Source organism: Promicromonospora sp. NPDC023805 (assembly GCF_040639635.1).
Taxonomy (GTDB): Bacteria; Actinomycetota; Actinomycetes; order Actinomycetales; family Cellulomonadaceae; genus Promicromonospora.
The window spans coordinates 54,373-278,897 of sequence record NZ_JBFAAH010000002.1; the positions used below are offsets into that span (position 1 = coordinate 54,373).

The 224,525-nt window shown below is 70.0% G+C and carries 219 protein-coding genes, 1 tRNA gene and 1 pseudogene (2 of these 221 only partly in view); 77 read left to right on the plus strand and 144 right to left on the minus strand.

What is annotated here, in order from left to right:
* The 16 genes and pseudogenes from rpsH (AB0F70_RS03595) to AB0F70_RS03670 all read right to left on the minus strand — a co-directional run.
* A protein-coding gene (rpsH, locus tag AB0F70_RS03595) for a 30S ribosomal protein S8 (protein WP_357443703.1) crosses the window boundary here: on the minus strand, window positions 1-92 show its beginning. It extends 307 nt beyond the left edge of the window; only the first 92 of its 399 coding nucleotides appear in the window; it begins with the start codon at window positions 90-92; the stop codon falls past the left edge of the window.
* A gap of 73 nt (window positions 93-165) precedes the next feature.
* Entirely contained in the window at window positions 166-351 is a 186-nt protein-coding gene (locus tag AB0F70_RS03600) for a type Z 30S ribosomal protein S14 (RefSeq protein WP_021480434.1), read from the minus strand.
* A 1-nt stretch (window position 352) separates the two neighbouring features.
* Window positions 353-925, minus strand: coding sequence for a 50S ribosomal protein L5 (gene rplE / locus AB0F70_RS03605; RefSeq protein ID WP_357443706.1), 573 nt, complete (start codon window positions 923-925; stop codon window positions 353-355).
* Entirely contained in the window at window positions 925-1,266 is a 342-nt protein-coding gene (gene rplX / locus AB0F70_RS03610; RefSeq protein ID WP_116673595.1) for a 50S ribosomal protein L24, read from the minus strand. Before rplX (AB0F70_RS03610) ends, rplE (AB0F70_RS03605) begins: the two co-directional genes overlap by 1 nt.
* 2 nt (window positions 1,267-1,268) lie before the next feature.
* Window positions 1,269-1,637, minus strand: coding sequence for a 50S ribosomal protein L14 (rplN, locus tag AB0F70_RS03615; RefSeq protein ID WP_020016123.1), 369 nt, complete (start codon window positions 1,635-1,637; stop codon window positions 1,269-1,271).
* A gap of 137 nt (window positions 1,638-1,774) precedes the next feature.
* Complete coding sequence (gene rpsQ, locus AB0F70_RS03620; protein WP_357443709.1) at window positions 1,775-2,062, minus strand: 30S ribosomal protein S17; 288 nt, start codon at window positions 2,060-2,062, stop codon at window positions 1,775-1,777.
* 4 nt (window positions 2,063-2,066) lie between these two features.
* Window positions 2,067-2,306 (minus strand): 50S ribosomal protein L29, encoded by a 240-nt coding sequence (gene rpmC, locus AB0F70_RS03625; protein ID WP_116673593.1) that lies wholly within the window; start codon window positions 2,304-2,306, stop codon window positions 2,067-2,069.
* Between the two features lies 1 nt (window position 2,307).
* Entirely contained in the window at window positions 2,308-2,724 is a 417-nt protein-coding gene (gene rplP, locus AB0F70_RS03630) for a 50S ribosomal protein L16 (RefSeq protein WP_108492297.1), read from the minus strand.
* A gap of 2 nt (window positions 2,725-2,726) precedes the next feature.
* Window positions 2,727-3,581, minus strand: a complete 855-nt coding sequence (rpsC, locus tag AB0F70_RS03635) for a 30S ribosomal protein S3 (RefSeq protein WP_116673592.1) — start codon at window positions 3,579-3,581, stop codon at window positions 2,727-2,729.
* Window positions 3,581-3,940, minus strand: coding sequence for a 50S ribosomal protein L22 (gene rplV / locus AB0F70_RS03640; protein ID WP_116673591.1), 360 nt, complete (start codon window positions 3,938-3,940; stop codon window positions 3,581-3,583). Before rplV (AB0F70_RS03640) ends, rpsC (AB0F70_RS03635) begins: the two co-directional genes overlap by 1 nt.
* Window positions 3,941-4,007: 67 nt before the next feature.
* Window positions 4,008-4,289: a 30S ribosomal protein S19 gene (gene rpsS, locus AB0F70_RS03645; protein WP_253869175.1), complete on the minus strand. Its 282-nt coding sequence runs from the start codon at window positions 4,287-4,289 to the stop codon at window positions 4,008-4,010.
* A gap of 14 nt (window positions 4,290-4,303) precedes the next feature.
* The gene (gene rplB, locus AB0F70_RS03650) at window positions 4,304-5,140 is read right to left on the minus strand and encodes a 50S ribosomal protein L2 (protein WP_116673589.1); all 837 of its coding nucleotides are present in this window, start codon (window positions 5,138-5,140) and stop codon (window positions 4,304-4,306) included.
* A 31-nt stretch (window positions 5,141-5,171) separates the two neighbouring features.
* Window positions 5,172-5,381, minus strand: a pseudogene (locus AB0F70_RS03655) (50S ribosomal protein L23); the annotation flags it as partial.
* Complete coding sequence (sucD, locus tag AB0F70_RS03660) at window positions 5,332-6,276, minus strand: succinate--CoA ligase subunit alpha (RefSeq protein ID WP_357443713.1); 945 nt, start codon at window positions 6,274-6,276, stop codon at window positions 5,332-5,334. The gene sucD and the pseudogene AB0F70_RS03655, both read right to left, overlap by 50 nt.
* Window positions 6,277-6,315: 39 nt before the next feature.
* Window positions 6,316-7,482, minus strand: a complete 1,167-nt coding sequence (sucC, locus tag AB0F70_RS03665) for an ADP-forming succinate--CoA ligase subunit beta (RefSeq protein WP_357443715.1) — start codon at window positions 7,480-7,482, stop codon at window positions 6,316-6,318.
* 199 nt (window positions 7,483-7,681) lie between these two features.
* Complete coding sequence (locus AB0F70_RS03670; RefSeq protein ID WP_357443717.1) at window positions 7,682-8,746, minus strand: PHB depolymerase family esterase; 1,065 nt, start codon at window positions 8,744-8,746, stop codon at window positions 7,682-7,684.
* A gap of 130 nt (window positions 8,747-8,876) precedes the next feature.
* Here AB0F70_RS03670 and AB0F70_RS03675 point away from each other — a divergent pair, with 130 nt between their 5' ends.
* Window positions 8,877-9,086 carry a helix-turn-helix domain-containing protein gene (locus AB0F70_RS03675; RefSeq protein WP_357443719.1) on the plus strand — a complete coding sequence of 70 codons (210 nt, stop codon included), beginning with the start codon at window positions 8,877-8,879 and terminating at the stop codon, window positions 9,084-9,086.
* Window positions 9,086-9,628 carry a Clp protease N-terminal domain-containing protein gene (locus tag AB0F70_RS03680; protein WP_357443721.1) on the plus strand — a complete coding sequence of 181 codons (543 nt, stop codon included), beginning with the start codon at window positions 9,086-9,088 and terminating at the stop codon, window positions 9,626-9,628. Before AB0F70_RS03675 ends, AB0F70_RS03680 begins: the two co-directional genes overlap by 1 nt.
* A gap of 197 nt (window positions 9,629-9,825) precedes the next feature.
* Here the strand turns inward: AB0F70_RS03680 and AB0F70_RS03685 are convergent, their stop codons facing one another.
* The 3 genes from AB0F70_RS03685 to AB0F70_RS03695 all read right to left on the minus strand — a co-directional run bounded on the left by AB0F70_RS03685 (window position 9,826) and on the right by AB0F70_RS03695 (window position 12,905).
* Entirely contained in the window at window positions 9,826-10,344 is a 519-nt protein-coding gene (locus tag AB0F70_RS03685; protein ID WP_357443723.1) for a hypothetical protein, read from the minus strand.
* A gap of 82 nt (window positions 10,345-10,426) precedes the next feature.
* Window positions 10,427-10,852 (minus strand): hypothetical protein, encoded by a 426-nt coding sequence (locus AB0F70_RS03690; protein ID WP_357443725.1) that lies wholly within the window; start codon window positions 10,850-10,852, stop codon window positions 10,427-10,429.
* Between the two features lie 154 nt (window positions 10,853-11,006).
* Window positions 11,007-12,905, minus strand: a complete 1,899-nt coding sequence (locus AB0F70_RS03695) for an alpha/beta hydrolase (RefSeq protein ID WP_357443727.1) — start codon at window positions 12,903-12,905, stop codon at window positions 11,007-11,009.
* A 181-nt stretch (window positions 12,906-13,086) separates the two neighbouring features.
* Between AB0F70_RS03695 and AB0F70_RS03700 the strand changes: the two genes are divergently transcribed.
* Genes AB0F70_RS03700 through AB0F70_RS03710 form a run of 3 tightly spaced genes read left to right on the plus strand, consistent with a single transcriptional unit; the run spans window position 13,087 to window position 15,178 of the window.
* Complete coding sequence (locus AB0F70_RS03700) at window positions 13,087-13,839, plus strand: hypothetical protein (protein ID WP_357443729.1); 753 nt, start codon at window positions 13,087-13,089, stop codon at window positions 13,837-13,839.
* Window positions 13,836-14,459, plus strand: a complete 624-nt coding sequence (locus AB0F70_RS03705) for a hypothetical protein (RefSeq protein ID WP_357443731.1) — start codon at window positions 13,836-13,838, stop codon at window positions 14,457-14,459. Before AB0F70_RS03700 ends, AB0F70_RS03705 begins: the two co-directional genes overlap by 4 nt.
* Window positions 14,456-15,178, plus strand: coding sequence for a hypothetical protein (locus AB0F70_RS03710; RefSeq protein ID WP_357443733.1), 723 nt, complete (start codon window positions 14,456-14,458; stop codon window positions 15,176-15,178). The genes AB0F70_RS03705 and AB0F70_RS03710 overlap by 4 nt, the downstream gene beginning before the upstream one ends.
* Here the strand turns inward: AB0F70_RS03710 and AB0F70_RS03715 are convergent.
* From AB0F70_RS03715 to AB0F70_RS03725, 3 genes are all read right to left on the minus strand, one after another.
* Window positions 15,120-16,454, minus strand: coding sequence for a hypothetical protein (locus AB0F70_RS03715; RefSeq protein WP_357443735.1), 1,335 nt, complete (start codon window positions 16,452-16,454; stop codon window positions 15,120-15,122). The two genes, AB0F70_RS03710 and AB0F70_RS03715, sit on opposite strands and share 59 nt — an antisense overlap.
* Window positions 16,455-16,547: 93 nt before the next feature.
* Window positions 16,548-19,283, minus strand: coding sequence for a UvrD-helicase domain-containing protein (locus AB0F70_RS03720; protein WP_357443738.1), 2,736 nt, complete (start codon window positions 19,281-19,283; stop codon window positions 16,548-16,550).
* 49 nt (window positions 19,284-19,332) lie between these two features.
* Window positions 19,333-20,133 (minus strand): class I SAM-dependent methyltransferase, encoded by an 801-nt coding sequence (locus tag AB0F70_RS03725; protein ID WP_357443740.1) that lies wholly within the window; start codon window positions 20,131-20,133, stop codon window positions 19,333-19,335.
* A 309-nt stretch (window positions 20,134-20,442) separates the two neighbouring features.
* Here AB0F70_RS03725 and AB0F70_RS03730 point away from each other — a divergent pair, with 309 nt between their 5' ends.
* On the plus strand, window positions 20,443-21,693 hold the full coding sequence (locus AB0F70_RS03730; protein WP_357443742.1) for an MFS transporter: 1,251 nt from the start codon (window positions 20,443-20,445) through the stop codon (window positions 21,691-21,693).
* On the plus strand, window positions 21,690-22,718 hold the full coding sequence (locus AB0F70_RS03735) for a hypothetical protein (protein WP_357443744.1): 1,029 nt from the start codon (window positions 21,690-21,692) through the stop codon (window positions 22,716-22,718). The genes AB0F70_RS03730 and AB0F70_RS03735 overlap by 4 nt, the downstream gene beginning before the upstream one ends.
* Window positions 22,719-22,740: 22 nt before the next feature.
* On the opposite strand, the gene AB0F70_RS03740 is transcribed toward AB0F70_RS03735, so the two are convergent.
* The gene (locus tag AB0F70_RS03740; RefSeq protein ID WP_357443746.1) at window positions 22,741-23,484 is read right to left on the minus strand and encodes a hypothetical protein; all 744 of its coding nucleotides are present in this window, start codon (window positions 23,482-23,484) and stop codon (window positions 22,741-22,743) included.
* 14 nt (window positions 23,485-23,498) lie between these two features.
* Window positions 23,499-27,374: a DUF4082 domain-containing protein gene (locus AB0F70_RS03745; protein ID WP_357443748.1), complete on the minus strand. Its 3,876-nt coding sequence runs from the start codon at window positions 27,372-27,374 to the stop codon at window positions 23,499-23,501.
* 324 nt (window positions 27,375-27,698) lie between these two features.
* Between AB0F70_RS03745 and lhgO the strand changes: the two genes are divergently transcribed.
* From lhgO to AB0F70_RS03795, 10 genes are all read left to right on the plus strand, one after another.
* Window positions 27,699-28,898, plus strand: coding sequence for an L-2-hydroxyglutarate oxidase (gene lhgO / locus AB0F70_RS03750; RefSeq protein WP_357443750.1), 1,200 nt, complete (start codon window positions 27,699-27,701; stop codon window positions 28,896-28,898).
* A gap of 249 nt (window positions 28,899-29,147) precedes the next feature.
* On the plus strand, window positions 29,148-30,371 hold the full coding sequence (locus tag AB0F70_RS03755) for a glycosyltransferase family 4 protein (RefSeq protein WP_357443752.1): 1,224 nt from the start codon (window positions 29,148-29,150) through the stop codon (window positions 30,369-30,371).
* 196 nt (window positions 30,372-30,567) lie between these two features.
* Window positions 30,568-31,632: a Gfo/Idh/MocA family oxidoreductase gene (locus AB0F70_RS03760; protein WP_357443754.1), complete on the plus strand. Its 1,065-nt coding sequence runs from the start codon at window positions 30,568-30,570 to the stop codon at window positions 31,630-31,632.
* Window positions 31,629-32,660, plus strand: a complete 1,032-nt coding sequence (locus AB0F70_RS03765; protein ID WP_357443756.1) for an NAD-dependent epimerase/dehydratase family protein — start codon at window positions 31,629-31,631, stop codon at window positions 32,658-32,660. The genes AB0F70_RS03760 and AB0F70_RS03765 overlap by 4 nt, the downstream gene beginning before the upstream one ends.
* The gene (locus AB0F70_RS03770; protein WP_357443758.1) at window positions 32,657-33,799 is read left to right on the plus strand and encodes a DegT/DnrJ/EryC1/StrS family aminotransferase; all 1,143 of its coding nucleotides are present in this window, start codon (window positions 32,657-32,659) and stop codon (window positions 33,797-33,799) included. Before AB0F70_RS03765 ends, AB0F70_RS03770 begins: the two co-directional genes overlap by 4 nt.
* A 7-nt stretch (window positions 33,800-33,806) precedes the next feature.
* Window positions 33,807-34,520: a NeuD/PglB/VioB family sugar acetyltransferase gene (locus AB0F70_RS03775; protein WP_357443760.1), complete on the plus strand. Its 714-nt coding sequence runs from the start codon at window positions 33,807-33,809 to the stop codon at window positions 34,518-34,520.
* Window positions 34,517-35,557, plus strand: coding sequence for a glycosyltransferase family 2 protein (locus tag AB0F70_RS03780; protein WP_357443762.1), 1,041 nt, complete (start codon window positions 34,517-34,519; stop codon window positions 35,555-35,557). Before AB0F70_RS03775 ends, AB0F70_RS03780 begins: the two co-directional genes overlap by 4 nt.
* On the plus strand, window positions 35,554-37,050 hold the full coding sequence (locus AB0F70_RS03785) for an oligosaccharide flippase family protein (RefSeq protein WP_357443764.1): 1,497 nt from the start codon (window positions 35,554-35,556) through the stop codon (window positions 37,048-37,050). Before AB0F70_RS03780 ends, AB0F70_RS03785 begins: the two co-directional genes overlap by 4 nt.
* Window positions 37,047-38,150, plus strand: coding sequence for a DegT/DnrJ/EryC1/StrS family aminotransferase (locus AB0F70_RS03790; protein ID WP_357443766.1), 1,104 nt, complete (start codon window positions 37,047-37,049; stop codon window positions 38,148-38,150). Before AB0F70_RS03785 ends, AB0F70_RS03790 begins: the two co-directional genes overlap by 4 nt.
* Before the next feature lie 34 nt (window positions 38,151-38,184).
* On the plus strand, window positions 38,185-39,426 hold the full coding sequence (locus AB0F70_RS03795) for a glycosyltransferase family 1 protein (protein WP_357443768.1): 1,242 nt from the start codon (window positions 38,185-38,187) through the stop codon (window positions 39,424-39,426).
* Here the strand turns inward: AB0F70_RS03795 and AB0F70_RS03800 are convergent.
* Window positions 39,344-40,057 carry a hypothetical protein gene (locus tag AB0F70_RS03800; RefSeq protein WP_357443770.1) on the minus strand — a complete coding sequence of 238 codons (714 nt, stop codon included), beginning with the start codon at window positions 40,055-40,057 and terminating at the stop codon, window positions 39,344-39,346. The two genes, AB0F70_RS03795 and AB0F70_RS03800, sit on opposite strands and share 83 nt — an antisense overlap.
* A 139-nt stretch (window positions 40,058-40,196) precedes the next feature.
* On the opposite strand from AB0F70_RS03800, the gene AB0F70_RS03805 reads away from it, so the two are divergent.
* The 5 genes from AB0F70_RS03805 to AB0F70_RS03825 all read left to right on the plus strand — a co-directional run bounded on the left by AB0F70_RS03805 (window position 40,197) and on the right by AB0F70_RS03825 (window position 44,791).
* Entirely contained in the window at window positions 40,197-40,964 is a 768-nt protein-coding gene (locus AB0F70_RS03805) for a hypothetical protein (RefSeq protein WP_357443772.1), read from the plus strand.
* Entirely contained in the window at window positions 40,961-42,274 is a 1,314-nt protein-coding gene (locus tag AB0F70_RS03810; RefSeq protein WP_357443774.1) for an O-antigen ligase family protein, read from the plus strand. Before AB0F70_RS03805 ends, AB0F70_RS03810 begins: the two co-directional genes overlap by 4 nt.
* 83 nt (window positions 42,275-42,357) lie before the next feature.
* A complete protein-coding gene (locus AB0F70_RS03815; RefSeq protein ID WP_357443776.1) occupies window positions 42,358-43,011 on the plus strand; it encodes a polysaccharide deacetylase family protein in 654 nt (217 codons plus the stop codon).
* Window positions 43,011-43,910: a glycosyltransferase family 2 protein gene (locus AB0F70_RS03820; RefSeq protein WP_357443778.1), complete on the plus strand. Its 900-nt coding sequence runs from the start codon at window positions 43,011-43,013 to the stop codon at window positions 43,908-43,910. The genes AB0F70_RS03815 and AB0F70_RS03820 overlap by 1 nt, the downstream gene beginning before the upstream one ends.
* Window positions 43,907-44,791 carry a glycosyltransferase gene (locus AB0F70_RS03825; RefSeq protein ID WP_357443780.1) on the plus strand — a complete coding sequence of 295 codons (885 nt, stop codon included), beginning with the start codon at window positions 43,907-43,909 and terminating at the stop codon, window positions 44,789-44,791. The genes AB0F70_RS03820 and AB0F70_RS03825 overlap by 4 nt, the downstream gene beginning before the upstream one ends.
* Window positions 44,792-44,809: 18 nt before the next feature.
* On the opposite strand, the gene AB0F70_RS03830 is transcribed toward AB0F70_RS03825, so the two are convergent.
* Together AB0F70_RS03830 and AB0F70_RS03835 are read right to left on the minus strand one after the other, a co-directional pair.
* Window positions 44,810-45,880: a hypothetical protein gene (locus tag AB0F70_RS03830; protein ID WP_357443782.1), complete on the minus strand. Its 1,071-nt coding sequence runs from the start codon at window positions 45,878-45,880 to the stop codon at window positions 44,810-44,812.
* Window positions 45,881-45,912: 32 nt separating this feature from the next.
* The gene (locus tag AB0F70_RS03835; protein ID WP_357443784.1) at window positions 45,913-46,482 is read right to left on the minus strand and encodes a glycosyltransferase family 4 protein; all 570 of its coding nucleotides are present in this window, start codon (window positions 46,480-46,482) and stop codon (window positions 45,913-45,915) included.
* Between the two features lie 232 nt (window positions 46,483-46,714).
* Here AB0F70_RS03835 and AB0F70_RS03840 point away from each other — a divergent pair, with 232 nt between their 5' ends.
* From AB0F70_RS03840 to AB0F70_RS03880, 9 genes are all read left to right on the plus strand, one after another.
* Window positions 46,715-47,527: a hypothetical protein gene (locus AB0F70_RS03840; RefSeq protein ID WP_357443786.1), complete on the plus strand. Its 813-nt coding sequence runs from the start codon at window positions 46,715-46,717 to the stop codon at window positions 47,525-47,527.
* 190 nt (window positions 47,528-47,717) lie between these two features.
* Window positions 47,718-49,316, plus strand: coding sequence for an acyl-CoA ligase (AMP-forming), exosortase A system-associated (locus AB0F70_RS03845; protein WP_357443788.1), 1,599 nt, complete (start codon window positions 47,718-47,720; stop codon window positions 49,314-49,316).
* Window positions 49,313-50,563 (plus strand): pyridoxal-dependent decarboxylase, exosortase A system-associated, encoded by a 1,251-nt coding sequence (locus tag AB0F70_RS03850; RefSeq protein WP_357443790.1) that lies wholly within the window; start codon window positions 49,313-49,315, stop codon window positions 50,561-50,563. The genes AB0F70_RS03845 and AB0F70_RS03850 overlap by 4 nt, the downstream gene beginning before the upstream one ends.
* Window positions 50,564-50,584: 21 nt before the next feature.
* Window positions 50,585-50,881 carry an acyl carrier protein gene (locus AB0F70_RS03855; RefSeq protein ID WP_357443792.1) on the plus strand — a complete coding sequence of 99 codons (297 nt, stop codon included), beginning with the start codon at window positions 50,585-50,587 and terminating at the stop codon, window positions 50,879-50,881.
* A gap of 14 nt (window positions 50,882-50,895) precedes the next feature.
* Entirely contained in the window at window positions 50,896-51,525 is a 630-nt protein-coding gene (locus tag AB0F70_RS03860) for an acyltransferase (protein WP_357443794.1), read from the plus strand.
* A gap of 102 nt (window positions 51,526-51,627) precedes the next feature.
* Window positions 51,628-52,278: a low molecular weight phosphatase family protein gene (locus AB0F70_RS03865; protein ID WP_357443796.1), complete on the plus strand. Its 651-nt coding sequence runs from the start codon at window positions 51,628-51,630 to the stop codon at window positions 52,276-52,278.
* A 95-nt stretch (window positions 52,279-52,373) separates the two neighbouring features.
* Entirely contained in the window at window positions 52,374-54,080 is a 1,707-nt protein-coding gene (locus AB0F70_RS03870) for a polysaccharide biosynthesis tyrosine autokinase (RefSeq protein ID WP_357443798.1), read from the plus strand.
* A complete protein-coding gene (locus AB0F70_RS03875) occupies window positions 54,064-55,206 on the plus strand; it encodes a glycosyltransferase family 4 protein (RefSeq protein WP_357443800.1) in 1,143 nt (380 codons plus the stop codon). The genes AB0F70_RS03870 and AB0F70_RS03875 overlap by 17 nt, the downstream gene beginning before the upstream one ends.
* Window positions 55,207-55,227: 21 nt before the next feature.
* Complete coding sequence (locus AB0F70_RS03880; RefSeq protein WP_357443802.1) at window positions 55,228-55,875, plus strand: LysE family translocator; 648 nt, start codon at window positions 55,228-55,230, stop codon at window positions 55,873-55,875.
* A gap of 13 nt (window positions 55,876-55,888) precedes the next feature.
* Here AB0F70_RS03880 and AB0F70_RS03885 read toward each other — a convergent pair whose 3' ends face one another.
* Entirely contained in the window at window positions 55,889-56,290 is a 402-nt protein-coding gene (locus AB0F70_RS03885; RefSeq protein WP_357443804.1) for a nuclear transport factor 2 family protein, read from the minus strand.
* Between the two features lie 92 nt (window positions 56,291-56,382).
* Between AB0F70_RS03885 and AB0F70_RS03890 the strand changes: the two genes are divergently transcribed.
* Entirely contained in the window at window positions 56,383-56,748 is a 366-nt protein-coding gene (locus AB0F70_RS03890) for a helix-turn-helix domain-containing protein (protein ID WP_357443806.1), read from the plus strand.
* A gap of 86 nt (window positions 56,749-56,834) precedes the next feature.
* Entirely contained in the window at window positions 56,835-57,212 is a 378-nt protein-coding gene (locus AB0F70_RS03895; protein ID WP_357443807.1) for a hypothetical protein, read from the plus strand.
* A 59-nt stretch (window positions 57,213-57,271) separates the two neighbouring features.
* Here AB0F70_RS03895 and AB0F70_RS03900 read toward each other — a convergent pair whose 3' ends face one another.
* The gene (locus AB0F70_RS03900) at window positions 57,272-57,658 is read right to left on the minus strand and encodes a DUF1761 domain-containing protein (protein ID WP_357443809.1); all 387 of its coding nucleotides are present in this window, start codon (window positions 57,656-57,658) and stop codon (window positions 57,272-57,274) included.
* 71 nt (window positions 57,659-57,729) lie between these two features.
* Here AB0F70_RS03900 and AB0F70_RS03905 point away from each other — a divergent pair, with 71 nt between their 5' ends.
* Window positions 57,730-58,389, plus strand: a complete 660-nt coding sequence (locus tag AB0F70_RS03905) for a TetR/AcrR family transcriptional regulator (RefSeq protein ID WP_357443811.1) — start codon at window positions 57,730-57,732, stop codon at window positions 58,387-58,389.
* On the opposite strand, the gene AB0F70_RS03910 is transcribed toward AB0F70_RS03905, so the two are convergent.
* The 4 genes from AB0F70_RS03910 to AB0F70_RS03925 all read right to left on the minus strand — a co-directional run bounded on the left by AB0F70_RS03910 (window position 58,362) and on the right by AB0F70_RS03925 (window position 64,798).
* Entirely contained in the window at window positions 58,362-59,543 is a 1,182-nt protein-coding gene (locus AB0F70_RS03910; RefSeq protein WP_357443813.1) for a hypothetical protein, read from the minus strand. The genes AB0F70_RS03905 and AB0F70_RS03910 overlap by 28 nt on opposite strands.
* Window positions 59,544-59,626: 83 nt before the next feature.
* The gene (locus AB0F70_RS03915) at window positions 59,627-62,914 is read right to left on the minus strand and encodes a PKD domain-containing protein (protein WP_357443815.1); all 3,288 of its coding nucleotides are present in this window, start codon (window positions 62,912-62,914) and stop codon (window positions 59,627-59,629) included.
* A 156-nt stretch (window positions 62,915-63,070) separates the two neighbouring features.
* On the minus strand, window positions 63,071-63,748 hold the full coding sequence (locus tag AB0F70_RS03920) for a hypothetical protein (RefSeq protein WP_357443817.1): 678 nt from the start codon (window positions 63,746-63,748) through the stop codon (window positions 63,071-63,073).
* A gap of 60 nt (window positions 63,749-63,808) precedes the next feature.
* Window positions 63,809-64,798: a glycosyltransferase family 2 protein gene (locus AB0F70_RS03925; RefSeq protein ID WP_357443819.1), complete on the minus strand. Its 990-nt coding sequence runs from the start codon at window positions 64,796-64,798 to the stop codon at window positions 63,809-63,811.
* A gap of 91 nt (window positions 64,799-64,889) precedes the next feature.
* Between AB0F70_RS03925 and AB0F70_RS03930 the strand changes: the two genes are divergently transcribed.
* From AB0F70_RS03930 to AB0F70_RS03940, 3 genes are read left to right on the plus strand one after another with little or no spacing between them, the layout of a single operon-like run.
* Window positions 64,890-66,122, plus strand: a complete 1,233-nt coding sequence (locus tag AB0F70_RS03930; RefSeq protein ID WP_357443821.1) for a glycosyltransferase — start codon at window positions 64,890-64,892, stop codon at window positions 66,120-66,122.
* Window positions 66,119-67,147, plus strand: a complete 1,029-nt coding sequence (locus tag AB0F70_RS03935) for a glycosyltransferase (protein WP_357443823.1) — start codon at window positions 66,119-66,121, stop codon at window positions 67,145-67,147. The genes AB0F70_RS03930 and AB0F70_RS03935 overlap by 4 nt, the downstream gene beginning before the upstream one ends.
* Entirely contained in the window at window positions 67,144-68,466 is a 1,323-nt protein-coding gene (locus AB0F70_RS03940; protein WP_357443825.1) for a polysaccharide biosynthesis protein, read from the plus strand. The genes AB0F70_RS03935 and AB0F70_RS03940 overlap by 4 nt, the downstream gene beginning before the upstream one ends.
* A gap of 64 nt (window positions 68,467-68,530) precedes the next feature.
* Here the strand turns inward: AB0F70_RS03940 and AB0F70_RS03945 are convergent, their stop codons facing one another.
* The 5 genes from AB0F70_RS03945 to AB0F70_RS03965 form a co-directional block, all read right to left on the minus strand.
* Window positions 68,531-69,418 carry a glycosyltransferase family 2 protein gene (locus AB0F70_RS03945; protein WP_357443827.1) on the minus strand — a complete coding sequence of 296 codons (888 nt, stop codon included), beginning with the start codon at window positions 69,416-69,418 and terminating at the stop codon, window positions 68,531-68,533.
* Window positions 69,415-69,861, minus strand: a complete 447-nt coding sequence (locus AB0F70_RS03950) for an adenylyltransferase/cytidyltransferase family protein (RefSeq protein WP_357443829.1) — start codon at window positions 69,859-69,861, stop codon at window positions 69,415-69,417. Before AB0F70_RS03950 ends, AB0F70_RS03945 begins: the two co-directional genes overlap by 4 nt.
* Window positions 69,858-70,589 carry a CDP-alcohol phosphatidyltransferase family protein gene (locus tag AB0F70_RS03955; protein WP_357443831.1) on the minus strand — a complete coding sequence of 244 codons (732 nt, stop codon included), beginning with the start codon at window positions 70,587-70,589 and terminating at the stop codon, window positions 69,858-69,860. The genes AB0F70_RS03950 and AB0F70_RS03955 overlap by 4 nt, the downstream gene beginning before the upstream one ends.
* A gap of 13 nt (window positions 70,590-70,602) precedes the next feature.
* On the minus strand, window positions 70,603-71,853 hold the full coding sequence (locus tag AB0F70_RS03960; RefSeq protein ID WP_357443833.1) for a DUF1972 domain-containing protein: 1,251 nt from the start codon (window positions 71,851-71,853) through the stop codon (window positions 70,603-70,605).
* A gap of 108 nt (window positions 71,854-71,961) precedes the next feature.
* On the minus strand, window positions 71,962-73,146 hold the full coding sequence (locus AB0F70_RS03965; protein ID WP_357443835.1) for a glycosyltransferase family 4 protein: 1,185 nt from the start codon (window positions 73,144-73,146) through the stop codon (window positions 71,962-71,964).
* A 319-nt stretch (window positions 73,147-73,465) separates the two neighbouring features.
* On the opposite strand from AB0F70_RS03965, the gene AB0F70_RS03970 reads away from it, so the two are divergent.
* A complete protein-coding gene (locus AB0F70_RS03970) occupies window positions 73,466-75,040 on the plus strand; it encodes a sugar transferase (RefSeq protein ID WP_357443837.1) in 1,575 nt (524 codons plus the stop codon).
* An 18-nt stretch (window positions 75,041-75,058) separates the two neighbouring features.
* Here the strand turns inward: AB0F70_RS03970 and AB0F70_RS03975 are convergent, their stop codons facing one another.
* Both AB0F70_RS03975 and AB0F70_RS03980 read right to left on the minus strand, forming a co-directional pair.
* Entirely contained in the window at window positions 75,059-75,532 is a 474-nt protein-coding gene (locus AB0F70_RS03975) for a GNAT family N-acetyltransferase (RefSeq protein WP_357443839.1), read from the minus strand.
* 13 nt (window positions 75,533-75,545) lie between these two features.
* Window positions 75,546-77,591 (minus strand): S9 family peptidase, encoded by a 2,046-nt coding sequence (locus AB0F70_RS03980; RefSeq protein WP_357443841.1) that lies wholly within the window; start codon window positions 77,589-77,591, stop codon window positions 75,546-75,548.
* A gap of 24 nt (window positions 77,592-77,615) precedes the next feature.
* Here AB0F70_RS03980 and AB0F70_RS03985 point away from each other — a divergent pair, with 24 nt between their 5' ends.
* Complete coding sequence (locus AB0F70_RS03985; protein WP_357443843.1) at window positions 77,616-78,164, plus strand: PaaI family thioesterase; 549 nt, start codon at window positions 77,616-77,618, stop codon at window positions 78,162-78,164.
* Between the two features lie 81 nt (window positions 78,165-78,245).
* On the opposite strand, the gene AB0F70_RS03990 is transcribed toward AB0F70_RS03985, so the two are convergent.
* The gene (locus AB0F70_RS03990) at window positions 78,246-78,731 is read right to left on the minus strand and encodes a DUF456 domain-containing protein (RefSeq protein ID WP_357443845.1); all 486 of its coding nucleotides are present in this window, start codon (window positions 78,729-78,731) and stop codon (window positions 78,246-78,248) included.
* A 105-nt stretch (window positions 78,732-78,836) separates the two neighbouring features.
* Between AB0F70_RS03990 and AB0F70_RS03995 the strand changes: the two genes are divergently transcribed.
* Window positions 78,837-79,688, plus strand: a complete 852-nt coding sequence (locus tag AB0F70_RS03995; RefSeq protein WP_357443847.1) for an arylamine N-acetyltransferase — start codon at window positions 78,837-78,839, stop codon at window positions 79,686-79,688.
* Window positions 79,689-79,714: 26 nt separating this feature from the next.
* On the opposite strand, the gene AB0F70_RS04000 is transcribed toward AB0F70_RS03995, so the two are convergent.
* A complete protein-coding gene (locus tag AB0F70_RS04000) occupies window positions 79,715-80,071 on the minus strand; it encodes a hypothetical protein (protein ID WP_357443849.1) in 357 nt (118 codons plus the stop codon).
* A gap of 208 nt (window positions 80,072-80,279) precedes the next feature.
* Window positions 80,280-80,681 carry a hypothetical protein gene (locus tag AB0F70_RS04005; RefSeq protein ID WP_357443851.1) on the minus strand — a complete coding sequence of 134 codons (402 nt, stop codon included), beginning with the start codon at window positions 80,679-80,681 and terminating at the stop codon, window positions 80,280-80,282.
* A 629-nt stretch (window positions 80,682-81,310) separates the two neighbouring features.
* Between AB0F70_RS04005 and AB0F70_RS04010 the strand changes: the two genes are divergently transcribed.
* The 4 genes from AB0F70_RS04010 to AB0F70_RS04025 all read left to right on the plus strand — a co-directional run bounded on the left by AB0F70_RS04010 (window position 81,311) and on the right by AB0F70_RS04025 (window position 88,259).
* Complete coding sequence (locus AB0F70_RS04010) at window positions 81,311-83,026, plus strand: nitrite/sulfite reductase (RefSeq protein ID WP_357443852.1); 1,716 nt, start codon at window positions 81,311-81,313, stop codon at window positions 83,024-83,026.
* A complete protein-coding gene (locus AB0F70_RS04015) occupies window positions 83,023-83,883 on the plus strand; it encodes a phosphoadenylyl-sulfate reductase (RefSeq protein ID WP_357443854.1) in 861 nt (286 codons plus the stop codon). The genes AB0F70_RS04010 and AB0F70_RS04015 overlap by 4 nt, the downstream gene beginning before the upstream one ends.
* Window positions 83,876-85,162, plus strand: a complete 1,287-nt coding sequence (gene cobA / locus AB0F70_RS04020; protein ID WP_357443856.1) for a uroporphyrinogen-III C-methyltransferase — start codon at window positions 83,876-83,878, stop codon at window positions 85,160-85,162. The genes AB0F70_RS04015 and cobA overlap by 8 nt, the downstream gene beginning before the upstream one ends.
* 289 nt (window positions 85,163-85,451) lie before the next feature.
* A complete protein-coding gene (locus AB0F70_RS04025; protein WP_357443858.1) occupies window positions 85,452-88,259 on the plus strand; it encodes an immune inhibitor A domain-containing protein in 2,808 nt (935 codons plus the stop codon).
* Window positions 88,260-88,324: 65 nt separating this feature from the next.
* On the opposite strand, the gene AB0F70_RS04030 is transcribed toward AB0F70_RS04025, so the two are convergent.
* The 3 genes from AB0F70_RS04030 to AB0F70_RS04040 all read right to left on the minus strand — a co-directional run bounded on the left by AB0F70_RS04030 (window position 88,325) and on the right by AB0F70_RS04040 (window position 91,388).
* The gene (locus AB0F70_RS04030) at window positions 88,325-89,092 is read right to left on the minus strand and encodes a hypothetical protein (RefSeq protein ID WP_357443860.1); all 768 of its coding nucleotides are present in this window, start codon (window positions 89,090-89,092) and stop codon (window positions 88,325-88,327) included.
* A 194-nt stretch (window positions 89,093-89,286) separates the two neighbouring features.
* On the minus strand, window positions 89,287-89,982 hold the full coding sequence (locus tag AB0F70_RS04035) for a response regulator transcription factor (RefSeq protein WP_357443862.1): 696 nt from the start codon (window positions 89,980-89,982) through the stop codon (window positions 89,287-89,289).
* The gene (locus tag AB0F70_RS04040; RefSeq protein ID WP_357443864.1) at window positions 89,979-91,388 is read right to left on the minus strand and encodes a PspC domain-containing protein; all 1,410 of its coding nucleotides are present in this window, start codon (window positions 91,386-91,388) and stop codon (window positions 89,979-89,981) included. Before AB0F70_RS04040 ends, AB0F70_RS04035 begins: the two co-directional genes overlap by 4 nt.
* Window positions 91,389-91,523: 135 nt before the next feature.
* On the opposite strand from AB0F70_RS04040, the gene AB0F70_RS04045 reads away from it, so the two are divergent.
* The 3 genes from AB0F70_RS04045 (at window position 91,524) to AB0F70_RS04055 (ending at window position 95,131) form a co-directional block, all read left to right on the plus strand.
* The gene (locus tag AB0F70_RS04045) at window positions 91,524-93,185 is read left to right on the plus strand and encodes a PspC domain-containing protein (protein ID WP_357443866.1); all 1,662 of its coding nucleotides are present in this window, start codon (window positions 91,524-91,526) and stop codon (window positions 93,183-93,185) included.
* A gap of 11 nt (window positions 93,186-93,196) precedes the next feature.
* Window positions 93,197-93,829 carry a hypothetical protein gene (locus AB0F70_RS04050; RefSeq protein WP_357443867.1) on the plus strand — a complete coding sequence of 211 codons (633 nt, stop codon included), beginning with the start codon at window positions 93,197-93,199 and terminating at the stop codon, window positions 93,827-93,829.
* Window positions 93,830-93,943: 114 nt separating this feature from the next.
* A complete protein-coding gene (locus AB0F70_RS04055) occupies window positions 93,944-95,131 on the plus strand; it encodes a glycosyltransferase (protein WP_357443869.1) in 1,188 nt (395 codons plus the stop codon).
* 23 nt (window positions 95,132-95,154) lie between these two features.
* On the opposite strand, the gene AB0F70_RS04060 is transcribed toward AB0F70_RS04055, so the two are convergent.
* The gene (locus AB0F70_RS04060; protein ID WP_357443871.1) at window positions 95,155-95,472 is read right to left on the minus strand and encodes a helix-turn-helix transcriptional regulator; all 318 of its coding nucleotides are present in this window, start codon (window positions 95,470-95,472) and stop codon (window positions 95,155-95,157) included.
* Window positions 95,465-95,812 (minus strand): type II toxin-antitoxin system RelE/ParE family toxin, encoded by a 348-nt coding sequence (locus tag AB0F70_RS04065; protein WP_357443873.1) that lies wholly within the window; start codon window positions 95,810-95,812, stop codon window positions 95,465-95,467. Before AB0F70_RS04065 ends, AB0F70_RS04060 begins: the two co-directional genes overlap by 8 nt.
* A gap of 108 nt (window positions 95,813-95,920) precedes the next feature.
* Between AB0F70_RS04065 and AB0F70_RS04070 the strand changes: the two genes are divergently transcribed.
* The gene (locus AB0F70_RS04070; RefSeq protein WP_357443875.1) at window positions 95,921-96,547 is read left to right on the plus strand and encodes an A24 family peptidase; all 627 of its coding nucleotides are present in this window, start codon (window positions 95,921-95,923) and stop codon (window positions 96,545-96,547) included.
* 58 nt (window positions 96,548-96,605) lie between these two features.
* On the opposite strand, the gene guaA is transcribed toward AB0F70_RS04070, so the two are convergent.
* The 4 genes from guaA to AB0F70_RS04090 form a co-directional block, all read right to left on the minus strand.
* Window positions 96,606-98,216, minus strand: coding sequence for a glutamine-hydrolyzing GMP synthase (guaA, locus tag AB0F70_RS04075; protein ID WP_357443877.1), 1,611 nt, complete (start codon window positions 98,214-98,216; stop codon window positions 96,606-96,608).
* 101 nt (window positions 98,217-98,317) lie between these two features.
* Window positions 98,318-99,466: a galactonate dehydratase gene (gene dgoD, locus AB0F70_RS04080; protein ID WP_357443879.1), complete on the minus strand. Its 1,149-nt coding sequence runs from the start codon at window positions 99,464-99,466 to the stop codon at window positions 98,318-98,320.
* Between the two features lie 62 nt (window positions 99,467-99,528).
* A complete protein-coding gene (locus AB0F70_RS04085; RefSeq protein WP_357443881.1) occupies window positions 99,529-100,143 on the minus strand; it encodes a 2-dehydro-3-deoxy-6-phosphogalactonate aldolase in 615 nt (204 codons plus the stop codon).
* On the minus strand, window positions 100,140-101,177 hold the full coding sequence (locus tag AB0F70_RS04090) for a 2-dehydro-3-deoxygalactonokinase (protein WP_357443883.1): 1,038 nt from the start codon (window positions 101,175-101,177) through the stop codon (window positions 100,140-100,142). Before AB0F70_RS04090 ends, AB0F70_RS04085 begins: the two co-directional genes overlap by 4 nt.
* A gap of 69 nt (window positions 101,178-101,246) precedes the next feature.
* Between AB0F70_RS04090 and AB0F70_RS04095 the strand changes: the two genes are divergently transcribed.
* The gene (locus AB0F70_RS04095; protein WP_357443885.1) at window positions 101,247-102,086 is read left to right on the plus strand and encodes an IclR family transcriptional regulator; all 840 of its coding nucleotides are present in this window, start codon (window positions 101,247-101,249) and stop codon (window positions 102,084-102,086) included.
* Between the two features lie 90 nt (window positions 102,087-102,176).
* Here the strand turns inward: AB0F70_RS04095 and AB0F70_RS04100 are convergent, their stop codons facing one another.
* Together AB0F70_RS04100 and AB0F70_RS04105 are read right to left on the minus strand one after the other, a co-directional pair.
* Entirely contained in the window at window positions 102,177-103,922 is a 1,746-nt protein-coding gene (locus tag AB0F70_RS04100; RefSeq protein WP_357443887.1) for an ABC transporter ATP-binding protein, read from the minus strand.
* Entirely contained in the window at window positions 103,919-105,760 is a 1,842-nt protein-coding gene (locus AB0F70_RS04105; protein ID WP_357443889.1) for an ABC transporter ATP-binding protein, read from the minus strand. The genes AB0F70_RS04100 and AB0F70_RS04105 overlap by 4 nt, the downstream gene beginning before the upstream one ends.
* Window positions 105,761-105,827: 67 nt before the next feature.
* Between AB0F70_RS04105 and AB0F70_RS04110 the strand changes: the two genes are divergently transcribed.
* Window positions 105,828-106,241: a DUF3817 domain-containing protein gene (locus AB0F70_RS04110; protein ID WP_357443891.1), complete on the plus strand. Its 414-nt coding sequence runs from the start codon at window positions 105,828-105,830 to the stop codon at window positions 106,239-106,241.
* Here AB0F70_RS04110 and AB0F70_RS04115 read toward each other — a convergent pair.
* Window positions 106,229-107,047 (minus strand): hypothetical protein, encoded by an 819-nt coding sequence (locus AB0F70_RS04115; RefSeq protein ID WP_357443893.1) that lies wholly within the window; start codon window positions 107,045-107,047, stop codon window positions 106,229-106,231. The genes AB0F70_RS04110 and AB0F70_RS04115 overlap by 13 nt on opposite strands.
* A gap of 97 nt (window positions 107,048-107,144) precedes the next feature.
* Here AB0F70_RS04115 and AB0F70_RS04120 point away from each other — a divergent pair, with 97 nt between their 5' ends.
* Window positions 107,145-108,314 (plus strand): aminotransferase class I/II-fold pyridoxal phosphate-dependent enzyme, encoded by a 1,170-nt coding sequence (locus AB0F70_RS04120; RefSeq protein ID WP_357443895.1) that lies wholly within the window; start codon window positions 107,145-107,147, stop codon window positions 108,312-108,314.
* A gap of 3 nt (window positions 108,315-108,317) precedes the next feature.
* Here AB0F70_RS04120 and AB0F70_RS04125 read toward each other — a convergent pair whose 3' ends face one another.
* Window positions 108,318-109,220, minus strand: a complete 903-nt coding sequence (locus AB0F70_RS04125; protein WP_357443897.1) for an SURF1 family protein — start codon at window positions 109,218-109,220, stop codon at window positions 108,318-108,320.
* A 184-nt stretch (window positions 109,221-109,404) separates the two neighbouring features.
* Here AB0F70_RS04125 and AB0F70_RS04130 point away from each other — a divergent pair, with 184 nt between their 5' ends.
* Genes AB0F70_RS04130 through AB0F70_RS04140 form a run of 3 tightly spaced genes read left to right on the plus strand, consistent with a single transcriptional unit; the run spans window position 109,405 to window position 115,365 of the window.
* Window positions 109,405-111,894: a phosphoketolase family protein gene (locus tag AB0F70_RS04130; protein ID WP_357443899.1), complete on the plus strand. Its 2,490-nt coding sequence runs from the start codon at window positions 109,405-109,407 to the stop codon at window positions 111,892-111,894.
* 31 nt (window positions 111,895-111,925) lie between these two features.
* Window positions 111,926-114,091, plus strand: a complete 2,166-nt coding sequence (pta, locus tag AB0F70_RS04135; RefSeq protein ID WP_357443901.1) for a phosphate acetyltransferase — start codon at window positions 111,926-111,928, stop codon at window positions 114,089-114,091.
* Entirely contained in the window at window positions 114,088-115,365 is a 1,278-nt protein-coding gene (locus AB0F70_RS04140) for an acetate kinase (protein WP_357443903.1), read from the plus strand. Before pta ends, AB0F70_RS04140 begins: the two co-directional genes overlap by 4 nt.
* Window positions 115,366-115,660: 295 nt before the next feature.
* Here AB0F70_RS04140 and AB0F70_RS04145 read toward each other — a convergent pair whose 3' ends face one another.
* The 5 genes from AB0F70_RS04145 to AB0F70_RS04165 all read right to left on the minus strand — a co-directional run bounded on the left by AB0F70_RS04145 (window position 115,661) and on the right by AB0F70_RS04165 (window position 120,019).
* Window positions 115,661-116,275, minus strand: coding sequence for a 2OG-Fe(II) oxygenase (locus AB0F70_RS04145; protein ID WP_357443905.1), 615 nt, complete (start codon window positions 116,273-116,275; stop codon window positions 115,661-115,663).
* 19 nt (window positions 116,276-116,294) lie between these two features.
* Window positions 116,295-117,179, minus strand: a complete 885-nt coding sequence (locus AB0F70_RS04150; protein WP_357443907.1) for a hypothetical protein — start codon at window positions 117,177-117,179, stop codon at window positions 116,295-116,297.
* Window position 117,180: 1 nt separating this feature from the next.
* Window positions 117,181-117,921 carry an SDR family oxidoreductase gene (locus AB0F70_RS04155; RefSeq protein WP_357443909.1) on the minus strand — a complete coding sequence of 247 codons (741 nt, stop codon included), beginning with the start codon at window positions 117,919-117,921 and terminating at the stop codon, window positions 117,181-117,183.
* A 21-nt stretch (window positions 117,922-117,942) separates the two neighbouring features.
* Window positions 117,943-118,677: a class I SAM-dependent methyltransferase gene (locus AB0F70_RS04160; protein WP_357444073.1), complete on the minus strand. Its 735-nt coding sequence runs from the start codon at window positions 118,675-118,677 to the stop codon at window positions 117,943-117,945.
* Window positions 118,678-119,593: 916 nt separating this feature from the next.
* On the minus strand, window positions 119,594-120,019 hold the full coding sequence (locus AB0F70_RS04165; RefSeq protein ID WP_357443911.1) for a hypothetical protein: 426 nt from the start codon (window positions 120,017-120,019) through the stop codon (window positions 119,594-119,596).
* Window positions 120,020-120,139: 120 nt separating this feature from the next.
* Between AB0F70_RS04165 and AB0F70_RS04170 the strand changes: the two genes are divergently transcribed.
* From AB0F70_RS04170 to AB0F70_RS04195, 6 genes are all read left to right on the plus strand, one after another.
* Window positions 120,140-120,277 (plus strand): hypothetical protein, encoded by a 138-nt coding sequence (locus tag AB0F70_RS04170; protein WP_357443912.1) that lies wholly within the window; start codon window positions 120,140-120,142, stop codon window positions 120,275-120,277.
* Between the two features lie 126 nt (window positions 120,278-120,403).
* On the plus strand, window positions 120,404-121,696 hold the full coding sequence (locus AB0F70_RS04175) for an ATP-binding protein (RefSeq protein ID WP_357443914.1): 1,293 nt from the start codon (window positions 120,404-120,406) through the stop codon (window positions 121,694-121,696).
* Window positions 121,696-122,184 carry a hypothetical protein gene (locus AB0F70_RS04180; protein WP_357443916.1) on the plus strand — a complete coding sequence of 163 codons (489 nt, stop codon included), beginning with the start codon at window positions 121,696-121,698 and terminating at the stop codon, window positions 122,182-122,184. The genes AB0F70_RS04175 and AB0F70_RS04180 overlap by 1 nt, the downstream gene beginning before the upstream one ends.
* A 224-nt stretch (window positions 122,185-122,408) precedes the next feature.
* Window positions 122,409-125,642, plus strand: a complete 3,234-nt coding sequence (locus AB0F70_RS04185) for an Ig-like domain-containing protein (protein ID WP_357443918.1) — start codon at window positions 122,409-122,411, stop codon at window positions 125,640-125,642.
* A 105-nt stretch (window positions 125,643-125,747) separates the two neighbouring features.
* Entirely contained in the window at window positions 125,748-126,659 is a 912-nt protein-coding gene (locus AB0F70_RS04190) for a DUF4031 domain-containing protein (protein WP_357443920.1), read from the plus strand.
* A gap of 108 nt (window positions 126,660-126,767) precedes the next feature.
* Window positions 126,768-127,391 (plus strand): YdcF family protein, encoded by a 624-nt coding sequence (locus AB0F70_RS04195; protein WP_357443922.1) that lies wholly within the window; start codon window positions 126,768-126,770, stop codon window positions 127,389-127,391.
* 15 nt (window positions 127,392-127,406) lie between these two features.
* Here AB0F70_RS04195 and AB0F70_RS04200 read toward each other — a convergent pair whose 3' ends face one another.
* From AB0F70_RS04200 to AB0F70_RS04215, 4 genes are all read right to left on the minus strand, one after another.
* Complete coding sequence (locus AB0F70_RS04200; RefSeq protein ID WP_357443924.1) at window positions 127,407-127,889, minus strand: hotdog fold domain-containing protein; 483 nt, start codon at window positions 127,887-127,889, stop codon at window positions 127,407-127,409.
* Window positions 127,890-127,927: 38 nt separating this feature from the next.
* On the minus strand, window positions 127,928-129,562 hold the full coding sequence (locus tag AB0F70_RS04205; protein WP_357443926.1) for a succinic semialdehyde dehydrogenase: 1,635 nt from the start codon (window positions 129,560-129,562) through the stop codon (window positions 127,928-127,930).
* A 105-nt stretch (window positions 129,563-129,667) separates the two neighbouring features.
* Window positions 129,668-130,147, minus strand: a complete 480-nt coding sequence (locus tag AB0F70_RS04210) for a GNAT family acetyltransferase (protein WP_357443928.1) — start codon at window positions 130,145-130,147, stop codon at window positions 129,668-129,670.
* On the minus strand, window positions 130,144-131,268 hold the full coding sequence (locus AB0F70_RS04215; protein ID WP_116673649.1) for a GuaB3 family IMP dehydrogenase-related protein: 1,125 nt from the start codon (window positions 131,266-131,268) through the stop codon (window positions 130,144-130,146). The genes AB0F70_RS04210 and AB0F70_RS04215 overlap by 4 nt, the downstream gene beginning before the upstream one ends.
* A gap of 215 nt (window positions 131,269-131,483) precedes the next feature.
* On the opposite strand from AB0F70_RS04215, the gene AB0F70_RS04220 reads away from it, so the two are divergent.
* Window positions 131,484-132,206, plus strand: a complete 723-nt coding sequence (locus AB0F70_RS04220) for an exonuclease domain-containing protein (RefSeq protein WP_357443930.1) — start codon at window positions 131,484-131,486, stop codon at window positions 132,204-132,206.
* 92 nt (window positions 132,207-132,298) lie between these two features.
* Here the strand turns inward: AB0F70_RS04220 and guaB are convergent, their stop codons facing one another.
* A complete protein-coding gene (gene guaB / locus AB0F70_RS04225; protein ID WP_357443932.1) occupies window positions 132,299-133,813 on the minus strand; it encodes an IMP dehydrogenase in 1,515 nt (504 codons plus the stop codon).
* Window positions 133,814-133,880: 67 nt separating this feature from the next.
* On the minus strand, window positions 133,881-135,101 hold the full coding sequence (locus AB0F70_RS04230; RefSeq protein WP_357443934.1) for a MerR family transcriptional regulator: 1,221 nt from the start codon (window positions 135,099-135,101) through the stop codon (window positions 133,881-133,883).
* Between the two features lie 190 nt (window positions 135,102-135,291).
* On the opposite strand from AB0F70_RS04230, the gene AB0F70_RS04235 reads away from it, so the two are divergent.
* Window positions 135,292-135,579 carry a WhiB family transcriptional regulator gene (locus tag AB0F70_RS04235; RefSeq protein WP_116673643.1) on the plus strand — a complete coding sequence of 96 codons (288 nt, stop codon included), beginning with the start codon at window positions 135,292-135,294 and terminating at the stop codon, window positions 135,577-135,579.
* Between the two features lie 183 nt (window positions 135,580-135,762).
* On the opposite strand, the gene groES is transcribed toward AB0F70_RS04235, so the two are convergent.
* On the minus strand, window positions 135,763-136,059 hold the full coding sequence (gene groES / locus AB0F70_RS04240) for a co-chaperone GroES (protein WP_116673642.1): 297 nt from the start codon (window positions 136,057-136,059) through the stop codon (window positions 135,763-135,765).
* Window positions 136,060-136,393: 334 nt separating this feature from the next.
* On the opposite strand from groES, the gene AB0F70_RS04245 reads away from it, so the two are divergent.
* The 4 genes from AB0F70_RS04245 (at window position 136,394) to AB0F70_RS04260 (ending at window position 141,075) form a co-directional block, all read left to right on the plus strand.
* Window positions 136,394-137,659 carry an SAM-dependent methyltransferase gene (locus AB0F70_RS04245; RefSeq protein WP_357443937.1) on the plus strand — a complete coding sequence of 422 codons (1,266 nt, stop codon included), beginning with the start codon at window positions 136,394-136,396 and terminating at the stop codon, window positions 137,657-137,659.
* Window positions 137,656-138,828, plus strand: a complete 1,173-nt coding sequence (locus AB0F70_RS04250) for a glutamate--cysteine ligase (RefSeq protein ID WP_357443939.1) — start codon at window positions 137,656-137,658, stop codon at window positions 138,826-138,828. Before AB0F70_RS04245 ends, AB0F70_RS04250 begins: the two co-directional genes overlap by 4 nt.
* Before the next feature lie 436 nt (window positions 138,829-139,264).
* Window positions 139,265-140,308, plus strand: a complete 1,044-nt coding sequence (gene tsaD / locus AB0F70_RS04255) for a tRNA (adenosine(37)-N6)-threonylcarbamoyltransferase complex transferase subunit TsaD (protein ID WP_116673638.1) — start codon at window positions 139,265-139,267, stop codon at window positions 140,306-140,308.
* 44 nt (window positions 140,309-140,352) lie between these two features.
* A complete protein-coding gene (locus tag AB0F70_RS04260) occupies window positions 140,353-141,075 on the plus strand; it encodes a hypothetical protein (protein ID WP_357443941.1) in 723 nt (240 codons plus the stop codon).
* A gap of 14 nt (window positions 141,076-141,089) precedes the next feature.
* Here AB0F70_RS04260 and AB0F70_RS04265 read toward each other — a convergent pair whose 3' ends face one another.
* From AB0F70_RS04265 to AB0F70_RS04290, 6 genes are all read right to left on the minus strand, one after another.
* Entirely contained in the window at window positions 141,090-141,959 is an 870-nt protein-coding gene (locus AB0F70_RS04265; protein WP_357443943.1) for a sulfurtransferase, read from the minus strand.
* A 103-nt stretch (window positions 141,960-142,062) separates the two neighbouring features.
* Window positions 142,063-142,614 (minus strand): ribosomal protein S18-alanine N-acetyltransferase, encoded by a 552-nt coding sequence (gene rimI / locus AB0F70_RS04270; RefSeq protein WP_357443945.1) that lies wholly within the window; start codon window positions 142,612-142,614, stop codon window positions 142,063-142,065.
* Window positions 142,611-143,360, minus strand: coding sequence for a tRNA (adenosine(37)-N6)-threonylcarbamoyltransferase complex dimerization subunit type 1 TsaB (gene tsaB / locus AB0F70_RS04275; RefSeq protein WP_357443947.1), 750 nt, complete (start codon window positions 143,358-143,360; stop codon window positions 142,611-142,613). The genes rimI and tsaB overlap by 4 nt, the downstream gene beginning before the upstream one ends.
* A gap of 26 nt (window positions 143,361-143,386) precedes the next feature.
* Entirely contained in the window at window positions 143,387-143,959 is a 573-nt protein-coding gene (gene tsaE / locus AB0F70_RS04280; protein ID WP_357443949.1) for a tRNA (adenosine(37)-N6)-threonylcarbamoyltransferase complex ATPase subunit type 1 TsaE, read from the minus strand.
* A complete protein-coding gene (alr, locus tag AB0F70_RS04285) occupies window positions 143,956-145,191 on the minus strand; it encodes an alanine racemase (RefSeq protein ID WP_357443951.1) in 1,236 nt (411 codons plus the stop codon). Before alr ends, tsaE begins: the two co-directional genes overlap by 4 nt.
* Before the next feature lie 47 nt (window positions 145,192-145,238).
* On the minus strand, window positions 145,239-146,285 hold the full coding sequence (locus tag AB0F70_RS04290; protein WP_357443953.1) for a pseudouridine synthase: 1,047 nt from the start codon (window positions 146,283-146,285) through the stop codon (window positions 145,239-145,241).
* 170 nt (window positions 146,286-146,455) lie between these two features.
* On the opposite strand from AB0F70_RS04290, the gene AB0F70_RS04295 reads away from it, so the two are divergent.
* Both AB0F70_RS04295 and AB0F70_RS04300 read left to right on the plus strand, forming a co-directional pair.
* Window positions 146,456-147,766 carry a dicarboxylate/amino acid:cation symporter gene (locus AB0F70_RS04295; RefSeq protein ID WP_357443955.1) on the plus strand — a complete coding sequence of 437 codons (1,311 nt, stop codon included), beginning with the start codon at window positions 146,456-146,458 and terminating at the stop codon, window positions 147,764-147,766.
* A gap of 39 nt (window positions 147,767-147,805) precedes the next feature.
* Entirely contained in the window at window positions 147,806-148,288 is a 483-nt protein-coding gene (locus AB0F70_RS04300) for a glutathione peroxidase (protein WP_357443956.1), read from the plus strand.
* A 43-nt stretch (window positions 148,289-148,331) separates the two neighbouring features.
* Here AB0F70_RS04300 and AB0F70_RS04305 read toward each other — a convergent pair whose 3' ends face one another.
* Window positions 148,332-148,607, minus strand: coding sequence for a hypothetical protein (locus AB0F70_RS04305; RefSeq protein WP_357443645.1), 276 nt, complete (start codon window positions 148,605-148,607; stop codon window positions 148,332-148,334).
* A 190-nt stretch (window positions 148,608-148,797) separates the two neighbouring features.
* Here AB0F70_RS04305 and AB0F70_RS04310 point away from each other — a divergent pair, with 190 nt between their 5' ends.
* The gene (locus AB0F70_RS04310; protein WP_357443647.1) at window positions 148,798-149,271 is read left to right on the plus strand and encodes a GNAT family N-acetyltransferase; all 474 of its coding nucleotides are present in this window, start codon (window positions 148,798-148,800) and stop codon (window positions 149,269-149,271) included.
* A 12-nt stretch (window positions 149,272-149,283) separates the two neighbouring features.
* Here the strand turns inward: AB0F70_RS04310 and AB0F70_RS04315 are convergent, their stop codons facing one another.
* The 8 genes from AB0F70_RS04315 to AB0F70_RS04350 all read right to left on the minus strand — a co-directional run bounded on the left by AB0F70_RS04315 (window position 149,284) and on the right by AB0F70_RS04350 (window position 161,856).
* Window positions 149,284-149,925 carry a response regulator transcription factor gene (locus tag AB0F70_RS04315; RefSeq protein ID WP_357443649.1) on the minus strand — a complete coding sequence of 214 codons (642 nt, stop codon included), beginning with the start codon at window positions 149,923-149,925 and terminating at the stop codon, window positions 149,284-149,286.
* On the minus strand, window positions 149,918-151,213 hold the full coding sequence (locus AB0F70_RS04320) for a histidine kinase (RefSeq protein ID WP_357443651.1): 1,296 nt from the start codon (window positions 151,211-151,213) through the stop codon (window positions 149,918-149,920). The genes AB0F70_RS04315 and AB0F70_RS04320 overlap by 8 nt, the downstream gene beginning before the upstream one ends.
* A 50-nt stretch (window positions 151,214-151,263) precedes the next feature.
* Window positions 151,264-152,376 (minus strand): hypothetical protein, encoded by a 1,113-nt coding sequence (locus AB0F70_RS04325; RefSeq protein WP_357443653.1) that lies wholly within the window; start codon window positions 152,374-152,376, stop codon window positions 151,264-151,266.
* A 137-nt stretch (window positions 152,377-152,513) separates the two neighbouring features.
* Window positions 152,514-153,878, minus strand: a complete 1,365-nt coding sequence (locus tag AB0F70_RS04330) for a copper amine oxidase (protein WP_357443655.1) — start codon at window positions 153,876-153,878, stop codon at window positions 152,514-152,516.
* Window positions 153,879-154,012: 134 nt separating this feature from the next.
* Window positions 154,013-156,658: a choice-of-anchor G family protein gene (locus AB0F70_RS04335; RefSeq protein WP_357443657.1), complete on the minus strand. Its 2,646-nt coding sequence runs from the start codon at window positions 156,656-156,658 to the stop codon at window positions 154,013-154,015.
* A 408-nt stretch (window positions 156,659-157,066) separates the two neighbouring features.
* Window positions 157,067-159,328, minus strand: a complete 2,262-nt coding sequence (locus AB0F70_RS04340) for a helix-turn-helix transcriptional regulator (protein WP_357443659.1) — start codon at window positions 159,326-159,328, stop codon at window positions 157,067-157,069.
* A 354-nt stretch (window positions 159,329-159,682) separates the two neighbouring features.
* On the minus strand, window positions 159,683-160,147 hold the full coding sequence (locus AB0F70_RS04345; protein ID WP_357443661.1) for a hemerythrin domain-containing protein: 465 nt from the start codon (window positions 160,145-160,147) through the stop codon (window positions 159,683-159,685).
* Window positions 160,148-160,179: 32 nt separating this feature from the next.
* Complete coding sequence (locus AB0F70_RS04350; RefSeq protein WP_357443663.1) at window positions 160,180-161,856, minus strand: NAD(P)H-hydrate dehydratase; 1,677 nt, start codon at window positions 161,854-161,856, stop codon at window positions 160,180-160,182.
* Between the two features lie 170 nt (window positions 161,857-162,026).
* Between AB0F70_RS04350 and AB0F70_RS04355 the strand changes: the two genes are divergently transcribed.
* A complete protein-coding gene (locus AB0F70_RS04355; protein WP_357443665.1) occupies window positions 162,027-163,076 on the plus strand; it encodes an LLM class F420-dependent oxidoreductase in 1,050 nt (349 codons plus the stop codon).
* Between the two features lie 13 nt (window positions 163,077-163,089).
* Here the strand turns inward: AB0F70_RS04355 and AB0F70_RS04360 are convergent, their stop codons facing one another.
* The 4 genes from AB0F70_RS04360 to glmS form a co-directional block, all read right to left on the minus strand.
* Window positions 163,090-163,440 carry a holo-ACP synthase gene (locus AB0F70_RS04360; protein ID WP_116673618.1) on the minus strand — a complete coding sequence of 117 codons (351 nt, stop codon included), beginning with the start codon at window positions 163,438-163,440 and terminating at the stop codon, window positions 163,090-163,092.
* Between the two features lie 308 nt (window positions 163,441-163,748).
* A complete protein-coding gene (locus AB0F70_RS04365) occupies window positions 163,749-164,576 on the minus strand; it encodes an alpha/beta hydrolase (RefSeq protein ID WP_357443667.1) in 828 nt (275 codons plus the stop codon).
* A 26-nt stretch (window positions 164,577-164,602) separates the two neighbouring features.
* Window positions 164,603-164,959 (minus strand): pyrophosphatase, encoded by a 357-nt coding sequence (locus AB0F70_RS04370; RefSeq protein ID WP_357443669.1) that lies wholly within the window; start codon window positions 164,957-164,959, stop codon window positions 164,603-164,605.
* A gap of 55 nt (window positions 164,960-165,014) precedes the next feature.
* Window positions 165,015-166,916, minus strand: a complete 1,902-nt coding sequence (glmS, locus tag AB0F70_RS04375) for a glutamine--fructose-6-phosphate transaminase (isomerizing) (RefSeq protein ID WP_357443671.1) — start codon at window positions 166,914-166,916, stop codon at window positions 165,015-165,017.
* Between the two features lie 121 nt (window positions 166,917-167,037).
* Between glmS and coaA the strand changes: the two genes are divergently transcribed.
* Window positions 167,038-168,033: a type I pantothenate kinase gene (gene coaA, locus AB0F70_RS04380; RefSeq protein ID WP_357443673.1), complete on the plus strand. Its 996-nt coding sequence runs from the start codon at window positions 167,038-167,040 to the stop codon at window positions 168,031-168,033.
* 4 nt (window positions 168,034-168,037) lie between these two features.
* Here coaA and AB0F70_RS04385 read toward each other — a convergent pair whose 3' ends face one another.
* The 4 genes from AB0F70_RS04385 to rplM form a co-directional block, all read right to left on the minus strand.
* Window positions 168,038-168,760 carry a DedA family protein gene (locus AB0F70_RS04385; protein ID WP_357443675.1) on the minus strand — a complete coding sequence of 241 codons (723 nt, stop codon included), beginning with the start codon at window positions 168,758-168,760 and terminating at the stop codon, window positions 168,038-168,040.
* A 190-nt stretch (window positions 168,761-168,950) separates the two neighbouring features.
* A complete protein-coding gene (gene glmM, locus AB0F70_RS04390) occupies window positions 168,951-170,315 on the minus strand; it encodes a phosphoglucosamine mutase (RefSeq protein WP_357443677.1) in 1,365 nt (454 codons plus the stop codon).
* Window positions 170,316-170,440: 125 nt separating this feature from the next.
* Complete coding sequence (gene rpsI, locus AB0F70_RS04395; RefSeq protein ID WP_357443679.1) at window positions 170,441-170,926, minus strand: 30S ribosomal protein S9; 486 nt, start codon at window positions 170,924-170,926, stop codon at window positions 170,441-170,443.
* Window positions 170,927-170,969: 43 nt separating this feature from the next.
* Complete coding sequence (rplM, locus tag AB0F70_RS04400) at window positions 170,970-171,419, minus strand: 50S ribosomal protein L13 (protein ID WP_116673612.1); 450 nt, start codon at window positions 171,417-171,419, stop codon at window positions 170,970-170,972.
* Window positions 171,420-171,700: 281 nt separating this feature from the next.
* Here rplM and AB0F70_RS04405 point away from each other — a divergent pair, with 281 nt between their 5' ends.
* Window positions 171,701-172,126, plus strand: a complete 426-nt coding sequence (locus AB0F70_RS04405) for a DUF5709 domain-containing protein (protein WP_357443681.1) — start codon at window positions 171,701-171,703, stop codon at window positions 172,124-172,126.
* A gap of 82 nt (window positions 172,127-172,208) precedes the next feature.
* Here the strand turns inward: AB0F70_RS04405 and truA are convergent, their stop codons facing one another.
* The gene (truA, locus tag AB0F70_RS04410) at window positions 172,209-173,126 is read right to left on the minus strand and encodes a tRNA pseudouridine(38-40) synthase TruA (protein WP_357443683.1); all 918 of its coding nucleotides are present in this window, start codon (window positions 173,124-173,126) and stop codon (window positions 172,209-172,211) included.
* Between the two features lie 39 nt (window positions 173,127-173,165).
* On the opposite strand from truA, the gene AB0F70_RS04415 reads away from it, so the two are divergent.
* Window positions 173,166-173,927, plus strand: coding sequence for an ROK family protein (locus AB0F70_RS04415; RefSeq protein ID WP_357443685.1), 762 nt, complete (start codon window positions 173,166-173,168; stop codon window positions 173,925-173,927).
* A gap of 81 nt (window positions 173,928-174,008) precedes the next feature.
* Here AB0F70_RS04415 and rplQ read toward each other — a convergent pair whose 3' ends face one another.
* From rplQ to AB0F70_RS04670, 51 genes are all read right to left on the minus strand, one after another.
* Window positions 174,009-174,593 (minus strand): 50S ribosomal protein L17, encoded by a 585-nt coding sequence (gene rplQ, locus AB0F70_RS04420; RefSeq protein WP_357443687.1) that lies wholly within the window; start codon window positions 174,591-174,593, stop codon window positions 174,009-174,011.
* Between the two features lie 55 nt (window positions 174,594-174,648).
* Entirely contained in the window at window positions 174,649-175,665 is a 1,017-nt protein-coding gene (locus AB0F70_RS04425) for a DNA-directed RNA polymerase subunit alpha (RefSeq protein WP_116673607.1), read from the minus strand.
* A gap of 183 nt (window positions 175,666-175,848) precedes the next feature.
* Window positions 175,849-176,253, minus strand: coding sequence for a 30S ribosomal protein S11 (gene rpsK / locus AB0F70_RS04430; RefSeq protein ID WP_116673606.1), 405 nt, complete (start codon window positions 176,251-176,253; stop codon window positions 175,849-175,851).
* Window positions 176,254-176,328: 75 nt separating this feature from the next.
* Window positions 176,329-176,703, minus strand: coding sequence for a 30S ribosomal protein S13 (rpsM, locus tag AB0F70_RS04435; protein ID WP_253869160.1), 375 nt, complete (start codon window positions 176,701-176,703; stop codon window positions 176,329-176,331).
* A 184-nt stretch (window positions 176,704-176,887) separates the two neighbouring features.
* Window positions 176,888-177,001: a 50S ribosomal protein L36 gene (gene rpmJ / locus AB0F70_RS04440; protein ID WP_003956441.1), complete on the minus strand. Its 114-nt coding sequence runs from the start codon at window positions 176,999-177,001 to the stop codon at window positions 176,888-176,890.
* Between the two features lie 125 nt (window positions 177,002-177,126).
* Complete coding sequence (gene infA, locus AB0F70_RS04445; protein WP_116673604.1) at window positions 177,127-177,348, minus strand: translation initiation factor IF-1; 222 nt, start codon at window positions 177,346-177,348, stop codon at window positions 177,127-177,129.
* Between the two features lie 294 nt (window positions 177,349-177,642).
* Entirely contained in the window at window positions 177,643-178,029 is a 387-nt protein-coding gene (locus tag AB0F70_RS04450; RefSeq protein WP_357443691.1) for a hypothetical protein, read from the minus strand.
* A gap of 99 nt (window positions 178,030-178,128) precedes the next feature.
* On the minus strand, window positions 178,129-179,016 hold the full coding sequence (gene map, locus AB0F70_RS04455) for a type I methionyl aminopeptidase (protein ID WP_357443693.1): 888 nt from the start codon (window positions 179,014-179,016) through the stop codon (window positions 178,129-178,131).
* Window positions 179,017-179,019: 3 nt separating this feature from the next.
* Window positions 179,020-179,577 (minus strand): adenylate kinase, encoded by a 558-nt coding sequence (locus AB0F70_RS04460; protein ID WP_357444071.1) that lies wholly within the window; start codon window positions 179,575-179,577, stop codon window positions 179,020-179,022.
* Between the two features lie 80 nt (window positions 179,578-179,657).
* A complete protein-coding gene (secY, locus tag AB0F70_RS04465) occupies window positions 179,658-180,953 on the minus strand; it encodes a preprotein translocase subunit SecY (protein ID WP_357443695.1) in 1,296 nt (431 codons plus the stop codon).
* Between the two features lie 213 nt (window positions 180,954-181,166).
* Window positions 181,167-181,619, minus strand: coding sequence for a 50S ribosomal protein L15 (rplO, locus tag AB0F70_RS04470; protein WP_116677494.1), 453 nt, complete (start codon window positions 181,617-181,619; stop codon window positions 181,167-181,169).
* Between the two features lie 2 nt (window positions 181,620-181,621).
* Complete coding sequence (rpmD, locus tag AB0F70_RS04475) at window positions 181,622-181,804, minus strand: 50S ribosomal protein L30 (RefSeq protein WP_020016131.1); 183 nt, start codon at window positions 181,802-181,804, stop codon at window positions 181,622-181,624.
* A complete protein-coding gene (gene rpsE, locus AB0F70_RS04480; protein ID WP_357443698.1) occupies window positions 181,804-182,457 on the minus strand; it encodes a 30S ribosomal protein S5 in 654 nt (217 codons plus the stop codon). The genes rpmD and rpsE overlap by 1 nt, the downstream gene beginning before the upstream one ends.
* Before the next feature lie 31 nt (window positions 182,458-182,488).
* Window positions 182,489-182,860 (minus strand): 50S ribosomal protein L18, encoded by a 372-nt coding sequence (rplR, locus tag AB0F70_RS04485; RefSeq protein WP_274993158.1) that lies wholly within the window; start codon window positions 182,858-182,860, stop codon window positions 182,489-182,491.
* Window positions 182,861-182,862: 2 nt separating this feature from the next.
* Complete coding sequence (rplF, locus tag AB0F70_RS04490; protein ID WP_357443701.1) at window positions 182,863-183,399, minus strand: 50S ribosomal protein L6; 537 nt, start codon at window positions 183,397-183,399, stop codon at window positions 182,863-182,865.
* Between the two features lie 21 nt (window positions 183,400-183,420).
* Window positions 183,421-183,819, minus strand: coding sequence for a 30S ribosomal protein S8 (rpsH, locus tag AB0F70_RS04495; protein WP_357443703.1), 399 nt, complete (start codon window positions 183,817-183,819; stop codon window positions 183,421-183,423).
* Window positions 183,820-183,892: 73 nt separating this feature from the next.
* Entirely contained in the window at window positions 183,893-184,078 is a 186-nt protein-coding gene (locus tag AB0F70_RS04500; RefSeq protein WP_021480434.1) for a type Z 30S ribosomal protein S14, read from the minus strand.
* 1 nt (window position 184,079) lies between these two features.
* On the minus strand, window positions 184,080-184,652 hold the full coding sequence (gene rplE / locus AB0F70_RS04505) for a 50S ribosomal protein L5 (protein WP_357443706.1): 573 nt from the start codon (window positions 184,650-184,652) through the stop codon (window positions 184,080-184,082).
* Entirely contained in the window at window positions 184,652-184,993 is a 342-nt protein-coding gene (gene rplX / locus AB0F70_RS04510; protein ID WP_116673595.1) for a 50S ribosomal protein L24, read from the minus strand. The genes rplE (AB0F70_RS04505) and rplX (AB0F70_RS04510) overlap by 1 nt, the downstream gene beginning before the upstream one ends.
* A 2-nt stretch (window positions 184,994-184,995) precedes the next feature.
* Entirely contained in the window at window positions 184,996-185,364 is a 369-nt protein-coding gene (gene rplN / locus AB0F70_RS04515; protein WP_020016123.1) for a 50S ribosomal protein L14, read from the minus strand.
* Window positions 185,365-185,501: 137 nt separating this feature from the next.
* A complete protein-coding gene (gene rpsQ, locus AB0F70_RS04520; RefSeq protein WP_357443709.1) occupies window positions 185,502-185,789 on the minus strand; it encodes a 30S ribosomal protein S17 in 288 nt (95 codons plus the stop codon).
* Window positions 185,790-185,793: 4 nt separating this feature from the next.
* On the minus strand, window positions 185,794-186,033 hold the full coding sequence (gene rpmC / locus AB0F70_RS04525; RefSeq protein ID WP_116673593.1) for a 50S ribosomal protein L29: 240 nt from the start codon (window positions 186,031-186,033) through the stop codon (window positions 185,794-185,796).
* Between the two features lies 1 nt (window position 186,034).
* Entirely contained in the window at window positions 186,035-186,451 is a 417-nt protein-coding gene (gene rplP, locus AB0F70_RS04530; protein ID WP_108492297.1) for a 50S ribosomal protein L16, read from the minus strand.
* 2 nt (window positions 186,452-186,453) lie between these two features.
* Complete coding sequence (rpsC, locus tag AB0F70_RS04535) at window positions 186,454-187,308, minus strand: 30S ribosomal protein S3 (protein ID WP_116673592.1); 855 nt, start codon at window positions 187,306-187,308, stop codon at window positions 186,454-186,456.
* Entirely contained in the window at window positions 187,308-187,667 is a 360-nt protein-coding gene (rplV, locus tag AB0F70_RS04540) for a 50S ribosomal protein L22 (RefSeq protein WP_116673591.1), read from the minus strand. The genes rpsC (AB0F70_RS04535) and rplV (AB0F70_RS04540) overlap by 1 nt, the downstream gene beginning before the upstream one ends.
* A 67-nt stretch (window positions 187,668-187,734) precedes the next feature.
* Complete coding sequence (gene rpsS / locus AB0F70_RS04545; RefSeq protein ID WP_253869175.1) at window positions 187,735-188,016, minus strand: 30S ribosomal protein S19; 282 nt, start codon at window positions 188,014-188,016, stop codon at window positions 187,735-187,737.
* Between the two features lie 14 nt (window positions 188,017-188,030).
* On the minus strand, window positions 188,031-188,867 hold the full coding sequence (gene rplB, locus AB0F70_RS04550) for a 50S ribosomal protein L2 (RefSeq protein ID WP_116673589.1): 837 nt from the start codon (window positions 188,865-188,867) through the stop codon (window positions 188,031-188,033).
* Window positions 188,868-188,898: 31 nt separating this feature from the next.
* Entirely contained in the window at window positions 188,899-189,201 is a 303-nt protein-coding gene (gene rplW / locus AB0F70_RS04555; RefSeq protein ID WP_357443959.1) for a 50S ribosomal protein L23, read from the minus strand.
* Window positions 189,198-189,890, minus strand: coding sequence for a 50S ribosomal protein L4 (gene rplD, locus AB0F70_RS04560; protein ID WP_357443961.1), 693 nt, complete (start codon window positions 189,888-189,890; stop codon window positions 189,198-189,200). Before rplD ends, rplW begins: the two co-directional genes overlap by 4 nt.
* Window positions 189,891-189,895: 5 nt before the next feature.
* Complete coding sequence (rplC, locus tag AB0F70_RS04565; RefSeq protein ID WP_357443963.1) at window positions 189,896-190,549, minus strand: 50S ribosomal protein L3; 654 nt, start codon at window positions 190,547-190,549, stop codon at window positions 189,896-189,898.
* 14 nt (window positions 190,550-190,563) lie between these two features.
* Window positions 190,564-190,872, minus strand: a complete 309-nt coding sequence (rpsJ, locus tag AB0F70_RS04570) for a 30S ribosomal protein S10 (protein WP_019146773.1) — start codon at window positions 190,870-190,872, stop codon at window positions 190,564-190,566.
* Window positions 190,873-191,399: 527 nt separating this feature from the next.
* The gene (gene tuf, locus AB0F70_RS04575; RefSeq protein ID WP_357443966.1) at window positions 191,400-192,596 is read right to left on the minus strand and encodes an elongation factor Tu; all 1,197 of its coding nucleotides are present in this window, start codon (window positions 192,594-192,596) and stop codon (window positions 191,400-191,402) included.
* Between the two features lie 122 nt (window positions 192,597-192,718).
* On the minus strand, window positions 192,719-194,821 hold the full coding sequence (gene fusA / locus AB0F70_RS04580) for an elongation factor G (RefSeq protein WP_357443968.1): 2,103 nt from the start codon (window positions 194,819-194,821) through the stop codon (window positions 192,719-192,721).
* 92 nt (window positions 194,822-194,913) lie between these two features.
* The gene (gene rpsG, locus AB0F70_RS04585) at window positions 194,914-195,384 is read right to left on the minus strand and encodes a 30S ribosomal protein S7 (protein ID WP_182620558.1); all 471 of its coding nucleotides are present in this window, start codon (window positions 195,382-195,384) and stop codon (window positions 194,914-194,916) included.
* Window positions 195,384-195,758, minus strand: a complete 375-nt coding sequence (gene rpsL, locus AB0F70_RS04590; protein ID WP_357443970.1) for a 30S ribosomal protein S12 — start codon at window positions 195,756-195,758, stop codon at window positions 195,384-195,386. The genes rpsG and rpsL overlap by 1 nt, the downstream gene beginning before the upstream one ends.
* 431 nt (window positions 195,759-196,189) lie before the next feature.
* Entirely contained in the window at window positions 196,190-200,074 is a 3,885-nt protein-coding gene (locus tag AB0F70_RS04595) for a DNA-directed RNA polymerase subunit beta' (protein ID WP_357443972.1), read from the minus strand.
* 96 nt (window positions 200,075-200,170) lie between these two features.
* Window positions 200,171-203,683, minus strand: coding sequence for a DNA-directed RNA polymerase subunit beta (rpoB, locus tag AB0F70_RS04600; protein WP_357443974.1), 3,513 nt, complete (start codon window positions 203,681-203,683; stop codon window positions 200,171-200,173).
* 406 nt (window positions 203,684-204,089) lie between these two features.
* Window positions 204,090-204,470, minus strand: coding sequence for a 50S ribosomal protein L7/L12 (gene rplL / locus AB0F70_RS04605; RefSeq protein ID WP_357443976.1), 381 nt, complete (start codon window positions 204,468-204,470; stop codon window positions 204,090-204,092).
* 84 nt (window positions 204,471-204,554) lie between these two features.
* Complete coding sequence (rplJ, locus tag AB0F70_RS04610) at window positions 204,555-205,085, minus strand: 50S ribosomal protein L10 (protein WP_357443978.1); 531 nt, start codon at window positions 205,083-205,085, stop codon at window positions 204,555-204,557.
* 312 nt (window positions 205,086-205,397) lie between these two features.
* Complete coding sequence (locus AB0F70_RS04615; RefSeq protein ID WP_357443980.1) at window positions 205,398-207,995, minus strand: CHAT domain-containing protein; 2,598 nt, start codon at window positions 207,993-207,995, stop codon at window positions 205,398-205,400.
* A gap of 251 nt (window positions 207,996-208,246) precedes the next feature.
* Window positions 208,247-209,485, minus strand: a complete 1,239-nt coding sequence (locus tag AB0F70_RS04620) for an MFS transporter (RefSeq protein WP_357443982.1) — start codon at window positions 209,483-209,485, stop codon at window positions 208,247-208,249.
* 114 nt (window positions 209,486-209,599) lie between these two features.
* Window positions 209,600-210,067, minus strand: coding sequence for a GNAT family N-acetyltransferase (locus AB0F70_RS04625; protein ID WP_357443984.1), 468 nt, complete (start codon window positions 210,065-210,067; stop codon window positions 209,600-209,602).
* A 292-nt stretch (window positions 210,068-210,359) separates the two neighbouring features.
* A complete protein-coding gene (locus tag AB0F70_RS04630; protein WP_357443986.1) occupies window positions 210,360-212,906 on the minus strand; it encodes a CHAT domain-containing protein in 2,547 nt (848 codons plus the stop codon).
* Window positions 212,907-212,979: 73 nt separating this feature from the next.
* On the minus strand, window positions 212,980-214,524 hold the full coding sequence (locus tag AB0F70_RS04635) for a S8 family serine peptidase (protein WP_357444075.1): 1,545 nt from the start codon (window positions 214,522-214,524) through the stop codon (window positions 212,980-212,982).
* Window positions 214,525-214,620: 96 nt separating this feature from the next.
* Window positions 214,621-215,181, minus strand: a complete 561-nt coding sequence (locus tag AB0F70_RS04640; protein WP_357443988.1) for a hypothetical protein — start codon at window positions 215,179-215,181, stop codon at window positions 214,621-214,623.
* A complete protein-coding gene (locus AB0F70_RS04645) occupies window positions 215,172-215,804 on the minus strand; it encodes a sigma-70 family RNA polymerase sigma factor (protein WP_357443990.1) in 633 nt (210 codons plus the stop codon). Before AB0F70_RS04645 ends, AB0F70_RS04640 begins: the two co-directional genes overlap by 10 nt.
* Window positions 215,805-216,080: 276 nt before the next feature.
* On the minus strand, window positions 216,081-216,797 hold the full coding sequence (rplA, locus tag AB0F70_RS04650; RefSeq protein WP_357443991.1) for a 50S ribosomal protein L1: 717 nt from the start codon (window positions 216,795-216,797) through the stop codon (window positions 216,081-216,083).
* Between the two features lie 110 nt (window positions 216,798-216,907).
* Window positions 216,908-217,339 (minus strand): 50S ribosomal protein L11, encoded by a 432-nt coding sequence (gene rplK, locus AB0F70_RS04655; protein ID WP_357443993.1) that lies wholly within the window; start codon window positions 217,337-217,339, stop codon window positions 216,908-216,910.
* A gap of 74 nt (window positions 217,340-217,413) precedes the next feature.
* A complete protein-coding gene (nusG, locus tag AB0F70_RS04660; RefSeq protein ID WP_357443995.1) occupies window positions 217,414-218,241 on the minus strand; it encodes a transcription termination/antitermination protein NusG in 828 nt (275 codons plus the stop codon).
* Between the two features lie 246 nt (window positions 218,242-218,487).
* Entirely contained in the window at window positions 218,488-218,733 is a 246-nt protein-coding gene (gene secE / locus AB0F70_RS04665; protein ID WP_357443997.1) for a preprotein translocase subunit SecE, read from the minus strand.
* Window positions 218,734-218,834: 101 nt separating this feature from the next.
* Window positions 218,835-218,910: transfer RNA gene (locus tag AB0F70_RS04670), tRNA-Trp, on the minus strand.
* A 290-nt stretch (window positions 218,911-219,200) separates the two neighbouring features.
* Here AB0F70_RS04670 and AB0F70_RS04675 point away from each other — a divergent pair.
* Genes AB0F70_RS04675 through AB0F70_RS04690 form a run of 4 tightly spaced genes read left to right on the plus strand, consistent with a single transcriptional unit; the run spans window position 219,201 to window position 222,895 of the window.
* Window positions 219,201-220,118, plus strand: a complete 918-nt coding sequence (locus AB0F70_RS04675) for an ABC transporter ATP-binding protein (RefSeq protein ID WP_357443999.1) — start codon at window positions 219,201-219,203, stop codon at window positions 220,116-220,118.
* Window positions 220,118-220,996: an ABC transporter permease gene (locus tag AB0F70_RS04680; RefSeq protein WP_357444077.1), complete on the plus strand. Its 879-nt coding sequence runs from the start codon at window positions 220,118-220,120 to the stop codon at window positions 220,994-220,996. The genes AB0F70_RS04675 and AB0F70_RS04680 overlap by 1 nt, the downstream gene beginning before the upstream one ends.
* Window positions 220,986-222,287 (plus strand): sensor histidine kinase, encoded by a 1,302-nt coding sequence (locus AB0F70_RS04685; RefSeq protein ID WP_357444001.1) that lies wholly within the window; start codon window positions 220,986-220,988, stop codon window positions 222,285-222,287. The genes AB0F70_RS04680 and AB0F70_RS04685 overlap by 11 nt, the downstream gene beginning before the upstream one ends.
* Window positions 222,284-222,895: a response regulator transcription factor gene (locus AB0F70_RS04690; protein ID WP_357444003.1), complete on the plus strand. Its 612-nt coding sequence runs from the start codon at window positions 222,284-222,286 to the stop codon at window positions 222,893-222,895. The genes AB0F70_RS04685 and AB0F70_RS04690 overlap by 4 nt, the downstream gene beginning before the upstream one ends.
* A 33-nt stretch (window positions 222,896-222,928) precedes the next feature.
* Here the strand turns inward: AB0F70_RS04690 and AB0F70_RS04695 are convergent, their stop codons facing one another.
* On the minus strand, window positions 222,929-224,525 hold the 3' portion of the coding sequence (locus tag AB0F70_RS04695) for a serine/threonine-protein kinase (RefSeq protein ID WP_357444005.1). The gene runs 326 nt beyond the window's last position; only the last 1,597 of its 1,923 coding nucleotides appear in the window; its start codon lies off the right edge, out of view — the gene reads right to left on this strand; the stop codon is at window positions 222,929-222,931.

Consider the following 224,525-nt stretch of genomic DNA (forward strand, 5'->3'; position numbering starts at 1 on the left):
TTCGACGACGGCATGGAAACCGTGTCGTGGTGCGCCGAGTTCGCGTTACGCAGACGGGTCAGCATGTCTGCGATCGGGTCGGTCATAGTCATCGGGCTCTTGCCCTTCCTCGCCGGGGTATCCGAACGGCCTCTAGGGGCCGGACAGACCTACGGCGTAGTTGTGTTACCAGCTGCTCTTGGTGACGCCCGGAAGCTCGCCACGGTGGGCCATCTCCCGGACGCAGATGCGGCACAGGCCGAACTTGCGGTAAACGGAGTGCGGGCGACCGCACTTCTGGCACCGGGTGTAGGCGCGAACCGCGAACTTCGGCTTGGCGGCCGCCTTGTTGATCAGGGCCTTCTTCGCCATGTCAGTTCTCCTTGAAGGGGAAGCCGAGACGGCGCAGCAGAGAGCGGCCCTCGTCGTCGGTCGTCGCCGTCGTCACGACCGTGATGTCCATACCGCGGACCCGGTCGATCTTGTCCTGGTCGATCTCGTGGAACATCGACTGCTCCGTGAGACCGAAGGTGTAGTTGCCGTGCCCGTCGAACTGCTTGGGCGACAGACCACGGAAGTCGCGGATACGCGGCAGGGCGGTCGCCAGCAGGCGGTCCAGGAACTCCCACATGCGGTCACCGCGAAGCGTGACGTGCGCACCGATCGGCATGCCCTCGCGCAGCTTGAACTGTGCGATGGACTTACGAGCCTTGGTGACCTGCGGCTTCTGACCGGTGATCGCCGAGAGGTCCTTGATGGCACCCTCGATGAGCTTCGAGTCCTTGGCCGCGTCGCCCACACCCATGTTCACGACGATCTTCGTGAGACCGCCGGCCTGGTGCAGGTTCTTGTGGCCGAACTCTTCGATCAGCGCCGGGAGGATCTCCTCGCGGTACTTCTGCTTGAGGCGCGGCAGGGCCGGGGCCTCGATGGTCGTCTCGGTCATCAGATGTCCTTCCCGGAGCGCTTCGCAACGCGGATCCGGACGGTCTTGGTACGACCGTCGCGCTCCACCTGCTCCTCGCGGTACCCGACGCGGGTGCCCTTCTTGGTCTCCGGGTCGACGATCATCACGTTGCTCACGTGGATCGGCGCCTCGACCGTCTCGATGCCACCGGTGCGGGCGCCGCGCTGCGACTGACCCACCTTGGTGTGCTTCGTGACTCGCTGAACACCCTCGACCACGAGGCGGTCGGAGTCCTTGAGGACCTCGAGCACGCGGCCGGTCTTGCCCTTGTCACGACCCGAGATCACGATGACCTGGTCGCCCTTCTTGATCTTCGCCATGTTCAGAGCACCTCCGGTGCCAGCGAGATGATCTTCATGAACCGCTTGTCACGCAGCTCGCGGCCCACCGGGCCGAAGATGCGGGTTCCACGAGGCTCGCCGTCGTTCTTGAGGATGACGGCGGCGTTCTCGTCGAACTTGATGTAGGAACCGTCTGGACGACGGCGCTCCTTGGCGGTCCGGACGACGACAGCCTTGATGACGTCGCCCTTCTTCACGTTGCCGCCCGGGATCGCGTCCTTGACGGTGGCGACGATGGTGTCGCCGATTCCGGCGTAGCGACGGCCCGAGCCACCGAGAACGCGGATGCAGAGAATCTCCTTGGCACCCGTGTTGTCGGCGACCCGAAGTCGCGACTCCTGCTGGATCATTTGAATGAACTCCTGTCGTCGAACTGGTTCTCGCGCGGACTGCTTCCGGCGAGCCTGGTCGAACGGATAGTTGCTGTGCTAGGCCGGGACGGCACGCGTACGTGTGTCACGCACCGCCCCTGCCGATGTAGAAGTCCTTACTTGGCCTTCTCGAGGATCTCCACCAGGCGGAACCGCTTGGTAGCGGACAGCGGGCGGGTCTCCATGATGACGACCAGGTCGCCGATGCCGGCGCTGTTCTGCTCGTCGTGTGCCTTGACCTTGGTCGTGCGACGGATGACCTTGGCGTAGAGGGGGTGCTTAACCCGGTCCTCGACCTCGATCACGATGGTCTTGTCCATCTTGTCGCTGACCACGTAGCCACGGCGCACCTTACGCGTCGCGCGCTGGGCCTCGGGGGCCTCAGGCGTCGTCTTCTCGCTCATTGCCTCACTCACTCACGCTCGGAGCCGTACGGATGCCGAGCTCGCGCTCACGCAGGATCGTGTAGATCCGAGCGATGTCGCGACGGACGGCCTTGAGACGACCGTGGCTCTCGAGCTGGCCGGTCGCCGACTGGAAGCGGAGGTTGAAAAGCTCCTCCTTGGCTTCCTTCAGCTTGGCGACGAGGGTCTCGTCGTCCATGCCATCCAGATCGATGGGGGCAAGCCCCTGCGTACCGATAGCCATATCAGACACCACCCTCGCGCACCACGAAACGGCACTTCATCGGGAGCTTGTGCATCGCGCGGCGCATGGCCTCACGTGCAAGGGACTCGTCAACACCGGCCAGTTCGAAGAGAATCCGGCCGGGCTTGACGTTGGCGACCCACCACTCCGGAGAACCCTTACCGGAACCCATGCGGGTCTCGGCAGGCTTCTTCGTCAGCGGACGGTCAGGGTAGATGTTGATCCACACCTTGCCGCCACGCTTGATGTGGCGAGTCATTGCGATACGCGCCGCCTCGATCTGGCGGTTGGTGACGTACGCCGGCTCCAGAGCCTGGATGCCGAAGTCGCCGAACGCGATCTGGGTGCCACCCTTTGCCGCACCGGAGCGCGACGGGTGGTGCTGCTTGCGGTGCTTGACCCTGCGCGGGATCAGCATGGTCAGGCCTCCGTTCCGGTCTCAGCGGCCGGAGCAGCAGCTGCCTCAGCCGCGGGGGCTGCCTCAGTGCTGCGCTCGGCCGGACGCTCGTTACGACGTCCGCCACCACCGCGACGGTCGCCACCGCGCTCGCCACCGCGCTCGCCACGCTCAGGACGGTCGCCACGACCGCGACCCGCGCGGGGTGCGGCAGTAGCCTGCTGAGCGGCGAACTCCTTCTCGGTGACCTCGCCCTTGTAGATCCACACCTTGACGCCGATACGGCCGAACGTGGTGCGGGCCTCGTAGAAGCCGTAGTCGATGTACGCCCGGAGGGTGTGCAGGGGCACGCGGCCCTCGCGGTAGAACTCCGAACGGCTCATCTCGGCGCCGCCGAGGCGGCCGGCGACCTGCACGCGGATACCCTTCGCGCCGGCACGCTGGGCGGACTGCATGCCCTTGCGCATCGCACGACGGAAGGAGACACGGCTGGCCAGCTGCTCGGCAATGCCCTGAGCAACGAGCTGCGCGTCGATCTCCGCGTTCTTGACCTCGAGGATGTTGAGCTGAACCTGCTTGCCCGTGAGCTTCTCGAGCTCACCGCGGATGCGGTCGGCCTCAGCACCTCGACGACCGATCACGATGCCCGGACGTGCCGTGTGGATGTCCACGCGGACACGGTCGCGGGTGCGCTCGATCTCAACCTTGGAGATACCCGCACGCTCGAGGCCAGTGCCCATGAGCTTGCGGATCTGAACGTCCTCACGGACGTAGTCGCGGTACCGCTGACCAGGCTTGGTGCTGTCGGCGAACCAACGCGACCGGTGGTCAGTCGTAATACCCAGGCGGTACCCGTGCGGGTGAACCTTCTGTCCCACTATCGGGCCCCTTCCTTATCGGCGAGCACCACGGTGATGTGGCTGGTGCGCTTAAGAATGCGCGTAGCACGTCCCTGAGCCCGAGGCCGGAACCGCTTGAGCGTCGGCCCCTCGTCCACGAACGCGGCGGAGACGACCAGGTCGCCCTCGTCGAAGCGCTCGCTCGCGCGGTCGGCCTTCACCCGAGCGTTCGCGATCGCGCTCTCCACGACCTTGCGGATCGGCTCACTGGCGGCCTGCGGTGCGAACTTCAGCACCGCGACGGCCTCAGAGGCCTGCTTGCCACGGATGAGGTCCACGACGCGCCGGGCCTTCTGGGGCGTGACACGGACGAACCGCGCCTGCGCCTTGGCTTCCATTGCTGTCCTGCTTCCTTTTCTCAGACAGTCCAGATCATCGCTGCTGTGACGGGGAGAATCCCACGTCTCAGCGGCGACGACCCTTCCTGTCGTCCTTCACGTGGCCGCGGAAGGTCCGCGTGGGAGCGAACTCGCCGAGCTTGTGGCCGACCATCGACTCGGTCACGAAGACCGGGACGTGCTTGCGACCGTCGTGCACGGCAAAGGTGTGACCGAGAAAGTCGGGCGTGACAACCGACCGACGGGACCAGGTCTTGATAACTGTCTTGGTCCCCTTCTCGTTCTGGACGTCCACCTTCTTCTGGAGGTGTCCGTCTACGAAGGGGCCCTTCTTCAGGCTACGAGGCATGTTTCAGGCTCCTATCAGCGCTTCTTGCCGGTACGACGGCGACGGACGATCATCCGGTCGCTCGACTTGTTCGGACGGCGGGTACGACCCTCGGCCTGGCCCCAAGGGCTGACCGGGTGACGTCCGCCGGACGTCTTGCCTTCACCACCACCGTGGGGGTGGTCCACCGGGTTCATGGCGACACCACGGACGGTCGGGCGCTTGCCCTTCCAGCGCATGCGGCCGGCCTTGCCCCAGTTGATGTTCGACTGCTCGGCGTTGCCGACCTCGCCCACCGTCGCGCGGCAGCGGAGGTCGACCATCCGGATCTCGCCGGACGGCATGCGCAGCTGCGCATAGGGGCCGTCCTTGGCAACGAGCTGCACGGACGCACCAGCCGAACGAGCGATCTTCGCACCGCCGCCGGGCCGAAGCTCGATGGCGTGGATGACCGTACCGGTCGGGATGTTGCGCAGCGGCAGGTTGTTGCCGGGCTTGATGTCAGCACCCGCACCAGCCTCGATGCGGTCACCCTGCGACAGCTTGTTCGGCGCGATGATGTAGCGCTTCTCGCCGTCCGCGTAGTGCAGGAGCGCGATGCGCGCCGTGCGGTTGGGGTCGTACTCGATGTGAGCGACCTTCGCGGGCACGCCGTCCTTGTCATGACGACGGAAGTCGATGACGCGGTAGGCGCGCTTGTGGCCGCCACCCTTGTGACGTGTCGTGATACGACCGGTGTTGTTACGACCACCGGTCTTGCTCAGCGGGCGGATCAGCGACTTCTCGGGCTGCGAGCGCGTGATCTCGACAAAGTCGGCAACGCTGGAGCCGCGGCGGCCGGGCGTAGTCGGCTTGTACTTACGGATTCCCATGGAAACCTGTCCTCAATCGTCTCTCGTCAGCTCAGCCGACCGGACCGCCGAAGATGTCGATCGTGCCCTCGCGGAGGGTGACGATCGCACGCTTCGTGTCCTTACGCTTGCCGAGGCCAAAACGCGTGCGACGCGTCTTGCCCTTGCGGTTCATCGTGTTCACCGACGCGACCTTGACGCTGAAGACCTTCTCAATAGCGATCTTGATCTCGGTCTTGTTCGCGCTCGGGTCGACGATGAAGGAGGGACTGCAGGACCTCGCGCATGAGGTCAGCGGTCTCGGTAGGCGTCTTGCCGACCTTGACGCCGACGGCCTCGAGGGCCTCCTTCTTCGCGGCGGCGGTACCGGCCGAGCCGGACACGATCGCGCCGGCGTGGCCCATCGTCTTGCCCTCGGGGGCGGTGAAGCCCGCGACGTAGCCGACGACCGGCTTGGTGACGTGCGCCTTGATGTACTCGGCGGCACGCTCTTCGGCGTCGCCGCCGATCTCGCCGATCATCACTATCGCCTTGGTCTCCGGGTCGTTCTCGAAGGCCTCGAGCGCGTCGATGTGCGTGGTGCCGACGATCGGGTCGCCGCCGATGCCGATGGCGGTCGAGAAGCCGAGGTCCTTCAGCTCGTACATCATCTGGTAGGTCAGCGTGCCCGACTTCGACACGAGACCGATCGGGCCCTTGCCCGTGATGGTGTGCGGCGTGATGCCGGCCAGCGACTCGCCGGGCGTGATGATGCCGGGGCAGTTCGGCCCGATCATCCGGGTCTCCTTGCCCTGCAGGTAGGCCCACACCTCGGCGGTGTCCTGCACGGGCACGCCCTCGGTGATGACCACGAGCAGGCCGATGCCCGCATCGATGGCCTCGATGGCTGCGTCCTTGGTGAAGGCCGGCGGCACGAAGACGACGGAGACGTCCGCGCCGGTCTCGGCCATGGCCTCCTTGACGGTGCCGAACACCGGGAGGGTGACGTCGGCACCCGAGGCGTCCTTGTGCTGCACCGTGGTGCCGGCCTTGCGAGCGTTCACGCCGCCGACGATCGTCGCGCCGGAGTCGAGCATGAGGGCGGTGTGCTTGGCACCCATGCCGCCCGTGATGCCCTGGACGATGATCTTCGAGTCCTGGTTCAGGTAGATAGACATTGTCTCGTTGTCTCTGCTTTCGAAGTCTTCAGCGGGCGGTCAGGCGTTGGCCAGCTCGGCAGCCTTGTCGGCGCCGCCGTCCATGGTGTCGGCAAGGGTGACGAGCGGGTGGTTGCGCTCGGCGAGGATCTGACGGCCCAGCTCGACGTTGTTGCCGTCGAGGCGGACGACCAGCGGCTTGGTCGCGGCGTCGCCCAGCAGGTCGAGCGCGCCGACGATGCCGTTCGCTACCTCGTCGCAGGCGGTGATCCCGCCGAAGACGTTCACGAACACTGCCTTGACCTGCTCGTCCCCGAGGATGACGTCGAGACCGTTCGCCATGACCTTGGCGTTCGCGCCGCCGCCGATGTCGAGGAAGTTGGCGGGCTTCACGCCGCCGTGCTTCTCACCGGCGTACGCGACCACGTCGAGCGTCGACATGACCAGGCCGGCGCCGTTGCCGATGATGCCGACCTCACCGTCGAGCTTGACGTAGTTGAGGTCGTTCTCCTTGGCCTTCGCCTCGAGCGGGTCGGCAGCTGCCGTGTCCTCGAGCTCCGCGTGGTCCGCGTGGCGGAAGCCGGCGTTCTCGTCGAGCGTGACCTTGCCGTCGAGGGCGACGATCTCGCCGTCCTCGGTCTTGACCAAGGGGTTCACCTCGACCAGCGTGGCGTCCTCGGCCTTGAACACGGTCCAGAGGCCGCGGATGACCTCGGCGACCTTGCCCTTGATGTCGTCGGCGAAGCCCGCGGCGTCCACGATCTCCGCGGCCTTGGCCTCGTCGATGCCGACGGCCGGGTCGACGGCGATGCGGGCCAGCGCCTCAGGGCGCTCGACGGCCAGCTGCTCGATCTCCATACCGCCCTCGACGGAGCACATCGCGAGGTAGTTGCGGTTCGACCGGTCCAGGAGCACGGAGAAGTAGAACTCCTCGGCGATCTTGGCGCCCTGCGCCACCATCACGCGGTGCACGGTGTGACCCTTGATGTCCATGCCGAGGATCTCGCCGGCCTTCTCAGCGGTCTCTTCGGGCGAGTGGGCCAGCTTGACGCCGCCCGCCTTGCCACGACCACCGGTCTTGACCTGGGCCTTCACGACGACAGTTCCGCCGCCCAGCTTCTCGGCGCCTTCGCGAGCCTCTTCGGGGGTCGTCGCGACAACCCCACCAAGCACGGGCACGCCGTGCTTCTCGAAGATGTCGCGCGCCTGGTATTCGAACAGGTCCACCCTGCTGCGTCCTTCCATCGGGATGCGGCCCTCGGACGTCGTTGTCGCCCGGAGCCCGGCTGAAGCGATGTCTCGACGTCAAGACATCCCCGTACAGCGTAGCCCTGGATCGCCGGTGCTTCCGAACGAAGCGGCGTTATTCCGGGGCCGGCAGGAGGTGGAGTCGCGGCTCGGCAGCGCGGCGACGAGCGCGGTCCGGTCACCTGCGGTAGTGGGTGAAGAACTCCCAGATGAGCTCGGTTGCAGACACTTCCTGTGTGGCGCTGCTGTCGTTGCCCCCGGGCCAGCTGTGCGTGCCGCCTGCGACCTTGTAGAACACGACGTCGGCCCGCCCGCGGCATGTGGTGTACGTCTCCCTGGTGACGTGCTCCGTGACCGGTTCGACGCTCGGTCCGGTCGTGCAACCGTTCATCCGCGCCCACGACTGCACGGCGAGCTGGGTCGTGTAACCCCAGCGCTTGTCGCTGTTGCCCTGGTAGGGGTTCACGGTGTCCGCGTCGCCGTGGAAGGTGATGACCGGCACGCTGCGCGCGGGGGCGCACGACTGGAGCTCGACGGCGGCCGGGTCGTCGGGCGAGGGCCGGCCCGCGCGCAGTCCCGCGACCGGCGCGATGGCCGCGACCTTGTCCGGGCGGGCGCACGCGTACGCCGACGCCATCCGGGCGCCGCCGGAGTGGCCCGTCGCGTAGACCCGGCGCGGATCGGCACAGCCGAGGCCCACCAGCTCGTCGATCACGGCGGTGAGGAACTCGACGTCGTCGCGCGTGCCCGGCGGCGGGTACGCGCCGGCCGTCGTCGGCACGCCGGGCACGTTCCAGAAGAAGACCTGGCCGGGGTTCGGGTCGGCGACCGGGATGGCGCCGTCGGGCGCCACCGTGACGAACCCTTCCGCGTCGGCGGTCAGGTCGAGGTCGTTGTACGCGGAGATCGACTCCGCGTTGCCGTTGCTGGGGTGCAGGTTGAGCACCAGCGGCCGGGCGCCGGTCCCGCGGGCGGCGTCTGCGGCGCCGTCGGGCACGTGCACCCGGACGGGATAGGCGACGCCGTCGAGCTCGACGTCGACCTGGCTCGTGCCCGCGGGCACCGCGCAGCCCCTGCCGGGTCGCCCGGTCGTGGCGCCGTCGGACGTGGACGTGCTGGTGATCTCGGGGCCTTTGACCTGGTCGGTGCCGCTGGTCATGGCCGCGTAGGCCGGACCTGCCATGACCGCGCCGAGCGCGGTGAGCGCGGCGATCCCGCGGCCCAGGAAACGAGTGCTGTGCATGAACGACTCCCTTGTCGTGATGCGTCCGGCGGGCGGACGCCCGACACCCCCTGGCACCGGCGCGTCGAGGCTATCCGGCAGATCGTCAACTTGGGTTGACACTCCGCAATCCGTCAACCATAGTTGACACATGAGCCAGCAAGCACTCGTCGCAGCCGCCGCCGGGGACGACCCCGCCGACGGACTGCGCGCCGTCCGCGCCCTGCGCGAGCTGGCCGACCGTCTCGAGGCGCTCCAGGTGGAGCGTGCGCGGCGGCTCGGCTGGTCGTGGCAGGACATCGCCGGTGCGCTCGGCGTCTCCCGCCAGGCAGTCCACAAGAAGCACAACAGGAGGATCTGATGTTCGAGACGTTCACGAAGGACGCCCGCTCCGCCGTCGTCGACGCCCAGCTCGTCGCCCGTGCCGCGCACAGCGACCAGATCGACACCCGACACCTGCTCGTCGCGCTCGCCGAGTGCGACGGACCCGCCCGTACCGCCATGACCGACGGCGGTGTGGACGTGGCGGAGCTCGTGGCCCGCACACGCACGAACATCGAGGCGGGCGACGCCCTCGACCCGGCCGCGCTCGCCGCCGTCGGCATCGACCTCGACGAGGTCACGCGGCGCACCGAGGAGACCTTCGGCGCGGGCGCGCTGACCCGCGCCGGCCGCATCCTGCGCGGGCGCCGCAAGCACATCCCGTTCACCGCGGACGCGAAGAAGTCGCTGGAGCTAGCGCTCCGCGAGGCGATCCGCCTGGGCTCCAAGGAGATCCACGGCGGGCACCTCCTGCTCGGGCTGACGCGTGCGGAGTCCCCGGCCCGCCGCATCCTGTCCGACGCCGGCGCGGACGTCGAGCGGGTCCGTCACCTCGCGGAGGGCGGCAGCGCGGCGGCGTGACGCGCCGTGACTGGCGTGCAACCGACCGAACTCATCGACTTCGGTCGGTTGCCCCGAGATCGGTCCTTCGATTGACCGATCTCAGGGCAATGGACCGATCTCATCTGCAGCGCGAGTTCATCCTCGTCAGGCGCGGGTCCTCGCCGCTGGGACTGTGTGCCGCTCGCGCGTTGGAGGCAATGCAGCACTAGGGCAAGCTATGAGCGGTTCGTCGACGGGCTGACGACTGAAACTGAGAGGTTCTGCGGAGCAGGCGGCTCCTTGATCATGAACGCCAGCTCGACGTACCAGCCCTCACCCAGATCGTCAGACTTCCTGAACCCGTGCTGGGCTTTCTCGACGCCCCCGCGAGGTTCGTCGGCGGTCCATCCGTCCTCTTCGAGGACCTTGGTCATGCGCTCGGCGGCTTGTTCCGGGGTCAGTTCCGCGTCGGCCGCAAGTTCGATAGATGCATCCCACTGCCAGTACCGCCAGCCGGTCGGGTCCTCATCGTTGACTTCGGCGTTCTCCCAGCGCAGTTCCCCACCGGCATAGTCGTCCTGGTAGCGGGCCACGCCGTCGATCGTCGCAGTCAGCGACTGCCCGATCTGTTCGGAGCGCTCCTGAAGTTGTGCAACTGTCACGTCGCTCCTTGAGCTACATGCAGTGGTCAGGGTCACGGTCAGCGCAATCAGGCCCGCCATCACAGCGGTCCTGGACTTGTTGGACTGCTGCATCGCTCCTCGCCATCCGCTTTGACTCCGCTGTCCAAGGTGACGACCGGCCCCTGTCTCTTGGCGATCGACGTTGTCGGGCACGCTACGGACGGTTGGTGGAGGGACTGACGACCGTCACGAAGAGGTTCTGAGGATCCGGCGGAGGGTCCTTCCAGTACGTGATCTCGACTGACCAGCCCTCACCCAGGTCGTCAGACTTGTGAAACCCGAGGCGGTCACTACCCGTATCTACCGCCGGCTCGCCAGCGGTCCACCCGTCCTCTTCCAGGACCTTGATCATGCGATCCGCAGCCTGTTCCGGAGTCAGCTCCGCGTCGGCTGCAAGTTCGATAGATGCGTCCCACTGCCAGTACCTCAAACCGGTTGGGTCCTCGTCGTTGACTTCGGCGTTCTCCCATCGCAGTTCCCCACCGGCATAGTCGTCCTGGTAGCGGGCGACGCCGTCGATCGTCGCGGTCAGCGACTGCCCGATCTGTTCGGAGCGCTCCTGAAGTTGTGCAACCGTCACGTCGCTCCTCGAGGTACATGCAGTGGTCAGGGTCATGGTCAGCGCAATCAGGCCCGCCAAGACAAGGCGCGACCGTCGCCTGCTCGCGGGTGTCCCGTACGCGTCCAAAGTTCCTGTGGGCGATGGCATCGGCCAGCTCCGTTTCCCTGTGTGATCACTCGACATCGACGTACCTCGGCACGTAGCCCTCGACGTCGATCCCGTCGATGTTGTACAACTTTCCGCCTGCCACGAGGACCTCGTCGCCCGCGTACACCTCGACGCGTGTGCCGGTGAAGACACCGACGATGTTGTTGAACGAGGTCGAACCCCTGGTATAGACGGCGGAGTGACTCTCAAAGACACCGGTGGACTCGATGTCGCCCTCGCTCCGGTTCGTGGGGTTGAGGTAGCCGGTCTCCAGACGCGTCACCTCGGGATCGCGCAACGCGGAGGCGCCGTGTCCAAGCTCGCCCGCGTCCGCACCCTGGATCAGGCCGACGACACTGTCGCGTCGGGCCATCTGCGTGTAGTGCGGAACATCCTTGGTGTACGGGAAGTCCTGCACCGAGGTGTTGTCGTTACCCAACCCCGCACCGGCGACGTACATGACGCGGTCCACCCTCAGCCCCTCGCTCTCGGCGATGCCGAGCGCGGCGCTCCCGTAGGAGTGCGCCTCGGCCGTCAGTGTCGAGTCCGGGTGCACATCGATCGCGTGGATGAAGTCAAGCAGCTTGGGCCCTAGATCACGCGAGTAGCTCGCGCTCGCCGCCTCCGGGATGTTCTGCGGAAACTCACCGCCGGCCCACGCGAATACCGCTGTCGATCCGGCGCTCTTGATGCGGTTCGCCGCGTCGTACAGGTTGTACACGTCGGTGTCGATCTCGTTGAAGTCGTCCATCCGGGTCGTGGTACCCGGTATGTGGACAGCGACGTTGTCTACCCAGTCGGGCACGTCACCGTTCTCGTCGTACGGTCCCCGATAGGTCGCGATTGATGAGCTGGTCGGGTCGAAAGCCACCAGCTCGACGCTGTCACGATAGGTCTTCCGACCGTTCTCGTCGTACTCGTTCTGCTTCTTGTCGAGACCCCGGTACTGCTCGTAGGAGTCGATCGCGGCCTGCAGCCGGTTGACCTCGCTTGCCAGCCTCAGGTCCGGCACGTACTGCCCACGCGCGCTGCTGAACCGGCTGGCCATCGCCGCGATCGACAGTTCCTTCTCGATCCGCGCCTTCTCGGCTTCCAGCCGGTTGATCTCCGTCGCGAGATTGATCCGGTTGGCATCGGCACGGAACTTGACCGGCACCCCGTTCAGGTTCCCGATCACCATCGGCAGCGCCGCCACCAACGCCGTGCGTTGCTCCGCGGTCAGGGTGTCCCACCACTCCCGCACCTCCGAGGCCGACCCGTCCAGGATCGCCCGGGTCGGCGCGAACGGCGCCACGCTCGGCGAACCCACCGGCGACCACGCGCCGGTGGAGGAGAACAGACCCGTGCCCCCCGTCAGGGCCGGACCCAGCCCGCTGACCACCGGAGCGATCTGCTCGTCCAGCGCTCTGATCCGCTCCGCGCACCGTTGCTCGGCCTCACCGATCACCGCGAACACCCGCTGCGCCCGGGCTATGAGATCGCGGTTCTGGTCGACCGTGTCCAGCTCCTGCAGCTGCATAGTGGTCACCCCGCCCGGGTTCGCGGCCCGCACCCTTGCCCGGAACGTCGCCGCTTCCACCTCGACGTTGGCCAGCCGCTGCTTGACCGCACCGACCTCGTCGACGTAGTCGTCCAGATACCGGGCCGCGTCCAGGAACCGCTCCTGCTCGCGCAGCGCCGCACCAAGCTCGGGGTCCATCACCCGATACAGATCACCGGCCTCAGGGGCCTGGTAGTCCTCGGGCAACCGGGACCACGCCGAGTGGACGCCCTGGACGCTCTCCGCGACCCGCTGCCCCGTCGACCGCGAGAACCGGGCCTGTTCCTCGGCCCACTCGAGACCCAAGGCGTTGGACTCCTTCGGGAACAGCGACGGATCGATCAACCCGCTCGCATCCGTCACCAGCACGACGTCCGCCGCCACCCGACACCCCCATGTCCACGCCGCTCGCTGCCGCTGGAGCCTACCTATCGAAATCCGGCATGTACACGAATACCCGGCTCCGCCGAGGGCGACAAGGACTGCAGTCGCCGGTTGAGCAGACGCTCGGCGTCGGTGGACTTTCGCCCATTTGGCCCGCAATGCACCGCTACGATCGTGCGCCATGAAGCATGCTCGCAATGGCGGCCCCGATGTGGCATTCCGGCTCGGCCGACGCCTGATCGCCGCCGTCGCCGACGACATGTCGACAGTGCAGCGCGTAGTGGCCGGCGTGGTCGCCGCGCTCGTCGGCATCTCCCCGTTCGGGGCCTGGAACGAGGTGGAGGCGAAGGCCGACCCGATCGTGGCCGGGACGCCGGTCGAGGTGGGCCCGTTCGAGGTCACCATCGTCAAGGCAGCCACTGCCGACGAGCTCGCCTACCTCGTGCCCGCGCCGGGTAACCACCTGCTCGCGGTCGTCGCGGACGTCACCAACACCGGTGAGGTGCCGGAGTACACCAACACGTTCGCCCGGGCGATACCGGCGCCCAAGGACGCGGGGATCATTCCCGAGAAGCCGATCGAGGATCTGGCTGCCGACCCGTCGGCGGCCCCGTCCGCGAGTGCCGCGCCCGAGGAACCCGAAGAACCCGAGGAGCCCAAGCTCCCCACCGCGACGGTGTTCAACGTCGAGGACGGGACCGAGTTCACCTTCCTCAACCCTGATGTCACCTACCGGGTTGCGCTGATCTGGGAGCAGAGCGGCGACTACGCGGAGAAGACGGTGCCGCTCGAGATGGTGGAGCTGGAGTGGGTGGAGGACGACCCGCAGGGTCTTGACGACGGGCACTGGTTCCCGAACGAGGTCATCTTCCAGGGGCAGATCCCGCTCAATCCCCCCAAGCCCGCGGCCGACGCCGAGGCGGCGCAGCAGTGAGGCACGGGCGGCGGCGGATCACGTGGAAGGGCACGGCGCTCGTCGTCGGCGCGGTCGCAGCGGCCTGCACGCTGGTGACGTACGTACCGCAGGACACGCTCATAGTGGAGACGCCGTTCGTCGTCGAGGGTGCGGTCGGCGAGACGCTCGACCTCACGTATGCGGAGCTCACGGTGACCGACGTCCGGATCGCCGACACGGTGACCAGCTTCTCCGAGGCGGCTGCCGCGGGCGGCACGTTCGTAGTGGTGGACGCGACCTGGCGGGCCACGCAGGGCGCGACGGCGTTCAGCGGCGCCGAGATCACCGACGCGGAGGGCCGCCGGTTCTGGCCCACCAACCAGGCCGACTGCGAGAGCATCGTCAACGCCCAGCCGGGCTATTCGTGGCGGGTGAGCTATTGCTTCGACGTCCCGAAGGAAGCGCTGGCCGGCGCGACCGTGCGGCTCGCGCGCGGCGACCAGAAGGAGGAGCACGCGGGTCAGCGGCGCGACGCCGTCGCGGTGATCGACCTCGGCATCTCTCGCGAGGAGGCGGACACGCTGTGGGAGGCGACCGAGACCGTGACGACCGAGCCGCCGGGGTATCCCGTGGCGACCACAGGAGGTAGCGAGGGATGACGACTCTGGTGACCCCGGCGGCGTCAGACCCGGGCCAGAACATGCCCCTGGGAATGGCGCCGAGCCTGCGTCCGGGCATGCTGCCCGGGATGATCCCGCCCAACACCCCGGTTCCCGCGCGACGCAAGGGCTGGTGGCGGCGCAACGCCGTCTGGCTCGTGCTGCTGCCGGTGGCGATCGCGACGGCGGCGGGCGCGTCGTCGTTCCGGGTGTGGGCGTTCTGGTGGCCCGTCGGCCTGCATCTCGAGGTGGACCGGGCAGCGGCGGGCGGGACCGCGCACCTGGCGGACGAGTACCTGGACATGGGGTTCGACGTCCCGGAACGGGCGAACACCACCGTGCAGCGCGAGATCGCGGCGACCGTCACGGGCGTCGAGCAGGTGGACCAGCTGCCTCCGCCCGCGTACGGCGACCCAGTCCTGATCCCCGACGGGTCGGTCGCGTACGAGGTGCGGATGCACTTCGCGGCCGAGCTGCAGACCGACGTCTCCGGGTGCCAGATCATCCTCGTCGCCGAGGACGGCACGCGGTACGGGGAGTCGGCGTCGGACGTCCTGGGCAGCTCCAACCGCTGCTCCGCGCCCGACGCCGAGGGCTTCATCAGCGAGCAGCCGGAATGGGACGTCACGTCCTACGTGCTCGCCGACCCGGACGCGGAGATCACGCAGGTACGGCTGGCCTTCGGTGGCCCTGAGTACGTGACGATCGGCCTGCCGTAGCCGCGTCCTCCTCGCGGATCACCAGGCCGCGTTCGACCAGCGCCTCGACGGTCGACGCGATCAGCGCGGCCGCCAGGGCCAGCGAGAGCGCCAGTCCTGCCCCTGCCTCCAGAGGGCTGAAGGCGATCCAGGTGTCGGTCTCGACCGGGCCCGTCACGGCGCGCACGAGCCAGCCGAGCGCGAAGGGCACCCGCATGATCACGAGGTAGCCCAGGCAGAACACGAGCATCGGGCCGAGGCCCCCCTCCACGATCATCTTCAGGCCGTTCCCCAGGGCGGAGAACCGGGCCCGCAGGTCCTCGGTGAGCGACTCGAGGAGCGAGCGCAGCCCGGCCGGGAGCCACGTCATCCGGTCGAGCCACCGGTGCTCGGTCGACGGCGGTTCCATCAGCTTGTGCCCGAGCACGACGGCGCCTATCGCGAGCCAGGCCACGGGCGCGACCAGGACGACGTCGAGCGACTCGAAGACCGTCACCATCCCGTCGCTGACGAAGGTCGCGGCCTCGTTGCCCGCCTCCCCCACCGTCTCCTGTGCGGCACCGACGGTGCCGACGGCCGCCGCCACCAGCTGCCGTTCGGTCGCCTCGTGCCAGAGACCCAGCTCGATGGTCTCGATCTGGCCGGCGATCTGGCTGGTCCAGTAGATCTCGAGGCATCCACCGAGCACGGCGATGCCGAGGAACTGCAGCTTGCCCTCCAGCCGGCCGAGCAGCCAGCGCAGCACGAACGCGCACACCACGATCAGGATGAGCGTCCAGCCGGACCAGACGCCGAGCCTGGACGCGAAGTCGATGCCCTGAGCTGTCCAGAAGTCGTTGAACAGCTCGTCGGCAGCCGCCTCGTTGATGAACCGGTCCCGGTCGGCGTCCATGAGGCCCTCTACCTCGTAGACCACCAGGAACGGCACGAGCACCGACAGGGCGACGTCGATGAGCCGCCGCTCGCGCTTCTCCGACGGCATCATCGGGGCGCTGCGCGTCGGGAGCATCCCGGGGATCTGGCCGGGGGCCCAGCCCGTGCGGCCGCGTGCAGGGACGGGCTCCGGGCTCAGGTGCGGCAGGGACTGCCTGCAGACCCACAGCATCCCGATGACCGGCATCAGGTAGCCGAGCGGGCTCACGATCAGCAGCAGCTGCGCCACGAACGAGTTCCACTGGCTCAGCTCGACGGCACCCCACATGGCGCCGTTCCGTACGGCGACGCCGAGCAGGCCGAGCGTCAACAGCGCGGGCCAGTGCGCGACGAAAAGTCGGCCGGCGGAGACCAGGATCCTCATGGCGACACATAGTGTCCTAAAGCAGTACGTATGCGCCAAGCCGGCTCACGCCCGGCGTGCCCTCCAGGGGCGACGCCGGGCGCCCGGCGCCCGTCAGAGCTTGGTGACCGCCGTGTACTTCAGCGCGATGCGCTTGGTGCCGTTGCTGCCGAAGTCGATCTTGACCACCGCGTTCGCCTCGACGTCCACCACCGTGCCGAGCCCGTACGAGTCGTGCGTGACGCGGTCGCCGATCTCCAGGCTCGGGATGTCCTTCTGGACGTTGATCCCACCGAACCCGCCCTTCGCGCCCGCCTTCTTCTCCGGCGCGAACGGTTTGCTCTGTCCGTCGCCCGACGACGACGCAGCGCCGGTGCGCGGGGCCCCGGACCGGCCGGCGGACCACGTGGAGCCCGTACCCGCACCGCGCCCGCCCGAGCCGTAGCCGCCCGAGCCGTACCCGCCGCTCCAGCCGCCTCGCCCGTTGCGGATCGCAGCGGTGGACGACTCCCGGCGCCGCCAGTCCCACAGCTCCTCGGGGATCTCCTGCAGGAACCGGCTCTCCGGGAACTCGTTGGCCATGCCGAACGCGGCCCGCACCGAGGACCGCGTGATGTACAGGCGCTCGCGCGCCCGGGTGATCCCCACGTAGGCGAGCCGGCGCTCCTCGGCGAGCTCCGAGTCGTCGTGCAGCGAGCGCATGTGCGGGAACGTGCCGTCCTCCATGCCCGTGAGGAACACGACGGGAAACTCCAGGCCCTTGGCCGTGTGCAGGGTCATGAGGGTGATGACGCCCTGGTCCTTCTTGGGTGCCTCCTCCGCCGCGCCGTCCGCCACGTCTTCGTCGGGGATCTGGTCGCTGTCGGCGACCAGCGAGACCCGCTCCAGGAAGTCCGCCAGGGAGCCCTCGGGATCGGTCTCCCCGAAGTCGACGGCCACGGCGTGCAGCTCGGCCAGGTTCTCCACGCGGCCCTCGTCCTGCGGGTCCTCGCTCGCGCGCAGCTCCGCGAGGTAGCCGGTGCGGTCGAGCACCGCGCCCAGGACCTCCGCGGGCGGGGCGCCCTGCTCGACCAGCGCGCGCAGCTCCCGCATCATGTCGCGGAAGACGAGCAGCGGCTTGAGCGAGCGGTTGGTCATGCCGGGGATCTCGTCGGCACGCTCCAGGGCGGCGCCGAAGGAGATGCGCTCCCGGTCGGCGAACGACGCGACCAACGACTCAGCACGGTCACCGAGCCCGCGCTTCGGCACGTTGAGGATGCGGCGCAGGTTCACGTCGTCGTCCTCGTTGGCCAGTGCGCGCAGGTAGGCGACGGCGTCCTTCACCTCGCGGCGCTCGTAGAACCGAGTGCCGCCCACCACCTTGTACGGCAGGCCGACGCGGACCAGCACCTCCTCTAGCGCGCGCGACTGCGCGTTGGTGCGGTAGAAGATCGCGACGTCGCCCGGCCGCACGCCGTCGGAGTCACCGAGCTTGTCGATCTCGTCGGTGACGAACCGCGCTTCCTGGTGCTCGTCGTCGGCCACGTAGCCCACGATCTTGGCCCCGGCGCCCGAGTCGGTCCACAGGCGCTTGGGCGTGCGGCCGGCATTGCGGGAGATCACGGCGTTGGCCGCGCTCAGGATGTTCTGCGTGGAGCGGTAGTTCTGCTCCAGCAGGATCGTGGTCGCGTCCGGGTAGTCCTTCTCGAACTCGAGGATGTTGCGGATCGTGGCGCCGCGGAACGCGTAGATGGACTGGTCGGAGTCGCCGACGACGGTGAGCTCGGCCGGGTCCAGCCCTCCGTCGGTCGAGTCGGCGGACCCCTCGGTGCCGACCCCCGCCAGCTCGCGGACCAGCGTGTACTGCGCGTGGTTCGTGTCCTGGTACTCGTCGACCATGACGTGCCGGAACCGGCGGCGGTAGTGCTCCGCGACGTTCGGGAACGCCTGGAGCAGGTTCACCGTGGTCATGATGATGTCGTCGAAGTCCAGCGCGTTCGCCTGCGTGAGGCGCGCCTGGTAGCGCGTGTAGACGTCGGCCAGCACCTGGTCGAACTTGGGCGCCGTCGTGTTGCGCTCCTCCGCCGACTGGCCGCCCCACGGCCTGCGGATGGCACCCGACTCCGCCGCCGCCGCTGCCGCGAGCGCCTCCTCGGTGGCGTTCGCCCCGGTCTGCCGCGCGTAGGTCTCCGGGTCGATCAGCTCGTTCTTCAGGTCGCTGATCTTGTTCGACAGCCCGCGCGCCGGATACTTCTTCGGGTCGAGGTTGAGCTCGCGCGTCACCAGCGTGATGAGGCGCTGGCTGTCGGCGGCGTCGTAGATGCTGAAGCTCGACCGCAGGCCCAGCGTCGTCGCCTCGCGGCGCAGGATCCGCACGCACGCCGAGTGGAACGTGGAGACCCACATGCGGCCCGCTGCCGGGCCGACCAGGCCCGCGACGCGCTCCCGCATCTCGGCCGCCGCCTTGTTGGTGAAGGTGATCGCGAGGACCTCCCCCGCCCGCGCCCTGCCGGTGGCCAGCAGGTAGGCGATGCGGTGCGTCAGCACGCGCGTCTTGCCCGAGCCCGCGCCCGCGACGATGAGGAGCTGCCCGCCCTCGTGCACGACGGCGGCCCGCTGCTCCGGGTTGAGGCCGTCCAGCAGCGCCTCCGGGTCGAGGTGGGAGTAAGCGCCCCCGGCACGCGGCGCCTCGGACTCGTGCGGCAGGCCCGCCAGCCAGTCCGGCTCACTGGGCAGCGCTGCCTCGCCCGGGTCGCCTGCGCCCGCACCGTCGTCGTCCCACTGCGGCGCCGTGCTCGGCAGGCGCGACATGGTGCCTGGCGACGCGGGGTCGAGGCCGGGCAGGGAGAGGCTGTCGAAAAGGGAAGTCATCGCCCCTAAGCCTAGGCGGGCTCACCGACACTGCCGACGGGCCGCGCGGTCAGACCTTCTCCCAGACCGAGACCTGCTGGGTGCTCTCGTGCTCGAACGGGGCCCGGGACCAGTCCGCCCACCGGTGCTTGAGCCGCATACCCGCGATGCGGGCCATGAGATCCATCTCGGCGGGCCACGCGTACCGGAAGGGGACGACGCGGAACCGGCCGCCGTCGGGGGTCACCGTGACGTGGTTCGACGTGAAGAGCTGCGTCGCGACGTCGTACCGGTCGAAGCCGACGTACCCGCCCCCGTCGTCGGGCGCGACCGTGAACGGGACGGTGTCCTGGCCGGGCGGCATCCGCCGCAGGTCCGGGATGCCCACCTCGACGAGGAACAGCCCGCCGGGCCGCAGGTGCGCCGCGGCGTTGCGGAAGACGTCCACCTGCCCGTCCTGCGTGGTGACGTTCGCGATCGTGTTGAAGACCAGGTAGACCAGCGAGAACTCGCCCGGAGCCACGGCACCGTCGAACAGGGTAGAGGTCATGTCGCCGATCGTGACGTCGATCTGCTCGCCGCCCGGCTTGCCGCCGATGCGGGCGGCCATCGCCCTGCTCAGCTCGATGCCGCTCACCGGGACGCCGCGCGCGGCCAGCGGCACGGCGATCCGGCCGGTCCCTATCGCGAGCTCCAGCACCGGGCCGCCGTCGGCCAGGTCTGCCAGCACGTCGACCACCGGGTCTATCGCCTCGGGGGTGTTCGCGTCCTCCGGGTCGTCGTACCCGGCGGCCACGCTCTCGGGGAACAGGCCGTCGTTCGGGTCGTCGTCGGTCGTCGTGCTCGTGTCGTCGCGCGCCGTCTCGCTCACGGCATCGACGTTATGCCCGACGGCGGCGTCGGCTCACCTCTATTTCCGGCCCTGCGCGGCGCCGGGTGAGAAAACCCAGTTCACCCCTCCCCGACCCGACAGGGCAGGACACGCCGGCCGTAACCTGAACAGGCCTGCCCCACTCAGCCGCAACACGATCGCTGGAGCCCCATGTCTGGTCTCGTCAGTGCCGCACCGGCGGAGGCTGGCTCCCCGACCAGCACCTCCCACGGCCGACCGCGCAAGCGGTCGAGAGACGCACGCCGACGCGCCGGCCGGGTCCCGTCCACCGTGGTGACACTGGGCGTGGTGAGCTTCCTGACGGACGTCTCCTCTGAGGCCGTCATGGCGGTCCTGCCGCTGTACGTCACCGCGGCCCTCGGCATGTCGGTGATCGCGTACGGCGTGGTCGACGGGCTCGTCCAGGGCGCGGGTGCGCTCGTCCGGGTGGCGGGTGGCTGGGCCGCCGACCGCACCGACCGCCCCAAGTGGGTGGCGGCCGTTGGTTACGGCCTCTCGGCGCTGACCCGGGTAGGACTGTTGTTCGCTGCCGGCCTGCCCGCCATCGCGAGCCTCGTCGTGACGGACCGTATCGGCAAGGGCATCCGCACCGCCCCGCGGGACGCCCTGATCGCCGCCGCGGCGAACCCGCGCAACCTCGGACGCTCGTTCGGCGTGCACCGGGCGCTCGACACGGCGGGTGCCACGCTCGGGCCGCTGCTCGCGTTCGCGATCCTCTGGGCGATCCCGGACGGCTGGACGACGATCTTCGTCGTCTCGCTCGGCGCGGCGGTGCTCGGCGTCGGCGCCCTCGTCCTGCTCGTGCCGGACCTGCGGCCGCGCCAGGCGGCATGGCTCAGGACCCATCGCACGCGCGAGGACCGCGGGCTGCCCAAGTGCAAGGGGTGCACGTGCGACGCTGCCGGTGGCCTCGAGCTCGCCGGGCGGCCCTTCTCCTGGAGCTTCCTGCGCGGCGGCGCGACCGTACGGCTGCTGGTCGTCGCCGGGGTCCTCGGGCTGCTCACCGTCGGCGACGGGTTCATCTACCTCGCGCTGCAGGACCGCGACGGGTTCGCCACGCACTGGTTCCCGCTGCTCTACGTCGGGACGAACGCCACGTACATGCTGCTCGCCGCCCCGATCGGCCGCCTCGCCGACCGCGTCGGCAGGGCCCGGGTCCTGGTCTGGGGGCATGCCCTGCTGGCCGGCGCCTACGTCTGCGCGGCCGTCCCGTTCCCTGGAGCGGCCACCACCATCGCGGCCCTGGTGCTGCTCGGCACCTTCTACGCCATGACCGACGGCGTGCTTGCCGCGCTCACCAGTGCGCTCGTACCCACCGCCGTCCGGGCCACCGCGATCGGCACCGCGCAGACCGTCACCGCGGTCGTGCGCATGGTCGCGTCCGCCGGGTTCGGCGTGCTCTGGTACGCGTTCGGCAGCGTCGAGGCCCTGTGGATCGTGGCCGCCGCGCTGGTGGTCGCGGTTCCGGTGTGTGCGTACCTGGTGCGGGGCGGCCGCCTGGAGCGAGACGCCGACCTGGTCGAGGAGATCGCGGCATGACCGACAGGCCGGCCGGCCGCAGCCGGGCCGCGTTCGCCGTGCTGGTCCTCGTGGTGCTGACCGGCACCACCTGGTACGCCGCAGCGGAGCTCCAGCGCGCGCGGGCGGAGCAGAACGCGCCGACCCGGGTCGAGGTGACCGAGGACGTGCTGGACGGTCCCCACGTCCTGTTCCGCGGTACGGCCCCTGGCGAGCTCTACGGCAGGGTCGCCGCGGTCGCCCTGGACGACCTGTCCGGCCCGCGCGAGGTCACGCCCGTCGTGTGCGACCGGGTGTCGTCCCAGGGCGCGACGACGGTCTGCCTGCGCACGCGCCGCGGCGTCGTCACCACCTACGAGGCGGACGTGCTCGACGCCGAGTGGCGCACGACGGCCACCTGGTCGCTGCCCGGCATCCCCAGCCGGACCCAGCTCTCGCCGGACGGTCTCGTGGCCACCACCGCCTTCGTGACCGGCCACTCCTACTCCCAGGCGGGCTTCTCCACTGAGACGATGGTGCGCGACCTCGACGGCGCGAAGGTGTCCGGCAACCTCGAGGACTTCACCCTGGTGGCCGACGGCGAGCGCGTGGCCCCGGTCGACCGGAACGTGTGGGGCGTGACCTTCGTGGACGACCGCTACTTCTACGCCACGGTCCGGTCGCGGTCCCTCGACCGCACCTGGCTCGTGCGCGGTGACCTCACCGAGCGCACCCTCGTCACAGTGCTCGACGACGTGGAGTGCCCCTCGCTGTCCCCGGACGGGTCCCGGCTGGCCTTCAAGCGCGACGTCGCGGCGGACGGTGCGGCGACCCAGCACTGGACGCCCGCCGTGCTCGACCTGGCCACCCTCGAGGTCACGGTGCTCGACGCCGAGCAGCGGACCGTGGACGACCAGATGACCTGGCTCGACGACACGACGCTCCTCTACGGGCTGCCCCGCGCCGACGAGCCGGGGACCACCGACGTCTGGTCCCTGGCCGTCGACGGGACGAGCAAGCCCGCCGTGGCGATCCCGCAGGCCTGGTCCCCGAGCGTCGTGGGGTGACGACGGGCCTGCTGAGACGGGCCTACTTGGCGGACAGCGCCGCGAAGACGGTGACGTCGCAACCGGAGCGGGTCCGTGAGGCGCCCACCTGTACCGTGCCGTCGGCACGGGCGAGATCGACGGTGGTGCGGCCCGGACGTGCGGTGGTGCCCGTCTCGGTGAAGCCGCCGGACGTGAACCAGCTGCGGTAGTCGAGCACCACGGCGTCGCAGGCGCCGTCCACCGTCGCGTCGAGCGTCACCTGGTAGCGGCCGTCCGTCCCGGTCACCGAGCTGGACGCCACAGCAGTGTCCGCGGGTACGAGGACGACGTCGTCGGGGAAGCCCGCCACGAGTCCCTCCGCTGTGCCGGTCCGCTGGTCGCGGGTCAGCCGGCCGGCCGCGGGGGCCGTCGAGTCGCCGAGGTCGTCGCCGCTCGACCGGACGGGCGCAGGTGGGGCGAGCTCGCTGCCCTCGGCCCCGCTCTGCCCGCCGCTGCGCCCGTCCGGCGCCTTGTCCTTGCCGTCAGTCTTCGCCCCGTTCGCGCCGGGGGCCTTCGGCTTCCCGTCCGCGCCGGCGGTAGCGCCGTCCGCACCGTCAGGCGTGGGGACGGGCGTGGCGTCCCCGGTGGGGACGGCCGTGCCGGTACCCGACGCCGAGGTGGGTCCGGCGTCCGGTCCCGGATCCTGCGATGCGGTGCACGAGGACAGCACCAGGGCGGCGGCCAGCAGGGGTGCGGCGAGGCGCCCCCTGCCGGCCGCGGCGGCGAACTTTCTACTGCGGCTCATGTCATGTGTCCTGGTCACTGGTCGGTGAACACCGGCTCGACCCAGTACCCGGTGCCCTGCCACGAGTACTGCGGGAAACCGCCGCCATAGACGTAGCGACCGGCGTCCGCCGGCGTCGTCAGCGGGCCGATGGTGCGCGGCTGCGCGAAGTACCCCGGGCCGGCCGCGTAGCCGCCCTGCGGCGCGAGATAGGACACGACGTAGGTGGTGCCTGCCGTGATGGCCACCGGATCGGGCAGCGGGACCGTCTGCCAGCCCTCGCCCCCGCCCGATGGTGCCTCAGTGGTGGCCAGCGGCGCGCCGTTGGCCGACCACAACGTCACCGTGTGCGGCCCGGGGTTGTTCGGACCCCGGTAGAAGCGAACCGCTCCGACCACGCCGCTGCGGGCCGCGGAGAACTCCGTGCCGAGCTCGACGGCCGCGCCGTCGTCCGCCGAGGCCACCGGCGGCACGTCACCGCCGAAGATCAGGCACGGGCACGCGCCGGCGGCCGCCTGTGTGGTGAACGACCACGTGACGGGCGCGATCGTGGCACCGTCGGTGGTGGTGCCCGCGAACCGGGCCGTGTACGTGGTGCCGGCCAGGAGGTTCGCCGTGGGGTCAAGGGTCGCCGTCGTGCCGCTGACGGCGAGGCTGCCAGGTACGGCCTGGCTGCCGGGTCCGGTCAGCGTCAGCGTGGCGCCTGCCGCGAGCGGTCGTGAGGCAGTGACCGAGACGTTGGTGCTCGCCTGCACGTCGACCGCGCCGGCGGCCGGCGTCCGCGAGACGACGGTGGGGGCGACGGGAGCCGGCGTGAACGCCACGTCCACGAGGTAGCTCGAGGAGGTCGCGGTCGTCGGGCGGCCCGAGCCGTAGAGGTACACCCCGGCGTTCTGCGGCGTGTTCAGGTCCCCGACCGTCCGGGGGGCGGCGAGCGCACCGAGGGTCGCCGGGTAGCGGCCGGTCGGCGCACGGTAGCCCACCGTGTACTCCTGCCCGGCGGCCACCGCCACGGGGGTGTCGAACTCGACGTCCTGCCAGCCCCGCGTGACGGGGTGCGTGACGGTCGCCTGGGCGACGAGCTGCCCGTTCTCGGTCCACAGGGAGGCCACGAACGGCCCCTGGATCTCGGCCGACTTCCAGAACTGCATCCCGGAGACATGGCCCGCCAGGCGCGGCGAGAAGCGCATGCCGAGCACGACGGCGCCCGGGTCGGCAGCGGCCGCGACGTCCGGCACCGTCGTCTCGTCGTACATGCCGCACGGGCACGTCGCGGACGGCGGGCGGACGGTCCGGAAGCTCCAGGTTCCGCCGTCGGACAGCTGTGTTCCCTCGGCGGACCGGGCGGTGACCACAGCGGTGTGCTGGGCAAACCCGGCCAGCGGCGCGGACGGCGTGAAGGTGGCCGTCCGCGTGGGGCCGTCGTAGGAGACGCTGCCCGCCACGGCGTTGCCCGCCTCGTCGGTCACCGTGAAGCCGATGGTCGACAGGACTGCGGGCTTCGAGAACGTGATGCGCAGCCGGCCGTCCAGGGGCACGCTGACCTCACCGGCGACAGGAGCGTGCGCGATGGCGACCAGCGGGGAGTCGTCGACGAACGTGAACACGGGGTCCACGTAGTAGGCGGCGTTGTTCCAGGACTGGGTGGGTACGGTTCCGGCCGTGCCGTACACGCCGGCCGGGGTGGCGCCGAACCCGCCCTGGACGGTGAGCGGTCCTGCGGCGCGCCCCTGGGACTGGAACGCCCAGGGCGTGGCGGTGTAGCCGCCGGACGGCGCGGTGTAGGACACCACGTACGTCTCCCCCGCGACGACGGGCACCGGGCGGACGAACGTCGCCTTCTGCCACCCGGTCGCCGACTCGCCGGTGAACTCCACGGCGGCCAGCGGCTCGCCGGCCGCGCTCCACAGCGTCCCGCGGTGCACGCCGGTGTTCGCAGCGCCCTTGTAGAACCGGACGCCGCTGACGTAGCCGTCGGCCGCCGCCACGAACCGCATGCCCAGCTCGACCGGCGACGAGTCGTCGGCCGGGGCGTTCGCCGGGGGCGCGGTGCCGAACACCGTGCACGGGCAGGTCACCTGGACGCCCAGGGACGCGGCGGCGCCGATGTTCGCGGAGTCGTCGACCGCACGGGCGCGGATCCCGACGGCTCCCGAGCCGAAGATCTGCCCGGTGTACGTCCAGCTCGCGCGGCCCGTGGCGGGGTGCCAGGTCTGCCCGCCGTCGAGCGACACCTCCACGCCGGCCACCCGGCCGGCGGCGTCGGCGGCCGTACCGGTGACGGTGACGCTCGACCCGCCGGCGAACGACTGCTGCGCGGCCGGGCCCTGGATCTGGGTGGTCGGCCCGGCGGTGTCCGTCGTCCGCGTCGCCGCGGCGATGCCGGACGCGCGGGAGCCCGGCTGGACGCCCATGTCCGCGAACAGGTTCACCGTCGCCTGGCGCATCCGGGAGTCCGCGGGGGCGCCGTCGCCGTCGTGCTGCTGGTCCAGGCCCCAGGTCCACTGCACCGTGCCGGCAGAGAACACCAGCGCACCGCTCGCGGCCTTGTACATCGTGATCGTGTGCGTGGTCACACCGGGCGCCACCGCGTTGCCGAAGTCCTGCAGATACTCGGGTACGTCGCCCACCGTCTTCGACATTCGGATCAGACCCGCGGGCCGGAAGCCGTTGTCGAGGTCCTCGTTCGACTCGTACCCGACCGTATGCTGCGCCAGCGCCTGAGAGGTCCCGGCGGGAAGGGAGGCCAGCGTCGTGTTCCGCCAGATCCTCATCTTCCCCTCCTCTGCCGGGACGGTGACGGGCAGGTCCGAGTAGTTGGTCGTGTACAGGGTGCCGATGAGGCCGTTCTCGGGGCGGCCTGCCCCGGCGGCCTTGCTCGCATACCGGGGGTCCCGCCACGTCCCGGTCCACTCGGTGGAGGGGTCGATCTTGGCGCTGCCCCAGGTCTCCTTGTACGACACGAGGGTGCGGCGGTCGGCCGCCGGGCCCGCCACGGACGGTTCCCAGCGCGTGCGCCAGTAGACCTCATTGCCAGCGAAGAAGCCGAGGTGCACCCCGGCGTCGCGGGCCTGCTCGACGGCGGCCCGCTGCGGGCCGGACCAGTACTCGTCGTGCCCGACAGACAGGAACGCGTCGTGGTTCAGCAGCCGAGACCCGTCGCGGTCGGTGTCTGCCCCCGCGATGTAGGTGACGTCGTAGCCGTTCTGCTCCAGGAATCGGACCATCGCGTACTCGGCACTGAAGTAGAAGTCGCGGCCCTGCGCCAGCCCGCGGGTGTTGAACGGACGGTTGTAGCTCAGCTTGTAGGCCCGCCCGTTGGCGCCGCCCTGGTAGAAGCTGGAGCCGCCGTAGGTGTTGTAGGCCTGCCAGGTCGTGTCCGCCGTCTGGAAGACCATGTCGGCGGTGGAGCCGTCGTCGCGCACGACGAATGTGATGTGGCTCTGACCGCCGGTGTCCGTCCGGGTCAGGAGCGCCACGTAGACGCCGGACACGGCAGTGGTCGGGACGTCCCATCCCGCCGACACCGCCCAGCTCCCGCAGTCGACCAGCTCGACGGGCTCGGACCAGGCGCACTCGGGCTGCGTCTGCGGCAGCGTCACGCTCGGCGTGACCGTTGCGATCTTGCGCGCGCCCAGCCCCTGGTACCAGCCCGTGCGGTAGATGTCGATCGTGTACGCCCGGGCGGTCGTCTTGATCTTGAACGAGGCGCGGGTGCCCGTGTCGACGCTCATCTGGGTGGCGAACCCCTGGATGCTGGGGTCGCCCGCACCCTCGATGTCCCAGACCTCCGGAGAGGTGCCCGCCTTCTGGTTCTCGCACACGACCGGGTTGTTCAAGAGATCGCACAGGGCGGCCTCAGCAGGGGTCGCGGGGACCGTAGCCAGCAGACCCGATGAAAGGGCGAGCACGGCTATGGCGAAGACCGCCGGAACACGAAGTACGCGGCGGGAGCGGAACGATGAACGTGCGTCGGAGTAGCCCACACTCGTCACTGTAGGAGCGCCCACAGCGGGCAGCAGCGCGGGCGGGGCTTCCTCACCCTCGCTTCACCCGTTAGCACTTAAATGCAAGATCAAGTATGCGCGGACAGGAGCGGATGAAATATCGAGGGCGCTCTTTCTCGCCCTTTTCGCCGGACCCAGGTTCGCCTCGATCGGATCCATACTGTGCAGGGCTGGTGCCGGGGCACACCGACGGACCGAAGCGCTGCTCCCACCGACACGGAGGTAGTCATGGAAGACCTGGTCGTCATCGGTGCCGGCATCGTCGGCCTCGCCACGGCGCGCGAGGTGCTCCGGCGCCGTCCGGGAGCAGCCGTCCTCGTCCTGGAGAAGGCCGACGACATCGCGAGCGCGCAGACCGGCCACAACTCCGGCGTCATCCATGCCGGGCTCTACTACGCGCCCGGCTCGCTCAAGGCCAGGCTGTGTCGGGCCGGGCAGCGGGCCACCAAGGAGTTCTGCGACGAGCACGCCATTGCGTACAAGACCCTCGGCAAGCTCGTCGTGGCGACCGACGAGGTAGAGGTCGACCGGATGGAGCGGCTGGCCGTGCGCGGCGCCGAGAACGGGATCGAGCTCGAGCGCATCGACGGCGGCCGGCTCGCGGAGATGGAACCCAACGTCCGTGGGCAGGCCGCACTGCTGTCCCCAGCCACCGGTGTCGTCGACTTCCGCGAGGTCGCCCGGGCGATGGCCCGGGACATCGCCGAGCTGGGCGGACGGGTGATCACCCGGTCGCAGGCCCGCTCGATCCGTGAGCTCACGGGCCCTTCGGGCGAGGTGGTCATCGGCTCCGACACCGGCGAGTACCGCACACGGAAGCTCGTCGCGTGCGCCGGCCTTCAGGCCGACAGGATCGCGGCCATGGGCGGGCTCGCCGTGGATTTCCAGGTCATCCCGTTCCGCGGGGAGTACTACCAGCTACCGCACGACCGTTCCGACGTCGTGCAACGGCTCATCTACCCGGTCCCTGACCCCGGCCTGCCCTTCCTCGGCGTCCACCTGAGCCCGACGATCGACGGCAGGATCACCGTCGGCCCCAACGCAGTGCTGGGCTTCTCACGCGAGCGTCATCCCCGCGGTTCTGTCACGGCCCGCGACGTGGCGGAGTACCTGACGTTCCCAGGCATGTGGCGGTTCGCGAGGTCGAACATCCGGACCGGGGTGGACGAGATGCGCAGCTCGCTCTTCCCGCAGGGCTACCTCGAGCTCGTCCGTAAGTACTGCCCCGGACTCCGCCTCGAGGACCTGCGCCCCTACCCCGCCGGTATCCGGGCGCAGGCCATCATGCGGGACGGCACCTCGGTCGAGGACTTCTTGATCCGTTCGACGGAGCGTCAGCTGCACGTGTGCAACGCGCCGTCGCCGGCCGCCACGTCTGCGATCCCCATCGCCGGTCTCATCGCTGACAAGTTCGCGACCGCTGCCTGAGCAGCTCTCGGGACCGCTGCACGAAATGGCTGCGGTGGTCGCCCACGCCGAACGAGGTCAAGGGCCGGATGAAATATCGAGGACGCTTTTCCGGCCGACACGGGCAGGGCGGAAGAAAATGCAATCCGAGCAGCGGATGAGATTCCGGGTGATCTTTTCCCAAAAACCCGTCCGTGACCTGCGGGTGAATACCCCTGTTCACCCGCTCCACGGGTTTCTGCAATGTGTCGGGGACGTAAGACTTCCCTCATGCATTCCGCCGCTCCACACGTTCTGGTGATCATCCAGAACCTGCCGTTCCGGCTCGACCGCAGAGTGCGGTCCGAGTGCCGCGCCCTGACGGACGCCGGCTACCGGGTGAGCGTCATCTGCCCGCAGGAGAACCCGGGCGAACCCGCCCGGTTCCAGATCGACGAGACCACCGTCCACCCCTATGCGCCCCCGCCGGACTCGCACGGGCTCGCGGGCTACGTGCGCGAGTTCGTCGTCTCCTGGTGGCGCACCGCGCGCGCGTCGGTACGCGTGCACCGGGACGCACCGTTCCAGGTCATCCAGGCGTGCAACCCGCCGGACACCTACTGGCTGCTCGCGCTGCTCTGGCGCCTGCGGCGCGGGGTGCGGTTCGTCTACGACCAGCACGACCTGTGCCCCGAGGTGTACATCGCGAAGTTCGGCCGCCGGGGCCTGCTGTACCGCGCCCTGCTGCTGCTGGAGCGCGCCACGTATCGCAGCGCGGACCATGTCATCTCGACCAACGGCTCCTACCAGGCGATCGCGCAGGGCCGTGGCCGGGTCGACCCGCTGCGCAGCTCCGTCGTGATGAGCACCCCCGACGCCGACCTGATGCGGCGCGGCGAGCTGGAGCCGGGAGCGCGTGACCAGGCAAAGCACCTCGTGGCCTACGTCGGGATCATGGGTTCGCAGGACGGCGTCGACCGGTTGCTGGCCGCCGTCGACCACGTGGTGCACCAGCGCCACCGGACCGACGTGCGCTTCGCGCTCCTCGGGTTCGGGGACGCCCTGGCGGACCTGCGCACCGACTGCACGCGGCGCGGCCTGGACCCCTGGGTGCACTTCACCGGACGGGTGGATCACGTGGCGATCGGCCGCTGGCTGTCGAGCGCCGACCTGGGGGTCACACCCGACCCGCCCAGCGAGTTCAACGACCGCTCCACCATGAACAAGACCCTCGAGTACATGGCGCACGAGCTGCCGGTCGTGGCGTCGGACCTGACCGAGACCCGCAACAGTGCGGGCGAGGCCGCGGCGTACGTCGCCGGCACCGACCCGGCGGCCCTCGGCGACATGATCCTCGAGATCCTCGACGACCCGGGGCGCGCTCGCGCCATGGGCGCGATCGGCCGCGCGCGGATCGAGGGCGAGCTGTCCTGGCGCCGGCAGGCCGCCACCTACGTGGGGGTGTTCGACGGCCTGACCGGTCGCACCGCGACACCCGCCGCGGCACACGCGTAAAAAACCCGTCGGCCGCATTTCATCCTGCCTTTTTCTTTCACCCCCGGGTGAAAGACACCTGCGGGTGAATAAAGCACGTCCACAGGGTGATTTCGAATCACACCGGCCGGTACGGCACAGGGCCGGGACGTACATTGATCGGAGCCAGGCACTTGATTGTCCGGGCCGATCCGAGCTGAAACCGGAAGAAGGCAGCATGGACCACAAGACCTTGCGGGCGGCCGTCGTGGGCGCCGGCTACTGGGGCCCCAACCTGGCACGCAACTTCGCGGCGTCGGACCGCTGGGAGCTCGCCGCGGTGTGCGACCTCGACGCCGACCGTGCCGGTCGCGTCGCGAGCGCGCACGGCGGGGCTGACGTCGAGACGTCCCTGGCCGCACTGCTCGCGCGGGACGACATCGACGCGGTGGCCATCGCCACCCCTGCCGGAACGCATCACGCGATAGCCATGGCCGCGCTGCGGGCGGGCAAGCACGTGGTCGTCGAGAAGCCGATCGCCGACAGCGCCTCCGCAGCGGACGAGATGGTCGCTGAAGCCCACACACGGAACCTGGTCCTCATGACGGACCACACGTTCTGCTACACGCCGGCGGTGCGCAAGATCCGCGACCTCATAGCGGTCGGAGAGCTGGGCGACATCCTGTACATCGACTCGGTGCGGATCAACCTTGGCCTGGTCCAGCCCGACGTCGACGTGTTCTGGGACCTGGCCCCGCACGACCTGTCGATCGTCGACTTCGTGCTGCCCGGCGGGCTGCGGCCCGTGTCGGTGGCCGCGCACGGCGGCGACCCGCTCGGCACCGGCAAGGCCTGCATGGGATATCTCTTCCTGCCGCTGGCCAGCGGCGCCGTGGTCAACGTGCACGTCAACTGGCTCAGCCCCACCAAGATCCGGCGGATCACGATCGGCGGGTCCCGGCGGACCCTCGTCTGGGACGACCTCAACCCGCAGCAGCGGCTCAGCGTCTACGACCGGGGCGTCAACTACGAGCAGATCGCCGCCGACGGCGAGGAGCGCCGGGCGGCCACTGTCTCGTACCGCCTGGGCGACACCTGGTCACCTGCGCTGCCCGAGCAGGAGGCGCTCGGCCTGATGGTCGCCGAGCTGGCCGACGCGATCACGCAGGCGCGGGCGCCGCTCACCGACGGCCGCGCCGGGCGCCGGGTCCTCGGCGTTCTCGAGGCAGCCTCGGCGAGCCTCGCTTCCGGCGGCACCGCCGTCATCCCCGATCCCCACCGAGAACTGGAGCTCTCCGCATGAGCACACTGCAGGGCGCCGATGTCCTCGTCACGGGAGGCGCCGGGACCATCGGGTCGACCCTCGTCGACCAGCTCCTCGACGCGGGCGCCGCTCACGTCGACGTACTGGACAACCTGGTTCGTGGCCGGCGCGCCAACCTCGACGACGCGCTCGCCGACGGGCGGGTCACCCTCGTCGAGGGCGACATCCGCGACCGGGACCTGGTGCACGACCTCACCCGCGGCAAGGACCTGGTGTTCCACCAGGCCGCGATCCGCATCACCCAGTGCGCCGAGGAGCCCCGGCTGGCCCTCGAGGTGCTCGTCGACGGCACGTTCAACGTGGTCGAGGCCGCGGCCGAGCATCACGTGAGCAAGCTCGTCGTGGCGTCGAGCGCGTCGGTGTACGGCCTCGCCGAGGAGTTCCCCACCGCGGAGCGGCACCACCATCACGACAACGACACGATCTACGGCGCTGCCAAGACGTTCAACGAAGGCCTGGCCAGGTCGTTCCGTGCGATGAGCGGCCTCGACTACGTGACGCTGCGCTACTTCAACGTGTACGGCCCCCGCATGGACGTGCACGGCCTGTACACCGAGGTGCTGGTGCGCTGGATGGAGCGGATAGCCGACGGGCGCCCACCCCTGATCTTCGGGGACGGCCTGCAGACGATGGACTTCGTCTGTACGCCGGACATCGCCCGGGCGAACGTGCTCGCCGCGGCCAGCGACGTCGCCGAGGGCGTGTACAACATCGCCAGCGGCACGGAGACGAGCCTGCTGGAGCTGGCCCAGGCCCTGCTGCGGGTCATGGGGTCCGACCTACCCGTGGAGCACGGCCCGGAGCGGGCCGTCAACGGCGTGGTGCGGCGCCTGGCGGACACGACGGCGGCACGCGACGACCTGGGCTTCGAGGCGACGATCGGGCTGGAAGAGGGCCTGCGGCTGCTCGTCGACTGGTGGCGTCCGTTGCGCGAGGAGATCGCCGCCGGGCGGTCCCTGCCCGAAGCGCCGGCCCTGGCCGCCGGCGCGGTCGGGGGTGCGTCATGACCGCCGTCACGCCGTCGCGCATCAACGTCATGCAGCCATGGCTCGGGGCCGAGGAGGTCGCGGCGGTCACCGAGGTGATCGAGTCGGGCTGGGTGGCACAGGGGCCGCGCGTCGCCGCGTTCGAGGCCGCGTTCGCGAGCGCGATGGACATCCCGTTCGCCGTCGCGACGTCGAACTGCACCACGGCGCTGCACCTGGCCCTGGTCGTCGCGGGCATCGGCGAGGGGGACGACGTGGTGGTGCCGTCCTTCTCGTTCGTCGCCACGGCGAACGCCCCGACCTACGTCGGGGCCCGGCCGGTGTTCGCCGACGTGGATGTCACGACGGGCAACGTCACCGCGGAGACGATAGCTGCGGCGCTCACGCCCGCGACGCGCGCGGTGATCGCGGTGGACCAGGCCGGTGTACCGGTCGACCTCGCCCCGATCCGCGCGCTGTGCGACCCGCTCGGGATCGTCGTGATCGAGGACGCCGCGTGCGGCGCCGGCTCCACCTACGGTGGCCGTCCGGTGGGGGCAGGTGCCGAGATCACCGCCTGGTCCTTCCACCCGCGCAAGATCCTCACCACCGGCGAGGGCGGGATGCTGACCACGAGCCGCCCCGAGTGGGCCGACCGGGCCCGGCGCCTGCGCGAGCACGCGATGAGCGTCTCCGCGGCGGACCGGCATGGCTCCCTCGTCTCCCCGCCCGAGGAGTACGCGGAGGTCGGGTTCAACTTCCGGATGACCGACCTGCAGGCCGCCGTCGGCCTGGTGCAGCTCGGCCGCCTCCCCGCGATCGTCGCTCGACGGCGCGAGATCGCCGGCACCTACCGCGAGCGGTTGTCGGACGTGTACGGGATCCGGCTCGTCGGCGACCCCTCCTGGGGCACCAGCAACGTGCAGTCGTTCTGGCTCGAGGTGCTGCCCGCGTACGGGACGGACCGCGAGGGCCTGCTGCTGGCGCTCGCCTCGGCGGGCGTCTCCGCGCGGCGCGGCATCATGGCCGCCCACCTGCAGCCCGCGCACGCGGGGCGGGAGCACGCTCCGTTGCCGGTGACCGAGCGGCTCACGGCCGGCACCCTGATCCTGCCCGTGTTCCACCAGATGACGGACTCCGACGTGGACCGCGTGGTCGACGTCGTGCGCCGGGCCGGGTGATCGCGCGATGACGACCGACGGCCGGCCGGTCCTGCTGGTGGGGGCGAGCGGCCTCGCCCGCGAGGTGCTGCCCCTGCTGGCGGAGGAGGGCCGCAGGGTCCTGGGCGTGCTCGACGACCGGTACGCCAACCTGCTGCCGGTCCTCCCGCCGCCGTACGACCACGTGCCGGTCCTCGGCCCTGTGTCGTCCGCACCCGACCACCCAGGCGCCGCTCTCCTGCTGTGCGTGGGTCCGAGCCCGGTACGCGCCGCGCTGCGGGACCGGCTCGGGCCGGGCACGGGGTTCGCCACCGTCGTCGACCGGTCGGTCCGCAACCCTGCTGCCTGCGGGATCGGCGCCGGCTCGATCCTGATGGCACACGTGACGATCACCGGGGACGCCGTGCTCGGCGAGCACGTGATCGCCATGCCCGGCGTCACGGTCACGCACGACTGCGTGGTCGGGGACGTCGCCACGCTCGCCGCGGGCGTCGCCCTCGGCGGCGGCGTGGTCGTCGGGCCGGGGGCCTACCTCGGGATGAACGCCTCGGTCCACCCCGGCGTCCGCGTCGGTGCGGGGGCGACGGTCGGCATGGGCGCGGTCGTCCTGCACGACGTGCCCGACGGCGAGACCTGGGCGGGCGTCCCCGCCCGCCGGCTGGTGCCACGCCCCGCGCCCGTCGCCAACCCCCGCCGCACCACCGCCACCCAGCCGTTCCGGACCCCCCAGGAGGCGCGATGAGGTTCCACCGCCCCGCCGCCCCGGCCGAACGCGCCACAGTCTCGGTCGTGATCCCCTGCTACCGCTACGGCAACTACCTGCCCACCGCCGTCGCCTCGGTGCTGGAGCAGGAGGACGTGGACGTCGACGTCCTGGTGATCGACGACGCCTCGGACGACGACAGCGCGCAGGTCGCCCGCGACCTGGCCGACCGGGACGCGCGGGTCCGCGTGGTGGTGCACACCGCGAACGCGGGGCACATCGCCACGTACAACGAGGGCCTGAACCAGGTCAAGGGCGACTACGTCGTGCTGCTCTCCGCCGACGACGCGCTCGTGCCCGGCTCGCTCGCCCGCGCCGTCGCCCTCATGCAGCGTCACCCGAAGGTCGGCCTGGTCTACGGGCACTGCGCCTACTTCACCGACGAGCCTCCCCGCGCCGACCGCGCGGCCCGGAGCTGGACCACCTGGCCGGGGCGCCAGTGGCTGGCCTGGATGTGCTCCCGCTCCACCAACCCGGTGTACACCCCCGGGGTCGTGATGCGCCGCACGGCCTGGGACGACGTCGGCCGGTACGACGCACGGGTGCCCCACGCCGGCGACATGCTCCTCTGGTACCAGACCGCGGCACGCTGGGACGTCGGACGCGTGAACAACGAGGCCCAGGCGCTCTACCGGGTGCACGGCACCAACATGCACCTGACCCAGTACGCCGGGATGCTCCGCGACATGCAGGAGCAGCGCACGCTCCTGGGGATCCTGTTCGAGGAGACGCCGCCCGCGCACCTGCCTCCGGCGCGGGTCCGCGACTCGGCGCTGCGGTCCATCGTCCGCCGTGCGAACCGGCTGGCGATCGCCGAGTCGCACGACCCGTCGGGCGACGGCTCCGCCGAGGCGTTCCGGCGGTTCTCTGCCGAGACCGCCGCCCTCCTCGGCGGACGCGGCGTCAGCCCGGCGCTGGTCGCCTGGGATGCCTGGCTGGAGAGCCGGTGGGGCGGGCTGCCGCGCCGCGCCACCCGGCACCTGTGGTGGCGGCTGTGGCGCAGGTACGGCGTATGACCAAGGCCCCGCTCGGGACGCAGGTCAGGTCCGGGCTGCTGTGGAGCGCGCTGAACAACGCCACGCTGCGGCTCGGCACCCTGATCACGGGCATCTTCCTGGCCCGGATCCTGGACCCCGAGACGTTCGGTGTGTTCGCCGTCGCCGCGACCGTGCAAGGCATCCTGATGACGGTCAGCGAGCTCGGGCTCGCCGCCGACCTGGTCCGCCGCGGCAGGTTCGACGAGCGCGGCCCCACCATCGCGACGCTCTCCCTCGTCTCCTCGGGGCTGCTCACGGCCGCCATGTGGTTCGGCGCACCGTCCATCGCGGAGTTCATGGGCGCCGTCGAGGCGGCACCCGCTGTGCGGGCCATGTCGCTGACCCTCCTGCTCGCCGGGATCGGCGTCGTCCCGTTCGCCCGGCTGCAGCGCGACCTCCGCCAGCGGGAGCTCTTCCTCATCGAGCTGGTCGCGTTCGCCGTCTCGACCACGTTGTCGGTCGGGCTCGCGCTGGCCGGCTGGGGCGCCATGGCGATCGCCGTCGGCAGGTTGTGCTCGATGGTCGCCGTCGTCGTGCTCGAGTTCGTCACGACCCGCACACTCCCCCGGTTCGGGTGGCGGTCCGACATCGCGTCGTCCGGCTTCCGGTTCGGGTTCCCGCTCGCGTGCGCCGGGCTGCTGTCGCTGGTCCTGCTCAACATCGACAACGTCCTGGTCGGGCGTCTGGGCGGACCTGTGCTCCTGGGGCTCTACTCGCTCGCCTTCAACGTCTCGTCCTGGCCCAGCTCGGTGATCGGCACCGCCGTCCGGGCGGTCGCGATGCCTGCTTTCGCGCGGCGCAGCGACGACACCGGAACGGCGGACCACGACGGGCTGGTCATCGCGTCGTCGCTGACCTGGGCGCTGGCGGTCCCCGTATCGATGCTGCTCGGCACCCTGGCGGGTCCTGTGATCGAGACCCTGTACGGGCGCGCGTGGGCCGCGGCGGCCGGGGTCCTGGCCTGGCTCGCCGCGGTCGGCGCGTTCCGCATCCTGTTCGACGTCTGGGTCGCTTACCTCACGGCGGGCGGCTGGTCCGGGAAGCTGCTGCGCCGGCAGGGGTTGTGGCTGGTCGCCCTGGCACCGGTGATGTGGTGGGGCGTCGGGTCTCTCGGGCTGGTCGGCGCAGGGGCGGCGCACCTGGCCGTGGTGACGGTGGTCGTGCTCCCCGCGTTCCTGCACGCGCTGCACGGCACGGGGGTCCGCCTGCGCAGGCTCGTCGTCCCGCTGCTGGTGCCGGTCGCCGCGGTGGTCCCGGCCGCCGCCGTCGTCCTGCTGGTCCGGCACGTCGCCCCCGACGCGTGGGTCCAGCTCACCCTGGGCGGCGTCGCCGGATTCGCAGCCTATGCCGCCCTCGTCTGGCCGTGGCTGGCACGGCTCCTCCCTGCCGGGGTCCTGCCCTCCCGGCTCACCCGCCGGCCCCGTCGTGCCGACCGGCCCGAACCCGAACCCAGCAAGGACGTGGTCCCATGACCTCCCAGACCGTACCGTTCGTCAGCCTCGACCACATGCACGACGAGATAGCCGAGGAGGTGGACGCCGGCCTGAGCGAGGTGCTCCGGTCCAAGGCTTTCGTCCTCGGACCGCAGGTCGCCGCCTTCGAGCAGGCCTACGCGGCGTACTGCGGCGTCCAGCACTGCCTGGGCGTGGGCAACGGCACCGACGCCCTCGAGCTCGCCCTGCGCGCCTCCGGCGTGCGGCCCGGCGACGAGGTGATCATCCCTGCCAACACGTTCGTCGCCACTGCCGAAGCCGTCCTGCGGGCCGGGGCCAAGGTGGTGCTCGCGGATGTGGACGACGACTTCCTGCTCGACCCGGCCTCCGTCCGCGAGCACCTGACGGAGCGGACGACGGCGGTGGTGCCGGTGCACCTGTACGGCCAGATGGCCCAGGTCGAGCTCATCGCGGAAGCGGTCGGCCCGGGGGTCGCCGTCGTCGAGGACGCCGCGCAGTCCCAGGGCGCCCGGCGCCACGGCCGCCGGTCCGGCTCCCTCGGGACCGCTGCCGGCACAAGCTTCTACCCCGGCAAGAACCTCGGCGCGTACGGGGACGCAGGCGCCGTGACGACCGGCAGCGCCGAGGTGGCCGAGCACCTGGCGAAGCTGCGCAACCACGGCGGCGTCCGCCGCTACGAGCACGAGGTGATCGGGACGAACTCCCGGTTGGACACCGTGCAGGCGGTGGTCCTGTCGCTCAAGCTGGCCCGGCTCGACGTCTGGAACGGCCTGCGCCGGGACGCGGCCGACCGGTACGCCGCCCTGCTGAAGGACGCTCCCGGCCTCACCCTGCCGCGCACGGTGCCCGGCAACGAGCACGTGTGGCACCTGTATGTGGTCCAGGTCGAGGAGCGGTCCAAGGCCCAGGCGGCCCTGGACGAGGCGGGGGTCGGGACCGGGATCCACTACCCGGCTCCTATCCATCTCCTACCTGCCTTCGCCTACCTGGACGGGCGGGCCGGTGACCATCCGGTCGCCGAATGGCAGGCGTCCCGGATCCTCTCCCTGCCGATGTTCCCCGGGATCACCGCCGCGCAGCAGGAGTGGGCCGCCGAGGCACTGCTGAACGTCCTCTGACCACCGAGAGCCACCCGAGAGAAGGAGCAACCCCATGGCCCGATCCGGCTTCGCCCGTGCCACTGCCACGCTGCGCCGCGCCCGCGACGTCGGGCCGCGCGGGGTGGCGCAGCGGCTGGCCGCGCGGGTCTATCGCGCAACAGACGCCCGGGCACTCGACCTGCACCTCGACCCGGCCGACGTCGTCGGCGACGTGCCTGCCTCGCTGCCGGTGCCCGCGCCCCGCCCGGCGCGCGGTGCGGGCCCGGACTCCCCGGGGCTCACGGTCGGCTGGGTGACCAGCCCCCCGGCCGCCGGCTCCGGCGGCCACACGACGCTGTTCCGGATGGTCGAAGGGCTGGAGGCCCGCGGGCACCGGTGCGTCGTGTACCTCTACGACCGCTACGGGCTCGACATCGCCCAGCGCACCGCCGAGCTGCGGCGCGGCTGGCCAGGAGTGCGGGCAGAGGTCCGGGACGCACGTGCAGGCATCAGCGGCGTGGACGCGGTAGTGGCGTCCTCGTGGGAGTCGGCCCACGTCGTGCTCTCCTACGGCGCGGAGCCCGTCCACCGGCTGTACTTCATCCAGGACTACGAGCCGTACTTCTACCCGCGCGGCTCGGAGTACGAGCTGGCTGCCATGACCTACCGGTTCCCGTTCCGCCGCATCGCGCTCGGCGAGATGGTCGCCGGTTGCCTCCGGTCCGAGCTGGGCCAGGACAGCGACCTCGTCCCGTTCGGGTGCGACACCCGCACCTACCACCTGCCGAAGGTCAGGATGCCGCGGTCCGGGGTGGTGCTCTACGCCAAGCCGGACGTCGGTCGCCGCGGTTATCTCCTGGCCCGCCTGGCGCTCGAGCGCTTTCACCGTACGCACCCGGACCAGGAGATCCACGTCTACGGGTCACAACCGACAGGTCTGCCGTTCCCGGTGACGTACCACGGGAGCGTCACGCCGGCGGCGCTGAACGAGCTGTACGGGCGCGTCGTGGCCGGGCTGGCGATGTCCTTCACCAACATCTCGCTCGTGGCCGAGGAGATGCTCGCCGCCGGTGTCGTGCCGATCGTCAACGACTCCCCGCTGTCCCGCGCGGACCTGCCCAACGCGCACGTCGGGTGGGCGGAGCCGACGGCGGAAGGCATCGCCGTGGAGCTCGCGGTCGCCGTCGACCGGCCGGACGTCGACGCCTACGCGGCGACGGTCGCCGAGAGCGTCATGGGCCGGTCCTGGGACCTGACGCAGGAGCTGGTGGCGCAGATCGTGGAGGACGAGGTGCGGCGCGGTGACGGTGCCTGACGGGTCCACGCCCGCGGGTCTCGAGCACTGCTATGACGGTGAACGTGGCGGCGACGCCGAGCACGCCGGCCATCCCGACGCTCCGGCCGCGCGACCCCTTCACCTGATGGACCACCGTCGACTCGGGGGCGACCGTGACGGTGATGTCGTTGACGGGCGCCACCCCGGCGTCGCGCTGCAGGCGGTGCAGCTGCTCGGTGATCTGCGCGATGATCTCGCCCTGCCGCGCCGTGGCCTTCTCGGCGGTGGCCGCGACGACCTCGACGTACAGGACCTGCTCGGCGAAGTGGGGGGCCCACTGGCCGCCCGTGTCGGGCAGGCGGATCGACCAGCCGTCACGTACCCCTTCGCCGACGAGCGACGCGTCCGGGGAGGCGTACTTGGTGACCGCGTCCGGCCCCGAGACCGCCTTGGCCACCACGCCCGCCGTGACGATCAGGTCCTCGGAGGTGGTGCGCAGAGAGTTCGGATACGCGGCGCTCGCCGGCGCGAGGAACACGACCTGCGTGCGGCTCCAGAAGACACCGTCGTCCAGCGTCGTGGAGTACATGAGTCCGAGTGTCGCCACGGCGCCCGCCACCAGGACGATCCAGCGCCGCAGCGCGGCACGTACCAAATCCCAGAACCTCATCGAATCTCCGCTATTTCTCTCTCCGCCATTTCCCGGAGTGGGTGAAATTCGCGTCAGAATGCCGCGACTCGTTCCTTTGCTCGCCCTCGCACGATACCTTTGTCGAGCGTGGCGTGATACGCCCGGAAAGGGTGAACAAATGTCATTCCTCGACTTGATCGCAGCCCTGGGCCGCCAGTGGATGGTGTCGGTCGCGGGGCTCCTGGCGACCGCCGCACTGGTCTGGGGGGCCTCCGCCGTCGAGCCGCCCGTCTACACCGCGCGTGCCCTGGTCCTGCTGGTGCCCTCCGAGCAGACCGTCGGCAAGGGCGGCAACCCGTTCCTGGCGCTCGGCGGTCTCGACCTTCCGGCGCGCGTGGTGGTCGCCTACTACGAGAGCGACAGCGCCAAGGCCCAGTTCACCTCCGGCTCCGCCGACGCCGAGTACGTCGTGGCCATCGAGGAGTCGACGCGCGGACCGGTGATCGCGGTCGACGTGACGGACGAGACCCCGCAGCGCGCCCTCAAGACCCTTGACCAGCTCACCTCGTCGATCCCCGTCGAGCTGCGGCGGCTCCAGGAGGAGGTCGACGCGCCGGAGAACGCCATCGTGTCGACGCTCGTCATTGCCAAGGACGAGCAGGCGGAGACCGATACCAGCGGCACGGTGCGGATGCTCATCGCCGCCGCCGGCGTCGGGCTGGTGGGGACCGTCGTCGGCGCTGTGGCGACCGACGGGATGCGGCGCAGCCGGCTGCGGCGCCGGACGCCGGTCACCGGGCCGCCCGTCGTCAAGCCGCCCGTCCTCAAGCCCCCGGCGAGCAGTCCACCGGACGGTGGCCCGCCCTGGAACAACCCCGCCCCGGACTCCCGCGACCGCCGGAGGGACGACACGCCTGCCCGGGCGGCCACCGCGGAGCCCTGGTGACGCGGGTCCGGCCCGCCGCGACCTATCGGCATGCCGCACCGGTACGGTCCCCGTTCCGACGGGCCGTGCCGTTCGACGTCGTCACCTGGCTCTCGATCTACCTCGTCCTGCTGTTCGCCGTGCCGTCGAAGCTGGTGATCGGGCCGCTCGGCAGCGCGGGGGCACCGTCGATGGTGCTCGGTCTCGTGAGCCTGCTGGTGTGGGTACTCATCGGTGTCGGCGCGGCCGGGCCGTCGCTGAGCCGCCCCCGGCAGGTCCGGGTGGCGCTCGGCCTGTTCCTCTTCGGCGTCGGGGTGTCGTACGTCATCGCGATGTCGCGGCCCGTCGTCTCGGACGAGGTCAGCCCCGCCGACGTCGGGCTCCTGTCGCTGCTCGCCTGGTCGGGCATGCTCCTCCTCGCGCACGACGGGATCGGGTCCCCCGCCCGACGCGACGTGCTGGTGTGGCGGCTGGCCCTCGCGGGCGGCGCCCTGGCCGCGCTGGGGCTCGCCCAGTTCCTCGTCGGCGAGCTGTTCGTGGACCGGATCTCCCTGCCCGGGCTGGCCCTCACGTCGCCGTACGAGCTCGGGGAACGCAACGGACGCGTCCGCCCGCAGGGCACGGCGGCCCACCCGATCGAGTACGGCGTGCTGGTCACCATGCTGCTGCCGCTGACGCTGCACGTCGGTTTCCAGCACACCGAGCGCCGAGCCCTGGTGCGCTGGGCCCCCGCTGCGGCATCGCTCGCACTGGTGCCCGCATCGGGTTCTCGGTCCGCCTATGTGGGCGCCGCCGTCGGCCTCGTGATCCTGCTCATCGGCTGGCGAGGAGCGCGGCGCCGCATGATGCTCGGCGTCACCGCGGCGGGCACGGTCGTAGGGCTGGTGGTCGCGCCGGCGATGCTGGCGTCGATCCTCGGCCTGTTCACCGGCGCCGCCGACGACCCGAGCGTCGCCTCCCGGACCGGATCGTTCGCGCTGGCCGGCGAGTTCATCGCACGAGACCCGCTGTTCGGGCGAGGGCTGGGCACCTTCCTGCCCACCTACCGGATCTTCGACAACCAGTACCTCCTGCTCCTGGTGACCGTCGGTGTGGTGGGCACCGCTCTGTTCTGCGGCCTCGGTGCGGCGGCGGTCCGTGCGCTCGTGCGGGCTCGCGCCCGCAGCGTGGACACCGACCCCAAGTCCCACGACCTCGCGCTGGCACTCATCGCCTCGGTAGTCGTCGGGTTCGTCAGCCTGTTCTTCTTCGACGCGTTCGCGTTTCCGATGACGATGGGCGCTCTCTTTCTCCTGATCGGTCTCACCGGGTCGCTGCACGACCCGAGATAGTCACGCCGGCCGGTCCACCATTCACCCGGGCATTCACCCTCCTCCGTGTTTCGCGCCGGCGCTTCTTCCTTCACGATGAACAAATGATCAATCTCTGCTTTCACGGTATCGGGACGCCCCCAGACGGTGTCCCGGCCGAGGAGGCCTCCTACTGGATCGGCATCGACACGTTCCGCCGGGTCCTCGACCTGGTCGCCGGTCGTCGGGACGTGCGGATCAGCTTCGACGACGGCAACGCCTCCGACGTCACCGTCGCGCTGCCAGACCTGCGGGAGCGAGGGCTCGTCGCCGAGTTCTTCGTCATCGCGGGCCGTCTCGAGGACTCGGGCTCCCTGTCGGCCGACGACCTGCGCCGGCTGCGCCTCGCCGGGATGGGCGTCGGGTCGCACGGCATGCACCACCGCGTATGGCGCAGGCTGGGTCCCACGGAGCAGCACGAGGAGCTCGTGGTCGCCCGTCGGCGACTCGAGGAGATCCTGGACGAGCCGGTGGACACGGCGGCGTGCCCGCTCGGCCGGTACGACCACACGACCCTGGCCGCGCTGCGGCGCCTGCAGTACACCCGCGTCTACACCAGCGACCGGGCACTGGCCCGGCCCGGTGCCTGGCGGCAGGCCCGGTTCAGCCTCCGCGCCCACGACACGGCCGACGACGTCGCCGGCTGGCTCCGGCACGGCGACCGACGCACCACGCGGCTCGCCGACACCGCACGTACCTTCGTCAAGGGGCTGCGCTGATGGGGGCGGAGGTCGCAGCGGTCGTCGTGACCTACAACAGCGCCGAGCACGTAGATGCTCTCCTGGACGGCCTACCCGACGCCTTCGGCGACGTCCCGTACACCACGGTGGTCGTCGACAACGGGTCCACCGACGGGACGTTGGCGCTGCTCCGACGCCGGGGCGACTGCACGGTCGTCGAGAGCGTGAACGACGGCTACGGGGCCGGCATGAACCGTGCGGTGCGCCACGCGCCGGAGACGGCGGCGATCCTGGTGCTCAACCCGGACGTGGAGCTCGACGCCGACGCGGTGCCGCGGATGCTGCGCGTGCTGCGCCGACCGGGGGTCGGCATCGTGGCTCCCCGCACGCGCGAGGCCGACGGGCGCCTGTCCCCGACGCTGCGGCGTACGCCGACCGTGGCTCGCGCCGGAGGGCTGAGCTTCACCCGCCTGCCGCTGCTCGCGGAGCGGATCGACGACCCGCGGGCGTACACCACCGAGCGCGTGGTGGACTGGGCGGTCGGTGCGATCTGGCTGGTGGACCGGGAGTGCTTCGACGCGATGGGCGGGTTCGACGAGTCGTACTTCCTGTACTCGGAGGAGACGGACTTCGCGCTCCGGGCTCAGGACCGTGGCTGGGCCACGGTCTACACGCCGACGGCCGGCGGCATGCACATCGGTGGCGGGTCCGGTACGAGCCACGAGACCCACACCATGCAGATGCTGAACCGGGTGCGCCTGATCCGGCGCCGCCGCGGCACGGGAGCCGCCTGGTTGTACTACGCGCTGACCCTGCTCGTGGAGCTCCGCCGCGGCCTCCTGGGCCACCGCGCTTCCTGGCCGACGCTGCGGGCGCTCGTGCGCCCGGCCCTGCGTCCCGCAGCGCTCGGAGCGAGCGACGCGGTGCTGCCCCGATGAACCCTCCGGAGGGAGCGGGGGCGCCCGGGTCGCCGGTCGCGTCCGTCATCGTTCCCGCCCATGACGAGGAACGCACGATCGGCCGCCTCCTGGACGCGTTGTGCGCGGAACCCGGCAGGTTCGAGACCGTGGTCGCGTGCAACGGGTGCACCGACGAGACGGCGCGGGTGGCCGCACGGTACCCGGTGACCGTGCTCGACCTGCCGGAGCCCTCCAAGGCGCGCGCGCTGCGCGCCGCCGACCAGGTGGCCCGGACGTTCCCGCGGGTATACCTCGACGCCGACGTCGAGATCACCGCGGACGGCCTGGCCCGGCTCGTGGCCGCGGTGGGCCCCGGACGCGCGGCGGTCGCGGCACCTCGGCGAGTCATGCCCCGTACCGGGGTCTCCGTGCTCACCCGCTGGTACTACGACGTCTGGGAGGCGCTGCCCACCGTGCGTTCGGGTCTGTTCGGGCGCGGTGCCCTTGCCGTGTCCCGGGACGGCGCACGCCGGGTCGCAGCGCTGCCCGAGATGATGGCCGACGACCTGGTGCTCTCCGAGGCGTTCGCACCGGCCGAGCGCTTCGTCGTGCTGGACGTCGCCGTCGTGGTGCACCCGGCGCGCACCCTGCGGGACCTCGTCCGCCGTCGGGCACGGGTGACGACCGGCAACGTCCAGGCGGATCGGGCCGGCCTGCGCGGGGCCGAGGCCCGCACGACGCTCGGCGACCTCTGGCGGCTCGTGCGGGAGCGGCCGGGACTGGCGCCGCGGGTCCCCGTGTTCCTCGGCGTCGTGCTCGCCGGGCGCGCCCGCGCCCGCGCTGCCGTGCGCGCAGGCGACTTCACCACCTGGGAGCGGGACGCGAGCTCTCGGCCGGGGGCGACGGACCCAGCTCGATGAGATCGACGGACGGCGCGCTCAGGTCCCGCTGCCGCCGCACTCGATCGCGGGACCCCGAGCCGTCCGCCCGTCCTCGCCGACCGTCACGACGTTCGCCTGCCACGTGGTGAGGGCCGAGCAGAGGACGTCGACCGGTCCGTAGCCCCAGCTTCCCCGCACCACCTGCAGGTCGCGCACGGTTCCCGGCGCGCCCGCACGGAACGGGTAGCCACCGCCCTCGACAAGCAGCCCGTCGATGGTCAGCGACGTGTTGCCCTGGCCGCTCGGGTAGAAGAACGGCCCCGTGCCGTAGCAGCCCTCCCGCTCCACCATGATGATCCGCGTCTGCCGGACGGTCACGCTGCCGCCGCCGTACCCCTGGATACCGTCGCCGTGCCAGTCCGCACAGGTGTCGGGCGGCGTGATCCGGACGAACGTGCGCTCGATGACGACGTCGCCGCACTGCTCGGCGCCCACCCTGATCCCTTCCGGGACACCGTCGATCACCACGTCCCGCACGGTGAACCCACCGTTCCCGATGACCGGCTCGTCGGTGTCACTCGTCGGCGCGGACCCCGCGACGAACCGGGACGCCTCGATCACCAGGCCGGACCCGCAGGTGCCGCCGGCGTCGTTCACCACCTTGGCCCCGACGGCGTCCACCCGGCGCAGCGTGACGTCCTTCGCCGCGACATGAATGACCCCGTCCGTGATCCGCAGGTCCTCGACCACCGCCCCCGCCGTACGGATCCAGAGGTCCCCCTTGTGGGTGCGCTGCGGCGACCACCCGGCGGGCAACCCAGCGGTCTCGGCCGTCGGGAACGTGTTCGGCCCTGCCGCTCCGGCGGACGGGGAGGGGGCCTCGGCTGGCGTGGGCCCTGCGGCGTCGGGCGGCGTCACGGACACGGTCGAGTCCTCGGACAGTGTCACGGACGGGCTGGAGTCCTCGGGCGTCGTCACGGAGGGGCGGGAGTCCTCGGACGGCGTCGCAGACGCGGTGGAGTCCTCTGGCGGCGACCGCAGAGGTGTCGGACCGAGCGTCGTGAGCACGACAGCGGCCAGCGCACCGACGACCCACCGGAGCGCCAACAGCAAGGACGGGGTGCCCATGCGATCCATACTGGCATGCCGGCCCTGTTCGCTCATCCGGGCACCTGGCCGGCACCTGTCGTGCGTGGGACGGCGATCTGCTCGTAGAGGTCCATCATCCGCTCGATCCGGCGGTCCCACAGATGGGTCGCCACCACGTGCTCGCGGGCCGCCTCGCCCATCCGTAGCCGCAGGTCCGGCTCCGCGACCAGGCGGCGGACCGCGGTGGCCACGTCCCGTGCGAGCTGTGCCGGTGACTCGGCCGGCACCCGGACGGCGCACGCGTCGGACGCGTTCGCCCCCGGACCGCCACGGTCGCACACGACGAGCGGCAGCCCGTGCGCCATGGCTTCGAGCACGACGGCACTGCCCGGCTCGCGGTAGCTCGGGAAGACGAAGACGTCGGAACGCTCGTAGAAGTGCTCGACCTCCGCGCGAGGCACGCCGCCATGGATCCGCACACGCTCCCCGAGCCCGAGGTCACGCACCAGGTCGGCACACGCAGCGCGGTGTGCCCACTGGTAGGCGAGCCAGGACTCGCCCACGTCCTCACCGTCGCACGCAGGTGCGACCAGCAGCACGCGAGCCACCCGGGAGGAATGTGCCGGTTTGTTGACGACCACCACCCGATAGTGGGGGCTGGCGCACGACAAAGGCACCCCTCTGACGGGTGAACACAAGGGTGACAAATGCACCGGCCGGCATGTCGCGGGCAACTGCTGGATGAAATTCGGCCACCCCGGGGACTTCACCCGCACGCAGGCTGTCGCCACGATTTCCCGGGGCCATACTGCGAGCGTGACACATTCGAACAAGGTCGGGCTCGCCCCGATCACAGCGGATGATCTTTCTCGCGTGGGGGAATTTCTCAGCGCGCACCTGGACAGCACCCTCACCGCCGCTCAGTGGGCACGGTCGCTCCGCCCCACCTGGAGCACCAGCCACCCCGACCACGGGTTCCTGCTCGAGTCCGACGGCCACGTCGTCGGTGTGTACGCGGCGTTCTACTCCGAGGCCCCCGGTCCGGCCGGGCCGCGGGCGGTGTGCAACCTCGCCGCGTGGTGCGTGCTGGAGGACTTCCGCCAGCACTCCCTCCGTCTGGTGCGCGCGATGCTCGGCCAGCGTGACCGTGAGCTCACCGACCTCTCCCCCAGCGGCACGGTGGTCCCCCTGAACGAACGGCTGGGCTTCGCGCACCTGGACACCTCGGGTGCTCTGGTCGTCAACCTTCCGCTGCCCGCGCGCCGTGGCGTGCGGCTGGTCTCCGAGCCCGCCGACATCCGGGCAGTGCTGACCGGTCCGGACCGGGCCGCCTACCGCGACCACGCGGAGTCCGGCGCCGCCCGGCACGTCGTCGCCGTGGTGGACGGGCAACCGTGCTGGGTGGTGTTCCGTGCGGTCCGCCGCAAGGGTCTTCGCCTCTTCGCGTCGGTGCTCCATGTCAGCGACCAGCGCCTGTTCCGCGCGGCCGCACCCGCGGTGTACCGCCACTTCCTGCTCGCCCACGGGCTGCCCCTGACGCTCGTGCAGAACAGGGTGTGCGGCCCGCGGCCGTGGCACTCCGTGCCGCTGTCCGCGCAGCGGCCGACGATGTACCTGAGCAGGACAGGGGAGCCACCGGAGTCGGTCACCTATCTCTACAGCGAGCTGACCCAGGTCCCCTGGTGAGGTGTGGCAAAGAAATGCCGCCATGTCCCGCGCAATCCGGGCTCCGCTATTCACCCTCAGTAATTCACCCGGCGCCGTGACCTGCGGCGGAACCTTCACCACCGGCCACAACCCTATTCACCCCGCCCAGCGCCCTATTCACCCTTGCGGGCCGTCCGGAAAGGACTTCCGGCGCCGTACCGTGATCTTTGTGATCACCGCCTTACACCATCACGTGGAGCAACAGGCGCGCATTCGGCCAGCGGCCGACGCACTCACCTCCTCCGACACGACCCTGACGTACGCGCAGCTGTGGCGTGCCGTGCGGCAGGCCGGCGCGCAGCTCGCCGGGCTCGGCGTGGAACGGCACGACCGCGTGGCGGTCTACCTGGAGAAGCGAGTCGAGACGGTGGCGGCCCTCTGGGGCACGTCCCTGGTCGGTGGCGTCTTCGTCCCGGTCAACCCGCTGCTCAAGGGCAAGCAGGTGGCCCACGTCGTCCGCGACTCGGGCGCCCGGATCCTGGTCACCTCGCCCGGCAGGCTCGCCGCCGTGCGTGACCAGCTCGACGGCGCCGGCCTGACGGCAGTGCTGCTGGTGGACCAGCCCGACGGCGGTACCGCCCCGGAGGGTCTGCCGGGGGTCGCGGTGCACCGCTGGGCGCCGTCGCCGGGCACCGAGGAAGACGCCGCAACGCTCCCGCAGGCACCGCGGCCCGGCACCGACGCCGACATCGCGGCGATCCTGTACACGTCCGGCAGCACTGGCGCGCCCAAGGGCGTCGTCCTGTCGCACCGCAACCTGCTCGTCGGCGCGACCAGCGTCTCCGGCTACCTGCGCAACACCGCCGACGACGTGCTCCTGGCAGTGCTGCCCCTGAGCTTCGACGCGGGCCTCAGCCAGCTCACCACGGCGTTCGCCGTCGGCGCCCATGTGGTGCTGCTCGACTACCTGCGTCCCCGCGGCGTGGCCGTCGCGTGCGAGCGCCACGGCGTCACCGGCATCACCGGCGTGCCGCCCCTGTGGACGCAGCTCGCGACCATCGACTGGCCGCCGCGCGCACTGCGGACGCTCCGGTACTTCGCCAACACGGGCGGGCACATGCCGGCCACGCTCCTGCGCGAGCTGCGTGACCTGTTCCCCGCTGCCGCGCCGTACCTGATGTACGGGCTGACGGAGGCGTTCCGGTCCACGTACCTGGACCCGGAGCAGGTGGAGCTGCGCCCCGACTCGATCGGCCGGGCCATCCCCAATGCCGAGGTCCTGGTGCTGCGCCCGGACGGCACGCCGTGCGCGGCCGACGAGCCCGGCGAGCTGGTGCACCGGGGCAGCCTGGTCGCCCTCGGCTACTGGAACGACCCGGAGCGCACGGCGGCACGCTTCCGCCCTGTGCCCGGATACGACGAGCCCTGGCGCGCGGCCCCGGAACCCGCGGTGTGGTCGGGCGACACCGTCGTGCGGGACGCCGAGGGGTACCTCTACTTCGTCGGCCGCGCCGACGAGATGATCAAGACCTCCGGGTACCGCGTCAGCCCCACCGAGGTGGAGGACGCGGCCCTCGGCACCGGCCTGGTGCGCGAGGCCGTGGCCCTCGGGATGCCCGACGACCGCCTGGGCCAGCGCATCGTGCTCGTCGTGGCGGCACCCGAGACCCTCGACACGGACCGGCTGCTCAAGGAGATGCGGCAGTCGCTCCCGACGTTCATGCTGCCGGCGGAGGTCCGCCCGGCGGAGACGCTGCCCCGTAATCCCAACGGCAAGCTGGACCGCTCCGGGATCCGCACCCAGGTCACGGCGGAGATGTCCGCATGACCGCCCTCGACGAGCCCGTCGCCGCCCCGCACCCGGCGGTCGCGGCAGTGCCGGTATCGGGCGACGAGGTCACGGTCGGCGGGGTGCCGCTGAGCCGGCTGGCCGAGCGGGTCGGGTCCACGCCGTTCTTCGCCTACGACCGGCAGCGCATCACCGACCGGGTGCACGAGGTCCGGGCCGCGCTCGGCGGCGTGGTGCGCCTCGGGTACGCCGTCAAGGCCAACCCCATGCCCGCCGTCGTCCAGCACCTCTCGGGGCTCGTCGACGCGCTCGACGTCGCCTCGACCCGGGAGATGCACACCGCGCTGGACACCGGCAAGGACCCGCGGCACGTCAGCTTCGCCGGCCCCGGCAAGACGCCGGCGGAGATCCGGTCCGCGGTAGCGGCGGGTGTGCTCATCGAGCTCGAGTCGGAGACCGAGGCGCGCCGCGTCGTCGCGGCAGGTGACGAGCTCGGCGTCGTGCCGCGGGTCGCGGTCCGGGTCAACCCCGACTTCGCGGTGCGCGGCTCGGGTATGCGCATGTCCGGTGGCCCGCAGCAGTTCGGTGTTGATGCCGAGCAGGTCCCTGACCTGCTCCGCTACCTGGGTGCGACCGGCGTGGACATGCTCGGGTTCCACATCTTCGCGGGGTCCCAGAACCTGGACGCGGAGCTCATCGCCCACGCGCAGCGCGCCACCGCCGAGCTCGTCGTCACGCTCGCCGACCACCTGCCCAGCCCGGTGCGCTACGTGAACCTGGGCGGCGGGCTGGGTATCCCCTACTTCCCGAAGGACCGCCCGGTCGACCTCGGCCGGGTGGGCGAGAACCTCGTGACTGTCGTCGCCGAGCTGATCACCCCCGCGCTCCCCCAGGCAGACGTCCATATCGAGCTGGGGCGTTATCTCGTCGGCGAGGCGGGCTCCTACGTGACCCGCGTGGTCGACCGCAAGATCTCGCGTGGCCGGACCTACCTGGTGGTCGACGGCGGGATGCATCACCAGCTTGCCGCGTCCGGCAACCTCGGGCAGGTGATCCGGCGCAACTACCCGGTGCTCGTCGGCAACCACATGGCCACCGCTGACCGGGAGCAGGCCACCGTCGTCGGCTGCCTGTGCACGCCTCTCGACCTCCTGGCGGACGACGTCCCGCTGCCCCCCGCCGAGCCCGGCGACCTGGTCGTGGTGCTCCAGGCGGGCGCCTACGGCCTCACCGCGAGCCCTACCGCCTTCCTCAGCCACCCGGCACCCGCCGAAGTGCTGGTCTGACCGCCCCGACAGGAGAACCCGATGAGCAGCGACACCCGACAGAGCCCGGACGGCACCGCGACCGGCAACGAGGTATCCCTCGTTGACGTGCTGGACGTGGTCGGCACCACCCTCGGGATCGAGGACCGGGTCGGCTCCTTCGATGCCGGCACGCCGCTCTTCGGCACCCTGCCGGAGCTGGACTCGCTTGCTGTCCTCGAGCTCGTGACCGCGCTCGAGGACCGGTTCGGCATCACTGTCGACGACGACGAGCTGACGGGCGGGCTGCTGGAGACCGCGGGCAGCCTGCACGCGTTCGTCCGCGACCGGGCCCGATGAGCCGCGAGTCGGCCATGACCGGCTACGGGGACCCCGTGCGGGTGGAGCTGTCGGCGGACGTCGACGAGCGTGCGACGATCGGCGCCGGCACCACCATCTGGCATCTCGCCCAGGTGCGGGAGGACGCCGTCGTCGGCGCGGGCTGCACGGTGGGGCGAGGCGCCTACGTCGGTCCGGGCGTGCGGATGGGCGACGGCTGCAAGCTGCAGAACTACGCCCTCGTCTACGAGCCGGCAGTGCTGGAGGACGGCGTCTTCATCGGCCCGGCGGCCGTGCTGACCAACGACCTGTACCCACGGGCGATCACCCCGGACGGCGCGGTCAAGACCGGCGACGACTGGCAGGCGGTAGGTGTCACGATCAGGACGGGTGCCGCCATCGGCGCCCGGGCGGTGTGCGTGGCGCCGGTGACGGTCGGCCGGTGGGCGACCGTCGCCGCCGGCGCGGTGGTGACCGCCGACGTGCCGGACTTCGCACTCGTGGCCGGGGTGCCCGCCCGGCGCATCCGCTGGGTGGGACGCGCCGGCGTACCCCTGGAGCGCACCGGTCCGGACGGGTGGCGCTGCCCCGCGACCGGCGACGAGTTCACCGAGGTGGACGGCGTGCTGAGCGAGGCGGCACAGGGCACCGCCCGTCACGTCTGAAGCAGATCTCGCTCTGGATCGAACGGTGGATGGGTGACGTTCGGGTGAAAGTACGCCGTTCGGCTACTACCGGACAAAGGCCCACGGCATGCTGGGTACTACATGGCTACGTCAATCCTCACGGTGTGCACAGGGAACATCTGTCGTTCCCCCGTTCTGGCACGCCTGCTCACAGCCCGCACCGACGGCAGCGTCGAAGTCAGCAGCGCTGGCATACGAGCGCGCGCCGACGAACCCATCGAGTCCCACATGGCGGCCCTGCTGCAGTCGCGCGGGCTGGACAGCGGCCAGTTCATCGCACGCCAGCTCACACCCGACATGATCCGCGCCGCTACCGTCGTCATCACGATGACGCGCGCCCAGCGCTCCGCGGTGGTGCGGGCCGTCCCTGAGGCCGTCCGGCGCACGTTCACCCTGCTGGAGCTGGCACACGTGCTGAGCACGTCGCCAGGCCCGCGCTCCGCGACGGACGACGCGACCCGGTGGGCACGGGTACCCGAGCTCGTGAGCCTGGAGCGCCTGAACCATTCGGCGTGGAACCGTACGCTCGACATCGAGGACCCCTACGGACGCGGCGACAAGGCCTTCCGCCGCGTGTTCGAGCGGATCTGGTCGGCGACCAACACGGTGTGCGGCGTGCTGGGCACCGGTCGGCAGCCCTGGCTCCTGAGCGCGCCCGAACCCCGCTCCGGCGCGCAGCCGCTCGCCCAGCCCCGGCACTCGTCGCATCTCAGCCGGCTGTGGCCGAGCTGACGACCAGCCACAGGAAAACCAACAGGACGACAGGCCGCACCTGACGACAGGTCATACCTGACGGCAGGCCATCAGACACAGACAGGGGGCAGGACGTGGAACTCGTCGAATACGCGAACGTGCTGCGGCGACGCTGGGCGGTGATCGTCTGCACGGCGCTCGTCGGGGCACTCGCCGCGTTCGGCTGGGCCTGGTCGACGCCGCCGTCCTACACCGCGACCGCCAAGGTCTACGTGTCGCTGAACACCGGTGAGTCGACCAGCGACCTGCTGCAGGGCTCCACGTACGTGAAGAACCTGATCGAGTCGTACGCCGCGCTGACCGACATGCCCGTGGTGCTCGACCCCGTCGCGGCAGACCTCGGATCAGAGATCACCGGCCGCGACCTCGCCGCCGCTGTGTCGGCCGACTCACCGCTGAACACGTCGATCATCGAGATCAACGTCGACGACGGCGACCCCGAGCGCGCCGCGGTGATCGCCAACGCCGTCGCGCAGCAGCTCTCGACGACGGTCGTCGACCTGTCGCCGGCCACGCCGACGGGCGAGCAGGCCATCGCGGTGACCATCGTCTCGTCGGCGGAGGTCCCGCTGGTCCCGTCGGCGCCCCGGACCAACCTCCTGACCGCCGCCGGCGGTGCGGGGGGCCTCGCGATCAGCGTCGCGCTGGTCCTGCTCTGGGCGGTCCTGGACACGCGGATCCGGTCGGCACAGGAGCTGGAGACGGTGTCGGAGGGCACGGCACTGCTCGGCTCGATCCCCGTGGTCAGGCGCAAGGACGCCCGGGTACCGGCCACCCATGAGCCGCTGAGCACCCGGGCGGAGGCCTACCGCCGCGTCCAGACGAACCTGTCGTTCGTGGACGCGACCACGCCCGCCCGGGTCCTCGTGGTGACCTCGAGCGTGCCCGGTGAGGGAAAGTCGACGACGGCGATCAACCTCGCCTCGACCTTCGCCGAGAGCGGCAGCCGCGTGCTGCTGATCGACAGCGACATGCGCCGCCCGTCGATCGCCACCGTGCTCGGCCTGGAGGACGCCGCAGGGCTCACGACCGCCCTGGTCGGCCGGTCCGCCATGACCGACCTGGTCCAGCGGTACGGCCCAGGACCGCTCGACGTCCTCCCCCTCGGTCCCATCCCGCCGAACCCGCACCAGCTCGTCGCCTCGGACGCCACGCGGGACCTGATCGACGCGGCCCGCGCGGCCTACGACGTCGTCATCATCGACGCGCCGCCGCTGCTGCCCGTCTCGGACGCCGCGGTCCTGTCCACCATGGCCGACGGCGTGATCGTGGTCGTCGGAGCCCGGCGCGTGCGCCGCCAGCAGCTCACCCAGTCGCTGCGGGCGCTCGCCGGGGTCGAGGCGCGGGTGATCGGCTTCATCCTGGCCTTCGCACCGCGGTCGGGCCCTGGCGGTTCCTACTACGGCTACCGCACCAACCGACGCCGGAAGCTGCGGTTCCTGCCGGGCCGGCGCCACCACGACACCCTCGACCTGCCGCCGATCACCGGCACGATCAGCGCGGTGCCCGGGCCCGGCAAGGCGCCGCGACCCAGCGGCATCCCCGGCCCGGGCATCGCTCCAGCCCTGGGCAGCACACCAGGCCAGAGCAGCGTTCCGGGCCCGAGCAGCGTTCCGCGTGCGGTCGCCGTCCCAGGTCCCGAGGGCATCCTCGGCTCCGGCGACATCCACGGGCCGGGCGGCACCCCCGGCCCCGGCGCACGACTGACCCCCGGGCCCTCGCCGCGGCCCATCCCCCCTGTCGTCGCCGATCTCGGGACGGCCGATGAGCGAGCCGGGTGACGGCAGGACGCGCGACGTGCGCGTCTACAAGACTCTTCGCACGGCTCACCTCGAACGCGCTCTCGCGCTCACCCCGGCAGACATCCTGTACCAGGAGAGCCGTTACGACTTCGACGAGGAGCTGGTGGCGGAGGTCCGCCCGCAGCAGGCCGGCGACCTCCGCTCCGCGTGGCTCGTCGCCCGGAACGGGTACGAGATCGTCGAGATCAACGAGCCGGCGGCCATCGACTGCGTGCGCCGGTCCGCGGCAGTCCTCGCCGCGCTGCTCCTGAGCGACCTCGTCCGACGCCGCCGCACCCGGATCGTCGCCTACGCGATAGGCAACATCGACCCGCGCACCCTCCCGAGGCCTACCGCCTGGTGGCCACGCCTGGGCAGGCGCCTGGACCTGATCCTGGCGCGCTGGATCTGGCTGCGGCTCGACCGGGTCGTGTTCGGCACGGAGACCGCGCGCCAGCTCTACGGCACCGTCTTCGGCATCGCCGGACGCCGCTGGCTGCGCTGGACCACCATCGAGGCGCTGCCCGCCGTCTGCGACTGCGTGCTCGACGGTGACAAGACGCCCGGGCGCGTGCTGTTTCTCGGCGACCTCTCGGCCCGCAAGGGGTTCGACTCGGTGCTGGCCGCGTGGGCGACCGTGCGCCACCACTCGCCGGACGCCGTCCTCACCGTGGTGGGACGCGGCGCGCTGCTCGACGACGCCTACGCGGCCGCGCGCGCGGACAGCCGCGTCCGGGTCATCGCCGACCCGCCGCGCGACGTCGTGCACGCGGAGCTGCGGAGGGCCTCGGTGGTGGTGCTGCCGTCCCGCCGCCAGGTCACCTGGCGCGAGCAGGTGGGCCTGCCGATCGTCGAGGGGCTTGCGCACGGCTGCACCGTGGTGACCACGGACGAGACCGGGATCGCGGACTGGCTCCGGCGCAACGGGCACGGCGTCATCCCCGCGGCCTCGGTGGGCGAGCTGCTCGCCTCGGTGATCACCGAGGCTGCGGCGAGACCGCTCGACGCACACGAGGTGTGCGCCTCGCTGCCACGTCAGGACTCCCGGCTGGAGGCGGACTCGTGGATGTTCGCGCGAGAGGTCATCGCCGCCGGATCGGCCGACAGATCCGGCGACCGCCGGTGATCTCGTCGCTAAGCTGACGTCATGCCGACCACCGCCCAGCTGCTCGCCTTCCTCGCGGCGTCCGTAGTCTTCATCGCGCTGCCGGGACCCAGCGTCCTCTTCGCGATCGGCCGCGCCCTGACGGTCGGCCGCCGGGACGCGCTCCTGTCGGTGACCGGCAACGCGCTGGGCCTGCTGGTCCAGGTGGCGTTCGTCGCGGTCGGGCTGGGGGCGCTGGTCGAGGCGTCGGCCGCCGCCTACACGGTGCTCAAGCTGGTGGGCGCCGGCTACGTGATCTACCTGGGCATCCAGGCGATCCGTCACCGCGCCGACGCCCGCCTCGCCCTGACCGCGCCCGACAAGACCCCCACGGCGAGTCCGTGGCGCGCGGTCTGGGCCGGGTTCGTCGTCGGCGCGACCAACCCGAAGACCATCGTCTTCTTCGCGGCGTTCCTCCCGCAGTTCATGAACGACGCCGCTCCCGCCACTCCGCAGCTGCTGTTCCTCGGGCTGCTGTTCGGCATCCTGGCGCTCTGCCAGGACTCGATCCTCGCCCTGGTCGCGAGCCAGGCCCGCACGTGGTTCTCCCGCAACCCGAAGCGCCTCGACCACCTGAGCGTCACCGGCGGCGTCGCCATGGTCGGCCTCGGCACCGGCCTCGCGCTCGAGGGAACGGTCGTCAAGGCCTAGCGCGGCTCAGCGCTCAGGCCTTGCCCCAGAAGGCGTCCTCTGCGTCCTGGTCGGACGAGAACAGCCACATCTCCACGATCTTGTCGCCCTCGACACGGAGCACGTCGACGCCCGACATCGACATCGCCGCGTCCGCGCGCTTGCCGGAGAAGTGGACCGGGAGCGAGGCCAGCGCGCCGTTGACCATCGGCTCGCCGGTGAACCGCAGCTCGAAGGTCCCCTCGGACGCTGCCCCCATCCCGCCGAGCAGCGCGCCAACGGCGGCACCGCCGGCGTGCGCACCGGAGAAGCGGTTGCGGCCCGGCTGGTGCCAGACGATGTCGGCGCCGAAGAGCGCGGTCCCCGTCGCGATGTCCCCGACGGACATGGCCTCGTAGTACTGCTGGGCGATCACGGCGGTGCTGGACTCGGTCATCAGACTCTCCCTTTGTCGGCGTTCCTGCTTCCCGCCTATAGTCACTATTCGAAACCGGTCACCTCAACGTAACCATCGGAGCACTGTGACCCATGTCATACGAACCTGACTGGAATGTCCTCACCGTGACGTGCCCGTCCCGCACCTCGCTGGCGCGGATCGCCAACAAGTGGACGGCGATGATCGTGATCGTGCTGACCAGCGGCCCGGCCCGCTTCGGGGACCTGAAGAGCGCGGTCGAGGGCATCAGCGGAAAGGTCCTCACCGAGACGCTGCGCGAGCTCGAACGCGACGGCCTGGTCAGCCGGCAGGCGTTCGCCGAGGTCCCGCCCCGGGTCGAGTACGAGCTGACCGAGCTGGGTCGCACGCTGCAGGAGCCGCTCAGCGCGCTCGGGCAGTGGGCCGAGGCGCACACCGCCGAGGTGCTCGTCGCACGCGATCGCTACGACCGGGCGTAGGGACTTCCGACCAGCCCGGACGCCGCCCGGATGTTAGTGTCCGGCCAGGCGGCGCCGGCCTGGCGCCCAGCTCCTCGGAGGTCGTCATGGTCCGGATCAACGCACAGCCTGTCGGGATCGACTCTTTCCTCGACGATGACGACACGTTCTCGTCCGTCTTCAACGCCCTGTTCATCATCATCCCGATCATCATCGTCGGAATGATCGTCCTGATTATCGTGCTCGCCGTCCTCAACACCCGGCGCCTGCGGAGCAAGGGCATCAGCCCCCTGGCGACGGAAGCGGAGATCGTGGCCGACGCCGTGCGCGGCTCCGCGGCACAGCGATCCAGCGCTCAGCCCGCAGCACGCCCCGCGCAGACGATCGAGGCACGGCTGGCCGAGATCGAGCAGCTGCACGCAACGGGCAAGATCACGAGCGCCGAGCGCGACGCCGCGCGGGCATCAGTGCTCGGCACCCTCTGACGAGGTCGGTTCACGACGGTCAGCTCAGCCAACTCAGCAGATGAGAGCTGGTGAACGGATCAGTGGATGAGCCCGATGGCGAGCGCCACGAGCAAGAGCTTGAGCAGCCAGTCTCCTGAGTGGATGGCGGCGGTCTGCCACGGCACGCGTTCCCAGATGATCGAGCCGGTGAGCAGCACGACCGGGAACGCCACCCACAGCACGAGCGCCAGCAGCAGCGACGAGGGCAGGGCCAGCAGGTCGCTCTGCGTGGCGATCCAGGCGAACCCCGCGCCGACCACGGCGGTGCGCACCAGCTCGGTCACCACCTTCCACGGAGCCGGGCGGCCACGGTCCAGGGCCCGGTCGCCGAGCGCCCGCTGCTCGAGCGGTGTGGTGACGACGTAGTAGACAGAACTGAGCACGAACGCCGCGACTGCGGCGACTGCGATACCCCAAACGATCATGACGCTCCTCCTTTTTAGTACTACTCAGTACTGTAGCCCTCGCCTTGAGTACCGTCCAGTACTATTTCGGCGTGACCACATCGGCCTCCCCCACCCCGCGCCGTGGCAGGCCAGGCGGCAGCAGCGGCACCGACCTGCTCGCCATCGCGCGCGACGTCTTCCTCACGCACCAGTACGCCGGCACGACGATGGACGCCGTGGCCGCGGGAGCACGGGTCTCGAAGCAGACGCTCTACCGGCAGTACCCGTCCAAGGAGGTCCTGTTCGGCGCGGTCGTCCGGGACTGGGTAGACCGCGGCCGCGACGCGATGAGGCCGCACCTGCAGGAGCTGATGGAGGCGGACGACGTCCGGCACGGGCTGCTGGAGCTCTCCCGGATCCTGCACGCCGGCGTGCTGAGCCCTCCGGTGCTCCAGATGCGGACGCTGATCGCCGCCGAGGCCGAACGGTTCCCCGAGGTGGCAGCCGACTACGTGCGGCGCAGCTGGGACCACAACCAGGGGCTCCTCGCCGATGCCCTGCGGCACCTGGACGCGCGCGGCCTGTTACGCATCGACGACCCCGGCGTCGCCGCCGAGCAGCTCACCTGGCTCATCCTCGCCGCACCCCTGAACCGGCTGACCCTCACGGCCGGCGCGGCCCGCTACGGCCCCGAGAAGCTGGACGTCATCGCGCGTGAGGCGGTCACCACGTTCCTGGACCGCTACGGGGCTCCGGACGGGGCATCCTGAGGCCGCCGCACGGTCAGCGGCGCCAGCAGCGCTACCCCCAGCACCAGAGTCGTCAGCGAGGTCTCCGCCGGCGAGAACATCAGGTCCCACATCGCTTTGATCACCAGGAACAGCACGAGCGCGGATGCGGAGCGCGCCGTCACGACCACCGAGACGCGGATCAGGAAGAACGCCGCGAGAAGTAACGTCAGGACGAGCCCCGGTATCCCGTACCAGGCCCAGAAGTCGCCGATCACCGAGTGCAGCTCGAACCCGCTGCCGAAGAGATAGTTCTCGACGTACCCGTTGTTCGGCTCGTACCCGAGTGCCGCCATGCCGGACTTGGCCACGAGCACATCGGTCATGGACGGGACGCTCCCGCCCCCGAACCCGCCCGGCGACGCGCCCATGAGGGCTGCCGTCGCGCCGATCTCCGGCCGCCCGCCGGTGATCAGGGTGCCCGACGTCGCCAGCTGGAGCTCGGTACGGTCCTGCGCTCCCTCGCCGAGCGCGCCGTCCAGGATCGCGGTCTGGACCGAGAGGTACGTGCCGAGCGCGAGCAACCCGAACAGGATCAGCGTCCGGAGCGCCGAGAGCCTGGACGACGCCGGTCTCCCCCACGACTGCCAGAGCACGAGCAGTGCGACCATGAGCAGGATCGCGCTCGAGGAGCGTCCGCCGTTGACCGCCGAGGCACCCGCCAGCGCGAGCAGGGCGACGACGTCGACCCACCGCTTGCGCCACCGCGCCGCGAGAGCCAGGACGATGACGGTGACCGGCAGCGCGAACCCGAAACGCCAGGGGTTCTCGGCGTACGTTCCGCCGTCGGGGTTGATACCGAGCAGCATTCCGAAGCCGAATGCCACTCCCACGGCGGTCACCGACATGCGGCTGCGCGCCCACAGCACGCAGCCGATCCCGCACGCCAGGCCGAGCACGACGAATACCGACTCGAAGGTGCCCACCAGGGAAACGCTCCGCGAGCTGCTGTGCCAGACGGTGAGCCAGACGCTCCACATCGCCGCGGTCACAGCGAGGCCGGTCGTCCAGGCGATCCATCGGGAGCCGCGCAACCAGGGCAGCCACAGCGGAAGGAGCACGACGGACGCCGCGATCCCTGCGGTGAGGCCGAAGTACAGGTCGTAGCGCATCCCCGTGAGGACGAGGCAGAGCACCGCCAACCCCGTCGTAGCAACGGCCCAGCCCTCCCGTCCCTGACGGGACGGGAGGGCCTGGGCCGGTGCGAGGGGACTGGACGTCACGGCGCGGGCGGCCCCGCCCAGAAGTCGTCGACCCGAACGACGTTCGCACCGGTCGTGACGCTGCCCGCGGTGCTCACCGCATAGCCGACAGCGCCGGCGTCCTGCAGCTCGGGGACCGCGTTCGTCGTCGTGAGCTGCCAGGCGGCCGGCTCGACGGTTCCCGCGGTCCATACCTTCGCCCGGATCGTGGTCGGCGACGAGCCCACGACCTGCATCCGGACCGCGAGCCGCTCACCGGCGGCGACGGTCAGGCCTGCGACGTTCACGGCGGCCAGGGTCGTCTCCCCCGCCTGCAGCGAGTTGAGCTGGAGCTGGACGGCCCCCGTCGACTTGATCCAGACCTTGGCCCGGTACTCGCTGGAGAACCCGCTCGTGCGCCCGGCCAGGGAGACGAACGTGCCGCCCCCGTCGGATATCTCCTCGAGGGAGAGCAGACTCCTGATCTCGACGTCTCCGGCGGCGACGCTCTGCAGCTGTGCCTTCCGGTTGGTACCGGCCGTCGGAAGGGCCATGAGGCCCCCGCCACCGGCGACCGAGAAGCTCGACGCCCCGCCCGACAGCGTCCAGGCGCCGCCCAGCGGCGCGGCGCCCCAGCCACCTGCCGCGACGTCGCGGCCGAAGTCGTCGGCGGCGAACTCCGCGGGCGCCGTCGCCTCGACCTGGACCGTGTCCTGAGCGGTCGCGCCTTCGTCGTCGGTCACCGTGAGGGTCACGGTGTACGTCCCCGGAGCGGCGTAGGTGTGCGCGGCCTGCTGGCCGGTTCCCGTGGTGCCGTCGCCGAAGTTCCAGGCCCAGGACGCGAGGTTGCCGTCCGGGTCGTCGGACGCGCCGCCGTCCGCCGTCAGCTCGAAGCCGTGGATGTCCGCGGTGGCGTTCGCGACCGGCAGCTGGTTCGGCCGGCCGCCGTCACGGGCGACCGTGTAGTGGTCGACGACCTGGGCGGCGGAGAGCACCGTCGGGTAGACGGCCACGTCGTCGATGGCACCGGTGTACCGGTCGCCACCGAGCAGCGAGCGGTTGGGCCAGCCGCTCAGGGTGTCGGCGCCGATGCGCCAGTATCCGTTGTAGGCCTGGCCCGCGGTGATGTCTGCCCGGTTGGTGACCCGGACGCCGTCGACGAAGAGCTGCATGCCGCCCGACCCGAGCGTGGCGACCACGTGGTGCCAGGCACCGTTGTCGACCCGGCCCGGCGACCGGACTGTGCTCCTGCTGCCGTTGTTCACACCGAACGAGAGGCGGCCGCCGGAGTCGACGTAGAGGAGGCGGTCCGTGGAGGTGGAGGTACCGGAGGCGGAGCTGTTGTTGCCGAAACCGACGATGCGGCCGGCGCCGGTGCCCTTGATCCAGGTCTCGACGGAGAACGTGTCGGGCCCGGCGATGTTCTCGGTGGAGACGAGTCTGCTGAACGCCGAGTTCTGGAAGGTGGCAGCGGTGTTCGGGTCGCCGGTGACCGCACCCGCCGTGCCGAGCCGGACGCTCGACGGCACGGTCAGGTCGTCGCCACCTGCCCAGTCGTAGGTGCGGGTGGAGCCGACCGGCTCACCGAGGCGCCACAGGTGCTCCGCGCCGTCCTGCACGGCGGTGTCGGCGTAGTCGCTGCGGGCGGCGGCGGAGACCGTCACGTCTACCCACTCCGACCGCTTCACGTTGCCCCGCGGGTCGGTGACCGTCAGGCGATAACGGTGCGCCGAGCCGGGTGCGAGACCGGAGTCACGCGCCGTCCGCTTCTTCGGCAACCAGAACTTGGCGGCGATCGTCTCCTGGAAGACCGGCGCCGCCGCCTCGGAGTCGCGGTACACGCGGTAGGTGAGCGCCTCGTCGTCGCGGTCCCACGTGGTGGTGAGGTTGATCCGGACGGTGCCGGCCGAGACCGAGACCGCCGTCGGGTTGAGCACGGCACCCGAGCCGACCGGGCCGGACTTGTTCGGCGCGACGGCACGCTTGGCGTACCGGACCAGACCCTGCTGTGCGGCACCGTTCACTCGCGGGAACTCGCCGCCGTACAACACGTAGTCGTCGTTGCCGGTGACCGTCCACACGGCCTGGTCCTTGCCGGTGTACGTCCCGACGTCCGTCTGGGGGTACCAGGTCATGAGCTCGGGGCGCGGCGTACCCGGGTGGTCGGGGTATCCCCAGATGTCCTTGGTGTTGGTGCCGCGCACCTCGTTGATCCAGGCGGTGGAGTGGTAGAAGCTCCACGGGTCCGTCTGGGGGAACCCCCCGCTGTTGCCGCAGTAGTGCTTGTGGCTGGCGGTGTAGACGATGTTGCCGACCGGCGCCACGTCGTACGTGTCGCCGTGGCAGTCCTCGAGCCAGACCAGCGTGCCGTCGGCCCAGCTGACCCTGAAGGTGCCCTCGCTCGTGCCGCCCCTGCCGTAGTGCCAGCCGACGCCGTACCAGCCTTCCTGGCCGTCGCTGGCGAGCCGCAGGACGCTGGAGCTGTCACCGGCGTTGCGGATCCGCGAGTTGACCGGCAGCGTACGGCTGGCGCCGGTCGCGGCGTCGAGCCAGGCGAGCCCGTACCCGCTCGCCGTGTTGGAGTTCACCGAGGTGAACGTCCCCGAGATCATGACCGACCGCTCGTCCGGCGCCACGACTATCGACTGCACCTGCCGGTCGTCGACGACCGGCTTGAAACCGGCAAGCGCTACGCCGTTCGAGGCGTTCATGGCCGCCATCCGGTAGCGGGTGTTGCCGTTCACGGCGGAGAAGTACCCGCCCGCGTAGACGGTCGTGTTGGTGGCCGCGACAGCCTTCGTGTTGCCGTTCATGTTCGGCGCGAAGGACGTGTTCAGCGTGCCGGTGGGTAGGTTGAACGCGGCGATGCGGTTGCGGGTGGCGCCGTTGACCGTGGTGAAGCCGCCGACGATGTACAGCCGCGTCTTGTCGGGCGAGACCGCCATGTCGGTGACGAGGCCGTTCAGCGTGTGGTTGAACGACGTGATCAGCGCGCCGGTCGTCAGGTTGTAGGCCAGCAGGTTGGTGCGGGGCACCTGGTTCGTCCCTGGTGCGGCGCCGGCGGGCCGGGCGTTCGCGAACTCACCGCCGACGTACACGGTGTTGCCGACGATGACCTGCTTCCACACGATGCCGTCGATCTGCACGGTCGGTAGCGCGTCGGCGGAGACGGACACCGGGTCGGCCGTCGGTTCGGCGACGTCCGCCGCGACGGGGGCCGTCTCTGTGGCGGATGCCGTCGGCGCGATCACGAGCGGCGTCACCGCGAGCGTGACGCTCGCGAGGAGCGCAGCGATGCGTCGGCCGGGCAGAATGCGATGGGACACAAGGACCTCACTGGGGAGAAATGGGCCCGCCGGACCGTTGAGCGCCGGGCGATATGGACCTGCGCGTCACGCTAATAGCGGACAGGTCGGTCGGCGCGGTCAAACCAGGGTGAATCATGGGTGATCTCCGGTGGCTCAGGCGCCCGTGGCCGGGCCTCAGGCGCCGGTGAAGATGACTATCGCCTTGCCGACCCCCGGGTCGACCTCGAGCTCGACATCATCCTGGAACTCGGCCGGGATGTTGAAGACGAAGGCCCCGCGGGCCGAGTCGTCCGCGCCGGCCTCCGCCTCGAACGCCTTGCCGCCCGGCTTGAGCAGGGGCGGGGCCGGCGTGCGGTCGGGGCCGTAGTAGGCGTTCACCACCACGGTCCGCAGGTCGAGCGTCTTGCCGGTGCCGTTCGTGAGCTCGACGGTGAACCGGAGGGACGGCCCGCCCACCTCACCGGGCACGTTCGCCTCGCCGGTCACCTTCTCGACCTTCGGCACCCGCACCGTGACTCCCGGCTCGGGGGTCGCGGCGGCGTCGAACGGTCGCGGCTCCAGCGTCTCCCGGGGCTCGGGGGCCTCTGCCTCGTCGGTCCCGCCGCCGGCGGACTCCGGGTCGGACGGCTCGCCGCCCGGCTCGGCATCATCCGCACCGGACTCGCTCGCCTCAGGGTCGCCCTCTGTGTCCGTACCGGCCGACGCCGTCGAACCGGCCGGCTGCGTGGCACCGGCCGCCGGGTCGCCGTCGGGGCGCAGGGCAACCGCCGCCACGACGGCGGCGACCGCCAGGACGAGCAGGACGAGGGCGATCAGGAGCCGGCGTCGGGTGACGAGAGTGGATGCGGACATGATTCTGGAGCCTAATCGCGCATCGCCCCACGCCCTCTGCGTTCCCGCGGAGTTCACCCACTACCTGGAGTACGGCAGCAGCACCTTGCCGAACGCCGCGAGCAGCTCTCCGCGGGACCTGGCGAGCGCCCTTCGGCCGTGCGCGTCCCGCCCGACGTCGCTCCGCACCGCACCCACGGCGACGCCCAGTGCTCCGAGCGCACCACGGACCAGCCCGGCCGCCAGGATGCGCGCACGCACGACCGCGCGCCGGCCCGGGTCCGGCGCGATCAGGAGGGCCACGCGCGCCGAGGCGTTCGCGAGCCCCGCGGTGCGCGCGATGAGATAGGCGTGGGTGAGCCGGTCGGCGGGCACCACGTCGGACACGACCGCCTCGGCGCACCAGACGATGCGCCCGCCCGCCGCGGTCAGTGCGCTCGTGAAGAGGGTGTCCTCGCCGCCGGAGAGCCCGAGGGCCGGGTCGAAGGCCAGGCCCGCACGGCGGACCACGCGCAGGTCGAGCAGCAGGTTGTTCGTCGCAGCGCTGGCGACGACCGTCCCGGTGCGGAGCCCGCTCCGGTGGGCGCGGTCGTAGAAACCGCCCGCGACCACCCATGGATCGGGCTCCACGGCGTACCGCGAGGTCACCGGTCCGGCCACCGCCGCGGCGCCCGTGTCGCGGTAGGTCGTCCACAGGGCGTGCAGCCAGCCGGCGTGCGGTACCTCGTCGTCGTCCACGAACACCAGCAGGTCCTGGTCGGCGGAGGCGCGCAGCGCTCGGTTGCGGGCGGCCGAGATGCCCGGCTCCGGTTCGACGACGGTGGTCACCGGCCACGCCCCGTCCGCACCCTCCTGGTTCGCGGCCCCGGCGACGACGGTCTCCGCGACCGCGGCGGCGCCCGTGCCCGCCGCGTCGTTGTCGACCACCAGGACGCTCACGAGCGTCCCCTCGGCCTGGCGCACCAGGTCGGTCGCCTGCTCGACGAGCACCGGCACGAGTGCAGCGATCCGCTCCGGGCGGCGGTAGGTCAGGACGGCGACAACCAACCGCTCCGGCCGAACTTCACCCACCACAATCACCCCTTCCACGACACCGCGACGCCTGATCCGGCAGTTACCGTAGCGTGGCCCACCCCCTTGATCCTCCGGAGAGCCAGTACTCATGCAGCAGGTTCACCCGCGCGTCCTCGTCAGCGCGTACGCCTGCGGCCCCGGCGACGAACCTGAGGCCGCGGCCGGATGGGCCTTCGCGCGGGCGGCGGCCCGGTCCCACCAGGTGCACGTGATCACCCGGCACCGGTTCGCCCCGGCGGTCGACGCTGCGCTCGCACGCGATCCGGAGCTCGCGCGGAACCTCACCGTCGAGTACCTCGACCTGTCCGAGCGGCTCCTCGCCCGCAAGCGCCGCAGCAGCGACGTGTACTGGTACTACGTGCTCTGGCAGCGCGCGCTCGCCCGGCGTGCGGCCGAGCTGCACGAGGCCACGCCGTTCGACGTCGGCCACCACGTGACGTTCGCCAACGACTGGCTGCCCTGCGGGCTGGCCCGGGTCCGGGACCTGCCGGTCGTCTGGGGTCCGGTCGGCGGCGCGACGGTCGTCCCCCTGAACCTGGTGCGCTGGCTCGGGCTGCGCGGGGCCGCCAACGAGCTGCTCCGCGGGCTGCTCACCGCGCCGCTGCGGGCTGCATGGGGCGACACCGCCGCTCGGCGCGCGGCGGTCGTCGTCGCGCAGAACGAGACGGTCGCGCGGCGGTTCCGCCGGGCCGGGCACGTCGTCGTGGAGCCGAACGCCGCGCTCGACGACCTCTCGGGGCACGTCGTGTCGACGCCGGCGCGGAAGGCCGCTGCGGACGGGTCCGACCCGCGCCCCCTGCGGGCCGTCTTCGTGGGCCGGCTCCTTGGCCTGAAGGGCGGCCGGCTAGCGATCGAGGCGCTCGCCCGCACCCCCGGCTGGGAGCTGCACGTCTACGGCGACGGCTACGACCGCTCGACCCTCGTCCGGCTCGCCGAGCGGCGGGGCGTGACGGACCGCATCGTCTTCCACGGGCACCGCCCGCGGGCCGAGGTCCTCGACGCGGTCGCCGGGTGCGACGCGATGCTCTTCCCCTCGATGCACGACCAGGCCGGCTGGGCCGCGGCCGAGGCGAGCGCGCTCGGACGTCCGGTGATCTGCCTGCCGCTCGGCGGTGTGCCGCTCATGGCCGGCGTCAACGCGCGGCTGGCCGGGGTCGACGGCGACGTCGTCGGCCACCTCGCGGAGCGTCTCGCGGAGGCGGCCACCACCCCGGGCACGCCGTCCGACCGGTGGTCCACCTCCCGGCTGCCCGACGTCGTGGAGCGCCTCTACGGCATCGCCCGGTCCGGGAGCCCCGCCGCGGAGGCCAGCCCGGTATGACTCCCGTCCGGGTGCTGACCTCGAACCGCGAACCACGCAGCACCACCAACCCGTACATCACGATGCTCACCGAGGCGCTGCGCCGGACCCCCGGCCTCGAGGTCGCCACGTTCACCTACCCGGCGGCCCTGTTCGGGCGGTACTCGGTGGTGCACCTGCACTGGCCGGAGACGATCGTCGGCCTCGGCGGACGGCGGCTCGTCGGACGCCTGCTGCGGGTCGCGCTCGCCACGCTGTTCCTTGTCCGGCTCACGCTCGCCCGCACCGCCGTGGTCCGCACCGTGCACAACGTCGAGCCCCCGGCTGACGCCGACCTGCTCCAGCGTGCGCTGCTGCGCTGGTTCGACCGGCTGACGACGCACCGGATAGTGCTGAACGACCGCACCGGGTGCGCCGGGCCGACCACCACCATCCCGCACGGCCACTACCGCGACTGGTACACCGGCACCCGGGCCGCGACGGTCCCCGGACGCCTCCAGTACGTCGGTCTCGTGCGGCGGTACAAGGGCGTCGAAGGGCTCGTCGAGGCGTTCCGCTCCGTCGCCGACGACTCGCTCACGCTCGACATCGCGGGTGCTGCGTCGTCCCCGGAGCTCGTGGCCACCGTCACCGCCCTGGCCGACGACGACCCGCGGATCAGCCTGCGCTTCGACTACCTGTCCGACGACGAGCTCGTCACCGCCGTCACCGCCGCGGAGCTCGTGGTGCTGCCGTACCGGTTCATGCACAACTCGGGAACCGTCCTGGCCGCGCTCTCGCTGGACCGGCCGGTCCTCGTCCCCGACACGCCGGTCAACGCCGACCTGGCCGCCGAGGTCGGGCCGGGCTGGATCCACACCTTCACCGGCGGCCTGACGGCCGAGGCGATCGAGGCAGCACTGGCAGCGGCGCGCGAGCCGCATGCGGCGACCCCCGACCTCGGCGCCCGGGACTGGGCCGACGCGGGGCAGGCGCACCTGGCCATCTATCGCCTGGCACTCTCCCGTGCCCGACGATCCGTACCGAGCGCCGGGATACGCACGTGACCAGGGCTCGCGCGGGTGCGCCGTGGCGCTCCGTCGGGAACAGCGCGATCGTCCAGGTGGTCGTGACCGGTCTCTCGGGCCTGCTCGGCATGGTGACCGCACGGCTGATCATCGAGCAGTTCGGCGTGGCGCAGTACGCCCAGTACGGGCTCCTGGCGTCCTTGCCGTCGCTCATCCCGTTCGCGGACCTTGGCATGGCCGCCGTGGTGGTGAACGTGCTGGCGTCGTCGGACCGGGCGAGCACCGATCCCGCGGTCCGCAGGACGCTGACCAGCGCCTTCCGGGTCCTGGTCTGCTCCGGCCTCGTGATAGCGGCGGTGGGCGTGCTGCTGGGCGTGCTGGACCTGTGGCCCGTGGTCCTCGGCCCCGGCCTGCTCGACGGCGGCGCCCTGACCGCGACGGTGTGCGTGACGGTCCTGGGGCTCGCGCTGCCGTGCGGCGTCGGCGCGCGGATCCTCGTGGGGCTGGGCCGCAACCCGCTCCAGACCGCACTGACCGGGCTCACCGCGCCCATGGTCCTGGGGGGCGTGCTCGTCGTCCTCGCACTGGGGAACGGGTCGGGGTCGCTCCTCGCCGTAGCGGCCTACGCGGCGGCGGCCGTGGTGGCGGTGGCGCTCCTGATCACCGCGTCCCGGCTGGTCCGCCCCCAGGTCGGGGCAGCGCTCCGGGACGTGCCACGGCTGCGTGCGGTGCCAGGGGTCCGGGTCTTCGACGTCGCCTGGCCGATGCTGGTGCAGATGATCTCGCTGCCGATCGCCATGCAGACCGGCCGGATCCTGCTCAGCCATCAGGGCACCGCTGTCGACCTCGCGCAGTACAACCTCGCGGCGCAGCTCTTCGGCGTCGTCCTCGCGGCGGTCTCGACGGCGGGGCTCGCGCTGTGGCCGCACTTCGCGCGGGCCCGCAGCCAGTCGATCAAGGCCTCACCGTTCCGGGCGTCGCTGGTCTTCACGTCGGCGGGCATCGTGCTCGCCCTGCTGCTCGCGGTGCTGCTCCCGCTGCTGGTCCCGCTGGTGACCGACGGCGAGTTCGGGCTCGGCCTGCCGCTGGTCGCGGCGTTCGTCGTGTTCACGGTGGTGCAGGCGGCGAAGTACCCGGTGGGCATGTACATGACCGACGCCGCCGGGCTGCGGGCGCAGGTACTCCCCATCGTGCTGATGGTCCCGCTGAACCTGGGGCTGGCGTGGTGGTCGATCCCGTACCTGGGCGCGGCCGGGCCCGTGTGGGCGACTGCCGTGTCGGTGCTGGTGTGCCAGGTGATCCCGAACGCGCTGTGGGTGCGCCGGCGGCTGCGGGCCGGCGAGGGTCGGGGGAAGTAGTACATCCGCGAGGTCCGTTGCTCTGCGTAGACATCGTCTACACAGAGCAACCAGCTCCGCATTCCTACAGTCTCCCCGGAGGCCCGGCCCTCAGAGCCTCCAGCACCCCCCTGGTCACGCCGCGCCACGGGGCCAGTCCTTCGACGAACTGCCGGCGTCCGCCGCGCAGCGCCACCGCACGGGCGGCGCGCGGCAGGGTCCGCCGCCACCGGCGGACGTCGGCCGGGCCAAGGTTCTTGGCCGCGAACAGCATCCGGTTGCGGATGTCGTACCGGTAGTACGTCTCGCTCTTGGCCCGGCCCCGGGACTCCTGGGTCCCACCCTCGTCGTGCACCACGTGGGCGCCGTCGACCACCTCGAGCCGCGCCCCGAGCGCCAGGGCACGCCACGACAGGTCGACGTCCTCCCAGTAGAGGAAGTAGTCCTCGTCGAAACCGCCGAGCTCCGCCCAGAGCTCCGCCCCGACGGCGAGGCACGCCCCGCTGAGCCACGGGACGTCGTCGGGCGCCGTGCGGCGGCCGCTCATCGTGCCGTCCGCGCGGTGCAGGTAGGTGAGGCCTCGGGAGTAGACGTCGCCGTCGGGCCGGAGGATCTGAGGTGCGGCGAGCACCCGCTCCCCGGACCGCGCCGCCGAGGCGAGCGCCACCAGGCCCGCCGGGTCCGTCCAGGCGTCCGGGTTGAGGAAAACCAGGACGCGGGACCCGGCCGACAGGGCGTGCGCAGCGCCCAGGTTGGAGCCGCCGCCGAACCCGACGTTCGTGTCGGGCGCCAAGAGGTCCCAGCCACGGTCCGCGGCCAGGCGCGTGACCGCTGCACGCTCCGCCGCGTCGCTGTAGCTGTCCACGACGACCACCCGCACGCCGCTGTCGCCGACCGTCCGGGGAAGGTTGGTCGCGAGCAGGCCGGACGAGCCGTAGCTGACGACGACCAGGGCGACGTCGTCGGACGTCACCGCACCTCGCTCCGGCCTGTCGCATCACCCTCGAGGAGCTCCAGCGCGCGGCGCAGGACCGTGCTGGACGTGTGGACCGTGTAGGGGAAGTACACGACGTCCACGCCGACGTCGGCGAACCTGCGCTCCAGGTCACGCCCCTTGGCGGTGCCCTTCCAGTCGTCGCCCTTGAAGAACAGGTCGAAGGGCCGCCGGCGCCAGGTCTCGATCTTGTCCGGCTGCGTCTCGACGAACACCTCGTCCACGTACACGACGTGGCGCACGATCTCCGCCCGCTCGATGACGGGTACCACCGGACGGCGCCCCTTGGCGAGCTCCAGCATCTCGTCGTCGACCACCCCGGCCACCAGGTAGTCGCAGTTGTCCCGGGCATGCCGCAGGACGTTCAGGTGGCCCACATGGAACATGTCCCAAGCGCCCGGTGCGTAGCCGACGACGTTCACAGGGCGCGAACCTCGCGGAACCACTTGACCAGGGCGAGCGCCAGGAACCCGGAGGTGCAGACGGTGATCGCGGTGTACACCCACAGGAAGACGCTCGGCGCGCCGAGCAGCAGGAACGTCCAGCACAGCACGCCGTAGTCGGTCGGCAGCACCAGGACGGACCGGAGCCACGGGAACCGGCCGTCGGTCGGTGCGTGCGACCGCACTCCGTGCGCCCGGCGGATCTGGTCGGTGAGGATCATCGCGAAGAACAGGACGCTGCTGGTGATCGCGGAGACAAGAGGGACGAGCAGCCAGGCGGGCGCCACGACGTCGTGCACCGCGAGGCCTACCGCGAGCGCGAGCGGGAGGGTCACCACCTTGACCGCGTCGACCGCGTGATCGAGCCATTCGCCGGCCGGGCTGCCGAGGCCGGTCAGTCGTGCAACCTGCCCGTCGGCCGAGTCCCAGGCATAACCGAGGACGAGCAGCACGGCGACGGCCGCACCCTGGGTCCACGAGGGCGGCAGTGCGATCAGCAGCGCGATACCGCTGAACGTGAACAGCGCGCTCACGCCCGTGACCGCGTTCGGGGAAAGTCCTGCCCGGTATGCGGCCGCCGCGAGGTATCTGCCGATGCGGCGGTTCACGAACCGGGAGTATGCCGGGGCTCCGCGGGCGGCACCCTTCTGCGCTGTGCCGAGCCGGGCGAGCACCTCGCCGTACGACTCACGGATGGCTGTACTCATCAGGCCTGGCCCCTCAGGATCTGTCGGCGGGGACGTCGGCGCGGGGGCGCGCCGACTGGTCCACCGGGGTGGTGGGCGCGGACCAGGCCCACTGCGGGGCGTGCCTGCGCCTCGCGAGCGGCCTGGGGCCGGGTGTGCTGCGGGTCACGAGGTCGAACGCGAGCTGCTCGTAGCCGTCGGTGACCTCGTCCCAGTCGTACAGAGTCGCCCGCTCGGCCAGGGCCTTGCCCCGGTCCGCGCAGCCCGCGGGATCACTCTCGGCCTCGGCGAGCCGCGCGGCGACGTCGTCCACCGTGCGGAAGTAGCGGCCGGCGTCGCCGAGGACCTCACGGTTGAACGCGACGTCGTACGCGATGGTGGCGGTTCCACCCCCGATGGCGCGCAGCAGCGACGGGTTGGTCCCGCCGACCGAGTGCCCGTGCAGGTAGGTGAAGGCACCGACGTAGAGCTGGTCGAGGAGCCCCTGGTCCCATACGCCGCCCAGGAGGCGCACCTCGGGGTTGCCCGCCGCGAGCGCCGCGATCCGCTCGGTGTGCTCGTGCGCATAGGGCGCGGAGCCGACGACGACCAGCGGGCGGGCCACGCCGCTCGCCGTGTACCCCTCGACGAGCACGTCGACGTGGTTCTCCGGCTCGAACCGGGCGACGACCAGGTGGTAGCCGCCGGGAGTCAGACCGAGCTCGGCGAGGCGCTCGTGCCCGACGTCGGCCAGGTCGGGCGCTCCGTAGGTGATGAGGCGGCTGGCGGCGTCGTACTCGTCGCGGTAGTAGTCGGCGATACCCGGCGCGTCCGCGATGAGGGCGTCCGAGAGCCGCACGGCCGCCGTCTCGGCGGCCCGGTAGTACCTCCGGCCGGTCGGGCCCCACTTGGCACGGCGCCATTCCAGCCCGTCGACGTGCGTGGCGACCGGGATGCGCGCGGCGCGCAGAACTGGCAGCAAGGGTGCGTTGGCTGCGTTGAACACGAACGCCACGTCGGTGCGGCGCGCCGCGAGGTGGGCGACGGACAACGCGGTGTGGCTCAGCGTCTCCAGGGCGCGGTGATGCAGGGCGGGCAGCGTGACGAGCTCCATGCCCAGGTGGTGCGTGAGCGGCGGTGCGACGCTGTCTCGCGTGCCAAGGCCCTCTCGGCAGTAGACCCGGACCCGGTGCCCGCGGGCCACGAGCCTGGACCCGATCTCCTCGACCGCGGTCTCGAACCCTCCATAGCGTGCTGGAACACCGCGTGTACCGACCATCGCGATGTGCAGGGTTCTTGAGGACATGCCGGGAGCGTAGATCGCGCCAGATGGCTGGAAAACCCCGTAGCGTCTATTTCACCCTCGTGAGACAGGCTTTGTGTTCAGTGGCACATTCCCGAGGTACTGCCCGTTTCAGGCAGGCTGCCCGTCACCGGACAACCTTCGTACGACAAGCCGTCGGCTCACCAGCAGACGTCCAATCTGCGCCCGGTAGCGCTGCGCGCCGAACCGTTCGGCGGCGTCCTGCCGGCCGGCTTCCGCCAGCGCTGCCGCGCGCGCCGGGTCGTCGAGCAGCTCGGCGATCGCGTCGGCGAGGGCCACCGGGTCGTCGGGCCGCACGAGCAGGCCGGTCTCCCCGTCCCGGACGATCTCCGCGAGCCCCTGCGTGCGGCTCGCCACGACGGGCCGCCCGGCGAGCATCGCCTGCACCGCCACGTTCCCGAACGGTTCCACCCGCGACGGCACGACGACGACGTCGGCCCGGGCGAACCACTCCCACGGGTCCGCGTACCCCACGAGGTCGACGGCGCCGGCCAGGTCGGCGGCGGCCGCCCGGACCCGGAGCTGGTCCTCGAACCACTCGTAGCCCGCGAACACCGAGCCGCACAGCGTCAGCCGCACGTCCCGGCCGGTGCCCCGCAGGAGCGACACCGCCTCGAGCGCCACGTCGGACCCCTTGCGTGGCGACAGGCGCCCGACCAGCACCACGTGCGCGGACTCCGGAGCCGCGCCCGCACCGCCGTCCGCACCGCCGTCCGACAGGGGAACCTCCGGCGGCCCCGGCACGCCGTTGTAGACCACCCGCGTGCGCCGCCGCAGCGCCGGGACCGCCGACACGACGACGTCGCGCGCCGCGGCGGAGTTCACCACGACGGCATGCGTGAGCAGGAGCGGAGTCGCGAGCCCCACCCGGACCACCCACCGCGCGTCGGCCTCCGCCTCGTGCACGTGGCACACGGGTGCGACCCCGGCGAGCCGGGCGGCGACCAGCCACGCGGGGATCGTCAGCGTGTTGACGAGGACGGTGTCCGGCCGCACGCGGCGGATCAGCCGCACCATCGGGCCGAGCGCCCGCAGCGTGCCGAGCCCCAGGGCGACGATGCCCCGCGGTGTCAGGTGCGCCTTGCGCAGCACCGGCATGTCGAGCGTCTCCACCCGCGCGCCGACGCCGCGCATCCGCTCGGCCAGCGGTCCGTCCCCGGGCAGCACGACGACGACGTCCGCTCCCGCGTCGACACATCCGGCCGCGGTCTCGACCAGCTGGAGGTCGGAGCCGTAGAGCTCCACGGAGGCGTGCGCGAGAAGAACCGTCGTCATGATCGCCCACTGTGCCAGCCGCACACCGAACAGGAGGCCCCGGACCGGGTGAAGTCCGGATCAGGAGCAACCCGGAAGCAGAATGGGCGAAATATTGCCGCTTCTGCTGAAATAACCCGCCCGAGAGGTGAACCTTGAGAACTAGAGGGTGACTTCCATGGGTTCACGCCGCGATGTCCCGTACTTCACCGTAACTTGTTCACAGCCACGGAGCCCACAGCGGCCGACCGGCTTCCGCAGATCACCCCACGACGTCCTTGACGCCGCGACCGCACGTGTCCGGAGCCAACCACGCCAGCAGTAATCGAAGGGATCGGGAGTGACCGCACACTCGGTTGACGGCGAGCCGCCACTACTCTTTCCGGTACCGTCCGACCCCGCCACGAGCCACGACCCGATGGCCCGCGGCGTACCGGTCGGTGCGCAGTCAGAGGGCGCCCGCGTCCGGCAGCTCCGGGCCGCCGCGCTGCCCCGTGCCCGGACCGGCTGGCAGGCCGGCTATCAGGCGCGGCTCCGGCTCACGGACGCCGTGGTGGTCGGCGTCACCCTGATCGTTGCCTACGGCGCGCAGCTCGCGCTCAGCGGCACCTCGCACTGGTCCGCCATCGGTCCGCTGCACGCGGCCGGCGGCCTGCTGCTGGCCACTGCCTGGCTCGCGGCGCTGGCCACGAACCGCGCCTACGACGTGCGCTTCTTCGGCCGCGGCATGTCCGAGTACCAGCGCGTCCTCGACGCGACCTGGAAGTCGTTCAGCCTGATCATCCTGATCGCGTGGGTGACCGCCTACTCCGAGGCGCGCGTCCTGCTGCTGGTCGCCCTGCCGCTCGGCATGGTCGGTCTCGTCGCGTCGCGCTACCTCTGGCGGCAGCACCTGTTGCGGCAGCGTCGCCGTGGCGACGGCGGCCTGACCATCCTCCTGGCGATCGGCGACCGTGAGCAGGCGACGCGCCTGATCCGGCTGCTCAACGGCGCCCCGGAGCAGGAGTTCGTGGTGGCCGGCGTCTGCCTCACGACCGGCGCCCAGCAGGGCGAGCGCCTGAGCGGTGTCCCGGTGCTCGGCGACCTCAGCGACGTCGGGCTGACGGCGCACGAGATGGGCGCGGGCGCCGTTGCCGTGTGCAGCTCGCACGAGATCACCGCCGACGTCGTGCGGCGGCTGGGCTGGGAGCTCGAGCGGTACAGCGTCGACCTGATGCTCACCGCCGAGCTGGCCGACGTCGCCGTCCCCCGCATCACTGTCTCGCCGGCTCCTGGCATGTCGCTGCTGCACGTGGACACGCCCCGCTTCGAGGGCCCCAAGTTCTCCGTGAAGCAGGTCATGGACTGGGGGCTGACCGCAGTGCTGACGGTCCTGGTCTCACCGATCCTGCTGGCCATCACGCTGGCCGTGGCCTGCACCAGCCGTGGTCCGGTGTTCTACCTCTCGCACCGCGTGGGCCGCGGCGGGCGCCTCTTCCCGATGGTCAAGTTCCGCACCATGTACGTCGGCGCGGACCGGGACGTCGTCGCGCTGGCCGCCGTCAACGAGGCCGAGGGCCCGCTGTTCAAGATGCGCTCCGACCCCCGGGTCACGCGGGTCGGGCGGTTCCTGCGCCGCTACTCGCTCGACGAGCTGCCCCAGCTCTTCAACGTGCTGCGCGGGCACATGAGCCTCGTCGGCCCGCGCCCGCCGCTGCCCCACGAGGTGGCTGCCTACGAGGAACGGATGAAGCGCCGGCTCCTGGTCAAGCCCGGCATGACCGGCCTGTGGCAGGTCACGGGGCGTTCGGACCTGTCCTGGGAGGAGTCCGTCCGGCTCGACGTCTACTACGCCGAGAACTGGACGCCGTTCCTGGACCTGCTGATCCTGGCCCAGACGGCCCGCGCGGTGGTCTCGGCCCGAGGCGCCTACTGAGCCTCTGGCTGTGGGCCGTCAGGCTCGGGTCAGGCGCATGGGGGTGTGCGGGATGCCGTCCTCCAGGAAGTCCGCGCCGTCCTGCTCGAACCCGTGCTTGCCGTACCAGCGGGTCAGCGGGGACTGCGCGTCCAGCACGACGTCGCGGGTGTCGCCCGCTTCGTCGATGTACCGCAGCGCCGCGCGCATCACCTCGTCGGCCAGCCCCTTGCCCCGCGCGCCCTTGACCAGGGCGACGCGGCCGATGCGCCACTCCCCGCCGTCGTCGAGCACGCGTGCGGTGCCGAGCACGCGCGTCCCGCCGTCGGACACCGAGTCGGGCGCCGCCTCCCCGACCATCACCACGTGCACGGTGGTGGGTTCGAGGTCGCGCCCGTCCAGGTCCTCGTACGGGCAGTCCTGCTCGACGACGAACACGTCCTGGCGCAGCTTCAAGACCCCGTAGGCGATGACGACGTCGAGCTGGGTGAGGGGGGTGGTGATGATCTGCACGGGGTCGATGCTCTCATCCCAGCGGCAGGTGCCGCTTCCACCAGTCCAGGATCACCTCGAAGCGCTGCTCCCGGTGCCGCGGGCGGCCGGAGCGGGACAGCTCGTGGTTCTCGCCGGGGAAGACCACCAGCTCCGTCTCGACGCCGTGCCGCTTGAGCGTCGAGTAGTAGCGCTCCGCCTGGGACAGCGGGCAGCGCAGGTCGAGCTCGGAGTGCATGACGAGCGTGGGCGTACGCACCTGCCCGGCGACCGCCTGCGGCGACTGCGCGGCAATCTGCTCAGGGGTCTCGCCCACGTACTCCGAGCCGAAGAACGAGCCGATGTCGCTGGTCCCGAAGAACACCTCCGGGTCGAGGAACCCCCGCTCCACTATCGCGCCGGCGAACCGGTGGTCGTGGGCGATGGTCCACGCCGTGAGGTACCCGCCGTACGAGCCGCCGAGCACGCCTACGCGCGACCCGTCGAGCCGCCCGTCCGCCGCCGCCGCGCCGTCCAGGAAGTCCAGCACGTCGTACAGGTCCACGGTGCCCATCGCCTGGCGGATCGCCCGGCCGTGGGCCTGCCCGTAGCCCGCTGAGCCGCGCGGGTTGCAGTACACGACCGCGTACCCGGCGTCGACCAGCACCTGCACCTCGTCGAACAGGCCCACCCCGTAGGAGGCGTAGGGGCCGCCGTGGATCATCAGCAGGGTGGGGAACCGGCCGGTGCCCTCGGGAACCGCGATCCAGCCGTGCACCGCGTACCCGTCGCGGCCGGTGACCGTCAGCTCCTTCGGTGTCACGATGCCGGTCGCGCGCAGCGGCGCGGAGAAGTCCGTCCGACGCCGGGGCGCACCGCCCTCGGCGCCTGCCAGCTCCACCACGCCCACCTCGCCGTAGGTGCCGGGGTCCGCATACGAGACGGCGAGGGTGCCGCCAGCGGCGTCGAACTCCGAGACGACTACATCGCCGCTGGTCAGCTGGGTTGTGACCCCGTCGTCGGAGATGCGGATGACCTGCTGGGTGCCGCGGCTCGCGAGGGCGAGCAGCACGCCGCCGTCGGGCAGGGGCAGGGGCTCGCCGCCGACCTCCTGGGTTTCGGGGTCGGTGAGCCGGCGCGGCGCGGGGTCGGCCCACGCGGACAGCACGTACAGCGCGGCGTTCCGCGCGACGAAGTCCTTGCCCTCCGCGCCCACGTCCTGCGCGACGACGTACAGCTCACCGCCGGAGCCGAACGCGATCGCCTGCGGGGCGAGTGTGCCGAGCTCGATGTCGGAGCCGCCGGCGGTCGCGGGGACACCCAGCGGCAGCACGCGGACCGTGCCCCTCGGCACCTGCCCCGGGCCCTGCTCACGTTCGGCGACGACGCCGATCGAGCCGCCGTCCGGGGTGAAGGCGATACCGCTGTGGTCGACGTCGTCGGTGGTCAGCTGCCGCGGTTCCGGCACGGTGGGCCGCGGCTCGGACTCGCCCTCCGCGGTCGGGACCGGCTGCACCACCGGCTCGGCGGCGACGTCGGGCACGTCGACGAGGAACGCGTGCTGCGGGCGGTCCCGGTGGTAGCCGAGGCCGTTGCGGGTCCAGCTCCACTCGGTGATGCGGCGCGGCGGCTCGGCCCCCGGCGCGATGCCCTCGACGGAGCCGTACCGGCCCGGCTGGGGCTCACGGCTCAGGAACGCGATGCGCCTGCCGTCCGGCGACCAGCGGAAGTCGGTGACGCCGAGCTTGCGGTCCGTCACCTGCACGGCCTCGCCGCCGCCGGTCGGCAGCACCCAGAGCTGCGGTGCCGCCTGCGGCTGGGCGCGCAGGAAGGCGATCAGGGCGCCGTCGGGCGAGATGCGCGGGGCGGCGTCCCGGAAGCCGCGGGTGAGGCGCCGGGACTCGTCGCTGGTCGAGCCCACACCGTTGGTCGAGCCTGTCGAGTCCCCGCCGTCCGACCCCAGCGGCACCCGCCAGAGCTGCCCCACGGTGGCATCGGCGTCGAGGTCGGGACGGGTCACCGACACGACTGCCCAGGTGCCGTCCGGATGGACGGTGGGCCGGGAGACGGTGCGGATCAGCGGGAGATCAGTGGCCTGCATGAGCCGGACATTACCCTTACCGACATGTCCGAAACACAGCAGACCGACGCCCCCGCGAGCGCTCACGAGGCCTGGGGCGAGCCGCGTACCCGCGAGCTGACCTGGTTCGACCCGATGCAGATCGCCGCGCAGGCGCCGCTGATGTCGGGTGTCGAGTTCCTGACCCGGATGCGCGAGGGTTTGATCCCGCCGCCGCCGATCGCCGCGCACTTCGGCCTCGACATCGACGTCGTGGAGGAGGGGCGGGTCACGTTCACGTGCGCGCCCGACGAGTCCGGCTACAACCCGATCGGCACCATCCACGGCGGCGTCCTCTGCACGCTCCTGGACACCGTGTGCGGCTGCGCCATGCAGTCGGTGCTGCCGCAGGGCAAGGGCTACACGTCGGTCGAGATCAAGGTCAACTACGTCAAGGCCGTGCGCGGCAACAGCGGCCCGCTCACCGCGGAGGGCACGGTGGTCAAGGCGGGTTCGCGCGTCGGCTTCACCGAGGCGGTGGTGCGGGACGCGAACGGCGCGGTGGTGGCGACGGCGTCGAGCACCCTGCTGATCTTCGACCTCCCGCCGCAGTAGCGGGACCGCGTGGTCGGTAAAAGGTCAGGTGATCGGCAGATCGAGGTGCCGATCACCTGACCTTTTACCGACCACGCGCCCTCAGCCCGTGATGAACAGGCCGACCACCCAGGCACCTGCCGCGATCAGCGAGCCCGCGAGCTGCACGCCGATGGTGATGAGCGTCGCCTGGACGGCGGCCTTGGTGGCGCCCCAGGCGGCCCGCACGTCCTTGCGGCGCAGCCACTCCAGCAGGAAGATCGCGCCGACGAAGAACAGGAACAGGCCGATCACGGGGATCACGAAGAACCCGATGATGCCCGCTATGCCACCCACGGCAAGGGTCAGCATGGGTACCTCGGCCTTGCGCATGTGCTTGCCGGCAAGGATCCACTGGAGCACCTCGGCGATGGCGACGGCGACGGCAGCGACGCCGAAGACCACCCAGGCCTCCACACCGCCCGTCATGATCGCCCACACGAGGATGCCGCCCAGCACGAGCACGGCGCCAGGCAACACCTGGACGACTATGCCGATCAGTCCTGCCAGGACGGCCACACCGACGAGTACTTCTCCCAGAACGCTCACGGCCGAACACTAGCGGTCCCACGACGTCCGCTGGATCAGACGTGGCCAGCCGACCGAAGCGGGCGATCGAACCGGGCAGAGCGCCGCCTGTTTATCCTGCTCACCATGATGCGTGACGTGGTCGGTTACCTCGCCCGGCTCGGCCTCGACGAGCGCCCTCCGGCGACCGTCGAGACCCTGTTCGAGATCCACCGGCGGCATGCCGAGCGGCTCCCGTACGAGAACCTGCACACCATGCTCGGCAGCCCGCCGGCGGTCTCCGCTGCGGCGACCCTGGCCCGGGTGGCCGCCGGTGGGAACGCCGGCTACTGCTTCCACCACAACGGCATCCTGACCTTGGTGCTCCGGGAGCTCGGCTACGACGTCGTACCCGCATGGGGCCACAACTGGGACGACGACGCCGAGCGCCGCGACGTGCACGTCGGGCACCTGGCGATGCACGTCCGCGGGCTCCCCACCGACGACAACCCCGGCGGCCTCTGGTGGCCCGACGTCGGCTGCGGCGACGGCCTCCACGACCCGCTGCCGCTGCTCGCGGGCGAGTACCGGCAGGGCCCGTTCACCTACCGGCTCGAGCTGCGCGACGGCGGCTGGACGTTCCACCACGACACCCAGGGCAGCTTCGGCGCCGTGGACCTCTTCGACGAGGAGCTGACGCCCGAACAGGAGGAGGCGACGCACCGCCGCCTCACGGCCCCGGCCGACGGGGCGTACGCACGCAAGCTCGTCGTCCAACGCCGTCTGCCCGACGCCGCGGAGACGCTGCGTGGCTGCCTGTTCACCCGCACGGGCTCGCGCACCGAGCGGGTCGAGCTCATGGCGTACGACGACTGGCGCGACGGGCTCCGAACGCTGGGCATCGCACTGCAGGGCATCGACGACGACGCCCTGCGCGGCCTGTTCGACCGCAGCCTGGCCGCCCACCGGGAGTGGCTGGCGACCAGGGCGACCGGCTAGCGGTCAGCCGGCCAGTTCCGGACCGATCAGTTCCAGAAGACGGCGACCAGGATGTTCACGAGGGTCAGGCCCAGCACCGCGCCCTTGAGACCCTTCGAGACGTCCTCACCCTTGCGGACGGCGATCACGGCCAGCACGGCGACGGCGAGCGCGATGACCAGCTTGACGCCGATCTTCTCCATCGCAGGCCCGGCGTCGCCTTCCCAGAGGCCGCCCATCTCGGCGATGCCAACCATGATGACGCCCGCGACGACGGCTCCCATGGCGCCGTGCGAGACGCCCTTGTAGAGGGCCTTGGTCCGCATCGAGGCGATCGAGCCGCCGAAGACGAGGGCCCAGCTCGCGAAGTGCACGAACACGAAGACGTTATAGAGGAACTCCATGGCCGTCAGCCTATCGGCGGCGGGGTTCGAGGGGTGTGCAAATCGTGCGTCGGCGGCGACGTGACAAGAGCCACGCCGACGAAGGTGGGACCGGTCAGCGGCACTCGGCCTCCCGAGCGAGAAACCAGCGTGCGCGATCCGCCCGCAACAGCCGTCTGCTGACGTTGCCGTCACCACTTCACTTGAGTATCAGTTGCACCCAGCCGCTTCAGGACGCCTGGACCGCGTCGCTGTCGATGGCGACAACCAGCGAGCCCGACCCCTCGGCCAGATAGTCATGTTCTGGAAAGTAGTCCACATGAAGGTGATCTCCCTGATCCGCCTCTGAAGCGAACCCTTCAATGTTTTCGGCAAGGAGAGAAAGGGACTCCAGCCTGCCCGCAACCTCCAGAGTTTCGCCATCTTTGGAAGAGGACATCCTGATCTTCCCGCTCGCTTGCTGAAATTCGATCCGCGACAAATATCTGGCGTACGGGAACGGATCCGAGACCTTGGCCAGAAGGATTTCTCCCCTGCCGCTGCCCAACTTCCGCCCCAGGGCCAGCAGTTCGGAGCAAGTTCCAGACAGCTCAAATTCCCCGGTCGAATCGCTGTGCAATGCTTTCAACATCGCGTTTCCCCCAGCGGCCCAGGGCCAGTAGTCGCCCGGCCGAATCGTAGATGGATTGATTGGAGAGTAAGCGGATCCATGCTGATTCCAAACCCATGCCCCCGATCGGCCACCCGGCCGCGTCCTCAACGCTTCCCTTGAGGTCGGCAGCCGGCACCGAGGTCGGTCCAGGCCTGTGCCGATCTCGATGCCGACTGCCGACCTCGATGCCAACCCCAGCACCAAGTGCCGACCTCGACGCCAGCGGGGGCCACCAGGGCAATTCCCTACCGTTTTAGTAGGGAAATACATAGGCAACGTCGATGCACCCGATAGACATCCACTATGTGGACGACCCCTTCCGCCCTTTACCAGCGGCGGTTAACGTCATCGCCATGACCAAGGCAGCGCGCATCTACCTCGTGACCACCCGTCACGAGATGCGAATGCCCACGTGTGCCTGCGACTGCTGTCGCAGCTGTCAGCTCTGACGCGCCCCTCGCCCCTGCAAGGTCAGCGCGCGCCGCCGGCCCGCAGCACTGAGTCCCTGGTCACCCCGGGAATCGGCCGCCTGTGCCCGTACGACGCGCACAACTCCCCCAGCCATCGCTTCCATGCCCGCGCGCATCGCACGAACAGGACCCCACTACATGGTCAACACGGCCCCTGCCCAGCCCCGAACGACCAAGCGCCCAGCTCGTCCGAACGGCCAGTGGAAGATCGACGGCACCGCTCCCCTGAACCACAACGAGGAGTTCAAGGCAGAGTCCGACCCGCTGGAGGTCCGTGACCGCATCGAGCGGATCTACGCCAAGGAGGGCTTCGACTCCATCCCCGGCGACGATCTGCACGGCCGCTTCCGCTGGTGGGGCCTGTACACGCAGCGCAAGCCCGGGATCGACGGCGGCAAGACCGCCACGCTCGAGCCGCACGAGCTCGAGGACAAGTACTTCATGCTCCGCGTCCGGATCGACGGCGGGGCGCTCACCACCGAGCAGCTGCGCGTCATCGCGGGCATCAGCACCGACTTCGGCCGCGGCTCCGCCGACATCACCGACCGCCAGAACCTCCAGCTCCACTGGATAGAGGTCGAGGCGATGCCGGAGATCTGGCGCCGTCTGGAGGCCGTGGGGCTGAGCACCACGGAGGCCTGCGGCGACGTCCCGCGCGTGATCCTCGGCAGCCCGGTCGCGGGTGTGGCCAAGGACGAGCTGATCGATCCAACGCCCGTGATCGAGGAGATCCAGGAGCGCTTCATCGGGGACCCCGCGCTGGCGAACCTGCCGCGCAAGTTCAAGTCGGCGATCACTGGCCACCCGAGCCTCGACGTGGTGCACCAGATCAACGACATCTCGTTCGTCGCCGTCGACCACCCGGAGCTGGGCATCGGCTACGACGTCTGGGTGGGCGGCGCGCTGTCGACGGCGCCGCGCCTCGCGGAGCGACTGAACGCCTTCGTCTCCCCCGAGGAGGCCCCCGAGGTCTGGCACGGCGTGGTCCGCATCTTCCGCGACTACGGCTACCGCCGCCTGCGCAACAAGGCCCGCCTCAAGTTCCTGCTCGCCGACTGGGGCGTGGAGAAGTTCCGCCAGGTCCTGGAGGACGAGTACCTGGGCTACAAGCTGCGCGACAGCATCGAGCCGCCGTCGCCCGCTTCGCTGGGGCTGGACGAGCGCGGTGACCACATCGGCATCCACGAGCAGCACGACGGCCGCTTCTACATCGGCGCCGCACCCACGGTTGGCCGTGTCTCGGGCGAGATCCTCGCGCAGCTCGCCGACCTCGCAGAGGCGCACGGCAGCGGCCGGGTCCGCCTGACGCCGCAGCAGAAGCTGCTGGTACTCGACGTCGCCAAGGACGAGGTGGAGCCCGTCGTCACCGGACTGGCCGAGCTCGGGCTGCAGGCCCGGCCGAGCAACTTCCGCCGGAACACGATCGCCTGCACCGGCATCGAGTACTGCAAGCTCGCGATCGTCGAGACCAAGGCGACGTCGGACCAGGCGATCACCCAGCTCGAGGAGCGGCTCGGGGACCTGAAGAACCTCAAGCCGCTGAGCCTGCACGTCAACGGCTGCCCCAACTCCTGCGCGCGCATCCAGACCGCCGACATCGGCCTCAAGGGACAGCTCGTGCTGGACGACGACGGCAACCAGGTCCCGGGTTTCCAGGTCCACCTGGGTGGCGGCCTCACCTCGCTGGACCGGGACGACGCCGGGCTCGGACGCACGGTGCGCGGCCTCAAGGTGACCGCCGACGGGATCGGCGACTACGTGGAGCGGGTCGTGCGCAGGTACGACGCCGACCACGACGGCGAAGAGACGTTCGCACAGTGGGCACACCGCGCCGACGAGGAGGCTCTTCGATGACCACGACGGAAGCAGCACCGATTTCCTCTCTCTCGCTCTCCCGGCCGGGTTCGGGGGTGAACCCGCGCCTCGCGCGGGTACGCTCCCGGGCTGCCGCCCGCGAGAGCATCCGTGCCATGCGCCCGGCGGCGCGGGCCAAGCGGCGCCGTCGGACCCCCGAGGAGCTGCGCGCCGTGGTGGAGCGCGGGCAGGCGCAGCTCAACGCGTGCGCGGACTCGCCGGAGGCGGACGCCCAGGCGGTCATCGCGTGGGCGGTGCGTGAGTTCGGGCCGTACATGGCGGTGGCCTCCTCGATGCAGGACACCGTGCTGTCCCACCTCGTGGCCGAGCAGTTCCCGTTCGTGGACGTGCTGTTCGGCGACACGGGCTACCACTTCGCCGAGACCCTGGGCACGCGCGGCGCCGTCGAGATCGAGCTGGACGTGAACGTCGTCGACGTGCGCCCCGAGCTCACCGTCGCCGAGCAGGACGACCGGTACGGGCCCAAGCTGCACGACCGCGACCCCGGGGCCTGCTGCGCCATGCGCAAGGTCGCGCCCATGAAGAAGGCGCTGGAGAACTACGAGGCGTGGGCCACCGGCGTACGCCGCGAGGAGACCGCCGCACGCGCCAACGCCCAGCTCGTGTCCTGGGACGAGCGCAACGGCGTGGTGAAGATCAACCCGATCGCCGCGTGGACCGAGGAGCAGGTCGCGGACTACGCCAACCGGCACGGCCTCGTGATCAACCCGCTGCTCACCGACGGCTACCCGTCGGTCGGCTGCGAGCCGTGCACCGCGCGGCCGCTGCCGGGCGAGGACGCCCGCTCCGGCCGGTGGGCCGGGCTCGACAAGGACGAGTGCGGCCTCCATGTCTGACGCCGCGCCGTTGCCCACCGCCGGGGCGCAAGATGGAGGGGTGGCGCACGAGATCTACCCGCTGGGGCTGAAGGTCGCCGGGCGGCTCGTCGTGGTGGTCGGCGGCGGGCCGGTCGCCGCGCGCCGTGCCCGCGCGCTCGTCGAGGCGGACGCGCGGGTGCGCGTCATCGCGCCCGACGTCTGCGAGGAGCTGTCGGTGCTCGCCCGGGTCTCGGCGCCCGGCGCAGTGGAGCTCGTCGCCCGCGCCTACCGGGCGGGCGACCTCGACGAGGCCTGGCTCGTGCACACGGCGACGGGTTCTCCCGCGGTGGACCAGCAGGTGTCCGACGACGCCGAGCGCGCCAGGGTCTTCTGCGTCACCGCGGGTGACGCCTCGGTGGGCAGCGCGTGGGTTCCCGCGGTGGCCCGTACCGCCCTGACCGACGACGCCGAGGTGACCGTCTCGGTGACCGCCGGCCGCGACCCGCGACGCGCCACGGCGATCCGGGACGCGGTAGCGGCGGCGCTCCAGACCGGCACGCTACCGCTGCGCCGCCGCCGCCCGACTTCAACCACCGGAGCGGGCCGGGTCTGGCTCGTGGGCGGCGGGCCCGGCGACACCGGCCTCATCACCGCGCGTGGCCGCACGGTGCTCGCGCAGGCCGACGTCGTGGTCATCGACCGGCTCGGCCCGCGCGCGCTGCTGCACGAGCTCTCGCCCGACGTCGAGGTCATCGACGTGGGCAAGACGAGCGGCAACCACCCGGTGCCGCAGCACGAGATCAACGCGCTGCTGGTCCAGCACGCGCAGGCCGGGCGCGACGTCGTACGCCTCAAGGGCGGCGACCCGTACGTGTTCGGCCGCGGCGGCGAGGAGCTCGCCGCGTGCCACGCGGCGGGCATCGAGGTGGAGGTGGTGCCCGGCGTGACCAGCGCCGTCTCCGTCCCCGCGGCGGCCGGCATCCCGGTCACGCACCGCGGCGTCGCGCGCGGCTTCAGCGTCCTGACCGGGCACGACGGCGCCGCAGGCGTGCCCGGCGGCGCCGACCACACGCTCGTGCTGCTCATGGGCGTCACCCGCCTCGCCGAGACGGCGGACGCCCTCGTGACCGCCGACCGCCCCGCGGACACCCCGGTCGCCCTCGTCGAGGACGGCTTCGGGCCACGGCAGCGCGTCACGGTCGGCACGCTGGCGGACATCGCCGAGCGCGCCGCCGCCGTCGGCGTCCGACCGCCTGCCGTGATCGTGGTGGGCGCGGTGGTCCGCCTCTCGCCCGCCTGGGCGCAACAAGCTCGTTGAGTGCTGGGTATCTGCGGGCGCGAAGGCCATCAACCCCACAGATACCCAGCACTCAACGGATCTCTCACCGCTCTCGTTCCGGAAAGAAACGTGCGGGTGATTTCGGCCGCCAAAATGGGAAAATACCCAAACTCCCCTTTTGCAGCAGGTCAAGTTCCGGTAGGCATGCAGGCGCCGCCACACTCGGCGGCCTTCTGCCCTGCCGTCACACGACCAATGGCGACGGCCTGATCTGGGAGAACGCATGAGAACAAGGACACGACGTGCGCTGCGGTGCACGGTAGCCGCGATGCCAGCCATCGCGCTAGCCGTCGCCGGGCTCGCCGCGACCGGAGGAGCGACGACGGCGTCGGCCACCGGCAGCGGTGCACCAGCCATCCAGAGCTCAGAGCACTACATCAACTATGCGGATGTCGCCGCGCAGCCCGAGATCGACGACGACGTCGAGATCACGCCCAGCGGCCGCACCGTACTCCACAAGGCCGAGGGCGAGACCGGCGTCGGCGTCGATGCCTCCGTCCAGACCGCGTCGGACGAGATCGACAAGAAGTTCGCCGGCGGCAACCCCGCGGCGGCACGGAAGCTGGCCGAGCTCGAGAACCAGGCGGTCGTCACGGGCTCGAGCCCCAAGGAGATCAAGCAGTCGCGCTACAAGCGTGCCCCGCAGACGCAAGAGGCCAAGCTCCTGACGATCCTCGTCGAGTTCGACGAGAACGCGAACGACGACTTCACCGACCAGATGGTGCCCACCTACTGGGGCTCGTCGGAGTGCATGCCGGGCAACGTCCAGAACGGCCCGCTGCACAACAACATCCCGAACCCGGCCAACGCCTCGCAGCCGGACAACAACTCGATGTGGGTCAAGGACTTCTCGTCCGACCACTTCAACAAGATGCTCTTCAGCGACAAGGGCATCACCAAGCGGGTCCGCCCGGACCTCAGGGGGCCGGACGGCAAGCGGGGCATCGACATCTCCGGCTACACCATGAAGAACATGTACGAGGAGATGTCGCGGGGCGCCTACACCGTCTCGGGCCAGGCCACACCGTGGGTCAAGGTGCCGCACTCCGAGGGCTACTACGGCGCACAGCGCTGCTTCAAGAACGACGAGGGCGAGTGGGAGGCCGGCGCCTACCAGTCCATGAACGGCCACCCCGACAACCCGCTCGGCGCGGGCCAGCTCCCCATCGACGCCGTCGCGGCGCTCGCCGAGCTGCAGCCCGACTTCCCGTGGGCGGACTACGACATCGAGGACCAGGGCGACCGCGACGACGACGGCAACGTCCTCGAGCCGGACGGCGTCGTCGACCACGTGGTGCTCGTCCACGCGGGTGAGGACAAGTCGGGCGGCGGTGGCGAACAGGGCACCTACGCGCTCTGGGCCCACTCGTCGGCAGTCGCGGGCGGCGCCGACATCCCGGGCACCGACCTGAAGCTCTCCAACTACATCGTGCAGCCGGAGGACTCCGGCGTCGGCGTGTTCGCCCACGAGTACGGCCACGACCTGGGCCTGCCCGACCTGTACGACACGGGTAGCGGCGGCGACTCCGACGTCGACTTCTGGGACCTGATGAGCTCCGGCTCGCACTCGGGCCCGATCTTCCAGTCGATGCCCACGCACATGGGCATCTGGGACAAGTGGGTGCTGGGCTGGGTGGACCCGGTCGAGGTGAACCCGGGAGACGCCCGGACCAGCGTCAAGGTTGGCCAGGCGTCCCGCCCGCTGAAGGGCACCGCCGACGGCGTCAAGGTCAACCTGCCGGACAAGGAGATCACGCTGGGCACGCCGTACAGCGGCGAGAGCATGTGGTACTCCGGAGCCGATCAGGACTGGGCAGACGTGCGGCTGTCGCGCACGATCGAGGTCCCGGCCGACGCCACGTTCTCCTTCTGGGCCGACTACGTCATCGAGGCTGACTGGGACTACGGCTTCGTCGAGGTCTCGACCGACGGCGGCGCCACCTGGGCGGAGCAGAAGGTCCGCGACGACGACGGCACCGAGATCACCACACCCGACGGGTACGCGGACCCGAACGGCCGCATGGCCGACTTCGGCGACAAGAAGTACGGCCTGACCGGCACCACCGGCGGCTGGGGCCACCTCAACGTGGACCTGTCCGCGTTCGCCGGGACCACGGTGGACGTCCGCCTGCGCTACGCGACGGACGCCGCCTTCCAGGAGCGCGGCTGGTTCTCCGACGACTTCGAGCTCACCAGCGGTGACACGGTCGTGTGGAGCGACGACGTCGAGACGACCGACCCCGGCTGGACCACCGAGGCGACGACGTTCGTCGACACCACCGGTGCCGGCTGGCACACCACCTCCGGCTCGTCGGTCCAGGCGCAGTACTACCTGGTCGAGTGGCGGAACCTGGACGGCTTCGACAAGGGCCTGAAGTACGGGTACGACTCCACCTACGCGGCGCCGCAGACCGACGCGTGGAAGGTAGAGAAGATCGCGTACAACGCGCCCGGCATGCTCGTCTGGTACCGGGACACCACGTACGGCAACGCCAACCTGGTGCTGAGCAACCTGTCGGCGCTCCCGAGCACCGGACCGAAGGGCGGTCTGCTGCTGGTGGACAGCCACTTCGACCCGCTGCGCCGTGACGACTCGGCCACGCCGGACACGTCGGTGACGAAGAACGTCCCGTCCCGTGCGCAGTCCTCGAACGTGGCGTTCGGCCTCCGGCCGACGTACCCGTTCACCGAGTGCATCACGGGCGCGGACACCACCGCGGAGTTCTGCACGGACTTCGGGGCACAGGCACCGGTGCGCACGTTCAGGGACGACGTCGGCTGGTACCCCGGGCTCGAGCTGAACGACAACGGCAACCTGTACTACCGGGACAACGACGCGTCGGCAGTGGTGCCGTCCGTCGGCAACTCGCCCTACTCGGTGCGGATGGTCGACGAGCGCGGACAGCTCCTGCCGGAGCTGTTCGGGCAGGACTTCGGCAGCGGCGCCATCACGGGCACCGGGGACCCCGCGGACGACGGCGTCGGCTACGGCACCGTGATCCACCTCAAGAAGGCGTTCAAGGGCAACACCTCTGCCCTGATCCAGATCACACCGCCCCTCTCGTCGGGGTCGTGATCCTCAGCCAGTCGCAGCACCAGTAGTCACACGCGAGGCGGGGCCACCAGCCAGGTGGTCCCGCCTCAGCGGACCTCTTCCGCTCGCGCGAGGACGTAGCGGAGCAGGTCGACGTCGACCGTCGGGACCGCGATGCTCCAGGCCCCCGCGCCGGACGCGCCGTCCACCTGCGTGAACGCAGACCGCTCGAACAGCCCGCGCGCGGGTCGCTGCGTACCGAACACCCGGTGCGGGGCAGCGCCGAGCACCGACTCCAGGGACGCGACCGACGCCGCGTCGAGCCCGACCCGCACCACGACGCGCCGCACCTTGCGCTCCATCAGGTACGCGACGACCAGCACGGCCCCGCCGGCCGCGACCACCGCCAGGTCCTGCGCCGGCGAGCGGCGGCGGCCGAACACCGACAGGAGCTTGTCGGCCACCGTTCCGGAGCCTGCGCTGCGCCGCACCGCGGCCGTTGGGCTGGGCACCACCAGCTCCGGACGGGGCACCACCGGCTCAGGGCCGGGCAGCGCTGGCTCGGGGCTGGGACTGGGACTGGTCACCACCGGCTCCGGACGTGGCGCCGCTAGCGCGTCGCGCCGGGCCTTCCTCCGGGAACCACCCGCGTGGGCGCCCGCCGTCCGGCCGTCGCGGAACCTCTCCCGCCGGCTCTCGCGGACGCTCAGCACCAGCCACTCGGCCGCGGCCGCGATGGTCACGGCGCCCGCCGCGATCCGTAGGACGAAGTTCAGGGGGTCCCAGGAGTTCGATGCGTTCGCATAGGTGCTCACCACCCAGATGATGGCGGCGACCAGCGCGATCATGAGGCTGACTAGTCGACTGGTCCGCATGGAGGTTGGTTTCTTCGTCTCGAATCGGTCGGGTCAGCCATCATCAGCTCGGCACGAGCAGCAACCACCCCGCCGAAGCCCCCTCCGACAAACGCTCCCCCTCTGGGGCACAGCAGCGTACCAACGCGAACTAGCAGCTAGAACGTGTTCCGGCCGTCTTCATCCCCTCAGGATTTCACAGGAAGATCCGGCGGTCAGAGGAGGCGGCGGGCTACCGCCCAGCGGGTCAGCTCGTATCTCGAGGAGAGCTGGAGCTTGCGGAGGACCGCGCTCACGTGCGTCTCCACGGTCTTGATCGAGATGAACAGCTCGCTCGCGACCTCCCGGTAGGAGTAGCCGCGCGCGATGAGGCGCATGACCTCCTGCTCGCGCTTCGAGAGCCGGTCGAGCTCGTCGTCGGCCACGGCTATGTCGTTCGCGGACGCGCCGAACGCGTCCAGCACGAAGCCGGCCAGCCGCGGCGAGAAGACGGCGTCTCCGCCCGCCACCTGCACCACCGCGGACGACAGCTCCGACGGCGCGATGTTCTTCGTGACGTAGCCACGGGCGCCGGCACGGATGACGGAGACGACGTCCTCGGCCGCGTCCGAGACGGACAGCGCGAGGAACCGCACGCCCTCCGCCAGCAGGTCGGTGCAGCGCTGCACCACCTCGGCACCGCCGCCGCCGTTGCCGCCGGGGAGGTGCACGTCGAGCAGCACGACGGGCGGCCGGTGCTCGTGCACCTTGGCCACCGCGGAGTCGACGTCGAACGCCTCGCCCACGACGGTCACCCGGTCGTCCAGCGAGGCGCGCACGCCCGTGCGGAACAGGTGGTGGTCGTCCACGAGCACCACGGGCACCGGGAGCGGCACCAGCCCCCCGCCCGACGCGGTCGCCTGGGTTGTCATCTCGTCGCACCTTCCGCAGTGGTGGGCGCAGCGCTGGGGGCCGTCGTGGCCCGCGCCCTGCCGTTCTTCTCGGTCTTCTTGTCGCCGTTCACGGGCTTCTCGAGCGGCATCCGCAGCCGCACCTCGGTACCCCAGCCGGGCCGGCTGACCACCTCGGCGCTGCCGCCACGACGGCGGACCCTGCCGAGGATCGATTCCCGGACCCCGAACCGGTCCTGCGCGATCTCGTCGAGGTCGAAGCCGTCGCCGCGGTCGCGGACGAACACCTCCGCCACGGCGTCAGTGACCTCAAGGTATACGGACACGGGCGGAGCGCCGTGCTTGAAGGCGTTGAGCAGCGCCTCGCGCGCCGCCTGCAGCAGTGCCGAGGTGCACTCGGTGGGCGGGCAGTCGCCCACGACCACGGTCTCCACGGTGAGCGGCGCGACGGCGTCCTCGATCTCGGCGACCAGCTCCTTCAGCTCGGCGGCCACCGACGTGCCGGGTTCCTGCCGGTCGTCGTAGAGCCAGCCGCGCAGCTCGCGCTCCTGGGCGCGAGCCATGCGGGACACGGCCTCCGGGTCGGACGCCTGCGCGCGGATCAGGGCAAGGGTCTGGAGCACCGAGTCGTGCAGGTGGGCGGCGATGTCGGCGCGCTCGGCCTCCCGGGCGTGGGCGGCACGCTCGTCGCCGAGCTGGCGCACGAGCCGGAACCACCAGGGCAGCGAGACGAGCGCGATACCGGCGACCATCGCCACTGACGCGATGGCGACCTGCATCAGCACGCCCACCGGGGTGTCCTGCCCCACCAGCATGAGGACGCCGAGCATGGTCAGCACGACGCCGCCGGCGAGCCGCAGCAGCGCCGTCCGCGACCGGAGGCCCCTGCCCGAGCCGCCTACCCAGCGGTCCCGCTCCGTCACGTCGACCTGACTCCAGGCCAGGGCGACGCCGCCGAGCCCGATGAGCGCGGGCAGCACCCAGGATGCGACCGGGTCCCAGTCGGCGCGGAGCGCGATCAGGAGCGCGGCACTGGACAGCAGGACCACGCCGATCCAGATGTCACGGGCCGCGAGCCTCGATACCGGCCCGGAGAGGCGGACGCGCTCGACGAGGGACGCCGCCCGGTCGGCGGCACCGGCGTCGGCGTTCGCGTCGGTGGTCAGCCGTGGCGCGAGCCGACGGCGTTCGGTGGGCACGGTGTCCGCTGCCACCGCCGGGACGCCCGCGGGGACGGTGACCCACCAGAAGACGTAGGCCACTACTCCGGCCCCGGCGAACCAGACGAGGATCAGGAACCCGAGCCGGACCAGCCACACGGGTACGCCCATGTGCGCCGCCAGGCCTGCGGCGACGCCGGCCACCCAGCGGCCGTTGTATCCCGGGCCCGCTGTGCTGGGCCGGCGGAGGGCGAGTCTCTGGTTCACACCCCGATCGTCACATGTCCGGACTCCCCTGAACACGCCTGAGCCTGGATCTCAGGGTCCTGCGCGGGGCTAACCAGGGTTGGTTCAGGGCAGGTCCCGATGCCGCACGGGGCGCCGGGCGCGCAGCATTGAGGCATGAGCACCGACGAGACGCGTCCAGAGGGCGCCAAGAACGAGCCGGGCGGTTCGGCCGACGCCAGGCCGGTCGGCCCGGACGCCGAGCACGCCGGCCCGGCCTTCGAGCCAGCAGTCGATCCAGCGACCGACCCGACGGTCGATCCTGCACCTGTCGCACCCGGGCAGAAGCCCTACCCGGAGTCCGGCTTCTTCGCCTCCATCCGCCGCGGGCTGTTCCCGCGCTCCGAGCAGCGCTGGGTGGGCGGCGTCGCGGGCGGCGTCGCCGAGCGCATCGGCTGGGACCCGCTGCTGGTCCGCGGCATCCTGGTCGTGAGCTTCTTCCTCGGCGGGCTCGGCCTCATCCTGTACGGCATCGGCTGGGCGCTGCTGCCGGAACGCGACGGCCGGATCCACCTGCAGGAGGCGACGCGCGGCAACTTCGACGTGGCGATGCTCGGCTCGGTGGCCGTGTTCCTCACGGGCTTCGCCTGGGGCGGACCGTCCGGCTGGTGGGACGACAACGGCTGGGAGTGGCTCGCCTTCCTCTTCTGGCTGGCCGTCCTGGGTGTGGTGTTCTACCTGATCGTGCAGGGCGTGCAGCGGCGCAGGGACAACGCCGCCCTCCGTACCGGCGCGGTCGCGGGGAACCCCGGTGTGCCCACCCCGGGCACTCCCGCCGCGGGCGTGCAGACCCCCGGCGTGCAGGCTCCCGGCCCGCAGGCTCCGGGTGCGCCCATCGGTTCCGCCCCGCAGCGTCCCGGCGAGCCCGGCACGTCCGCCCACTTCACACCCGCACCGCCGGTCGAGTACCGCCGGCCCGACGGCCTCGTCTACGCGACCGGCGCAGGCCCGGCGCCCTACCGCCAGACGCAGGCACCGTACCGGTCGAACCCGACCCAGACGATCCCGCCGCAGCCGGTCTACACACCGCCCCCTGCTCGCGTGCACCGTGGCCCGGGCGGCACCACCGTCGGGGTCACGATGGGAGTGATCCTGCTGGTCGGCGCTCTCCTCCTGGGCCTCCAGCGGATGAACGCCTTCGGCCTGCCCGACGGCATCGGCGAGCTCGGCTCCGTCTGGCTGGGCCTCGGGACCGTCACGCTCGGCATCGCGATCCTCGTCTCGGCCATGCGTAGCCGCACCAGCGGTGTGCTCGGGTTCTTCGCGATAGTCGCCATGCTGTTCGGTGTCGCCTACGTGGCGGTCGCCGACGCCGTGGGCCCGCGCTGGGTGGACGACGCCATGACGAGCAGCCGTGAGATCGAGGGCTACGTATCCGGCCCCAACAACCCGGACGCGGCCACCATCACGGAGGGCACCATCATGGTGCAGACCGTCCGGGAGGCGGAGAACGGCTTCTACGTCCAGTGGGGCGACCCCACCATCGACCTGACCGAGCTCGACCTGTCCAAGGTCGAGCCGGGCGATCCGGTGGTCGTGCCGATCCAGCTCGGCGCAGGCCAGACCGTCGTGAACGTGCCCGCGGACATCGCCGTGGACGCGAACGCCTACGTCGCCGCAGGGCACGTCCAGTGGAACGTGGACGACCATGACCGGGCCGCGAGCGGCGTCGGATCGGACACCTACTTCGCCAGCGACGAGGTGGGAGAGGACGGCGCGGTGCTGACCCTCGACATCGAGGCCGGCGCAGGCGAAGTCATCGTGAGCGAGATCAAGTGAGGGAGCGCGCCATGACCGAGCACACGAGCGACCACGAGAACCCGAGCAAGACCCCGAGCCGGCCCGAGGGCCAGGACACGAGCGAAACCATGGACAACAAGAACCCGCAGGACCCGGGCACCACCGAGGTGCTGCCCGCGGCGGAGACCCCGCCGACGCAGGAGATCGCCCAGGCCACCCAGCGGCTGCCCCAGGGCCCCGCGCCCGAGGGAGAGGTGCACCCGGCCTACGGCGTCGCCGCGGCACGGGTACAGGAGCAGGAAGCGGCGGCCACCGTCGTCCAGGATGCCCCGGCGCGCGATGACTCCGACCCGCTCGCCGCACTGCGTGACCCGGCGTCCGGGACGACCGCTCCGGCGTCCGGCCCCGCCCAGTCACAGCCGGGACAAGCACAGCCGACACGGGCACAGCCGGTTCAGCAGGCGCGGCCCGCGGAGGAGCAGCCGACCAAGGCGGCCGCGCGGCGCGGCCCGCGTGTCGGGACGGCGGTGTGGGGGCTGATAGTGATCGCCGTCGGCCTGGGCATCCTCGCGGTGTCCGCCGGCGTGATGTTCGACGTGGGCGTCGCGCTCATCCTGCTGCTGGGTGCGGCCGGCGTGATCCTTGTCGTCGGATCGGTGGTCTCGAGCATCCGCCGGCGCTAGGACCGGACCAGCAGGAAAGGAGATCCCGTCCGCGCCACCCGACCTGGGTGGCACGGGCGGGATCTTCCCGCGTACGCCGTACCACCGGGCGCCCTCGGTGCGAGGATGACCAGCGTGCGTATCACTCACGTGTCGGACACCTATCTACCGTTGCTCGGCGGGATCGAGGCCCAGGTGAGCCGACTCGCCGGCCAGCAGGCGGCGGCCGGTCACGAGGTGGAGGTCATCACCACCACCCCGGCCACCCCCGGTGGGCACGGGGTGAGCACCACCGTCCGGGACGGCGTCACCGTGCACCGCATCGCCGCCCGCATCCCGGGCGGCTGGCCCGTCCACCCGCGCTCCACCGCCCACGTGACCGCCCGCCTCCGGGCGGCGATCGCGCGGGGCGAGCGGCCCGACGTCGTGCACCTGCACATGGGCGTGCTCGCCCCGACCGCGCAGGCCGCGCTGAGGCCCGTGACCCGGCTGGGGCTGCCCGCCGTGCTGACCGTGCACAGCGTGTGGGGTGCGGCCTGGCGGCTGTTCGCCGCCGCCGACGCCGTGGTCCGCTGGTCGCGTCTGCCCGTGCGCTGGTCGGCGGTGAGCGAGCTGACGGCGGAGCCGCTGCGGCGGCTCGTGGGCCCGGACGCCGGTTCGGGTGCCGGCGCTGGAGCCGGCCTGGCCGACGTCGCGATCCTGCCCAACGGCCTCGACCTGGACGCATGGCGGGTGCCACGCACGGAACGCGCCGACCGGCCCGAGGGCTCGGCGGTGCACGTGGTGTCCGCGGCGCGGTTCGCGCCGCGCAAGCGGATGCTGCCGCTGCTCACCGCCGCCGCCGACGCCGCGTCCCGGCTCCCCGCGGGCGCCCTGTTCGTGACCCTCGCCGGGGACGGCCCCGAACGTGCGGCGGCGCGACGATTCGTCGCGGAGCACGGGCTGCGCGACGTCGTCTCCCTGCCCGGGCGACTCTCCGGCACCGAGCTCAAGCGGCTCTACGCGCGCGCCGACGTCTTCGCCGCGCCCGCCGTCGCCGAGGCGTTCGGTCTCGCCGCGCTCGAGGCGCAGGCCGCGGGTCTGACGGTGGTCACCCGCGCGGGTTCCGGTGTGGCCGAGCGGGTGGTCGACGGCGCCACGGGCCTCGTCGTGCCCGACGACGCCGCGCTCACCACCGCGCTCGTCCGGCTGGCGACCGAACCCGGCCTGCTCGACGGGCTGCTGATGCGGGCGGCGACCCCGCCGTCAGGCGTGGCCTGGGCGGAGGTCCTGGCCGTGACGGAGCGGGCGTACAAGGAGGCCGCGGCGCTGGCGCGGGCGTGAGACCGCTGTGAATCAGGCCGGTGTCAGGCTGACAGGTCGTAGGTGCGGTCGCCGAAGTCGGCGACGATTCGGACACGACCGCCCAGTGCCGCGACATAGGCCTCGATAGTTCCCAACTCGCTCCGCGAGACATCACCATGCTCGATCGCGGACACACGACGTTGCGAGACACCCATCGCCTCTCCGACGACCGCCTGCGTCATGTTCTGGTCGGCCCGGATCTGGGCGAGTCGATACGCCGTGATCTCTCGATCACTCCGGTCCTTCGCCGCCGCCTCCCGCTCCGGAGAGGTGGGTCGCTTGGCCTTGACGTCTCGCCAGTTGCTGTAGCGCTCAGTCATCGCTCATCCTTCCGCTCGCCAGCCACTCCGAGTATCGCTTCTCCGCGAGCGCGATCGCCGGCGGATACCACGCGTTCCAGGACCCGGCCTTGTCGCCGCCCACCAGTAAGCACGCGCGGCGCTCCGGGTCGAAGACGAAGAGTATCCGGACCGTGTCGGCCCGCAATTCCTTCAGATTGTGCACCGAGCCCCCGGACAACCGATCGACCGACGGACGACCTAGCTGCGGTCCGTGTTCCACGAGCAGATCGATCCGAGCCGAGACCAGGTCATACGCGGTGTCGTTGAGGTCGAGGACGAATCGCTCGACCTCCGGGTGCAAGAGGACTTCCCAGGGCATGACGCATTCTAGAACGTAAGCATTCTAGACCGCACAAGTTCTGCCGGTCCAGGCCGAAGCCACTCGGACTGTGCTGCACTAATCCAGGACCGCCGATAGCCTCGCTCGGTGAGCCCCACCGAGCCTGCCGCGACGAGCCCTGCCGCGCCCTTCGCCGTCCGGCTGTACCGGCGGGCCCGGGCCGAGGTGACGCCGTACCCGCGGGCCATCGCGGTGGTCGCCGTGCCGGCCGTGATCTGGGCCGTATGGGCGAGCGGCCCGGGCTGGCTCACGCCGGCGTATCTCGTGCTGGCCGTCGCGGGCGCGGCGCTCGGCGTCATCGACGCGCACACCCACCGGCTGCCGAACGCGCTGGTGTTCCCCCTGAACTGGGCGACGGCGGCGCTGCTCGCCCTCGCCGCGCTCGGCACCGGCGACTGGGGTTCGCTCGGGCGGGCGGCGCTGGGCGGCCTGGCGTTCTTCGCCGTCTACCAGGTGCTCTACCTCGTCGCGCCGCGCGGGGGCATCGGGTACGGCGACGTCAAGCTCGCCCTGAGCCTCGGCGCGGTCCTCACGTGGCACTCGTGGACCACGCTCCTGGTCGGCGTCTTCGCCGCGCATCTCCTGGCGGGCATGGTCGCGATAGTCCTGCTCCTCGGGCGGCGCGCGGGCTGGAAGACCGGTATCGCGTTCGGCCCGTACATGCTGCTCGGAGCCATGATCGGGCTGACGTGGGCGCGGCTCAGCGGCGGCTGAGACGGCCTCCGTGAAGCACCGCGGCCCCGCCCCTGGGAAGGGACGGGGCCGCAGGAGGTCACTCCCACTCGATGGTGCCCGGCGGCTTGCTCGTCACGTCGAGCACCACGCGGTTGACCTCACGCACCTCGTTGGTGATGCGCGTCGAGATGGTCGACAGCACGTCGTACGGCAGTCGGGTCCAGTCCGCCGTCATCGCGTCCTCGGACGAGACCGGGCGCAGCACGATGGGGTGACCGTAGGTGCGGCCGTCGCCCTGGACGCCCACCGAGCGGACGTCGGCGAGCAGCACGACCGGGCACTGCCAGATCTCGTTGTCCAGGCCGGCCTTCGTCAGCTCCTCGCGGGCGATCGCGTCGGCGCGGCGCAGGATCTCCAGGCGTTCGGCGGTGATCTCGCCGACGATCCGGATGCCCAGGCCCGGGCCCGGGAACGGCTGGCGCGAGACGATCTCCTCGGGCACGCCGAGCTCGCGGCCCACCGCACGCACCTCGTCCTTGAACAGGGTGCGCAGCGGCTCGACGAGGTCGAAGTCCAGGTCGTCGGGCAGGCCGCCCACGTTGTGGTGGCTCTTGATGTTGGCGGCACCCTCGCCGCCGCCCGACTCCACGACGTCCGGGTACAGGGTGCCCTGCACCAGGAACTTCACGTCCTCGCCGTGCTCGCCGGCCTCGGCGACGATGTCCCGCTGCGCGTCCTCGAAGACGCGGATGAACTCGCGGCCGATGATCTTGCGCTTGGTCTCCGGGTCGCTGACGCCCGCGAGCGCCGTCAGGAAGCGCTCCTTCTCGTCGCGGACGATGAGGCGGACGCCGGTCGAGGCGACGAAGTCGTTCTCGATCTGCTCGACCTCGCCGGCCCGCATGAGGCCGTGGTCCACGTGCACGCAGGTCAGCTGATCCCCGACGGCCCGCTGCACGAGCGCGGCGGCGACGGCGGAGTCGACGCCGCCGGACAGCGCGCAGATGACGCGGGCGTCACCGATCTGCGCCTTGATGGCGGCGACCTGGTCGGCGATGACGTTGCCGGGGGTCCAGTCGGGCTTCAGCCCAGCGCCCTCGTAGAGGAAGTGCTCGAGCACGGTCTGGCCGTGCGCCGAGTGCCGTACCTCGGGGTGCCACTGCACGCCGTACAGACGGCGGCGGGTGTCCTCGAACGCGGCGACGGGAGCGCCGACCGACGTCGCGAGCACCTCGAACCCGACGGGGGCCTTGTGCACGGCGTCGCCGTGGCTCATCCACGCGGTCTGGTGCTCGGGGGTGCCGGCGAGCAGGACGCCGGAGGCGCACACCTCGACCTCGGTGCCGCCGAACTCGCTCAGGCCGGTCTGGGCGACCTCGCCGCCGAGCGCCTGCGCCATGGCCTGGAACCCGTAGCAGATGCCCATGACCGGCACACCGGCCTCGAACAGCTTGGGGTCGACGAACGGGGCGCCCGCCGCGTACACGGACGAGGGACCACCGGACAGGATGATGGCCGCCGGGTCCTTGGCGAGCATCTGCTCCACCGTGAACGTGTGGGGCACGATCTCCGAGTACACCTTCGCCTCGCGCACCCGGCGCGCGATCAGCTGGGCGTACTGCGCGCCGAAGTCGACGACGATGACCGGGCGGGGGGTCTGGGGCTGATTCTCTGGCTGACCGGAGGTAGCGGTGGCGGGTGACGTCACGAGCACAAGTCTATGTGCCGGGCGGCGGCCCGGCGCCTCACACCGGTGTTACGTCCCGCACCTCGCCGTCGGCCCGGTCGCGGCGTCGGCCCGGTAGCGCGTCACCACTCCGCGAACGAGCCGTCGGCGTGCCGCCACACGGGGTTGCGCCAGCGGTGACCCTCCACCGCGCGCTCGCGCACGTAGTCCTCGTCCACCTCGATCCCGAGGCCCGGGCCCTGCGGGATCGCGACGGAGCCTGCCTCGTACGCGAAGACCGCCGGGTCGACCAGGTAGTCCAGCAGGTCGTTCGAGGTGTTGTAGTGGATGCCGAGGCTCTGCTCCTGGATCACCGCGTTGTAGGCGACGGCGTCGAGCTGCAGGCAGGCCGCGAGCGCGATCGGGCCGAGCGGGCAGTGCGGGGCGACGGCGATGTCGTAGGCCTCGGCCATGGCCGCGATCTTGCGGACCTCGGTGATGCCCCCGGCGTGCGAGAGGTCCGGCTGGATGATGTCGACCACGCCCGACGTGATGACGTCCTTGAAGTCCCACCGCGAGTACAGCCGCTCGCCGAGCGCGATCGGCGTTGCCGAGTTGCGCAGCACGTCGGCGATCCCGTCCACGTGCTCGGTGAGCACCGGTTCCTCGACGAACATCAGGTGGTACGGCGCCAGCGCGTCGAGCAGCACGCGCGCCATCGGCCGGTGCACCCGCCCGTGGAAGTCGACGCCGATGCCGATGTCCGGGCCGACGGCATCCCGCACCGCTGCGACGTTGGCGACTACCTTCTCCACCTTGTCGCGTGAGTCGAGGTACTGCAGCTCCTCCGGGCCGTTCATCTTGATCGCCGAGAAGCCGCGCTCGACAGCGGCCTTGGCCTGGGCCGCCGTCTCGGCGGGCCGGTCGCCGCCGATCCAGGAGTAGACCTTGATGCGGTCACGGACCCGGCCGCCGAGCAGGTCGTGCACCGGGACGCCGAGCGCCTTGCCCTTGATGTCCCAGAGTGCCTGGTCGATACCGGCGAGCGCACTCATGTGGATGCCGCCGCCTCGATAGAACCCGGAGCGGTACAGGACCGTCCAGTGCTCCTCGATCCGCCGGGGGTCCTGGCCGATCAGGTAGTCGGAAAGCTCCTCGACGGCGGCCGCGACGGTCGCGGCGCGTCCCTCCAGCACCGGTTCGCCCCAGCCCACCACGCCTTCGTCGGTCTCGATCTTGAGGAAGAGCCAGCGGGGCGGGACGGCATAGGTCGTCATCGACGTGATCTTCACGGCTTGCCTCTCAGCTTTTTTGCTTGTGTTGTCGTTGTGCTGTGGGGGTCGGACTGCGAGGACTAGGCCGTCGCGGCGGACCAGATCCGGACGAGCTCGGCCGCCCGCGTGCCGACCACATCCGGTGGGTCGCCCGGGCGGTAGAGGGACGTGCCGATGCCCGCACCCGCGGCGCCCGCGTGTGCCCAGCTGCTCAGATTCGCGGCGTCGACACCGCCGACGGGTACGAGCGCGGTGCCTGCCGGCAGAACGCTCGCCCACGCCCGCATGCCGTCGATGCCTACCGCCGAGCTGGGGAAGAGCTTGATGGCACGCGCGCCCGCATCGAGCGCGGTGAACGCCTCGGTAGGCGTCGCCGCCCCGGGATAGCTCTCGAGGCCGAGCCGGACAGTCTCCGCGACGACGTCGGGCCGGGTGTTCGGCGAGACGATGAGGGAGGCGCCTGCGTCGGCGGCCCGGCGGACGTCGTCCGGGGTGAGGACGGTGCCTGCCCCGACCCGGCGGTCCGCCGGGCCTGCCGCGCGGATCCGGCGGATCGACTCGAGCGGGTCCGGGGAGTTGTACGGCACCTCGACGGCGTCGAACCCCGCGGCGAAGATCGCCTCCGCCACGGCGACGGCCTCGCCGGGCGTCACCCCGCGCAGGATGGCCACGAGGCCTGTGGGGCGGGAGGTCATGCGGGCTGGCCCTTCGCTGTCGGGTTGCCTGGTGACGTGCTCGCCGAGGTGACCCCCGACGTCGCCGACGGGCGTACGGCAAGGCCCGCGTCGAGGGCGATGCCCCACAGCCCGCGGGCCGCGGCGTCCTCCCCGACGGTGCGGACGGAGGCGCCACCCCGCTCCAGCGCGAAGCGGTAGCGGTGCTCGGTCGCCGGTGGCCCGCAGAGCGCGACGACGCCGGCCGCGGTGCCGCGCAGCATGTGCCGCACCTCGGAACCGACCAGCAGGCCGGAGACGTAGTCGGCGATCTCGGTGGGTTCGAGCCGGCCGGCGAGGGCGAGCGGCCGCGCCGTGAAGAGCAGCGCGGCCAGGCCGCGCTCCTCGCCGCGGGCGTCCTCGGCGTCGAGCCCGCGGGTGAACGCTTCAGTGACCTCGGTACCTGGTTGCCCCGTCGCGAGCCGCGCGAGGATGCTGTCCCGCATCAGCAGGCCGTAGAGCTCGCCGGTCATGGCGGTGGTGAAGCCCGTGACGCGGGTGCCGTCGAGGCGCACCCACTTGGAGTGCGTGCCGGGAAGGACTACCGTCGCCGGACCCTCGGCGACCTCAGCCAGCGCGCCGACGAGCTGCACCTCCTCGCCCCGCAGCACGTCCGGGTCGGGCCGGTCGACCCGCAGGCCGGGGACCAGGTGGACCACGGACTCCCCCGCGGGCACCACCGTCAGGTGCTGCGCCAGGTCGCCGAGATCCGCCGGGACGTCGAGGTAGCCGGCCTCGGCCCAACCGTGGTTGGACCCCGCCATCCCCGCGCACAGCACGGGCACCCCGGGGTGCTCATCGATCCAGGACCGGCACAGCCGCCGGAACGTGTCCTCGAACGCGAGCGCCCGCACCCGGGCCGATTCGGATCGCCCGGAGATCGTGAGGGCGCCGTCGGCCGTCCGGATGCTGTCGAGCACCGCGCCCGTGCCGTCCAGGAGCCAGGCGCGAAACGTGGTGGTTCCCCAGTCGAGTGCGACCAGCGCGGCGTCGCGCTTCGGTCCGTCGTCAGCCATGTCCTGGACGGTAGGAGCAACGTCCCGACTATGCGAACCACGTCCCTATTATCGGGATACGGTGAAGTGGTGACCGGCCCATCAGTCGCCCCCACGTCGTCCGCGCTCGACGCTCCGGGCACGCACGTCCGCGACGAGATCGCCGCGGCTCCTCCGGGCACCCAGACGCTCGCCCGCGGCATCGCCGTCGTCAACGCGGTGGCCCGTGGCAGGACCCGGCTGCGCGAGATCGCGGAGGAGACCGGAGTCGGCCGCAGCACCACGCATCGCCTGTTGCAGCTGCTCCTCGCCACGGGCTACCTCCGCCAGCTCGACGACGGTGCGTACGCGCTCGGCCCCGCCCTGATCGAGCTCGGCTACCAGGCGCTGCAGGAGAATCCGGTGACCTCCATCGCGGCGCCCGTGCTGCGCACGCTGGCCGAGCGGGTCCACGACACCGTGCACCTCGCGATCGAGGACCGGGGGCAGGTGCTCTACCTGGACAAGATCCCTGGCACCCGCGGGGCGGTCATGCGCTCGCAGATCGGGCACCGTATGCCGTTGACCCGGACCGGCATCGGCAAGGCGCTGCTCCTGGACAGCCCCGGCCGCTGGAGCGAGCGGTTCCTCGCGGAGCGGCCGGTCACCGCCGGGCAGGGCCTCGCGCAGGACGTCCTGACGGTCGACGCGTTCGTGCAGGTCATGCGGGCGTCGGCCGGCCGCGGGGTGGCGTTCGACCTGGAGGAGAACGAACCAGGCATCCTCTGCGTCGCGGCGCCGGTTCGGGACACGTCCGGCTCGATCGTCGCGGCCATCAGCATCACGGCGACCCGGCCCTACATGCCGCCGGAGCGCCTCGAGACGCTCGCGCCCATCGTGCACGACGCCGCGGCCCGGATCTCGGCGGGCCTGGGCTGGCGGTCGGGCTGAAGGTCCGCGCCTACCCAGGGATCAGGCCCGGAACCCGCATGAGTTCGGGCCCGATCCCTGGGTAGGCGGCCGAGGAGCAGCAGCCGAGGACTACTCGTGCTGCCAGCTGTGCCAGAGCTTCGCGTACTCGCCGCCCGCCGCGACCAGCTCGTCGTGCGGTCCGATCTCGGTGATGCGGCCGCCGTCGAGCACCGCCACACGGTCCGCGTCGTGCGCGGTGTGGAGGCGGTGCGCGATGGCGACCACAGTGCGGCCCTCGAGCACCGCGTTGAGCGAGCGCTCCAGGTGCCGGGCCGCGCGGGGGTCCAGCAGCGACGTCGCCTCGTCGAGGACGAGCGTGTGCGGGTCGAGCAGCACCAGCCGGGCGAGCGCGATCTGCTGCGCCTGGGCCGGGGTGAGCTTGTACCCGCCCGAGCCGACCTCCGTCGCGAGACCGTCGTCGAGCGACTCGACCCAGCCGTGGGCGTCGACCGCCCGCAGCGCGTCCATCAGCTCGTCGTCGCCGGCGTCGATCTTCGCGAGCCGCAGGTTCTCCGCAAGCGACCCTACGAACACGTGGTGCTCCTGGGTCACGAGCGCCACGTGCTTGCGCAGGTCTTCCAGCGGCAGGTCCACGAGCGGGACGCCGCCGACCTTCACCGTGCCGCCGGTGGGCGGGTGGATGCCGGCCAGCATGCGGCCGAGCGTCGACTTGCCCGAGCCCGAGGGCCCGACGATCGCCAGCCGCTCCCCCACCCGCAGGTCGAGGTCGATGCCGTGCAGTACGTCGGTGCCCGCCCGGTAGGCATAGCGGACGTCGACGCCGCGCACCTCCTCGTCGACCGGTACCGCGTCGCCCGCCGTGCGGTCGGCCGGCACCAATCGGACGCCGATGATCCGCGACAGGGAGGTCGCGGCCACCTGGATCTCGTCGAGCCAGAAGATGAGCTCCCAGATCGGCCCCTGCAGCTGGTAGGCGTACATGACGACCGTGGCGACCATGCCGATGGTCACGGTGCCCTCGGACGCCAGGAACGCGCCCCAGACGAGCACAGTGATGGGCGCGAGCATGAACGCGAAGTCCACACCCGGGAACAGCACGGTCCGGAGGTTGAGGGTGCCGAGCTCCGCCTCGAACGCCTCGTGCAGGTCCTCGTCGCCACGCGTGGTCCGCCGGCGGCCGATCCTGAGCGCGTCGATGGTGCGTGCGCCCTCCACCGACTCGGTGACCGTGCCGTCGAGCCGCGCGTACGCGGCGGACTCGCGCTGGTAGGCAGGCGTCGCCCGCTTGAGGTACCAGCGCGCCACCGTGACGAGCACCGGGACACCCACGAACATGCCCAGCGCGACCAGCGGCGATACGATCATGCTCATCACGACCGTCAGCACGAGCGTGACCACGGCGATCACCAGGCGCGGCACACCGAATCGCACCGCGTTCTGGATGCGGCCGACGTCCCGCGTGGTGCGGGCGATGAGGTCGCCCGTGCCCGCGGTCTCGACGGTGGACAACGGCAGCGCGGTGACGGTCTCGACGAACTCCTCGCGCATGTCGGCGAACACCGTCTCGCCGAACACCATGGCGCGCCGCTGCGCGAACCGGGTGATCAGCGCCTGCAGCACCACGGCGGCGGCCGCGACGAGCACCAGGTTGCGCGCCACCTCGACGGTGGTCCCGTCGATGACCGCGTCGACGAGCTTCCCCAGCACCAACGGACCGACCAGCCCGGCAACGGCGGCCACCGTGTTCGCCACGGTGATGACGACCAGCGGCGCCCGGTGCCGCGCGAGCAGCCCGCGCGTGTACCGCCAGGTCTCCGCGGCGTCCGCGATCGGCAGTATCTTTCCGGTGCTCATGCCGTGCCTCCTTCCTGTGCGTTGGCGGTGTCCAGCAGCTCGTCGAGCTCCAGGTCGAGGTCGTCGTCCAGCGACCGGCCCACGACCCGGCGGTAGCGGGCTGCCTCACGCCCGCCCTCCGCGGTGGTGGGCAGGTCCAGCAGCTCGCGATGCGTCCCGTGCGTGACGACGCTCCCGTCCTCCAGGAAGATCACGTCGTCCACGTGGTCGAGCACCAGGGGGCTCGCCGTGACGATCAGGGTGGTCCTGCCACGACGCCAGTCGGTGAGCCGCTGCGCGATGCGCGCCTCGGTGTGGGCGTCGACCGCCGAGGTGGGCTCGATCAGCATCAGGATCTCGGGATCGGTGAGCAGCGCCCGGGCCAGCGCGACCCGCTGCCGCTGGCCGCCGGACAGCGAGCGCCCCTTCTCCGGGATCTCGCCGTCGATACCGTCGGGCAGCGAGTCCAGCACGTCGTGCGCGTCGGCGATGTGCATGGCGCGCAGCAGGGCCTCGGCGTTCGCCGAGTCCCGTACGTCGAGCTCGCCCGCGAGCCTGCCCGAGAACAGCGACGGCGTCGCGTCCGCGACGACTATGCGTTCCCGCAGCTCGTCCTTGTCGAGCTCGGCCAGCCGGACGCCACCGAGCGTGACCGGGGTGCCGACCTCGCCCGCGTCGTCGAACCGGCCCATCCGGATCGCCACGTCCGCCGACTCGTCGGGGTCCGCACTCACCAGGGCGACCACCCGACCGGGCCGGAGCGTGACGCCGGACGTCTCGTCGACCAGCGGGACGTCGGCAGGCGGCATCTCCGCGGTCGAGGCGTCGGCGCCGGTGGCCGGGACGACCTGCAGCACCTTGATCACCTTGCCCGCAGCGACGTGCGCCTTGGTCACCACGTTCACCGACTGCACGAGCAGGTGGACGGGCCACGACAGGAAGGACGCGTACCCGTAGAACGCGACGAGCTGACCAGTGGTGATCCGCCCCGCGATGGCCTCGACCGCGCCGAGGTACACGACGAGCGCGATGAAGAGCCCGGGCAGCAGGATCTGCAGGGCGTCGAGCACGGACTGGGTGCCCGCGACGTCGACACCGGTCTGGCGCACCTTCTGCGACTGCGTCCGGTACCGGCCCGTGAAGACCTTCTCACCGCCGATGCCGCGCAGGACCCGCAGGCCGGAGACGGTGTCGGCGCCGAGCGTGGTGAGCCGGCCCTGTGCGTCGCGCTGCTCCTTCTGGCGCTTCTGCAGCGGCTTGACCAGCAGGGCGAGGATGGCGGCGACCACCGGGAGCCCGAGCGCGATGACGAGGCCAAGGGTGAACGACTGGTTGAGCATCAGCACCACGACGATGCCGTAGGTGGCGATGCTGCCGATCGTCTGAGCGGCGATACCGAAGATCTCACCGATGCGCATCGTGTCGTTGGCGACCGACGACACCACCTCACCGGTGGGCAGCTCCTTGGTGATGTTGTGCCCTGACCGGGACACGGTGCGCGTCACCAGCTGGGACGTGCGGAACGCCGCCTGCATCCACGCCGCGATGTCCCACCGGTGCCCGATCGCGTTGGCCGCGATCCACACCAGGCCGACGCCGAGCATCAGACCGGCCCAGCTCCACGTGGTCCGGTCGAGCCCCGATGCGGAGGCGCTGTCGATGATCCGCCCAAGGAAGAACGGCTGGAAGGCGCTGCAGGTGAAGCCCACCACGCCGAACAGCATCGCGACGAGCAGCACCCGGACCTGCTTCCGGGCAAGCCACAGGAGCAGGGTGAGTGGTCCGCGCAGCGGCGGGGTGCCGGGATCGGCAAGGGGGAGGGAGCGCACGACCAACACCGTACGGAGGACCACTGACATTGATCCACGCTTTATCCGGACGGTGGCGTCGACGGCAGGGACCACCCCCGGAAGAGGCATATCCTCGATGGTTGTGAGTACCCCTCAGACCACTCCCGACATCTCCGCCGAGGCCGCGGCAGTCGCGATCCGCAAGGCCCGCGGCGCCATGGCCCGCTACCGCTTCATGGCGCTCGTCACCGGTGTCATGCTGCTGATCCTCTGCGTCGAGCTCGGCATCAAGTACGGCCTGGGTGCCGTGACCGACGTCGAAGGCGTCATGCCGTTCATCGCCTGGGTGCCGTTCGCGCACGGCTGGATCTACGTCGTGTACCTGGTCACCGTCGCGGACCTCTGGTCGAAGATGCGCTGGGGCTTCGGCCGCCTGGTCACGATGGTGATCGCCGGCGTCGTCCCGGTGATGTCGTTCGTGCTCGAGAAGAAGATCCACACCGAGGCCGAGACGAAGCTCGTCGCGCTGGAGAAGCGCTACCTGGCCTGACGCGGCTCGGCGCGCAGGCGGGGACCGAGCAGCCCGAGGATCTCGCCGCCCGGCTCGTCCTCGTCCGGCAGCATCTCGACGAACGCCGCGGTGACGAGCTCGTCGACCTCGGGGGCGGAGCCGAGCTCGGCCTCGAAGAAGTCGAGCACCGCCCGCACCTCCGCCGCGGGGTCCGGAGCCGCGGAGGTGAACAGCCGAAGCGCCTCGGCCCGCTCTTCCTCGGTCCAGTCGTCGTCGATCTCGAGGGACGCCCCGCCGGTGAGCAGAGCGACCTCCCGCTCGGCGACGTCGCTGAGGAACGGGTGCACAAGCACCTCGTCGTGGTAGCCGTAACGCTCGGCGTCGGCGAGCGGGCGGAGTGCGGGCACCGCCTGGAGCAGCCGGTCGAGGAACGCGGCGACCGCCGGCTCGTTCCGGTGGTCACGGTCCTGGTCGAGCGCGGCCCGCACGCGCGGGCCCAGCCCGTCGGCGATCTCCCCGCCCGGCTGACCGGGCGACGGGACGTGGATCAGGTACGCGCTGACGATGTCCTCGCCGACGACCGGCGGGCCGGCCTCCAGCAGCGCGCCCAGCGCGACCATCGCCTCGCGAGCCGCCAGGTCACCGGCCTGTACCCGCGCCATGAGCTCCGCCGAGACGAGCTCCATCACGAACCCGTCGGTCATCAGGTCGACGTCGAGACCGGCGTCCAGCCCGGCCCGTACCTCGCTCCCCGCGACCTGCCGGGCGAGCGGCACGGCCAGCACGGTGTGCTCCAACCAGGCAGACCCGGTCCAGGGTCCGGTCCACGATCCGGTGTCGCTCATCGTCGTCCTCCAGGTTCGGCGCCTGTCACAGATAGCCATCCTTGCGCACCCCTGGGCACCCGGACGGCGAGCGTGGCGCACCTGGTTCAATGCGAAGGTGAACGCCTACGACTTCGACGCCCTCACCGCCGAGCGGCTGCGCGACAACGGCAGCCTCAAGTGGACGGCCTTTCCCGACAAGATCGGGGCCTGGGTCGCAGAGATGGACTTCCCGGTCGCGCCCCCGATCGCCGCCGCGCTCCACGACGCCGTGGACCGCAGCATGTTCGGCTACCTCCCGCGGCACCTGGTGACGGGCACCGCCGAGGCGTACGCGGCGTTCGCCGCCGACCGGTACTCCTGGACGGTGGACCCGGCACGGGTGCGCCCCGTGTCCGACGTGCTGACCGCGCTGGTGCACACCATCATGCACTTCTCGCGCCCCGGTTCACCGGTCATCGTGCCCGCCCCCTCGTACATGCCGTTCCAGACGCTGCCCGGCGAGCTGGGCCGGGAGCTCATCCAGGTCCCGATGCTGCGCGACGCCGACGGCCGGTACACGTACGACCTGGACGCGCTCGACGACGCGTTCCGCGCGGGCGGGCACCTGCTGGTGCTGTGCAACCCGCACAACCCGATCGGCCGGGTCCTCGAGCCCGACGAGATGCTGGCCGTCGCGGAGGTCGTCGACCGCCACGGCGGGCGTGTCTTCGCCGACGAGATCCACGCCCCGTTGGTCTACCCGGGCCGCCGGCACGTCCCGTACGCATCCCTGAACGAGACGACGGCGGGCCACACCCTCACCGCGACCTCGGCCTCGAAGGCCTGGAACCTGCCGGGCCTCAAGTGCGCGCAGGTCGTCCTGTCCAACGACGCGGACGTGAAGCTCTGGAACGAGGCAGGTGCCGAACGGATCGAGGAGAGCGCGTCGACGCCGGGCATGCTGGCCAACCGGGTCGCCTACACCGAGGGTCGGGACTGGCTGGACGACCTCGTTGCCTACCTGCACGGCAACGTCACGCGGCTGGGTGAGCTGCTCGACGGGACCGGGATCGGCTACCGCGCGCCCGAGGGGACGTACCTGGCCTGGCTGGACTGCCGGGGGCTGGACCTCCCGGGCGGACCCGCGAGCGCAGTCGCGCACTTCCGCGAGCGGGCGGGCGTCGTCCTGGTCGACGGAAGTGAGTGCGGCGACGCCGGCCGGGGTTTCGTGCGGCTGAACGCGGCGATGCCCCGCGCGGTCCTGGAGCAGGCGGTGGGCCAGATGCTGGAGAGCGTCAAGGGCTGACGGTCACGCGGACGGCAGTCCGGCGATGCCCGTGTCGGCGTCGGTGGGCTCGCCGCCGCGGCGTCCGCCGGCCATCTCGTCCCGCACCAGACGGATCCACAGGAGCACGGCGAACCCGCCGAACACCCACCACTGGAGCGCGTAGAACACGTTCTGCAGGTTGGCGCCCGACCCGCCGTCGATGGTGGGTCGCGGCAGGGCAGCGACTCCCCCGCTCTCGGGCGAGCCCGGCCCTCCGTTCGCCACGAGGTAGCCCGTGTAGATCGGCCCGCCCCACTCGTTGACGAGCGCGCTGAGGGCGATCTGCTCGGTCTGCCCGTCCACCACGGCGGCGCTGCCCGACGTCGACTCGCCCACCTGGAGCCAGCCCGTCAGCGTGACCTCGCCCTCGGGGAGGGTCAGCGCCTCGGCGTCGGCGGGTGCCGGCACCCAGCCCTGGACCACTGCGAGCACCGGCGCACCGGAGAGATCGGCCCAGGAGGCGCCGCCCGTCCCGTCGTCGGTCACCCGGAAGGGGGTCAGGACGAGGTAACCGGTGTCCCCGTCCAGGACGCGGCCGGGGACGAGCAGCGGGCCGGAGTCCTCGAACTCGCCGGCCACCCGGACCTCGCGCCCCACGAGCTCGCCGGGAAAGCTTTCCTGCGGCGCCAGCACGTCACCCAGCCACGACGGCCCGGCGGCCACGGCCTCCGCGGCCTGCTGCTGCGCGGCGAGCTCGGCACGCTCGTACGCGCGGTCCAGCTGCCATGCGCCGAGCCTGCCGCACACGAGGGCCGCGAGCACGAACACCAGCAGCAGGCCGATCATGCGGGGCTGCCGGGCGACCTGGAGGAAGGTGCGGCGCTCGGGGTGCGCATCGGCGTCGGACGCCGTCTGCGTCGGTGTGCTGGAGGCACTGACAGGCATGAAGTCAACGGTAACCGCCCACCGAGGTGTCAGAAGCACAGGTCACCCCTGTGGACCCGACGTCTGACATCTCACACACCCAGGTCCGGACGGTCCTATCGCGTGCCGAGCAGTTCTGCGTTCGAATGAACGAACAGACAACCCGGCACAGATCCCGCACGTAACTCCCGTAGGAGCGTGAGCGATGACGACCACAGCACTCCCCGACTCCCCCACCACCGGATGGCACGCCACCGGCGTCGCCGAGCTGGAGCCCGCCGAGCTGGAGCGCATTCACGCATGGTGGCGGGCCGCGAACTACCTCTCGGTCGGCCAGATCTACCTCCTCGACAACCCGCTCCTGCGCGAGCCGCTCACCCGGGACCACGTCAAGCCCCGGCTGCTGGGCCACTGGGGCACCACGCCCGGCCTGAACTTCCTGTACGCGCACCTGAACCGCGCCATCAAGGAGCGGCAGCAGAAGACGGTCTACGTCACGGGCCCCGGCCACGGCGGGCCGGGTCTTGTCGCCTCGGCCTATCTGGACGGCACCTACTCCGAGGTCTACAGCGACATCACGCAGGACACCGAGGGCGTGAAGCGCCTGTTCCGCCAGTTCTCCTTCCCCGGTGGCATCCCCAGCCACGTCGCGCCCGAGACACCGGGCTCGATCCACGAGGGCGGCGAGCTCGGCTACTCCCTCAGCCACGCCTACGGCGCGGCCTTCGACAACCCGGACCTGCTCGTCGCGGCGGTGGTGGGCGACGGCGAGGCCGAGACCGGACCGCTCGCCACCTCCTGGCACTCGAACAAGTTCCTCAACCCTGCCGAGGACGGCGCGGTGCTGCCGATCCTGCACCTCAACGGCTACAAGATCGCCAACCCGACGGTGCTCGCGCGCATCCCCGAGGAGGAGCTCCGCGACCTCATGGTCGGGTACGGGCACAAGCCGTACTTCTTCGAGGGCGGGTACGACGAGGGCGAGCCGCCGCTCGAGACGCACCGCCGGTTCGCGGCCCTGCTCGACGAGGCGCTCGACGAGATCGCCGCGATCAAGGCGCGTGCCGCGCAGGGCGACCTGAGCCGCCCCGCCTGGCCGATGATCGTGTTCCGCACTCCCAAGGGGTGGAGCGGCCCGGCCGAGATCGACGGCAAGAAGACTACCGGTTCGTGGCGCGCGCACCAGGTGCCGCTCGCGAACGCCCGCGACACCGACGAGCACCTGCGGGTGCTCGAGTCGTGGCTGAGGTCGTACCGCCCGGAGGAGCTGTTCGACGACGACGGCCGGGTGCTGCCCGAGATCTCCGAGCTGGCGCCGGACGGCGACCTGCGGATGAGCGCGACCCCGCACGCGAACGGCGGGCTGCTGCTCAAGGACCTGCGCCTGCCCGACTTCCGCAAGTACGCGGTGGACGTGCCGGTGCCCGGCGGGTCGTCGTCCGAGGCGCCACGCGTGCTGGGCGAGTGGCTCACCGACGTGATCCGGCTCAACCCCCACAACTTCCGCATCTTCGGCCCGGACGAGGTCGCGTCGAACCGCCTGCAGGCCGTGTACGACACGACCGACAAGCAGTGGAACGCCGAGTACATCGGGCCCGAGGTGGACGACCACATGGCCCGCGCGGGCCGCGTCATGGAGATGCTGAGCGAGCACCAGGTGCAGGGCTGGCTGGAGGGCTACCTCCTGACCGGCAGGCACGGGCTGCTGACGAGCTACGAGGCGTTCATCCACATCATCGACTCGATGTTCAACCAGCACGCCAAGTGGCTCAAGGTCACGAACGACATCCCGTGGCGGCGCCCGATCGCGTCCTTGAACTACCTGCTCTCCAGCCACGTGTGGCGGCAGGACCACAACGGGTTCAGCCACCAGGACCCCGGCTTCATCGACCACGTCGTGAACAAGAAGGCCGAGATCGTGCGGGTCTACCTGCCGCCGGACGCCAACACCCTGCTCAGCACCTACGACCACTGCCTGCGCAGCCGCCAGTACGTGAACGTCGTGGTCGCGGGCAAGCAGCCGGCGCCGAACTTCCTCGACATGGAGTCCGCGATCGAGCACTGCACGCGCGGTCTCGGCATCTGGGAGTGGGCGGGCACCGAGAAGGCGGGCGAGAAGCCCGACGTCGTCCTGGGCTGCGCGGGCGACGTGCCGACCATGGAGGTGCTCGCCGCCGCGGACATCCTGCGCCGCGAGCTGCCCGACCTGAAGGTGCGCGTCGTCAACGTCGTGGACCTGATGCGGCTGCAGGACGCGTCCGAGCACCCGCACGGTCTCAAGGACTCCGAGTTCGACGGCCTGTTCACGAACGACCGGCCGATCATCTTCGCCTACCACGGCTACCCGTGGCTCATCCACCGCCTGACCTACCGGCGGGCGGGTCACCCGAACATCCACGTGCGCGGGTACAAGGAGGAGGGCACCACGACGACGCCGTTCGACATGGTCATGCTCAACGACCTCGACCGGTACCACCTTGTGATCGATGTCATCGACCGGGTTCCGTCGCTCGGCAGCGCACAGGCCGGACTGCGTCAGCGCATGCAGGACGCGCGACTTCGTGCGCGCGCATGGACCCGGGAGCACGGTGACGACATCCCCGAGGTGCGCGACTGGGTCTGGCCGGACGCCCAGGACCTGGCGGACGGCGGCCAGGTTGACGCTACGCTCGGCACCGGTGGAGACAACGAGTAGCAGCAGATCTCGCCATGCGAGATCCGGCGTCATGCGAGATCCGACGCCTGCGAGATCAAACAGAGCGAACACGGAGCCACATGTGACCGGCGCAACCCGCAGCATCGTCATCGCGAGCCCGGAGGGCGAGAGCGGAAAGTCGACGGTCGCGCTGGGAGTCCTCGACCTGCTGGTCCGCAAGGGCCAGCGGGTAGGGGTCTTCCGGCCCGTGTCACGCGCCGCCGAGACCGAGGACCCGAGCGGCGAACGCGACCACGTCCTCGAGCTCCTCCTGGAGCACGACGGCGTCGACATCGCCTACGACGACGCGGTCGGCGTGACCTACGCGGACCTGCACGCCGACCCCGAGGCCGCACTGAGCCGCATCGTGTCCCGGTTCCACGACCTCGCGGCACGCTGCGACTCGGTGGTGGTGCTCGGCACCGACTACACCGACGTCGCGGGCCCCACCGAGCTCTCGTTCAACGCGCGTATCGCGGCGAATCTCGGTGCCCCCGTGCTGCTCGTGGTCTCGGGCCGTGAGCGCACCCCCGAGGACATCCGCGCCCTGGCCGACGTGAGCCTCGCCGAGCTGGCGGCGCACCACGCGCAGGCGATCGGGCTGGTCGTCAACCGCGCGGACACCCACAGCGCCCTGGACGTGCGGACCCTGCTGGCCGAGGCGCAGCCCGACCTGCCCGTCTGGACGATTCCCGAGGAGCCGTTCCTGCAGGCCCCGACCGTCGGCCAGCTCCTGGAGGCCGTCGACGGCACGCTCGTCCTGGGCGACCCCGAGCTGCTGGGCCGCGAGGCGCTCGAGCTGCAGGTCGGCGCCATGAGCTTCGAGCACCTGCTCGAACGGCTGACCGACGGCGCGGTGGTCATCACCCCGGGCGACCGGATCGACCTGCTGATCGGGCTGCTCGCCACCCACATGACGCCGTCGTTCCCGTCGCTGGCCGGGATCATCCTCAACGGCGGGTTCTACCCGCGGGGCCGCCCGGCCGAGCTGCTGGAGGCGATGCGCCCCAAGCTGCCGATCATCACCACCGAGCTCGGCACGTACCGTGCGGCCCGCGCCGCGGCGGAGACCCGCGGCCGGGTGGACAAGGGTTCGGTGCGCAAGGTCGAGACGGCCCGCGCCCTGTTCGAGCGGAACGTCGACTCCGCGGCGCTCGCCGCCCGCCTCGACCTGCCGCGGCCCGAGGTGGTCACGCCGCTCATGTTCGAGTACCAGCTCATCGAGCGGGCGCGCGCCGACCGCCGGCACATCGTGCTGCCCGAGGGCTCGGACGACCGCATCCTGCGCGCCGCGTCGACGGTCCTGGCCCGCCACATCGCGGACCTCACGATCCTGGGCTCCGCCGAGTCGGTCCGCGCCCGCGCCGCCGAGCTGGGCCTCGACATCGAGGCCGCCCGCGTCCTGTCGCCGCACGACCCCGAGCACGTGGAGAAGTTCGCGGCGGAGTACACCCGGCTGCGCGCGCACAAGGGCATGACCGTCGAGCGCGCGCGGGAGATCGTCACCGACGTCTCCTACTTCGGCACGATGATGGTGCACCTCGGCCTCGCCGACGGCATGGTCTCGGGCGCCGCCCACTCGACCGCCCACACCATCCGGCCGTCGTTCGAGATCATCAAGACGAAGCCGGGCACGTCGTCGGTGTCCTCCGTCTTCCTCATGTGCCTCGAGGACCGGGTGCTCGTGTACGGCGACTGCGCCGTCATCCCCGATCCGACGTCGGCCGAGCTCGCCGACATCGCCATCTCGTCGGCGGCCACCGCCCGGCAGTTCGGCGTCGAACCGCGCATCGCGATGCTCTCCTACTCCACCGGCACGTCGGGCACGGGCGCCGACGTCGACAAGGTGCGCACCGCCACCGAGCTGGTCCGGGAGCGCATCACCCAGGCCGACATGGAGCTCGACGTGGAGGGCCCCATCCAGTACGACGCAGCGGTGGACGCCTCGGTCGCCGCGTCCAAGCTGCCCGGGTCCGACGTCGCCGGGCGCGCCACCGTGTTCGTCTTCCCCGACCTGAACACCGGCAACAACACCTACAAGGCGGTGCAGCGGTCGGCCGGTGCGGTCGCCGTCGGCCCGGTGCTGCAGGGCCTGAACAAGCCGGTGAACGACCTGTCCCGCGGCGCGCTCGTCCAGGACATCGTGAACACGGTGGCGATCACGGCGATCCAGGCCCAGACCAAGGAGTCCGAATGACCACAGTCCTCGTCCTCAACTCCGGCTCCTCCTCGCTGAAGTACCAGCTGGTCGACCCCGCGTCGGGCGAGGCGCTCGCCGGAGGCATCGTCGAGCGCATCGGCGAGGCCGGCGGGAGGGTCAAGCACGAGGCCAAGGGCAACGAGGTGGTGCGCGACCTGCCGGTACCGGACCACGGCGAGGCGCTCCGGATCGTCATGGGCCTGTTCGACGAGGTGGGTCCGTCCCTCGCGGAGGCGGGCATCGCCGCCGTCGGGCACCGGGTGGTGCACGGCGGCGAGGTGTTCAGCGCCCCCACCCTGATCGACGACGACGTCGTCGCCGGGGTGCGCGATCTCATCCCGCTGGCGCCGCTGCACAACCCGGCCAACGTGACGGGCATCGAGGTGGCGCGCGAGCTGCTGCACGTGCCCCACGTCGCCGTGTTCGACACGGCGTTCTTCACGACGCTTCCGAAGGCGGCCTCGACGTACGCGCTGGACCGCAAGGTCGCCGCAGAGCACGGCGTGCGCCGCTACGGGTTCCACGGGACATCGCACCAGTTCGTGTCGTCGGCGGTGGCCGAGCATCCGGCCGTCCTCGCCAAGCTGGCAGCCGAGGGACGCGGCCCCGAGACGCTGCGCCAGGTGGTGCTGCACCTGGGCAACGGCGCGTCGGCGTCGGCGGTGCTGGGTGGCGCGCCGGTCGACACCTCGATGGGCCTGACGCCGCTCGAAGGCCTCGTCATGGGTACCCGCTCCGGCGACCTGGACCCGGGCATCATCTTCCACCTGGTGCGCGGCGGGATGTCGGGCGACGAGGTCGACACCCTGCTCAACAAGCGTTCCGGCCTGCTCGGCATGTCCGGGGTAGGCGACATGCGTGAGCTGCGGAAGCTCGTCGAGAGCGGTGACGGGGACGCGCGCCTCGCGCTGGACGTCTACCTGCACCGGCTGCGCAAGTACGTGGGCGCGTATGCGGCGGTGCTGGGCGGTATCGACGTGCTGACGTTCACCGCCGGCGTCGGCGAGAACGACCACCGCATCCGCTCGGGGGTGGTGCGCGGGCTGAAGTTCCTCGGCCTGACCATCGACCCGGCAGCCAACGAGACCCGGTCGGACGAGGCACGCGTGATCTCGGTCCGGAAGCCGGCCGAGCCGCACCCGTTGGTCGCGCCGCCCTCGCTGGTCGAGCCTGTCGAGACCCCCGCCCAGACCCCCCTCGTCATGGTCGTCCCGACCAACGAGGAGCTGGCGATCGCGCGCCAGTCCGCCGCCCTGACCGCCTCCGGATGAATTGTCGCCCGGTTCGGCCAGCCGATGGCCGGGCATCGTCCAACCCGATCCAGACATCGCCCCGGGCGTAACTTGACCCACTGTCGTCCCCCTCTGCGTCCGGAGCCTCTAGCGGCCCGGACAGACGGGGCAACTCAACCTTGGGCTGGACGACTGGCTCCCCCTCACCGCCGTGCAGTCCCGCCAACCAGCGCGGTCTCTTGTGAACCAACGGGCCGCAACCGAATGATCCACTCGGTCTTCGATTCAGGTGGGTTGAGCAGCCCTGGAGGATTTGAATTCGAGGTGTATACGGTCATCCGTAGAGCGCCGTGTCGAGGTCGGGGGGACGAACGATGCGCTCACCCTCGGCGAAGTAGTTCATCGGCGCGGTTGCGCGGCACGAGGCTCCCTGCAACGCCTCGACGGCATGCGCAGACTTCCGAGCGTCGAAAAACAGCAGGTCGCCGGGACGCATCGACAATGCCACTTGGACGTCATAATCCCGGCCGAACAGCAATCGGCCACCGAGGCTGGCCGATGCTGGGGAGAGTACAAGGAGGCCGGTGAACGGGTTGCTGTCGTAGTGCCACTCGTAGCGACCGCCTGCGCCCTCGAGAAGGTTGACGTTGGCGCCGTTCACGATGTTGGGCGACGGGATGAGGTCTCGGCCAAACACCCGCTGGGCAATCTCACGGAACTCATTCTCATAGAGGCTCTGCAGCCTGGGAATGTGCTCGGCAACACCCACACCGTCGAGGAGGCGGTACTGGATCTCCGAACCAGCATCCTCAAGGCTCGTCGATGTCCCTCCGATCAATCGAGCGTCACGCGCGTGCTCGGCAGTCCCGTCAAAGAAAACCTGGATGTCGTCATTCGTCAGGATTCCGAGTTCGATCACGTTGGTTGCGAAGAAGAGTTGAGGCAGCATGCGCAGTCTCCCGGCCGGTCTAACTCGGGTTCTGGGTCAAGGGCTTTGCCATCTTCTGGAGTTGTTCGAACTGCTTTCGCATCCGGCGAAGGTCGGCGGGAAGCATCGTCACGTCGCCTCGCGCTTCCCCAAAGGGATCAAAGCGATCCTCAAGCCCGACCCTGCCGTTGAAGTCGAGAAATCCCTCGCCAAGGCTTCGTAGCAAGTTTGGGTCGTATCGCTCGACATGCTCCAAACGAACCCAGAGGCCACGAAGTGGCACCTCAGACTCGTCGGTGTGCGCGACAATTGGCGGGATCCTGACGAATTCGGCAATCCGACTCGTCGGCACGATAAAGATCCTTGTGACGTCTACTCCGCGCTCCGCAGCCTTAACGTTCGCCTCAAGGAAGTTCGTCTCGAGATCAGAGTCGTTCCATTCCTCTTCCGACGACATAGATACGGCGTGCACGTATTCACCACGCTGAGTCTGGCCGAACTGGCGGAACAACCACTCATAATAATCGCCGGTCTGCAGCGTCGGAGAGCGCTTATCGATCGCGAGTGCCCTCATGCGATCGTGCGCCTCGGCGACGATTTTTGACTTTACAGATTCGAATTCCACCTCAGTAATCGAGGCATATCGCTGAACGATCGAGGCGAATGGCTCATAGGATGCCGTGCTGCTGATATCGACATAACTCTCGACCTTGCGGAGTGGAGCAAGCTCACTCTCGACCATACGTTCGATTGCGCTCCGTTGCACCGAGAGGAGAAGTCCACCAATCAGAGCACCGACACCGAGAGCGAGTCCCGCTGAAGAGTTGGCGAAGAAGGCAAGGTTGGCGACTTCAATCACCGCACCGGCGATCCCGCCAATTACGCCCTCTGCTATCGCGACCCGTCGGGAGGAGGTGGGCGCCATGTCAGTCACCCTCTGGCGTCGACTCCGCCTCGAATTTCGAGATTGTGTCAACACCGGTGTAGCCGCCATCGACGGTGATCACTGACCCCGAAACGAAACCAGCCTTCGGTGACAGAAGAAATTCGATCACGTCGGCCACCTCGCTCGGCGACCCGAGGCGGCCCAGCGGCGTGATCCCCCGGGACATCTTGAAGACCTCGTCGGTATCCATGACACCACCGATCCAGCCTGGGGCCACCGCGTTCGCGCGGATGCCACGCGCACCAAGATTGTTCGCAAGCGTCATGACCAAGTTGTGCGCGGCTGCTTTAGTTGCCGCGTAAGCCGCCGCGCGGAACGACCCTCTGAATGCCTCGGTGCTGGTGACGATTGCGATGGACGCACCGTCGTTAAGGAGCGATGGGTAGCCCGAGAATAACTGCATCGGAGCTGTGAGGTTGTGAGCGAGCGAGAGATTCCACTGGGCAACATCAAACGACCCCAGATCCTCCATCTGGAAGTACATGTTCGCATAGACCGCTCCATCAAAGCCCATGTACTCTCGAGCGAAGGCGTCGACGGCTGACGAGTCAGCGCAGTCAAGTTCGACAAACGTCACCCCCGGCTTACTCTCCACAGCCCCGCGATTTTCTCCGGCCACTTCCTCAGAATAGGTCGCAACAATTTCGTGGCCGCTCTCCGCGAGCGCAACAATCAGAGCGCCGGCAACAGCGCCGTCCGCACCCACAACGAGAATCTTCATCTCTAACTCCTCATTCATTGGTCAGTTCACCTTCAGGCCGAGGACACACACGGTATGTGCCCAATCGGGGCGGATGATCGTAAGCAGGCGATCGAAGGTATCGCGGACAGGAGTCCCCGAACCGCCCCCGAGCACAGTCAAGCCGCGGATCCAACGGAGAGCCACATGACGACGAACGATGCGCCGCAGATCACGAGAGGAGTAGAGCCATGCCGGGATGCCTGAGGCTGGGGGCATCTCAACACACCGAGGACGGTAGTCGACTACACGCGTACCTGCGCTCGGTCCCGCCACCTGTGCAGCCACTCCGTAGAACATTAAGAACAGCACCCCGCCTGCCCGAAGGACGCGTACAGCCTCAGCGAGCGCCAGATCGAGATCCTCGACGTGAGAAAGCGACCCATAGGTCGAGACCACCGCATCGAAGACTCCGTCCGCGTAGGGCAGCGCGGTCGCGGAGCCAACACGAAAGTCAGCACCAGGATGTTTCGCTCGCGCAACTGCAACCATCCGCGCAGCAATATCGATCCCCACATAGTCGCAGGGCGGGAGAAGTTCGAGCGCCTTCCCAGTTCCGCACCCAATGTCGAGGACTCGGCCGCCAGCGGGAAGACTCTCGGCAAGGAGCCGAGCCACCATCCGATCCTCACGTTGAAACGGCGGACCATCGTAGGCGTGGTCATAGGCGTCGGCGATCGCGTCGTAGGACACCGAAACCGACGCGAACGAATCGGCATCATCGCGGGCAGGCAACATCACGTCCGGCCCCGCCGGCAGCGCACGTAGACCTCATTGTCACTGATCCCCAACACTGAGCTGGCTCTGCGGACTCGGACGACAAACGCTCCCATTTCGCCGCGTTGAGGTCAAGGATGAGATCCGAGGCTCTCGCGGGGGCCAGCGCGATGAGGTTCTGGACGCCCGTCGTCACGAAAGAGGCGAGCACACCGACCAGCAGGTAGACCGCGCCCATCACGAGAGCGAGCCACTGGGATGCCCCGAGTGTGCGTCGAGGGCATGCTGCGCTCGCTCGGCGTTCCCGGTGAGCGTGTGCGCTCATGATCCGAAATCCGTGTCGTTCGAGACTTCGCGCAGTTCGCGCACCGTTTAGGTGACTATCGGCGCGGAATCACGTTCAAACCGTATGATACCGAGTTCCATACTCCTCAAACCGAGGTAGTCGAAGCCGAAATAAGCGTCGGAGCGAAAGCCTACTAAATGCTGAGAGGTAGATATACACATCCGGCCGCAACGCTCGATGAATCTCAAACATTGCCGCAGCGAGATTGAGGCTGTGCCAAATAACCGGAAAGCGATATCGAACGAACTCGCCGACACATGGACAAGGCGTTACATGTTTGCTTGGGTGATAGTCCGTAAGCCGGTCCGGTTGCGAATCAACCTCACGGTTTATGCCGCCAAATCTACTCCATGATATTCAATGAACCCCCATACCGAGTTCGCCATGTAGAAGCCGAGGCCAGTACTGCAGCCAAGGCCCAAAACAGCCGAAACTTGACCGAAGGTGAGGCGAGACAACCGGCCAGCGACCAGCTCGTTCTCCATTTCGCTCCACCAGTCGCCGTGCAGTGAATCGCATCTCGGAGCTATCGCACTCCAGAAAATTTCGGCGCGAATGGCCCACGGGGATCTACTATGCAGAAGCGGGATATCAATTCAATGTTCCAGAAAACCAGTGCCCGCGCTTACTCATAAATTGGATCACGGCGGGTTGCTCCATCACATGGTCCGCGAAGGCCTGCCAGCCGGGACGAGCCTGCTTGGGAACGGAGCCTTCCTGCGCCTTAAAGTTGTCGATTACATCAACCACGAATTCTATCAGCGCCTCAAGTTCCGACTCGTCCATATCATCCGGCGGCACTGGTGCGCCATCGTAGATGTACTTCCTGAGCTTTGGGTTGGATATCATGAGCTCGTCAAGCTTTAGAGAATTTGCTATTAGGCCCTGATATACTTGGCTTTGTAGGGATCTCCTCAGTCGAACAATTTGAATTGTGAGACCGACGAGTCCTCCTAGTGAAACGGTAATGCCGACAGTAGTTGCGATTACTTGTAACACGGTACCAACTGACGTCATAGCTGGAGTATACCGGGAGGCAACCATCTTAGCGGGACATTTTACTCGCGCCAGGCCCAATATGCAGGGTCACAAACGTCACCGTCGATCAAAGACGGGGGCGCTGAACACCTCGCCGCCATGCACCACCGGACGCCCGACGGCGGCGCCTCTGCGGAGACGGGGTCTGCGGGGGCGCCGTTGATGATGGTGGTGCTGCCGACCAACGAAGGGCTGGCGATCGCCCGGTTCGCAGTGGAGATGGTCTCCGCGGAGTAACACGTCAGGCGCACATGGCACAGGCGGTGGCCAATCCGACCCAGAGAGAGGAGTGCGCCTGGCACCGCTCCCCTATACGCTGCCTGTAGGTTCGTGCACGCACCCTCAGAGGAAATGGATGGCGCCATGCTGACCGAGGTGACCCTTGAGAACTTCAAGAGCTACGGAGTTCGACAGAGCCTCGACCTCTCGTCTATGACTGTGCTGGTCGGCGCGAACGCTTCCGGGAAGAGCAACGCCATTGAAGCGATCCGATTCCTGTCGTGGCTCGCCCAAGGTCAGAGCCTCGGATCGATCCAGTATCAGGTGAATAGCGCTGACAAGGTTGTCCGGGGCGTGGCGTCCGATCTTGCCCGGCGAGGTTCAGAGAAGTTCGTTCTAGGCTGCCGGCTCGGCGTCGACGAGTGGAACGATCTGCAGGTAGCCCTGGAGCATCGCCCCGATGGATTTCACATCGTCGGGGAGACCGTGACCGACACCAATCAACACGTGCCGCTCTACGACCTCGACCAGCCCTCGGAGGGGCGCAACACCGAGGCAGGCGTCGGCTACAACAACTTCTCCCGTGGCGGGAGAAAGCCACACATCCGAGTAAGCGATCAGCACGCGGTGTTCACCCAGCTCGTCTCGGGCGCGCCGGTCGCGGCAGGCCATAAAAAGTCTCGGACCGTCATCCCAATGACCACGCGGCGTTATGAGGACGCACTCTCGCGAGTTCTCTTCCTAGATCCCGTACCCGCGAAGATGCGTGAGTACGCCTTTCCCTCCGAGGCTCGCCTGATCGGGGATGGATCGAACATCTCTGCCGTCCTCTACAACCTGTGCACATCCACGCCGGAGGCAAAGAACGAGGTCCTGAACTTCGTGCGTTCCCTGCCCGAGCAGAGCATCGCCGACATCGAGTTCCTTGAGGAACCGCGTGGAGGGCGGATGCTTCAGCTCGTCGAGACGTTCGGCAAGGTCCGGACCAAATATGACGCCTCGCTACTCTCGGACGGCACCCTCCGTGTCCTGGCCGTGGCCGCCGCGATGCTCTCGGCCGAGCACGGCAGCCTCGTGGTAATCGAAGAGATCGACAACGGCGTTCACCCCAGCCGTGCCAGAGACCTCCTGGAGCGGATCCAGCAGGTCGCCTCCGAACGCGGGCTGCGTGTACTGCTCACCACGCACAACCCGGCCCTCCTCGATGCACTCCCTCTGAAGGCAGTGCCTCGGGTCGTGTTCTGCTATCGCGACCCCGACGACGGTGACAGCCGTCTCGTCACACTCGAGGAACTTGAGACCTATCCCGAGCTCGTTGCCCGTGGCCCACTCGGTCGTCTCCTCACGGCTGGCGACCTGGATCGTGCAGCCAAGCGTCTCAGTACCTCTCGTCCGTCGACCCGTGACTGGCTACGTGAACGGATCGGTGCCGCGTAGTGCGCGAGATCCTCCTTATCGACACATCCGTCTACCTAGTGCTACGCCGAGTTCCGGACGTCGATCTTGACGACGCTGCCGTCCTCCAACGCATAGACACGATGGGTGACACCACGAGCCTTCTGCTCCCCATGGCAACTGTGTGGGAGACGGGTAACCACATCTCGCGCCTGGCGAGCGGTGGACTGCGATATCAACACGCGACCGCGTTTGTCGAGGACGTGAAGGCCGCGATCAGCGGCGATGCGCCCTACGCCCCGACGTACTTCCCGGACCCGGACGGCTTCGTCACGTGGCTCGCAGCATTTCCCGCCCACGTGAAAGCGAACAAGTCGCTCACGAAGCTCGGTGAGGGCCCCAGCCTTGCCGATGTGTCGATCATCAAGGAGTGGGAACGGACCTGCGACCTCAACCAGGGCAGCACCGTCGCCATCTGGTCTCTCGACGAAGATCTCGCTGGGTACTCCCGCGCTGGGTGGAGGCCCTGACAGGCCACTCGGGTCGCCAGGGACCGACGGCCGAGGCTTGACGCCCACGGTGCCGCGGTGGAAGATCGCCTCCAACCATGTTGACGTCATCATGGTTCAGCAACGAGCAGAGTGTTGACGTCAACATCCGCATCGCACGTCCTGACATCGCACCGGCGCGAGAGGAGGGCTCACAGATGAGCTCGTTACGTAGGAAAGCAGGACGACGGCGCGCAGGCGTCGTCATGACGACGAGCGCGCTGCTCGCGGCCGGGCTGGTCCCGACGACTGCGACCGCCCAGCCCGACGCCCCGGCCTCGGGAACCTCAGCCACGAGCGCAGCGGGGGTGACAGTGCGCCCGGACCCGTCGTACGCGGGCGAGCCCTTCGAGGGCTGGGGCACGAGCCTCGTCTGGTTCGCCAACGCCACCGGCGGCTACCCCGACGAGATCAGGAACGAGCTCGCCGACATGCTGTTCGGCGAGAACGGCATGAACCTGAACATCGCCCGGTACAACATCGGCGGCGGCAACGCCCCCGACGTCCCGGACTACCTGCGGGCGGGCGCCGACGTCGAGGGCTGGTGGAAGGCGCCCGACGGCACCACCCGCGAGGACGTCGACTGGTGGGACCCGGCGAACCCGGACCACTGGAACCCGGACGCCGACGCCACGCAGCGCTGGTGGGTGGACCGCATCAAGGACGACATCACGCACTGGGAGACGTTCAGCAACTCCCCGCCGTGGTTCCAGACCGTCAGCGGCTACGTCTCCGGTGGGTTCAACTCCAACGACGACCAGCTGAAGCCCGAGAGCATCGAGGACTTCGCCGCCTACGTCGTCGGCGCGACCGAACGCCTCGAGGACGCGCACGGGATCGACGTCGACACCATCGACGCGTTCAACGAGCCGAACACTGACTACTGGGGCACCAAGCTCGGCGCCGACGGCAACCCGACGGGCGGCCGCCAGGAGGGCGCCCACATCGGGCCCGCGCTGCAGCAGCAGGTGATCCCGGTCCTCGCCGACGCCATCGGCGGTTCGACGACGGACGCCGCGATCTCCGCGATGGACGAGACGAACCCCGGCAAGTTCGCCACCAACTGGAACGCGTACCCCGACGCGGTGCGCGACCAGGTGTCCCAGCTCAACGTGCACACCTACGGCACCGGGCAGCGCACCACCGTGCGGGACATCGCCAAGGGCGAGGACAAGCCCCTGTGGATGAGCGAGGTCGGCGGTTCCTGGTCGACCACCGGGCAGAACTTCGAGTCGATGGAGTCCGGCCTGGGCAGCGCGCACCAGATCATGGACGACCTGCGCGAGCTCGAGCCGTCCGCGTGGGTGTTCTGGCAGCCCGTCGAGGACTACGACAACATGGCGCCCGGCGGCGAGAGCCCCGAGGGCGGCAACTGGGGCGAGATCCAGATCCCGTTCTCCTGCACCGCTGAGGACACGCTGGAGACCTGCCCCATCTACACGAACACCAAGTACTGGGTCACCCAGAACTTCACGCACTACATCACGCCCGGTGACCGCCTGATCGGTGTGGACAACACCGACAGCACCGCCGCAGTTTCCGCCTCGGGCTCCGCTGCGACCGTCGTGCACGTCAACGACACCACCGCGGACCGCGACGTCACCCTCGACCTCTCCGGCTTCGGGAACGTCGCGTCCGGCGCGACCGTCACCCCCGTCGTGACCAGCGTCGACGGATACCTCGTCGAGGGCACGCCGGTGGCTGTGCAGGACGCCGCCGCGACGCTCACCGTGCCCGCGGAGTCCGTCACGACGTTCCTGGTCGACGGTGTCTCCGGCGTCGCGGACGACGCCCCGCTGGCGCAGGACGGCCACGTCTACCGGATCGACGGCGTGCAGTCCGACCTGTCGCTGGCGCCCGACGGCGACGGCGGCGTGCAGATCTCCACCGACGACCCGGCAGCGGCCGGGCAGCTGTGGACGCTCACCGACCTGGGCGCTTCCGAGGGTTCCGGAACACACCGCACGCGGTACGCGGTGACCAATGTCGGCACCGGTGAACAGCTCGCGGTCACCGCTGACGGTTCCGCGGTACTCGTCGGCTCCCCCGCCGACCCCGCCGACACCCCGGACACCGCACGCTGGGTGCTCTCCACCACCGGGGACGGTACGTACACCCTGGTCAACGTGGTTGCGCGCACAGTGCTCGAGGTGGGCGGCGAGGCACGTGCCGACGGATCGCCCGTCGGCACCTACCTCGCCAACTCGAACGCGAACCAGCGCTGGGCGATAGTCGACGAGACGGTGCTGGGCACCACGCCGGTCGACGCGTTCACCCGCCCGGGGACCACCCCCGAGCTGCCGGAGACCGTCACCCCCGTCTACCCGGGCGGGGCGCGCGGCGCGCTGCCCGTCACCTGGGACATGCCCGGGGCCGACACGTGGGCGCGGGCCGGGATCGTCGAGGTCACCGGCACGGTGGCCATCCCCGCGGGCGGCACCGTCGAGGCCACCGCGACGGTCGTCGTCGACGTCCTGAAGCGGACCCTGCCCGCCCAGGGCGCCGCCTACATCGGCGGCTCCGCCGAGCTGCCCGCGACGGTCACAGCGATCGCCGCCGGCGGCGCTCGCGTGGAGCGCCCGGTCACGTGGGAAGAGGCGCCCGACGGCGCGTTCGACAAGATCGGCGCCGTCGAGCTGAAGGGCATCGCCGACGCCGGCGACTCGAACACCCTGCCCGCGATCGTCCGGGTACTGGTCGCCGAGCCCGGCGAGGCAAACGTGGCCCTCGCGGAGGGCACCACGGCGTCGGCCACGTACGCCGAGCCCGGCTACCCGGCCGAGAACGTCGTCAACGGCGACCTGGACGACAAGGGCTGGTCCAACTGGCGTTCCGGCACCAAGAACCCGCAGGACACGCTCACCGTCACGCTGCCGACGGAGCGCGACGTGACGCGGGTCGTCACCCGCTTCTTCCGCGACGGCGGCCACCTCAGCTGGGCGCGCACTGTGGCGCTCGAGGCCCAGGTCGACGGCGTGTGGCAGGCCGTAGGAGACCCGGTCCCGGTGACGTCCGACGGCGCCGCGCCCGTGGTCAACCTTCCTGCGGACGTGCGCGCCGACGCCGTCCGGGTGGTCATGACCGCCCAGGACAACGTGCACATGATCGTCAGCGAGATCGAGGTTTTGGCGAAGGTGCCCGGTGAGGCCTCACCGCTCTGGGTGGCATCGACGAAGTACGCCGCCGGCGCCGAGGTCTTCCACGACGGGTCCTTCTACCGGGCCACGTGGCGCACCAAGCAGGAGCCGGGCGTCTCGGCGCACGGCTCGTGGCAGGAGATCGTCCGGGCCGGGGACGGCACCGCCGTCTGGACCGCATCGCGCATCTTCAAGGCGCGCGACGTGGTCGTGCACGACGGGGACAAGTACCGGGCGACGCGGATCACGCGTGGCGAGGAGCCCGGCGGCCGGCACAGCCCGTGGCGGCTCATCAGGTCCTGACCTGACCGGCGCGAGCGCTACGGCCCTGACTCGACGTACCTGGTACGTCGAGTCAGGGCCGCAGGCCTGTCTGACCGCCGACCGGCCCGCGTTTAGGCTCGCCCCGTGACCCTCTTCATCGACCCACCTGCCTGGCCCGCGCACGGGACCGTGTTCTCCCACCTGGTCTCGGACGGGTCGCTGCAGGAGCTCCGCCTCTTCGCCCGGGCGGCAGGCGTGCCGGACCGCGCGTTCGACCTGGACCACTACGACGTTCCAGCGTCGCGGTACGACGCGCTCGTCGCCGCCGGCGCGGTGCCCGTCGAGGGCGGCGACCTCGCCCGGCGGCTGGCTGCCTCCGGCCTGCGGGTCTCGGGCGCCGAACGGAACCGCGCCAAGCGGGCGGCGCTCCTGATCCGCTGGGCCGACCTGTGGGCCGACCCGGGCCTGGCGTACCAGGCCGGCGAGGACCTGGTGGACCGCTGGCGCGAGCCGCACCGGGTCTACCACTCGACGCTGCACCTGGCGACGGCCCTGGACGCGCTGGACTCGACAGCCCCAGAGAGCGGGCTCTCCGAGCGTGCCCTCTGGCACGCCCGCCTGGCCCTGTGGTTCCACGACGCGGTGCACGACGGCGTCGCGCAGCGGGACGAGGAGAGGTCGGCGGCGCTGGTCGCCGAGCTGCTCGGCCCGCTCGCCGGGTCAGGCGTCTCGGCCGACGACGTCGACGAGGTCGCGCGGCTGGTCATGGTCACCGCGAACCATGACCCCGCGCCCGACGACGTCGTCGGCGGCCTGGTCAGCGACGCCGACCTCGCGGTACTCGGCGCCTCCCCCGCCGGCTACGCGCGGTACACGCACCAGGTCCGCGCGGAGTACTGCGACGTGCCCGACCAGCTGTTCCGCGCAGGCCGGTCGCAGGTGCTCCGCACGCTCCTGGACGGCGGCCCGCTGTTCCGCACCGCCCCCGGCGTCGCCCGCTGGCAAGCCGAGGCGGAATCGAACCTCCGCGCCGAGCTGACGGCCCTGGCAGCGTGAAGGGCGGCCGCGTGGTCGGCAAAGCGTCAGGTGGTCGGCAGTCCGAGCTGCCGATCTTGTGACGAGTTGCCGACCACGCCCCTGCCTGGACGCAGTAGCGTTCTCCGCGTGACTCCCCTCAAGGTCGCCGCCATAGTCGCGGGTGTGCTCGCCGTCGCCTTCACGGTCCCCGTCGCCATCGTGCAGGGCACCGGGCACGTCAGGGTGCGGCACGAACCAGGCGAGATCGAGAAGACGGACGCCGTCATCGTGCTCGGCGCCGGTCTCCGCGCCGACGGGACGCCGTCGACCTACCTGCGCCGTCGTGTCGAAGGCGGCGCCGAGCTCTACCGTGCGGGCATCGCACCCACGGTGATCCTGAGCGGCGACGCGCACGACAACGCCGACGGCACCCGGTACGACGAGCCAGGCTCGATGCGCGCCTGGCTCCTGGACAACGACCTCGGCGTCCCCGACGACGCGATAGTGCTGGACCGCGAGGGCTTCAACACCACCGCCACGTGCCGGCGCGCCCATGACCTGTTCGACGTGCGCACCGCCGCCGTCGTCACCCAGGACTACCACCTGCGCCGCACGCTCTACTCCTGTGTAGAGGCCGGGCTGGATGCCGTCGGGGTGGGCGTGAGCGCCGAGAGCGTCCGGCCGGCGCAGTGGGCCTGGTGGCACGTGCGGGAGCTGCCCGCGAGCTGGAAGGCGGCGGTCCGCTCCTTGGCCCGCCGCCGGCCCCGCTGACCGGTCAGCGCCGGATCACTTCTTCTTCGGTGTGACCCAGAGGTGGATGGTGCCCTCGACCACCACTGTCCCGTCGGCGAGTACACCCCGGACGCGCACCGGCAGGTCCCTGTCGTCGCCGTCCCAGTGCGCCTGCTCGGTCTCGGCCACGCACCTGACGTCGCCCGTCGACTTCGCGAGGTAGGACACCTCCATACCCTTCGGCAGCCAGCGCTTGTCGTCGGGCACCGTGGCCTCGGCGAGCGAGCCCATCGCCATCTCGAGCCCGTTGCAGACCGCGATGGCGTGCACGGTGCCGATGTGGTTGCGGTTACGCCACCGGTTGGGCACCACTACCTCGCCGTAGTTCGGCCGCATGTCGACCACCTTCGGGGCGAAGCTGCCGAAGTACGGCGCCTTGAGGGAGTAGACCAGGGAGAAGATCCGCTTGCCCAACAGCCCACCGATGACCGGCAGTGCGTTGGCGGACTTCCAGAAGGCATGGAGCTGCGTCGTCATGCGCGCGAGCGTACCCGGCCCGGTGACGACCGTTCACCTCACGGCATGCGCAGTCTGCGCATCGCCTCCAGAGCAGTGGTCAGCACCCGGCTCGGGGTATCGCCGCCCAGGGCGTACAGGCTGTCGAGAGTGGCTCCGAACCGGGCACCCCGCGACGTCACGACCGTCTGCTGCCGGGTGAGGCCGTCGATCGACGCCGCTCCGTGCCTGCCGCCAAGGCCGGAGGCCTTCCAGCCACCCATCGGCGCGGAGACCGAGCCCCAGGTCATCGTGTACCCGTCGTTGATCGCCACCGAGCCCGCCTCGACCCGTGCGGCGACGCGGCGCGCCCGGCCGACGTCCCGCGACCAGATCGCGGAGTGCAGGCCGTACTCGGTGTCGTTCATGACGGCGATGGCTTCCTCGTCGCAGTCGACGCGCGAGATCGTCACGACCGGCCCGAAGGTCTCCTCGCGTGCGACCACCGCCTGCGCAGGAACGTCGTCGAGCACCGTCGGGGCGTAGAAGTACGGGCCGACGTCGGCGCGGTGCACACCGCCCGCGAGCACCCGGGCGCCCCGTGCGAGCGCGTCGTCGACGTGTGCCGTCACCTTGTCGAGCTGTGCGGCGGAGGTGAGCGACCCGACCTCTGCCGAGTAGTCGAGCGCCGGGCTGAGCCGCAGGTTCCGCACGGCACGCACGAACTTCGCGACGAACTCCTCCGCGACGGCGGTGTGGACCACCAGGCGCTCGACGGACACGCACAGCTGGCCGGCGTTCGAGAAGCAGGCCCGCACGATGCCAGGGACTGCCGCGTCGACGTCGACGTCGTCGGTCACGTAGAGCGCGTTCTTGCCGCCCAGCTCGAGCGTGGCGCCGATGAGACGCTCGCCCGCTCGCGCGGCGACCTTGCGGCCGGTGGCGGTGGAACCGGTGAAAGCTATGTGGTCCACGTTCTCGATCAGCGCCTGGCCCACCTCGGGGCCGCCGGCGACGACCTGGAAGAGACCCGCCGGCAGGCCGGCGTCGTCCAGGGCCTCCGCGGCCCACAGAGCGGTCAGCGTGGTCTGCGGGTCCGGCTTGAGCACCACTGCGTTGCCGGCCAGGAGCGCGGGCAGCGCCTCCGAGAGGGCGAGCACCAGCGGGTAGTTCCACGGCGAGATCGCGCCGACCACACCGACGGGCCTGCGGTGCACCTGCGCGCCGACGAGCACCGGGACCATGCCAGGGACCCTGCGGGACGCGAGGTAGCGCGCGCCGCGCACGGCGTAGTGCCTGGCGACCTGCGCGATGTCCGCGATCTCCTCGAAGGCGGCACGGCGCGACTTGCCGGTCTCGAGCTGGATCAGGTCGAGCGCCTCGGACTGCCGTTCCAGGACGATCCGGCCGAGCCGCTGGAGGACCCCGGCCCGGTCACGCACCGGCACGCGGGCCCAACTTCGCTGCGCCACGCGCGCCCGGACGACGCACGCGGCGACGTCCTCGGCGGAGGAGACGGGAAACGTCACGAGCGGAGCGCCCGTGAAAGGGCACATGGACCGGTGCGTACCCGATCCCTCGGAGGTTGCGATCCGAGCCACGAGCGGGGCCATGACCCCTGGCTCGAGGACAAAAGTCCCCTGCGGGTGCTCTGGGTCGAGCACACCGCCGACCGCACCACTAGCCGCTGCGTCGGCTGCTGCGTCGTCGATCATGGCGCCCACCCTACGCACAAAACCCTGCACCATGTATTGATGGGTGTGTGAAACTAACTTTCACAGCAGGGTCCTCATAGCGCGTTCACCTCGCACGACGCACTTTCAGGCGGACTCGACCCAGCGCCCCAGAACGGTGCATTCCTGGTCGGTGTAACCCAGCCGACCGTAGAAATCGAGCACATCCGTGTTGGTGGTCCGCACCATGAGCTGGATCTTGCGTGCGCCGCGTGCGACCAGCCACGCCTCGGCGGCGACCACTGCCGCTCGGCCCAGGCCGGCGCTCCGCAGGTCCGGCGCGACGGCCACGTAGTAGAGCCAGCCGCGGTGCCCGTCGTGGCCGGCCATCGCCGTGGCGGCCACCCTGCCGTCGGCCCGCGCGACCAGGAGCGTCGAACCGTCGCTCGCACGAGCGTCGGCGATGTCGACGTACGGGTCGTTCCACGGCCGGGTCAGCCCGCACGTCTTCCACAGCTCGACCACCTGGTCGACGTCGGCGTCGGTGACCTCGACGAACTCGCCGTCGGCAGCGGGTGCCGCGGCGAGGACGGGCGCGAGCGCCTCGCCGTCGGGGAGCACGCTCACCGTGGCTGGTACGGCGACACGACGACCTCTACCCGCTGGAACTCCTTGAGGTCGGAGTAGCCGGTGGTGGCCATGGCGCGGCGGAGCGCACCGACGAGGTTCAGGGTGCCGTCGGCCTGCTTGCCCGGCCCGAAGAGGATCTCCTCGAGCGTGCCTACCGAGCCGACCTCGACCCGCTCGCCGCGCGGGAGCTGCGGGTGGTGCGCCTCGGGGCCCCAGTGGAAGCCCTGGCCCGGCGCCTCCGCCGCGCGCGCGAGCGCGGCGCCGAGCATGACGGCGTCCGCACCGCAGGCCACCGCCTTGACGACGTCGCCGGAGTGACCCACGCCGCCGTCGGCGATGACGTGCACGTACCGGCCGCCGGACTCGTCGAGGTAGTCGCGGCGCGCCGCTGCGACGTCGGCCACCGAGGTGGCCATGGGCGCGTGGATGCCGAGGCTGACGCGCGTGGTGTGCGCGGCGCCGCCGCCGAACCCGACGAGCACGCCCGCCGCACCGGTACGCATGAGGTGCAGCGCCGCGGTGTAGGTGGAGGCCCCACCGACGACGACAGGCACGTCCAGCTCGTAGATGAACCGCTTGAGGTTGAGCGGCTCGGCGTTGCCGGAGACGTGCTCCGCCGAGACCGTGGTCCCGCGGATGATGAACAGGTCGACGCCCGCGTCGACCACCGTCTTGTAGAACTCCTGGGTGCGCTGCGGGGTGAGCGCACCCGCCACCGTCACGCCGGCCGCCCGGATCTCCTTGAGGCGTTGCGTGATGAGCTCGGGCTTGATCGGCTCCGAGTAGATCGCCTGCATGCGCCGCGTCGCCTCGTCACCTGGCAGCGCCGCGATCTCGGCGAGCAGCGGCTCGGGCGACTCGTAGCGCGTCCACAGCCCCTCGAGGTCGAGCACGCCGAGGCCACCGAACCGGCCCAGCGCGACGGCGCTGCTCGGGCTCATCACGGAGTCCATCGGGGCCGCGACGATCGGGAGGTCGAAGTGGTAGGCGTCGATCTGCCAGCCGACCGAGACGTCCTTCGGGTCCCTGGTGCGCCGGGAGGGCACCACCGCGATGTCGTCGAAGGAATAGGCGCGCCGCCCACGCTTGCCGCGTCCGATCTCGATCTCGTTGCTCACCCGGCAAGCCTACCCATCGCACCGGACACCACGCGCAGGTTCCGGTGATGTGCGGTCGTGGGGCGAGCCACAGTCCTGCCCGCCGTCGACCGAGCCGGACCAGAGTGTCAGTGACCGGTGGCAAGGTTCTCCATGGACGCACCGGACGACCGGGCAGAGCTGGACAACAGCTGGACGACACGGCCCGGAAACCCCGGACGAGCAGGGAGGACACCATGAACGAGAGCTGGATCAAGAGGCCGCTGCTGGGCTTCGACACGGAGACCACAGGGGTCGACGTCGCAGGCGACCGGATCGTCACGGCGGCTCTCGTGCTGCGCTCGCCCGGAGTGGGTACCGAGGTACGCACCTGGCTGATGGACCCGGGCGTGGAGATCCCCGAGGAGGCCGCGGCCATCCACGGCATCTCCACCGAGCACGCCCGGGCCTACGGCGTCCAGCCGAGGGAGGCACTGGAGGAGATGGCGACCGAGCTCGCCACCCACCTGGCCGACGGCGTGCCCGTGGTCGCCTACAACGCGGCCTTCGACCTCTCGCTGCTCGACTCGGAGCTGCTGCGGCACGGGCTCAAGACCCTCCCCCAGCGGCTGGGCCGCCCGGTCGAGCCGGTCATCGACCCGCTCGTCATCGACCGCTGGCTGGACCGGTACCGCCCCGGCAAGCGCCGCCTCGGCGACCTGACACAGTGGTACGGCGTCACCTCCGACGGCGACCTGCATACCGCCGAGGTGGACGTGCTCGCCACGCTCGACGTCCTGGAGGCGCTGGCCCGCCGGTTCCCGCAGCTGGAGCGGATGCCCCTGGCCGACCTGCATCAGCAGCAGATCGGCGCGCACCGCCAGTGGGCGGTGAGCTTCAACGAGTGGCGTCGCGAGCAGGGCCTCGTCGGCCCTGGCGCATCCGGCGTCTGGCCGGTGCAGTACTCGGCCGAGCTCTGAGCCACGGCCGCGAAGTAGAGCGCCTGTCCCGTATCCGCACGGTGCAACCCGTGCGGATACGGGACAGGCGCTCTACTTCGCGGCCCTTTGGCTCAGAAGCCGCTGTAGTTCGGCGACTCGACGGTCATCTGCACGTCGTGCGGGTGGCTCTCCTTGAGCGACGCCGACGTGATGCGGATGAACTTGCCCTCGGTCTGCAGCTCCGGGACGGTGCGGGAGCCGGTGTAGAACATCGTCTGGTGCAGACCGCCGATGAGCTGGTGGGCCACGGTGGACAGCGGACCCTTGTAGGCGACCTGGCCCTCGATGCCCTCGGGCACGATCTTGTCGTCGCTCGTGACCTCTGCCTGGAAGTACCGGTCCTTGGAGTAGGACTTCTTGCCGCGCGAGGACATGGCGCCCATCGAGCCCATGCCGCGATACGTCTTGAACTGCTTGCCGTTCACGAGCACCAGGTCGCCCGGCGTCTCCTCGCAACCCGCGAAGAGCGAGCCAAGCATCACGGTGTCGGCGCCGGCCACGAGGGCCTTGCCGATCTCGCCGGAGTGCTTGAGACCGCCGTCGGCGATGACGGGCACGCCCGCCGGCTTGCAGGCCAGCGACGCCTCGTAGACCGCGGTGATCTGCGGTACGCCCACGCCGGTCACGACCCGCGTGGTGCAGATGGAGCCCGGCCCGACGCCGACCTTGACCGCGTCGGCCCCGGCGTCGACGAACGCCTGGGCGCCCTGTCGGGTGGCGACGTTGCCGCCGATCACCTGGACGTCCTTGGTGGCCGGGTCGGTCTTGAGGCGCTTGACCATGTCGATCAGCATGCGGACGTTGCCGTGCGCGGTGTCGGCGACGAGCACGTCGACGCCGGCCTCGATGAGCGCGGTCGCGCGCTGCCACGCGTCGCCGAAGTAGCCGATCGCCGCGCCCACCATGAGGCGTCCCTGCCCGTCCTTGGACGAGTGGGGGAACTGCTCGGACTTCACGAAGTCCTTGACGGTGATGAGGCCGGTGATGCGGCCGTCGGGGTCGATCAGCGGGAGCCGCTCCAGCTTGTGCTTGCGCAGCAGCAGCGTGGCGTCGTCACGCGAGATACCGGCGGGGCCGGTGATCAGCGGCTGCGGCGTCATCACCTCGTCCACCTTGGTGGTCGCCCACTCGGCGACGGGCGTGAAGCGCAGGTCCCGGTTGGTGACCATGCCGATGAGCTTGTTCTCGAGGTCGACCACCGGGAAGCCGGAGATCCGGAACTGGCCCGCGAGGGTGTCGAGCTCCTCGAGCGTGGCGTCCGGCCCGATCGTGACGGGGTTCGTGATGATGCCCGTCTGCGTCCGCTTCACGAGGTCGACCTGCTGGGCCTGGTCCTCGATGGAGAGGTTGCGGTGCAGGACACCGAGGCCACCCTGGCGAGCCATGGCGATGGCCATCGCCGACTCGGTGACCGTGTCCATCGCCGCGGACAGCAGCGGAATCTTGAGCGAGATCTCGCGCGTCAGGCGAGAGGTCGTGTCGATGTCCGACGGCGCCAGGTCGGAGTAACCCGGCAGCAGCAGGACGTCGTCATAGGTGAGCCCGAGGAACCCGAACGGGTCGGCCGGCGCGGTCTGGTCCGTCATGCAGCAAGTCTACGACCGGTGCGGCCGCGGATCCTGGTCGGGCAGTGGTACCGGCCCGAGGCGTGCGTCACCTCGCCTTGATGACCGCCAGCACCTCGTGCAACAGGCCGGTGAACGACCGCACGCGCTGCACCGTCGGACCGAACGGCAGGTCCGTCGCCGCGGCGTCGGCCCGCAGGCCCACGAAGATCGGCAGGTCCGGATGGCTCTCGTTCACCGCGTGCACGACGTCGAGGTCGGGCTTGTTCTGGGTGGTGGCCAGGACGACCGCCGTCGGCCGGACCATGGTCACCAGCTCGACCGAACGGTGCGTGCTCGCAGGGCCCGTGACGATCCGCGCCATCGCGCCCTGTGCGGCCAGCGCCGCGGCGAGCGCGTGCGCGGACAGCGGCACCACCTCGTCCGGCGCCGCGAACACGAGCACGATCTTGCGCATGCGGCTCGGGTGGTTGGCCGGCGGGCCACCCGCCTCGACCATCGCCCGCTCGAACTCCTCGGTGTAATGGCGCAGCGCCCGGAGCGCGGCGGTCGCGAGCACCACCTCGGGCATCTCGCCCGGACCGGCGAGGACCGTGCGCTCGGACAGGCGCAGCCACGCCGGCTCGACCAGCTCGGTCCACCACGTCGCCGGGTCCCCGTCGGGGCCCAGCACGAGCAGGCTGTCGCAGGCGGTCCTGCTGTACGCGAGAGCGGCATCGACGAGGGCGGAGACCCGGCCCGACGTCGGCGCCCCGGCCGAGGCGGACCGCGGGCCTGCCATGGCAGGGGCGTCCCCGCCCGTGGCGCCACCAGGAAGCGCCCGCAGGCGTGCCCGGCCGCGCGGCTCTTCCTTCGGCTCGCCGCTCGGCGGCAGGGTCGGGTCCTCGTCGCCGTCCGCACCGGGCTCGGCGGGTGCCTTGAGGGTTCCGACGAACGTCTCGGCGAACTCCTCCTCCGGCTCGTCTCCGTCCAGGTCGCTCTCCACCTGCACGGCGGGCAGCGCGGGCGCCGACCGGGTGGCGACCTCGAGCTCCGCGTCGCCTGCCTCGACAGCAGCGCGCGCGGCGTCCACCGGCGCGACGCCCTCGAGCGTCAGACGGCGCATCACCAGCAGGCGTGCGACGTCGTCCGGGGTATAGCGGCGGTGCGATCCAGCGGTCCGACCCGAGGGGCCGAGCCCGTACCGGCGGTCCCACGTACGGAGGGTGGCTGGCGCCACCCCGAGACGTCTGGCCACTGCGGCGACGGCCAGTCCGGGGCTGGATGCACGTGACCCGCCCGAGCTCTCGGCAGGCCGCGAAGATGTCATGGGCTCGATTCTGCCGACCTGGACCTCTCCGCGCCACTGCGAAACCCGGCGTGCCGCCGATCTCGGTGGAATCCGGTCCAGATCGCACCAAAACCGGTCAGCCCTGGCGCGCTTGCGGTGACCCGATTCGAGCCACCCGCCGAAAAACTGCCCCTTGAACAACTTCTGCACAACTTGTAGGTTGTTCGACATGACGGAGATCTCGAGGCTTCCCGGTCCGGTAATGGAACTGTGGGAATGGCAGTACACAGGAGCGTGCCGCGACGCGGACGACACCCTGTTCTTCCACCCCGAGGGCGAGCGTGGGTCGACACGCCGTAGGCGCGCCGAGGCCGCCAAGGCGATCTGCCGCTCCTGCCCCGTGATGATGCAGTGCCGCGAGCAGTCGCTCCGCGTGCGCGAGCCGTACGGCGTGTGGGGTGGGCTCAGCGAGGACGAGCGCTCGGCCATCCTCGCCGGCAAGTCCGTCTCTGCTTGATGCAGGCATGGCTTGATGCAGGCATGGCCTGATCCAGGCATGGCCTGATCCAGGCATGGCCTGATCCAGTCTCCGTCCGATCCAGTCTCCGCCGTTACAGGCAAGGAAGCCTGATCCAGGCAAGGCAAGGGCCCCGCACCTCTCGGTGCGGGGCCCTCGTCATCTACCTGGAGTGAGCTGGTGTCAGCTCACGACCACGGCGAGGATGTCGCGGGCGGAGAGCACCAGGTACTCCTCACCCGCGTACTTGACCTCGGTGCCGCCGTACTTGGAGTAGATCACCTTGTCACCGACGGCGACGTCCAGCGGCACACGGTTGCCGTTGTCGTCGATGCGGCCCTGGCCAACGGCCAGAACCTCGCCCTCCTGGGGCTTCTCCTTGGCGGTGTCCGGGATGACCAGGCCGGAAGCGGTCGTGGTCTCGGCTTCGAGAGCCTTGACGACGATCCGGTCCTCGAGCGGCTTGATGGGGACCGACACGTCGGACCTCCTCTTTCGTGAGCGGATCGAGAGATCAGCTGCGTGATGGGCGTAAGTGGCTCGAACGTTCGACCGTCCGCCGTCGTCGCGGGTGCCGGCGGGCACGAACGTCTGGGTTCTCCCCCGCGGGCCCGTGAACCGGGTTCCCGCAGCGGTGAACAACCCCAAATCTAGGTCGGCGCTAGCACTCGGTCAAGGCGAGTGCCAATCGGGTGGAGTGGCTCACACTCTGCGGGGCCGCCGCGCCGACGCCACACCGGAATCTCGCCATCTCTACGAAAAGGTTGCGTCGCGCCGCTCGTCACGACCAGGACAAACGTGGAAAGATCTTCCCATGGATGCGGCGATTCTGAGCAAACTGCTCAGCCCCGACGGCTGGGCCTTGCTTGGCGCCCTCCCGCCCTACGACGAGCGACAGGCGATGAAGACAGTGACCGCGCTGCGGGCCAAGGGCGTCGCACCGGACCTCGCGGCCGCGGTGGTCACCCAGTCCAGGCTCCGCACGCGGGCCCGGGCCAAGTTCGGCGACTTCGCCGACGGGATGCTCTTCACCCCGGACGGCCTGGAACAGGCGACACGGCTCCTCGTCGCCGCCCTGCACGCCCGGCGGTACCTCGACGCCGGTGTCTCCGTCCTCGCCGACCTCACGTGCGGCATCGGCGCCGACTCGCTCGCCTTCGCGGGGACGGGCCTCAGGGTGGTCGCCACCGACCTGGACGAGTGCACCGCCGCGATCGCGCAGTGGAACCTGCGCCACTTCCCCGAGGCGGACGTGCGGCATGCCGACGGGCTCGGGCTCGACCTGCGTGCCGAGGGCATCGAGGGGGTCTACGCCGACCCGGCCCGCCGGGTGAGCGGCGGCTCGGGCGCGCGCAGCAGGCGGGTCTTCGACCCGCGCGCCTACGAGCCCCCGCTCGACTCCGTCTGGGCGCTGCGCGAGACGGTGCCCGCCGTGGGCATCAAGGTGGGCCCGGGCATCCCGCACGACGGCCTGCCCGAAGACGCCGAGACCCAGTGGGTCTCCGTCAACGGCGACGTGGTCGAGGCCGGGCTCTGGTTCGGCCCGCTCGCCCTCGACGGCCCCGGGCGGTCGGCGCTCGTGCTGCGCACGTTCACCGACGAAGACGGCAAGGAGCACACGCTGAGCCGCACGGTCCGGGGCGACGTCGTGCCGGACGTCGGCGGCGTCGGACAGTACCTGTACGAGCCCGACGGGGCGGTCATCCGCGCGGGCCTGGTCGGCCAGGCGGCCGCTGAGCTGGGCGGACGCCTCGTCGACCCGACCATCGCCTACGTCACCACGGACAGCCCTGCCGAGCTGCCGTCGGCCCGGCCCACCGACTCGGTAGGAGCGCCGGCACCGATAGCCACCGGTTACCGGGTGCTCGACACCATGCCGTTCGGCCTGAAGCGGCTCAAGGCGTACCTGCGTGACCGCAACGTCGGACGCATCACGATCAAGAAGCGCGGCACCGCGGTGGTGCCCGAACAACTTCGCAAGCAGCTCGTGCTCACCGGGACCGAGGAGGCGACGATCGTGCTCACACGTGTGGCAGGCAACCAACAGGTACTTCTCGTCGAACCGCTGGGAGCCGTATGAGCTCGCCGACCCGCCTCGGATTCGGCGAGTCCCCCCGCTCCACAGTGGGCCTCGAGTGGGAGATCGGGCTGGTCCGGTCCGACACGGCCGACCTCTCCCAGTCCGGCCCGGAGGTGCTCGAGGCCCTCGCACGCACCGCCGTCGAACCACCGCACGGGTCAGGTGGCTACGTCCCGCACGTGGCCGGCGAGTTCATGAAGAACACCATCGAGCTGGTGACCGGCGTCTGCCGCACCGTCGCGGACGCGGGTACCGACCTCACCCGTACCCTCGAACGGGTGCGGACGGTGACCGACCCGCTCGGCCTCGACCTGATGGGCGGCGGGACGCACCCGTTCGCGCGCGCCGCCGACCAGCAGGTCGGTGAGAAGGAGCGCTACGTCCGCATCATGGAGCGCACCGGGGTCTGGGGCGCGCAGCTGATCATCTGGGGGCTGCACGTCCACGTCGGGATCGAGCACCGGGACAAGGCGCTGCCGCTGATGCGCGCGATGCTCACCTACTTCCCGCACCTGCAGGCGCTCTCGGCCGGATCGCCCTACTGGGCCGGCCAGCACACCGGCTACGCGTCCAACAGGTCGCTGCTGTTCCAGCAGATCCCCAGCTCAGGACTGCCGGTCCCGTTCGAGACCTGGCAGGAGCTCGAGGCGTACGCGGGCGACATGCTGCACGTCGGCGCGGTCGAGGCGTTCAACGAGGTCCACTGGGACGTGCGGCCTTCGACGTTCGGCACGCTCGAGGTGCGGGTCTGCGACGGCCCGACCAACCTGTCGGAGGCCCTCGTGCTGGCGGCGCTGGTGCACTGCCTGGTCGAGCACCTGTCCACCCAGCTGGACCAGGGCAGGACCCTGCCGGTGCTGCCGCCGTGGTTCGTGCAGGAGAACAAGTTCCGCTCGGCCCGCTACGGCCTCGACGCCACGGTGATCCTCGACGCCGACGGCAACCAGGGGCCGATCATCGACGCGATAGGCAAGCTGCTGGTCGAGCTGGAGCCCGTCGCACACCGGCTCGGTTGCACGGCGGAGCTGGCGGGCGTCCGGGACATCGTCCGCACCGGAGCGTCGTACCAGCGGCAGCAGGCGGTGGCCGCGGCGCACGACGGCGACCTGGTACCGGTCGTGCGCTCGATGGTGGACGAGATGCGAGCCGGCCACCCGCTGCACGCCTGACCGATCCGTCGGTCGAGCTCACCACCGTTGGTCGAGCTTGTCGAGGCCCCGCTGGTTGCATCCCAGTTGGTCGAGTTCGTCGAGACCCTCACCAGGCCTCGACAAGCTCGACCAACGGGGAGCGGTCCGGTCAGACGACCTGCGCGATGTCGTCGAAGTTCGGGCGCGGAACACCCGACCGGGCAGCACACCACTGCGCCACCGCGACCAATTACAGCGTGTTTGGGAATGTGGTGGTTCGCCAGACACCGCCCTTCTCGGGCGTCCGGCCCTCGGGCCACTGGCGTGGTCCGGGACCGGTTCCTACGTCGTTCAGGCCCTCACCATGCCGCGACCTGTGGTGGTCACGACGAGTAGGGGTCCTGTCAGTAGGCTTTGATGACGGGGCCGGCTGCTCAGGCCCTTGCAACCCCAAACAGACCCTAGGCTGGTCCCCATGGCAGAACCCCTGGTGCTCGGCATCGAGACCTCCTGCGACGAGACCGGTGTCGCGCTGGTCCGCGGCAACGAGCTGCTGGTCGACGCCGTCGCCAGCTCGATGGAGGAGCACGCCCGCTACGGCGGCATCATCCCCGAGGTCGCCAGCCGCGCTCACCTCGAGGCGATGATCCCCACCATCCAGCGGGCGCTCGGGGAGGCAGACGTCGACCTGTCCGAGGTCGACGCGATCGCCGTGACCGCCGGCCCCGGGCTCGTCGGGCCGCTCACCATCGGTGCGTCGGCCGCGAAGGCCCTCTCGATCGGGCTCAACAAGCCGCTCTACGGCGTGAACCACGTCATCGGGCACGCGTGCGTGGACCAGCTCGTCGACGGACCGCTGCCGGAACGCGCGATGGCGCTCGTCGTCAGCGGCGGCCACAGCTCGCTGCTCATGGTGAACGACATCGCCACCGACGTCACCGAGCTCGGCTCCACCCTGGACGACGCGGCGGGCGAGGCCTTCGACAAGGTCGGCCGGCTGCTCGGGCTGCCGTACCCCGGCGGCCCGCACATCGACCGGCTCGCGCGCGAGGGTGACCCCGCGGCGATCCGGTTCCCCCGCGGCCTCACCGCCGCGAAGGACCAGGCCAAGCACGCCTATGACTTCTCGTTCTCCGGCCTCAAGACGGCGGTCGCCCGCTGGGTGGAGGCCCGCACCGACGCCGGTCAGCCCATCCCCGTGCACGACGTCGCCGCGTCGTTCGCCGAGGCGGTCGCCGACGTCCTCACCGCCAAGACCATCGCCGCCTGCCACAAGCACGACGTCGACACGCTGGTGATCGGCGGCGGGTTCTCGGCCAACAGCCAGCTGCGTGAGATGGCGGCCAAGCGCTGCGCCGAGGCCGGGATCGACCTGCGCATCCCGCCGATCCGGTACTGCACCGACAACGGCGCGATGATCGCGGCGCTCGGCTCCGCAGTCGTGGCCGCCGGGGTCGCCCCGAGCAGCCTGGACATCCCCGTGGACTCGTCGATGCCGCTCACGACCATCACCGTCTGACCCGACAGCGCCGCCGTGTGCGGGAGGGCTCTACGCTGCCTCCCGTGACCGCGAGAACGCTGGAGAAGCTCGAGCCCGTCCCTGTCATCGAGACGGCTCGCCGCCTGCGCGACCGCATCGGCGCACGGTTCCCCGAGCGGGGCATCCACCGCGTCGCGGAGGAGCTCGTCGCCCTGACCGAGCAGGTGGCGGACACGTCCGCCGGGTCCCGCCGACGCAGCCGCCTCGTCCGTACCGCGTCGCACGCGGTCATCGGCATAGTGGTGCTCGTCGCGCTGGTCGCCTTCGGCTTCGCCGTGCAGGCCGCGTTCACCGAGGCGCCGGACAACGGCCTCGAGTGGCTCCCGCTCATCGAGAGCGCGGTGAACGACATAGTGTTCGTCGCCATCGCCGTCGTGCTGCTGTACTCGTTCCCGGAGCGCGTCCAGCGGGCCGACCTGTTGGCCAAGCTGCACCGGCTGCGCTCCCTGGCGCACATCATCGACATGCACCAGCTCACCAAGGAGCCGGAGAGCCTCCGGGACGCCTTCGCGGGCGGGACCGACGGCGGTGACGGCGGCCTCACGCCGCAGCAGATCGAGTACTACCTGGAGTACTGCACCGAGCTCCTGTCCATGGTGAGCAAGGCCGCCGCACTGTGCGCGGAGGAGTCCCAGGACGACATAGTGCTGAACACGGTGTCGACCATCGAGACGCTGACCATGGGTATGTCGCGCAAGGTATGGCAGAAGATCACGGTGCTCAGCGAGGAGCGCACTGCGTCCTGAGGCCCGCCGACCGGCTAGGCGCCGGTCGCTACTTCCCGCGCCGGGTCGTTCGACCACTGCGACCAGGAGCCCGGGTACAGCGCAGCGTCCACGCCGGCCACGGCGAGCGCGGCCACCTGGTGCGACGCCGTGACGCCGGAGCCGCAGTAGACCCCGACCCCGCCGTTGGTCGAACCTGTCGAGACCCCCAGCTCCCCGAACCGCCGCTTCAGCTCCGCGGTCGACAGGAAGCGCCCGTCCGCGCGCAGGTTCTCGGTGGTCGGTGCGCTGGCCGCGCCGGGGATGTGCCCCGCCTGCGGGTCCACGGGCTCCACCTCGCCGCGGTAGCGCTCGGCGGCACGCGCGTCCAGGAGCACGCCGTCGCCGTCGGCCAGTGCGGCTGCCTCGTCGGCGCCCAGGACGGGCATCCCGCCCGGCCGTACGACGACGTCGCCCGGCTCGGCCGTCACCTCACCCGGTTCGAGGGCGAACCCCTCCTCGTTCCAGGCGGCGAGCCCGCCGTCGAGGATGCGGACGCCGGCCACGCCGAAGTAGCGCAGGAGCCACCAGGCACGAGCAGCGGACGTGCCGCCGACGGAGTCGTAGACGACGACGCGGGAGCCCGCCGAGACACCCCAGCTACGCGCTGCCTGCTGGAACGCAGACGCCGAGGGCAGCGGATGCCTCCCGGCGGCGGACGACGCTGGTGCGGCGAGCTCCGTCTCCAGGTCCACGTAGACCGCGCCCGGGATGTGGCCGGCGCGGTACTGGTCGTGACCGTCGGCCATCCCGAGCGCCCACCGGACGTCGAGCACCACAGGGCTGCCCTCTACCGGGTCGGTTCCCCCGCCGATCTGCAGGTCTGCGGCCAGGCTCGCGGCGTCGACCAGAACTCGTTCCCTCATGCGGTGCTACCCCTTGTCGTCGACTGCTGGTTCGTCGAGAACGGGGTCGTGTACCTTCCGGACACCCGCAGGAACACAACCCCGTTCTCGGCTCGGTAAGGAATCAGGCCGCGTCGCCCGGGGCGTCGGCCGGGGCGTCCGCAGGGCTCTCCACCGGGGCGTCCTCGGGGGCGTCCTCGGCGGCGGCCAGGTCCAGACGCATCGTGTAGGCGTCCTTGTCCTCTGGCTGGTAGTAGCGCTTGCGCACGCCGAGGATCTCGAACCCGAAGTCCCGGTACATCTCGATGGCCGGCGTGTTGTCGACCCGCACCTCCAGCAGCACCGCATCGGCCTTGACCTTGCGGGAGCGCTCGATCAGCGCGGTCAGGAGCTGCCTGCCGACCCCGTGCCGCTGCACGGCCGGGTCGACGCCGATGGTCATGACCTGCGTGACGTCGCCGTCGAACCACAGGCCCGCGTAGCCGACGACGGGCTGGTCCCCCGCCCGGTCGCGCCGCTCCGGCTCCGCGACGATGTACCAGCGGCCGAGGCCGGCGAGCTCGTCGGCGAGCATCCCGTAGGTCCAGGCACCCCTGCCGAAGAGCTGGCGCTCGAGTTGCAGGACCCGGTCGAAGTCGAGGTTCCGCAGCGGGCGGAGCCGCACCTCGGTGATCACGCGACGCCCCCGGCCGGACCGGCGGTCGAGCCCGTCGAGACCCGCGCCGGCTCGTGCACGTCCGGACGCCTGAGGTACAGCGGCTCCGTGGGCTGCTCCTCGCCCGCCGCGCGGCGCACGAGCGCCAGCCGGGCCAGGACCGTCGCGTCGGGGACGAGGGGCGCGTCGTCGGCCACCGGCAGGAACTCCGGGTAGAGCATCGCTCCCTCGCCGACCACGACGGGCAGCTGCCCGTCCGGGGTCCCGGGTGCGGCGAGCTGCGCCTGTGCGACGAAGCCCGCCCGGTCGACGTCCGGCCCGGCCAGGCGCTCCACCACCGGGACCCCGTGCGGACCCTCGTGCGAGATCACGCGGTACCGGGCCCAGTAGACCTCCTTGCGGCGCGCGTCGGAGGTCGCGAGGATCTCCGTGCCGGCCCGCAGGCCGAGGTCGCTGACGGCCTGCGCGGCCAGCGCGTCGAGGCTGGGCACGCCGAGCACGGGGACGCCGATGGTCAGCGCGAGCGTGCGCGCGGTGACCAGACCGACCCGCAGGCCGGTGAAGGGTGCGGGTCCCGTACCGGCGACGACGGCGGTCAGGCCGCTGGGCTCGACCCCTGCCTCGGCGAGGACCTCCTCGATCAGGGGCGCGAGCGACTCGGCGTGCCGCCGCCGCTCGTCCGAGGTCCGGGACGCGAGGCGCGTGCCGTCATCGGAGACGAGGGAGACGGCGACGGCTGCTGAGGTATCAAGAGCAAGAACGGCCACATGACCAGGGTACCGACCCGACCGCCTCAGCTCAGCAGCGCGCCCAGGTCGATGCCGGCCCAGCGTTGCCCGACGGCGCGGATCGTCACCTTCCGCGTCCCCGCCTCCGGATCCTCCTCGGCGGTCACGCCGGGGTCGAACGACGGCGCACCGCGCGGGCGTTCCAGGTCGATCTCCAGCCGGTCGTCCGCGAGCGCCTCGGCCAGGCCGCGCCCCCACTCCACCACCGTCACGGAGTCCCCGAGGGACGAGTCGAGGTCGAGCGCATCGAGCTCGCTCAACCCGCCGAGCCGGTAGGCGTCGACGTGCACCAGGCCGGGGCCGCGCGTCCCGTCGGCACGTGGCAGCGCCGGGTGCTCGCGCGCCACGATGAACGTGGGCGAGGCGACCTGGCCGCGTACGTGCAGGGTGGCGCCGATGCCCTGGGTAAGAGTGGTCTTTCCGGCGCCGAGGTCGCCCGTGAGGATCACCAGGTCCCCTGCGCGGAGCTGCCCGGCGAGGGCCGCGCCCAGTGCCCGTGTCGAATCGGCGTCGGGCAGCTCCAGCGTCACCGCCTCCGACGTCGTGATGTCGCTCGGTCCTCCTGTTGCGCCGCTCACGCGGTCTCCTTTCCTGCGGTACCCGCGTACACGCGGGGCACACGCGCCCCGAGGCGCGTGACGATCTCGTAGCTGATGGTTCCGGCTGCCTGTGCCCAGTCCTCCGCGTTCGGTGCGCCGGCGCGGGCGAGCCCGTCCGAGGCTCCGAACAGGGTGACCACGTCTCCTGCCTGTTCCGGTGCGTAGGGGCCGAGGTCGAGGATCACCTGGTCCATGCAGACCCGGCCCGCGATCCGCAGCACGCGGGCGGTGCCGAGCCCGGTATCGGGCGCCGCGACGTCGTCGACGCCGCCGCCCACCAGGACCGGGCCGCCGGGACCGAGCGAGCCGCCCGAGGCGTGCCGGGGGATCCCGTCGCCGTACCCGAGCGGGACGACGCCGAGCACCGTGTCCTGCGTGGTGGTGTAGAAGTGGCCGTACGAGACGCCGTGGCCCGTCGGAACGCGTTTGACCGTGGCGAGCCGTGCCTCGAGCGTCATCGCCGGGCGCAGGCCGTAGTCGCCGGGCGCGCCGAGGTGCGGCACGGGCGACAGCCCGTAGACGGCGATCCCCGCGCGTACCAGGTCGTAGTGGGCGGACCGGTTCGTGAGGGTCGCAGCGGAGTTGGCGATGTGCCGCACCTCGATGGGCATCCCGGCCGCCTCGGCGGCCCTTATCGCGTCCTCGAAGGCGTGGGTCTGCATCTTCACCGACGGGTGGTCGGGCTCGTCCGCGAGCGCGAAGTGCGACATGAGCCCGACGATCGCGAGCGCCCCCTCGGCCTGCAGCGCCGCTGCCCGGTCGAGCACCGCAGGCAGGTCCTCCGGCATGATCCCGTTGCGGCCCAGCCCGGTGTCGACCTTGAGGTGCACGCGGGCGGTCCGGCCGGCCGCGCGGGCGCCGTCGGCCACCTCGTCCAGTGCCCAGGCGGCGGCGACCGCGATGTCGACGTCGTTCCTGATCAGGTCTGCGAACGGGGCGCCGGGTGCGTAGAGCCAGGTGAGGATCCGGGCCTCGGGTCCGACGACGGTGCGGACCGCCAGCGCCTCCGCGGCGTGTGCCGTGCCGAGCCAGGTGGCACCGCCCGCGAGCGCGGCCCGGGCTGCCGGCGCGAGGCCGTGCCCGTACGCGTCCGCCTTGACGACCGCCATGACCTGCGCGGTCGGGGCGGTCGTCCGCAGGGCGCGCACGTTGTCGCGGATCGCGTCCAGATCGACGACGGCGCGGGCGGGGTGGTCGGGGGCGGTGCTCATCGCACCGATTCTTGCACCTGTCAGACACCCCCGGACGTGTCAGGCGCTCAGGTCACTCGGGTGACCTGAGCGTCTGACACGTCCGGGGGTGTCTGACAGGTCCACTCGCTGAGCGTGCGCCGCGACTCGAAGCGGCGGAGCCGCCCGGACAGCGGGTCGGTGAGCTCGAGCGACCGGGACAGGAGCTGCAGCGGCCGGTCGAAGTCGTCGGGTTCGGAGTCGCGGAGCTCGGGCCAGAACGGGTCGTGCAGGATCGGCAGCCCGAGCGACGCCATGTGCAGGCGGAGCTGGTGGGTCTTGCCGGTATGCGGCTCCAGGCGGTACAGGCCCAGACCACGTGCGTCGGAGGCCGCGGAGAGGGTGATCAGGGACTCGGTGTTCGGCACGCCGGGCACCTCCTCGGCCCTGGTGACGCCGCGCCGCTTCACCATGCGGCTGCGCAGCGTGACGGGCTCGCCCCGGGCGACCAGGGCGGCTTCGGGCGGAGCGCCGTCCGACGGCGTGAGCGGTGCCACGGCCTCGTAGACCTTGCGCACCTCGCGGCGGGCGAACGCCTCCTGGTACGCGCCGCGCACCTCCGGCCGCACGGTGAGGACCAGCACGCCCGCTGTGCCGCGGTCGAGCCGGTGCGCCGGCGAGAGCTCCGGCAGGTCCAGGGCGACCCGGAGCCGGACCAGGGCGGTCTCCCGTATCCACCGCCCGCGCGGCATCGTGGCGAGGAAGTGTGGCTTGTCGACGACGAGCAGGTTCTCGTCGCGGTGCAGCACCTCCGGCTCGAACGGGATCTTCTCCTCGTGCGCGGGCGGGTCGCGGTACAGGTAGAGAAAGCCGCGCGGCTCGTACGGGGTCGCCGGGGTGAGCGGCTCCCCGCTGCCGGTGACGATCTCGCCCAGGCCCAGCTTCTCGCGCAGGCGCACCTCGTCGTCGCGGAACCGGTCCAGGAGGTAGTCGAGCGCGAACGGGAACCGCGCGACCACCTCCGGGTCGTGCGGCAGCACTATCCGGGTCGGGTTGAGCCCGTCCCGCACCGGCAGCGGCGGTCGGTGCTTGCTGGGACCGGGCCTGCGTCCGGTGCCCGAGGGCGGGTGGCTCACGTCGTCAACCTAACCCCGCACGACCTGCGGTCATCATCCCGAAACATTTGTGCCAGAACCCGTCGAAGTTGAAACAGGAATGCAACGCGCAGTCCTCACCGGCCTAACGGCGCCCGCCTAGTTTCGCAGCAGAGCCGCGCGGTCGTGCGGCACATGACACCGGAGGAACCGTGAAGGCCCTGAAGAACCCTGCCCTGCAGATCGGCATCGCCGCGATCGCCGGAATCGCCTTCGGGCTCTTCGTCGGCGAGTGGGCGAGCAACCTGAAGTTCGTCGGTGACCTCTTCATCCGGCTCATCCAGATGTCGATAGTGCCGCTCGTCATGGCCTCGGTGATCGTCGCGACGGGATCTATGAGCGGCAAGGGCGCCGGCGGGCTCGCAGCCAGGACCTTCGGCTGGATGATCTCCCTCTCCGTCGTCGCCGCGCTGCTCGCCTGGGGCCTGAGCAGCCTCCTGCGCCCCGGAGCCGGGATGGTGTTCGACGGCGAGCTCGACCCCGCCCTCACGCCGCCCGAACCGACGAGCTGGCAGGACACCGTCCTCGGCTTCGTGTCGACGAACATCTTCGAGGCCATGTCGACGGCGACCATGGTGCCCATCATCGTCTTCTCGCTGCTGTTCGGTGCCGCGCTCAACGCGTACATCGCCCGGACCGGCAACCGGCTCGTGCTCGGGTTCTTCGACCAGCTCCAGCAGATCGTCCTGCTGATGATCCGGTTCGTCATGTACATCGCGCCCGTCGGAGTGTTCTGCCTGCTGGCGGCGCTCGCGGGAGACGTCGGGTTCGCCGTCGTGACGACAGCGCTGAGCTACCTCGGGACCACGCTGCTCGGCGTGGTCATCCTCCTGGTCCTGTTCGTCACCGTCGTCACGCTGCGCACGCGGCTGAGCCCGTGGCGCCTGCCGCGCAAGCTCGCGGAGCAGACGGCGATAGCTGTCACGACGACGAGCTCGGCGGTCACCTACCCGACGGTGCTGCGCAACGCCGTCGAGAAGGTGGGCATCAGCAAGCGCGTCGCGAGCTTCACCCTGTCGGTAGGCCTGACGATGGGCTCCTACGGAGCCGTCCTCAACTACATGATCGTCGTGATGTTCCTCGCCCAGGCGGGCGACGTCACCCTGTCACCGGGACAGCTGGTCCTCGGCATGGCGCTCGCCGTGCTCCTCAACATGGGCACCATCACGGTGCCGGGTGGCTTCCCGGTGGTCGCGATGTTCCTCGCGACGTCGCTCGGCCTCCCGTTCGAGGCGGTGGGGCTGCTCATCGCGGTGGACTGGTTCACGGGTATCTTCCGGACGTTCCTCAACGTCAACGGCGACACGCTCGTCGCGATGCTCGTCGCGAACGCGAGCGGCGAGATCGACCGCGACGTCTACGACGAGCGGAAGACGGTAGCGGAGAGCGACATCTCCGCCGCCGACGAGTCGAACACCGATGAGTCGAACACCACAGCCGCTCCGGCGATCCAGCCCGTCTGAAACCTTGCAGTGAGTGCAACAAAGATGGACGATGCGGGAATGGACCTCTACGACATCCCCTTCCACACCATGGACGGCACCGAGATCTCGCTGGCCGAGCACAAGGACGACGTGGTGCTTGTCGTCAACGTGGCATCGCGGTGCGGCCTGGCGCCGCAGTACGCGACCCTGGAGGAGCTGCAGAAGAAGTACCAGGACCGGGGGTTCACGGTGCTGGGCTTCCCGAGCAACCAGTTCCTGCAGGAGCTGGGCTCGAACGAGAAGATCGCCGAGTTCTGCTCCATGACGTACGGCGTCACGTTCCCCGTGCTCGACAAGATCAGGCTGAACGGCAGAAACGCTCACCCGCTCTACGAAGAGCTCAAGAAGGCAGAGGACGCCGAAGGGCACTCGGGCAAGATCCGGTGGAACTTCGAGAAGTTCCTGGTCCTGCCCGGCGGCGATGTGCGCCGCTACTCACCGAAGACCCTGCCGGACGACCCGGCGATCGTCGGCGAGATCGAGGCACACCTGCCGCGCTGAGGGTCAGGCCGCCGCCGCCGTCGAGGCGGCGGCGGCCTCCTCCTCAGTCATCACTGGGCGCGAGCGTGAGCCGCATGGCGACCGGCACCACGTCCGAGGCGTCGCCGAGCCAGCCGGTCCACACCCTCGTCAGGCCAAGCTCCCTTCCGGGGTCGGACTCCTCCGCGATCAGCCTGTGCTTGCTCACGAGCGGCAGGGCCGTGAGCTCGCTGACCGTCAGAATGTCGATGACCAGCACGTCGACCCGATCAAGGCCGAACGCGAGCCAGTCCTGACTCACTCGCAGCGAGAGCGTGTCGAGCGCCGTCAAGCGGGACATCACTGCACTGAATGCTGTATCTGTCATGCAGCCTTGACGCTCGAACCGCGCTGAGGTCACAGCACTTCCGGGAAATCTTTCACCCGATCTTCAGCAGCTGGGCCAGCCGGTAGGGTGCCCGGTCGATCGCGGCCCTCCGCAAATCTCGACGGTGGTGCCCGCGGCGCAGGCGGGGCATACGCTGTTGAGCATGGAACCGACCCGATTCCGGCAGGCCACGCCCGAGGACGCGCAGGCACTCCTCGATGTCGAGCGCGCCGCTGGGATCGCGGCGCTCGGCCATATCTTCCCGCCGGGCATGTATCCCTTCCCCGCCGACGAGGTCCGGGCCAAGTGGGAGTCCGCGCTCACCGAGCCAGGTGTGCGCGTGCTCGTCCTGGACGACGACGTGGACAGCTCCCGGCTGGCCTGCTTCGTCGCCCACGACGAGCGGCTGCTCCGGCACCTGGCGGTGCACCCGTCCCGCTGGGGCGCCGGCCTCGCCCGCGCGGCGATGGACGCGGCGGTCGCCGAGATGCGCGACCCGCGCCTGTGGTGCCTCGCCGACAACGACCAGGCCATCGGCTTCTACGAGCACCTCGGCTGGCGCCGGACCGGACGCACCCTGGCGTCCGACTACGCGCCGTTCCCGGACCAGGTGGAGATGGCCCTCCCCCGGGACTGACGCCCGGACCAGCTACAGGTCGACGAGCCCTGCCCGGTACCCGAGCACCACCGCCTGCGTCCGGTCCCGGGCCTGCAGCTTCCCGAGGACCGACGCCACGTGCGTGCGCACCGTCTCGACGCCGACCACTAGCGCGGCGGCGATCTCCGCGTTGGTCATGCCCTGGGCCACCAGCCCCAGCACCTCTCGCTCGCGCGGCGTCAGCACCGGCGCGCCGGCCGCCGCACGCGGACGGGTCCGGACCAGGTCCCGGAGCGCCTGTGGGTACAGCAGGCTCTGCCCGACGGCGACCGTCCGGACCGCCTGCACCATCTCGTCGGCGCCCGCCCGCTTGAGCAGAAATCCGGACGCCCCTACCGTCAGCGCGTCGAGCACGTAGCCGTCGTGCTCGAACGTCGTCACCACGAGCACGCGGGGCGGGTCCGGCAGCCGCAGCACGAGCTCCGTCGCGCGCAGCCCGTCCACGCCGGGCATCCGCACGTCCATGCAGACGACGTCGGGCCGCAGGGCGCGCGCCAGCTCGACCGCCTGGGCGCCGTCGCCCGCCTCGCCGACGACCTCGATATCTGGCTCGGCGTCGAGGATGAGACGCAGACCGCTGCGGACGAGCGGTTCGTCGTCGGCGACGAGCACCCGGACCTGGGTGTCAGGCATCTGGATCCTTCCGGTTGGCCCCGCCTGTTGCCTGGGGCGCGCAGGGCAGCGTCGCACGGAATGCCCACCGGTCGCCGTCCGGCCCCGCGTGGACGGCGCCGCCGAACAGGGCCACGCGCTCCCGGATACCCGACAGGCCGCGCCCTCCGGACTGGCGCCTGCCGGGACGCGCACCGAGGAGAATCGGGTTCACGACCTCGATCCGCACCTCGTCGCCGCCGTGCCCCACGGTGAGCCGTACGGGGCCGGGAGCGCCGTGCCGGTGGGCGTTGGTGAGCGCCTCCGTGACTATGCGCTGCACGGTCCGGCCCAGCAGAGCCGGCAGACCCGGAGGCAGGTCGATGCGGGCGGCCAGGTCGAGTCCTGCCCGGCGGTGGGCGGTGACGACGTCCTCCAGCGCGGGTGCGAGCGCCACGGGTGCGTCGTCGTCGGCGTCGTCCCGCAGGATCGCCAGCAGCTGGTCGAGCTCGGCGAGCGCCGACCGTGCGGTGTCCTCGATGGCGGCCAGCGCCTCGGCCGCCGCATCGGGGTTGACCGCGACCACCCGGCGTCCGGCCGCCGCCTGGACGCTGACGACGGTCAGCGCATGGCCTATCCCGTCGTGCAGCTCGCGCGCCAGGCGGGTGTGCTCCGCCTCCCGACGAGCCCTGGCGAGCGCCGTCTCCATGCGGTCGTGCGGCGTGGGCCCGAGCACCCGGCCGGCGAGCGCCGCGGCGGCGGCACCCAGCGGCCACGTGGCGATCAGGGCCAGCAGTGCGAACGCGGCGCACGCGACCAGCCGCAGCGCGAGGGACACCGGCCCGGTCGGCAGCGGCAGCCCGGTGTAGAACGAGTCCCCGGAGCGCAGCGCCTCCCCGGCGACTGCCTCAACGCCGATCAGAACCGCCATCGGGACGCCCGCGAACAGCCCGGCCGCCACGAGCAGGCCGGAGGCGAGGTGTCCCGCCACCCAGGCCGCCGTCCGGAGCCGGTGCGCGGGGCGGGGCCGGGCCGGGACCACCAGCTCGTCGTCCACGTCGAGCAGCGCGCGGGCCGCGGTGACCTCCAGCTCCCGTGCGCCGGGTACCAGCCCGAGCCCGATGGCGGCCGCGACCGTCGCAACCGCCACCACCCAGGCGGGCAGCCCTCCGGCGACGATGTTCAGCAGGCTGTAGACGAGCAGCACCAGGGCCAGCCCGATCGCCCCGCCCAGCATCTGCCAGGCGAACCGCCGAGCGAGATACCGAGCGAGATCTCTGGTGAGTTCCCTGGCGAGACCCCTGGTGAGCTGCCGCCTCGTCGCCCGCATGCCGTCATCCTCTCCGGTCCTCAGGTCCACCCGCCAGGCAACCTGCTGCCTCAGACGGCCGGGACCTGTTCCCGGGCGGGCGTCCCGGCGTCGGGCACCGGCGAGCGCTCGGACCGGGTCCGGTGGGCGACGTAGCCCCAGACGGCGAGCGCCAGGGCCGGACCCCAGTACCAGCACGGGAACACGACGGCCCCCACGACACCCTCGACGAGGCTCTGCCCGCTGAACATCACCAGCATCGGGACCACGGAGAAGACAAGGGTCACCGCGATCAGACCACCGGGCACGGCGGCCGCGGCGATGGGTACGCGGCGCCCGGCAAGCCCCGGCATCCAGCGGGGGAACACCTCGCCCCAGGGTCGGATCAGGCCCAGCGTGAGGAAGACGCCGAGCCAGGCGCCGCTGGACAGCGTCAGCCCCCAGATCCGCGTGGACATGTCCAGGTCGAACCCGAGCTGCGGCCACGGGGTGAGCCAGGTGAGCCGCACGAGGGCGTACGGGAGCGGTCCGGTGGCGGCAACTATCGTGATGGCCTTGCGGTGCCGCACCACCCAGTCCGTGGTGCGTTCCATGACCGGCGTGCCCGCCAGGGCCTGTACCCCGACGGCCGACCACAGGGTCCCGGCCGCGAGCACCAGCAGGGAGAGCAGGAGCCCTGCACGGTTCTCGAACAGGCCGGCACCGAGCATGCGCACCATCCCGGCGAGGGCGTCCCGCGCCAGGAACCCGCCGACGACGAGCAGGGCCAGGCCGGGTACGCCGACCGTCCAGCGGGCGACGCGGTACCGGCGCACCACCTGGACGAGCAGGACCACGACGGCCAACGGCATCGCCATGGCGACGAGGTAGCCCATGGTGGACAGCGGGCCGCTGCCCTGCAGCACCACGCCGAACACGACGAGCTGCAGCGCCGCTGCCCAGACCCGGCCCCGCATGCGCAGGACGCCGGCGAGCGCCGCGATACCACTCGCGACGCCGGCCAGCGCCGTGACGACGTGGACGGTGGTCGCGGCGTCCTGTCGGGCGAACCGGACCAGGAGTGCGGTTGCGGGGTCTGCGTAGACGTTCGGCAGGAGTCCGAGCATCCAGGCCAGGCCGAGCAGCGCGGTGGCGCCGCTCGCGATGGTGGCGCCGATGAGCGTGGCGCGGGGCAGGCGTTCCATGACGGTTCCTTCCGGTCGGTCGTGCGGTGTGCCTCCACACTCCCGTCCGCCACGTGCTCTCCCCCTCCCCCGACCGGGGGATATCGGCTGGTGGCCGGGGGATACGCGGGGATACCCTCTGGCTCAGGGCGGCTGCGTCAGGGCAGCTCGGCGGGCTTCCCGTTGACGTCCTCGCGGGCCGACGGCGGGTCGACGCGCTGGGCGGTCAGGTCACGCGGCGTCAGGGTGAAGCCCTGCCAGTGCATCTCCATCGGGCTCTGGTCCTCGTCGCGCGCGACGTGGTGGAAGCCGACGGCGACCCAGGTGACGACGTCGGACAGCTCCGCCTTGTCCTGCGCGAAGTCGAGCACACCCGAACCGCACGTGCCCTCCTTGTTCGCCGTGGCGAACAGCTGGCAGTCGTCGGCCTCGGTGAACGCGATCGCGTACCCGGCGTCGTCGACGTCGTCGTGATGGTGGTCCTGGGTGAGCTCGAACGGCGTCGTCGCGCCGAGATCGACCTGGTAGGAGATCTCGTGCCCGTCCTCGTTGAGGACGGCGGGGTTGACCACGCGCCACCAGCGGCGGTCCGCCGCCGCCGCGGTGCCCTCGTGCGTGATCGGGGTGAGATCGCCCTCCACGAGCGGTGCCCGCGGCCCCTGCTCGCCGGTCGGTGCGGCGTCGTACTGCTCGACCGCCTGCTTGCTCGGGCCCCCGAGCGCCCAGTGCACCCGCCACACCGCGTTGTGCGAGTGGCTGGTGGCGTAGTCGGTGTCTCCCGGGCCGACCGGCCAGCCGTGGGCGGGGTCGTCGCCGTAGTCCTCCGGCGACAGGTCGCCCGTGGCGCCGAGGTCGGACCGGATGGTCCCGTCGCTGCCGAACGTGTACTGGCTGACGTACTCGTACCAGCCGACCTTCGAGATGGTCGCGAGCCGCAGGTCGGTGCGCCGTGCCACCTCGGCACCTTCGCCTTCGCCGCTGCGGTACGCGATGCCGCCGTCGACCACCTCCTGGCAGAGCACCTGACGCTTCGCGCCGCCCCCGCCCAGCGAACCGTCGCCGACCTTCGGCAGGTACGTCTCGAGACGCTCGCCCAGGCACTCGGTCGGGGTGAGCGTCATCATCTGGGGGCCGCCGAAGCCCTGCGTGGTGATGTCCTCGGTATTGCGCAGGCCCGTGTCGTACGGCACCTCGAGCTGCCCGATGGACAGCTCGGCCAGCACCTGCACCGGCTTGTGGCCTGCCGGCGTGAAGTGGACGTCCTCGAGCACCAGCCCGCGGCTGGAGTCCACCCGCCAGCACATGGTCCAGGTCGAACGGCTGAGCAGCTCCTGCGTGATCGACTCGTTCTCCGGGCACCTCAGGTCCACACCGCCCGACGCCCTGTTCTCTTCCGTCAGCGGGGCAGGCGCTGCAGGTAGCGCGTGCTCCACGACCAGGATCGCAGCCACGACGAGCGCGACGATGGCCGCTGCTGCGACGACCGCCGGAATCACCCCTCGTCTCGGCGACAGCTCGGACACGACTCCCCCTTGGATCTCGGGCACACGGCCCGTTGGTGGGCCGTTCGGGAACAGGACCGGCCCGGTGCGACGACGTCGCACCGGGCCGGTCTTACTGCGTCAGACACTTGCTACTGCGTCAGAGACTCAGCTCATCAGACGGCAGGCTTGTCGCCCGACATCCGGCCCATCGCGGTGGCGAAGGCCTGGCTGATCTCGCGGCGACGCTTGATCATGACCGCACCGGCACCGAGCAGCAGCACCATGGCGGCGATCAGGACCGCGACGTTCGCACCGGTGTTGGCCAGGCCGCCGTCGCCGTTACCGGCGCCCGCACCCGAACCATCACCGTTGCCGTCACCGTTGCCGGAGCCGCTGTTGCTGGCCACGACGGTGATCGGCGTCTGCGCGCCTTCGCCGCCGTCTTCCGGCTGGGCGTCGACGATGATGACACCCGGCGGGGTCCCCTCGGGAACCGTGATCGGGGTCTCGAAGCCGCAGTCGTCGCCGACGGTCACGGTGACGGGGTCACCGATGTCGTTGCCCTGCGTGTCCTTCAGCTGGACGATGACCGTGGAGCCGGCCGGGAAGCCCGAACCGGTGACCATGACCTCGTCGCCGGCCTCGACCACTGCCGGGTCAGCAACGATGCTCGGGTTCGTGCACTCACCCGGGGGGTTCGTGCCCGGGGGCAGGATCTCGAGCGGCGCCTCGGCACCCTCGCTGCCGTCCTCAGGAACGGCCTCGACGACGTGGTCGCCGGGCTCTGCGTCCTCAGGAACGGTCAGGTCGGTGATGAAGCCACAGGCCTCGTCCGGGGTGACCATGACCGCGTCGCCAACCGGGTTGCCCTCGGCGTCGCGCAGCTGCACGGCGACCGGAACGCCCGCCGGGAAGCCCTGGCCGACGATCGAGACGGTGTCGCCCGGGTAGACAGCACCCGGCTCGACGGTCAGCGTCGGGTCCATGGCGCAGATGTCGGATCCGGCGACCACTGCCAGCGGGGCCTCAGCGGCCTCACCGGTGGTGTCGTCCGTACCCACGACCGGGTAGACGCCGAGCTCGGCGTCAGCCGGAACCGGAACCGCGACGGTGAACGAACCGTCCGAGTCGGTGTCGACCGGGATGGCGTCGCCCACGGGGTTGCCCTCGGGGTCGGTCAGCTGAACGGTCGCGGTCGAGTCGGGCGTGTAGCCCTCACCGGTCGTGATCGTCGACTGGCCAGGAGCGACAGTGGCGGGGTCGACCGACAGCGACGGGTCGATGTCGCCAGGTCCACCGTCGTCCGGCGTGATGCGCACGGCGGCGTTGCCAAGGTTGATCCGAGCAAGCTCGTTCTCCCCCGGCAGGAGCGCGATGCTCAGCGCGTTCAGGTCGAGCGACGTGACGACCTCGGCCGCCGTGGCGGTCGGGGCAACCGAGTCAGACGTCTCGGTGACCTGACGGTTGATCGTGATCGAGAGGACCTTGGACAGGACATCGAAGACCGGCGAGAGCAGCTCGCGGATCGGGGCAGTGATCGAGTCCGTCTTGAGGTCGTTGATCAGCAGCTCGAAGATGTTGTCACCCTCGTCGCTGATCAGCAGCTCGTACACCGGGGCCAGGATCGGCGCGAGCGCCGGGCCGACCGTGTTGATGGTGTTGACCAGGACCGTGGCGACCGGGCCCATGGTGCCCGTGCTGTTGTTGACTGCCTCGGGGAAGTCGCCGTTCACGGCGTCCACCAGGGGCAGCGACCACGAGACGTCGAGGGTGCCGAGGGCGCCCTCCTCGTAGAAGGCGATGTTGATCGTGACGGAGTTCAGCGAGTCCTCGATCGCACCGATGAGGACGCGAGTGACTTCCTGCATGAGCTCGTGCACGGTCTCCGCGATGAGCGGGTAGGTCGTGTCGTCGATGAGCTCGGTGTTCGCGGGCAGGCCGTTGAGGCCTTCCTCGTTACCCTCGGGGCTGTCGACAAGCTTGTCGAGGTGGATCTCCAGCTGACCGGTCGACAGGTCGATCGTGATGAGCTGGTTCGCCGAGGTGATCGGCTCGCCCACGACGGACTCGAACAGGTTCTCCTGCATGTTGCTGTCGACGGTGATCGAGGGCGTCGGAACACCCGGGACCGCGTCGAACAGGCCGGTCAGGGCGCTGTCGTCCAGGTTCTCGTTGACGAGGTCCTCGACGGTCGTGTCGATGGTGCCGCCGATGTCGTAGATCGACGCGGCAGCGTCCTCGATGACCGGGGAGTGCAGGAACAGGTCCAGGTCGGCAACGCGGTACTGGCCGAGGCCACCCACGCCGTCCTGGTCCAGGATGACGCCGTCCTCGGCCTTGACCTCGGCTGCGGCAGCACCTGCCTCGAGCAAGAGCTGGTCGACGATCTTGTCGGTGAGGCCGTCGATGCCCAGCAGGCGCGCGACGGACAGGACGTCAACGGACGCCTTGCCGAAGTCCTCGGTCTTGCCGTCGAGGTGGACGCCGCCGTCCGCGCCGAGCAGGCCCGACACCGCGTACGCGTCGACTGGGGACGACGCCTCGCTCCTGCTGACGAGCGCGCCAGCCTGACCGTAGTCAAGGATCTCGTCGAGGCGAACCTCGATGTCATTGAGCTTGATGAGCTCGGAGCCGAGCAGCTCGACGTTGAGGTTGCCCTCGTTCGGCCCGGGGTTCGACTCCGAGCCGGCCTGCGAGTAAGCGGCTGCCAGCAGCGCCTCCTGGAAGAGCGTCGAGTCGAGGACGCTCGCAGCGGCCTCGGACGGCTCGTCCGGGTAGTTGTTCACTGCGACCGCAGGCAGTCCGGTGGCCGTAACCACGACTGCGGTTGCCGCGGCCGTCGCCAGGGTCCGGCGCCACGGGGCGCCGCCCTTCCGACGTCGGCCTGACGGTACTTGCGTTCGGTTCAAGAGAACTCACTCCTCCATATACACGCTTCAAGTGAAAGCGTCCGGATCGGTACGTGATCACGTCCGGAATCGGCTGGGGCGAGGCGTATGACACACCCGTGCCCGGGCTTTAGAGAACAGTGATTCCCAGGGACCTGCCAGGCGGAGCGGCAATCGTGCGCTGACGCAACTCAACGCAATTCGCCGTGCGCTCGAATCGATAAGAGGCGCGATAAAGGCGTGCGCATGCAAGTGCGCGGGGAGAAGTGAAGGAAGTCCGAAATGCCGGGTGAAAAACCCTACCAACAGCAGGTGAAAACCTTGCGTTCAGGTCGGGTGTCAGCCACCGGCAAGCCAAGCGGGGGGACGGGTCTCGGCGAGCCGCACCAGGTCCCTACGGTCCCGGATGCCGAGCGTGGCGTAGGCCCGGCGCAGCCGGTTCACGACTGTCCGCTCGGACACGAAGGTCGCCTGGGCGATCTGCGAGTTCGTCGCACCGTGCACCGCCAGCTTGACCATCTCCCGCTCGTGCGTGCCGAGCACCTCCCACTCGGGGCCGGCACCACCGCTCGCATCGGCCTCCGCGAGGAAGACGTCGATACCCCGCAGCCAGCCGGCCATCCCGGCCAGCCGCACGAGCGTCCTCGCCTCGTCGAGCATCGCGTTGCCGGTGGCGCGGCCGCCGCGCGTCACCGCGTACCGGCCGTACGCGACGAGCATGCGGACCCGCTGCCACGGCGACATGGGGGCGGACGGGGCGTGCAGCGCGGTCTCGAACGCTACCGACGGCACACCGTCGTCGGCCAGCAGCGCACAGAGCCTTGCATAGGCGGCGGCGACGTCGGGCGTCGACCGTTCCTCGGGCGCCACGGGCGGATCGAGCAGCCGCTGGGCTCGTGGCCCCACCCTGCCGGGCGGCGTGGAGGCCATGACGGACTCCACGAGGTCGCACCGCACCTGCACGCGTCCCCGGTAGGGCCAGGCGCAGTGCTCGAGCGCGATGGTCAGCAGCGCGACCGCTCCTTCCGCCTGTCCGACGACGAGGTGGGCGGCGCCAAGGTCCGCGGCGTACTCGCCGAGCACCCGCGCCGACCAGCTGCCCGCCTGCGCCGGCATCGTGCTGCCAGGGACGGTCCCGTCGACGACGGCGTCCGCCGAGGCACGCATGCCCCGGGCCGGCAGCCACGCCTCGACGGACGGGCGCAGCTCGGTGGCGTGCGCGATATGCGTGCGGACGTCGACCGCGCGCCCGTCGAACGCGGCCACCCGGGCCGCCGCGAGGTCGCGCGCGACGATCTCCGCGACCGCCCTGTCCGGCGTCGCGCCGGAGTGGTCGGCGAGGAGACCGCGTGCGCCGACCACGTCCCCCAGCGTCAGGAGGGCGCGTACCTGGATGTCGACGCCCACCCAGTCCTGGCCGGGCGTGGGCCCGATCAGCCGCAGGTCTGCCCGCAGCGCGCCGGGGTCCGGCAGGTCGCCCGTGTCCTCGAGGCACAGCAGCGCCTCGGCGACCCGTGCTCCCGCGGCGCGGGCATCCGCGCCGACGCCCGTCAGGTCACGCCACCACAGGTGGTCGGTCCAATCAGCGCCCACCCCGTCCGGCACCAGCGAGCCGGCCAGATGGTCGCGCCAGGCGCGCCCGGTCATGAGGGACACCCCGACGGCGCGCGCAGCCAGGTGCGGGTCGGGCGCGGCCGCCACGGCCGCCCACGCGCGCGCCGGCAGCTCCTCCAGGTGCAGCCCGTCGAGGATCCTCAGCAGCGCGCCGGCGTCGGTGACGTCGCGTTCCGGCGCCAGGGTGTCCCGGCCATCCATCTGGCCGTCCGCACCCCGCACCTCCTTGCACAGCAGGGCGAGCAGCGGGTGCCGCACGCTCGAGCGGCCGTCCCGGCGCGCCGCCGAGGCGCCGCCGAGGGGTGCGGTCGCGAGCGCGGTCATGGTCGCCGGGTCGAGCCCGGCAAGCATCGCGCGGTAGGCGCGCCGAGCGGCCGAACCCACTGTCTCGGGTCCGGCCCAGGAGACGTCCCCGCGCAGCTCCGCGGCGCTCAGCGAACCCGCGAGCTCGAGGGCGAGGCGCGGGTTGCCTGCGCTCCACCAGCGCAGGTGCTCGACGACGTCGGCAGCCACCGGGGCGCTCATCTCCGTCGCGAGCGCACGGCGCAGGGACATCCGGTCGAGCGGGCCGAGCTCGAGCACCTCGACGTCGTCGGAGAGCGGCTCGACCGCGATGCTCCGCACCGCGGCGATCACCCGCCAGTCCTGTCCGTACGCCTCGTCCGCCAGGTGCTGGAGCCAGCGCGCTCGCTCAGCGGTCAGCACCCCGACGTCGTCGACGAAGAGGACACGCGGCCCGGAGCCGCCGTCGCCTGCCCAGACCGAGACCGCGCGCAGGAACCCTGCCGCGTCGAAGCCCGGGCCGTCCTCCGGATCGTCCGGCACGGACCAGGCCGACAGGTCGACCCGCCGGCTGTTGTCCAGGTCGTGCGCCGACGGCCTGGATGAGCACGGCCGTACCACGCGGACCGCTGACGAGCCCGCGCCGACCTGCTTCAGCGCGTGGAGCACCGTCGAGGTCTTGCCGATCCCGCTCAGTCCGCGCACGACAAGGACCGTCGGGTCCAGGTCGGTTGCGAAATGCCCGATGACCCGCAGCTCTCGATCACGCCCGTGGACCACGAGGTCCCTCCCCCTGCTGCCTGCCTGGTTCGTCCATGCCTTCGGCACTGCCGAAGGCACTGCCACGGAAGGCCCGTTACTTGATGGCACGCACACCCCAATTCGCCACTTACATGAATGTCTATCAGTAGCGCCTCAGGAGTCTATGACAGGAGATGAATCGTGCAGGATGAGCGTGTGGTACGGGATATTACGGCTCTACTGGCGGATCTCGGACAGGTAGGGGAAACTCCGCACCCGCAAATCCGGGCGGAATGTCTCATTCCAGGGGCGGGGGCGTCACGCCAGGGGGCCGAGCATTTCCTGTCTGCCCACGTCGGGCCGCACCGCGCCGTCGAGCACGTCGACCAGCTTCTTCTCCTCGTACCGGAAGTGCGTCTCCATGACGGCCTCGATGCCGTCGAGGTGCCGCAGCAGCTCGTCCTGCGCCGCACCCGACACGGCGGCGCGCTCCAGCTCGCCCAGGAGGTGGTCGAGCATCGAGTGGTCCCGCTTCAGGTCGGCGACGACGGGCGCCAGCTCGGGCCGGTCCGCCAGCACCACGTCGAACAGCGTCGCGTCCTCGCTGCGGTGATGGCCGGTGAGTGCCGCGCAGAAGCCCACGCAGTAGAGCTGCAGCTCCCTCGCCGCCGCCGGCCCCTCCGCGCCGTCCTCGACCGCGGACCGCGCCACGGCGAGCGCGTCCCGCAACCGCCGGTGGACCTCACGGAGCTCCTGACCCCAGGCGACGACACGTTGACTCATCGCAGCAACCCTAGCCCGGGGCGCGCCCGGTCTCAGGCGCGCAACAGCTCGGCGACGACGGCGGGCACCGCCCGGGCGATCTCCAGGGCGGTCACGGGACCACCGGCGGACGCCCGCGCCGCGGCCCGGCCGTGCACGAGCACGGCGACGGCCGCGAGCCGGGCCGCGAGCGTCTCGTCCTCCACGACGTCGGCGGAGCGGCCGGCGAGCAGCGTCCCCAGGATCCCCGCGAGCACGTCACCCGCCCCGGCCGTTCCGGTCCAGGCCGGCGCGTCGGCCTGGGCGTACACGTCGCCCGGCCCCGCCACGACGGTGATCGCGCCCTTGAGCAGCACGGTCGCGCCGGTGGCCTGGTGCGCGGTACGCACCCAGTGCAGCGGCTGCGCCTCGACCGCCGTGCGGTCGACGTCGTGTCCCAGGCCCTGCAGCAGCTCTGCCAGCTCGCCGGCGTGCGGGGTCAGGACCGCCCAGGCCGGGAGCCTGTGCTCCAGCATGGTGAGCGCGCCCGCGTCGATGACGGCGGGCATCTTGCCGCCGGTCACGTCCTCGGAGAGCACGCCGGTCACCGCGGCGAGCGCCCCGAAGATCCGGCGGGCCTGGCCGTCGTCGTCCGGCCCGTCCTCGGGGCCGAGCGCGGGGACACCCGGCCCGAGTACCCATGCCTGCACCCGGCCGCCCGCCACGACCACCTCGGGGTGGGCCAGCAGCACGCGCGCGCCGACCGCCTCGGGCCCCAGGTAGCGCACCATGCCGGGTCCGGCCAGCACCGCACCCGACGTCGCGAGGACAGCCGCGCCCGGGTAGGTGCTCGTACCCGCGATCACGCCGACCACGCCCCTCGTGTACTTGTGGTCGTGCGTGCTGGGGACGGGCCACAGCCCGGCGACGTCGGCCGGCTCCATCCGCCGCACCCGGCCCGACGCCGGGTCCGTCCCGCTCATCGCGTGCCTGCCCGTCGCCACGCCCCACACGGTGCCTGACCAGCCTTCGGCGCCCGCGACCACGGGGAAGCCGACGTCGACCAGCTCGACGTCGCCCCCGAGGTGGGCCGCGGGCGGCAGGAGCAGGCCGGGCTTGAGCGCGCCGAACGTCACCGTGCGGTCGGCGCGCAGGACGGGGCCGGGTACCGCGCCGTCGTCCACGCCGATGCCGCTCGGGATGTCGACGGCGACGGTGAGCGGCCAGCGCTCCCCCGCCTTCTCGCGGGCCTCCGCGAGCGTCCGGACCAGGCCGCCGGCCGGGGGACGCAGCGCGCCACGTGCGCCGACGCCGACCAGACCGTCCAGCAGGACGTCGGAGGCGAGTGCGGCCTGGACCACTGCCGGGACCCGGACGTCGGCGAGCGTCAGCACCTTTCCGCCCGCCGCCCGGAACGCCGCGAGGCCGTCCTCGTGGGCGCGCGCCGACGCGAGCACCGCGGTGACCGTCATACCGCGCCGCACGAGGTGCGCGCCGGCGAACAGGGTGTCGCCGCCGTTGTTACCGGGTCCGACGAGCAGCAGAGCGCTGGTGCCGCGTACGTCGACCCTGGGGCCGGTCGCGCGGCCGGGGCGGATGCGGGCGGTGCCGGGGAGTCCGTCGGAACCGAGGCTGCCGCGCAGGCGGACGGTGCCCGGACGGCCGAGCCGGTGATCGGGGGCGCGCCCGGCCCGCGGCGCCGCCACCTCGCGGAGCACCGCCTGGGCCAGCGCGTACGCCGCTCTGGCCATGAGCGGCTCGCCGGCAGCGATCAGTGGCTCTTCGGCCTTTCGTACCTCGTCGGAACTCCACGCGTCTTTCACAGTCCTATAGTGCCGCTTCCGCCACCGTCCGAGGTACAAATCCTGGGCGAAATGGACGGCCCCTCCCGTCCGCAACCTTGTCGGCATAAGGTCGGACCATGCGATTCGGACTCTTCATCCCGCAGGGCTGGCGTCTCGACCTGGTCGACATCCCCCCTGCCGATCAGTGGGCTTCCATGCTTTCCCTCGTGCACCGCGCGGAGAACCAGGCGGCGGGCGAGGCCGTCCCCGGCGGCGAGTTCGCCTGGGAGTCGGCGTGGGTCTTCGACCACTTCCACACCGTCCCGGAGGTGACCACCGAGGCCACGCACGAGGCCTGGTCCCTCATGGCCGCGTTCGCGGCCGCCACCCAGCGCATCCGGCTGGGCCAGATGTGCACCTGTATGGCGTACCGCAACCCGGCACACCTCGCCAAGGTCGCCTCGACCGTCGACACGATCTCCGGTGGCCGCGTCGAGATGGGCATCGGCGCAGGCTGGTACGAGCACGAGTGGCGCGCGTACGGCTACGGCTTCCCGTCCGCAGGCGAGCGGCTGCGGGCGCTCGACGAGGGCGTGCAGATCATGTCGAACATGTGGCGCACCGGCTCCTCCGGCACGTTCGAGGGCAAGCAGTACCAGGTCGACGGCGCCCTCTGCTACCCGCAGCCCCTGCAGCAGCTCCCGGTGGGCGACGGCGGCGCCGAGGTGCCGTCCATCCCGCTGTGGATCGCCGGCGGCGGCGAGAAGAAGACGCTGCGCATCGCCGCGCAGCACGCCCAGTACACGAACTTCGACGGCAGCCCCGACGGGTTCGTGCACAAGTCGGGCGTGCTCGAGGCGCACTGCAAGGACGTGGGGCGCGACTTCGGTGAGATCACCCGGTCGGCGAACTACAACGTGGTGATCGGTGAGAACGACGCCGAGGTCGCCGAGCGGCTGGGCTGGATCGAGGCGCACCTGCGGAAGTGGGTCCCCGAGAAGGCCGACCAGGAGATGAACACCTGGCGCAGCGGGCTCCTGGTCGGGACACCCGAGCAGATCGTCGAGCGGCTGCAGGACATGCGTTCACGCGGCATGGAGTACGCGATCACGTACTTCCAGGAGGCCGCCTACGACCAGACGGGCCTGGAGCTCTTCGAGAAGCAGGTCATCCCCGAGCTCCAGTAACTGGGGCGGAAGGTCACCCTTCCGCGATCACCATGGCCGACGCGATGCCCGCGTCGTGCGAGATCGTGATGTGCCAGGTGCGCACACCGAGCTCGGCGGCGCGGGCGGCCACGGTGCCGCTCGCGTCGATCCGGGGCGGGCCACCCACCGTGCGGTGCACCGTGACGTCGTGCCACCGGAGGTTTCCCGGAGCACCGAGCGACTTCGCGATGGCCTCCTTCGCGGCGAACCGGGCGGCCAGGGACGCCGGCGGCAGCTCGCGCTCGACCTCGGTGAACAGCTTCTCGCGCAGCCGGGGCGTCCGGTCGAGGGTCTCCATGAACCGGGCCACGTCGACCACGTCGATGCCCGTCCCGATGATCATTGGCACAGCCTAGGTGGCCGCCGACGGCCGCAGGCTCCGTCCCGTCCCACAACCGCAGTCTTGCGCAGGATGCCCGACTTGGGGCACCATGTCACAGTAACGTAACGGTAAAGATTGCGCCCGCGTTCTGCCCGCGGCGCATCATCTTTCATTTTCAGGAGGTAACCATGCCTGCGGACGACGACAAGCTGCCCTTCCCCAAGGTCATGGTCCTGGTCTTCGGCGTCATGATCGCCGCCATCCTCACGTTGCTCGTCTACGTCGCCGTGTCGGGCTGAACCCTCGGCCGCACCCGGCGCGCCCCGCGCTCACGCCGCACCCGCCTCCTCGACGCGGTCCAGCCACTCGCCGACGAGCGCCTCGAACAGCCCACGCTGCTCGAGGTGCAGCGAGTGCCCCGCGCGGTCCAGCACGGCGAAGGCCGCCCGGGGGTAGTGCTCGACGAGCCCCCACGCGTCGCGATAGCCGGTGACCGAGTCCTGCCGCCCGACGAGCACGAGCGCCGGCTTGTCGAAGGGCACCGGCTCGACCGGGAAGCCCCCTGCGTAGTGCGCCTCGACCCGCGCGACAACCTCTGGGTCGGCTGCGGCCAGGCCGGGATCGACCTCCTGCCGCGACCGCGTCCAGGTCTCGTCCGTCTGGACCACGAGGACCTCCTCCGCCGCGAGCGCCTCCGGCCCGACCCGCTCCACGAGCGCCGGGTCCTGGACCAGCACCTGACGCCGCGGGAGCTCGCGCAGTTCGTGGCGCGGTTCGACGACGGTCACCACGACGGCCAGGCCGGCCACTCGTCCGGCGTCGGCGGCAGCGAGCCCGCGCGCCAGGTACCCGCCGTACGACTGCCCCACGACGGCGTACGGCCCCTCCGGCACGAGCGCCTGAACGGCGGCCCGCAGGGTCCGGAAGACGTCGTCGGTGCTCGCGACGTCCGGCGCAACCGTCCCGCCCATGCCCGGCAGGTCGACATAGAGGCGACGCCAGCCCGGCCGGTCCGCGAAGACCGGCTCGAACGCGCCGACCATGAGCCGCTGGTCCACCGGGAACCCGTGGACCAGCACCACGGTAGCCACCCCAGGCCCTGCCGAACCGTGCTCCACGTAGTGCACCCGGACCCCGTCAACCTCCACGTACGCCATGTACGCCCCTCTCGTCAGCCATGAGGTTAGACGGGGTCACCGACATCCCGGATGCCCGCGGTGTCCTCCGGCTGGACGAGGTGCCGCCAGCGGAACCACTTGCGCTCCAGCTCCTCGGGCAGGTCGACGTCGAACCGCCGGGCCACGAGCAGCAGCTGCGCCAGGGCGTCCGCGACCTCACCGCGGAACGCGTCCCGCGTCTCGTCGTCGGACAGGCCGCGGTCGCGCGAGCGGCCGGACAGGTTGAGGAACGCCTGCGTGAGCTCGCCGACCTCTTCGTGGAGCTTCAGCATGAGCCAGTCGTCGGTGCGTTCGACGCCGTATATCCGCGCGTACGCGCGGCTGATGATCTCGACGTCGTCGGAGAGCTTCTTGAGTTCCACGCCGCCGAGCGTGCCACAGCGGGACGCTCGGTTCGGCGGGAACGGCCAGGACGGACTACTCCACGGTGACGGACTTGGCGAGGTTGCGCGGCTGGTCCACGTCGAGGCCCTTGGCGGTAGCCAGCGCCATCGCGAAGATCTGCAGCGGCACCACGGCTAGCAGGGGCTGGAGCAGCGTGGGCGCCTGCGGGATCCAGAAGATCTCGTCGGCGTACGGGCGCACCGCGTCGTCGCCGTCCTCCGCGATCACCAGGGTGCGCGCGCCGCGCGCCCGGATCTCCTGGATGTTCGAGACGACCTTCGAGTGCAGGGAGTCGCGCCCGCGCGGGGAGGGTACGACGACGAACACGGGCTGGCCCTCGTCGATCAGTGCGATCGGGCCGTGCTTGAGCTCACCCGCCGCGAAGCCCTCCGCGTGGATGTACGCGAGCTCCTTGAGCTTGAGCGCACCCTCCAGGGCAACCGGGAACCCGACGTGCCGCCCCAGGAACAGCACCTTGTCGGACTTCTCCATGGACCGGGCGGTCGCGCGGACGTACTCGCCGCGCTCGATCACCGTCTGGATCTTGCGCGGCATGTCGCGCAGCTCGTCGAGCAGCGTGGCGATCTCGTCCGGGAACTTGTTGCCGCGCAGCTGCGCCAGGTACAGGCCCAGCACGTAGGCGGCGGTGATCTGCGCGAGGAACGCCTTGGTGGAGGCGACGGCGATCTCGGGGCCGGCGTGCGTGTACAGCACTGCGTCGGACTCGCGCGGGATCGTGGAGCCGTGGGTGTTGACGATGGAGATCACCTTGGCGCCCTGCTCGCGCGCGTGCCGCACGGCCATCAGGGTGTCCATGGTCTCGCCGGACTGGGTCACGGCGACCACCAGCGTGCGCTCGTCGACGATCGGGTCGCGGTAGCGGAACTCGTGCGCCAGCTCGACCTCGACGGGGATGCGGCACCAGTGCTCGATCGCGTACTTGGCCACGTGCCCGGAGTAGGCGGCCGTGCCGCAGGCGACGACGATGATCTTGTTCACCGCGCGCAGCACCGACTCGTCGATGCGCAGGTCGTCGAGCACGAGGGCACCGGAGGCGTCCGTCCGGCCGAGCAGCGTGTCGGCGACCGCCTGCGGCTGGTCGTGGATCTCCTTGTCCATGAAGGAGTCGAAGCCGCCCTTCTCGGCGGCGGCGGCGTCCCAGTCGACCGTGAAGCGCTTGGCGTCGGCGGGCTTGCCGTCGAAGTCGGTGACGACCACCGACGTCGGGGTGATGGTCACCACCTGGTCCTGGCCCAGCTCGAGGGCCTCCTTGGTGTGCGCGATGAACGCCGCGACGTCGGAACCGAGGAAGTTCTCCCCCTCGCCGAGTCCCACCACGAGCGGGGAGTCGTGCCGCGCCCCTACCACCGTCTCCGGTGCGTCGGCGTGCACGGCGAGCAGCGTGAACGTGCCGTGCAGGCGCCCCGCGACGACCGTCATGGCCTCCGTGAGGTTGCCCGTCTCGCGGTACGCCTTGGCCAGCAGGTGAGCGGCGACCTCGGTGTCGGTCTCCGAGCGGAACGTCACGCCGTCGGCCAGCAGCTCTGCCTTGAGCTGGGCGAAGTTCTCGACGATGCCGTTGTGGATCACGGCGAGCCGGTCGCCGTCGGCCAGGTGCGGGTGGGCGTTCGCGTCGGTGGGGCCGCCGTGCGTGGCCCAGCGCGTGTGGCCGATCGCCGCGGTGGCGGCGGGCAGCGGGTTCTGCTCCAGTGCCTCGATCAGGTTGGCGAGCTTGCCCGACTTCTTGGCCCAGGCGACGCCGTCCAGCCCAGGCGCGACGAGCGCGACGCCTGCCGAGTCGTACCCGCGGTACTCCAGCCGGCGGAGCCCTTCGACCACCACCTCGAGAGGCATGCCCGACGGCGCGGCGGCACCTGACGCGTTGCCGTCCGCGATAGTCGGAGCAGTTCCCGTGTAACCCACAATCCCACACATGCGGGCGAGTCTAGCGAGCGTCCGGGCCTGCCCCCATGACCGGGCTCACAGGCCCGCACCCCGGGCACCGCGCGAGGTCGCGCAGCGGCCGGTGGAGATTCCCGCGCCCGGTTGGGGCACAATGCTGCAGGTGGTTTCCCAGTTTCCGACGACGGACCTCAGCGAGCACCTGCTGGCCCTCGCGCCGTCCTCGCCCTATGTGGATCTCGACCGTGCGGCGTGGAGCCGCCTGTCGGCCTCCACTCCGCTGCCGCTGACCGACGAGGACGTCGAGCGCCTGCGCGGTCTCGGTGACCCGATCGACCTTGCCGAGGTCGACGCGATCTACCGCCCCCTGTCGCGCCTGCTCAACCTGTACGTGCAGGCCACCGCCGGCCTGCACGACGCGACGTCCACCTTCCTGCACGAGGATCCGCCCCGCACGCCGTACGTCATCGGGGTGGCCGGCTCCGTCGCCGTCGGCAAGTCGACGACGGCGCGCGTCCTGCGCGAGATGCTCGCCCGCTGGCCCGAGACGCCGCGCGTCGAGCTCATCACCACCGACGGGTTCCTCTACCCGAACGCCGAGCTCGAACGGCGCGGCCTGATGGAACGCAAGGGCTTCCCCGAGTCGTACGACCGGCGCGCCCTCATCCGATTCCTGTCCCGTATCAAGGCCGGGCAGCCGGAGGTGCGCGCACCCCTGTACTCGCACGTGATCTACGACATCGTGCCGGATCAGGAGCTGGTGGTGCGCAAGCCCGACGTCCTCATCGTCGAGGGCCTCAACGTGCTGCAGCCGGCCCGGCCGTCCACGGTCGACGAGTCGACGGTCGCCGTGAGCGACTTCTTCGACTTCTCGATCTACGTGGACGCCCGCACGCGGAACATCCGGCAGTGGTACGTGGACCGGTTCCTCGAGCTGCGCAGGACCGCGTTCACCAAGCCCGACTCCTACTTCCGGCGGTACGCCTCGCTCTCCGACCAGGAGGCGACCGAGCGGGCCATGAAGATCTGGGAGTCCATCAACGCGCCGAACCTGGAGCGGAACATCATCCCGACCAGGGGCCGCGCGACGCTGGTGCTGACCAAGGGATCGGACCACGCGGTGCAGCGGGTCCGCCTCCGTAAGCTCTAGCCGGTCAGCGGGCGGCGCGGGGCTTTCCGTCGCCGTCCGCCGGGACGGTGACCTTCTCGTCGGCGTGCTCCTCGGCGTCCGTCGCGCTCGCCGTCTTCTCGGGGTCGAGGTGCCGGTGGGAGAACCAGCCCACCACGACGTCCACGACGAAGCCCATAGCGACGCCCAGGACCACGCCGATGCCGATGGCCAGCATCGGGTTGTGGCCGAACCACTGCGCGGCGACGAGGCCGATCCCCGCCGAGTAGAGCGCCCACATGACCGCCGCGATGGCGGCGATGAACATGAACCGGCGCCGCGGATAACCGACGGCGCCCGCCGTCATGTTCACGGCCACGCGGCCGATCGGGATGTACCGCGCCGCCAGGATGAACGAGGCACCGCGCCGGGACAGCGCACGCTCGGCCCAGGCCACCGCCCGGCGCCCGCGCCGGTTCCGCAGGAACGGCACGCGGTCGGTGCCGATCATCTTCCCGATCTGGTACGCGATCTGGTCGCCCACCCACGCCCCTGCCGCCGCCGCGATCAGCACGAGCCACATCCACGGCGTGCCCGTGGTGTGCGCGGAGACCGCCAGAGTGATCACCACGGACTCGCTGGGCAGCGGCGGGAAGAACCCGTCGATGGTCGCGAAGGCGAACATCGCCGGGTAGATCCACGGCGAGGCGGCCATCGCGAGGATCCACGCCTCGGTGGCGCTCAGGACGGTGGAGATGAGATCGAGCACGGGACCTCGAGAGTCTCGTCGGGAGCTACCCTGCGAACGGCTCAGGGCGGCGCCCGGGGGCGGGGAGAGCACTTCTTAGTGCCTGGTGCCAGCCTACGCAAGGGGCGCCCCTGAAAAGCATCAGGGGTGCCCCTGGTAGGACCCCGCTTCCCAAGCATTCACGGGGTGTTCACGGCGGTCCCGCCTACCCCTACAACGCGAGCCGCTCCCGCACGACGGCGGCCAGGTCGTCCGCGACCTTGTCCGCCTCGTCCTGCGCCGGGGCCTCGACCATCACGCGCACCAGCGGCTCCGTGCCGGACTGGCGCAGCAGCACCCGCCCGGTGTCCCCCAGTCGCGTCGTCGCGTCCAGCACGGCCGCCTGGACGCCCTCGTCGGTGCCCGCGCGGGACTTGTCCACACCACGCACATTGACGAGGGTCTGCGGCAGGCGCTCGATCTCACCCGCGAGATCACCCAGTCGCTTGCCCGACGCCTTGACCCGCGCCGCGAGGTGCAGCGCCGCGAGGACGCCGTCGCCGGTCGTGGCGTGGTCCGCCAGGATGATGTGGCCGGACTGCTCCCCGCCCAGGCTGAAGCCGTTGGCGCGCATCTCCTCCAGCACGTAACGGTCGCCGACCGCGGTCTGCACGGTGGTGATGCCGCGCTCCCGCATCGCGAGGAGCAGGCCCAGGTTGCTCATCACCGTCACCACGAGGGTGTCGCCCGGCAGGCGGCCCTCCTCCTTGAGCGCGGTGGCGAGGATCCCGAGGATCTGGTCGCCGTCCACGATGGCGCCGGTGTGGTCGACGGCGAGGCAGCGGTCGGCGTCGCCGTCGAACGCGACACCGAAGTCCGCCTCGGACGCCACGACGACGGCCTGCAGCTGCTCGGGGTGCGTGGAGCCGCACTTCTCGTTGATGTTCCGGCCGTCCGGGCTCGCGTTCATCACGACGACGTCGGCGCCCGCGGCGCGCAGCGCCTCCGGGCCCACCTCGCTCGCGGCGCCGTTGGCGCAGTCGAGCGCGATCCGCAGGCCCTCGAGCGGCCGGTGGTCCGGCGTGGTGCCGACGCTGTCGGTCAGGTGCCGCACGTAGCGCTCGGCGGCGGCCTGGCCATCGGTGCGGATACGTCCGACGGCGGCGCCCGTCGGCCGCTCCCAGTCGTCGCCGAGAGTGGCCTGGATGGCGTCCTCCACGGCGTCGTCGAGCTTGAGACCGCCGCGGGCGAAGAACTTGATGCCGTTGTCCGGCATCGGGTTGTGCGAGGCGGAGACCATGACGCCGAGGTCGGCCTCCAGCTCGGTCACGAGGTACGCCAGCGCGGGCGTTGGCAGCACGTTGAGCATCACCACATCGACGCCGGCGGACGCCAGACCGGCGGCGACGGCGCCCGCGAGGAACTCGCCGGAGGCGCGCGTGTCGCGCCCGACGACCGCGCGCGGACGCGGCCCCAGCAGCTCACCCTGCGCGGTCAGCACCCGCGCGGCGGCGGCGCCCAGCTCCAGCGCCAGCTCCGCGGTGATGTCCTTGTTGGCGAGGCCCCGAACTCCGTCGGTGCCGAACAGCCTGCCCATGCCGGTTCTCCTCAGATCGTTCGAATCCCACCGTAGCGGGCCACCGGCACCTGCCGGCAAATGCAGATGGCCCCGCTGAACAGTGTCGACACTGTTCAGCGGGGCCATCCAGCCACGCGCTGGGGTCAGCGCTTGCTGTACTGCGGAGCCTTGCGGGCCTTCTTGAGACCGGCCTTCTTGCGCTCGACCGTACGGTCGTCGCGGCGGAGGAAGCCGGCCTTCTTGAGCTCGGCGCGGTTGGCGTCGCGGTCGATCTCGTTCAGCGCACGGGCGATGCCCAGGCGCAGAGCACCGGCCTGGCCCGACGTGCCGCCACCCGTGATGCGGGCGATGATGTCGAAACGGCCTTCGACCTCGACCAGGCTCAGCGGGCTGTTGACCAGCTGCTGGTGCACCTTGTTCGGGAAGTACTCCTCGAGGGTGCGACCGTTGACCTTCCAGGTGCCGGTGCCGGGGACGAGGCGCACGCGCGCCACGGCCTCCTTACGGCGCCCGAGGGCCTGAGCCGGGGCGGTGATGGACGAGCCGCGCGTTGCGGGCGCAGTCGTCTCGGTGGTGTAAGAGCTGGGCGCCTCGGCGTCCTGCTCGATGTCGACGGTGGTCTCGGCCACTGTGGTGTCCTCGCGTCCTTCAGCGTTGCGATCCGGCAGCGGCTCAAGCCTGCTGCGAAACCTGGGTGATCTCGAACGGCTTGGCCTGCTGCGCCGTGTGCGGGTGCTCAGAGCCTGCGTAGACCTTCAGGTGGGTCATCTGCGTCCGACCGAGCGAGGTCTTGGGGATCATGCCGCGCACGGCCTTCTCGACGGCGCGTTCCGGCTTGGTGTCCAGGAACTCGCCGTAGGGGGTGGCAGTGAGGCCGCCCGGGTAGCCCGAGTGGCGGTAGGCCAGCTTGGTCTCGCGCTTGTTGCCGCTCAGCGCGACCTTGTCCGCGTTGATGATGATGACGAAGTCACCACCGTCGACGTGCGGAGCGAAAGTCGGCTTGTGCTTCCCGCGCAGCAGAATGGCGACCTGGCTTGCCAGGCGGCCCAGGACGACGTCGGTCGCGTCGATGACGTGCCAGTCGCGCTGGACGTCGCCGGGCTTGGGGGTGTACGTACGCACGGTTCGTAACCTTTTCGTTTTCGGTGTCGTCGGGCGAGAAGCAGCGCCCGAAGAGTCAGGTCGTTGTGCGCGGGGGTCAGAGTGACGTCCGGGCCGTTCGTCGGCACACGAGTGGGCTCGGTGCTTACGCAGGACGTCGTGACAAAGCACAACGACTCATTAGAGTACCTGGCCGGTTCCCCGGGGGTCAAAGCGAAGCGGGTCAGGGGACGTGATCGGCCGCATGAGGTTCGACACGTCTGCCTGTGGCGTCTGCACGGAACTGGTGCGACGGTAGGGGCATGACCGAGGAAACCCCAGGCACCATGCCAGGACCGGACGGGATCGCTGAGGGCGACACCGACCAGCTCACCTCCGATGACACGCTGCTCAACCGCGGCCTCGCGGACAACCTCGACGAGGGCTACTCCCCGCCCGAGCGCCCCCGTAGCAACCACTGGGGCGAGACCTCGTGGGAGGAGCGGCACGGCGAGCCGATGGACCAGCGCCTCAGCGAGGAGGAGCCCGACGTGTGGCAGGCCGACCCGCTCGACCGCGCGGACACGTCACGCGCGGGACGGCTCGTGTCCGACCCCGACGCGGACCCCGGCAGCTACGCGGCCGAGGACGGCAACCGCCAGAACGACGTGTACGGCACCGACGCGGGCATCGACGGCGCCGGCGCCAGCGCCGAGGAGGCCGCGGTCCACTGGGTCGAGGAGCCGTAACCCGCCGAGGTAGATCCGTGGCGAAGTAGAACCAGGGCGACGTAGAACCGCAGCGGACCTGCGGTTCTACGTCGCCCTGGTTCTATCTCGCGGTGGTTGTGTCGTCCCAGACGTCCTCGTCCATCCGCTTGGCGCGGACGGCGTCCGCGCGGGCGGCGAGCTCTTCGTCCGGCGGGAACGTGATCTCCTCGAGGCACAGCCCCTCCGGGGGCACGACGAAGACGCCCGCGTCCCGCCGGCGGCTCGCCAGGAGCTCCGCGGGCCAGCTCACGGGGCGCCGCCCCTCTCCCACCCCCATCGACGCCCCGACAAGGGCGCGCACCATGTTGTGGCAGAACGCGTCGGCGACGACGTGCCCGACCACGAGGCCCGCATCCGGTCCGTCGGCCGGCCGCTCCCAGGCGATGTGCTGCAGCTCCCGGATGGTCGTCGCGCCCGGGCGGGGCTTGCAGTACGAGGCGAAGTCGCGCACCCCGGTGAGCGGGCGTACGGCGTCGTCCATCGCGGCGGCGTCGAGCGGCTTGCGGGACCACAGGACGTGCCTGCGTCGCAGCGGGTCCCGGAGGCCCGGCGCGTCGGCGATCCGGTACGTGTAGCGGCGGCGCAGGGCGGAGAAGCGCGCATCAAAACCGGGCGCCGCCTGCCTGGCGCCGCGTACGACGACGTCGGTGGGCAGCACGCCCGTCAGCCGGGACACCAGCGCCTCCGCAGGGGTACGGCTGGACCGCCCCGAACGGCCGGGGAGCGCCGCCCAGGCATCGGCCTCGAGGTCGACGTGCGCCACCTGGCCGCGCGCGTGGACGCCCGAGTCGGTCCGCCCGGCGACGGTGAAGCGAGGCGTCGGCCGGCCGAGCTGCTCGCTGCGCAGGACCCGTGCCAGACCGTCCTCGAGGGCACCCTCCACGGTGCGTAGACCCGGCTGGCGCGCCCAGCCGGCGAAGTCGGTGCCGTCGTAGGCGAGGTCGAGCCGAACCCTGATGAACTCGTTCACGCCTGCCATCTTCCCCGATCCCCGTCCCAGAGTTCGTACAGTGACGTCATGGCAGACATCCTCACGCTTGCGGTCGACTGCGGTGGTGGCGGGATCAAGGCAGCGGTCCTCGACTCGTCGGGCACCGCTCACGCGGCGCCGGTCCGCGTACCGACGCCCTACCCGCTGCCGCCCGAGCTCCTCGTGGACACGATCGCGAAGATCGCCACCGACCTCCCTGCGGCCGGGCGGGTCACGGTCGGCATGCCCGGCATGATCCGCAGCGGCGTCGTCGTGCACACACCGCACTACATCACCCGGTCGGGGCCGCGCTCCCGCGTGGATCCGGCTCTGCTCGACGCGTGGCACAGCTTCGACATGCGCGCGGCCGTCGCCAGCCGGCTGAACCTGCCCGCACTGGTCCTGAACGACGCAGAGGTGCACGGCGCGGGCGTGGTCGCCGCGTCGGGCCTCGAGCTGGTCATCACGCTCGGCACGGGCCTCGGGACCGCGATGTTCCACGGCGGCCGGATCGCGCCGCACCTGGAGTGGTCGCACGCCCCGGTGCGCCGCAGCCTGACGTACGACCAGTACATCGGCGAGCCCGAACGACGTCGGCTGGGCGACGGCCTGTGGTCACGGCGCGTGGTCACCGTCGTCGACGGGCTGCGGCCCGTCTTCCACTGGGACCGGCTCTACCTCGGAGGCGGTAACGCGCGGCGCATCACACCGTCGGCGCTGGCCAGGCTCGGCGACGACGTCGTCATCGTCCCGAACTCCGCCGCCCTGGTGGGCGGCGCGCGAGCATGGGACCTGCTGCCTGCTCAGTGACGTGCGGCCACGCACGACGACGCCGGGCCGCACCCTCCGTACGGAAGGTGCGGCCCGGCGTCGTGCAGGGGAGAAAGAGGCTCAGGCCTCCTTCTTCTCCTCGGCGGCCTTCTTCTTGGGAGCCGCCTTCTTCTTCTTGGGGGCCTCGGCAGCGGCGTCCTCGGCGGGGGCGTCGGTGACGTCCTCGGCCGGGGCGTCCTCGACCGGAGCGTCCTCGACGACGACGTCCTCGGCCGGGGCCTCGGTCACGTCAGCGGCCTTCTCGGCGGCCTTGGTGGCCTCCTTGACGACTGCCTGCTTGGGGCTCACGGGCTCGGTGATGAGCTCGATGACCGCCATGGGCGCGTTGTCGCCCTTGCGGGTGCCGATCTTGGTGATGCGCGTGTAGCCACCGTTGCGCTCGGCCATGGCCGGGGCGATCTCGGTGAAGAGCGTGTGCACCACGCCCTTGTCACGCACGACGGTGAGCACGCGGCGACGGGCGGACAGGTCGCCCTTCTTCGCGAACGTGATCAGACGCTCGGCCAGGGGACGCAGGCGCTTGGCCTTGGTCTCCGTGGTCGTGATGCGGCCGTGCTCGAAGAGGGAGGTGGACAGGTTCGCGAGAATCAGACGCTCGTGAGCCGGGCTACCGCCGAGCCGCGCGCCCTTGGTAGGGGTAGGCATTACTTGTCTCCTTGGAAGTGGTTCCGCACGTCCGGCCTAGGCCGGACGTGGGACGTCAGTACGACTGCTCGTCGCCGCTGTAGGCCGCGGAGTCGCTACCCTCGAAGTACGAAGCGCCGGCCGGATCGAAGTCCAGCGGCGAGTCCTTCAGGCTGAGGCCGAGCTCGGCCAGCTTCTCCTTGACCTCGGTGATCGACTTCGCACCGAAGTTGCGGATGTCGAGCAGGTCCGCCTCACTGCGGGCAACAAGCTCGCCCACCTGGTGGATGCCCTCGCGCTTGAGGCAGTTGTACGAACGGATGGTGAGGTTGAGCTCCTCGATCGGCAGCGCCAGGTCCGCGGCAAGCGCGGTGTCCGTCGGCGACGGCCCGATCTCGATGCCCTCGGCCTCGACGTTCAGCTCACGTGCCAGGCCGAACAGCTCGACCAGGGTCTTGCCAGCCGAGGCGAGCGCGTCGCGAGGCGTGATTGCCTGCTTCGTCTCGACGTCGACAATGAGCTTGTCGAAGTCGGTGCGCTGCTCGACTCGGGTGGCCTCGACCTTGTACGTGACCTTGAGGACCGGCGAGTAGATCGAGTCAACCGGGATGCGCCCGATCTCCGCGTCGAACTGCTTGTTCTGCGCGGCGGACACGTACCCACGGCCCCGCTCGACGGTCAGCTCGATCTCGAGCTTGCCCTTGTCGTTGAGGGTGGCGATGTGCAGGTCGGGGTTGTGGACCTCGACCCCCGCCGGCGGAACGATGTCCGCAGCGGTCACGACGCCGGCGCCCTGCTTGCGCAGGTACATCACGACGGGCTCGTCGTTCTCCGAGGAGACGACGAGGTTCTTGATGTTGAGGATGATCTCGGTGACGTCTTCCTTCACGCCCGACACGGTGCTGAACTCGTGCAGCACACCGTCGATACGGATGGACGTGACGGCCGCGCCCGGGATGGACGACAGCAGGGTGCGACGCATCGAGTTGCCGAGCGTGTAGCCGAAGCCAGGCTCGAGCGGCTCGATGGAGAAGCGGGAACGGCTCTCCGAGATGACCTCTTCGGTCAGCGTGGGGCGCTGTGCGATAAGCACTGTGGGTGTCCTTTCGAGTGTGCGTCCGCTATATGACGCATCACGGCTGCGATCTCTCGCGGCCCAGACGGATCTCTGTCACCGTCCGGGCAAGGTGCTCACCGCGAGCGGTGAGCGTTGTCGCGATCGCGGTGCGGTCCCGCAGCCCTGGGGCCGCGCGGCCGCACCGCGGCGCGACAGATATCAAACGCGGCGACGCTTCGGGGGGCGGCAGCCGTTGTGAGCCTGGGGCGTCACGTCCTGGATCGAGCCGACCTCGAGGCCGGTCGCCTGAAGCGAACGGATCGCGGTCTCACGACCGGAACCCGGGCCCTTCACGAAGACGTCGACCTTCTTGACGCCGTGCTCCTGCGCACGACGGGCGGCCGACTCGGCTGCCATCTGCGCGGCGTACGGGGTCGACTTACGGGAGCCCTTGAAGCCGACGTGGCCGGCGGACGCCCATGCGATCACAGCACCCGAGGGGTCAGTGATCGAGATGATCGTGTTGTTGAACGTGGACTTGATGTGCGCCTGGCCGAGCGGGACGTTCTTCTTGTCCTTGCGGCGCGGCTTGCGGCCGGCTGCGGCGCGAGTCTTGGGAGGCATGTGTTTTTAGATCTCCTGGTCTGATCGGACCGGGGCGGTCTCAGCTCGATGAGCCGACCGCTCCACGGACTGCTATCAGCGGGCCTTCTTCTTGCCCGCGACGGTGCGCTTGGGACCCTTGCGGGTACGCGCGTTGGTCTTTGTGCGCTGACCACGCACCGGCAGTCCGCGACGGTGGCGGATGCCCTGGTAGGTACCGATCTCGACCTTGCGGCGGATGTCGGCCGCGACCTCACGGCGGAGGTCACCCTCGAGCTTGAAGTTGCCCTCGAGGTGGTCGCGGAGCGCAACGAGCTCGGCGTCGCCGAGGTCCTTGACGCGGACGTCCGGGCTGATGCCCGTGGCGGCCAGGGTTTCCTTCGCGCGGGTACGACCCACACCGAAGATATAAGTGAGCGCAACCTCAAGCCGCTTGTCGCGGGGGAGGTCGACGCCGATAAGACGTGCCATGTGCCTTCCGGCTCCTGTACTGCTCATCGGAGGTCTGCCGCACCGCCATCCCGCGATTCACGCGAGCCCCGGCCTCCGGGCCGAGGGTTCCCCTCACCTGTGCGGTTACCCGCTGGGTGAGGTTCGAGGTGGTGCGCTGGTGGTGGCCTCAGCCACCGACCCCGGGCGGATGCCCGGGACGTGATCAGCCCTGGCGCTGCTTGTGGCGCAGGTTGTCGCAGATCACCATGACGCGACCGTGCCGGCGAATCACCTTGCACTTGTCGCAGATCTTCTTGACGCTCGGCTTGACCTTCATGGTTTTTCCTCCACCACGGCGCCCGGTCTCTCGGTGCGCACGCAGCAGTGTCGTGGGTGGTCGATCGTGCGGCGACATCACCTCTGGCCAGGCCGCGAGTGACATAGCCCCGGATCGGGGACTGACTACTTGTAGCGGTAGACGATCCGGCCGCGGGACAGGTCGTACGGGCTGAGCTCCACCACCACGCGGTCCTCGGGGAGGATCCGGATGTAGTGCTGTCGCATCTTGCCCGAGATGTGCGCGAGAACCCTGTGACCGTTCGACAGCTCGACGCGGAACATCGCGTTCGGCAGAGCCTCGATCACACTGCCCTCGATCTCGATGACACCGTCCTTCTTTGCCATATCCTCCGCTAACTCTCGTCGTGACTGCTTCCACGCCCACGGCACCGCAGGAGCCCTGCGGAGCCGACAGTCGGGTGTGGATGTCGTGTGTGTCCGTGTACCGCCAACCTCGTGTGCCTCGGCCTGCGCCCCGCTCGCGCGGGGACCGGCAGGCGCCTCGGCACCCTTTCAAGAACTGGAGGCGTTGAACGGACTACACCCAGCGGTCCAGCCTACGTCACTTCGGAAAGCATTCAAAGCGCAGCACGACGGCGAGGGCCGTTCTCGGCCGTGAGCCTCGCCACGAGAGGCCCTTCAGAGGTCGTACTCGACACCCGGCAGGCCGATCATCGTGTGCGGGAGGCTGGTGACGAAGAAGAACAGCAGGGGCAGCCAGCCGAGCACCATGCCAAGGCCGAGCGCGACGAGCACGTGCCTGCCCTGCGCCTTCCAGAGCCACACGCCGAGCAGCCACACCACCGCGCCGAGCAGCAGGACCGACTCCCACACGAACAGCGAGGTGCCGAACCCGAGTACCGCGCCGACCCAGAGGAACGGGCTCGGCGCGAGCCGGCGGCCCCAGGTGGCGATCCAGCGTCCGGACCGTTCGAGGCCACGTCGCGCAGCCGGAAGAACCCGCGTGCCCGCGCCGCGCCCAGGAGTGCCGGCACTGCCGGGCGGGGTGTGCGCTTCATCGGTCACAGGCCGATCGTAGCCAACTGACTCCGAGTTAAATAGGCCTCGGGTGAAAGTCGTCTCAGGCTCTGCAGCTATCGGCCGAGCCTGCGCTTCCACTTCGACTCAGTCGAGCGTGACCGGCTGCACGCCGAAGACGCCGAGGCGCTCCGCTCCCCCGTCGACCGCCGTGAGGACGATGATGCCGTCCTCCATGATCGCGGTGGAGTGCTCCCAGTGCGCCGCACGGGAGCCGTCGACGGTGACCACTGTCCAGTCGTCCTCGAGGACCCTGGTCTCGGACCCGCCGCGCGTGATCATCGGCTCGATCGCCAGGCACATCCCCGACCGCAGCCGGGGGCCCGAACCGGACGTCTTGTAGTTGTGCACGTCCGGGGGCTGGTGCATGGCGCTGCCGATGCCGTGCCCGACGTACTCCTCGACGATGCCGTAGTCGATGCCGATGAGCTCGCCGGCCATCTCGACGGCAGCCTCCACCGCCTGGCCCACCGCGTTCAGGCGCTTCGCGGACGCCAGCGTGGCGATGCCCGCCCACATGGCGGTCTCCGTGGTCTGGATGAGCGCGATGTCGGCGAGGTCCGCACCCGCGGCGACCAGGTCGTCGTCGGGCAGCGTGTGGTCGAGTGCCCCGTCTGGGCCCAGGACGAACGAAACGGCCGAGTCGCCGTGCCAGCCCTCGACTATCGCACCGCAGTCGATCGAGACGAGGTCACCCGCAGCCAGCACCCGGTTGCCCGGGATGCCGTGGATGACCTCGTCGTTGACCGACGTGCAGATGACTCCGGTGAACCCGTGGTAGCCCAGGAACGAAGGCGCCGCACCGGCGTCGTCGATGGCCTTGGCAGCCACGGCATCGAGGTCCGCGGTGGTGACGCCGGGCCGGGCCGCGGACCGGACCGCGGCAAGAGTGTCCGCGACCACCAGACCGGCACGCCGCATGAGGCGTATCTGGTCCGGTGTCTTGTACTCGACCCGGTCCCGCCCGAAGACCACGCCTCAGCCCAGCTGGGCCGCGAGGGCGGCGACGATGCGGTCGGTGACCTCGGTGATCTCACCGACGCCGTCCACCTTGGCCAGCAGCCCACGCTCCGCGTACGCCGCGGTGAGGGGGGCCGTCTCGGTGCCGTAGATGTCGAGCCGGCGGGCGATCCCCTCAGGGGTGTCGTCCTCACGGCCCTCGTCACCGGCACGCTTGGTGAGACGCTCCATCAGGACGTCCCGGTCCGCCGTCAGCTCGATCACGCCGTCGAGCTCCCAGCCGAAGCCGGCGAGCGTGGTGTCCAGCTCAGCGACCTGGGCCGCGTTGCGCGGGTAGCCGTCCAGCAGGAACCCGCCCTTGACGTCCTCGTCGCCGAGGCGGTCGCGGACCATCGCGTTGGTGATCTCGTCCGGGACGAGCTCACCCTTGTCGATGTACTCCTTGGCCGTCGTGCCGAGCTCCGTGTTGCCCTTGATGTTGGCCCGGAAGATGTCGCCGGTGGAGATGGCGACGATCCCGAACACCTCGGCGAGGCGCGCGGCCTGCGTGCCCTTGCCGACGCCCTGCGGGCCCATGATGACCAGGCGCGTGACCTGGCCCTCCTTGTCCGGACGAGCGTGGAGCTCGCGACGAGAGGCGGTGGAGGGGGTCTGACTCAACGGAGAAATCCTTCGTAATGGCGCTGCTGCAGCTGTGAATCGATCTGCTTGACCGTATCCAGCCCGACGCCGACCACGATGAGGATCGAGGCACCGCCGAAGGGCAGGGCCGTGCTGACGCCCAGGAAGACGAGCACCAGCGTCGGGATCAGCGCAACCAGCGCGAGGTACACGGAACCGGCGGAGGTGATCCTGGTGATCACGAAGTCCAGGTACTCCGCCGTCGGGCGGCCGGCCCGGATGCCGGGGATGAAGCCGCCGTACTTCTTCATGTTGTCCGCGACCTCGTCCGGGTTGAACGTGATCGAGGTGTAGAAGAAGCAGAAGAAGATGATCATCAGCGTGTAGATCGCGATGTACAGCGGCGACGACTGCTGGACCAGGTTGTTGCTGATCCAGACGACCCAGTCGGAACCCTGGTCCCCAAACTGCGCGAGCAGGCCAGGGATGGCGAGGATCGACGCCGCGAAGATCACCGGGATCACACCGGACATGTTGATCTTGATCGGGATGTAGGTGCTGGTGCCGCCGTACATCCGGCGACCCACCATGCGCTTCGCGTACTGCACCGGGATGCGGCGCTGCGACTGCTCGACGAACACCACGAGGCCGATGACCAGGATGATCACGAGGATCATGATGGTGAAGTTCAGGACTCCGTTGGCGCCACCGGCGATCGACCAGAGCGACGTCGGGAAGCTCGCGGCGATCGACGTGAAGATCAGGAGCGACATGCCGTTGCCGACACCGCGCTCGGTGATCAGCTCGCCGAGCCACATGACGAGGCCCGTACCGGCGGTCATGGTGATGACCATGAAGATGGAGGTCAGAACACTGTCATCGGGGATGACAGGAACCAGACAGTTCGGGAAGAGCAAGTTCTGACGCGCCGTCGTGATGACGGTGGTCGACTGCAGGATCGCGAGACCGATGGTGAGGTAGCGCGTGTACTGGGTCAGCTTCGTCTGACCCGACTGGCCCTCCTTCTGCAGCGCCTCGAAGCGTGGGATCACCACGCGAAGCAGCTGCACGATGATGCTTGCCGTGATGTACGGCATGATCCCGAGGGCGAAGATCGACAGCTGCAGCAGTGCGCCACCGCTGAAGACGTTGATCAGGCCGAGGAGGGTGTTGTCCCCCTCCCCAGCGATGCATTGCTGCACGTTCGCGTAGTCCACGCCGGGAGTCGGTATGAACGACCCGAGCCGGAAGATCGCCATGATCGCGATCGTGAACAGCAGCTTGCGCCGCAGGTCTGGCGTCCGGAAAGCCCGGCCGAAAGCGCTGAGCACCCTATCCTCCTGGCCCGCCGTTGCGGGATCTAGTGTCGCCGACGCAACGCCGGCGAGATGTTTCGAACGTGGGCCAGACCACAACGGTGCAGCCAGACCGTGTCGGATTCTACGTTGCTCACGGGGTCTTTCGGACCACAAGAGCCCCGGGAAATTCTCAAGAGAGCACACAGGGCCGGCCGCGCATCATGCGCCGCCGGCCCTGTAGCTGTATCAGGCCTCCGAGACCGTACCGCCAGCCGCCAGGATCTTCTCCTTGGCGGTTGCCGAGACGCGGTCGACCGCGATCTCGAGCTTGACGGTGATCTCACCGTTGCCGAGCACCTTCACGGGCTGACCCTTGCGGACCGCCCCCTTGGCGACGAGGTCCTCGACGGTGACGGAGCCACCATCGGGGAACAGCGTTGAGAGCTTGTCCAAGTTCACGACCTGGAACTCCACGCGGAACGGGTTCTTGAATCCACGCAGCTTCGGGAGGCGCATGTGCAGAGGCACCTGCCCACCCTCGAAGCCTGCGGGGACCTGGTAACGAGCCTTCGTACCCTTGGTACCGCGACCTGCCGTCTTACCCTTCGAGCCTTCACCGCGACCCACACGGGTCTTCGCGGTCTTGGCACCGGGGGCCGGACGGAGGTGATGCATCTTCAGCGGCTTGTTCTCCGCCATGATCACTCGACCTCCTCGACGGCGACGAGGTGCGCCACCGTCTTGACCATGCCACGAATCTCCGCACGGTCCTCCTTCACGGCGGTGTCGCCGATCCGCTTGAGGCCGAGGGTTCGCAGCGTGTCACGCTGGTTCTGCTTGCCGCCGATGGCGGACTTGGTCTGAGTCACCTTGAGTCGAGCCATCACGCACCCGCCTTTGCAGTCGACTCGGCACGACCGGCGGCCTGCGCACGCAGGAGCGCGGCCGGGGCCACGTCCTCGAGCGGGAGGCCACGACGAGCGGCAACAGCAGCCGGCTCCTCGAGGCCCTTCAGGGCCGCGACCGTGGCGTGCACGATGTTGATCGCGTTGGACGAACCGAGCGACTTGCTCAGCACGTCGTGGATGCCGGCGCACTCCAGCACGGCGCGCACCGGACCACCGGCGATAACACCGGTACCCGGCGACGCCGGACGCAGGAACACGACACCGGCGGCCTTCTCACCCTGGATGGGGTGAGGGATGGTGCCCTGGATACGAGGGACGCGGAAGAAGCTCTTCTTCGCCTCCTCGACACCCTTGGCGATCGCCGCGGGCACCTCCTTGGCCTTGCCGTAGCCGACGCCTACGGTGCCGTCACCATCGCCCACCACGACGAGCGCGGTGAAGCTGAAGCGGCGGCCACCCTTGACGACCTTGGAGACGCGGTTGATGGAGACGACCTTCTCGATGAAGGCGCTCTTTTCCTCACGCGCCCCACGACGGTCGCCGCCACGACCGCCACCACGGCGGTCGTTACGGTCCTTGTTCTCGGTGGCGGCACCCTGGGGGGCGCCGCTGCGCTGCCCTGCAGCCATCAGAGAGTCCTCTTCTTCCGTGCGTTGGTCATCACAGGGCCAGACCGCCCTCGCGGGCGCCGTCAGCCACTGCAGCGACGCGACCGTGGTACTTGTTGCCGCCGCGGTCGAACACGACGGTGTCGACGCCGACAGCCTTGGCACGCTCGGCGACGAGCTCGCCGATCTTGCGGGCCTTGGCCGTCTTGTCGCCGTCGAACGCACGCAGGTCGGCCTCGAGGGTCGACGCAGACGCGACGGTCTTGCCCACGCTGTCGTCCACGACCTGCGCCACCATGTGGCGCGAGGAACGGGTGACGACGAGACGCGGACGAACGGCGGTGCCAGCGATCTTCTTGCGCAGGCGAAGGTGGCGACGCTGACGAGCGACGGACTTGCCCTTACCCAGGATCTTGATAGCCATCGTCACTTACCAGCCTTTCCGACCTTGCGGCGGACGTTCTCGCCGGCGTAACGCACGCCCTTGCCCTTGTAAGGCTCGGGCTTGCGGATCTTGCGAATGTTCGCTGCGACCTCGCCGACCTGCTGCTTGTCGATGCCCGCGACCGAGAACTTGGTGGGGCTCTCGACTGCGAACGTGACGCCTGCAGGCGGTTCGATGACAACAGGGTGGCTGAAGCCGAGCGCGAACTCCAGGCTCGAGCCCTTCGCCACGACACGGTAACCAGTACCGACGATCTCGAGCTTCTTCTCGTAGCCCTGCGTCACACCGATGATCATGTTGGCGATCAGGGTGCGGGTCAGGCCGTGCAGCGCACGGGAGTTCCGCTCGTCGTCAGGACGCGACACCACGAGCTGGGCGTCCTCCTGAGCGACATTGATGGGTGCGGGCACGTTGTGCTCGAGAGAACCCTTGGGGCCCTTCACGGTCACGAGCGCGCCGCTGACAGTGATGTCCACGCCGGCTGGGACCGGAACGGGAAGCTTGCCGATTCGAGACATTGGCGTTTTCTCCTTTCCGGATTACCAGACGTAGGCGAGGACTTCGCCGCCGACGCCCTTGGCCTGTGCCTGACGGTCGGTGAGGAGGCCGGAGGACGTGGACAGAATCGCCACGCCCAGGCCGCCGAGCACCTTGGGCAGATCGGTGGACTTGCGGTAGACACGCAGACCGGGCTTCGAGATGCGGCGCACGCCCGCCAGGGCGCGCTCCCGGTTCTGGCCGTACTTCAGCTCGAGCGTGAGGGTCTTGCCCACCTGGGCGTCCTCCACGTTCCAGCCGACGATGTAGCCCTCGGCCTGCAGGATCTCAGCGATGTGCGTCTTCAGCTTCGACGACGGCATGGAAACCGTGTCGTGGTGCGCCGAGTTCGCGTTACGCAGACGGGTCAGCATGTCTGCGATCGGGTCGGTCATAGTCATCGGGCTCTTGCCCTTCCTCGCCGGGGTATCCGAACGGCCTCTAGGGGCCGGACAGACCTACGGCGTAGTTGTGTTACCAGCTGCTCTTGGTGACGCCCGGAAGCTCGCCACGGTGGGCCATCTCCCGGACGCAGATGCGGCACAGGCCGAACTTGCGGTAAACGGAGTGCGGGCGACCGCACTTCTGGCACCGGGTGTAGGCGCGAACCGCGAACTTCGGCTTGGCGGCCGCCTTGTTGATCAGGGCCTTCTTCGCCATGTCAGTTCTCCTTGAAGGGGAAGCCGAGACGGCGCAGCAGAGAGCGGCCCTCGTCGTCGGTCGTCGCCGTCGTCACGACCGTGATGTCCATACCGCGGACCCGGTCGATCTTGTCCTGGTCGATCTCGTGGAACATCGACTGCTCCGTGAGACCGAAGGTGTAGTTGCCGTGCCCGTCGAACTGCTTGGGCGACAGACCACGGAAGTCGCGGATACGCGGCAGGGCGGTCGCCAGCAGGCGGTCCAGGAACTCCCACATGCGGTCACCGCGAAGCGTGACGTGCGCACCGATCGGCATGCCCTCGCGCAGCTTGAACTGTGCGATGGACTTACGAGCCTTGGTGACCTGCGGCTTCTGACCGGTGATCGCCGAGAGGTCCTTGATGGCACCCTCGATGAGCTTCGAGTCCTTGGCCGCGTCGCCCACACCCATGTTCACGACGATCTTCGTGAGACCGCCGGCCTGGTGCAGGTTCTTGTGGCCGAACTCTTCGATCAGCGCCGGGAGGATCTCCTCGCGGTACTTCTGCTTGAGGCGCGGCAGGGCCGGGGCCTCGATGGTCGTCTCGGTCATCAGATGTCCTTCCCGGAGCGCTTCGCAACGCGGATCCGGACGGTCTTGGTACGACCGTCGCGCTCCACCTGCTCCTCGCGGTACCCGACGCGGGTGCCCTTCTTGGTCTCCGGGTCGACGATCATCACGTTGCTCACGTGGATCGGCGCCTCGACCGTCTCGATGCCACCGGTGCGGGCGCCGCGCTGCGACTGACCCACCTTGGTGTGCTTCGTGACTCGCTGAACACCCTCGACCACGAGGCGGTCGGAGTCCTTGAGGACCTCGAGCACGCGGCCGGTCTTGCCCTTGTCACGACCCGAGATCACGATGACCTGGTCGCCCTTCTTGATCTTCGCCATGTTCAGAGCACCTCCGGTGCCAGCGAGATGATCTTCATGAACCGCTTGTCACGCAGCTCGCGGCCCACCGGGCCGAAGATGCGGGTTCCACGAGGCTCGCCGTCGTTCTTGAGGATGACGGCGGCGTTCTCGTCGAACTTGATGTAGGAACCGTCTGGACGACGGCGCTCCTTGGCGGTCCGGACGACGACAGCCTTGATGACGTCGCCCTTCTTCACGTTGCCGCCCGGGATCGCGTCCTTGACGGTGGCGACGATGGTGTCGCCGATTCCGGCGTAGCGACGGCCCGAGCCACCGAGAACGCGGATGCAGAGAATCTCCTTGGCACCCGTGTTGTCGGCGACCCGAAGTCGCGACTCCTGCTGGATCATTTGAATGAACTCCTGTCGTCGAACTGGTTCTCGCGCGGACTGCTTCCGGCGAGCCTGGTCGAACGGATAGTTGCTGTGCTAGGCCGGGACGGCACGCGTACGTGTGTCACGCACCGCCCCTGCCGATGTAGAAGTCCTTACTTGGCCTTCTCGAGGATCTCCACCAGGCGGAACCGCTTGGTAGCGGACAGCGGGCGGGTCTCCATGATGACGACCAGGTCGCCGATGCCGGCGCTGTTCTGCTCGTCGTGTGCCTTGACCTTGGTCGTGCGACGGATGACCTTGGCGTAGAGGGGGTGCTTAACCCGGTCCTCGACCTCGATCACGATGGTCTTGTCCATCTTGTCGCTGACCACGTAGCCACGGCGCACCTTACGCGTCGCGCGCTGGGCCTCGGGGGCCTCAGGCGTCGTCTTCTCGCTCATTGCCTCACTCACTCACGCTCGGAGCCGTACGGATGCCGAGCTCGCGCTCACGCAGGATCGTGTAGATCCGAGCGATGTCGCGACGGACGGCCTTGAGACGACCGTGGCTCTCGAGCTGGCCGGTCGCCGACTGGAAGCGGAGGTTGAAAAGCTCCTCCTTGGCTTCCTTCAGCTTGGCGACGAGGGTCTCGTCGTCCATGCCATCCAGATCGATGGGGGCAAGCCCCTGCGTACCGATAGCCATATCAGACACCACCCTCGCGCACCACGAAACGGCACTTCATCGGGAGCTTGTGCATCGCGCGGCGCATGGCCTCACGTGCAAGGGACTCGTCAACACCGGCCAGTTCGAAGAGAATCCGGCCGGGCTTGACGTTGGCGACCCACCACTCCGGAGAACCCTTACCGGAACCCATGCGGGTCTCGGCAGGCTTCTTCGTCAGCGGACGGTCAGGGTAGATGTTGATCCACACCTTGCCGCCACGCTTGATGTGGCGAGTCATTGCGATACGCGCCGCCTCGATCTGGCGGTTGGTGACGTACGCCGGCTCCAGAGCCTGGATGCCGAAGTCGCCGAACGCGATCTGGGTGCCACCCTTTGCCGCACCGGAGCGCGACGGGTGGTGCTGCTTGCGGTGCTTGACCCTGCGCGGGATCAGCATGGTCAGGCCTCCGTTCCGGTCTCAGCGGCCGGAGCAGCAGCTGCCTCAGCCGCGGGGGCTGCCTCAGTGCTGCGCTCGGCCGGACGCTCGTTACGACGTCCGCCACCACCGCGACGGTCGCCACCGCGCTCGCCACCGCGCTCGCCACGCTCAGGACGGTCGCCACGACCGCGACCCGCGCGGGGTGCGGCAGTAGCCTGCTGAGCGGCGAACTCCTTCTCGGTGACCTCGCCCTTGTAGATCCACACCTTGACGCCGATACGGCCGAACGTGGTGCGGGCCTCGTAGAAGCCGTAGTCGATGTACGCCCGGAGGGTGTGCAGGGGCACGCGGCCCTCGCGGTAGAACTCCGAACGGCTCATCTCGGCGCCGCCGAGGCGGCCGGCGACCTGCACGCGGATACCCTTCGCGCCGGCACGCTGGGCGGACTGCATGCCCTTGCGCATCGCACGACGGAAGGAGACACGGCTGGCCAGCTGCTCGGCAATGCCCTGAGCAACGAGCTGCGCGTCGATCTCCGCGTTCTTGACCTCGAGGATGTTGAGCTGAACCTGCTTGCCCGTGAGCTTCTCGAGCTCACCGCGGATGCGGTCGGCCTCAGCACCTCGACGACCGATCACGATGCCCGGACGTGCCGTGTGGATGTCCACGCGGACACGGTCGCGGGTGCGCTCGATCTCAACCTTGGAGATACCCGCACGCTCGAGGCCAGTGCCCATGAGCTTGCGGATCTGAACGTCCTCACGGACGTAGTCGCGGTACCGCTGACCAGGCTTGGTGCTGTCGGCGAACCAACGCGACCGGTGGTCAGTCGTAATACCCAGGCGGTACCCGTGCGGGTGAACCTTCTGTCCCACTATCGGGCCCCTTCCTTATCGGCGAGCACCACGGTGATGTGGCTGGTGCGCTTAAGAATGCGCGTAGCACGTCCCTGAGCCCGAGGCCGGAACCGCTTGAGCGTCGGCCCCTCGTCCACGAACGCGGCGGAGACGACCAGGTCGCCCTCGTCGAAGCGCTCGCTCGCGCGGTCGGCCTTCACCCGAGCGTTCGCGATCGCGCTCTCCACGACCTTGCGGATCGGCTCACTGGCGGCCTGCGGTGCGAACTTCAGCACCGCGACGGCCTCAGAGGCCTGCTTGCCACGGATGAGGTCCACGACGCGCCGGGCCTTCTGGGGCGTGACACGGACGAACCGCGCCTGCGCCTTGGCTTCCATTGCTGTCCTGCTTCCTTTTCTCAGACAGTCCAGATCATCGCTGCTGTGACGGGGAGAATCCCACGTCTCAGCGGCGACGACCCTTCCTGTCGTCCTTCACGTGGCCGCGGAAGGTCCGCGTGGGAGCGAACTCGCCGAGCTTGTGGCCGACCATCGACTCGGTCACGAAGACCGGGACGTGCTTGCGACCGTCGTGCACGGCAAAGGTGTGACCGAGAAAGTCGGGCGTGACAACCGACCGACGGGACCAGGTCTTGATAACTGTCTTGGTCCCCTTCTCGTTCTGGACGTCCACCTTCTTCTGGAGGTGTCCGTCTACGAAGGGGCCCTTCTTCAGGCTACGAGGCATGTTTCAGGCTCCTATCAGCGCTTCTTGCCGGTACGACGGCGACGGACGATCATCCGGTCGCTCGACTTGTTCGGACGGCGGGTACGACCCTCGGCCTGGCCCCAAGGGCTGACCGGGTGACGTCCGCCGGACGTCTTGCCTTCACCACCACCGTGGGGGTGGTCCACCGGGTTCATGGCGACACCACGGACGGTCGGGCGCTTGCCCTTCCAGCGCATGCGGCCGGCCTTGCCCCAGTTGATGTTCGACTGCTCGGCGTTGCCGACCTCGCCCACCGTCGCGCGGCAGCGGAGGTCGACCATCCGGATCTCGCCGGACGGCATGCGCAGCTGCGCATAGGGGCCGTCCTTGGCAACGAGCTGCACGGACGCACCAGCCGAACGAGCGATCTTCGCACCGCCGCCGGGCCGAAGCTCGATGGCGTGGATGACCGTACCGGTCGGGATGTTGCGCAGCGGCAGGTTGTTGCCGGGCTTGATGTCAGCACCCGCACCAGCCTCGATGCGGTCACCCTGCGACAGCTTGTTCGGCGCGATGATGTAGCGCTTCTCGCCGTCCGCGTAGTGCAGGAGCGCGATGCGCGCCGTGCGGTTGGGGTCGTACTCGATGTGAGCGACCTTCGCGGGCACGCCGTCCTTGTCATGACGACGGAAGTCGATGACGCGGTAGGCGCGCTTGTGGCCGCCACCCTTGTGACGTGTCGTGATACGACCGGTGTTGTTACGACCACCGGTCTTGCTCAGCGGGCGGATCAGCGACTTCTCGGGCTGCGAGCGCGTGATCTCGACAAAGTCGGCAACGCTGGAGCCGCGGCGGCCGGGCGTAGTCGGCTTGTACTTACGGATTCCCATGGAAACCTGTCCTCAATCGTCTCTCGTCAGCTCAGCCGACCGGACCGCCGAAGATGTCGATCGTGCCCTCGCGGAGGGTGACGATCGCACGCTTCGTGTCCTTACGCTTGCCGAGGCCAAAACGCGTGCGACGCGTCTTGCCCTTGCGGTTCATCGTGTTCACCGACGCGACCTTGACGCTGAAGACCTTCTCAATAGCGATCTTGATCTCGGTCTTGTTCGCGCTCGGGTCGACGATGAAGGTGTACTTGCCCTCGTCGAGAAGGTTGTAGCTCTTCTCGGAGACGACCGGCGCGATCAGGATGTCGCGCGGGTCCTTCACGGTGACGGTCACTTGGCGGTCTCCTCAGCGGTCTCGGCCTCGGACTCCGTGGCGACAGCCTTCGCGCCCTTGGTCGGGCCCTCGAGGAACGCGGCAAGCGCACCCTCAGTGAAGATGACGTCGTCGGAGACGAGCACGTCGTAGGTGTTCAGCTGGTCAGCGACCAGCAGGTGCACCTCGGGAACGTTGCGCAGTGACTTGACCGTGGCCTCGTCGTTGCGCTCCGTCACGATGAGCACGTGAGCACGCGTCGTGAGCTTCGTGATGGTGGCGAGCGCCGTCTTGGTCGACGGGACACCTTCGATGCCGAAACCGGCAACGACGTGCACGCGACCGGAACGAGCGCGGTCCGAGAGGGCACCGCGCAGGGCGGCAGCCTTCATCTTCTTCGGGGTGCGCTGGTCGTAGCTGCGCGGCTGCGGGCCGTGGACGACGCCACCGCCGGCGAACTGCGGAGCACGCGTCGAACCCTGGCGGGCGCGACCTGTGCCCTTCTGCTTGTACGGCTTGCGGCCACCACCGCGGACCTCGCCACGAGTCTTCGTGGATGCGGTCCCCTGGCGGGCGGCTGCGCGCTGCGCAACGACCACCTGGTGGATCAGCGGAATGTTCACGGCGACGTCGAACACCTCAGAAGGGAGCTCGGCGGTGCCGGACTTCTTGCCCTGGGCGTCCAGGACGTCGACAGTCAGAGCGGTCATCGGGTTCACGCTCCCTTCGCGGCGTTACGCACGAGGACGACGCCACCCTTGGGGCCGGGAACCGCGCCCTTGACGAGCAGCAGACCCTTCTCGGCGTCGACCGCGTGAACGGTCAGGTTCTGAGTGGTCTGACGGGCGTTACCCATCCGACCGGCCATCTTCATGCCCTTGAAGACTCGCGACGGCGTCGAAGCGCCACCGATCGAGCCGGGCTTGCGGTGGTTGCGGTGCGCACCGTGAGAAGCACCCACGCCGTGGAAGCCGTGACGCTTCATGACGCCGGCGGTGCCCTTGCCCTTGGTGGTACCGACCACGTCGACCAGCGCGCCAGCCTCGAAGGCGTCAGCGGTGATCTCCTGGCCGAGGGTGTACTCGGAGGCGTTCTCGGTGCGGATCTCGGCCACGTGACGGCGCGGCGTGACGCCGGCCTTCTCGAAGTGGCCCTTGAGGGGCTTGGTGACCTTGCGCGGGTCAACCTGTCCGGTCGCGAGCTGAACAGCCGCATAACCGTCGGCGTCTGCTGTGCGGACCTGGGTCACCACATTGGTGCCCACGGCGACAACGGTCACCGGCACGAGGCGGCCTGCCTCGTCCCAGAGCTGCGTCATGCCGAGCTTGGTCCCGAGCAACGCGGTCACGTTCTTCTGCTGGTTGGTCATGATGTCCTCCAGCCTCAGAGCTTGATCTCGATGTTCACGTCCGCCGGCAGGTCGAGTCGCATGAGCGAGTCGACGGCCTTGGGCGTGGGATCGATGATGTCGATGAGCCGCTTGTGCGTACGCATCTCGAAGTGCTCGCGGCTGTCCTTGTACTTGTGAGGCGACCGGATCACAACGAAGACGTTCTTCTCCGTCGGCAGCGGCACCGGACCCACGACCGTCGCACCAGCGCGAGTGACCGTGTCGACGATCTTGCGCGCCGAACTGTCGATCACCTCGTGGTCGTAGGACTTGAGCCGGATGCGGATCTTCTGTCCCGCCATGGCGTCGTCTGACTCTCTCTCTCGAACCGCTACTGTCCGACCCACGCACTCGGGCGTGTCGCATAATGCGGCACAGCCGGGCGCATAACACCATTGCTGGTGCCGGGGCCGTTGGGAAGTGATCTGCGCTGGCTGCAAGCCAGAGCGACCACGACGTTTGCAGAGCCTGCTCGGAACAGTTCCTCCGGAAGACCGAAGGACGTGTGCTCCGCGGGGCGCCTCGTGCGTATCGAACAACAGGCGATAAACCCCGCGACCCCTCACCCGGTTTCTCCCCGGGAGGGTGACCGCTCCAGCCTCTGTTGGCCCCGAACGGATCCGGGACCAAGGACTGCGGTTCTGCACACTGTTCGATACTTGAAAGAGCGCGCCCTTGACAGGCAACTATGCAATCTTGCCATACGACTCCGCATGTACCAAACGGAGGATGGTGTGACGCCCACTACTTACGCGATGAGGCCCGGGTGCCGAAGCACCCGGGCCCCATCGTTCAGCTGACTTCCGTCAGATGAGTCTGTGCTCCAAGATCACTTGAGGATCTTGGTGACACGGCCTGAACCGACCGTGCGGCCACCCTCGCGGATGGCGAAGCCCAGACCCTCCTCCATGGCGATCGGCTGGATGAGCTCGACCGTCATCTCGGTGTTGTCGCCGGGCATGACCATCTCGGTGCCCTCGGGCAGCGTGATGACGCCGGTGACGTCCGTGGTGCGGAAGTAGAACTGCGGGCGGTAGTTCGAGTAGAACGGGTTGTGACGGCCACCCTCGTCCTTGCCCAGGATGTAGACCTGTGCCTCGAAGTTCGTGTGCGGGGTGATCGAACCCGGCTTCACGATGACCTGACCGCGCTCGACGTCCTCGCGCTTGATGCCACGCAGGAGGAGACCGGTGTTGTCGCCGGCCTGCGCCTGGTCCATCTGCTTGTGGAACGTCTCGATGCCCGTGACCGTGGTCTTCTGCGGCACGCGGATACCGACGATCTCGACGTCGGAGTTGATGTCGAGCGTGCCACGCTCGACCTTGCCGGTGACGACGGTGCCACGACCGGTGATCGTGAAGACGTCCTCGATCGGCATCAGGAACGGCTTGTCGAGGTCACGCACCGGCTCCGGCACGTTCTCGTCGACGGCTTCCATCAGCTCGACGATCTTCTCGACCCACTCCGGGTCGCCCTCGAGCGCCTTGAGGCCCGAGACGCGCACGACGGGAGCGTTGTCGCCGTCGAACTCCTGCGAGGACAGCAGCTCACGGACCTCCATCTCGACGAGCTCGAGGATCTCCTCGTCGTCGACCATGTCGGACTTGTTGAGCGCCACCATCAGGTACGGCACGCCGACCTGACGGGCGAGCAGCACGTGCTCACGCGTCTGGGCCATCGGACCGTCGGTCGCGGCAACCACCAGGATCGCGCCGTCCATCTGCGCGGCGCCGGTGATCATGTTCTTGATGTAGTCGGCGTGACCCGGGGCGTCGACGTGCGCGTAGTGGCGCTTCGGCGTCTCGTACTCGATGTGCGCGATGTTGATCGTGATACCGCGCTGCTTCTCTTCCGGCGCGGCGTCGATCTCGTCGAAGTTGCGCTGCGTGTTCGCCGGAAGGCCCGGGTACTTGTCCGCAAGCGTCTTCGAGATCGCGGCGGTCAGCGTCGTCTTACCGTGGTCGACGTGACCGATCGTGCCGATGTTGACGTGCGGCTTGGTCCGCTCGAACTTGGCCTTAGCCACTGGGGTCCTCCTGGGACTTGGGTAGATGTTCCGAACGTTGCAGATGCTCGGCCAAGAAGCCTACAACTGCGGGGCGTGCGGTTTTTCCTACAGGTTGGTAGTGCGGGTCGACCTGTGGGGACTCACTCGCCCCGGGTCTTCTTGATGATCTCTTCGGCAACTGCCTTGGGAACCTCGGCGTAGCTGTCGAACTGCATCGAGTACACCGCGCGACCCTGGGTCTTCGACCGGAGGTCACCGATGTAGCCGAACATCTCACTGAGCGGCACCTGGGCGCGAACGACCTTGACGCCGGTCGCGTCCTCCATGGACTGGATCATGCCACGTCGGGAGTTGATGTCGCCGATCACGTCGCCCATGTACTCCTCGGGCGTACGCACCTCGACGGCCATGACCGGCTCGAGCAGGACCGGGTCGGCGCGCTTGACGCCTTCCTTGAAGACCATCGAACCGGCAATCTTGAACGCCATCTCCGAGGAGTCGACGTCGTGGTACGCACCATCGATCAGCGACGCCTTGACGCCGACGACCGGGAAGCCTGCCAGGACACCCTGCTGCATGGCCGACTGGATGCCAGCGTCCACGGAAGGGATGTACTCGCGCGGGATACGGCCACCGGTGACGGCGTTCTCGAACTCGTAGAGCTCGCCCTCCGTCGTCTCCAGCGGCGAGAAGGTCACCTGGACCTTGGCGAACTGGCCGGAACCACCGGTCTGCTTCTTGTGCGTGTAGTCGACCTTCTCCGCAACGCGGCGAATGGTCTCGCGGTAGGCGACCTGCGGCTTACCGACGTTCGCATCGACCTTGAACTCGCGGCGCATGCGCTCCACGAGGATGTCGAGGTGGAGCTCGCCCATACCGCCGATGACGGTCTGGCCGGTCTCGTCGTCCAGCCGCACGCGGAAGGTCGGGTCCTCCTGCGCGAGCTTCTGGATGGCGGTCGACAGCTTCTCCTGGTCGGCCTTCGTCTTCGGCTCGATCGCCACGTCGATGACGGGCTCCGGGAAGCTCATCGACTCGAGGATGACCTGGTTCTGCGGGTCGCACAGGGTGTCACCGGTGGTGACGTCCTTGAGCCCGATGAACGCGTAGATGTGGCCGGCGTGCGCCTCTTCGACCGGGTTCTCCTTGTTGGAGTGCATCTGGAAGAGCTTCCCGATGCGCTCCTTCTTGCCCTTGGTCGAGTTCTGCACGGCAGCGCCCTGCGAGACCTTGCCCGAGTAGACGCGGACGTAGGTCAGCTTGCCGAAGAACGGGTGCGTGGCGACCTTGAACGCCAGTGCCGAGAACGGCTCCGACTCGTCCGGCCGACGCTCGATGATCTTCTCTGCGTCCTTGACGTCGACGCCCTGGACAGCCGGGACGTCGAGCGGGGTCGGCAGGTAGTCGATCACGGCGTCGAGCATGGGCTGGACGCCCTTGTTCTTGAACGCCGAGCCGCACAGGACCGGGAAGGCCGCCGACTTGATGACGAGCTTCCGGATGCCGGACTTGATCTCCGGAATCGTCAGCTCCTCGCCACCGAGGAACTTCTCGAGCAGCTCGTCGTCCGCCTCGGCGACAGCCTCGACCAGGTCGGCGCGGTACTGCTGCGCCTTCTCGAGCATGTCGGCCGGGATCTCCTCGACCTCGTACTCCTCACCCATCTTGGTGTCGCCGCGCCACGTGAGCGCCTTCATCTCGATGAGGTCGACAACGCCCTCGAAGTCGTTCTCCGACCCGATCGGGAGCTGGATGACGAGCGGCTTCGCCTTGAGGCGGTTGATGATGGTGTCGACGGTGAAGTAGAAGTCCGCACCGAGCTTGTCCATCTTGTTGACGAAGCAGATGCGCGGGACGTCGTACTTGTCCGCCTGGCGCCAGACCGTCTCCGACTGGGGCTCGACGCCCTCCTTGCCGTCGAACACGGCAACGGCACCGTCGAGCACGCGGAGCGACCGCTCCACCTCGACCGTGAAGTCGACGTGACCCGGCGTATCGATGATGTTGATCTGGTTGTTCTTCCAGTAGCAGGTCGTCGCGGCGGACGTGATCGTGATGCCGCGCTCCTGCTCCTGCTCCATCCAGTCCATCGTCGACGCACCGTCGTGCGTCTCACCGATCTTGTAGTTCACACCCGTGTAGAACAGGATGCGCTCGGTCGTCGTGGTCTTTCCGGCATCGATGTGGGCCATGATGCCGATGTTGCGGACCTTGTTCAGGTCGGTCAGCACGTCGAGTGCCACGGTGTCTTACCCCTTGGTCTGAAGATGGGTGGGGGCCGGCGGTCAAGCATCCACCGACGGCCCCGGGGTGACCCGGGGCCGCTCGGAAGCTACTACCAGCGGTAGTGCGCGAAGGCCTTGTTGGAGTCGGCCATCTTGTGCATGTCCTCGCGGCGCTTGACCGCAGCACCGAGACCGTTCGACGCGTCGAGGATCTCGTTCATGAGACGCTCCGTCATCGTCTTCTCGCGACGAGCGCGGGAGAAGTCGGTGAGCCAGCGCAGCGCGAGCGTGGTGGCACGCGTGGGGCGGACGTCGACCGGCACCTGGTACGTGGCACCACCGACGCGGCGGGAGCGGACCTCGAGCGCGGGACGGACGTTGTCCAGCGCACGCTTGAGGACCACAACGGGGTCGCCGTCGGTCTTGGAACGGACGCCCTCGAGGGCGCCGTAGACGATCGCCTCGGCGGTCGACTTCTTGCCGTCGAGCAGGACCTTGTTGATCAGCTGCGTGACAACCGGGGACCCGTAGACCGGGTCAACGATGAGCGGCCGCTTCGGGGCCGGACCCTTGCGGGGCATCAGCTCTTCTCCTTCTTGGCGCCGTACTTGCTCCGACCCTGCTTGCGGCCCTTGACACCCTGGGTGTCGAGCGCGCCGCGGACGATCTTGTACCGCACACCCGGGAGGTCCTTCACACGGCCGCCACGCACGAGCACGATGGAGTGCTCCTGCAGGTTGTGGCCGACACCGGGGATGTACGCGGTGACCTCGGTACCGGAGGAGAGCTTCACACGCGCAACCTTGCGGAGCGCCGAGTTCGGCTTCTTGGGGGTGGTGGTGTACACGCGAGTGCACACACCGCGCCGCTGGGGGGAGGCATGGAGGGCCGGCGTCTTGGACGCCGTAACCTTCCGGGTACGCCCCTTGCGGACGAGCTGCTGGATCGTAGGCACTACGTCTCCGTCGTCTTATTGAGCTTCGGCGACGCCCTGCCGGCGTCCCCGTCGATGGTTTGGCTTGTGCGTGCCGATTGCATGCGACACCCACAGCCCCCACGGGGACTGCTGCGCCACTTACCACCGGCTCGATGGCCCGGCTCCGCCATCGGGGCACGACGTGCCCCGGGAGGTTCTTGCCGGGATGCCCACGCACTCACATCGGCCGCTTCCGAAGCTGCCTTGCGGCGGCCTTCAAGAGGTGCGGCCCGACGGCGCGGGCACGAATTCTAAGAATACCCACGTGTTTACGGGGGGTCAAAACGAATCGGGTGTGAGATGCGCCCGAAACCACAGCAGAGCGCCCGCCAGGTCCCGACAGGCCCGACCACAGTGGGTCGAGCCTGTCGAGACCAGCAGGCGCTCTGGCCGGATGTCAAAGGACAGGGTCAGCGGAAGTCGCCGAGGTCCAGGTCCTCCAGCGGGATCGCCTCGCCCGAGCCCATACCGAGCGTCGGGAAGTCGATCTCGTCGTAGCCGAAGCTCGGGTAGAGCTCAGCCTTGGCCTGCTCGGTGGGCTCGACCTCGACGTTGCGGTAGCGGGGAAGACCCGTACCCGCCGGGATGAGCTTACCGATGATGACGTTCTCCTTGAGGCCCAGCAGCGGGTCACGGCGACCGCTCATCGACGCCTCGGTGAGCACTCGGGTGGTCTCCTGGAAGGAGGCCGCCGAGAGCCACGAGTCGGTGGCGAGCGAAGCCTTCGTGATACCCATCAGCTCCGGACGGCCGGCGGCCGGCTGGCCACCCTCCGACACGGCCTTGCGGTTCGCGTCCTCGAAGCGCATGCGCTCCGCGAGCTCACCGGGCAGCAGCTGCGAGTCACCCGAGTCGAGCACGGTCACGCGGCGCAGCATCTGCCGCACGATGACCTCGATGTGCTTGTCGTGGATGTCCACGCCCTGGCTGCGGTAGGTCTCCTGGACCTGGTCCACCAGGTGCGTCTGCGTGGCACGCGGGCCGAGGATGCGCAGCACCTTCTTCGGGTCGACAGCACCCTGGACGAGCTGCGTGCCCACGGTGACGTGGTCGCCGTCCGCGATCTTGAGGCGCGCACGCTTCGTGACCGGGTACTTGATCTCCTCGCCACCGTCGTCCGGCGTCAGCACGAGGTGGCGCGTCCGCTCGGTGTCCTCGATCGTCACGCGACCCGTGTACTCCGCGATCGGCGCCTCACCCTTGGGGGTACGGGCCTCGAAGAGCTCGGTGACACGCGGCAGACCCTGCGTGATGTCCTCAGCGGCAGCCACACCACCGGTGTGGAAGGTACGCATCGTCAGCTGCGTGCCCGGCTCACCGATCGACTGCGCCGCGATGATGCCGACGGCCTCGCCGATGTCCACGAGCAGGCCCGTGGCCAGGGAGCGGCCGTAGCACTTCGCGCAGGTGCCGACACGAGAGGTGCAGGTAAGGACCGAACGGACCTTGACGCTCTCGATGCCCGCCGCGATCACCTGGTCGATGATGACGTCGCCCGCGTCCGAACCGGCGGTCGCGATGACGTTGCCGTCGGCGTCCACCACGTCGGTCGCGAAGGTACGCGAGTAGATGCTGGTCTCGACGCGGTCGTCCGGGACGAGCGAGCCGTCCGGGAGCTTCTCGGCGACCGGCAGCGTGAGGCCGCGCTCCGTACCGCAGTCGTCCTCACGGATGATGACGTCCTGCGAAACGTCCACCAGACGACGGGTCAGGTAACCCGAGTCCGCCGTACGGAGGGCCGTGTCGGCCAGACCCTTACGGGCACCGTGCGTCGCGATGAAGTACTCGAGGACCGACAGGCCCTCACGGTAGTTGGACTTGATCGGACGAGGGATGATCTCGCCCTTCGGGTTCGCCACGAGGCCGCGCATACCGGCGATCTGACGGACCTGCATCCAGTTACCACGAGCACCCGAGCCCACCATGCGCATCACGGTGTTCCGCGCGTCGCTCTCGAGCTTCTCCCGCATGACCGATGCGACCCGGTCGGTCGCCTGCGTCCAGATCTCGATGAGCTCCTGACGGCGCTCGTCGTCCGTGATCAGACCCTTGTCGAACTGCTGCTGGACCTTGAGGGCCCGAGCCTCGTGCTCGTCGAGGATCGCGGCCTTCTCGGTCGGCGCAGCGACGTCGGAGATGGCGATCGTGACACCGGAGCGCGTGGCCCACCGGTAGCCGGCGTCCTTCAGCGCGTCCAGCGCCGCGGCCACCTCCACCTTCGGGTAGCGCTCGGCGAGGTCGTTGACGATCGTCGAGAGACGCTTCTTGTCGGCGACACCGTTCTCGTACGGGTAGTCGACGGGCAGCGTCTCGTTGAACAGGTACCGGCCGAGGGTCGTGTCGAACAGGAGCTGCTGCCCCTGCTCCCAGCCCTCGGGCGCCTCGAAGTCCTTCAGCGGCGGCACGAGGTCCGACATCCGAAGCTTGATCGTGGCGTTGATGTCCAGCTCACCCCGGTCGAAGGCCATGATGGCCTCGGCCACGGAACCGAACGCACGACCCTCGCCCACGGCGCCCGGACGGTCGCTCGTGAGGTGGTGCAGACCGATGATCATGTCCTGCGAGGGCATGGTCACCGGACGGCCGTCCGACGGCTTGAGGATGTTGTTGCTCGAGAGCATGAGGATGCGGGCCTCGGCCTGCGCCTCGGCGCTCAGCGGCAGGTGCACTGCCATCTGGTCACCGTCGAAGTCGGCGTTGAACGCGCCGCAGACGAGCGGGTGCAGGTGGATTGCCTTGCCCTCGACGAGCTGCGGCTCGAACGCCTGGATGCCCAGACGGTGCAGCGTCGGCGCACGGTTCAGGAGCACGGGGTGCTCCGTGATGACCTCTTCGAGCACGTCCCACACGACCGGGCGCGTGCGCTCGACCATGCGCTTGGCGCTCTTGATGTTCTGCGCGTGGTTGAGCTCCACGAGCCGCTTCATGACGAACGGCTTGAACAGCTCGAGCGCCATCTGCTTGGGCAGACCGCACTGGTGCAGCTTGAGCTGCGGGCCGACGACGATGACCGAACGGCCCGAGTAGTCGACGCGCTTGCCGAGCAGGTTCTGACGGAACCGACCCTGCTTGCCCTTGAGCATGTCGGAGATCGACTTCAGCGGGCGGTTGCCCGGACCCGTGACCGGACGGCCGCGGCGGCCGTTGTCGAACAGCGAGTCGACGGCCTCCTGGAGCATCCGCTTCTCGTTGTTGACGATGATCTCCGGCGCGCCCAGGTCCAGAAGCCGCTTGAGGCGGTTGTTCCGGTTGATGACGCGGCGGTACAGGTCGTTCAGGTCCGACGTCGCGAACCGGCCACCGTCGAGCTGCACCATCGGGCGCAGGTCCGGCGGGATGACCGGGACGGCGTCGAGCACCATCGCCGTGGGCGAGTTCGTGGTCGTGAGGAACGCGTTCACGACCTTGAGCCGCTTGAGGGCACGGGTCTTGCGCTGGCCCTTGCCGGAGCGGATGGTCTCGCGCAGCGAGTCGGCCTCGGCCTCCAGGTCGAAGTTCTGGAGGCGCTGCTGGATCGCGCTCGCACCCATCGCACCCTCGAAGTAGGTGCCGTAGCGGTCCTGGAGCTGCCGGTAGAGCATCTCGTCGCCCTCGAGGTCAGCGACCTTGAGGTTCTTGAACCGGTCCCAGACCTGCTCGAGGCGGTCCAGCTCCTGGTCCGCACGCTTGCGGAGCTGAGCCATCTCGCGCTCGGCGGAGTCGCGCACCTTGCGGCGCGCGTCAGCCTTGGCACCCTCGGCCTCGAGCTCGGCCAGGTCGGCCTCGAGCTTCTGGGCGCGGGTGTTGATGTCGTTGTCCCGGCGGTCGGAGATCTCCTTCTTCTCGAGATCGATCTCGTTCTGCAGGTTCGGCAGGTCTTCCTGGCGGGCCTCGTCGTCGACCGACGTGATCATGTAGGCCGCGAAGTAGATGACCTTCTCGAGGTCCTTCGGTGCCAGGTCGAGCAGGTAGCCCAGGCGCGACGGCACACCCTTGAAGAACCAGATGTGCGTGACGGGCGCGGCGAGCTCGATGTGGCCCATGCGCTCACGGCGCACCTTGGAACGCGTGACCTCTACGCCACAACGCTCACAGATGATGCCCTTGAAGCGCACGCGCTTGTACTTGCCGCAGTAGCACTCCCAGTCGCGGGTCGGACCGAAGATCTTCTCGCAGAAGAGTCCGTCCTTCTCCGGCTTGAGGGTGCGGTAGTTGATGGTCTCTGGCTTCTTGACCTCACCGTGCGACCAGGCACGGATGTCCTCGGCCGTGGCGAGGCCGATACGCAGCTCGTCGAAGACGTTGACGTCGAGCAAGATGTCCTACTTCCTGAAGTTCTCGAAAACCCTCGTGGTGTCCGGGTCCGCGCCCGGTGTCCAGGTCCGCGCCCGATGTACGGGCGCGGACCGGTGTCAGATCTCGTCGACGCTGGAGGCGGCGTTCGGCCGCCTCGAGAGGTCGATGCCGAGCTCCTCAGCGGCGCGGTACACCTCGTCGTCCGACTCCTTCATCTCGATGTGGCTGCCGTCGCTCGAGAGCACCTCGACGTTCAGGCACAGCGACTGCATCTCCTTGAGAAGGACCTTGAAGGACTCCGGGATGCCCGAGTCGGGGATGTTCTCGCCCTTGACGATCGCCTCGTAGACCTTCACGCGGCCCGGGACGTCGTCGGACTTGATGGTGAGCAGCTCCTGGAGCGTGTACGCGGCGCCGTACGCCTCGAGTGCCCAGACCTCCATCTCACCGAACCGCTGACCACCGAACTGCGCCTTACCACCCAGCGGCTGCTGCGTGATCATCGAGTACGGACCGGTCGAACGCGCGTGGATCTTGTCGTCGACCAGGTGGTGCAGCTTCAGGATGTACATGTAGCCGGTGGAGACGGCCTCGGGGAACGGCTCGCCGGAGCGGCCGTCGAACAGCATCGCCTTGCCGTCGTGGTTGACCATGCGCTGGCCGTCACGGTTGGGCAGGGTGGCCCCGAAGAGACCGCGGAGCGCGACCTCCTCCAGGCCGTCGAAGACCGGCGTGGCGACAGGGCGGCCCGGCTCGCTCGTGTGAGCGACCTCGGGGAGGCTCTGCAGCCACTCCCCACCCTTGTCGTCGGCCAGCGAGACGTCCCAGCCCTGCTTGGCGATCCACCCGAGGTGGGTCTCCAGCACCTGACCGACGTTCATCCGGCCCGGCACACCCAGGGGGTTCAGGACGACGTCGACCGGCGTGCCGTCCTCGAGGAACGGCATGTCCTCCTGCGGGAGGATCTTCGAGATGACGCCCTTGTTGCCGTGGCGGCCGGCCAGCTTGTCACCGACGGTGATCTTGCGGCGCTGCGCGATGTAGACGCGCACCAGCTGGTTCACGCCGGCGGGCAGCTCGTCGCCGTCCTCCCGGTTGAACTCGCGCACCGCGATGACCGTGCCCTGCTCGCCGTGGGGAACCTTGAGCGAGGTGTCGCGCACCTCGCGCGCCTTCTCACCGAAGATGGCGCGGAGCAGGCGCTCCTCCGGGGTCAGCTCGGTCTCACCCTTGGGGGTGACCTTGCCGACCAGGATGTCGCCCGCGCCGACCTCGGCACCGATGCGGATCACGCCGCGCTCGTCGAGGTCCGCGAGGACCTCCTCGGAGACGTTCGGGATGTCCCGCGTGATCTCCTCCGGGCCGAGCTTGGTGTCGCGAGCGTCGACCTCGTGCTCCTCGATGTGGATCGAGGAGAGGACGTCGTCCTCCACGAGGCGCTGCGACAGGATGATCGCGTCCTCGTAGTTGTGGCCCTCCCACGACATGAACGCGACCAGCAGGTTGCGGCCGAGCGCGAGCTCGCCCTCGTCCGTGGCCGGGCCGTCGGCTAGCACGGAGCCGACCTCGACCCGCGCACCCTCGTCGACCAGCACGCGCTGGTTGTAGCTCGTGCCCTGGTTCGAGCGCACGAACTTGTGCACGCGGTACGAGCCCGTCGTGCCGTCGTCGTTCGCCACGAGCACCAGGTCGGCCGAGACCTCGGTGACAACACCGGGCTTGGTCGCCACGATGACGTCGCCGGCGTCGACCGCCGCACGGCGCTCCATGCCGGTACCGACCACGGGGGCCTCGGACCGGACCAGCGGCACCGCCTGGCGCTGCATGTTCGCACCCATGAGGGCGCGGTTTGCGTCGTCGTGCTCGAGGAACGGGATCAGGGCAGTCGCGACCGACACCATCTGGCGCGGCGAGACGTCCATGTAGTCGATCTCGGCACCCGGGATGTCGTTGGTCTCGCCACCCTTGGTGCGGACGAGCACGCGGTCGAGGACGAACGTGCCGTCCTCGAGCAGGGGCGTGTTCGCCTGCGCGATGATGTAGCGGTCCTCGTCATCGGCCGTCAGGTACTCGATGTTGTCGGTGACCTTGCCGTTCTCGACCTTGCGGTACGGCGTCTCGATGAAGCCGAACGGGTTGATGCGACCGAACGACGCGAGCGAACCGATCAGACCGATGTTCGGACCCTCAGGGGTCTCGATCGGGCACATGCGGCCGTAGTGCGACGGGTGGACGTCACGGACCTCCATACCGGCGCGGTCGCGGGACAGACCACCCGGGCCCAGCGCGTTCAGACGACGCTTGTGCGTCAGACCGGCCAGGGGGTTGTTCTGGTCCATGAACTGCGACAGCTGCGACGTGCCGAAGAACTCACGGATCGACGCGACGACCGGACGGATGTTGATCAGCGTCTGCGGCGTGATGGCCTCGACGTCCTGCGTGGTCATGCGCTCGCGAACGACGCGCTCCATGCGGGACAGACCCGTACGCACCTGGTTCTGGATGAGCTCACCCACGGCGCGGATACGGCGGTTGCCGAAGTGGTCGATGTCGTCGACCTCTACGCGCACCTCGACCGGCTTGCCGTTGCGCATCCCCGAGAGGATCTGCTTGTCGGCGTGCAGGGCGGCGAGGTACTTGATCGTCGCCACGACGTCGGTCAGCGACAGCGTGGACTCGGCCAGCTGTGCGTCGACACCGAGCTTCTTGTTCGCCTTGTAGCGGCCGACCTTCGCGAGGTCGTAACGCTTCGGGTTGAAGTAGAAGTTCTCGAGCAGCGCGCGACCGGCCTCGACCGTGGGCGGCTCGCCCGGGCGGATCTTGCGGTACAGGTCCACAAGAGCCTCGTCCTCGGTGTGGACGTGGTCCTTCTCGAGGGTGTCGAGCACCGACGGGAACTCGGCGAACTCCTCGCGGATCTCCGCCTCGCTCATGCCGAGGGCCTTGAGCAGCACCGTGACGGACTGCTTGCGCTTGCGGTCGACGCGGACGCCGACGGCATCGCGCTTGTCGATCTCGAACTCGAGCCAGGCACCACGCGACGGGATGATTTTCGCGGAGAAGACGTCCTTGTCGCTGGTCTTGTCCGGGGTGCGCTCGAAGTAGACGCCCGGCGAACGCACCAGCTGGGAGACGACGACGCGCTCGGTGCCGTTGATGATGAAGGTGCCGCGGGCCGTCATGAGCGGGAAGTCGCCCATGAAGACGGTCTGGCTCTTGATCTCACCGGTGGTGTAGTTGACGAACTCCGCGGTGACGAACAGCGGGGCCGCGTAGGTGAAGTCCTTCTCCTTGCACTCGTCCGCCGTGTACTTCGGCGGCTCGAAGCGGTGGTTCGAGAAGGAGAGGGACATCGAGGAGCCGAAGTCCTCGATCGGGGAGATCTCCTCGAAGATCTCCTCGAGGCCCGAAGTTTCCGGGACATCATTACGGCCAGCCGTCTTGGCAATTTCTACCCTGGCCTGCCAGGCTGGGTTACCAAGGAGCCAGTCGAAGCTTTCGGTCTGAAGGCCAAGCAGGTCGGGGACCTCGAGTGGCTCATAGATCTTTGCGAAGGAAACGCGACGGGAAGCGGTACGGTTCGCAATGGCTTCGGCGGACGGAGCTGAAGGGGTGCGCGAGGCAGCCAAGAGGGGTCCTTCCCTGCAGTTCGGGTGAACGCTGTACGCTCTGCGGTGCTGCAGGAAGCTCTGCCGGACTTCACCGGTCGCCGGAGGGCATCCCACAAGAGGGGATGCGACAAGGACTTTCGGGAAGCAGGGGGAGCCGTCGAGGGCACACGCGGGCGCAAAGCGCTAGCATACCTATCTGGTTCTAGTATGTCCAGTCGCCCTACTACGTGCACGCCGAGACCGCAATAATCCTCGAATCGTTGCGTATCCGCACGGTCGGCCGCACTGCCGCGACGCTGCGGCTGACGTGGGTGAAAACGAGAGGCCCGCACCCCAAGGGATGCGGGCCTCTGCAGTCGGCGGACGGCGCCCGGGACGAGCCCGGGCCGCCGTCACACCAGCCCGAAGGCGGTGGAGCCTGAGGTCACTTGATGGTGACGGTGGCGCCGGCGCCCTCGAGGGCAGCCTTTGCCTTCTCGGCGGCGTCCTTGTCGGCAGCCTCGAGAACCGGCTTCGGTGCGCCGTCGACCAGGTCCTTGGCCTCCTTGAGACCGAGGGACGTGAGCGCGCGCACCTCCTTGATGACCTGGATCTTCTTGTCACCAGCAGCCTCGAGGATGACGTCGAACTCCGTCTTCTCCTCCACGGCCTCGGCGGCGACGGCCGGGCCGGCAGCGGCAGCGGCGACCGGAGCGGCAGCGGTGACGTCGAACTTGTCCTCGAAGGCCTTCACGAAGTCGGACAGCTCGATGAGCGTGAGCTCCTCGAAGGCGGACAGGAGCTCGTCGGTGGAGAGCTTCGCCATGATGGCGTTCCTTTCAGTAGGCGCTTCGCGGACCGGTGCGGCCCGCGAGAAGCAGGGGGTTTTTGTTCTAGCGCTACCGCCTGATCAGGCGGCAGCGCCCTCCGACTCCTGCTTCTGACGCAGGGCATCGATAACGCGAGCGACCTGGGCGGGCTTGGCGGTGAAGGCGTAAGCAGCACGCGTCAGCGTGGCCTTCAGACCGCCGGCCACCTTGGCCAGCAGAACCTCGCGGGACTCGAGGTCCGCGAGCTTCGTGATCTCTGCAGCGGACATCGGGCGGCCGTCGAGCACGCCACCCTTGATGACCAGAGCAGGGTTCGCCTTGGCGAAGTCACGCAGACCCTTCGCAGCCGTGACCGGGTCCCCGGTCACGAATGCGATGGCGGACGGGCCCTTCAGGTCGGCGTCGAGACCCTCGACACCGGCCTCCTTGGCCGCGATCCCCGTCAGCGTGTTCTTCACCACGGCGTAGGTTGCGTTGCCGCTGAGCGACCGACGCAGCTCCTTGAGCTGCGCGACGGTGAGCCCGCGGTACTCGGTCAGCACGGCCGCGTTGGAGTCGCGGAACTTGCCCGCGATCTCTGCGACTGCGGCTGCCTTGTCCGGCCTCGCCATGGCAATCCTTCCGGTGGTGGTACCACCGTCCCTGGGGCAGATGCCCCGGGCGTGCCCCGGAAAATGAGAAAGAGCCCCGGCGCAGGTGCACGGGGCTCGGTTCGCGCGGCAGGACCGCACTCGAGTTCGTTACCTGCGCAGGCCCCCGCTCTCAGCGGGACTTCGGTCTTCTTCCGCTCTGCAAGAGAGCAGCGTCGGACAACCGGCGGTCTTGGGTTACGTTGCTAAGGTAACACGGCCCCGTGGGCGGTACCGAATCGGCAGGCGGTGGCCCTCGCCACACGCTGCCCGACGGCGGTCGCTCTGCGAGCGTCAGCGCTCCAGCCCCTCCAGGGAACCGAAGCACACCAGCGGCGCCGGCTCCGTCTCGTCCGCGAGCGCCGCGGCGAGCGCGGCCTCCGGGTCGTCGGTGGCCCGCAGGTGCGCGTGGAAGCGCGGCATGACGCGGGCGGCGACGGCGTCCGACAGCGGGGCGACCGCCGCGACGACGGCGCGGGCGCCGAGGCGCAGGAGGACCGACGTCAGGCCCAGGACCTCTCCCCCGACCACCTGGGAGGAACCGCCTACCTCGCACGCCGACAGGATCACCACCGATCCGGGCAGCCGGGTGCCGTCGAGCTCGTGCGCGAAGAGCGGTCCGTCGGCCAGGTCGATGGAGGCGAAGAGCGGGTTGTCGGCGTCGTGCCTGCCGTGGGTGGCCAGGTGCACGATGTCGTGCGTGGCGAGCGCCTCGCGTACCGCGGTCGTCGTGGCCGCGAGGCCGGTGAGGACCGTCGCTCCCGGCCACATGTCGCCCACCGCTCGCACCTCGCTCGCGCCGAGGGTCACGCCCGGGCCGTGCGCCGCGAGGAGCCGGTGCCCCTCCCCCGGCCGCGCGTGGGCCCGGCCCCGTGCGACGTAGGAGCGCGTGGTGGTGCGCCTGCCCCTGCGGGACGGGAGAGCCGTCCACGGCACCCCGACGAGCGGGTCCCGGCCGACGACGTACAACGAGCCGTCCGCCTCCAGCGGTATGGCGAGGAGTTCATCGAGGGCGTTCAGGTTGCGGGTCAGGGAGCGCCGGGCGGCGGCGCGCAGGGCCGTTGGCACCAGGTCGTTGGCGCACACGCCGAGGTCGGCCCGTGCGCGTAGCACCCGTTCGGCGACGTCGGCCCGTGGGCCCAGCTCCACGGTGCGCGCACCGTCCGCGTCCACGCGGACGCACCGGAGGACGCCGTCGAGCACCAGGTAGTTGGCGACCACTGCGCCGTCGTCGCGGGTGGCGAGCAGGTTCCGCACGTCCGCGACGGTGGCGGGGCGTTCCTCGGCCGCGGCCTTCTCGGCACCCGTGCGGTGCCAGGCACGTTCGCGGGCCGTCGCCAGGAGCCTGCCGGAGCGTTGGAACAGGTGGCCTCGCTCGGGGGCGCTCTCGCGGTCCGTGAGGGTGCGGGCCCGGGCGGCGAGGCCCCGGGCCTCCGTGACGAGTGCGCGCACGGCGGGGTCATCCGGCGCCGCGGCGGCGCCCACCCCCGCGAACGTGGCACGCCCGCGTTCGACCGCCTCGAACAGCGCGTCGGGCAGGCCGGTCCGCACGGCGGCCGCGACGTCGGTGCGCTGCAGGTCGACGCCGTGGACGGCGGCGGCGGTCACCGACTCCACGGATCCGAGCCCCAGGCTGTGGTCAGCGAGCAGGCCGAAGCCGGTCCGGACGGCGGCGACTCCGGCGTCCCGGTCTCCTGACGCGAAGGCGAGCTGGGCGAGCACCGTCTGCTGCTGGATCCGCGTGGTCAGCGGAGCGTCGGCGATGCCGTCCGGGACGTTGTCGAGCACGGCGCGGGCGGCGACGGCGTCGTCGGCCAGGAGGTACCAGTGTGCGGCGACGAACCGCGCGGCCAGACCTGGGTGCTGTCCGAGGAGCGGGTCCACCTCGTCGCCGGCCTCCGCCGCTTCGATGGCCTGCTCGGCACGGTCGCGCGCGTCGTCCGGCACGGGCGCCTCGCCACGCCGGACCGGCAGGAGGATCGCCTCGAGCTCCGCGACACGGGCGACCGCCGCACGCTGCGGATGGCCTACTCCGGCGTAGTACTGCCGGACGAAGGCCGCGGCGAACCGGGCCTCGTCCCACCGGTGCAGTGCCATGAGGCAGCGGGCGCGGAAGTACTCGGCCTCCGCACGGTGCTGCGCGCGGCCAGGACCGACCATGCGGGAGATCGCCTGGGTGAGCACTCGCTCGGCGTCCTCGAGCAGCCCTGCCTCGTAGAGGACGGCGCCACGGCCGATGTCGAGCAGGCCGTCGGCCCGCTCCGGGTCGACGGCGCGGGCCGCTTCCATGGCCCGGAGCGCGCCGGGCAGGTCGCCGAGCGCGTACCGCACGAAGCCGGTGTTGTGCAGGGCGAGGGATGCGATCGAGGGCGTGCCGGCACGCACCGCCTGCTCGTGGCAGACGTCGAAGTCCCGGAGCGCCGCATCGAGCCGGCCCAACTCGATGGCTGTCGCGCCCCGGTTGAGCAGCACCGTCGCGAGGTCTCGCCCGTGCAGCACTCCCGGATCCGCGAGCACCTTGTCGAAGGCCGCCATGGCGTCGGTCAGCCGGCCGGAGCGCTGCAGGAGCAGGCCGCGTGCCCCCTCGACGACGGCGGCGAGGCGCGCCCGGACCGCCGGTGGCGCCGACTCGGCGTGGGACTCGGCGTCCTGAAGGATGGCCAGCGGCTTGTCGAGCGCGTCCTCGACCGCATGGACGGCGACCGCCTCCCCCGTCAGGGAACGCACCACGCCCTCCGCCCAGCGCTCGTGGTCTCCGGGCTCGAGCTCTGCGAGGTCCACGACCCAAAGCCGGTCGAGCACCTTCCGGAACCGCAGCAGAGCGTCGCCCGGCCGCGAGCGGGAGTTGAGGTCCCGCGCGACCAGCAGCTCCGCCTCGAGTTCCGGCCACATGTCGCCCCTAGTTCTTTCACCCCCACAGGGGCATCAGGCGACACGCTAGCGGGTGAAGTGTTCGCTGTCACCGCACTTACCGACGACGCAGGTCAGGGACTCAACGCGCCAATCCATCGGTGAACGGCAGGAACAAGGAGCCCTGACAGGAGCACGAACGCTCATCGTCGGCAAGCTACCGGGACCGGCCTCACCAACGGATGAAATTTCGACCCATCAATAAGTTGCACGCGCAACACTTGCCGAACTTGTCACGGCACCGCAATTCGCCGGATCTTCGCATTCGTCAGCGGAAGACACATTGCGATCACCATAAGCAGGCCGAAGAGGGCGAGAGCGATCGTTGCGGAGGTGCCGGCAGCAATTAGACCAAAGACAACGGTACTGATCGGCATCAAGATTTCGTCACCGAGCCGGGTGAGTGCGATCATCCGGCCAGTATATTCAGCCCTGATCTGTGAGATAAATGCGGCGCCCAGCATCGCCGATGCAGCTCCTGCACAGAGCCCCATCACCACAGCTCCAGCAAACAATGTCTCGACCCCGCCGACGCCAAGCAAAGCGATCGCAAGACCCTCGACAGCAAACAGGCCGTAAGCAGTCAGCGCGGGACGTTTAGCCTTGAAGCGGACCGAACCCAAAGCACCGATTGTTGCGCCAATACCAACAGCCACCCCAACGTAGCCAACCACTTCGGCCCCCATCCCGAGCTCCCGGGTACGGAGAGCGACACCAAGCCCGAGCGCCGGAACAATGAAGACATTCAGAAGCATCTGTGACAGCACGAGTGTGCGCGTCACAGGAGCGTCCTTCAGATGCGTGAAGCTCTGGAACGCGTCCCGGAGCATCGACCCAGACGCAACTTTCGCAATCGGATATCGCAGAGGCATGTAGAACGCGACAAACAACAACACGCCACCGAAGGCCACAACATTCAGGAGCGCAGTCCCCTGAATGGCCCAGTACGCAACCACGATTCCTCCCGCAGCCGAACCAAACAGTTCACCGAGGCGCCCAACGGTCTGATACATGCCAATGTAGGACGGAATATCCGAAGGATGGACGATTTGGCGAGCAATGGTCGAGGCCGCCGGTTCGTACAGTGCGTCGCATGCCCCAAGGCACGCCGCCGAGGCGACCAACAACGGATAGGAGATGCCCGACGAAGTCGCAGCGACGATGACCGCCATCAGTGCCAGCAATCGTCCGATATTTGACGCGACCATCACCCGGCGAACGTCAAACCGATCAGCAACCGTACCCCCCAGGACCAGTAGAAGGGCCCGAGGGATCGTGCCTGCCGCTAACACGACGCCGGCTGCCGCTGGGCTTCCGACCTGCACTGCTGTCCAAGCGAGCCCAATACCCCAGATGGTATCGGTCACCGAAGACATGGCCCTGGTCACGATCCACAGATGAGCAAGCCGGTCGTGGCGGAATGGAGGAGAGACGCGCTCTACCTCTGCGGGCTCCAGAACCTCAGACGACATCTAGTCCCTCTACACCTTCGCCAGCCGAATACCCCCGGGTCGTTACCGGGTCAGAGTCGCAGTTCCATATACATGGAATACTGCGCGACGTACAAGCAGTAGGATGGGTCGCAATCAAAGGTCGATGGTCATTATCTCGGCGTCCGTGCCATCAGATTCGTAGTAGCCCCGCTCAATTCCAGTGGTCGTGAAACCGAGCGATTCGTACAACTTCCTGGCATGCGCGTTGTCGGTTCGCAAACGGAGGCGGATAAGCGACAGGCCCGAGGTACGTGCAGTGTCAGCCAGCACGCTCATCATCTTCCGGCCCAGTCCAGCTCGCCGAAAGGATTTGCCCACGCCGATTGTTGCTACTTCGCCGTACCCATCTTTCACCTGCAATGCACAGTAGCCAGCAATAGTCAGAGTTTCTGCACGACCAATTTCTGCAACATAGACTTTAAAATCTGAGTGATCGGCGATTTCTTCAAACCAATCGCGGGGCCATGCATCGTCACCGAAAGCCTGCTCGTCCAGTTTAACAACTTTATCAAGATCGCCAGCCAACAGAGGCCGAATGATCACACTCTCATCAACCTTCATTGGTGTCGCGATCCATTCGAGAAGGAAAGACGGCCATCACGATCCGCCTCCCGGCCGGGGCGTTTCGGCGCCCCGGCCGGTACTAGCTGTATCGAATCCTGGCTCCTCGGTGACCCGATCGCCCAGGAGACTGGTACAGCGCAATTCGGAAAGTGTTAGACACCCGGCTTGTTCTGACGTCCGAAGCCGGTGTTGTTCTGGCGCATAGATTCTCCCGTCGACATGAACTCAGCTGCATGCGGAGTTCGACATACCGGACGCAAGGGATTATAGGGGCAATCCTCGACCTTAGTCAACGATTCGCAAGCCCTTCGACCGAGCTGAAGCAGACCAACGGCACCGGCTCGGCCACGTCTTTGAGGGCCGCCGCGAGCGCCGCCTCCGGGTCGTCACTTTCGCGCAGGTGAGCGTGCAGAAGCGGCATGACCCGGGCGGCGAGCTCGTCCGAGAGCTTGGCGACAGACGCGATGACCGCGCGGGCGCCCAGACGCAGGAGCACCGACGTCAGGCCCAGCACCTCGCCGCCGAGCACCTGGGTGGAGCCGCCGACCTCGCACGAGGACAGGATCACCACCGAGCCAGGCAGCGGCGTCCCGTCGAGCTCGTGGGCGAACAGCGGGCCGTCGGCGAGGTCGATGCTCGCGAACAGCGGGTTGTCCGCGTCGTGCTGGCCATGGGTGGCGAGGTGCACGACGTCGTGCGTGGCGAGCGCCGTGCGGACGTGCTCGGTGACGGCGTCGTCCCCGGTCAGCACGGTTGCGCCCGGCCACTGCCTGCCGACCGCCTGGACCTCCTCGGTGCCGTGCTGCACGCTGGGTCCCGCCGCTGCGAGCAGACGTCGCTTGCCGCTCGGGCGGGCGTGGGTGCGGCCGCGGGCGACGTACGAGTTGACGGCGGTGCGCAGGCCGCTGCGGGACGGGAGCGCGGTCCAGGGGACGCTGAGGAGGGGTTCGCGGGCAACGACGTAGAGATCGCCCTCGGCGCGGAGCGGGGCGAGGAGGATGTCGTCGAGCACCTTGAGGTTGCGCGCCAGGGAGGCGTTGGCGGCGGCTCGCAGGGGTGTGGGGATGAGGTCGTTGGCGGCCATGGCGAAGTCGGCACCCAGGCGGCGGACGCGTTCGGTCACCTCTTCTGCGGGGCCGAACGCGATGGTCTTCACGGTCTGGGCGTCCACCCGGACGCAGTGAATCATTCCGTCGATGACCGCGAAGTTCACCACCACGTTGGCGTAGTTGTCCCGCCGACTGAGTACGCGCTGCAACTCACTGGCGGTAGCAGGACGCTGCACTGCCCCCGCATTGCCCACATGCCGCCATGAACGCTCCCGGACCTCGTCCTGGATGCGTCGCGCCCGGTGAGTGAGGCGCTCGCGCTCTTTCGCCTCAGCCGCGCCAAGTTCCCGAGCCCTCGCGAGCAAGCCCCGCGCCTCGGTGAGAAGCGCGGCGGCCTCCGGATCGTCTGGCGGAGTGACTCGGCCGGTGCCTGCGAATGTCGCCCGCCCCCGTTCTAGGGCATCGAACAGGGCAGCCGGTTTTCCTGTGCCGACCGCGGCGTCGACGTCGATGCGGTTCAGGTCGACGCCATGAGTGGCCGCGGCTGTGACCGACTCGACCGAACCGAGCCGGCCGCGGTGATCGGCGAGCAGGCCCAAGCCTGACCGCACCGCACGCAATCCTCTCGCGCGGTCGCCCGTCGCGAACGCGAGCTCCGCGCGGGCCGTGTAGTGCTGTATCCGCATGGTCAGGGGCGCCGTCGTGAGGCCACGAGGCAGCTCAGCAAGCGTTTCACGAGCGGTATCGAGGTCGCCCGCTTGCAAGGACCACTGCGCCGCGACCAGGCGAGCAGCGTGGCCGGGATGTTGGCCCAGGATCGGGCCGGCCGCATCTCCGTCGCGTGCGGCATCGAGCGCCTGGCGGGCTCGGCGGCGGGCCACCCCTCGGGCGACCGTGCGGCTCCTGCGGGCGGGCGCGAGTGCTGCCTCCAGCTCCAGGACACGTGCGAGGGTGGCGCGGGCGCTATGGCCGACCTGCTCGTAATGTCGACGCGCAGTAACCGCAAGTGTCGCGGCCTCATCGAATCGGTGCAGGATCAGTAGGCATCTGGCGCGGTAGTACTCGGCCTCGGCCCGTTCAGGACGCAGACTGGAGGCTACGAGTTCAACTGCGGCGGAGCCAAGCAGCTTCTCAGCATCCGCAACCATTCCGCCTTCGAACAGCACCTCGGCGCGACCCAGTTGGTTGATTCCCGCCCCGCCGTCCCGTGCGACCTGGAGAGCCTCCTCCATGGCCGTCAGCGCTCCAGGCAGGTCTCCCAGCAAGTGACGGACATACCCGCTGTTGTGGAGGGCGAATGACCGGGTGCGCGGATTCCCGTCCTCCATCGCATGCAACTGGGCAGCTTCGTAGTCCTTCAGCGCGTCTTGCAGCCGTCCTGTCTGTGAGATCGCGTAGCCCCGATTGAGGTGATCGATCGCTCTGCTGCGGTGGTCTTCCGGGTCGTGCGACAACAGGGAAGTCGTGATCCGGTCGACTGCCTCGGCATACTTACCCTCTCGCAGGAGGAGGACCCCTCGCTGACCCGAGACCAGACCCACCAAGCCGGCGCGCACCCGCCCCGGTGCCGACAAGGCTTCCAGTTCGGCACGTTCCAGTAGCGCCAGGGTCCCCGGGCGATCAGCAGAGGTCTCGAACGACGCAAGAGCGAGCCCGAGCAGCACACGAACGGTAAGGCGCGCCTTGTGGACTCCGGTCTCACCTGAGACTGAAGGCGTAGCGTCGACTTCCAGCAGGAGCGTGCGGAACGCAGACAGCGCCTCGACCGGCCGCTTGCGATCGTTCAACGTTCGCGCTGACTCGTATCGCTGCTCGAGCCGCGACCAGTCCGCGTCTCCCACTCCGTCACGCTCCCCTGAATCACACGACTACAGGCACTCCCTCATAGAGCCCGTCCACGCCCGCGACTGCCGTCCACGCCGCAAGCACCTGTGACGCTATCGCAGGGTTGGAGGTCTGGCCTAGCAACTCCGACGCGGCCGAACGGTTCTGCAGCAGCTCGTTGGCCAGTTCTCCGGCCAGGACCGGTGCCGCGAACGACGTACCGCTCCAGAGTCCGAAGCCAGACACGAAGTTGTCGGGGTCGACCGTGTGGCGCATGCCGTCGGCGCTCGGCTCCGACTCCGCCGCTCCGTCGAAAGTTGTCGGCATGGCGCTGACCACCAGCGTTCCCGGCCGTACAGCGCTCACCCATGCTCCGTCGTTGCTGAACCTTGCAAGCGATCCATCAGGATTGCCGGCAGCGACCGGAAGAAGCGGGGTGTAGTCCGGCCGGATGTCCTCCGGAACCTGAGGAACCAGCCCGTCCGGCGTCCGCCGGACATGAGGTGCCCATGCCGCAGGATAGACAGGGCGCGTCGAGCCATCGTTGCCGGCGGAGACCACAACAAGCACTCCAGAGCGACGAAGGTCGCGCAGCCTTCCGCGGAGCACCCCGTCGTAGTCGCTGTCCGAATCGGTCTGCTCCGCGTAGTAGCCGCCGCTGAGCACCAGGACATCCACCGGGTGGTGGCCCGGGACTCCCGCGATCCCACGAAGATGGAACTCCAGCACCTTCTCGAGGGTGCGCGCTACGTCCCACTCGGACGCCTGCCCGTCGCCGCCGTAGATACGCACCGGGAGGATCGCCGCATCCGGGCAGACCTGGTGAACGACTCCGGCGATGAAGGTGCCATGCCCCGCATACGCGGCCAGAAGGGCCGCCTCGTCCCAACGCCGACCGCGGACCTCCGCGTCGTACAACGGCTCGTCCTCGACGCTCGTCCCGAGCGGGACGCCGTCCAGGGTGGCCCCTCGCAGAACCACCCGCGACGGTTCGTCGAACCACGGGTGCGCTCCGATCCCGGTATCCAGCACGGCCACCACCGGCCTTGGGACTCCGTCCGCCGTAACCAGCGGCGAGCTGCCCTCCGCGAGTACTCGACGAGGCGGAGGACCGTGGAACACTGCAGGGACGCGCTGGTTCGGGTCTCCGTGACCCTGCCATTGCTGATGCCCAGTCAGCACATGGTCCAGCGACATCCGCGTCCGGTGCTCGTCGTCAACGGCGTCAGCGACCTCGTCCAGCAGGTCCCACACGTCATCGGATGCGCCATCGTCACCCGCAGTAACCCTGAACACCATGCTCGGACGAGGCGTGAGCGGCTCGGCCACCGCTCTGGACGGCGCGTCATCCAGCACCGACTCTTCGAGCTGGAGGCCACGTGCACGGGCACGTTCGCGCACTGCTGCAACGAGGACATCAGCGGCGGCATCGTCCACACCGCGAACGATGAGACGGTCAGCCACATAGCGGGTAGGTGCGACACGGCCGCCTCGTCGCGGCGTTACTGTCGAAGGATCGAGGTCACGCGTTCTGCGCCAGACCCCGTCGTGGTCTCGGACACGCGACTCGGCCTCAGGCATGGGCTCACTCACAGCAGTACCTCTCCATCGATAGGCGCACTCGGCTAACCCCGCCGCGCCCCCACAGCCGGGTCAGAGATCCAACAGGTCAGAGATTCAAAGCTCGATCACCGGCGTGCTCACCGCACCGCCGCCGCCGTCGGTCCGGCGCACCACCAGGCTCGCGCGGCCACGCTCGACGGAGTCGAAGGCAAACCGGCCGTCCTCGTCGGACGCGACAGTGACGACGTCGGCCCCCGGTCGGTGCAGCTCCACGTCCAGCCCGGCCGCGGGAGCAGCCCAGCCGTCGATCCGTACCCGGCCACCAGCGGACGGAGACAGGCTGATCATGACGGTCAGCGAGTCGTGCGTGAAGGTGATCGTCTTCGCCTCGGCGGGCGCCGTGTCGTCTGCGCGTGCTGCGGCGGCGGCCCCCCGGACGCCTGCGAGCGGCGCGTCGAGATAGACGGCCTCCATCAGGTCGGCCTCCAGGCCGGCCAGCGTGATCGCGAACAGCGAGCGCTCCACGAGGTCGCTCGGCACCGGGTCAACCGCGTCGACCAGCTGGGCAAGACGGGTCAGCACAGCCCCGTCGTCGGCGTCGAGCATGCCCTTCGGGTCGTACGAGAGGTCCCCCACGGCCTCTTCGTCCTTGTTCGGTTCCGGCGTCACGTCCACGAGAAGTCCCCCTGCTCGTCGAGGATGGTCCGAAGCTTCGCCAAGCAGCGGCCACGAGTCGAGCCGATGGAGCCCATCGGCATTCCGATCGCCGCCGAGATGTGCCGGTAGTCCGGCCGGTCGGCAAGCGAAACCAGACGCAGCAGCTCTTGGCAGCGTCCGGGTAGTTGCTGGAGCGACATCCACAGGATGCGATCGCGTTCCTCGCGCAGGACCTCGTCATCCGGCAGCGGATCCTTCGCAGGAAGGGCCATCGGGTGCTCAGGGCTGTCGTCCGGGAGCTCGGTGCGGCGCTTCTCGTCGTCACGGTGCTTGCGCACGGCCTCCCAGGCGGCGCGCTTCGCCGTCACCAGGAGCCACTTCAGCACGGCCTTCGGCTCGGCTATCGAGTCGGCGTGACGCACGAGGGCGACCCAGGTGCTCTGCACCACGTCCTCGGCGGCGTCGTGCCCGACGCCCTGCGCGCGGACCGTGTGCCACAGGAGCGGTGTCGCCTCGCGGACCAGATCACCCAGTGCCTGGTGGTTGCCCTCGCGGTACTCGGTCAAGGCGATCGCAGCGCGATCGCCGAGCGTGAGCCCGGGCCCGTCGACGTCGGGCAGGGCCTCCCTTGATCCTGTCATTGCACCACGGGATTCTCTGCTGGCGGATGTTTCCACGTCCGATACCGAACGTGAACCACTTGGACCAACCGAGTCTACGGCCGAGCTTCCGGATCCGGGGAGGTAAAACATTGTGCCCATCAGGCACTCCCCTCTCGTCGGCGCGCGTCGGCTCGATGCCGCTCACATGACAAGAGGGGCGGGAGCCCGGTTCGATACATCGTGCTGAACCCAAATCAAGAAGGCCCGCACCCCTTGCGGGATGCGGGCCTTCTCGCGCTCAGGAGCGCACTCGGATCAGGCCGAGACGTCTTCCAGGAGCTTGGTGGTCTTGCTCTGGTCCAGCGGGATGCCGGGGCCCATCGTCGTGGCCATGGTCGCCTTGCTGATGTAGCGACCCTTCGACGACGACGGCTTGAGGCGGAGGACCTCGTCGAGCGCGGCCGCGTAGTTCTCCAGCAGCTGGATCTCCGTGAAGGAGGCCTTGCCGATGATGAAGTGCAGGTTCGCGTGCTTGTCGACGCGGAACTCGATCTTGCCGCCCTTGATGTCGGTGACAGCCTTGGTCACGTCCATCGTCACGGTGCCGGTCTTCGGGTTCGGCATGAGGCCGCGGGGGCCGAGCACCTTACCGAGGCGACCGACCTTGCCCATGAGGTCCGGCGTGGCGACGGCCGCGTCGAAGTCGGTGTAGCCGGCGGCCACCTTCTCGATCAGCTCGTCGCCACCGACCTCGTCGGCACCGGCCGCGCGGGCCTCCTCCGCCTTGGCGGCGTTGGCGAACACGATGACCTTGGCGGTCTTACCCGTGCCGTTCGGCAGGTTGACCGTGCCACGGACCATCTGGTCCGCCTTGCGCGGGTCGACGCTCAGCCGGAACGCGACCTCGATGGTCGCGTCGTACTTGACGGTGGCGGTCTCCTTGGCGAGACGGATCGCGTCCAGCGGCGCGTACAGCGTCTCGCTGTCGATCTTCTCTGCGGCGGCGAGGTACGCCTTGCTGCGCTTTGCCATGTTCTCTCTCCTTGTGGTCGTAGCGGGCCTGTCGGCCCTGCCACTGCGGTGACCGACGACGTCCGCCGGTCACCTCGTGCGGTCCGGGGCTGGAAGCAGCCCCGGGGGAATCACTCCGAGACGGTGATGCCCATGGAGCGGGCCGTGCCCGCGATGATCAGCGACGCGGCGTCGAGGTCGTTCGCGTTCAGGTCCGCCAGCTTGGTCGTCGCGATCTCGCGGACCTGAGCCTTGGTGATCGTCGCGACCTTGACCGTGTGCGGCGTGGGCGAACCCTTGGGCACACCGGCGGCCTTCTTGATCAGCTCTGCGGCCGGCGGGGTCTTGGTGATGAACGTGAACGAGCGGTCCTCGTACACCGTGATCTCGACCGGGACGACGTTGCCGCGCTGCGACTCGGTCGCGGCGTTGTACGCCTTGCAGAACTCCATGATGTTCACGCCGTGCTGACCGAGCGCGGGGCCGATCGGCGGAGCCGGCGTCGCGGCACCGGCGTTGATCTGCAGCTTGATGAGGCCGGAGACCTTCTTCTTCGGGGGCATGCGTTTCTACCTTCTGTTCAGTTGGGCCGACGCCGTGGGCGATGACCCGGTTGCAAATGCTGAGGGACGAACGGTCAGATCTTGGCGACCTGGTTGAACCCCAGCTCGACCGGGGTCTCCCGGCCGAAGATGGAGACGAGGACCTTGAGCTTCTGGGCCTCGACGTTGATCTCGGAGATCGAGGCGGGCAGCGTGTCGAACGGACCGTCGGTAACGGTCACCGACTCGCCGACCTCGAAGTCCACGTGGACCGGGGCCTTGCCACCGGTCGACGCGCCACCACCGGCGGCCGTCTGGCCCGCCTGCGACGGCTGCTGCAGCATGGACGGCGCGAGCATCGAGTAGATCTCGTCGAGGTTCAGCGGCACCGGCTGGTGCGTGTGCCCGACGAAGCCCGTGACGCCCGGGGTGTGCCGTACGGCGCCCCACGACTCGTCGGTCAGGTCCATACGCACGAGGACGTAACCGGGGATCCGCACCCGGCTCACGATCTTCTTCTGTGCGTTCTTGATCTCGGCGACCTCTTCCATCGGAACCTCGACCTGGAAGATGTAGTCCTCCATGTTGAGGCTCTGGATGCGGTTCTCGAGGTTGGTCTTCACGCGCTTCTCGTAACCCGCGTACGAGTGGATGACGTACCAGTCGCCGGACTGTCCGCGGAGGGTTCGCTTGAACTCCTCGACCTCGTCCACGATGACGTCACCGTCGGCGTCGACGGTGCGCTCGTCGGTGGCTTCGCCCTCGACCTCGCCCTCGTCCGTGGTCTCGGCGTCGGTGTCGACCGGAGTCTCGGCGTCCGCAGGCACGTCGGCGTTCTCGGCGTCCAGGGGCACGTCGACGGCTGCATCGTCGCCGTCGGTCGGCGAGACGTTCTCCGTCTGGTCCAGAGAGTCCTGGGACACGAAACGAACCTGCTTTCTCTTCGTGCGCCGGGGCTACGCCCGGCACGTGTGTGCGTACTTCTACGAGCTGTGTTCGCCCATTGTCGCGCGAAAGTGCCGCGAAGCGACAATCAGCAACAGGCGAGAACGGTCACAGCGAAGTACTGCGCAGCGTGCCCCATCTGCTTGTCCGGCGCACCCGGACCGACGTCGACCGTGGTCGAGATCGTCTACGGCCGCGTCAACGTGCCGTCGCGGACGACCGGATCAGCCGAAGACCCAGCCCGCGAGCATGCCGAACGCGTAGTCCAGCACCACCACGAAGAACATGACCACGACCAGGAAGACCAGCACCACCGTCGTGTACGTCATGAGCTCGGAGCGCGTCGGCGAGACGACCTTCTTGAGCTCGGCCACCACCTGGCGCACGAAGAGCACGATTCGGGCGAAGATATTGCCGTTGCCCTTGCTCGGACGCTCCGCAGCGCTCTGGATCACCTCGGTGTCGCTCACTGCTACCCCACTCCTGTGGCCCGGCGCGCCGGCTGGCGCGGACTGGCTTGCCAGGTCCACTCACGTGGGCCCGCTGCGCGCGGCCCCGCTGGGGTTCACGCTGGCAGGGTAGACAGGACTCGAACCTGCAACCTGCGGTTTTGGAGACCGCTGCGCTACCAATTGCGCCACTACCCTCTGCGTTCGATCCCTTGTCAAGTGTTCACACGAACCTCCGGAGAGGCACGCCACTTCAGGTGAGGATCGATCACCGAGGCACAACTGTACGGTACCCAACGCTGTAGGTCGAACCCGTTCCGAGCGACGGCGGCAGGGGTCTCGGCAGGGGTCTCGGCAGGCTCGACCAACGGAGTGCCAAAGGGTTCGCAGGGGCGGTGTCCATCGAACGGTGTCCATCGAACGGTGGACAGCAGGTGCAGCCGAACGGGCGTCCCGCCAGGGACGTCGGCGAGAGCATGCTCGACGGTATGCAGACATCCGACCCTCTGGCCGTGCGAGTACGCGGCCTCCGCAAGCGCTACGGCAACGCACGCGCCGGCTACAAGGACGCCGTCGCAGGTCTCGACCTCGACGTCGCCACGGGCGAGATCGTGGCGGTCCTCGGCCCCAACGGCGCGGGCAAGACCACCACTGTCGAGATCCTCGAGGGCTTCCGCGACCGCGACGACGGCGAGGTGGCGGTGCTCGGCGAGGACCCCCGGCACGCCGGACGCGCCTGGCGGGCCCGGATCGGCGTCGTCATGCAGGACTCGCGGGACATGAGCGAGCTCACCGTCCTGGAGAAGGTGCGGGCCGCCGCGGCGTCCTACCCGGACCCGCGCGACCCCGCGGAGGTCATCGCCGCAGTGGGGCTCGCGGAGAAGGCCCGGGCGCGAACCCGCGGGTTGTCCGGCGGGCAGCGGCGCCGGCTCGACGTGGCGCTCGGCATCGTGGGCAGACCAGAGCTGCTGTTCCTCGACGAGCCCACGACAGGGTTCGACCCGCAGGCCCGCAGGTCCTTCTGGGACCTCGTGACGAGCCTGCGCGACGACGGCACCACGATCCTCCTGACGACCCACTATCTCGACGAGGCGGCCCAGCTGGCCGACCGGGTGGTGGTCGTGCGTGACGGCGTGGTGGTCGCCTCGGGCACTCCCGAGACCCTTGGCGGCTCCGAGGCCCGCACACCCGTCGTCGCATGGGACGACGGCGACGTGCGGCGCACCGAGCGGACGGACCGGCCCACGGCCGCCGTCGCCCGGCTGATCGCGAGCGCCGGACCTGACGGCGAGGTGCCCGGCCTGGCCGTGACCCGGCCGACGCTCGAGGACGTGTACCTCTCGCTGATCGGCGAGGCACCCGTGGACGGCATCGATGTCGACGACCAGGGCAGGGAGGCGGCGTGATGGGCGCGACGGAGGCGACGGGTCTCGACAAGCTCGACCAGCGGAGAGGGGTCGACCAGCGGAAGCGGCTGCCCGGCGTGCTGCGGCTGGGGCTGGTGCGCGGCGGCGTCGAGCTGCTGCAGTTCGTCCGCGAGCGCGACTCGGTGGTCTTCGGGTTCGCCTATCCGATAGTCATGCTCGCGATCTTCGCGACGGTGTTCGGTGACGACGACCCGATCGTCGCCGGCGGCGTCACGGTCAGCTTCGCGCAGTACTTCCTGCCTGGCATGGTCGCGACGGGCGTCATGCTCTCGACGTACCAGACGCTCGCCATGTCGATAGCCGTCGAGCGGGACGACGGGACGCTGAAGCGTCTGCGTGCCACGCCGCTGCCCGCGACGTCGTACTTTCTCGGCAAGGTGTTCCTGTCGCTGGTCACCGTGCTCGCACAGACAGCGCTGCTGCTCGCGGTAGCGGCCCTCGCCTTCGGCGTCCCGCTGCCGGACGACCCGGAACGCTGGGCCACGTTCGCCTGGGTGTTCGTGCTCGGCACGGCGGCAGGGGCCGTGTGCGGGGTCGCGTACTCGTCGGTGCCCCGTTCCGGGCGGTCCGCGAGCGCGGTGGTGGTCACGCCGCTCCTGGTCCTGCAGTTCACGTCCGGCGTCTTCTTCTCGCTCAGCCAGCTGCCCGGCTGGATGATCGACCTGTCGTCCCTGTTCCCGCTCAAGTGGATCGCGCAGGGCATGCGGTCGGTGTTCCTGCCGGACGCCTTCGCCGCGGCGGAGCCGTCCGGGGCCTGGCAGTCCGGCGCGACGGCTGCTGTACTGGCGGCATGGCTGGTGGTGGGGCTCGTGATCGGCACGCGGACGTTCCGGTGGCGGCGGCACGATGACGGCTGACGAGACAGCGGGCGACGCGGCCGACCGGGACGAGGCGGACGGCGACCAGGGCCTGGAGCGCCTGTACGCCGGGTGGGAGGACCAGGTGCGGTGGTGGGACGCCGCGTTCGGCGTGATCGTCGCGCTGACCGCCGTCGCACTGGTGCTGGACGGGACGCGGGGAACGCAGCTCGCCGTCGCGTACTCGGCGATGGGCGTGATCGTGCTGGCCTACGTGCTGTGGGGTGCGCGGGCGGCCCGGACCCGGAACCAGCGGCTGGCCGTGCTGTACCTGGTGGTGCTGGTGGCCGGCACCGGGGTGACGGTGTCGCAGGGCGGCGTGGCGTCGCTCCTGCTGTTCATCGCGTTCGCGCAGGTGTGGATGCTCCTGGAGTCGATACGGCACGGCGTGGTCGGCTGTGTCGCGCTGACGGTCGCGGTGTCGGTCGGTATCTCGTCGCGGTACGCCTTCGACCTCGCGGTCATGGGCGAGGTGGTGCCGCAGATGCTGGTCACTCTCGTGTTCGCGATCGGGCTCGGGCTGTGGTTCCACGTGGCGATGCGCCGGGCGGAGGAGCAGGTGCGGCTGCTCGGCCAGCTGCACGCCACGCAGACGCAGCTCGCCCTGACCAGCCACGAGGCGGGGGTCCTCGCCGAGCGCGAGCGCCTGGCCCGCGAGATCCACGACACGCTCGCCCAGGGGTTCACGAGCGTGGTGATGCAGGCGCAGGCCGCGACGGCGGCCCTCGACGTCGGGGACGACGTCGCCGTGCGCGAACGGCTGCACGTCGTGGAGGACACCGCGCGCGACAACCTCGCCGAGGCCCGCGCCCTGGTGGCGGCGTTCGCTCCCGTGGCGCTGCAGGACGCGTCGCTCCCCCAGGCGCTCGGCCGGCTCGGTAGCCGGTTCGCCGAGGAGACCGGCCTGGCGGTAGCCGTGGAGACGGACCGGGTCGGGGCGCTGTCGCCGACCGTCGAGGTGGTGCTGCTGCGGGCAGCGCAGGAGGCGTTCGCGAACGTGCGACGGCATGCGCAGGCGCGCTCCGTCGTCGTGCGGCTGGGGCAGGCGGAGGGAGAGGTGACGCTCACGGTGTCCGACGACGGGCGCGGGTTCGACGCGGAAGCCGTCGACGGGTTCGGGCTGGCGGGGATGCGGGAGCGCCTACGGTCGGCGGGCGGCACGCTGGCGGTCGGGCCGGGGGACGACGGCGGCACCACGCTGTGTGCCCGTGTACCGGTCGACGGGCAGGTCGGCACTGCGGCACGCACCGCTACCGGAGAACACGAGAGGACACAGGGGGTGGCGGGATGATCCGGGTGCTGGTGGTGGACGACCATCCGGTGGTGCGGTCGGGCCTGGCGGGCATGCTGAGCGTCGAGGACGACCTGGAGGTGGTCGGCGAGGCCGCCGACGGGCAGGAGGCGGTGGCCCTCGCGGCGTCGCTGCGGCCCGACGTCGTCCTCATGGACCTGCGGATGCCGGTGCTCGACGGCGTGGCCGCGACCGCCGGGATAGTGGGCACCGGACCCCGCGTAGTGGTGCTGACCACCTACGACACCGACGCCGACATCCTGCGCGCCGTCGAGGCCGGGGCAACCGGCTACCTGCTCAAGGACACGCCCCGCGCCGAGCTGGTCGCGGGGGTCCGTGCGGCGGCCCGGGGCGAGACCGTGCTGGCGCCCAGCGTGGCGACCCGGCTGGTCAGCTCGGTACGCAGCTCCGCGGAACGGCCCTCTGCCCGAGAAGCGGAGGTGCTCGCGCTCGTGGCGCTCGGCCGGTCGAACGCACAGGTCGGACGCGAGCTGTCCATCACGGAGGCGACGGTCAAGACGCATCTCATCCGGGCGTTCGCCAAGCTCGGCGTCGCCGACCGCACGGCAGCGGTGACCGTGGCCAGGGAGCGGGGCTGGATCGCCTGACCGCCGGTCGCCGGACCGCCCCCGGGGAGCGGTCTAGCGACCCGCGCCGTCGGCGGGCGCCGACGGGTCGCCGCCCGCTTCTCCCCCGCCGGTCGGCTCGCCCGTCGGATCGACCGGCTCGTCGGAAGGCGTCACGTCCGGGCTCGGCGTCGGGGTGGGCGTCGGGGTAGGCGTCGGGGTAGGCGTCGGCGTCGGGGTGGGCGTCGGGGTGGGCGTTGGCGTCGGGGTGGGCGTCGGCGTCGGGGTAGGCGTCGGCGTGGGGGTCGGCGTCGGCGTGAAGTCGTCGTCGGTGTTGTCGGACTGACTCGGGACGGGCGACGACGAAGGTGTCGGCGTCGGATCGTCAGTGATCGTGCTGACGGTCGGCGTGGGCGTCGGCGTGCCCTGGCTGTTGAGGATGTTCGCGATCACCAGACCCGCACCACCGAACACGAGCAGCGCGAACACGATGATCGTGACCACGCGGCCGCGCCCGGTCGTCAGGGCGTGCCACCACTTCCGCTCCTCCTCCGGCACCGCCGGGTAAGGACCGATCGGCGGCCGCCCTACCGAGGGCGGCGCGGACACCATGGTCGGCGCCGCGCCGGGCGCACCATCGGCCCCGGCCGCGGTTGCCGCCCCTGCGACACCCGCTCCGACGGCCGCGGCGCCCACGGCGCCGACCATCATTGTCCGTTCGGTGCCCTCGTCGACCTGGCCCAGCTTCATGGTGCCCGAGCCGGCGCCCGCACCGAGGACCGGGTCGATCACCTCGGTACCACCGGCACCCACGCCGAGCTGCATGGTCTCGCCGCTGTTGCCCAGCCGGCCGGCGGGGCCGCCGAGCAGGATCGTCACGGTCCCGCGCATCGCCTCGGCAGTCGGGAACCGGCGGCCCGGGTCCTTGGCCATGGCACGCGACACGAGGCGGTCCACGGACGCCGGGACGGCAGCACGACGCGCCGAGGCCGCCGGTACCGGCGCGTTGACGTGCGCCCGCAGGACGTCCTCCGCCTGCGCTCGCTCGTAGGGCGCGTGCCCCGTGAGCGTGTAGTACGCGAGCGCACCGACGGCGTAGATGTCGCTGCGCGCGTCGAGCGGCTTGCCCCGGGCCTGCTCCGGTGACATCCCGATGACCGAACCGGCCACCGTCGCGCCGTCGCCGTCGCCGCCCGCGGGCCGGGTGAGCCCGAGGTCCAGCAGCCCGACGACGAACGTGCCGTCGGCCTGCTTGTCGACCATCACGTTGCGGGGCGCGACGTCGCGGTGCACGAGACCTGCCGCGTGCACGGCGCCGAGCGCCTCCAGCAGGCCGTCGATGATCGCCAGCGCGTCGCGCCAGGGCAGTCCGTGGTCGCCCGCGAGGTCGGACAGGGAGACGCCGGCCATCCGGTTCATGACCGTCCAGGGGACGGTCGCGCCCGCGACGTCGTCCTCGCCCGAGTCCAGCACCTTCACGACGCCCGGGTGGTCCACCAGTGCCGACGCATCGACCTCGCGCCGCAGGGAGTCGCGGGCGTTCTGGTCGTCGACCAGGTGAGGGTGCAGCACCTTGACCACGAGCGGCTGGTCGAGGTCGACCTCGGGCTCGGCCGGTTCGGCGTCCCCGGGAGCTGTCGTGGTTTCGGCGGCCGCGGTGTCGGCGTCGTCG

What these genes read in the sequence shown, in the direction of transcription:
- AB0F70_RS04035 (WP_357443862.1), bottom strand. Translation starts at nt 89,982, where the DNA reads ATGACAACCCAGGCGACCGCGTCGGGCGGGGGGCTGGTGCCGCTCCCG.
- cobA (WP_357443856.1), top strand. Translation starts at nt 83,876, where the DNA reads ATGTCTGACGCCGCGCCGTTGCCCACCGCCGGGGCGCAAGATGGAGGG.
- infA (WP_116673604.1), bottom strand. Translation starts at nt 177,348, where the DNA reads ATGGCAAAGAAGGACGGTGTCATCGAGATCGAGGGCAGTGTGATCGAG.
- AB0F70_RS04685 (WP_357444001.1), top strand. Translation starts at nt 220,986, where the DNA reads ATGACGGCTGACGAGACAGCGGGCGACGCGGCCGACCGGGACGAGGCG.
- AB0F70_RS04250 (WP_357443939.1), top strand. Translation starts at nt 137,656, where the DNA reads ATGAGCTCGCCGACCCGCCTCGGATTCGGCGAGTCCCCCCGCTCCACA.
- AB0F70_RS03795 (WP_357443768.1), top strand. Translation starts at nt 38,185, where the DNA reads ATGGCCCGATCCGGCTTCGCCCGTGCCACTGCCACGCTGCGCCGCGCC.
- AB0F70_RS03850 (WP_357443790.1), top strand. Translation starts at nt 49,313, where the DNA reads ATGACCGCCCTCGACGAGCCCGTCGCCGCCCCGCACCCGGCGGTCGCG.
- AB0F70_RS04365 (WP_357443667.1), bottom strand. Translation starts at nt 164,576, where the DNA reads ATGGCGTACGTGGAGGTTGACGGGGTCCGGGTGCACTACGTGGAGCAC.
- AB0F70_RS04235 (WP_116673643.1), top strand. Translation starts at nt 135,292, where the DNA reads ATGACGGAGATCTCGAGGCTTCCCGGTCCGGTAATGGAACTGTGGGAA.
- rplQ (WP_357443687.1), bottom strand. Translation starts at nt 174,593, where the DNA reads ATGCCTACCCCTACCAAGGGCGCGCGGCTCGGCGGTAGCCCGGCTCAC.
- rplE (WP_357443706.1), bottom strand. Translation starts at nt 184,652, where the DNA reads ATGACCGAGACGACCATCGAGGCCCCGGCCCTGCCGCGCCTCAAGCAG.
- rplP (WP_108492297.1), bottom strand. Translation starts at nt 2,724, where the DNA reads ATGCTGATCCCGCGCAGGGTCAAGCACCGCAAGCAGCACCACCCGTCG.
- AB0F70_RS04005 (WP_357443851.1), bottom strand. Translation starts at nt 80,681, where the DNA reads ATGTTGAAAGCATTGCACAGCGATTCGACCGGGGAATTTGAGCTGTCT.
- AB0F70_RS04615 (WP_357443980.1), bottom strand. Translation starts at nt 207,995, where the DNA reads ATGTGGCCGGAACTCGAGGCGGAGCTGCTGGTCGCGCGGGACCTCAAC.
- AB0F70_RS04170 (WP_357443912.1), top strand. Translation starts at nt 120,140, where the DNA reads ATGCACCACCGGACGCCCGACGGCGGCGCCTCTGCGGAGACGGGGTCT.
- AB0F70_RS03860 (WP_357443794.1), top strand. Translation starts at nt 50,896, where the DNA reads ATGACCGGCTACGGGGACCCCGTGCGGGTGGAGCTGTCGGCGGACGTC.
- rplD (WP_357443961.1), bottom strand. Translation starts at nt 189,890, where the DNA reads ATGACCGCTCTGACTGTCGACGTCCTGGACGCCCAGGGCAAGAAGTCC.
- AB0F70_RS03685 (WP_357443723.1), bottom strand. Translation starts at nt 10,344, where the DNA reads ATGCAGCAGTCCAACAAGTCCAGGACCGCTGTGATGGCGGGCCTGATT.
- glmM (WP_357443677.1), bottom strand. Translation starts at nt 170,315, where the DNA reads ATGGGCAGGCTGTTCGGCACCGACGGAGTTCGGGGCCTCGCCAACAAG.
- AB0F70_RS03790 (WP_357443766.1), top strand. Translation starts at nt 37,047, where the DNA reads ATGACCTCCCAGACCGTACCGTTCGTCAGCCTCGACCACATGCACGAC.
- AB0F70_RS03875 (WP_357443800.1), top strand. Translation starts at nt 54,064, where the DNA reads ATGAGCGAGCCGGGTGACGGCAGGACGCGCGACGTGCGCGTCTACAAG.
- AB0F70_RS04110 (WP_357443891.1), top strand. Translation starts at nt 105,828, where the DNA reads ATGGTTGTGAGTACCCCTCAGACCACTCCCGACATCTCCGCCGAGGCC.
- AB0F70_RS04645 (WP_357443990.1), bottom strand. Translation starts at nt 215,804, where the DNA reads ATGACAGGATCAAGGGAGGCCCTGCCCGACGTCGACGGGCCCGGGCTC.
- AB0F70_RS04085 (WP_357443881.1), bottom strand. Translation starts at nt 100,143, where the DNA reads ATGACCTCCCGCCCCACAGGCCTCGTGGCCATCCTGCGCGGGGTGACG.
- sucD (WP_357443713.1), bottom strand. Translation starts at nt 6,276, where the DNA reads ATGTCTATCTACCTGAACCAGGACTCGAAGATCATCGTCCAGGGCATC.
- AB0F70_RS03780 (WP_357443762.1), top strand. Translation starts at nt 34,517, where the DNA reads ATGAGGTTCCACCGCCCCGCCGCCCCGGCCGAACGCGCCACAGTCTCG.
- AB0F70_RS04360 (WP_116673618.1), bottom strand. Translation starts at nt 163,440, where the DNA reads ATGATCATCGGGACGGGCATCGACGTGGTCGACGTGGCCCGGTTCATG.
- AB0F70_RS03880 (WP_357443802.1), top strand. Translation starts at nt 55,228, where the DNA reads ATGCCGACCACCGCCCAGCTGCTCGCCTTCCTCGCGGCGTCCGTAGTC.
- AB0F70_RS04100 (WP_357443887.1), bottom strand. Translation starts at nt 103,922, where the DNA reads ATGAGCACCGGAAAGATACTGCCGATCGCGGACGCCGCGGAGACCTGG.
- AB0F70_RS03865 (WP_357443796.1), top strand. Translation starts at nt 51,628, where the DNA reads ATGGCTACGTCAATCCTCACGGTGTGCACAGGGAACATCTGTCGTTCC.
- AB0F70_RS03960 (WP_357443833.1), bottom strand. Translation starts at nt 71,853, where the DNA reads ATGTCCTCAAGAACCCTGCACATCGCGATGGTCGGTACACGCGGTGTT.
- AB0F70_RS04690 (WP_357444003.1), top strand. Translation starts at nt 222,284, where the DNA reads ATGATCCGGGTGCTGGTGGTGGACGACCATCCGGTGGTGCGGTCGGGC.
- AB0F70_RS04155 (WP_357443909.1), bottom strand. Translation starts at nt 117,921, where the DNA reads ATGAAGATTCTCGTTGTGGGTGCGGACGGCGCTGTTGCCGGCGCTCTG.
- AB0F70_RS04160 (WP_357444073.1), bottom strand. Translation starts at nt 118,677, where the DNA reads ATGTTGCCTGCCCGCGATGATGCCGATTCGTTCGCGTCGGTTTCGGTG.
- AB0F70_RS04060 (WP_357443871.1), bottom strand. Translation starts at nt 95,472, where the DNA reads ATGACTGAGCGCTACAGCAACTGGCGAGACGTCAAGGCCAAGCGACCC.
- AB0F70_RS03680 (WP_357443721.1), top strand. Translation starts at nt 9,086, where the DNA reads ATGTTCGAGACGTTCACGAAGGACGCCCGCTCCGCCGTCGTCGACGCC.
- AB0F70_RS03995 (WP_357443847.1), top strand. Translation starts at nt 78,837, where the DNA reads ATGATGCGTGACGTGGTCGGTTACCTCGCCCGGCTCGGCCTCGACGAG.
- AB0F70_RS03735 (WP_357443744.1), top strand. Translation starts at nt 21,690, where the DNA reads ATGACCGACAGGCCGGCCGGCCGCAGCCGGGCCGCGTTCGCCGTGCTG.
- AB0F70_RS04675 (WP_357443999.1), top strand. Translation starts at nt 219,201, where the DNA reads ATGCAGACATCCGACCCTCTGGCCGTGCGAGTACGCGGCCTCCGCAAG.
- AB0F70_RS03930 (WP_357443821.1), top strand. Translation starts at nt 64,890, where the DNA reads ATGCAGCAGGTTCACCCGCGCGTCCTCGTCAGCGCGTACGCCTGCGGC.
- rpsQ (WP_357443709.1), bottom strand. Translation starts at nt 185,789, where the DNA reads ATGAGCGAGAAGACGACGCCTGAGGCCCCCGAGGCCCAGCGCGCGACG.
- AB0F70_RS04300 (WP_357443956.1), top strand. Translation starts at nt 147,806, where the DNA reads ATGGACCTCTACGACATCCCCTTCCACACCATGGACGGCACCGAGATC.
- AB0F70_RS04140 (WP_357443903.1), top strand. Translation starts at nt 114,088, where the DNA reads ATGACCACAGTCCTCGTCCTCAACTCCGGCTCCTCCTCGCTGAAGTAC.
- AB0F70_RS04415 (WP_357443685.1), top strand. Translation starts at nt 173,166, where the DNA reads ATGGCAGACATCCTCACGCTTGCGGTCGACTGCGGTGGTGGCGGGATC.
- rpsM (WP_253869160.1), bottom strand. Translation starts at nt 176,703, where the DNA reads ATGGCACGTCTTATCGGCGTCGACCTCCCCCGCGACAAGCGGCTTGAG.
- rpmC (WP_116673593.1), bottom strand. Translation starts at nt 186,033, where the DNA reads ATGGCTATCGGTACGCAGGGGCTTGCCCCCATCGATCTGGATGGCATG.
- rplP (WP_108492297.1), bottom strand. Translation starts at nt 186,451, where the DNA reads ATGCTGATCCCGCGCAGGGTCAAGCACCGCAAGCAGCACCACCCGTCG.
- AB0F70_RS04115 (WP_357443893.1), bottom strand. Translation starts at nt 107,047, where the DNA reads ATGAGCGACACCGGATCGTGGACCGGACCCTGGACCGGGTCTGCCTGG.
- AB0F70_RS03770 (WP_357443758.1), top strand. Translation starts at nt 32,657, where the DNA reads ATGACCGCCGTCACGCCGTCGCGCATCAACGTCATGCAGCCATGGCTC.
- AB0F70_RS04355 (WP_357443665.1), top strand. Translation starts at nt 162,027, where the DNA reads ATGCGATTCGGACTCTTCATCCCGCAGGGCTGGCGTCTCGACCTGGTC.
- AB0F70_RS03805 (WP_357443772.1), top strand. Translation starts at nt 40,197, where the DNA reads ATGTCATTCCTCGACTTGATCGCAGCCCTGGGCCGCCAGTGGATGGTG.
- AB0F70_RS04010 (WP_357443852.1), top strand. Translation starts at nt 81,311, where the DNA reads ATGGTCAACACGGCCCCTGCCCAGCCCCGAACGACCAAGCGCCCAGCT.
- AB0F70_RS03900 (WP_357443809.1), bottom strand. Translation starts at nt 57,658, where the DNA reads ATGATCGTTTGGGGTATCGCAGTCGCCGCAGTCGCGGCGTTCGTGCTC.
- rplV (WP_116673591.1), bottom strand. Translation starts at nt 187,667, where the DNA reads ATGGAAGCCAAGGCGCAGGCGCGGTTCGTCCGTGTCACGCCCCAGAAG.
- AB0F70_RS04165 (WP_357443911.1), bottom strand. Translation starts at nt 120,019, where the DNA reads ATGACGTCAGTTGGTACCGTGTTACAAGTAATCGCAACTACTGTCGGC.
- AB0F70_RS03720 (WP_357443738.1), bottom strand. Translation starts at nt 19,283, where the DNA reads ATGACTTCCCTTTTCGACAGCCTCTCCCTGCCCGGCCTCGACCCCGCG.
- rplN (WP_020016123.1), bottom strand. Translation starts at nt 1,637, where the DNA reads ATGATCCAGCAGGAGTCGCGACTTCGGGTCGCCGACAACACGGGTGCC.
- rplF (WP_357443701.1), bottom strand. Translation starts at nt 183,399, where the DNA reads ATGTCTCGAATCGGCAAGCTTCCCGTTCCGGTCCCAGCCGGCGTGGAC.
- AB0F70_RS03920 (WP_357443817.1), bottom strand. Translation starts at nt 63,748, where the DNA reads ATGTCCGCATCCACTCTCGTCACCCGACGCCGGCTCCTGATCGCCCTC.
- rpsE (WP_357443698.1), bottom strand. Translation starts at nt 182,457, where the DNA reads ATGGCTGCAGGGCAGCGCAGCGGCGCCCCCCAGGGTGCCGCCACCGAG.
- AB0F70_RS04025 (WP_357443858.1), top strand. Translation starts at nt 85,452, where the DNA reads ATGCCAGCCATCGCGCTAGCCGTCGCCGGGCTCGCCGCGACCGGAGGA.
- guaB (WP_357443932.1), bottom strand. Translation starts at nt 133,813, where the DNA reads ATGACGGACCAGACCGCGCCGGCCGACCCGTTCGGGTTCCTCGGGCTC.
- AB0F70_RS04620 (WP_357443982.1), bottom strand. Translation starts at nt 209,485, where the DNA reads ATGTCGTCTGAGGTTCTGGAGCCCGCAGAGGTAGAGCGCGTCTCTCCT.
- AB0F70_RS03935 (WP_357443823.1), top strand. Translation starts at nt 66,119, where the DNA reads ATGACTCCCGTCCGGGTGCTGACCTCGAACCGCGAACCACGCAGCACC.
- rpmJ (WP_003956441.1), bottom strand. Translation starts at nt 177,001, where the DNA reads ATGAAGGTCAAGCCGAGCGTCAAGAAGATCTGCGACAAGTGCAAGGTG.
- AB0F70_RS04125 (WP_357443897.1), bottom strand. Translation starts at nt 109,220, where the DNA reads ATGCCTGTCAGTGCCTCCAGCACACCGACGCAGACGGCGTCCGACGCC.
- rplX (WP_116673595.1), bottom strand. Translation starts at nt 184,993, where the DNA reads ATGGCGAAGATCAAGAAGGGCGACCAGGTCATCGTGATCTCGGGTCGT.
- AB0F70_RS04015 (WP_357443854.1), top strand. Translation starts at nt 83,023, where the DNA reads ATGACCACGACGGAAGCAGCACCGATTTCCTCTCTCTCGCTCTCCCGG.
- AB0F70_RS04045 (WP_357443866.1), top strand. Translation starts at nt 91,524, where the DNA reads ATGAGCACCGACGAGACGCGTCCAGAGGGCGCCAAGAACGAGCCGGGC.
- AB0F70_RS04230 (WP_357443934.1), bottom strand. Translation starts at nt 135,101, where the DNA reads ATGACATCTTCGCGGCCTGCCGAGAGCTCGGGCGGGTCACGTGCATCC.
- AB0F70_RS03955 (WP_357443831.1), bottom strand. Translation starts at nt 70,589, where the DNA reads ATGAGTACAGCCATCCGTGAGTCGTACGGCGAGGTGCTCGCCCGGCTC.
- AB0F70_RS04325 (WP_357443653.1), bottom strand. Translation starts at nt 152,376, where the DNA reads ATGGAACGCCTGCCCCGCGCCACGCTCATCGGCGCCACCATCGCGAGC.
- AB0F70_RS03830 (WP_357443782.1), bottom strand. Translation starts at nt 45,880, where the DNA reads ATGGGCACCCCGTCCTTGCTGTTGGCGCTCCGGTGGGTCGTCGGTGCG.
- AB0F70_RS04105 (WP_357443889.1), bottom strand. Translation starts at nt 105,760, where the DNA reads ATGTCAGTGGTCCTCCGTACGGTGTTGGTCGTGCGCTCCCTCCCCCTT.
- rplB (WP_116673589.1), bottom strand. Translation starts at nt 5,140, where the DNA reads ATGGGAATCCGTAAGTACAAGCCGACTACGCCCGGCCGCCGCGGCTCC.
- AB0F70_RS04460 (WP_357444071.1), bottom strand. Translation starts at nt 179,577, where the DNA reads ATGGGCCCGCAGGGCGTCGGCAAGGGCACGCAGGCCGCGCGCCTCGCC.
- rpsS (WP_253869175.1), bottom strand. Translation starts at nt 188,016, where the DNA reads ATGCCTCGTAGCCTGAAGAAGGGCCCCTTCGTAGACGGACACCTCCAG.
- rpsQ (WP_357443709.1), bottom strand. Translation starts at nt 2,062, where the DNA reads ATGAGCGAGAAGACGACGCCTGAGGCCCCCGAGGCCCAGCGCGCGACG.
- rplJ (WP_357443978.1), bottom strand. Translation starts at nt 205,085, where the DNA reads ATGGCGAGGCCGGACAAGGCAGCCGCAGTCGCAGAGATCGCGGGCAAG.
- rpsS (WP_253869175.1), bottom strand. Translation starts at nt 4,289, where the DNA reads ATGCCTCGTAGCCTGAAGAAGGGCCCCTTCGTAGACGGACACCTCCAG.
- rpsK (WP_116673606.1), bottom strand. Translation starts at nt 176,253, where the DNA reads ATGCCTCCCAAGACTCGCGCCGCAGCCGGCCGCAAGCCGCGCCGCAAG.
- AB0F70_RS03855 (WP_357443792.1), top strand. Translation starts at nt 50,585, where the DNA reads ATGAGCAGCGACACCCGACAGAGCCCGGACGGCACCGCGACCGGCAAC.
- AB0F70_RS04145 (WP_357443905.1), bottom strand. Translation starts at nt 116,275, where the DNA reads ATGCTGCCTCAACTCTTCTTCGCAACCAACGTGATCGAACTCGGAATC.
- AB0F70_RS03765 (WP_357443756.1), top strand. Translation starts at nt 31,629, where the DNA reads ATGAGCACACTGCAGGGCGCCGATGTCCTCGTCACGGGAGGCGCCGGG.
- truA (WP_357443683.1), bottom strand. Translation starts at nt 173,126, where the DNA reads ATGGCAGGCGTGAACGAGTTCATCAGGGTTCGGCTCGACCTCGCCTAC.
- AB0F70_RS04245 (WP_357443937.1), top strand. Translation starts at nt 136,394, where the DNA reads ATGGATGCGGCGATTCTGAGCAAACTGCTCAGCCCCGACGGCTGGGCC.
- rplA (WP_357443991.1), bottom strand. Translation starts at nt 216,797, where the DNA reads ATGGCAAAGCGCAGCAAGGCGTACCTCGCCGCCGCAGAGAAGATCGAC.
- alr (WP_357443951.1), bottom strand. Translation starts at nt 145,191, where the DNA reads ATGAGCACCGCCCCCGACCACCCCGCCCGCGCCGTCGTCGATCTGGAC.
- AB0F70_RS04345 (WP_357443661.1), bottom strand. Translation starts at nt 160,147, where the DNA reads ATGAGTCAACGTGTCGTCGCCTGGGGTCAGGAGCTCCGTGAGGTCCAC.
- AB0F70_RS03825 (WP_357443780.1), top strand. Translation starts at nt 43,907, where the DNA reads ATGAACCCTCCGGAGGGAGCGGGGGCGCCCGGGTCGCCGGTCGCGTCC.
- AB0F70_RS03885 (WP_357443804.1), bottom strand. Translation starts at nt 56,290, where the DNA reads ATGACCGAGTCCAGCACCGCCGTGATCGCCCAGCAGTACTACGAGGCC.
- rpsG (WP_182620558.1), bottom strand. Translation starts at nt 195,384, where the DNA reads ATGCCCCGCAAGGGTCCGGCCCCGAAGCGGCCGCTCATCGTTGACCCG.
- AB0F70_RS03980 (WP_357443841.1), bottom strand. Translation starts at nt 77,591, where the DNA reads ATGCAGGCCACTGATCTCCCGCTGATCCGCACCGTCTCCCGGCCCACC.
- tsaD (WP_116673638.1), top strand. Translation starts at nt 139,265, where the DNA reads ATGGCAGAACCCCTGGTGCTCGGCATCGAGACCTCCTGCGACGAGACC.
- AB0F70_RS03715 (WP_357443735.1), bottom strand. Translation starts at nt 16,454, where the DNA reads ATGAGGATCCTGGTCTCCGCCGGCCGACTTTTCGTCGCGCACTGGCCC.
- AB0F70_RS03775 (WP_357443760.1), top strand. Translation starts at nt 33,807, where the DNA reads ATGACGACCGACGGCCGGCCGGTCCTGCTGGTGGGGGCGAGCGGCCTC.
- AB0F70_RS04130 (WP_357443899.1), top strand. Translation starts at nt 109,405, where the DNA reads ATGACGACCACAGCACTCCCCGACTCCCCCACCACCGGATGGCACGCC.
- AB0F70_RS04310 (WP_357443647.1), top strand. Translation starts at nt 148,798, where the DNA reads ATGGAACCGACCCGATTCCGGCAGGCCACGCCCGAGGACGCGCAGGCA.
- AB0F70_RS04405 (WP_357443681.1), top strand. Translation starts at nt 171,701, where the DNA reads ATGACCGAGGAAACCCCAGGCACCATGCCAGGACCGGACGGGATCGCT.
- AB0F70_RS03760 (WP_357443754.1), top strand. Translation starts at nt 30,568, where the DNA reads ATGGACCACAAGACCTTGCGGGCGGCCGTCGTGGGCGCCGGCTACTGG.
- rplV (WP_116673591.1), bottom strand. Translation starts at nt 3,940, where the DNA reads ATGGAAGCCAAGGCGCAGGCGCGGTTCGTCCGTGTCACGCCCCAGAAG.
- rplE (WP_357443706.1), bottom strand. Translation starts at nt 925, where the DNA reads ATGACCGAGACGACCATCGAGGCCCCGGCCCTGCCGCGCCTCAAGCAG.
- rpsH (WP_357443703.1), bottom strand. Translation starts at nt 183,819, where the DNA reads ATGACTATGACCGACCCGATCGCAGACATGCTGACCCGTCTGCGTAAC.
- AB0F70_RS03965 (WP_357443835.1), bottom strand. Translation starts at nt 73,146, where the DNA reads ATGACGACGGTTCTTCTCGCGCACGCCTCCGTGGAGCTCTACGGCTCC.
- AB0F70_RS03710 (WP_357443733.1), top strand. Translation starts at nt 14,456, where the DNA reads ATGACGACTCTGGTGACCCCGGCGGCGTCAGACCCGGGCCAGAACATG.
- rpmC (WP_116673593.1), bottom strand. Translation starts at nt 2,306, where the DNA reads ATGGCTATCGGTACGCAGGGGCTTGCCCCCATCGATCTGGATGGCATG.
- rplC (WP_357443963.1), bottom strand. Translation starts at nt 190,549, where the DNA reads ATGACCAACCAGCAGAAGAACGTGACCGCGTTGCTCGGGACCAAGCTC.
- AB0F70_RS04635 (WP_357444075.1), bottom strand. Translation starts at nt 214,524, where the DNA reads ATGCCTGAGGCCGAGTCGCGTGTCCGAGACCACGACGGGGTCTGGCGC.
- AB0F70_RS04065 (WP_357443873.1), bottom strand. Translation starts at nt 95,812, where the DNA reads ATGCCCTGGGAAGTCCTCTTGCACCCGGAGGTCGAGCGATTCGTCCTC.
- AB0F70_RS04050 (WP_357443867.1), top strand. Translation starts at nt 93,197, where the DNA reads ATGACCGAGCACACGAGCGACCACGAGAACCCGAGCAAGACCCCGAGC.
- AB0F70_RS03820 (WP_357443778.1), top strand. Translation starts at nt 43,011, where the DNA reads ATGGGGGCGGAGGTCGCAGCGGTCGTCGTGACCTACAACAGCGCCGAG.
- rpmD (WP_020016131.1), bottom strand. Translation starts at nt 181,804, where the DNA reads ATGGCTCGACTCAAGGTGACTCAGACCAAGTCCGCCATCGGCGGCAAG.
- AB0F70_RS03785 (WP_357443764.1), top strand. Translation starts at nt 35,554, where the DNA reads ATGACCAAGGCCCCGCTCGGGACGCAGGTCAGGTCCGGGCTGCTGTGG.
- AB0F70_RS04220 (WP_357443930.1), top strand. Translation starts at nt 131,484, where the DNA reads ATGAACGAGAGCTGGATCAAGAGGCCGCTGCTGGGCTTCGACACGGAG.
- AB0F70_RS04305 (WP_357443645.1), bottom strand. Translation starts at nt 148,607, where the DNA reads ATGTCCCGCTTGACGGCGCTCGACACGCTCTCGCTGCGAGTGAGTCAG.
- AB0F70_RS04030 (WP_357443860.1), bottom strand. Translation starts at nt 89,092, where the DNA reads ATGCGGACCAGTCGACTAGTCAGCCTCATGATCGCGCTGGTCGCCGCC.
- AB0F70_RS04350 (WP_357443663.1), bottom strand. Translation starts at nt 161,856, where the DNA reads ATGGCCAGAGCGGCGTACGCGCTGGCCCAGGCGGTGCTCCGCGAGGTG.
- AB0F70_RS04000 (WP_357443849.1), bottom strand. Translation starts at nt 80,071, where the DNA reads ATGGAGTTCCTCTATAACGTCTTCGTGTTCGTGCACTTCGCGAGCTGG.
- AB0F70_RS03600 (WP_021480434.1), bottom strand. Translation starts at nt 351, where the DNA reads ATGGCGAAGAAGGCCCTGATCAACAAGGCGGCCGCCAAGCCGAAGTTC.
- AB0F70_RS04200 (WP_357443924.1), bottom strand. Translation starts at nt 127,889, where the DNA reads ATGACGACGCAGCTCCATGCCTTCTGGAAGTCCGCCAACGCACTGCCG.
- AB0F70_RS03700 (WP_357443729.1), top strand. Translation starts at nt 13,087, where the DNA reads ATGAAGCATGCTCGCAATGGCGGCCCCGATGTGGCATTCCGGCTCGGC.
- AB0F70_RS03755 (WP_357443752.1), top strand. Translation starts at nt 29,148, where the DNA reads ATGCATTCCGCCGCTCCACACGTTCTGGTGATCATCCAGAACCTGCCG.
- AB0F70_RS04175 (WP_357443914.1), top strand. Translation starts at nt 120,404, where the DNA reads ATGCTGACCGAGGTGACCCTTGAGAACTTCAAGAGCTACGGAGTTCGA.
- lhgO (WP_357443750.1), top strand. Translation starts at nt 27,699, where the DNA reads ATGGAAGACCTGGTCGTCATCGGTGCCGGCATCGTCGGCCTCGCCACG.
- rplK (WP_357443993.1), bottom strand. Translation starts at nt 217,339, where the DNA reads ATGCCCCCGAAGAAGAAGGTCTCCGGCCTCATCAAGCTGCAGATCAAC.
- glmS (WP_357443671.1), bottom strand. Translation starts at nt 166,916, where the DNA reads ATGTGTGGGATTGTGGGTTACACGGGAACTGCTCCGACTATCGCGGAC.
- rpsJ (WP_019146773.1), bottom strand. Translation starts at nt 190,872, where the DNA reads ATGGCGGGACAGAAGATCCGCATCCGGCTCAAGTCCTACGACCACGAG.
- AB0F70_RS04320 (WP_357443651.1), bottom strand. Translation starts at nt 151,213, where the DNA reads ATGCGGGCGACGAGGCGGCAGCTCACCAGGGGTCTCGCCAGGGAACTC.
- rplN (WP_020016123.1), bottom strand. Translation starts at nt 185,364, where the DNA reads ATGATCCAGCAGGAGTCGCGACTTCGGGTCGCCGACAACACGGGTGCC.
- rplO (WP_116677494.1), bottom strand. Translation starts at nt 181,619, where the DNA reads ATGGCGGAGAACAAGCCGCTGAAGATGCATCACCTCCGTCCGGCCCCC.
- AB0F70_RS04265 (WP_357443943.1), bottom strand. Translation starts at nt 141,959, where the DNA reads ATGAGGGAACGAGTTCTGGTCGACGCCGCGAGCCTGGCCGCAGACCTG.
- AB0F70_RS03670 (WP_357443717.1), bottom strand. Translation starts at nt 8,746, where the DNA reads ATGCACAGCACTCGTTTCCTGGGCCGCGGGATCGCCGCGCTCACCGCG.
- pta (WP_357443901.1), top strand. Translation starts at nt 111,926, where the DNA reads ATGCGAGATCCGACGCCTGCGAGATCAAACAGAGCGAACACGGAGCCA.
- AB0F70_RS03890 (WP_357443806.1), top strand. Translation starts at nt 56,383, where the DNA reads ATGTCATACGAACCTGACTGGAATGTCCTCACCGTGACGTGCCCGTCC.
- AB0F70_RS03895 (WP_357443807.1), top strand. Translation starts at nt 56,835, where the DNA reads ATGGTCCGGATCAACGCACAGCCTGTCGGGATCGACTCTTTCCTCGAC.
- rplX (WP_116673595.1), bottom strand. Translation starts at nt 1,266, where the DNA reads ATGGCGAAGATCAAGAAGGGCGACCAGGTCATCGTGATCTCGGGTCGT.
- AB0F70_RS04680 (WP_357444077.1), top strand. Translation starts at nt 220,118, where the DNA reads ATGGGCGCGACGGAGGCGACGGGTCTCGACAAGCTCGACCAGCGGAGA.
- AB0F70_RS04315 (WP_357443649.1), bottom strand. Translation starts at nt 149,925, where the DNA reads ATGCCTGACACCCAGGTCCGGGTGCTCGTCGCCGACGACGAACCGCTC.
- coaA (WP_357443673.1), top strand. Translation starts at nt 167,038, where the DNA reads ATGCTGCAGGTGGTTTCCCAGTTTCCGACGACGGACCTCAGCGAGCAC.
- rplR (WP_274993158.1), bottom strand. Translation starts at nt 182,860, where the DNA reads ATGGCTATCAAGATCCTGGGTAAGGGCAAGTCCGTCGCTCGTCAGCGT.
- AB0F70_RS04625 (WP_357443984.1), bottom strand. Translation starts at nt 210,067, where the DNA reads ATGAAGGTTGATGAGAGTGTGATCATTCGGCCTCTGTTGGCTGGCGAT.
- AB0F70_RS04185 (WP_357443918.1), top strand. Translation starts at nt 122,409, where the DNA reads ATGACGACGAGCGCGCTGCTCGCGGCCGGGCTGGTCCCGACGACTGCG.
- AB0F70_RS03815 (WP_357443776.1), top strand. Translation starts at nt 42,358, where the DNA reads ATGATCAATCTCTGCTTTCACGGTATCGGGACGCCCCCAGACGGTGTC.
- AB0F70_RS03675 (WP_357443719.1), top strand. Translation starts at nt 8,877, where the DNA reads ATGAGCCAGCAAGCACTCGTCGCAGCCGCCGCCGGGGACGACCCCGCC.
- AB0F70_RS04150 (WP_357443907.1), bottom strand. Translation starts at nt 117,179, where the DNA reads ATGGCGCCCACCTCCTCCCGACGGGTCGCGATAGCAGAGGGCGTAATT.
- rplB (WP_116673589.1), bottom strand. Translation starts at nt 188,867, where the DNA reads ATGGGAATCCGTAAGTACAAGCCGACTACGCCCGGCCGCCGCGGCTCC.
- AB0F70_RS03800 (WP_357443770.1), bottom strand. Translation starts at nt 40,057, where the DNA reads ATGAGGTTCTGGGATTTGGTACGTGCCGCGCTGCGGCGCTGGATCGTC.
- AB0F70_RS03985 (WP_357443843.1), top strand. Translation starts at nt 77,616, where the DNA reads ATGTCCGAAACACAGCAGACCGACGCCCCCGCGAGCGCTCACGAGGCC.
- AB0F70_RS04090 (WP_357443883.1), bottom strand. Translation starts at nt 101,177, where the DNA reads ATGGCTGACGACGGACCGAAGCGCGACGCCGCGCTGGTCGCACTCGAC.
- AB0F70_RS04500 (WP_021480434.1), bottom strand. Translation starts at nt 184,078, where the DNA reads ATGGCGAAGAAGGCCCTGATCAACAAGGCGGCCGCCAAGCCGAAGTTC.
- AB0F70_RS04205 (WP_357443926.1), bottom strand. Translation starts at nt 129,562, where the DNA reads ATGATCGACGACGCAGCAGCCGACGCAGCGGCTAGTGGTGCGGTCGGC.
- AB0F70_RS03740 (WP_357443746.1), bottom strand. Translation starts at nt 23,484, where the DNA reads ATGAGCCGCAGTAGAAAGTTCGCCGCCGCGGCCGGCAGGGGGCGCCTC.
- rplL (WP_357443976.1), bottom strand. Translation starts at nt 204,470, where the DNA reads ATGGCGAAGCTCTCCACCGACGAGCTCCTGTCCGCCTTCGAGGAGCTC.